Source organism: Nostoc sp. GT001 (assembly GCF_030382115.1).
Classification (GTDB): Bacteria; Cyanobacteriota; Cyanobacteriia; order Cyanobacteriales; family Nostocaceae; genus Nostoc.
This window is the reverse complement of record NZ_JAUDRJ010000003.1, coordinates 4,998,635-5,229,320: the sequence shown is the minus strand read 5'-3', so window position 1 is coordinate 5,229,320 and position 230,686 is coordinate 4,998,635. Positions and strand designations below refer to the sequence as shown.

175 protein-coding genes, 1 tRNA gene and 12 pseudogenes (2 of these 188 cut by a window edge) are annotated in these 230,686 nt (G+C 41.7%); 77 read left to right on the top strand and 111 right to left on the bottom strand.

Annotated features, from left to right (window positions below; translation table 11 throughout):
* On the bottom strand, positions 1 to 922 hold the 5' portion of the coding sequence (locus QUD05_RS25030; RefSeq protein WP_289798449.1) for a helix-turn-helix domain-containing protein. It extends 1,487 nt beyond the left edge of the window; only the first 922 of its 2,409 coding nucleotides appear in the window; its start codon is at positions 920 to 922; its stop codon lies beyond the left edge, outside the window.
* Positions 923 to 1,100: 178 nt separating this feature from the next.
* Between QUD05_RS25030 and QUD05_RS25025 the strand changes: the two genes are divergently transcribed.
* Complete coding sequence (locus tag QUD05_RS25025) at positions 1,101 to 1,778, top strand: Uma2 family endonuclease (RefSeq protein ID WP_289798448.1); 678 nt, start codon at positions 1,101 to 1,103, stop codon at positions 1,776 to 1,778.
* Positions 1,779 to 1,792: 14 nt separating this feature from the next.
* On the opposite strand, the gene QUD05_RS25020 is transcribed toward QUD05_RS25025, so the two are convergent.
* Entirely contained in the window at positions 1,793 to 2,707 is a 915-nt protein-coding gene (locus tag QUD05_RS25020) for an abortive infection family protein (protein WP_289798447.1), read from the bottom strand.
* 161 nt (positions 2,708 to 2,868) lie between these two features.
* On the opposite strand from QUD05_RS25020, the gene QUD05_RS25015 reads away from it, so the two are divergent.
* The 4 genes from QUD05_RS25015 to QUD05_RS25000 all read left to right on the top strand — a co-directional run bounded on the left by QUD05_RS25015 (position 2,869) and on the right by QUD05_RS25000 (position 7,797).
* Positions 2,869 to 3,810: a ferritin-like domain-containing protein gene (locus QUD05_RS25015; protein ID WP_289798446.1), complete on the top strand. Its 942-nt coding sequence runs from the start codon at positions 2,869 to 2,871 to the stop codon at positions 3,808 to 3,810.
* Positions 3,811 to 3,831: 21 nt separating this feature from the next.
* Positions 3,832 to 4,578, top strand: a complete 747-nt coding sequence (gene uppS / locus QUD05_RS25010) for an undecaprenyl pyrophosphate synthase (RefSeq protein WP_289798445.1) — start codon at positions 3,832 to 3,834, stop codon at positions 4,576 to 4,578.
* Between the two features lie 233 nt (positions 4,579 to 4,811).
* A complete protein-coding gene (locus QUD05_RS25005) occupies positions 4,812 to 5,327 on the top strand; it encodes a hypothetical protein (protein WP_289798444.1) in 516 nt (171 codons plus the stop codon).
* Between the two features lie 550 nt (positions 5,328 to 5,877).
* Complete coding sequence (locus QUD05_RS25000; RefSeq protein ID WP_289800073.1) at positions 5,878 to 7,797, top strand: iron uptake porin; 1,920 nt, start codon at positions 5,878 to 5,880, stop codon at positions 7,795 to 7,797.
* Positions 7,798 to 7,891: 94 nt separating this feature from the next.
* Here the strand turns inward: QUD05_RS25000 and QUD05_RS34175 are convergent, their stop codons facing one another.
* A complete protein-coding gene (locus QUD05_RS34175; RefSeq protein WP_354666187.1) occupies positions 7,892 to 8,200 on the bottom strand; it encodes a GUN4 domain-containing protein in 309 nt (102 codons plus the stop codon).
* A 283-nt stretch (positions 8,201 to 8,483) separates the two neighbouring features.
* Between QUD05_RS34175 and QUD05_RS24995 the strand changes: the two genes are divergently transcribed.
* The gene (locus QUD05_RS24995; RefSeq protein ID WP_289798443.1) at positions 8,484 to 9,188 is read left to right on the top strand and encodes a Uma2 family endonuclease; all 705 of its coding nucleotides are present in this window, start codon (positions 8,484 to 8,486) and stop codon (positions 9,186 to 9,188) included.
* A 317-nt stretch (positions 9,189 to 9,505) separates the two neighbouring features.
* Here the strand turns inward: QUD05_RS24995 and QUD05_RS24990 are convergent, their stop codons facing one another.
* The 3 genes from QUD05_RS24990 to QUD05_RS24980 all read right to left on the bottom strand — a co-directional run bounded on the left by QUD05_RS24990 (position 9,506) and on the right by QUD05_RS24980 (position 15,452).
* Entirely contained in the window at positions 9,506 to 11,002 is a 1,497-nt protein-coding gene (locus tag QUD05_RS24990; protein ID WP_289798442.1) for an aldehyde dehydrogenase family protein, read from the bottom strand.
* A gap of 109 nt (positions 11,003 to 11,111) precedes the next feature.
* Positions 11,112 to 11,834: a cyclase family protein gene (locus QUD05_RS24985; protein ID WP_289798441.1), complete on the bottom strand. Its 723-nt coding sequence runs from the start codon at positions 11,832 to 11,834 to the stop codon at positions 11,112 to 11,114.
* Positions 11,835 to 12,131: 297 nt separating this feature from the next.
* The gene (locus tag QUD05_RS24980; RefSeq protein WP_289798440.1) at positions 12,132 to 15,452 is read right to left on the bottom strand and encodes a PAS domain-containing protein; all 3,321 of its coding nucleotides are present in this window, start codon (positions 15,450 to 15,452) and stop codon (positions 12,132 to 12,134) included.
* 937 nt (positions 15,453 to 16,389) lie between these two features.
* Between QUD05_RS24980 and QUD05_RS24975 the strand changes: the two genes are divergently transcribed.
* The 5 genes from QUD05_RS24975 (at position 16,390) to QUD05_RS24955 (ending at position 24,523) form a co-directional block, all read left to right on the top strand.
* The gene (locus QUD05_RS24975) at positions 16,390 to 18,936 is read left to right on the top strand and encodes a GTPase family protein (protein ID WP_289798439.1); all 2,547 of its coding nucleotides are present in this window, start codon (positions 16,390 to 16,392) and stop codon (positions 18,934 to 18,936) included.
* A gap of 31 nt (positions 18,937 to 18,967) precedes the next feature.
* Positions 18,968 to 19,768, top strand: a complete 801-nt coding sequence (locus QUD05_RS24970) for an Rpn family recombination-promoting nuclease/putative transposase (protein WP_289798438.1) — start codon at positions 18,968 to 18,970, stop codon at positions 19,766 to 19,768.
* An 8-nt stretch (positions 19,769 to 19,776) separates the two neighbouring features.
* Positions 19,777 to 20,097: an RpnC/YadD family protein gene (locus QUD05_RS24965; protein ID WP_289798437.1), complete on the top strand. Its 321-nt coding sequence runs from the start codon at positions 19,777 to 19,779 to the stop codon at positions 20,095 to 20,097.
* Between the two features lie 218 nt (positions 20,098 to 20,315).
* Positions 20,316 to 23,291, top strand: coding sequence for an acetate and sugar kinases/Hsc70/actin family protein (locus QUD05_RS24960; protein ID WP_289798436.1), 2,976 nt, complete (start codon positions 20,316 to 20,318; stop codon positions 23,289 to 23,291).
* A 140-nt stretch (positions 23,292 to 23,431) separates the two neighbouring features.
* Positions 23,432 to 24,523, top strand: a complete 1,092-nt coding sequence (locus QUD05_RS24955) for a hypothetical protein (protein WP_289798435.1) — start codon at positions 23,432 to 23,434, stop codon at positions 24,521 to 24,523.
* A gap of 102 nt (positions 24,524 to 24,625) precedes the next feature.
* Here the strand turns inward: QUD05_RS24955 and QUD05_RS24950 are convergent, their stop codons facing one another.
* A complete protein-coding gene (locus QUD05_RS24950) occupies positions 24,626 to 24,805 on the bottom strand; it encodes a CAB/ELIP/HLIP family chlorophyll-binding protein (RefSeq protein ID WP_069071239.1) in 180 nt (59 codons plus the stop codon).
* A 190-nt stretch (positions 24,806 to 24,995) separates the two neighbouring features.
* A complete protein-coding gene (locus tag QUD05_RS24945) occupies positions 24,996 to 25,715 on the bottom strand; it encodes a cytochrome b/b6 domain-containing protein (RefSeq protein WP_289798434.1) in 720 nt (239 codons plus the stop codon).
* A 314-nt stretch (positions 25,716 to 26,029) separates the two neighbouring features.
* On the opposite strand from QUD05_RS24945, the gene QUD05_RS24940 reads away from it, so the two are divergent.
* Together QUD05_RS24940 and trpD are read left to right on the top strand one after the other, a co-directional pair.
* The gene (locus QUD05_RS24940; RefSeq protein ID WP_289798433.1) at positions 26,030 to 26,911 is read left to right on the top strand and encodes a DNA adenine methylase; all 882 of its coding nucleotides are present in this window, start codon (positions 26,030 to 26,032) and stop codon (positions 26,909 to 26,911) included.
* A gap of 81 nt (positions 26,912 to 26,992) precedes the next feature.
* Positions 26,993 to 28,087 (top strand): anthranilate phosphoribosyltransferase, encoded by a 1,095-nt coding sequence (gene trpD, locus QUD05_RS24935; protein ID WP_289798432.1) that lies wholly within the window; start codon positions 26,993 to 26,995, stop codon positions 28,085 to 28,087.
* Here trpD and QUD05_RS24930 read toward each other — a convergent pair.
* A complete protein-coding gene (locus QUD05_RS24930; protein WP_289798431.1) occupies positions 28,017 to 29,057 on the bottom strand; it encodes a retropepsin-like aspartic protease family protein in 1,041 nt (346 codons plus the stop codon). The two genes, trpD and QUD05_RS24930, sit on opposite strands and share 71 nt — an antisense overlap.
* A 324-nt stretch (positions 29,058 to 29,381) precedes the next feature.
* Between QUD05_RS24930 and carA the strand changes: the two are divergent.
* The 5 genes and pseudogenes from carA to QUD05_RS24905 all read left to right on the top strand — a co-directional run bounded on the left by carA (position 29,382) and on the right by QUD05_RS24905 (position 33,770).
* A pseudogene (gene carA / locus QUD05_RS24925) lies at positions 29,382 to 30,546 on the top strand (glutamine-hydrolyzing carbamoyl-phosphate synthase small subunit).
* A gap of 130 nt (positions 30,547 to 30,676) precedes the next feature.
* Positions 30,677 to 31,042, top strand: a complete 366-nt coding sequence (locus tag QUD05_RS24920) for an STAS domain-containing protein (RefSeq protein WP_084227153.1) — start codon at positions 30,677 to 30,679, stop codon at positions 31,040 to 31,042.
* Positions 31,043 to 31,622: 580 nt separating this feature from the next.
* Positions 31,623 to 32,102 (top strand): Mini-ribonuclease 3, encoded by a 480-nt coding sequence (locus QUD05_RS24915; RefSeq protein ID WP_289798430.1) that lies wholly within the window; start codon positions 31,623 to 31,625, stop codon positions 32,100 to 32,102.
* 92 nt (positions 32,103 to 32,194) lie between these two features.
* Positions 32,195 to 33,388 (top strand): 23S rRNA (guanosine(2251)-2'-O)-methyltransferase RlmB, encoded by a 1,194-nt coding sequence (rlmB, locus tag QUD05_RS24910; RefSeq protein WP_289798429.1) that lies wholly within the window; start codon positions 32,195 to 32,197, stop codon positions 33,386 to 33,388.
* A 79-nt stretch (positions 33,389 to 33,467) separates the two neighbouring features.
* Positions 33,468 to 33,770, top strand: a complete 303-nt coding sequence (locus QUD05_RS24905; protein ID WP_289798428.1) for a DUF1816 domain-containing protein — start codon at positions 33,468 to 33,470, stop codon at positions 33,768 to 33,770.
* A gap of 188 nt (positions 33,771 to 33,958) precedes the next feature.
* Here QUD05_RS24905 and QUD05_RS24900 read toward each other — a convergent pair whose 3' ends face one another.
* Both QUD05_RS24900 and QUD05_RS24895 read right to left on the bottom strand, forming a co-directional pair.
* Positions 33,959 to 34,807, bottom strand: coding sequence for an alpha/beta fold hydrolase (locus tag QUD05_RS24900; RefSeq protein WP_289798427.1), 849 nt, complete (start codon positions 34,805 to 34,807; stop codon positions 33,959 to 33,961).
* Between the two features lie 101 nt (positions 34,808 to 34,908).
* Positions 34,909 to 36,144, bottom strand: coding sequence for a methionine gamma-lyase family protein (locus tag QUD05_RS24895; protein WP_289798426.1), 1,236 nt, complete (start codon positions 36,142 to 36,144; stop codon positions 34,909 to 34,911).
* Positions 36,145 to 36,232: 88 nt separating this feature from the next.
* Between QUD05_RS24895 and QUD05_RS24890 the strand changes: the two genes are divergently transcribed.
* The 3 genes from QUD05_RS24890 to QUD05_RS24880 all read left to right on the top strand — a co-directional run bounded on the left by QUD05_RS24890 (position 36,233) and on the right by QUD05_RS24880 (position 39,609).
* Positions 36,233 to 37,054: an acyl-CoA desaturase gene (locus QUD05_RS24890; protein WP_289798425.1), complete on the top strand. Its 822-nt coding sequence runs from the start codon at positions 36,233 to 36,235 to the stop codon at positions 37,052 to 37,054.
* Positions 37,055 to 37,255: 201 nt separating this feature from the next.
* Positions 37,256 to 38,308 (top strand): fatty acid desaturase, encoded by a 1,053-nt coding sequence (locus tag QUD05_RS24885; protein WP_289798424.1) that lies wholly within the window; start codon positions 37,256 to 37,258, stop codon positions 38,306 to 38,308.
* A gap of 221 nt (positions 38,309 to 38,529) precedes the next feature.
* The gene (locus QUD05_RS24880) at positions 38,530 to 39,609 is read left to right on the top strand and encodes a fatty acid desaturase (protein ID WP_289798423.1); all 1,080 of its coding nucleotides are present in this window, start codon (positions 38,530 to 38,532) and stop codon (positions 39,607 to 39,609) included.
* 222 nt (positions 39,610 to 39,831) lie between these two features.
* Here the strand turns inward: QUD05_RS24880 and QUD05_RS24875 are convergent, their stop codons facing one another.
* The 7 genes from QUD05_RS24875 to fdxB form a co-directional block, all read right to left on the bottom strand.
* Positions 39,832 to 40,281 (bottom strand): ArsC/Spx/MgsR family protein, encoded by a 450-nt coding sequence (locus QUD05_RS24875; protein ID WP_289798422.1) that lies wholly within the window; start codon positions 40,279 to 40,281, stop codon positions 39,832 to 39,834.
* A gap of 225 nt (positions 40,282 to 40,506) precedes the next feature.
* Positions 40,507 to 41,118, bottom strand: a complete 612-nt coding sequence (locus QUD05_RS24870) for a cysteine dioxygenase family protein (RefSeq protein ID WP_289798421.1) — start codon at positions 41,116 to 41,118, stop codon at positions 40,507 to 40,509.
* A 279-nt stretch (positions 41,119 to 41,397) separates the two neighbouring features.
* The gene (locus QUD05_RS24865; protein ID WP_289798420.1) at positions 41,398 to 41,883 is read right to left on the bottom strand and encodes a hypothetical protein; all 486 of its coding nucleotides are present in this window, start codon (positions 41,881 to 41,883) and stop codon (positions 41,398 to 41,400) included.
* Positions 41,884 to 42,035: 152 nt separating this feature from the next.
* Positions 42,036 to 42,635, bottom strand: a complete 600-nt coding sequence (locus tag QUD05_RS24860; RefSeq protein WP_289800072.1) for a cytochrome c oxidase subunit 3 — start codon at positions 42,633 to 42,635, stop codon at positions 42,036 to 42,038.
* Positions 42,636 to 43,020: 385 nt separating this feature from the next.
* Positions 43,021 to 44,709, bottom strand: a complete 1,689-nt coding sequence (gene ctaD / locus QUD05_RS24855) for a cytochrome c oxidase subunit I (protein ID WP_289798419.1) — start codon at positions 44,707 to 44,709, stop codon at positions 43,021 to 43,023.
* Between the two features lie 132 nt (positions 44,710 to 44,841).
* Positions 44,842 to 45,831, bottom strand: coding sequence for a cytochrome c oxidase subunit II (locus QUD05_RS24850; RefSeq protein ID WP_289798418.1), 990 nt, complete (start codon positions 45,829 to 45,831; stop codon positions 44,842 to 44,844).
* Between the two features lie 523 nt (positions 45,832 to 46,354).
* Complete coding sequence (fdxB, locus tag QUD05_RS24845; RefSeq protein ID WP_289798417.1) at positions 46,355 to 46,648, bottom strand: ferredoxin III, nif-specific; 294 nt, start codon at positions 46,646 to 46,648, stop codon at positions 46,355 to 46,357.
* A gap of 1,078 nt (positions 46,649 to 47,726) precedes the next feature.
* Here fdxB and QUD05_RS24840 point away from each other — a divergent pair.
* Positions 47,727 to 49,322 carry a helix-turn-helix domain-containing protein gene (locus tag QUD05_RS24840; protein WP_289800071.1) on the top strand — a complete coding sequence of 532 codons (1,596 nt, stop codon included), beginning with the start codon at positions 47,727 to 47,729 and terminating at the stop codon, positions 49,320 to 49,322.
* Positions 49,323 to 49,475: 153 nt separating this feature from the next.
* Here the strand turns inward: QUD05_RS24840 and QUD05_RS24835 are convergent, their stop codons facing one another.
* Entirely contained in the window at positions 49,476 to 50,453 is a 978-nt protein-coding gene (locus QUD05_RS24835; RefSeq protein ID WP_289798416.1) for a ferredoxin family protein, read from the bottom strand.
* Between the two features lie 1,098 nt (positions 50,454 to 51,551).
* Between QUD05_RS24835 and QUD05_RS24830 the strand changes: the two genes are divergently transcribed.
* From QUD05_RS24830 to QUD05_RS24820, 3 genes are all read left to right on the top strand, one after another.
* A complete protein-coding gene (locus tag QUD05_RS24830) occupies positions 51,552 to 52,304 on the top strand; it encodes a Mut7-C RNAse domain-containing protein (protein ID WP_289800070.1) in 753 nt (250 codons plus the stop codon).
* Positions 52,305 to 53,276 carry an ROK family protein gene (locus QUD05_RS24825; protein WP_289798415.1) on the top strand — a complete coding sequence of 324 codons (972 nt, stop codon included), beginning with the start codon at positions 52,305 to 52,307 and terminating at the stop codon, positions 53,274 to 53,276.
* A 476-nt stretch (positions 53,277 to 53,752) separates the two neighbouring features.
* Entirely contained in the window at positions 53,753 to 55,240 is a 1,488-nt protein-coding gene (locus tag QUD05_RS24820) for a hypothetical protein (RefSeq protein ID WP_289798414.1), read from the top strand.
* A gap of 213 nt (positions 55,241 to 55,453) precedes the next feature.
* On the opposite strand, the gene QUD05_RS24815 is transcribed toward QUD05_RS24820, so the two are convergent.
* The 11 genes from QUD05_RS24815 to QUD05_RS24765 all read right to left on the bottom strand — a co-directional run bounded on the left by QUD05_RS24815 (position 55,454) and on the right by QUD05_RS24765 (position 65,290).
* On the bottom strand, positions 55,454 to 56,038 hold the full coding sequence (locus tag QUD05_RS24815; protein WP_289798413.1) for a Uma2 family endonuclease: 585 nt from the start codon (positions 56,036 to 56,038) through the stop codon (positions 55,454 to 55,456).
* Between the two features lie 52 nt (positions 56,039 to 56,090).
* Complete coding sequence (proB, locus tag QUD05_RS24810; protein WP_289798412.1) at positions 56,091 to 57,200, bottom strand: glutamate 5-kinase; 1,110 nt, start codon at positions 57,198 to 57,200, stop codon at positions 56,091 to 56,093.
* Between the two features lie 257 nt (positions 57,201 to 57,457).
* Positions 57,458 to 57,997 (bottom strand): YqeG family HAD IIIA-type phosphatase, encoded by a 540-nt coding sequence (locus QUD05_RS24805; protein ID WP_069068441.1) that lies wholly within the window; start codon positions 57,995 to 57,997, stop codon positions 57,458 to 57,460.
* A 53-nt stretch (positions 57,998 to 58,050) separates the two neighbouring features.
* Complete coding sequence (locus tag QUD05_RS24800; RefSeq protein ID WP_289798411.1) at positions 58,051 to 58,677, bottom strand: hypothetical protein; 627 nt, start codon at positions 58,675 to 58,677, stop codon at positions 58,051 to 58,053.
* Positions 58,678 to 58,902: 225 nt separating this feature from the next.
* A complete protein-coding gene (locus tag QUD05_RS24795; protein ID WP_289798410.1) occupies positions 58,903 to 59,475 on the bottom strand; it encodes a DUF3727 domain-containing protein in 573 nt (190 codons plus the stop codon).
* Positions 59,476 to 59,621: 146 nt separating this feature from the next.
* Positions 59,622 to 60,119 carry a Holliday junction resolvase RuvX gene (ruvX, locus tag QUD05_RS24790; protein WP_289798409.1) on the bottom strand — a complete coding sequence of 166 codons (498 nt, stop codon included), beginning with the start codon at positions 60,117 to 60,119 and terminating at the stop codon, positions 59,622 to 59,624.
* Positions 60,100 to 61,356 (bottom strand): GNAT family N-acetyltransferase, encoded by a 1,257-nt coding sequence (locus QUD05_RS24785; RefSeq protein ID WP_289798408.1) that lies wholly within the window; start codon positions 61,354 to 61,356, stop codon positions 60,100 to 60,102. Before QUD05_RS24785 ends, ruvX begins: the two co-directional genes overlap by 20 nt.
* Positions 61,357 to 61,565: 209 nt before the next feature.
* Positions 61,566 to 61,772 carry a hypothetical protein gene (locus QUD05_RS24780; RefSeq protein ID WP_289798407.1) on the bottom strand — a complete coding sequence of 69 codons (207 nt, stop codon included), beginning with the start codon at positions 61,770 to 61,772 and terminating at the stop codon, positions 61,566 to 61,568.
* Between the two features lie 124 nt (positions 61,773 to 61,896).
* Entirely contained in the window at positions 61,897 to 62,388 is a 492-nt protein-coding gene (locus tag QUD05_RS24775; protein WP_289798406.1) for a hypothetical protein, read from the bottom strand.
* A 114-nt stretch (positions 62,389 to 62,502) separates the two neighbouring features.
* Positions 62,503 to 64,644 carry a pentapeptide repeat-containing protein gene (locus QUD05_RS24770; RefSeq protein WP_289798405.1) on the bottom strand — a complete coding sequence of 714 codons (2,142 nt, stop codon included), beginning with the start codon at positions 64,642 to 64,644 and terminating at the stop codon, positions 62,503 to 62,505.
* 307 nt (positions 64,645 to 64,951) lie between these two features.
* Positions 64,952 to 65,290 (bottom strand): hypothetical protein, encoded by a 339-nt coding sequence (locus QUD05_RS24765; protein ID WP_289798404.1) that lies wholly within the window; start codon positions 65,288 to 65,290, stop codon positions 64,952 to 64,954.
* A 298-nt stretch (positions 65,291 to 65,588) separates the two neighbouring features.
* Here QUD05_RS24765 and QUD05_RS24760 point away from each other — a divergent pair, with 298 nt between their 5' ends.
* Positions 65,589 to 66,020 (top strand): immunoglobulin domain-containing protein, encoded by a 432-nt coding sequence (locus tag QUD05_RS24760; protein ID WP_289798403.1) that lies wholly within the window; start codon positions 65,589 to 65,591, stop codon positions 66,018 to 66,020.
* Between the two features lie 49 nt (positions 66,021 to 66,069).
* Here the strand turns inward: QUD05_RS24760 and QUD05_RS24755 are convergent, their stop codons facing one another.
* From QUD05_RS24755 to petB, 6 genes are all read right to left on the bottom strand, one after another.
* On the bottom strand, positions 66,070 to 66,441 hold the full coding sequence (locus QUD05_RS24755; RefSeq protein WP_094352638.1) for a hypothetical protein: 372 nt from the start codon (positions 66,439 to 66,441) through the stop codon (positions 66,070 to 66,072).
* Positions 66,442 to 66,518: 77 nt separating this feature from the next.
* Complete coding sequence (locus QUD05_RS24750) at positions 66,519 to 67,700, bottom strand: glycosyltransferase (RefSeq protein WP_289798402.1); 1,182 nt, start codon at positions 67,698 to 67,700, stop codon at positions 66,519 to 66,521.
* A 10-nt stretch (positions 67,701 to 67,710) separates the two neighbouring features.
* Entirely contained in the window at positions 67,711 to 68,724 is a 1,014-nt protein-coding gene (locus tag QUD05_RS24745) for a GDP-mannose 4,6-dehydratase (protein ID WP_289798401.1), read from the bottom strand.
* Between the two features lie 515 nt (positions 68,725 to 69,239).
* Positions 69,240 to 69,683, bottom strand: coding sequence for an ATP-binding protein (locus QUD05_RS24740; protein WP_094352726.1), 444 nt, complete (start codon positions 69,681 to 69,683; stop codon positions 69,240 to 69,242).
* A gap of 683 nt (positions 69,684 to 70,366) precedes the next feature.
* Complete coding sequence (gene petD / locus QUD05_RS24735; protein WP_289798400.1) at positions 70,367 to 70,849, bottom strand: cytochrome b6-f complex subunit IV; 483 nt, start codon at positions 70,847 to 70,849, stop codon at positions 70,367 to 70,369.
* 255 nt (positions 70,850 to 71,104) lie between these two features.
* Complete coding sequence (petB, locus tag QUD05_RS24730; protein WP_096602499.1) at positions 71,105 to 71,752, bottom strand: cytochrome b6; 648 nt, start codon at positions 71,750 to 71,752, stop codon at positions 71,105 to 71,107.
* A 408-nt stretch (positions 71,753 to 72,160) separates the two neighbouring features.
* Between petB and ctpA the strand changes: the two genes are divergently transcribed.
* Positions 72,161 to 73,405 (top strand): carboxyl-terminal processing protease CtpA, encoded by a 1,245-nt coding sequence (ctpA, locus tag QUD05_RS24725; protein WP_289798399.1) that lies wholly within the window; start codon positions 72,161 to 72,163, stop codon positions 73,403 to 73,405.
* 137 nt (positions 73,406 to 73,542) lie between these two features.
* Here the strand turns inward: ctpA and QUD05_RS24720 are convergent, their stop codons facing one another.
* The 11 genes from QUD05_RS24720 to trmFO form a co-directional block, all read right to left on the bottom strand.
* A complete protein-coding gene (locus QUD05_RS24720; RefSeq protein ID WP_289798398.1) occupies positions 73,543 to 77,466 on the bottom strand; it encodes an EAL domain-containing protein in 3,924 nt (1,307 codons plus the stop codon).
* A 162-nt stretch (positions 77,467 to 77,628) separates the two neighbouring features.
* Complete coding sequence (locus QUD05_RS34510; protein WP_502911409.1) at positions 77,629 to 79,563, bottom strand: sensor histidine kinase; 1,935 nt, start codon at positions 79,561 to 79,563, stop codon at positions 77,629 to 77,631.
* Positions 79,564 to 79,669: 106 nt separating this feature from the next.
* Entirely contained in the window at positions 79,670 to 83,095 is a 3,426-nt protein-coding gene (locus tag QUD05_RS34505; protein WP_502911408.1) for an ATP-binding protein, read from the bottom strand.
* 286 nt (positions 83,096 to 83,381) lie between these two features.
* Entirely contained in the window at positions 83,382 to 89,696 is a 6,315-nt protein-coding gene (locus QUD05_RS24710) for an ATP-binding sensor histidine kinase (protein ID WP_289798397.1), read from the bottom strand.
* A 1,039-nt stretch (positions 89,697 to 90,735) separates the two neighbouring features.
* Positions 90,736 to 91,617 (bottom strand): ribosome biogenesis GTPase YlqF, encoded by an 882-nt coding sequence (gene ylqF / locus QUD05_RS24705; RefSeq protein WP_289798396.1) that lies wholly within the window; start codon positions 91,615 to 91,617, stop codon positions 90,736 to 90,738.
* A gap of 31 nt (positions 91,618 to 91,648) precedes the next feature.
* A complete protein-coding gene (locus QUD05_RS24700; RefSeq protein ID WP_289798395.1) occupies positions 91,649 to 92,032 on the bottom strand; it encodes a VOC family protein in 384 nt (127 codons plus the stop codon).
* Between the two features lie 34 nt (positions 92,033 to 92,066).
* Positions 92,067 to 93,485, bottom strand: coding sequence for a DUF3370 domain-containing protein (locus tag QUD05_RS24695; protein ID WP_289798394.1), 1,419 nt, complete (start codon positions 93,483 to 93,485; stop codon positions 92,067 to 92,069).
* Between the two features lie 329 nt (positions 93,486 to 93,814).
* On the bottom strand, positions 93,815 to 94,393 hold the full coding sequence (locus QUD05_RS24690; protein ID WP_289798393.1) for a Uma2 family endonuclease: 579 nt from the start codon (positions 94,391 to 94,393) through the stop codon (positions 93,815 to 93,817).
* 429 nt (positions 94,394 to 94,822) lie between these two features.
* Positions 94,823 to 94,895: transfer RNA gene (locus QUD05_RS24685), tRNA-Arg, on the bottom strand.
* Positions 94,896 to 94,939: 44 nt separating this feature from the next.
* The gene (locus QUD05_RS24680) at positions 94,940 to 96,127 is read right to left on the bottom strand and encodes a murein hydrolase activator EnvC family protein (protein ID WP_289798392.1); all 1,188 of its coding nucleotides are present in this window, start codon (positions 96,125 to 96,127) and stop codon (positions 94,940 to 94,942) included.
* A gap of 267 nt (positions 96,128 to 96,394) precedes the next feature.
* A complete protein-coding gene (trmFO, locus tag QUD05_RS24675; protein WP_289798391.1) occupies positions 96,395 to 97,711 on the bottom strand; it encodes an FADH(2)-oxidizing methylenetetrahydrofolate--tRNA-(uracil(54)-C(5))-methyltransferase TrmFO in 1,317 nt (438 codons plus the stop codon).
* A gap of 369 nt (positions 97,712 to 98,080) precedes the next feature.
* On the opposite strand from trmFO, the gene QUD05_RS24670 reads away from it, so the two are divergent.
* Both QUD05_RS24670 and QUD05_RS24665 read left to right on the top strand, forming a co-directional pair.
* Positions 98,081 to 98,335, top strand: a complete 255-nt coding sequence (locus tag QUD05_RS24670; RefSeq protein WP_289798390.1) for a hypothetical protein — start codon at positions 98,081 to 98,083, stop codon at positions 98,333 to 98,335.
* Between the two features lie 467 nt (positions 98,336 to 98,802).
* Complete coding sequence (locus tag QUD05_RS24665) at positions 98,803 to 100,074, top strand: RuBisCO small subunit-like domain-containing protein (RefSeq protein ID WP_289800069.1); 1,272 nt, start codon at positions 98,803 to 98,805, stop codon at positions 100,072 to 100,074.
* Positions 100,075 to 100,731: 657 nt separating this feature from the next.
* Here QUD05_RS24665 and QUD05_RS24660 read toward each other — a convergent pair.
* The 3 genes from QUD05_RS24660 to QUD05_RS24650 all read right to left on the bottom strand — a co-directional run bounded on the left by QUD05_RS24660 (position 100,732) and on the right by QUD05_RS24650 (position 103,841).
* Positions 100,732 to 101,481, bottom strand: a complete 750-nt coding sequence (locus QUD05_RS24660; RefSeq protein WP_289798389.1) for a hypothetical protein — start codon at positions 101,479 to 101,481, stop codon at positions 100,732 to 100,734.
* Between the two features lie 362 nt (positions 101,482 to 101,843).
* A complete protein-coding gene (locus tag QUD05_RS24655) occupies positions 101,844 to 102,239 on the bottom strand; it encodes a hypothetical protein (protein ID WP_289798388.1) in 396 nt (131 codons plus the stop codon).
* Between the two features lie 910 nt (positions 102,240 to 103,149).
* Positions 103,150 to 103,841 (bottom strand): IS1 family transposase gene (locus QUD05_RS24650; protein WP_289794349.1). Its coding sequence is split into 2 segments (ribosomal slippage): positions 103,150 to 103,517 and positions 103,517 to 103,841, totalling 693 coding nucleotides; the frame shifts between segments, so codons are not numbered across the junction.
* Between the two features lie 75 nt (positions 103,842 to 103,916).
* Here QUD05_RS24650 and QUD05_RS24645 point away from each other — a divergent pair.
* From QUD05_RS24645 to QUD05_RS24620, 6 genes are all read left to right on the top strand, one after another.
* The gene (locus QUD05_RS24645) at positions 103,917 to 105,014 is read left to right on the top strand and encodes a Gfo/Idh/MocA family protein (RefSeq protein WP_289798387.1); all 1,098 of its coding nucleotides are present in this window, start codon (positions 103,917 to 103,919) and stop codon (positions 105,012 to 105,014) included.
* Between the two features lie 7 nt (positions 105,015 to 105,021).
* The gene (locus QUD05_RS24640) at positions 105,022 to 105,267 is read left to right on the top strand and encodes an HNH endonuclease (RefSeq protein ID WP_289798386.1); all 246 of its coding nucleotides are present in this window, start codon (positions 105,022 to 105,024) and stop codon (positions 105,265 to 105,267) included.
* Positions 105,268 to 105,306: 39 nt separating this feature from the next.
* A complete protein-coding gene (locus QUD05_RS24635; protein WP_289798385.1) occupies positions 105,307 to 105,552 on the top strand; it encodes a hypothetical protein in 246 nt (81 codons plus the stop codon).
* 450 nt (positions 105,553 to 106,002) lie between these two features.
* Positions 106,003 to 106,410 carry a transposase family protein gene (locus QUD05_RS24630; protein ID WP_289795575.1) on the top strand — a complete coding sequence of 136 codons (408 nt, stop codon included), beginning with the start codon at positions 106,003 to 106,005 and terminating at the stop codon, positions 106,408 to 106,410.
* 129 nt (positions 106,411 to 106,539) lie between these two features.
* On the top strand, positions 106,540 to 106,812 hold the full coding sequence (locus QUD05_RS24625; RefSeq protein WP_289794483.1) for a hypothetical protein: 273 nt from the start codon (positions 106,540 to 106,542) through the stop codon (positions 106,810 to 106,812).
* Positions 106,813 to 107,007: 195 nt separating this feature from the next.
* Positions 107,008 to 107,169, top strand: coding sequence for a hypothetical protein (locus tag QUD05_RS24620; RefSeq protein WP_289794484.1), 162 nt, complete (start codon positions 107,008 to 107,010; stop codon positions 107,167 to 107,169).
* Positions 107,170 to 107,312: 143 nt separating this feature from the next.
* Here QUD05_RS24620 and QUD05_RS24615 read toward each other — a convergent pair whose 3' ends face one another.
* A complete protein-coding gene (locus QUD05_RS24615) occupies positions 107,313 to 110,021 on the bottom strand; it encodes a DUF3536 domain-containing protein (protein WP_289798384.1) in 2,709 nt (902 codons plus the stop codon).
* A 530-nt stretch (positions 110,022 to 110,551) separates the two neighbouring features.
* On the opposite strand from QUD05_RS24615, the gene cax reads away from it, so the two are divergent.
* Both cax and QUD05_RS24605 read left to right on the top strand, forming a co-directional pair.
* Complete coding sequence (cax, locus tag QUD05_RS24610) at positions 110,552 to 111,643, top strand: calcium/proton exchanger (RefSeq protein WP_289798383.1); 1,092 nt, start codon at positions 110,552 to 110,554, stop codon at positions 111,641 to 111,643.
* A gap of 264 nt (positions 111,644 to 111,907) precedes the next feature.
* Positions 111,908 to 113,050, top strand: a complete 1,143-nt coding sequence (locus tag QUD05_RS24605; RefSeq protein ID WP_289798382.1) for a serine/threonine-protein kinase — start codon at positions 111,908 to 111,910, stop codon at positions 113,048 to 113,050.
* A gap of 166 nt (positions 113,051 to 113,216) precedes the next feature.
* Here the strand turns inward: QUD05_RS24605 and gnd are convergent, their stop codons facing one another.
* Positions 113,217 to 114,647: an NADP-dependent phosphogluconate dehydrogenase gene (gnd, locus tag QUD05_RS24600; RefSeq protein ID WP_289798381.1), complete on the bottom strand. Its 1,431-nt coding sequence runs from the start codon at positions 114,645 to 114,647 to the stop codon at positions 113,217 to 113,219.
* A gap of 216 nt (positions 114,648 to 114,863) precedes the next feature.
* On the opposite strand from gnd, the gene QUD05_RS24595 reads away from it, so the two are divergent.
* Complete coding sequence (locus tag QUD05_RS24595) at positions 114,864 to 115,592, top strand: Ycf66 family protein (protein WP_289798380.1); 729 nt, start codon at positions 114,864 to 114,866, stop codon at positions 115,590 to 115,592.
* Between the two features lie 384 nt (positions 115,593 to 115,976).
* Here QUD05_RS24595 and QUD05_RS24590 read toward each other — a convergent pair whose 3' ends face one another.
* The 4 genes from QUD05_RS24590 to QUD05_RS24575 all read right to left on the bottom strand — a co-directional run bounded on the left by QUD05_RS24590 (position 115,977) and on the right by QUD05_RS24575 (position 121,104).
* Entirely contained in the window at positions 115,977 to 118,559 is a 2,583-nt protein-coding gene (locus QUD05_RS24590; protein ID WP_289798379.1) for a GAF domain-containing protein, read from the bottom strand.
* 451 nt (positions 118,560 to 119,010) lie between these two features.
* Entirely contained in the window at positions 119,011 to 119,547 is a 537-nt protein-coding gene (gene pyrR, locus QUD05_RS24585) for a bifunctional pyr operon transcriptional regulator/uracil phosphoribosyltransferase PyrR (protein ID WP_094353001.1), read from the bottom strand.
* Between the two features lie 84 nt (positions 119,548 to 119,631).
* The gene (gene cbiB / locus QUD05_RS24580; protein WP_289798378.1) at positions 119,632 to 120,606 is read right to left on the bottom strand and encodes an adenosylcobinamide-phosphate synthase CbiB; all 975 of its coding nucleotides are present in this window, start codon (positions 120,604 to 120,606) and stop codon (positions 119,632 to 119,634) included.
* Positions 120,607 to 120,663: 57 nt separating this feature from the next.
* Positions 120,664 to 121,104 carry an Rrf2 family transcriptional regulator gene (locus QUD05_RS24575; protein ID WP_289798377.1) on the bottom strand — a complete coding sequence of 147 codons (441 nt, stop codon included), beginning with the start codon at positions 121,102 to 121,104 and terminating at the stop codon, positions 120,664 to 120,666.
* A 469-nt stretch (positions 121,105 to 121,573) separates the two neighbouring features.
* Here QUD05_RS24575 and QUD05_RS24570 point away from each other — a divergent pair, with 469 nt between their 5' ends.
* Positions 121,574 to 121,987 carry an AbrB family transcriptional regulator gene (locus tag QUD05_RS24570; protein WP_094353004.1) on the top strand — a complete coding sequence of 138 codons (414 nt, stop codon included), beginning with the start codon at positions 121,574 to 121,576 and terminating at the stop codon, positions 121,985 to 121,987.
* A gap of 218 nt (positions 121,988 to 122,205) precedes the next feature.
* Here the strand turns inward: QUD05_RS24570 and QUD05_RS24565 are convergent.
* Positions 122,206 to 124,112, bottom strand: a pseudogene (locus QUD05_RS24565) (chloride channel protein).
* A gap of 479 nt (positions 124,113 to 124,591) precedes the next feature.
* On the opposite strand from QUD05_RS24565, the gene QUD05_RS24560 reads away from it, so the two are divergent.
* Positions 124,592 to 124,978: a hypothetical protein gene (locus QUD05_RS24560; RefSeq protein WP_289798376.1), complete on the top strand. Its 387-nt coding sequence runs from the start codon at positions 124,592 to 124,594 to the stop codon at positions 124,976 to 124,978.
* 646 nt (positions 124,979 to 125,624) lie between these two features.
* Positions 125,625 to 126,194 (top strand): hypothetical protein, encoded by a 570-nt coding sequence (locus tag QUD05_RS24555; RefSeq protein WP_289798375.1) that lies wholly within the window; start codon positions 125,625 to 125,627, stop codon positions 126,192 to 126,194.
* Positions 126,195 to 126,368: 174 nt separating this feature from the next.
* On the opposite strand, the gene QUD05_RS24550 is transcribed toward QUD05_RS24555, so the two are convergent.
* Complete coding sequence (locus QUD05_RS24550) at positions 126,369 to 127,988, bottom strand: ArnT family glycosyltransferase (RefSeq protein WP_289798374.1); 1,620 nt, start codon at positions 127,986 to 127,988, stop codon at positions 126,369 to 126,371.
* A gap of 592 nt (positions 127,989 to 128,580) precedes the next feature.
* On the opposite strand from QUD05_RS24550, the gene QUD05_RS24545 reads away from it, so the two are divergent.
* Complete coding sequence (locus QUD05_RS24545; RefSeq protein ID WP_289798373.1) at positions 128,581 to 129,750, top strand: hypothetical protein; 1,170 nt, start codon at positions 128,581 to 128,583, stop codon at positions 129,748 to 129,750.
* A gap of 13 nt (positions 129,751 to 129,763) precedes the next feature.
* On the opposite strand, the gene QUD05_RS24540 is transcribed toward QUD05_RS24545, so the two are convergent.
* Both QUD05_RS24540 and QUD05_RS24535 read right to left on the bottom strand, forming a co-directional pair.
* On the bottom strand, positions 129,764 to 131,071 hold the full coding sequence (locus QUD05_RS24540; protein WP_289798372.1) for a recombinase family protein: 1,308 nt from the start codon (positions 131,069 to 131,071) through the stop codon (positions 129,764 to 129,766).
* 31 nt (positions 131,072 to 131,102) lie between these two features.
* A complete protein-coding gene (locus QUD05_RS24535; protein WP_289798371.1) occupies positions 131,103 to 133,040 on the bottom strand; it encodes an ABC transporter ATP-binding protein in 1,938 nt (645 codons plus the stop codon).
* 724 nt (positions 133,041 to 133,764) lie between these two features.
* On the opposite strand from QUD05_RS24535, the gene QUD05_RS24530 reads away from it, so the two are divergent.
* The 3 genes from QUD05_RS24530 to QUD05_RS24520 all read left to right on the top strand — a co-directional run bounded on the left by QUD05_RS24530 (position 133,765) and on the right by QUD05_RS24520 (position 137,790).
* On the top strand, positions 133,765 to 134,478 hold the full coding sequence (locus QUD05_RS24530; RefSeq protein ID WP_289798370.1) for a hypothetical protein: 714 nt from the start codon (positions 133,765 to 133,767) through the stop codon (positions 134,476 to 134,478).
* Positions 134,479 to 134,588: 110 nt separating this feature from the next.
* Positions 134,589 to 136,196 carry a tryptophan halogenase family protein gene (locus tag QUD05_RS24525; protein WP_289798369.1) on the top strand — a complete coding sequence of 536 codons (1,608 nt, stop codon included), beginning with the start codon at positions 134,589 to 134,591 and terminating at the stop codon, positions 136,194 to 136,196.
* Between the two features lie 16 nt (positions 136,197 to 136,212).
* Complete coding sequence (locus QUD05_RS24520; RefSeq protein ID WP_289798368.1) at positions 136,213 to 137,790, top strand: flavin-containing monooxygenase; 1,578 nt, start codon at positions 136,213 to 136,215, stop codon at positions 137,788 to 137,790.
* A gap of 106 nt (positions 137,791 to 137,896) precedes the next feature.
* Here QUD05_RS24520 and QUD05_RS24515 read toward each other — a convergent pair whose 3' ends face one another.
* The 7 genes from QUD05_RS24515 to QUD05_RS24485 all read right to left on the bottom strand — a co-directional run bounded on the left by QUD05_RS24515 (position 137,897) and on the right by QUD05_RS24485 (position 149,503).
* Entirely contained in the window at positions 137,897 to 143,515 is a 5,619-nt protein-coding gene (locus QUD05_RS24515; RefSeq protein WP_289798367.1) for an ATP-binding sensor histidine kinase, read from the bottom strand.
* A gap of 476 nt (positions 143,516 to 143,991) precedes the next feature.
* Positions 143,992 to 145,203: a precorrin-6y C5,15-methyltransferase (decarboxylating) subunit CbiE gene (gene cbiE / locus QUD05_RS24510; RefSeq protein ID WP_289798366.1), complete on the bottom strand. Its 1,212-nt coding sequence runs from the start codon at positions 145,201 to 145,203 to the stop codon at positions 143,992 to 143,994.
* A 46-nt stretch (positions 145,204 to 145,249) separates the two neighbouring features.
* Positions 145,250 to 145,654, bottom strand: coding sequence for a VOC family protein (locus tag QUD05_RS24505; protein WP_099100244.1), 405 nt, complete (start codon positions 145,652 to 145,654; stop codon positions 145,250 to 145,252).
* 18 nt (positions 145,655 to 145,672) lie between these two features.
* A complete protein-coding gene (locus QUD05_RS24500; RefSeq protein WP_289798365.1) occupies positions 145,673 to 146,269 on the bottom strand; it encodes a MiaE family protein in 597 nt (198 codons plus the stop codon).
* 100 nt (positions 146,270 to 146,369) lie between these two features.
* Positions 146,370 to 147,239: a polyphosphate kinase 2 family protein gene (locus QUD05_RS24495; protein WP_289798364.1), complete on the bottom strand. Its 870-nt coding sequence runs from the start codon at positions 147,237 to 147,239 to the stop codon at positions 146,370 to 146,372.
* A 373-nt stretch (positions 147,240 to 147,612) separates the two neighbouring features.
* Entirely contained in the window at positions 147,613 to 148,089 is a 477-nt protein-coding gene (locus QUD05_RS24490) for a hypothetical protein (protein ID WP_289798363.1), read from the bottom strand.
* A gap of 151 nt (positions 148,090 to 148,240) precedes the next feature.
* Entirely contained in the window at positions 148,241 to 149,503 is a 1,263-nt protein-coding gene (locus QUD05_RS24485) for a proton extrusion protein PcxA (protein WP_289798362.1), read from the bottom strand.
* A gap of 409 nt (positions 149,504 to 149,912) precedes the next feature.
* On the opposite strand from QUD05_RS24485, the gene QUD05_RS24480 reads away from it, so the two are divergent.
* Together QUD05_RS24480 and QUD05_RS24475 are read left to right on the top strand one after the other, a co-directional pair.
* Positions 149,913 to 151,100, top strand: coding sequence for a tetratricopeptide repeat protein (locus QUD05_RS24480; protein WP_289798361.1), 1,188 nt, complete (start codon positions 149,913 to 149,915; stop codon positions 151,098 to 151,100).
* Positions 151,101 to 151,402: 302 nt separating this feature from the next.
* The gene (locus tag QUD05_RS24475) at positions 151,403 to 151,660 is read left to right on the top strand and encodes a helix-turn-helix domain-containing protein (RefSeq protein ID WP_289798360.1); all 258 of its coding nucleotides are present in this window, start codon (positions 151,403 to 151,405) and stop codon (positions 151,658 to 151,660) included.
* Between the two features lie 423 nt (positions 151,661 to 152,083).
* On the opposite strand, the gene QUD05_RS24470 is transcribed toward QUD05_RS24475, so the two are convergent.
* Positions 152,084 to 153,250, bottom strand: a complete 1,167-nt coding sequence (locus QUD05_RS24470) for a pyridoxal phosphate-dependent aminotransferase (RefSeq protein ID WP_289798359.1) — start codon at positions 153,248 to 153,250, stop codon at positions 152,084 to 152,086.
* A 173-nt stretch (positions 153,251 to 153,423) separates the two neighbouring features.
* Here QUD05_RS24470 and QUD05_RS24465 point away from each other — a divergent pair, with 173 nt between their 5' ends.
* A complete protein-coding gene (locus QUD05_RS24465) occupies positions 153,424 to 154,092 on the top strand; it encodes a ribonuclease T2 family protein (RefSeq protein ID WP_289798358.1) in 669 nt (222 codons plus the stop codon).
* A 295-nt stretch (positions 154,093 to 154,387) separates the two neighbouring features.
* Here the strand turns inward: QUD05_RS24465 and QUD05_RS24460 are convergent, their stop codons facing one another.
* Complete coding sequence (locus QUD05_RS24460) at positions 154,388 to 155,470, bottom strand: class I fructose-bisphosphate aldolase (RefSeq protein WP_289798357.1); 1,083 nt, start codon at positions 155,468 to 155,470, stop codon at positions 154,388 to 154,390.
* 364 nt (positions 155,471 to 155,834) lie between these two features.
* On the opposite strand from QUD05_RS24460, the gene QUD05_RS24455 reads away from it, so the two are divergent.
* Positions 155,835 to 156,152 carry a hypothetical protein gene (locus QUD05_RS24455; RefSeq protein ID WP_289798356.1) on the top strand — a complete coding sequence of 106 codons (318 nt, stop codon included), beginning with the start codon at positions 155,835 to 155,837 and terminating at the stop codon, positions 156,150 to 156,152.
* Positions 156,153 to 156,372: 220 nt separating this feature from the next.
* On the opposite strand, the gene QUD05_RS24450 is transcribed toward QUD05_RS24455, so the two are convergent.
* From QUD05_RS24450 to QUD05_RS24440, 3 genes and pseudogenes are all read right to left on the bottom strand, one after another.
* Positions 156,373 to 157,134 carry a DUF8189 domain-containing protein gene (locus QUD05_RS24450; RefSeq protein ID WP_289798355.1) on the bottom strand — a complete coding sequence of 254 codons (762 nt, stop codon included), beginning with the start codon at positions 157,132 to 157,134 and terminating at the stop codon, positions 156,373 to 156,375.
* Positions 157,135 to 157,846: 712 nt separating this feature from the next.
* Positions 157,847 to 159,491, bottom strand: a pseudogene (locus QUD05_RS24445) (acetolactate synthase large subunit).
* Positions 159,492 to 159,584: 93 nt separating this feature from the next.
* A pseudogene (locus QUD05_RS24440) lies at positions 159,585 to 160,953 on the bottom strand (NAD-dependent succinate-semialdehyde dehydrogenase).
* 227 nt (positions 160,954 to 161,180) lie between these two features.
* On the opposite strand from QUD05_RS24440, the gene QUD05_RS24435 reads away from it, so the two are divergent.
* Entirely contained in the window at positions 161,181 to 161,804 is a 624-nt protein-coding gene (locus QUD05_RS24435) for a Uma2 family endonuclease (protein ID WP_289798354.1), read from the top strand.
* A gap of 81 nt (positions 161,805 to 161,885) precedes the next feature.
* Here QUD05_RS24435 and QUD05_RS24430 read toward each other — a convergent pair whose 3' ends face one another.
* Both QUD05_RS24430 and QUD05_RS24425 read right to left on the bottom strand, forming a co-directional pair.
* Positions 161,886 to 163,538: an adenylate/guanylate cyclase domain-containing protein gene (locus QUD05_RS24430; RefSeq protein WP_289798353.1), complete on the bottom strand. Its 1,653-nt coding sequence runs from the start codon at positions 163,536 to 163,538 to the stop codon at positions 161,886 to 161,888.
* A gap of 328 nt (positions 163,539 to 163,866) precedes the next feature.
* Positions 163,867 to 165,207, bottom strand: coding sequence for a DEAD/DEAH box helicase (locus tag QUD05_RS24425; RefSeq protein ID WP_289798352.1), 1,341 nt, complete (start codon positions 165,205 to 165,207; stop codon positions 163,867 to 163,869).
* A 215-nt stretch (positions 165,208 to 165,422) separates the two neighbouring features.
* Between QUD05_RS24425 and infC the strand changes: the two genes are divergently transcribed.
* A complete protein-coding gene (gene infC, locus QUD05_RS24420; RefSeq protein WP_289798351.1) occupies positions 165,423 to 165,935 on the top strand; it encodes a translation initiation factor IF-3 in 513 nt (170 codons plus the stop codon).
* Positions 165,936 to 166,094: 159 nt separating this feature from the next.
* On the opposite strand, the gene QUD05_RS24415 is transcribed toward infC, so the two are convergent.
* Positions 166,095 to 166,709 carry a TetR/AcrR family transcriptional regulator gene (locus QUD05_RS24415; RefSeq protein WP_289798350.1) on the bottom strand — a complete coding sequence of 205 codons (615 nt, stop codon included), beginning with the start codon at positions 166,707 to 166,709 and terminating at the stop codon, positions 166,095 to 166,097.
* A gap of 404 nt (positions 166,710 to 167,113) precedes the next feature.
* Between QUD05_RS24415 and QUD05_RS24410 the strand changes: the two genes are divergently transcribed.
* The 3 genes and pseudogenes from QUD05_RS24410 to QUD05_RS24400 all read left to right on the top strand — a co-directional run bounded on the left by QUD05_RS24410 (position 167,114) and on the right by QUD05_RS24400 (position 170,380).
* Positions 167,114 to 168,421: an ABC exporter membrane fusion protein gene (locus QUD05_RS24410; protein WP_289798349.1), complete on the top strand. Its 1,308-nt coding sequence runs from the start codon at positions 167,114 to 167,116 to the stop codon at positions 168,419 to 168,421.
* Complete coding sequence (gene devC / locus QUD05_RS24405; protein ID WP_289798348.1) at positions 168,418 to 169,593, top strand: ABC transporter permease DevC; 1,176 nt, start codon at positions 168,418 to 168,420, stop codon at positions 169,591 to 169,593. The genes QUD05_RS24410 and devC (QUD05_RS24405) overlap by 4 nt, the downstream gene beginning before the upstream one ends.
* Positions 169,594 to 169,674: 81 nt before the next feature.
* Positions 169,675 to 170,380: pseudogene (locus QUD05_RS24400) on the top strand (DevA family ABC transporter ATP-binding protein).
* A gap of 102 nt (positions 170,381 to 170,482) precedes the next feature.
* On the opposite strand, the gene QUD05_RS24395 reads toward QUD05_RS24400, so the two are convergent.
* From QUD05_RS24395 to QUD05_RS24380, 4 genes are all read right to left on the bottom strand, one after another.
* On the bottom strand, positions 170,483 to 170,620 hold the full coding sequence (locus tag QUD05_RS24395; protein WP_289798347.1) for a hypothetical protein: 138 nt from the start codon (positions 170,618 to 170,620) through the stop codon (positions 170,483 to 170,485).
* 45 nt (positions 170,621 to 170,665) lie between these two features.
* A complete protein-coding gene (locus QUD05_RS24390) occupies positions 170,666 to 171,604 on the bottom strand; it encodes a nuclease A inhibitor family protein (RefSeq protein ID WP_289798346.1) in 939 nt (312 codons plus the stop codon).
* An 82-nt stretch (positions 171,605 to 171,686) separates the two neighbouring features.
* Entirely contained in the window at positions 171,687 to 172,307 is a 621-nt protein-coding gene (locus tag QUD05_RS24385) for a hypothetical protein (RefSeq protein WP_289798345.1), read from the bottom strand.
* 118 nt (positions 172,308 to 172,425) lie between these two features.
* On the bottom strand, positions 172,426 to 176,559 hold the full coding sequence (locus QUD05_RS24380) for a HEAT repeat domain-containing protein (protein WP_289798344.1): 4,134 nt from the start codon (positions 176,557 to 176,559) through the stop codon (positions 172,426 to 172,428).
* 836 nt (positions 176,560 to 177,395) lie between these two features.
* Between QUD05_RS24380 and QUD05_RS24375 the strand changes: the two genes are divergently transcribed.
* From QUD05_RS24375 to QUD05_RS24355, 5 genes and pseudogenes are all read left to right on the top strand, one after another.
* Positions 177,396 to 178,595, top strand: a complete 1,200-nt coding sequence (locus QUD05_RS24375; RefSeq protein ID WP_289798343.1) for an ABC exporter membrane fusion protein — start codon at positions 177,396 to 177,398, stop codon at positions 178,593 to 178,595.
* A gap of 108 nt (positions 178,596 to 178,703) precedes the next feature.
* Positions 178,704 to 179,876: an ABC transporter permease DevC gene (gene devC, locus QUD05_RS24370; protein ID WP_289798342.1), complete on the top strand. Its 1,173-nt coding sequence runs from the start codon at positions 178,704 to 178,706 to the stop codon at positions 179,874 to 179,876.
* Positions 179,877 to 179,964: 88 nt separating this feature from the next.
* Positions 179,965 to 180,663 carry a DevA family ABC transporter ATP-binding protein gene (locus QUD05_RS24365; RefSeq protein ID WP_289798341.1) on the top strand — a complete coding sequence of 233 codons (699 nt, stop codon included), beginning with the start codon at positions 179,965 to 179,967 and terminating at the stop codon, positions 180,661 to 180,663.
* Positions 180,664 to 181,174: 511 nt separating this feature from the next.
* Positions 181,175 to 182,111, top strand: a pseudogene (locus QUD05_RS24360) (M23 family metallopeptidase).
* Positions 182,112 to 182,232: 121 nt separating this feature from the next.
* On the top strand, positions 182,233 to 182,772 hold the full coding sequence (locus QUD05_RS24355) for a late competence development ComFB family protein (RefSeq protein ID WP_190909652.1): 540 nt from the start codon (positions 182,233 to 182,235) through the stop codon (positions 182,770 to 182,772).
* Positions 182,773 to 182,834: 62 nt separating this feature from the next.
* Here the strand turns inward: QUD05_RS24355 and QUD05_RS24350 are convergent, their stop codons facing one another.
* Positions 182,835 to 183,482 carry a L,D-transpeptidase gene (locus QUD05_RS24350; protein WP_289800067.1) on the bottom strand — a complete coding sequence of 216 codons (648 nt, stop codon included), beginning with the start codon at positions 183,480 to 183,482 and terminating at the stop codon, positions 182,835 to 182,837.
* Between the two features lie 657 nt (positions 183,483 to 184,139).
* On the opposite strand from QUD05_RS24350, the gene QUD05_RS24345 reads away from it, so the two are divergent.
* The 3 genes from QUD05_RS24345 (at position 184,140) to QUD05_RS24335 (ending at position 186,095) form a co-directional block, all read left to right on the top strand.
* Positions 184,140 to 184,292, top strand: coding sequence for a QAALIT motif small membrane protein (locus QUD05_RS24345; RefSeq protein WP_289798340.1), 153 nt, complete (start codon positions 184,140 to 184,142; stop codon positions 184,290 to 184,292).
* A 365-nt stretch (positions 184,293 to 184,657) separates the two neighbouring features.
* On the top strand, positions 184,658 to 185,314 hold the full coding sequence (sigG, locus tag QUD05_RS24340; RefSeq protein WP_289798339.1) for an RNA polymerase sigma factor SigG: 657 nt from the start codon (positions 184,658 to 184,660) through the stop codon (positions 185,312 to 185,314).
* Between the two features lie 166 nt (positions 185,315 to 185,480).
* Positions 185,481 to 186,095, top strand: coding sequence for an anti-sigma factor SapG (locus tag QUD05_RS24335; protein ID WP_289798338.1), 615 nt, complete (start codon positions 185,481 to 185,483; stop codon positions 186,093 to 186,095).
* Between the two features lie 16 nt (positions 186,096 to 186,111).
* Here the strand turns inward: QUD05_RS24335 and QUD05_RS24330 are convergent, their stop codons facing one another.
* On the bottom strand, positions 186,112 to 186,567 hold the full coding sequence (locus tag QUD05_RS24330; RefSeq protein ID WP_289798337.1) for a gamma-glutamylcyclotransferase family protein: 456 nt from the start codon (positions 186,565 to 186,567) through the stop codon (positions 186,112 to 186,114).
* A gap of 309 nt (positions 186,568 to 186,876) precedes the next feature.
* On the opposite strand from QUD05_RS24330, the gene leuS reads away from it, so the two are divergent.
* The 4 genes from leuS (at position 186,877) to QUD05_RS24310 (ending at position 192,713) form a co-directional block, all read left to right on the top strand.
* Positions 186,877 to 189,495 (top strand): leucine--tRNA ligase, encoded by a 2,619-nt coding sequence (leuS, locus tag QUD05_RS24325; protein WP_289798336.1) that lies wholly within the window; start codon positions 186,877 to 186,879, stop codon positions 189,493 to 189,495.
* A 173-nt stretch (positions 189,496 to 189,668) separates the two neighbouring features.
* Entirely contained in the window at positions 189,669 to 189,995 is a 327-nt protein-coding gene (locus tag QUD05_RS24320; RefSeq protein ID WP_289798335.1) for a DUF433 domain-containing protein, read from the top strand.
* Between the two features lie 3 nt (positions 189,996 to 189,998).
* The gene (locus tag QUD05_RS24315; protein ID WP_094352559.1) at positions 189,999 to 190,340 is read left to right on the top strand and encodes a DUF5615 family PIN-like protein; all 342 of its coding nucleotides are present in this window, start codon (positions 189,999 to 190,001) and stop codon (positions 190,338 to 190,340) included.
* Between the two features lie 1,218 nt (positions 190,341 to 191,558).
* Positions 191,559 to 192,713: a pyridoxal-phosphate-dependent aminotransferase family protein gene (locus QUD05_RS24310; protein WP_289798334.1), complete on the top strand. Its 1,155-nt coding sequence runs from the start codon at positions 191,559 to 191,561 to the stop codon at positions 192,711 to 192,713.
* Positions 192,714 to 193,053: 340 nt separating this feature from the next.
* Here QUD05_RS24310 and QUD05_RS24305 read toward each other — a convergent pair whose 3' ends face one another.
* The 6 genes from QUD05_RS24305 to petM form a co-directional block, all read right to left on the bottom strand.
* Positions 193,054 to 193,281: a DUF2949 domain-containing protein gene (locus tag QUD05_RS24305; RefSeq protein WP_012410503.1), complete on the bottom strand. Its 228-nt coding sequence runs from the start codon at positions 193,279 to 193,281 to the stop codon at positions 193,054 to 193,056.
* Positions 193,282 to 193,791: 510 nt separating this feature from the next.
* A complete protein-coding gene (locus QUD05_RS24300; RefSeq protein WP_289798333.1) occupies positions 193,792 to 194,298 on the bottom strand; it encodes a DUF192 domain-containing protein in 507 nt (168 codons plus the stop codon).
* A gap of 147 nt (positions 194,299 to 194,445) precedes the next feature.
* Positions 194,446 to 195,132: a response regulator transcription factor NblR gene (gene nblR, locus QUD05_RS24295; protein WP_289798332.1), complete on the bottom strand. Its 687-nt coding sequence runs from the start codon at positions 195,130 to 195,132 to the stop codon at positions 194,446 to 194,448.
* 280 nt (positions 195,133 to 195,412) lie between these two features.
* On the bottom strand, positions 195,413 to 196,330 hold the full coding sequence (locus tag QUD05_RS24290) for an NAD(+) kinase (protein WP_289798331.1): 918 nt from the start codon (positions 196,328 to 196,330) through the stop codon (positions 195,413 to 195,415).
* A gap of 130 nt (positions 196,331 to 196,460) precedes the next feature.
* Entirely contained in the window at positions 196,461 to 197,459 is a 999-nt protein-coding gene (locus QUD05_RS24285) for an SDR family oxidoreductase (protein ID WP_289798330.1), read from the bottom strand.
* Between the two features lie 231 nt (positions 197,460 to 197,690).
* Positions 197,691 to 197,795 carry a cytochrome b6-f complex subunit PetM gene (gene petM, locus QUD05_RS24280; protein WP_109009093.1) on the bottom strand — a complete coding sequence of 35 codons (105 nt, stop codon included), beginning with the start codon at positions 197,793 to 197,795 and terminating at the stop codon, positions 197,691 to 197,693.
* Between the two features lie 205 nt (positions 197,796 to 198,000).
* Here petM and pdxA point away from each other — a divergent pair, with 205 nt between their 5' ends.
* The gene (gene pdxA, locus QUD05_RS24275) at positions 198,001 to 199,092 is read left to right on the top strand and encodes a 4-hydroxythreonine-4-phosphate dehydrogenase PdxA (protein ID WP_289798329.1); all 1,092 of its coding nucleotides are present in this window, start codon (positions 198,001 to 198,003) and stop codon (positions 199,090 to 199,092) included.
* 90 nt (positions 199,093 to 199,182) lie between these two features.
* Here pdxA and QUD05_RS24270 read toward each other — a convergent pair.
* A pseudogene (locus QUD05_RS24270) lies at positions 199,183 to 199,812 on the bottom strand (protein rep).
* A gap of 138 nt (positions 199,813 to 199,950) precedes the next feature.
* Positions 199,951 to 200,670 carry a response regulator transcription factor gene (locus QUD05_RS24265; RefSeq protein ID WP_289798328.1) on the bottom strand — a complete coding sequence of 240 codons (720 nt, stop codon included), beginning with the start codon at positions 200,668 to 200,670 and terminating at the stop codon, positions 199,951 to 199,953.
* Between the two features lies 1 nt (position 200,671).
* Here QUD05_RS24265 and QUD05_RS24260 point away from each other — a divergent pair, with 1 nt between their 5' ends.
* Both QUD05_RS24260 and QUD05_RS24255 read left to right on the top strand, forming a co-directional pair.
* Positions 200,672 to 200,848: a hypothetical protein gene (locus QUD05_RS24260; RefSeq protein ID WP_289798327.1), complete on the top strand. Its 177-nt coding sequence runs from the start codon at positions 200,672 to 200,674 to the stop codon at positions 200,846 to 200,848.
* Positions 200,849 to 201,734: 886 nt separating this feature from the next.
* Positions 201,735 to 202,181: pseudogene (locus QUD05_RS24255) on the top strand (rhodanese-like domain-containing protein); the annotation flags it as partial.
* A gap of 514 nt (positions 202,182 to 202,695) precedes the next feature.
* Here QUD05_RS24255 and QUD05_RS24250 read toward each other — a convergent pair.
* The 7 genes and pseudogenes from QUD05_RS24250 to alaS all read right to left on the bottom strand — a co-directional run bounded on the left by QUD05_RS24250 (position 202,696) and on the right by alaS (position 211,458).
* Complete coding sequence (locus tag QUD05_RS24250; RefSeq protein ID WP_289800066.1) at positions 202,696 to 203,325, bottom strand: ribonuclease D; 630 nt, start codon at positions 203,323 to 203,325, stop codon at positions 202,696 to 202,698.
* 88 nt (positions 203,326 to 203,413) lie between these two features.
* Positions 203,414 to 203,962: a CAP domain-containing protein gene (locus QUD05_RS24245; RefSeq protein ID WP_289798326.1), complete on the bottom strand. Its 549-nt coding sequence runs from the start codon at positions 203,960 to 203,962 to the stop codon at positions 203,414 to 203,416.
* Between the two features lie 424 nt (positions 203,963 to 204,386).
* On the bottom strand, positions 204,387 to 204,917 hold the full coding sequence (locus QUD05_RS24240; RefSeq protein WP_289798325.1) for a CAP domain-containing protein: 531 nt from the start codon (positions 204,915 to 204,917) through the stop codon (positions 204,387 to 204,389).
* A 434-nt stretch (positions 204,918 to 205,351) separates the two neighbouring features.
* The gene (locus tag QUD05_RS24235) at positions 205,352 to 205,633 is read right to left on the bottom strand and encodes a hypothetical protein (RefSeq protein ID WP_289798324.1); all 282 of its coding nucleotides are present in this window, start codon (positions 205,631 to 205,633) and stop codon (positions 205,352 to 205,354) included.
* A gap of 250 nt (positions 205,634 to 205,883) precedes the next feature.
* Positions 205,884 to 207,041, bottom strand: coding sequence for a class I SAM-dependent methyltransferase (locus QUD05_RS24230; protein ID WP_289798323.1), 1,158 nt, complete (start codon positions 207,039 to 207,041; stop codon positions 205,884 to 205,886).
* A 31-nt stretch (positions 207,042 to 207,072) separates the two neighbouring features.
* Positions 207,073 to 208,307: pseudogene (gene trpB / locus QUD05_RS24225) on the bottom strand (tryptophan synthase subunit beta).
* Positions 208,308 to 208,815: 508 nt separating this feature from the next.
* A complete protein-coding gene (alaS, locus tag QUD05_RS24220; RefSeq protein ID WP_289798322.1) occupies positions 208,816 to 211,458 on the bottom strand; it encodes an alanine--tRNA ligase in 2,643 nt (880 codons plus the stop codon).
* A gap of 401 nt (positions 211,459 to 211,859) precedes the next feature.
* Between alaS and QUD05_RS24215 the strand changes: the two genes are divergently transcribed.
* Together QUD05_RS24215 and QUD05_RS24210 are read left to right on the top strand one after the other, a co-directional pair.
* A complete protein-coding gene (locus QUD05_RS24215) occupies positions 211,860 to 212,099 on the top strand; it encodes a heavy-metal-associated domain-containing protein (RefSeq protein WP_289798321.1) in 240 nt (79 codons plus the stop codon).
* A gap of 886 nt (positions 212,100 to 212,985) precedes the next feature.
* Positions 212,986 to 214,011: a GGDEF domain-containing protein gene (locus tag QUD05_RS24210; RefSeq protein ID WP_289798320.1), complete on the top strand. Its 1,026-nt coding sequence runs from the start codon at positions 212,986 to 212,988 to the stop codon at positions 214,009 to 214,011.
* Positions 214,012 to 214,210: 199 nt separating this feature from the next.
* On the opposite strand, the gene purN is transcribed toward QUD05_RS24210, so the two are convergent.
* Entirely contained in the window at positions 214,211 to 214,873 is a 663-nt protein-coding gene (purN, locus tag QUD05_RS24205; protein WP_289798319.1) for a phosphoribosylglycinamide formyltransferase, read from the bottom strand.
* Between the two features lie 25 nt (positions 214,874 to 214,898).
* Here purN and QUD05_RS24200 point away from each other — a divergent pair, with 25 nt between their 5' ends.
* A complete protein-coding gene (locus tag QUD05_RS24200; protein ID WP_289798318.1) occupies positions 214,899 to 215,780 on the top strand; it encodes a carbohydrate ABC transporter permease in 882 nt (293 codons plus the stop codon).
* Positions 215,781 to 215,866: 86 nt separating this feature from the next.
* On the opposite strand, the pseudogene QUD05_RS24195 reads toward QUD05_RS24200, so the two are convergent.
* From QUD05_RS24195 to QUD05_RS24180, 4 genes and pseudogenes are all read right to left on the bottom strand, one after another.
* Positions 215,867 to 216,244 (bottom strand): annotated as a pseudogene (locus QUD05_RS24195) (thermonuclease family protein); the annotation flags it as partial.
* A 6-nt stretch (positions 216,245 to 216,250) separates the two neighbouring features.
* The gene (gene ltrA / locus QUD05_RS24190; protein WP_289798317.1) at positions 216,251 to 218,134 is read right to left on the bottom strand and encodes a group II intron reverse transcriptase/maturase; all 1,884 of its coding nucleotides are present in this window, start codon (positions 218,132 to 218,134) and stop codon (positions 216,251 to 216,253) included.
* Positions 218,135 to 218,741: 607 nt separating this feature from the next.
* Positions 218,742 to 218,930 (bottom strand): annotated as a pseudogene (locus QUD05_RS24185) (thermonuclease family protein); the annotation flags it as partial.
* 63 nt (positions 218,931 to 218,993) lie between these two features.
* Positions 218,994 to 219,128 carry a hypothetical protein gene (locus tag QUD05_RS24180; RefSeq protein ID WP_289798316.1) on the bottom strand — a complete coding sequence of 45 codons (135 nt, stop codon included), beginning with the start codon at positions 219,126 to 219,128 and terminating at the stop codon, positions 218,994 to 218,996.
* Positions 219,129 to 219,226: 98 nt separating this feature from the next.
* Between QUD05_RS24180 and QUD05_RS24175 the strand changes: the two genes are divergently transcribed.
* Positions 219,227 to 219,586: a winged helix-turn-helix transcriptional regulator gene (locus QUD05_RS24175; protein WP_289798315.1), complete on the top strand. Its 360-nt coding sequence runs from the start codon at positions 219,227 to 219,229 to the stop codon at positions 219,584 to 219,586.
* Between the two features lie 126 nt (positions 219,587 to 219,712).
* On the opposite strand, the gene QUD05_RS24170 is transcribed toward QUD05_RS24175, so the two are convergent.
* The 4 genes and pseudogenes from QUD05_RS24170 to obgE form a co-directional block, all read right to left on the bottom strand.
* The gene (locus QUD05_RS24170; protein ID WP_289798314.1) at positions 219,713 to 220,108 is read right to left on the bottom strand and encodes a salt stress protein, Slr1339 family; all 396 of its coding nucleotides are present in this window, start codon (positions 220,106 to 220,108) and stop codon (positions 219,713 to 219,715) included.
* A gap of 27 nt (positions 220,109 to 220,135) precedes the next feature.
* The gene (locus QUD05_RS24165) at positions 220,136 to 220,741 is read right to left on the bottom strand and encodes a vWA domain-containing protein (protein ID WP_289798313.1); all 606 of its coding nucleotides are present in this window, start codon (positions 220,739 to 220,741) and stop codon (positions 220,136 to 220,138) included.
* A gap of 157 nt (positions 220,742 to 220,898) precedes the next feature.
* Positions 220,899 to 221,506: pseudogene (locus QUD05_RS24160) on the bottom strand (vWA domain-containing protein).
* A gap of 559 nt (positions 221,507 to 222,065) precedes the next feature.
* The gene (gene obgE / locus QUD05_RS24155; RefSeq protein ID WP_289798312.1) at positions 222,066 to 223,094 is read right to left on the bottom strand and encodes a GTPase ObgE; all 1,029 of its coding nucleotides are present in this window, start codon (positions 223,092 to 223,094) and stop codon (positions 222,066 to 222,068) included.
* Between the two features lie 207 nt (positions 223,095 to 223,301).
* On the opposite strand from obgE, the gene aroA reads away from it, so the two are divergent.
* Positions 223,302 to 224,582, top strand: coding sequence for a 3-phosphoshikimate 1-carboxyvinyltransferase (gene aroA, locus QUD05_RS24150; protein WP_289798311.1), 1,281 nt, complete (start codon positions 223,302 to 223,304; stop codon positions 224,580 to 224,582).
* A gap of 18 nt (positions 224,583 to 224,600) precedes the next feature.
* On the opposite strand, the gene QUD05_RS24145 is transcribed toward aroA, so the two are convergent.
* Positions 224,601 to 225,263 (bottom strand): class I SAM-dependent methyltransferase, encoded by a 663-nt coding sequence (locus tag QUD05_RS24145; RefSeq protein WP_289798310.1) that lies wholly within the window; start codon positions 225,261 to 225,263, stop codon positions 224,601 to 224,603.
* Between the two features lie 194 nt (positions 225,264 to 225,457).
* Here QUD05_RS24145 and QUD05_RS24140 point away from each other — a divergent pair, with 194 nt between their 5' ends.
* Together QUD05_RS24140 and QUD05_RS24135 are read left to right on the top strand one after the other, a co-directional pair.
* Positions 225,458 to 225,646, top strand: a complete 189-nt coding sequence (locus tag QUD05_RS24140) for a CoA-binding protein (protein ID WP_354666186.1) — start codon at positions 225,458 to 225,460, stop codon at positions 225,644 to 225,646.
* Between the two features lie 211 nt (positions 225,647 to 225,857).
* Positions 225,858 to 226,796, top strand: coding sequence for a phosphoribulokinase (locus tag QUD05_RS24135; RefSeq protein WP_289800064.1), 939 nt, complete (start codon positions 225,858 to 225,860; stop codon positions 226,794 to 226,796).
* Positions 226,797 to 226,931: 135 nt separating this feature from the next.
* Here the strand turns inward: QUD05_RS24135 and QUD05_RS24130 are convergent, their stop codons facing one another.
* From QUD05_RS24130 to QUD05_RS24120, 3 genes are read right to left on the bottom strand one after another with little or no spacing between them, the layout of a single operon-like run.
* A complete protein-coding gene (locus tag QUD05_RS24130; protein ID WP_289798309.1) occupies positions 226,932 to 227,126 on the bottom strand; it encodes a hypothetical protein in 195 nt (64 codons plus the stop codon).
* Positions 227,123 to 227,389, bottom strand: a complete 267-nt coding sequence (locus QUD05_RS24125) for a hypothetical protein (protein WP_289798308.1) — start codon at positions 227,387 to 227,389, stop codon at positions 227,123 to 227,125. The genes QUD05_RS24130 and QUD05_RS24125 overlap by 4 nt, the downstream gene beginning before the upstream one ends.
* Entirely contained in the window at positions 227,337 to 227,675 is a 339-nt protein-coding gene (locus QUD05_RS24120; RefSeq protein ID WP_289798307.1) for a DUF6972 family protein, read from the bottom strand. The genes QUD05_RS24125 and QUD05_RS24120 overlap by 53 nt, the downstream gene beginning before the upstream one ends.
* Before the next feature lie 269 nt (positions 227,676 to 227,944).
* On the opposite strand from QUD05_RS24120, the gene radC reads away from it, so the two are divergent.
* The gene (gene radC, locus QUD05_RS24115; RefSeq protein ID WP_289798306.1) at positions 227,945 to 228,676 is read left to right on the top strand and encodes a RadC family protein; all 732 of its coding nucleotides are present in this window, start codon (positions 227,945 to 227,947) and stop codon (positions 228,674 to 228,676) included.
* A gap of 271 nt (positions 228,677 to 228,947) precedes the next feature.
* Here radC and QUD05_RS24110 read toward each other — a convergent pair whose 3' ends face one another.
* Both QUD05_RS24110 and QUD05_RS24105 read right to left on the bottom strand, forming a co-directional pair.
* On the bottom strand, positions 228,948 to 229,739 hold the full coding sequence (locus QUD05_RS24110) for an SDR family NAD(P)-dependent oxidoreductase (RefSeq protein WP_289798305.1): 792 nt from the start codon (positions 229,737 to 229,739) through the stop codon (positions 228,948 to 228,950).
* A 102-nt stretch (positions 229,740 to 229,841) separates the two neighbouring features.
* Positions 229,842 to 230,686, bottom strand: partial view of a PGAP1-like alpha/beta domain-containing protein gene (locus tag QUD05_RS24105; protein WP_289798304.1) — the 3' portion only. Its footprint extends 628 nt past the window's final position; the window shows 845 of its 1,473 coding nt (coding positions 629–1,473); its start codon lies beyond the right edge, outside the window — the gene reads right to left on this strand; the stop codon is at positions 229,842 to 229,844.

Below are 230,686 nucleotides of genomic sequence, written 5' to 3'. Positions count from 1 at the left end.
TTGCTTTAGCATTACCGCCATAAGTGCGATGCATGATTTGCAAGGTTGGCGAGTTGATAGTTAACCCACGGTTGCGAAAAAACTGTTGCCATGCGCTTTCATCTAAACCAGGAAGCCGATAGTGATTCACATTCAACCCAGGTTCACAAAGGCGATCGCGGCTAGTAATCAAGGTAACAGATTGCACCCTGGCATCAGTTAAAACACGCAATAGTTCTACATAGTTGCGGTGAGAAGCAATTAACGCACCTTGTCGATCTAATGCAGGTTCAAGATTATCAATTAACACCCCAATGCGCCGATTGTGGAGTTGGCGCTTGAGTCGCGCCAAAGTTACCCCAAATTCTACCCCAGGTTCTTCGTCAAAATCTTGTTTGAGCCATTCCTCTACAACTCGTTCAGCGGGGGTGATATTCTGCGTTTCCTTCGCCATCAGCAGTTCCAAAACCAAGTCAAACCCCTGAGTTTGCAGATATTGCTGCGCTAGAGTAGTTTTGCCTAAGCCTCCCTCACCTTGGATAACAATGACTTTTGATCCTTGATTTACCAAAGTATTCAGGTGAGCGATCGCTTCTGTTCGTCCAATAAAATTGGTATCCTCTAGTTTTGGGGTAGGTTGGGGCGATCTGGAGTAATCAATCAGACTTGATATCGCAGAAGTTTTTCTCAGAACTCGCTCTAAAGTAGCGCGACAATTACTTTTGGTAATCTTTTCTCGCAATACTTTAGAAAGCAGCTTCCATAACTGAGAACCAGCATCCTTGGCGTGTCCTTCCGTACAACCGTAAGCATGAGCGATATCCAAGTATTTTCTACCCAACCAAACTTGCACAAGAATCACTTTTTGCAAATCGCTCAACCGTTCCCCAGTCTGAGGAGGAATTATGGCGTCTAACCATGCTAATGCTGCTTCAGCGTCCATTGGGTAACGACAAGGATAGTTCAGATTTTAAGGACAACTATAAATTACTCTACAGTTATATTGCTGGAGTTTTCCGATAAGATTCTGTAAACCCGACTTTTTTCCCGACTTTTCCGAATAAAGCTTTCTCATCTAATAAAATACAAATCATTAGGTCATTCCAGCACCATCATTACTTATGGTGAAATCAGACCCCCGCCAATTGCCTAGCAGTGCTGAACTTCCTTGTTCAGACGATACCCCTGTGGATAACGAAGACCAGAACTTTATTCCTAACCTGCTTCTCTTCTTACTGCAATACATTTGGGTAAACCGTAATGACTGGTTTTTCAGTGTGGATATGGGCGTTTACCATACCACAGGGGTTAGTCCACTTGTGCCAATTGTACCCGACGGATTTTTGAGCTTAGGTGTAGAACGCCGCAAGGAAGGCAAATCTCGTAAAAGCTATGTTGTTTGGGAAGAAAACAACATTGTGCCTATCCTGGCTTTAGAAATTGTCTCCTTAACTCCGGGTGGAGAATACGACAAAAAATTAGACACTTATGCCAAGTTAGGTGTACTATATTACATTATTTATAATCCAGAGTATTGGCAACGCGATCGCCATCAACCTTTTGAAGTTTATCGTTTAGTAGATGGTAGTTATCAATTGCAAATTGGTGAACCTTTTTGGATGCCAGAAATTGGTTTGGGAATTGGTAGAGGGCAATACGTCTCTGGTAATATCCAGCGTCAGGTTTTGTATTGGTATGACCAACAAAGAAAGCGCTATCAAACTCCAGAAGAGCAGTTGGAGTTAGCGCAAAAACAACTTGAGCGTTATCGTCAGCAATTTGGGGAGTTGACAGAATAAGTAAAGTATTAGCTTTAAGGTAGCGCCTTCTCTGCTTCTAGCAAAAATAGAATTGTGCTTGCCGTCATGTGAAGCTGGTAAGCAGCAAAGTGTTGTGGGACAGTAAGTGGCTGAGAACCTTGACCATGACCTGCATTTTTATTTCTCATAGTAGGAACTCCACTTTCCAGACTTGACTTGAGTGAGGTAACTTGGGTTTGTAAGTAAGTAGGAATCAGATTATTCTGGAAGCAAAGATTAATCAGATTTTTCGCCGTATCTCCAGGTTGATAAGTCCAGCCTTGAATATCACAAATAGTTTTCATAGTACTCTCGAAAGCTTTGAGGCATTCAACAAGGCATTCCTTGTATCGCTCGTGCCGATAATGTTCGTGTGCTTTCAAAAATTCCTCATTCGCTCCTTGAAATCGTGTATCACTTAGCAAATGCAAAACTGGCTTAACTGCCTCAGCATGGATGATCTGAGAATCAACTCTGATAATTTCACCTGACTCATATTGATAGCCTACCCCGTGTTCTCTAAATCTATAATTTAATGTTTCAATTGCTTCAGTAGGTGAAATTTCTGGATGATATCTTATATAGTGTATGTCTCGCATATAGGGACTATTAATATAGGTAAATATTAATTCTACTACATCAATAACCTGTTCTATATCATCGGTTTTTAACATAAAATTCAATACATCGCTAATAGAACTTTTTCTATGTTCTTGTAGCGAAAAGATGCCATATTCACGGCATAAAATCTTGTAAATATTTTGGAAGCTCTTTAAGTTATTTGGATGATCGGGATTGCCTATAGTATCGTTAATAATATGAATAATCTGTACGCGAAGCTCTTTAGAGATATAGTCATATTCATAAACATCAAGGAATTCTCCCATAAGTCTTTTTTGACGCTTTGAGTATATATCGTAGACCTTCATACTTGATAAACCTGTATACAATACATATATACTACACTAAAGGCTTTTTCCCCGACTTTTGCAACTGCATCAGATAAAACTGCCGACTTCAGCCGACTGACAGAACAAAGTGCGATCGCTTAGGCTATTGGGCATAGAGATAAAAATTTAAGTATAAAAATATGCTTAACATCCTCAACCCAATCACAGAAGACTTAGTAAGTCAAAGCTATCCCAGTCCTCATTACTTACAAACACAGCGCCGCATTCGTTCCCTCATAGACAAATATATTGCAGTCGAAAAACTACACGATCGCCTGCAAGATTTATCTATACAGTTTGCCAATCCCCAACCGCGTCCCTGGAAACTCATCGATTGGCAGACGATTAATCGCAATCAAATTATCGGCTTAGACGCAGAGGTATTTTTATCTATATTGATAGGTGCGATGGATACAGAAGCACCCATTCGCGGCTATACCCAAACCAGTCGCCAGTATTTAGAAAAATTGCATCCTCAAATGGCTCGATTTGTTGGTGGAACTGTCGGTAAAGATGGCGAATTGCTAGAACTTGGTTTGTGGGAAAAGGAAGAACGTCAGCACACACCTGCATTAATCAAAATCTACACCCAATTAACAGGCGAGAAAATTACCCCAAAACTTCGGATTGTTAGAAGCTATCTTCCCACAGATGACCCTCACGAAGATTTATATCGCCACGGTTTACACCGCATTGCCACAGAATACGGTGCAACCTGTCTTTATATTTGGTTGATGGCTCACACCACTGGCGCACTCCAGGATGTTCTAGAGGAATTAGCGCAGGATGAAATCAACCACATGACCAAATTCTGGGGGTTTGGAGTCTGGGCTTTCCCTGATACTGGGTTGATGCGAATTGGACGCACCCTAATCAAAACGCGATCGCCAAACTATCAGCGTAACAACCTCATGCGTACTCTCCGCCGCATGATGGGTACACTCAACTGGAATGCTTGGTCATTAACCAACAAAACAACTCTCCTCTTCACCTTCACTTACACAATGCATCGCCTGTGGAGTTGGAACAACACCCTTACACCAAAATATTTGCAAGATTTATTTGAAATAAATCATCAGTAATAACAACATCACAAAGAACAAATGACAAAATTACCCACCGATTTAAACCCGCAAAAAATACCCCAACATATCGCCGTCATTATGGATGGTAACGGACGATGGGCAACCAGTCGAGGATTACCGCGCATTGCTGGACATCGCCAAGGAGCAAAAACGCTTAAAGAACTATTGCGTTGCTGCAAGGATTGGGGAGTCAAAGCGTTGACAGCCTATGCTTTCTCAACAGAAAATTGGCAGCGTCCCGTTGAAGAAGTAGATTTTCTGATGCATTTGTTTGAGCGATTACTACACCGCGAGTTGGCTCAGATGCATCAAGAAGGAGTGCGAATCTCCTTTATTGGAGATTTATCAGCTTTACCCAAGTCTCTACAAACGGAAATGGAGCGTTCAATGGCAGAGACGTTGAACAATCAAGCAATCCACTTTACTGTTGCAGTCAACTACGGTAGCCGCAACGAAATTACCAGAGTTTGTCGTCAAGTAGCTCAACTCGTGGAACAGGGCGAACTCAGCGCGGAACAAGTGAATGAAAGTCTTGTAGAACAACACCTCTATACAGCAGATACTCCAGAACCCGATTTGCTGATTCGTACTAGCGGTGAGATGCGGTTGAGTAATTTTCTTTTGTGGCAAATGGCGTATACAGAAATGTATTTCACCGATATTCTTTGGCCAGATTTTAATAGAGAAGCATTTCATCAAGCTTTGTTGAGCTACCAAAATCGCGATCGCCGTTTTGGTCAAGTTAAAGCTTCAGTGTCAGCTTAGTGTACCAAACACCAGACATCTTCTCAAAATTAAACCGGATTCTTGCCAGGAGCGATAAAGTAAAAGCACCCATATTACCACGATGGTATATGAGCGCTCACAAATAAAAACATTATCGAGGATAATCTATCTGCTATGACAGACCGAAGTAACTATAAGAATAGCAGGCACTGGGTAAATAAACTGCAAGGGTAGTTACAAATGTTTTGTTAAAAATATTACTTACCGTCAATATGATGCTTGATTTGGGCAAAATCCAATCGATTGCGGAATCCTATTCTCCTCAAGAACTCTTCGCTGGCTTGGTTTGGCAGCGTCGTTTTAATGAGTTTGATGGCGAAGAGGTAATTACTGACCTTTCCAACCACAGAAATTTATGGTCAAGCTTTCTGTTCACAAAACCAATCTTTGCACCAGATGAAAACGGCTTAAGCTTTGGTGGTATGGTCGATACCCTGCTTGCAATGGCAAACTATCGTCCCATGCCTGAAACCAGCATCATCCATTTCATTGCTTATCCAGCTGATACGTTATACATCTTGACAGAGAACCAAGATACAAAAGTGTCTGAGCTTTTAGACTTGGGCAAAAAGTGGCGAGCTGATTCAGTAGAGGTAAGTGATGGCACGAATGAAGATTACGGTTTGCGGCTTAAGCGGCGACTGAGAACTAGATTGGAAGGGGCGTTATGGGGTGAGGATGTTCACCAGGATTGTGATGCGGTGGTTGTTGCCTATTGGTGGGATTGAATACTTGAAATATCTCAATCAGAAAAATCGTGGACTACAATATGCTGTTTTCTTGCCGAATCTTAGCCTACACCCAAATTGAGCAGCGATCGCAGTCTCTTAATTTTTTTTGAGTAAATTATTCTTTGTTAGGTATTGAGCCGAAATTTTCGGCTCAATACCTATATTCACTATCACAAAATCAGACTTATGTAAATTATTATTTTGCCAATATAGCAATCGCATTTATATTTGAACAGAGAAAATTCAGAAGGCTTATGAATCAAGCATTTTACGTAATCCATTGCTCAAAAACCATTTAGGATTACTATCGTAATTATAAAAACTATCAATATGATGTATTGTTAATTCTCTCCAAAAATAGTATTTACTATAATTTAATACTTGCGATATAAGCTGATGTTTTGATAAGTCAACTCGGAAAAAATCCTGAGATCCAAAATTTAAAGTTAACAAGACTCTCTTGCTAAATCTACTTTAAATTTACTTATCAATCAATTTTAAAATCGCAATCAATTTTTTCACTATTTTATAGGTGTTGGGAGTTATGATGACAAAATATCTACTAGCTTCTGCTAGTGGGATGGGATTCTTATGTTTAATTATCGGGTTATCACCTGTGCAAGCCCTTCCTAGTTTAAAAATTGCAGATAAAAACGTAGCTGTTAATCAAGATGACAGCAGCTATCAAAAAAATGATTCTCATCAAAGCGATTTAACAAATAATCTCTCCAATAAATTGCTGATAGCTAATGAGAGCCAAAAAAACTTATCCTTACTGAATGAACAGCAAAAAATTCAAGATATAGAAGTAGATTCTGCTGTTAATTTGTGGCAGCCAATCATACCACAACCTGCAAGTTCATCTCCAAACTCATACAAACTTGCACAAGTAACATCCGTATCCCAATTGTCTGATGTACAGCCGAATGATTGGGCTTTTCAGGCACTCCAATCTTTAGTCGAGCGCTATGGTTGTATCGCAGGTTATCCCAATCAAACCTATCGCGGTAATCGAGCGATGACTCGCTACGAATTTGCTGCTGGCTTAAATGCTTGTTTAGAGCGAATTAACGAACTAATTGCCACTGCAACTGGTGATTTGGTCAAAAAAGAAGATTTAGCCACGTTACAGAAACTGCAAGAACAATTTGCGGCAGAATTGGCAACATTGCGAGGTCGAGTAGATGCTGTAGAAGCTCGCACAGCAGAAATAGAAGCAAATCAGTTTTCTACGACTACTAAACTCAATGGTGAGGTAATTATTGCTGGTGTTGGTGCTAGCGGTGGCGCTCCTAATGATAGTGACCCGAACATCATCCTAGTCAATAGAGTGCGGTTAAATCTTACTACTAGCTTTACTGGTAAAGATTCATTAATTACTGGATTGCAAGCCTATAACTTTTTGGGTGGAGCCGATGGACAGGGTAGCTTACAACAAAGTTTAGGATTAGCTTCGCCACTTTTAAGTGCAAGTAGCGCTCGTACCAGTTTTGAGCCGCAATTTCCGGGGTTAAATGTCAATACTTTGTCGAGTGTTGGCGCAAACAGTGTTCAGCTTTATAAATTGCTGTATGTCTTTCCCGTCGCTAATAAATTAACCTTGTTTGCGGGAACTGCGGCAGAAACATCAGATGCTTTCCCAGTAATTACGCCTTTTTATGGTGAAGGACAAGAGTCAATTTCTCGTTTTGGCAACTTGAATCCTGTGCTACGGGTTTCTGGTGGGACTTCGGGTACTGGTTTAGCATCGGCAGCGGGATTTATTTTTAACATTTCACCAAATTTGGATTTAAGAGCTTTATACGGCAGTGTAAATGCTAATTTACCCGAAAAATCTGCGGCTGAGGCAGTACCAGGAGTTTCTACTACACCTTTGGGAGCAGGTTTATTTAGTGGTAGTAGTATTATTGCCACACAGTTAACCTTCAAACCGAGTTCTGCTCTGGATATTGGTTTAAACTATGCCCATAGTTATCACGAAATCAATATTTTGGCTACAGGATTAGTTAGTAGTGATATCGGTGCTTTAGCAGGGGTTGCAACTGGAACACCGCTCACACTCAACTCTGTTGGCGGTACGCTAACATGGCGATTGTCTCCCAAAATAGCCTTATCTGGCTACGGTGCAGCAATATTTGTTGATGCTGCTTCAAATAGCGTGGATGCTTCCACCACATTTACAAGTTGGATGGCGGGAGTTCACTTCAGAGATTTATTCAAGTCAGGAAACACTGCCGGGATTCTTTTTGGTCAGCCGCTTTTCCGTAGTGATACTGGTGGTTCTGCTCAACTTACACCCACAGGCGACAATCGGGCGACTCCTTACCATTTAGAAGCCTATTACCGCCTTCAAGTTACCGATAATATCAGCATTACCCCTGGTGCGTTTGTTCTCTTTAACCCAGAAGGTAACAGCAACAATGACACTACGACTGTAGGTGTACTTCGGACTACTTTTACGTTTTAAAAGATTGGGAGTATGGTCTAAATCCCCCAAGAAATTGGGGGATTTTGAGATTGGGTAACAAAGTTCACAGTCATAACAATATTGCCCTATCTGACTAGTATCGTGACAAAAAAACCTTTACTCGATGCTGAACCCCACTAAGGTTTGTAGAATCTAATCCTACTAACCGAGATATAGATGGAAAGTGTCCTTTAGGTGCGTCTAAGCTGAAAGTATATTCTTCATATTTAACCCATTCATTATTGGCAAGACTTGCTACCCATCCAACTTTATAAGCAAAGCGCTTACAATCTTTCTTCGCTTGCCAAATACGTTGTTGGACGCTAAAACCAAATTTGCCTTCGCTATATTGAACCCAAAGCTTATTAATAATATAAAAGTCATGACGAGGAAATCTTTTAATTTCGCCATCATCTATCTAACCAGCCTTCTTCTTCACGCTCACATATTTTGAGCATAGTAGAGTAGGTTTCCTTATTTTCTCGGCAGTCATCACCACAACCACGCCGAGGTTTGAGAAGGTGAATTATGTGCAACCTGAGTTACCCTTAAATCAATGGGAACAAATGAGTTGTGAAACTAATCAAACACAGGCGGTTAAACTATATCGAAAAGCATTGCTTTCATCAAAATGGTTAACCGTTAACTGATGACTGTTAACTGATAACTGTCAATCACCAAGTATTATGTATAATTACAATCCCTTAGACTGCCTACCTTCATCGGCGGAATTACGAGATTCTGATGATACCCCTGTGGATAACGAACTACAAATATTAATTCCTAATTTATTGTTAGCCATCTTAGCCTCGATTTGGCAAACCCGTGATGACTGGTTTTTCGGTATCAATATGGGAATTTACTATACACCATTACAACCTGCTATAGTCCCCGATGGGTTTTTGAGTTTAGGTGTTGAACGTTTTGTTGGAGAAAACGGACGTTCTAGTTACGTTTTCTGGGAAGAAGAAGGAATTGCGCCCATTTTAGCTTTAGAAGTGGTTTCTCAAACCTATAATGGCGAATATGAACAAAAGAAAATAGACTATGCTCAATTAGGCATCTTATACTATGCCATTTATGCACCAACGCGGCTACGTCGTAAGCGTCAACGTTTAGAAGTTTATCGCTTAGTTGAAGGTAAGTATATTTTACAACTCGGCGATCAAATTTGGATGCCAGAAATTGGTTTAGGGATTGGACGAGAACAGGCTACTTATCAAGGAAGAACACGAGAATGGCTATTTTGGTATGACCAAGATGGTAACAGATACCAAACTCCAGAAGAAATAAACGCACAACAGCAACAACAGCTAGAACAAACTCAGCAGCAGCTTCAAGAACTTTTAGCCAAATTACAACAACGAGGAATTGACCCAAATTTACTATAGACCTCTTGCAAAAATATATTTTTGCACTCTCAGGGTAAAGGGAAAGGATTTTGAGTTTCTTTACCCTTTATATCATGTCCGCCAAATTACCCATAATAAAATAACTCCACCCCCAACCTCCCCGCAGGCGGGGAGGTTGGGGGTGGGGTTCTTCGGGTTTAATAAGCAATCAAGCGGACATGATATTACCCCGACTTTTGCAAGGAGTCTTATAAAATACCCCTGGCTTAAACTTTCGCACAGCCAGAGGTAGTTAATTATCTGAGGTGTATTTGCAGATAATTAACTGCGGTTATCTGAGGTGTATTTGCAGATAATTAACTGCGGTTATCTATCTGAGCGCGTTGCAAACTTCCAGAGAAGTCAACATAGACGCTTTTCCATTCTGTGAAAACATCCATTGCAGTAGTTCCAGCTTCGCGGTGTCCGTTACCGGTTTGTTTCACACCACCAAAGGGCAAGTGTACCTCTGCGCCAATAGTCGGGCCGTTAATATAGGTGATACCTGCTTCAATGTCACGCATGGCAGTAAAAGCCCGATTGATATCGCGGGTGTAAACTGAAGAAGAAAGACCATAATTGCTATCGTTGAGAATTGCGATCGCATCCTCAAAAGAATTAACCTCAATTAATGCCACCACAGGCCCAAATATCTCTTCACGAGCAACTCGCATATCAGGAGTTACATTATCCAAAATAGTTGGTTGAAAGAAGTAACCGTTTTTTAATGAGCCTTCACTAGCAATTTCTCCACCAATTAAAACCTTTGCTCCTTCCTCACGGGCGATATCTAAGTACTTGCTCACCTGTTGGAGTTGTTTTTCATTGACTATCGGTCCAATATCTGTATCAGAGTCAGTGCCAGCACCCAAGCGTAATTTACTGGTACGCTCATAAAGCATAGCCGTAAATTTTTCTTTGATATCACGATGCAAAATCAGCCGACTGGTAGCCGTACACCGTTGCCCAGTTGTTCCAAATGCTCCCCACACTGCACCATCGAGAGCAAGTTCTAAATCTGCATCTTCCATTACCACTTGAGCATTTTTACCACCCATTTCCAAACAAACACGTTTGTGAGTGCGTCCGCAAGTCGCACCGACAAAAGCACCCGTTTCTGAAGAACCGGTAAACGATACCAAATCTACATTGGGATGCTCAACTAAAGCTTTCCCCACCTCTTCTCCCACACCATGCACCAAGTTAATTACTCCTGGTGGTAAACCTGCTTGTTGAAAAATTTCAATCAATTTAGTTGCACAGGCGGAAGTATCTTCGGCAGGTTTGAGGATGACTGTATTACCACACACCAAGGCTGGCATCGCTTTCCAGCAAGGAATTGCCACAGGGAAATTCCAGGGAGTAATTAAGGCACAGACTCCTATGGGCATCCGCACAGTCATGGCAAATTTATTGGACATTTCCGAAGGTGTCGTTTGCCCAAATAATCGCCGTCCTTCGCCAGCACTGTAAAAGGCGCAGTCAATACCTTCTTGGACATCTCCCCTAGCTTCTGTCAAGGGTTTACCCATTTCCCGACTAATTAATTGGGCAAGTTCTTCTTTATGCTGGAGTAATATTTCCCCAACGCGAAAGATATATTCTGCCCTCGCTGGGGCTGGGACTTTGCGCCAACTGCGGTAGGCTTTACGGGCGGCGGCTACTGCTGTATCTACATCCTTCACTTGCGAACGGGGAAATGTTGCCACGACTTCGGTTTTGTCGGCAGGGTTGCGACTTTCTAGGGTTGCTTCTTCTCCAGCACTCAACCATTGGCCATCTATATAATTACGGCAAGATAGCGGAGTTGTCATTTTGAAAATCTCCGATGATCCACTGAAACTTGTGTATTAAGTTTGCTTGCTTTCTAGGTTATCCTCAAGTTTATGAAATTGGCGCGATAAGCAAATATCGATATAAAAATTAAGGCACGAAGGCCAATACTCCCACAGGAGAACCAGAACCACCACGTAATCTTAGAGGTGCGATCGCTAGAGTAGTACCTTTAGGTGGCAGTTGATCCAAATTTGTCAGATTCTCTAACACAATGCGCGGTTGTTCTAAAACTAGGCGGTTAATCGTAAAACTGTTATCCTGTCCTGGGTCTACACCATGCGTATCAATTCCTACTCCAGCAATGTGCCGTTTATCAAGTAAAAATTGAGTTGCATCGCTGCCAAATCCGGGAAAGTGGGGAATCCCTTGAGCATCATGATTGAGGAATGCACTCTTGTCAAACCACTTTTTTTGCCAACCAGTATTCAGTAAAACTACGCAGCCAGGAGAAATTTCACCGTATTCTGCTTCCCAAGCCAAAACATCAGCAATAGTCAGGGCATAATCAGAATTAACTGCTGTAGCTTGGCAAATATTTATGACCACCGCTGGTACAACCAAAGACTGGGCTGGGTATTGGTCAATTCCCAAAGCAGAACTATGAAAACTGTTAGGAGCATTGATATGGGTAGCACTATGTTCCCCCAAGGAGAAACGCCGCAGGTAATAGCCATCATTATTTAGTTCAACCACAGTTTCAAATTCTACTGTGGGATCTCCAGACCATTGGGGAATATCTATGTCAATTACATGACTTAGGTGGATAACGCGTGTGTAGGTGATACTATTTTGACTTTGGGGTTGTATCATCCCAGCCTTCTATTTTATTTGTACTCAGGGATTTTCTGTAAAGTGCGTAATCTAACACAGTCGTAGACATCGCCTTGGTTAGATTACACCTACGCAAAAATAGTACTACGATTACAAGGTTTTTCCAATCTAATTGCCCATACTACAGTAGAGAAGCGGCTTGCCGAAGGCTACCACAGAGGACACAGAGGTCACGGAGAAATGAGAGTTTAAGAGGGTTTTTGCGTAAGTCCTATTTTTATATCTGATGTGTGAGCTTTGCGTTTTGTACCTCACTTAAAAAGCAAACTGCTGTATCTACGTTGAGGGTTCCTGCTTTAGTGGAATCATCACAACAAACTCAGCACCTTCTCCTGGCGATGAAATACACTGGATTTGCCCACCGTGTTTTTGGACAACAATTTGATAGCTAATTGATAATCCCATACCCGTGCCTTTACCCACAGGTTTTGTAGTGAAGAAGGGGTCAAATAAACGTTTGCGTACTTCCTCTGTCATGCCTGGGCCATTGTCGGCAACGCTAATGATTACATGGTCTTCTTGGATGAGGGTGCGAATGCGAATTTGTGGAAAAGTCATTTGTGTAGTGTTATTTACTAATGACAGATGACTAATGACATGGGCGTTTCGCCTTCCCGCAGGGTATGACTCTTCTAAAACATCGATCGCATTTGTCAACAGATTCATAAACACTTGATTCATTTGTCCAGCGTGACACACTACTGGTGGTAGGTTGCCATAGTCTCGGATAACTTGGATTTCGGGATGTCCTGGTTTGGCTTTTAGGCGATTTTGCAACAACAGCAAGGTGCTATCCATACCTTGATGAATATCTACTGCTTTTGTACCGTCTTCATCAAGACGAGAAAAATTGCGTAAAGATAGGACAATCTGCCGAATGCGTTCGGCTCCCATCTTCATAGACTCCAAGATTTTGGGCAAATCTTGCCGGAGAAAGTCTAAATCAATGGTATTGATTTGTCGATCAATCTCTGGTGTTGGTGGGCAGTAACTCTGTTGATAAAGTTCTATTAAGTGCAGCAAATCCTTAGTATATTCATTGGCGTGGCTAATATTGCCGTAGATGAAATTGACGGGATTATTGATTTCGTGGGCAATGCCTGCAACCAATTGTCCTAAACTGGACATTTTTTCAGTTTGAATCAGTTGCGCTTGAGTTTGTTGAAGTTCTAGCAGCGCTGCTTCTAGTTGCTGGGCTTTGTCTTGGGCAGTTTGGGCAGTGATGCGACTTTGGGTATAAAGTTTAGCTTGGTCAATGGCGATCGCTAGTTGAACTGTAACTGCTTGTAGTAATTCTACTTCGTTGTTCAACCAAGGGCGAAAGCCACTACAATAACCACAGCTAAATGCACCAATTTCGCCAGATTGGGTATGTACGGGTAGCGACATAAAGGCAGTGAAACCAAAATCCTGCAAAAATTGCTGTGCTATAGAATCGTCCACAGTCTCAGTATCATCAATGCGGATGATTTCTCCGTTCAAGGTTTTAGCTGCGATTAGTTTGATTTCGGCATGAGTCGCTTCTTGTTGGTTAAGTATACAGGGTAAAAAAGAACTTTTTGCCTCATAGACTCTTTCCCAGTATGGTACATCAGCGTCTTGACGATACCAAAGGAAGGCGCAGCGATCGATCTGGAATAAGTTGTGAATCTCCTGCACTGCGGTTTCTACAATGTGATTGAGATCCAAAGAAGCTCGAATCTGATTAGAAAGACGATTGAGGAGTGCTTCTCGTTGGGCGCTTTCTCTGAGTGCAATTTCTGCTTGTTTGCGCTTGATGCCAATGGCAATCTCTTGGGCGGCAAATTCCAGTGCTGTGAAAGTTGATTCTGTGATTGTTTGGCGGGCAAACATGGCTATCACCCCTACAATTTCATCTTCAACAATCAAGGGATAGCCAGCAAAGGCGATCATACCCTCTCGCTGTGCCCACTCTTTGTTACCAACGCGGGGATCTGTCTGCACAGAGTTAGTTAAGTGGGGTTTGCCCTCTTCGGCAATCAAACCAATTTTGAATTGACCGACTGGCACACATTTATGTGGCCCATTGATATGGGTGTACATCCCAGAACTGACTTGCAACTCTAATATATTGTCTTGTTTGTTTAGCGTCCAGATGCGAGCAAAGGCTGCATCAAGATGTTCAACTAAGGCGTCAGTGCAGCGGCGCATCATATTCTGTAAGCTGTCACTCTGCGTCAACGCCGCGTCTACATCAGCACGAAAATTTGCTAAACGCGCTCGTTCTGCTAGAGCTACTTCTGCTTCTTTACGGTCAGTGGTGTCATAGCAAATACCAACGAAGTTTACAACATTACCATTGGCGTCTCTAATAACAGATGAGTTGCTTGTATGCCATCGCCAACTACCATTCTTGTGTTTTACTCGATATTCAATCGCCTTTTGTTTCTTGCCTGTTGTCAAAATTCTTTGGAAATAGTCGGCACAGATATGCACATCGTCAGGATGTATAAAGGGAATAAAAGATTTGCCTTCAACCTCTGCAACCTCATGCCCAAAAATCTCAGTCCAGTTAGGAGAAACATAGGAAAATATTCCTTCAAGTGTCAGCGCAAAAATAACGTTGTTGGCATTTTCTACAATGCTGCGGAACTTGGCATCACTTTCTATTAAGGCTGCTTGAATGTTGTCGCTGGTGTCGCGGAGCAAAACTATGATTTGCTGGTCTGGTAATGGTAATAATCTAGCTTCAAAATTATTATTTTCTTCCGGTAACGGTAAGGTATATTCAAAACTAACTTCATATTGAGTTTCAAATACTTGATTTATTGCTTGATCGAAGCGATCGCCTACAGCAGTTGGTAAGCATTCTCGCAAACTCTTGCCCTGACAATCTCCTGGTAGAATATACAGACTCTCTATCAATCCTGGCTTGTAATCCAAAATACTTCCATCAGCATCGAGACGAAAGTATGAATCAGGAAGTACTTGCAAAATCGCAGCAAATTCTGATGTTTTTTGGCGTAACTGCGCTTCAACTGCTTGGCGTTTGCGAATTTCAGTTTGCAGTTGCTCTAATGCTTTTGCTAATTCTGTCGCCCGTTCTCTATCTGTAATTTTACGTAGGCGACGAGAAGAATTTGTAGACAGCGAGTAGCTTTCTGTTAAGGAAGGTTGGCTGATCCCTATCGGCACTCCTGTTAAATCGATACAATAACCGATGTAACCAACAAAGCTACCATCTGCCGCAAATCGTGGCGCGGCTGTATCTAAAATCCAGCGATATTCGCCATCAGCACCACGCAGACGATATTGCCTCTGGAAGGAATCATACGTCGCAAATGCTCTCAGGTATATATCTTCGCATCGCTGTCTATCTTCTGGATGGACGCTGCCAGTCCAAATATTGCCTATTTCCTCTTCTAGCGCAGATGCAGACGCGGCTTTTGTGAGATGTGTTCCAGTAAATTTCAGCCAATTAGAATTGAAGTAACAATAAAGTGCATTGCATCCAGACATCCAAATCATCAGAGGAGCAATATCCGCCTGCTGGCAGAATACTTTTTCATCCTGTTGTATTTCTTCCTCTTCAACTATGATTTGTTTAACGTAGCTCTGCACCTTTTTAGAAAACACTTTTGCCTGCCTGCTCTGCCTAAATTATTAAGGTAATATGCTGAAAATACGATTTCTTAATACATGGATATAATCTTGTTTATGCCAACCTGCTAATTATCTTAATACTTTATTTATTTTTATATGCCCAGCAATTCCTCTTTTACTGTAAATAAATTGAAAAAATGCTGAAGTTATCATTAAGATTAACTTCAGCATTTTTTGTGAAATTTAAACTATCTATATATCAGGAAGCTTCTTTGACTTTGTTTATTTTTAAAATCACTGATAAATTCATCTTAGCTATGTAAGTGCATTGCTCAAAAACCTGATTTAGCTTTACGGAAACTATATGATTCTCTGTAAGGCATTTACATCTTTATAAGAAATTCACAATAATCAAGAATTTTATCCAAAATAAATATTGATTTTTTATCAAGAAGAATTCAGCATGAATTAAAATCTGGCTGATGGATCTATCTTGCTTAAAATCAGGGGGTATAAAAGAGTTTTAGAGTCACATCTGTATTAAGCAGTCATTATCTGATTAGTTGTATAAAAACCAACTTTATGTATTTGTAATTTTAGATAATGATGAATGTATTCTTTTTTATTGTTCCCAACAAAACCCAATTTTTCAAAACAGTCTTGACTAGTCAAAATGCTTTATATAGCAATCCTATCTGAGTGATGATAAATCTAGGTGATGACGAACTGTCTCTCTACAAGATACTACATATAGCTTGCTTCCTCGTAGGGTTACGCACAGTATCTTGTAAGAAGTATGCTAAGAAAAAGAGAACATATCTGCGCGTTTGATTTAGGATTGCTATAGCAAAATCACAAATTAAATGAGAGAAATGCTAAATGTGATATCAACTGGTTGTAACAATGCCTGGTAATCGCATTTTATGTGTTATAAAGCTCACAGAAATTAATGTTAGGCGGAAACTACTTTATGGAACCAGATAAACTGGGCCGTTTTAAGGAGTACGGCGAATTCATCCTCCGAAAGATAGATTCTGTGCCCCAGTACCCTTCTAAAGAAGAAGATTGGGTTCCAGCTAGTCTTGATGACTGTCTTCTTCGTTTGCGATCGGCTGCCCAGAAAACTGTAGACCTGGCAACTTCGCCTGTCAAAATTGGTGTGATGGGAGAATTTAGTAGTGGAAAAACCTTACTTTTAGGCAGTCTAATTGGATATGCAGATGCTTTGCCAGTTAGTGAAAACCCCACTACAGGTAATGTTACCGCCATACATATTATTCCGCAAGACGATTTTACAACGACGCAATTAAGTAACTTTACGGTAGAATATCTTTCTCACGAAGGCGTACATGAGTGTCTACGCTTCATGCTAGGGGAAGCCAATAAACGAACAACAGCAGCGGGGCTTCCTCCGATACCAGTATCGAAACTCAACTCTGGCACAGATATTATTGGCTGGTGTGAAGAAGCATGGAATAGCAGTAACAATTTAGAACTGCGTTATTTACTCCGAGAGTTGGTATTATTCCTGCGGGCTTATCAAGCTTATGGGGAAGTTATGTGTGGTGGGCACTACCAGATTGATGCTATCACCGCCCGCGAGGGGCTACAGCTAGTCGAGCAGCCAATGGCAATCCAAACTCTGAAATTTGAGGATCTACCGCCAGCGCACATTAGATTACCCAGTCCACCCCAGAGGCTACCAACAAAGTTATTGCAAAACAGCTTTCCACTAATCCGCCGCGTCGATATCGATGTCAAAATCTCACGGGAAATTTGGGATTTTGCAGACGCAGCTAAATTTATTCTCATTGATTTTCCCGGATTGGGGGCTGCTAATTCCGGGGCTAGGGATACCTTCTTGTCACTGCGGGAATTGGCAGAAGTACAGACAATTTTGGTATTGCTAAATGGTAAATCTCCCGGAAGCGATCGCGCCAATAAAATCTTCACCATGATGCAGCAGCAGCGACCGGGACAAGACCTGAAAGATTTAATTCTCGTCGGTGTGGGTCGTTTCGATCAACTACCTCTAGACAGTGAGGGTGGCGAAAGAGAACTTGACCATCTGATTGAAGATAGCCATTTAGAAGAGGAAACGGTTCTCCAAAAACTCAAAGTTCTGCAAACTACCATTGACGGTGCAGCTGCGTTTACAACTCAAAAAGACCGCATCGTTTTACTGTCGCCACTATTGGGATTAGCTGAATTGGCAAAACGTTCTAGTAAAGTCAAAGCTGGCTCACCAGAATTTTTGGCTAACCTAGACTATCCTGATTACCTAGACAGGTCTAAACGGCTACAACAGAAATGGGAGCTATTAAGTGAACGGCTGATAGAATCTAATACCCGTAGCTATTTGGGTAGACAGTTGGGTTACTTTAGTCAAGATGGCGGACTTAGTAAGCTGCGCGAATTGATTCAAACTCACGTAGCTACTCATGGTTTGAAGCAACTGCATGAAGATACCAAAAGAGCTGCTGATGTGGTGAGTCAGCAACAAGATCACTTGAAAGACATCATAGATGAAATTCACGAGCAAGGTATCCCCACAGGCGATAGTCCGGCTTTTATAGAATTGCGCTTTGTGGTCGAAAGCTTAGATAAAATTTACAGAAATTTTCAAAAAGATATCGGCAAAGAACCACTCAAAGATCGGCGCGGTGTTGTTGTCAGCGATGTAGTAAAAGACGAACTCACCTTTAGAATACTTAATTGGAACCAGTGGACTCTACTCTTCAACAAAGCTAATAATGGAGCGATCGCTCTGGCAGAATCTAAAGGTGCAGCTGGGAAATTATTCGATCGGGGAAACCGCGTAAATACTTCCCTTCCGACTAAGAGTGATGATTTTTATCCAGTATTTGAGAAAACCGTTAAAGAAGTAGAAGATTTTGCCCGCGATCGCATCCAGCAAGCCGTGGTAGATTTGTTGAGCCAATTATCAAATTATATAGCCCCAGAACGCGAACAATTGCAGGCATTTTTCCACTCAGAAATGGAACAAGAAATCGAAGAAAAATTTGGTTTTGAAGATGCCGATCTCTTTTATAAATTATTACTAGGATGCGACCCTAACGAATGGAAAGAAGCAATTATCGCTGAAATCAGTAGTAAAGACAAAACCGTTGCACCCGAAATTATCTTTCCTCTAGCACGTCAAGACGATAAACACAACGTCGGTCAAATCTTTGATTGGGCACCAGAGAAAAGCCAAGGCTTACCCAGATCGAGCAATCACCAACTTTTAGTACTGCGACTGCGAGATGAAATTACTGCTAGCGCCAGCCTTCATCTTGTGCAGTATGTCAGTGAAGTTAATCAGCAAATTAATTACGAACTAGAAGGCATTTTAGATCAAATTATTCCTAGTCTGCAAAACCTTTCCAAAAAAGAAACTTTGCTAAGATATTTGGCGGCTGGAGAATTGCCATCTGAGATCCAAATTCCTACTTGGTTGCAAATTATTTCTGAAATGGCGGCTGTTTCTCCCTCAGACGATTTGGATTTGAGATGACGCGATCGCATAGAGATATGAGGATATATTTGTGAGACGTGATGCAATTTTTTATACAATTTTTAAGCGTATCCCAGGATTGTTTTTTGAGTTAGTAGAACAACCACCGCCTGAAGCTGCTAGCTATCGCTTTGAATCAGTTGAAGTTAAAGAACCAACATTTCGGATTGATGGGGTATTTTTACCTCCACCGGATGCAACATCTCAGACGATCTTTTTTGCTGAGGTACAATTCCAAAAGGATGAGTTACTGTACCATCGGTTTTTCTCCGAATCCATGCTGTATATGTATCGTAACCCATCGCTTTACGATGACTGGTACGGGGTAATTATTTTACAGTCTCGCAGCTTGGAACCGGAAAACACCACTATTCATAGATCGTTACTGAACAGTTCTCAAGTACAACGAATTTATTTAGATGAGTTAGGTAGTCCTGATGAGTACAAAGTAGGTATCAGTTTGATGCTGTTGACTATTGCCTCAGAGACTCAAATGGTTCAGGAAGCGAAACGTTTAATTGAGCGGGTGCAACAAGAGCAGATAACTGTTTTGGCTAAGAAGGAGATAATAGATGTAATCACAACAATTGCAGTTTATAAATTCGCAAACTTAAGTCGTGAAGAGGTAGAGGCAATGTTAGGAGTTAAGTTAGAAGAAACTAGGGTTTATCAAGAAGCTAAACAAGAGGGACTAGAACAAGGAATACAACGAGGACGAGAACAAGTAAAACTTGAACTTGTACCTCAGTTCTTAGCTCGTGGTATGTCGATGGAAGAGGTTGCCCAATTACTGAATTTAACCATCGAACAAGTAAGACTTGCCGCTGAGTAATCGCAACGATGCCTACGGCGGACTACGCTTATGCTGTTTATAAATTTTCAAACCTAAGTCGTGAAGAGGTAGAGGCGATGTTTGAAATTACGTTACAAGAAACTAGGGTTTATCGAGAAGCTAAAGAAGAAGGACGACAAGAAGGATTAAAACAAGCACTAGAAGAAATACGAGAAAAAGGACGAGAACAAGCAAAACTTGAACTTATACCTCGGTTCTTAGATTATGGTATTTCGATAGAAGAGGTTGCCCAGTTACTTGATTTAACTATCGAACAAGTAGAACAAGTAAGACTTGCAACTGAGCAAGAGTCTTCAACATCAACTTAGTAACTGCCGTAATTTTCATAGCAATGCCTAGTTTGGGCTACGCCTACATCCTTTTATATAAAAGCGAAGCCCAACGTAGATATCGCGCCAAATAAAAAAGCCAGTGCTAAAGAGAATCAATGGTACAAGACCAAGGATTCTCTGAATTTGTAATTTTATAATGCAATATTACAGTTTTTAGCCAGCTATAAAATAAACAACAGAAAGTGAATACTATAATGAACCCTTTCCAATTGAATAACTATAGCGATCGCGAACCAAGCGAGAAACAACAAAAAAGATTTCCAGGATGGTTTGCTTTAGATTTTGGTACGTCGAATTCCACAGTTACACTTTTCGATCCAATTGAAGTACCGATCGCAGAAATTTTACCCAAGGAACAAGAAATTCGGTTACGCGATCGCTTATCGCACTGGCTCAGTTCTCCCGCCTCCGTAGCTTTACCGGATGTCAGCGCTGATGATTGGGCAAAGTTTATCACAGAGATTAGCAAAAATTTGGAGATAGAACCCAGCAGATTGAGTGAAGTATTTGAAAGTGATAATAAAGAGCGATTTTTGGAAGCAATTCGCCAAATTGAACTTTCTTTAGGGAACAGCGAGAGATTCCGCCGTGCTGTCAGCAAAAAACTTTACCAAATTTATCATGAGGTGTTCCGCGTCCCTACCCTAGAATCGCAAAATCTGATCCCAGTTGTGCTAGATATCGATCGCCGCGATACAGAAATTCCCAGCGAGTCGGAAATTTCGCACTTAGGGGATCTAAAACTGCGGATGGGAAGGGAAGCTAGAGATAACCGAAAAAAAGCGATCGCTCAAGGTACAAGCGGTTCTTTAAAGGAAATCATCAGCAGGTTTCACCATTCACCCAAACGCTATTTTGGTCAGGAGCGATCGTTTTCAGTTATTTTAGATGGCGAAGAAGAAACAATTACCGCTAACCAGTTAATCCAATCTGCTTGGGCGCATTTAATCGAGTTAACTGAAGACTACCGCCAACACGCACGACGCAGATTTTCGGAAGGAGATTTTTTAACAGCAGTTGTCACTTACCCAACAGTCGCCCCTCCAGTTGTTCGTAAGGAAGTTAGGGAATTAGTTGAGCAGTTGGGGATCGACGATGTACAAACTGCTTATGATGAAGCCGTTTCTGTAGCAATATTCTTTTTATGGCGAGAATTTGGCGGTAATCTCAACATTGGTATCGAGTCATTCAAAACCCGTTGTCGCCAAGTAGGAAATAAATGGTCACAAAATGTCCTCGTATTGGATATTGGCGGGGGAACCACAGACTTAGCTTTAATCGAACTGACTCTAGAAGATAAAACCCCAGCTTTTGCTGATTATGAAGACCGAGGTTTAGGAGGACGTTACTATAAACTTACTCCCAAACTATTAGGTTCATCCGGCCATTTACAGCTAGGTGGTGAGTTAATTACACTGCGAATTTTTAGATTATTAAAAGTTGCGATCGCAGACTTTTTATTGGCAGCAGTAACAACAGGTAATATAGAAAACGAAAAGTTAGAAGATTTAATTAACTCTGAGATAAACGAGCGCTTCTTAGAACAAGGCAAATTCAAAACTGGCAGTCTTTTCAAATGTCTAGACAGAGAGAATCCTGAAGGGGATATTTCTTACAAAGACGCTCTAGATACTGCCGATAAAATATTGCCCACCCGTTGGCAACAAGCACCTCAACGCCTACAATCATTTTATATTCTCTGGGATTATGCAGAAGCAGCTAAACTTAAACTTGGGCAAAAGCCACCAACAGAGAATTCTCTATTAACCTTCACACTTTCTGAGCAGCAAATTTCCGAATTGCTTACCCAAAGCGCCGTTAAATTGCAAGTCAAAGATCCAAATAACATCTGCGTCACCCTAGATAACCAACAATTTGAACGAGCAGCTGCATCTGGAATTAAAGAAGCGATCGGAATTGCCAAAGGATTAATGGAAAGTCGATTACGTCCCGATGATCTTACCAAAGATTCTTGGAATTCCCAAAAAGTTGATTGGTTAATTTTGTCTGGGAAAACTTGTAATTTAGACATAGTACAGCGCCAAATTTACCAAGAATTTAGTAAATCTCCATATTTTGTCTGGAATCCAGAACGGATTACCTTTGTGTTGGAATTTACTAAGCTAGCCACCTCCGCCGGGGCTTGCTATGCCGAAAAGCTACGAAGATTGAGATTCGATCCAGAAGAGTCTAAAAGCTTGCTGCGTAAGGGAGCCAACCAGCTAGAAATTGATGTTAAAAACCTATTTTATTATTTGCCCTGCAACTTCAAACGCAAAACCCAAAGCAACGATTTACTAACTATATTCAAAGCTGGACAAGAACTCTATCAACTCGCACCTTGGGAAACTGTCGCCAAAGTTCGTACTCATTGGCAAGGTATACAATTAACTAATATTATCTATCGTCAAGATTACGAAGAGGGGGATTTACGACTATGGGGAAGCTTTGACGGCAAAAACCTCATGAATCAACTGGAAATGCTAGAAGTAGAATTTCTGAAAAAAATAAAAGTCCAGTTTGAGATTGACCAAACCCTCGAATTTAACGTATTGCTTTGTCAAGGAAATCCCCATTATTTGATTGATATTTCTGGTATTGATTTAGAATCGGTAGTTTCAGAAACTTCAGCGCTATTTGCTGATGGTAAATTAAACTGGAATATTGCTGTAGAACGCTTCAATAAAGACTTAAATGATGGTGATATTGCCGTCAATGTGATTGAGTCCGCAACCGTCGATCAACCAGATGCCTATCATCTCGTATTTGAAGTCGGAAATGATGGTAGTAAAACGTTTCACAAATTTCACTATCTCCGCGATGGTGTGACACAACCAGGAATTGGGTTAATTAGTAATCCTTTACCTCCATTCCCACAAACTGGCCAGCACACCTTCTATGTCTATCAAACAGATGCCGAAACCAACAGCAAAAAATGGATAAGAATTGGCGCACTCAGTAAACCAGATGTAACCACAGATTACCCTTGCCAATATCGTGTAACTCTTGACGATCGAGGTATTCTAAGGATGCACGCTGGTGAAGTCCCTTACTGGACATCACAAAATCAAGAATGCCTGAAAGAAGAAGGATGTGTTTACCGTGCTGAATTAGAATTGCAACCTAATGAAGTTGACAAAGAACGCGATCCCTTTTGCGGCATACATTAAACCTCTGCGTTCCTCTGCGCTTACCTTTGCGTTCCTCTGCGTTGAAAAAAAATGAAGATTTTTAAACGCAAAGGGGCGCGGAGTAAACGCAAAGGTGCGCGGAGGTTTGCCAAGTTTTATTCGCTTTGGAGGTGATATTTATGCAGCACTTGCGTCAATTATTAGAGATAGAAAACTCGGAGTTAGCCCGATTACTGCGGTTTAGTTTGTATGGACTAGAGGCTAGTTTAAATCAGGCTCGCGCTGAATTTCCACTAGATCCAGGATCTAAAATATGCGATGATGTGTTGCAAGAACTTCATAACCTCTTACAACCTGCACCGCCACAGCAAAATACTGGTTGGGAAGATCCGCCAGATGAGTTAAAACTAAATCACCTTCGAGAAGCTTTTAATTCTGACTCAGAACTCAGTTATTATCTGGGTAATTCCCAACTGCAAAGCCAAACAGACTCAGATTTGTGGAATGAGATTCAACGCAAACTGCTACGAGTCCCAGAGGACTTAGCTGCATCTTGGCAACAACGCACCTTAGATTTAGCTCAAGAAGTTGGTGCGATCGCAGATAATTCTAACCTTTATCAACTTCCCTTTATCCGCGACGAAATTATCTACCCCGGACTTAGTGGTACTGTTCAAACTCAGGGATTGACCTTGTATCAACAAGCACTTTCCAATTCTCAAATTATCCAAGGGAATGCATCCGATTTACCAGCAGCATTCCTATTTTTATATATGAATTTTATTGAAATAGACCCAGATTTACATCATGCTTTAAAGAGCGTTTTTAGCTTCGATGTTATTTCCTTACACTCCAAACCAGAACAGCGCGATCAATATATTGATGCTTTAAGCGATCGCTTCCAACGCACCCAGAAAGCAGAGAAAAACACTGATCCCCTATCAATCCTCCGTACCTGGATTGATATGGACGAGGCTATACATTCCCTAATATTTGTACCACCCGCTGAACGCTATTCTTGGTGGGGAAAGCTACAACATGAATCACGCCGCATCCTGAAGAAAGTCGCTGATGAGGCTATTAATGCAGGTAATGAAGTGCGAATTCGCCAATTATCGGGACTTTATGCGGATGTCTGCGCTTCATCTAAGGATGACTTACAACTTGACTGTGGTGGTATTCCTGGCGAAGTCTTAACTTGTCTTCGAGTTTATGCGCGAATTAATCAAGAAGAATTTCCAGGGCGTGTAATATTTCGCTCATCACGCTAGATGCTAGCAACTTTTTTAATTCTTGAGATTACGAGGCAAGGCAGAAGATTTTGCGAATCCCCGCCTTGCCTCATAATCTAATGAAGGTAAAAACGTTTAAATTTAAAGGATGCCCCAGAAGTGTAAAATCCCTTGACCAGAAAACACTTCAAGTGCAACAGCAGATAAAAAACCAATCATTGCAAAACGACCGTTCCAATTTTCGCTCTGAGGAGTGAAGCCCCAGCGCAAAGCATTAGGATCTTCTGAAACCGAAGGCGTAGTCTTCTTAACGTCTGCCATAAATAATACTCCGAGCTTTTATGTTGTAACAGTTATCACTGCCTGTAAAGTAATGTAACAGATTTTTAAGAGAATGCAACATAAAATCAAGGCAAAAATTAGTTAGTGAGTATATATTGCGTATGCGTAGTTTTGTGTTAGTAGGTTTGCGATACTTACGGCGGCAAGCTAGGCAGCAACAGCCAATTACCTAACCAGGAAAAAATATAGGTAAGACAAACGCTGTCAGAATTCCACCCAGCACAATCACCTCAATAATTCTGAGGTAAAAATTGTTTTGCATAAAATTATTCATTACCGCACCAAAGTTAGCTTGTAAGCTAGTCAACCAACCACGAAAACGACTAGACCATTTAGCAGGGCTATCTTCTGGGCGAAACTTCCATGAAAGCATTGAAAGTAACAACGGCGCACCACCCACCTTGATAGACATCAAAACATGAATTGCCACACAGCAAACCATCACAACCCAGCCACTAAGATGGAGGGAGTACCAAATATGATCTAGCTGCCCTGCTGGAAGCCATTCTTCCTTCATCATCCTGCCAGAGTTCACAGCCAAAATAGCGGCGATGAGCATGAGAGTATTTGCTAGACGTTGCAAACTAACCCACCAAATCGGCTTGCCAACCTGGGTTAGTTGCCGCAAAGAATCAGATTGAACTAGGCGTTTTTGTCCAGAATGAAAGCTATAGAGGGCAAAAGCTGGCAGAACAAGCAAGAAACATAATGCAAAAGTGCCGTGAATGCCTTGAATATCGGCAATTTGAGGAAATGATATTTTACCAAATCGGCGATCGTATGTGTTGTAAACCAGAAATCCGGTAATGATTGCCGCGATAACTAAAATTCCACTTAAGCCGTGAAGAATTCGCAACAACAAAGGTTGATAGGGTGCAGAACGGTGCATAAAATGAGCCTTGGTAGCTTACTTCAGAAAATTGTAACCATTGAGGAGGAAATTAACTCTTGCTTCGTTATTTCTATGCTTTAATAGCCAATACTGAACTATGGCAAAGACAAATATTAATAAAAATTTGAATATATGGCAGAAGTTCTCCATTCAAATCAGAGAAGAGTTCGAGGAATTTAAGAATATTTCTCTTAAAGGTTCTCAGAGTGCTAGTAAGAGAGAAGCGCTGACTTCTCATAAGCTAAAAATAATCAGAAACTTAAAATAGAAGTATCCAGTAATTTTTAAACATTATATTATAATTTTTGGTTATGATCAAAAGTCCTCTACGATATCCTGGTGGGAAGTCGAAAGCAATAAATCAAATATCTGAATATTTACCAGAGAGCTTTTCGGAATTTCGAGAACCTTTTGTGGGTGGTGGTTCTGTATTCATTTATTTAAGACAAAAGTTTCCTGATATCAAAATTTGGATTAACGATTTAAACCGCGAACTCTTCTTATTCTGGAAACTTGCCCAATCGGATCTAGTTCAGTTAGTTAAAGAAATTCGACATATTAAACTAAAGTATACAGACGGCAAATTATTGTTTTCAGAATTGACTAGTGTAGATGTCAATAATTTATCTGATTTAGAAAGAGCCGTTCGTTTTTTCGTCCTCAATAGAATTACTTTTTCTGGAACTGTAGAATCAGGTGGTTTTTCCCAAGAAGCTTTCCATAAAAGATTTACTGATTCTTCAATAGAACGACTTGAAAAGTTAGAAAACATCTTATCAAAAAATGTCCAAATTACAAATTTAGATTATAGCCATCTATTAAAATCAGAGGAAAAGGATGTATTTTTATTTTTAGATCCACCGTATTTTAGTGCTACAAAATCAAAACTATATGGTAAAGACGGTGACTTGCACACTTCTTTTGAACATCAGAGATTTGCCGAACTTTTGCAAAAATGTCATCATCGCTGGCTAATTACCTACGACAACTCACAGCAAATTCGAGAAAATTTTCAATGGGCTAATATTTCCGAGTGGGAATTACAGTATGGGATGAATAACTATAAGCAGAGTGGTGCGGCTAAAGGGAAAGAGTTATTCATTACTAATTACGAAGTTAAACTATATTTGGAAAATAAAGCACCAAATCAAAACCTTGCGAATCCAGCTTTGCAATTAAGCCTTGAGATTTAAATCTAACTTTGATAGCTTCCAATTTTCCGGTAGTATAACTCCCATAGCTCTCAATATAGCTACAACATACAAATCTTAGTTATGACAACTTCCCCAATCCCTGCTCAAGAATCCTCTGCTAGCTGGTATATCCTGCTGCAACAATTAATAGATGGACAATCATTGTCTCGTACTCAATCGGCTGAATTGATGCAAGGTTGGCTCAGTGAAGCGGTTCCCCCGGAGTTATCAGGGGCTATATTAACAGCGCTGAACTTTAGAGGCATTTCTGCCGACGAGTTAACTAGCATGGCTGAAGTATTACAATCTCAATCAAAATTGGGGACTGGGGACTGGGGACTGGGGACTGGGAAAGAATCTACCCAATCCCCAATTCCCCTAATAGATACCTGTGGCACTGGTGGAGATGGGTCATCAACCTTTAATATTTCTACAGCCGTTGCTTTTGTTGCGGCTGCATCTGGCGTACCTGTTGCCAAACACGGCAATCGTTCAGCTTCAAGTCTCACAGGAAGTGCAGATGTATTGGAAGCCTTGGGTGTAAACTTAAGTGCCTCTAGTGAAAAAGTACAAGCCGCACTACAAGAAGTAGGGATCACCTTCTTGTTTGCTCCTGGTTGGCATCCAGCACTCAAGGCCGTTGCCTCATTACGGCGGACTTTGAAAGTGCGAACAATTTTTAATTTGCTCGGGCCGTTAGTAAATCCCTTGCGTCCAACTGGGCAAGTGGTAGGCTTATTTACTCCCAAACTTTTGGCAACTGTTGCCGAAGCTTTACAGAATTTGGGTAAGCAAAAGGCGATTGTGCTGCACGGGCGAGAAAAACTTGATGAGGCTGGGTTAGGAGATGAAACTGATTTGGCGGTGTTATCAGACGGAGAAGTGCAGTTAACTACTATTAATCCCCTAGATTTAGATTTAACACCTGCTACCATCGGTATGCTTCGGGGTGGAGATGTCCAAGAGAATGCGGAGATTCTCAAGGCTGTACTCCAAGGTAAGGGAACTCAGGCACAACAGGACGCAGTAGCATTAAATGCATCGTTGGCGCTGCAAGTAGCGGGTACGATCGCACTCCTCGATCACGCCCAAGGGATTAAAATCGCTAAGGATATCCTACAAAGTGGGGCTGCTTGGACGAAGTTGGAGGAGTTAGTTGAGTTTCTGGCGGATTGATTTGCGATCGCAATTGCGGGCGAAATTCTACGACATTACGCTTAATGGTGACATCATAATTACCAAAAAAGTCATGTCCTAAAAGTCCAGTATCTAGTTCCGCACCTGCGATCGCAACTGGTATTTTATTCACTATTACCCCGCCAACTGCCATCGAATTAACATAGCCCACAGGAAATTCTACCGCTCTAGAACTCGCGGTGTTTGCCTTAGCTTTTCCCACTGTCACGATTCCCAAAGCATTAGCCATCTCTTGGGTGATGACAGTGCCACTTGCTCCCGTATCCACAATCATCTCAAATTGTTGCTGACCATTAAAGGTAACTTCCACAATTGGCGTACCACCAATTCGTCTTTTTATCGGCGCTGTAAATACTGCTTCATCGGGAATCACCACTGCTGATGACGGCAAAGCTGGCTCTGGTGATAACGGTTTTGCTTGTATAGGAGGTAAAGTGAACTTTGGTGTGGTTTCTCTTTGAGGAACAACAACGACTATTTTATGAGGTTCTCTAACGGCAACAGGACGAGGATTAGCTTGCTGTTGGGCATATTTAACTTGGCGGCGATATTCCTTAATTTTGGTTTGAGCGATCGCAAATTCTGGGCTTTGTCGCCGTACTTTTTGCATCAGCGCGATCGCCTCCTTATACTGACTTGCCACCAATTTCCAATCATCTGGAGATTGAGCCGATTGGCTGATACTCCAAGCGCCAACAGCTTTGTCTCGTCCGATCTCAAAGAGACTTGGTTCGCTTTCAAACGGATCTAGCGGCTGCGCTTCTGGGCTAGCTGCTGGTCTTACTGGTTCAACGGTAGGCTGGACTGGTGCTAGATCCCCAATTGGCGTAGGTTGTTCATCGCCACCAGTAGCTGTGTTCAGTTTGTCTTCACTACAGGCAACACACAAAACCGCTAGAGCGCTTGATACAAAAATTAGGGTTGCACGGGATAAAAAAGACTGAAGCATAATTAATTTTAACTGCCCAAGCTTTGCCAAATCCACTCCCGCTACTTTAATTCCCTTTTAATTTTAATTAACTATCTTAAAAACTCCCAATTGCTCAACTTATGGGATAATTAACAATCGCAGTCTTAAGGAATAGGGAATGGGGAATAGACGACAAAACAGAGTTTTCCCAATGCCCCATGACGGCAGTTGCTCCACTTGGGGAGACCCCAGACGCTTCTTGCAGACTCGCTAACGCTGCCCTATCGCCCTTGGCGTCTCCCCTTGGGAGAAGACCGCACTGCCTCCCCAATGCCCCATGCTCAATCCCCAATGCTATCACCTATGCCCCTAACTGACTCAATACCAGCTTTACTTGTCCTAGCAGATGGAACCACTTATCGCGGTTGGTCTTTTGGTGCGACGGGAACCGCGATCGGAGAAGTGGTGTTCAACACTGGCATGACAGGCTATCAAGAAGTCCTGACTGACCCTAGTTACCGCGGTCAAATTGTCATTTTTACCTATCCTGAATTGGGGAATACTGGCGTCAATCCTGAAGATGAAGAATCAGATGGGCCCCAAGTGCGGGGTGCGATCGCCCGGAATATTTGTCAGCGTCCAAGTAACTGGCGATCGACACAAACTTTACCTGACTACCTCAAACAAAATCATGTGCCAGGGATCTACGGCATCGATACCCGCGCCCTCACGCGCAAAATTCGGATGTTCGGAGCGATGAACGGTGGCATTTCTACAACCATTCTCGATGAAGCGGAATTGCTAGAGCAGGTACAGGCAGCCCCCAACATGGCAGGATTGAATCTGGTTCGTGAAGTCACCACCCCAACGGCTTATGAATGGTCTGATCCCACAATTCCAGCTTGGGAATTCAACGCTGAGGCTGGGGAAAATCTTGGGGAAGCCTTTACCGTTGTTGCCCTTGACTTTGGCGTAAAACGCAATATCTTACGTCGATTAGTAAGTTATGGTTGTCGGGTAATTGTTGTACCCGCTGATACACCACCAGAAGAAATTCTCAAATACAATCCAGATGGTGTGTTTCTTTCTAATGGGCCTGGCGACCCTGCTGCCGTCACTGAAGGGATTGCAACTGCCAAAGCACTCCTGTTAAGTGAAAAACCCATCTTTGGTATTTGTATGGGACACCAAATTTTAGGTCATGCACTAGGGGCAGAAACCTATAAACTCAAATTTGGTCATCGTGGTTTGAATCAGCCTGCTAGGTTTACAACAACGGGTAGAAATTACTAGCCAAAACCATAGTTTTGCTATTGACCCAGATTCTTTACCTACGGCAGTTGTGGAAATTAGCCACCTAAACTTAAATGATCGCACCATTGCCGGGGTACGGCACAAATCTCTACCTGTGTTCTCCGTACAGTATCACCCAGAAGCTAGTCCTGGCCCACACGATGCTGATTACTTGTTTGAGCAATTTGTTCAATCCATGCGAACAGCACGTCAAGCCGTGGCAGAGGTGAGGTAAAAATAGGCAATGGGGAATAAGGGAAGAGTTTTCCAATCCTCAATCCCCAATGCCCCATTCCAACAGATTGTAGACAACTTGCTCAAAAACCATCTATACTTGAGCGTTCACTTTAACTCATGAGGAGGGAATTATTGCTGAGCCACTGAATCTAACCGTTAGCCTGAGGGGCACTCGTGAAGTCCGGGATAACTGTCAGCTATTCCGCCTCACAGGTTTGTTAGATGCTTTTTCCGAGCCGACATTTCGCAAGACACTTGGCAGCAAGATAGACGAGGGTCCTAAGCACATTATTTTGGATCTCTCACAAATTGATTTTGTTGATAGCTCTGGCTTGGGTGCTCTGGTGCAGCTAGCCAAGCAGGCTCAAACTGCCGATGGCACTTTGCAAATTGTTACAAATGCCCGCGTAACTCAAACGGTCAAGCTTGTTCGCCTAGAGAAGTTTCTCTCCCTGCAAAAATCAGTTGAAGACGCTCTAGAAAACGTCAAGTAGTCTTGATTGCTCGATCTGAGAGTTAAATTTAGCTATCCAGATTCAATATCGGATAGCTTAATTTTTAAAACTTCTGGCAGAAAACCTCTCTCCTTGTGGGAGAGGCATAAAGCCAGTTGAGCTATTATGTTTAAAGTTGAGTAATAACTTAAAGATATAAACGCCCAACTCTTGGGTATGTAATCGTTGGCTAGAATATTAAATAAATAATCAAGTCTGAGATATTTGTAAGAAATACAAAGCCAGCAGATTTGTTTATAGATAGATTTTACTTGATGCTGTATAGTTAAAAGTTGTCGTTTACTCAGTAAGCATGGCAATGCTACCAAGTGAAAGGGTGAATTTGATGTCAAAATTTTACCCTGTCTTAGGCGCAGACCACAAGAAGTAGGCGAAATTTGGTTTATAGATGTTGACATCAGGGTGATTTAAAATGCCAACTCTCAATCAAAAAGATGAAATTAGTAAGTAAGTTTGATAGTATTGATTATGCTAAGTATACTATCATGGCATACTTCCGAAAAATCAGTCTTTGCGAAGAATGCCTGCCAAATGTAGCCCGTCAAGGAATGATTTATTTGTGAAGTCACAGGAGGAAGAGCTATTAGATGGACAAGATGAAACTCCCAAACAGAGCTTGTCTTGGACTGAAGCACTCTTGGCAACCACAGGTCCATTCCAACAGATTTCCCTCTCACAAGTGCAACAAATTTCTCCTAGTGCTTTAGCATATTTAGGGGATGCAATTTATGAGTTGTATGTTAGAATGTTCTATCTGCTGCCATTGCAGCGGTCAGGAATTTACCATCGTCTGGTAGTGGAGCAGGTAAGAGCAGAAACACAAGCGCTACATTTGCGATCGCTAATTCCTCATCTCAGGGATAACGAATTAGAAATTGTCCGACGGGGTAGAAACGCCGCAACAGGACGCCCTAAGCGACTTAATCCCGAAATTTATCAACAGGCAACTAGTCTAGAAACTTTAATAGGCTACTTATATATCACCGATTACCAACGTCTAACCGAACTGTTGCAAATACTTCATCTAGAAAAAGAGTGAAAACTCAATTTCGCAGTAGCCACAACACTAGATTAGGTTCAAAAACTTGAGGTAATCGGAACGATCAACCATACGCTATATTCATAACTCAAATGCAGGATAAACCCAGAAAAGTCAAAACTTCTAGCGAACCAAATCGTGGACAACCCGTAAAAATTAAAGGTAAACGTGTTGTTACTAATCCGGCTCGCAATCCCAGGAAAGTAGATAGCAACCCCATCTCTGGTGCGAATCCAACTCGCAATCCCAGGAAAATAGATAGCAACCCCATCTCTGTTGCGAATCCGACTCGCAATCCCAGGAAAGTAGATAGCAACCCTATCTCTGTTGAGAATCCGACTCGCAATCCCAGAAAAGTAGATGGCAACACCATCTCTGTTGTTAATCCGAATCGCAATGCCAGGAAAATAGATAGCAATCCCAGTTATGGGAACTCGCGACAACGAAATAGCAGTTTCTCCCAGCCCTCTGTATCTACACCGACAGAAGAAGATAGCGATCTCATCTATGGTCGTCATCCAGTATTGAGTGCATTGCAAAATCAGCGCAATCTCAACCGTCTCTGGATTACTACGCGTCTGCGATACGATCCCAGCTTTCACCATTTTCTCTTGCAAGCAAAGGAAAATGGCACAGTTATTGATGAAGTTGAACCCAAGCGTTTAGACTATCTTACCAACGGCGCTAATCACCAAGGTGTGGTAGCACAAATTGCTCCCTACGCTTACATCGAATTGCCCGATCTAATTGAGCAGTGCAAATCTGTAACCGATGCTGTAATTGTCGTGGCTGATGGAATTACCGATCCCCACAACTTGGGAGCAATAATTCGCACTGCCGAAGCAATAGGGGCTCAAGGATTGGTGATTCCTCAAAGAAGGGCATCTGGGATCACTTCCACCGTCATGAAAGTGGCAGCAGGCGCTTTAGAAAATTTTGCTGTAGCTAGAGTTGTTAACCTCAGCCGTTCCTTAGAAGAGTTAAAAGAAGCTGGCTTTTGGATTTACGGTACTGCTGCAAGTGGCAGCGAACCTTTGCATACAGTCAATTTCACTGGCCCAATCGTTTTGGTAATCGGCTCAGAAGGTGAAGGTCTGGGTATGTTAACTCAACGCTCCTGTGATTTTTTAGTATCGATTCCTCTACAGGGTAAGACTCCCAGCCTCAATGCTTCTGTAGCAGCGGGTATGGCGCTTTATGAGATTTATCGCCAGCGATCACTAAATACGCTGCACTTAGATAAATTGCAAAAATTCTCTTTGAAAAATAACAGTAACAGAGTATAAAGAATATAAAGAAATGTAAAAAATAATAAAGCAACATATCGTTTAACACCCTGTAGACGTTTATAAATCGGCGAAAACCATGAAAACCATTTGGCATAACCTCAAGGAAGTGTTAATTAACACATTCGACTACATCGGCTTGGCTTGGTGGGTAGAGATTGTGACGCAGAATCCCCGTTGCACGTATTACTTCAGGCCATTTCTAAGTTCTTCTGATGCAACATTAGCAAGCAAAGGATACATAGAAGATTTGGAGATCGAAGGAGCGCAGGGAATTATTGTAAATGTCAAGCGCTGCAAACCTAGTAACTTAACAATTGCTGACGACTTGGGGGAAAGATTTGACCGCAAAGTACAGCCTGCCTTTGGCGGTCAAATTTAAGTTAGGCCAGAGAATGAAAAGGATGCTCTGATGCAAAGACGTAAAGACATAAAGACACAGAAAATCCTTTTACCGTGGGTTATTGCGTCTTTTTCATTCATTGCGTCACCACATCTTCCCTTTCCTTTTCTTCTTCGTCAATAGTCAAATTTTTTTAAATATTTTTTTAATATTAATAAATATTTAGACTATTGACTACCAATTACCTGCGGATGAACTTCGAGCCAATGGTCAATATCATTTAGCACCTGCTGAGGAACTTCCCACGGAAAAAGATGGGCGGTGTTGGGATAGCACTGCCACTGAGAATTGTTGAGGTGTTGAGCAGTTTGTAAGCTGGAATCAGATGTAATGTGGCGGTCTTGCTCACCAGCAAGTACTAAACTAGGACATTGTATTTGTTGCAAATCTAGCAACCGATTGTATCCTGATTGAATTGCACTATAGAGAGCGCGAGTCGCAGCAGGAGAAGTTTGCAAATAAGCTGGTACTGCTTCCTTGGCAATGTAATTGTAAGTAATAGATGTATGTTGTTGGATTAAGTAGCGGAAAAGCGATCGCTTACCAAAAGTTTCAATATTCCATTGCCAACTTGGTTTTATATAGTTCAATAGCGCAGCAATGCCAGTATATAAATTATCCTGCAAAGTGATAGGAGGGTGACTGCCACGGGGTTTTGCGGCTGTCGCCACCAAAATCAGCCCAGTAACACGCTCTGGCAAACGTAATGCCATCTCCATTGCCAGAATACCCCCAAGTGACCATCCCAATACTAGGCACTTTTCAATCTGCAAACGGTCTAGCAGCGCTTCTAAATCAGTCAAATGGTCATTCATGTCAAAATTGCCGTTGTAGCGACTTTTGCCGTATCCGCGTAAGTCAGGGGCAAAAGTTTTGTAGCGTTTTGATAAATGATTGGTAAAGACAGAAAGACTACGACCAGTACCAGGATGACCATGTAAGCCCAAAATTGGGAATCCTTGACCTTGGGTGTAAACATTGAGACGTGCAATAGTTGTAGTGTGGCGATCGCTCATTACTAGTCGTTCTCCTTTCTAGCGAACAAATCTTCTAAAATACGTTGGCATTCTATTTATGGGGTTTCCCTTCTGCCCTCTGCCTCCTGCCTCCTGCCTTCTCAATAACCATTACAACCAACTGCATCGATCGCAGCTTCTAGGGCGATCGCTACATGAGTCCAATGAGTCCCACCCTGGCAATAAACTACATAGGGTTCACGCAAAGGCCCATCGGCTGATAATTCCAAAGTACTCCCTTCAATAAATGTCCCCCCAGCCATCACCACCTGGCTCTCATAACCTGGCATATCATCTGGAACAGGGTCTAAGTAGGAACCGATCGGAGAATGCTGTTGTATGGCTTTACAGAAAGCAATTAGCTTTTCGGCAGAGCCGAGTTTAATTGCTTGAATTACATCCCCACGGGGAGCCAAAGGAGGGGGATTGACTGGATAACCGAGTTTATCAAACACATAACCAGTAAGATAAGTCCCTTTCATTGCCTCTCCTACCATCTGCGGCGCGAGAAATAAGCCTTGGAACAGCAGGCGATTTTGGTCAAAAGTAGCACCCCCGTAACTCCCGATACCGGGAGCAGTGAGGCGACAAGCGGATGCTTCCACTAAATCGGCACGACCAGCGACATAACCACCAGCACTGACAATAGTACCACCAGGATTTTTAATCAATGACCCCGCCATTAAATCAGCACCTACGGCTGTGGGTTCCCTAGTTTCAATAAATTCGCCGTAACAGTTATCTACAAAGCAAACGGTGTTTGGGTTTTGCTGTTTGACTAAGTGAACGATTTTTTCAATATCAGTAATTGATAAACTAGGACGCCAAGAATAGCCACAAGAGCGCTGAATTAAGACTAAACGAGTGTTTTCAGCCACACTAGTAGTTAAAGCTTGCCAATCTATAGTTCCTTCGGGGGTTAGCTCCAATTGGCGGTAATTTATGCCAAACTCAATAAGAGAGCCTTGACCTTGACCTCGTAAACCAATGACTTCTTCAAGCGTATCGTAGGGAGAACCGACCACTGCTAACATTTCATCTCCCGGACGGAGAACACCAAACAAAGCACAGGCGATCGCATGAGTTCCCGAAACGTATTGAACCCTCACGGCCGCAGCTTCAGCGCCCATAACTTCGGCAAAAACTTTATCTAAAGTTTCTCGTCCTAAATCATCATGACCATAACCACTTACACCAGCGAAGTGGTGTGCGCCTACACGGTGATTACGAAAAGCATCCAGCACTCGTTTTAGATTATGCTTGACCTGAGCGTCAATACCAGAAAAAATTTCTAATAGTGCCTGTTCTGCTTGCCGCAGCTGTTCTAAGCTGTTCATCAGTTCCTCGTTCAAAAAAAAATTATAGAGATGCGGATTTTGCGATCGCGCTGTTCTTAAGCTGGAAAATTAAAATTCAGGTTACTGCATGACAATTGCTACTTCAACCAAACCTCAAGTTAACTGGGTTAATACCCTGTTTTTCATTGGACTGCACATTGGCGCTTTATTTGCCTTTGTTCCTGGTAACTTTAGCTGGACGGCAGTTGGTGTAGGTTTATTGCTGTACTGGGTAACAGGTGGTTTAGGAGTTACTCTAGGATTTCACCGCCTTGTCACCCACCGCAGCTTTCAAACTCCCAAGTGGCTAGAGTATCTCTTGGTTTTCTTCGGCACACTCTCGTGTCAAGGAGGCCCAATTGAGTGGGTAGGGACACATCGCATCCATCATTTACACTCGGATACTGATGCCGATCCCCATGATTCTAATAAAGGCTTCTGGTGGAGCCACATGGATTGGCTGATTCACTATTGTCCCGCTCACGCTGATGTTCCTCGTTTCACCAAAGACATTGCCGAAGACCCAGTTTATCAGTTTTTAGAAAAATATTTCATTTTGATCCAGGTTGCTCTAGGTGTATTACTTTTGCTTCTGGGTGGCTGGTCATTCGTTGTCTGGGGAATTTTTGTTCGCATTGTCTGGGTTTACCACTGCACTTGGTTGGTGAACAGCGCTACTCATAAATTTGGCTATCAGAGCTATGATTCTGGCGATAAATCTACTAATTGCTGGTGGGTAGCCGTACTAGTTTTCGGTGAAGGCTGGCATAATAACCATCATGCTTTTCAATACTCAGCTCGTCATGGGCTGGAATGGTGGGAAATTGATTTAACCTGGATGACAGTTCAATTGCTGCAAGCAGTTGGTCTAGCTACTAATGTAAAGTTGGCCCCAGCAAAAGTTAGTTAGGGGTTAGGGGTTAGGAGTTAGGATGTGTAGACTTTTTAACTGATAATTCATCACTTCTAACTCCTAACTTTTCAAAAAGCTATTTACTGGTGCGCTTGTGTCAGTTAGGTTGCTATAATCCGAAGCGCTAATGTGAAGAATTTTTACGGCAAGTTACTTTTTGGTGACTTGGTGGAGGAGTTTGTTGTTTTTTAGGTGTCCATGACTACATCAATAATTAATAGCCAGAAACTAAGTGACGAGCCTAGTAATTCCGACTTCCGGCTCAAAGATATTGTCAAAACCCTGCCACGCGAATGTTTTCAGCAGAACCGTCGCAAAGCTTGGACACAAGTAATACTCAGTGTCTTGGCAGTCGCCTTGGGCTATTACAGCCTGATTATCACTCCTTGGTTTCTCTTGCCCCTTGCTTGGATTTTTACGGGCACTGCTTTAACAGGTTTCTTTGTAATTGGCCATGATTGTGGTCACAGGTCTTTTGCCAAACGTCGTTGGGTAAATGATTTGGTAGGGCATTTTTTCATGATGCCGTTAATTTACCCCTTTCATAGTTGGCGGATTAAGCATAATTATCACCATACTCATACCAACAAGCTGGATGAGGACAACGCTTGGCATCCAATTAGACCAGAAGTGTTTGAAAATTGGGATAAAACCCGACAGTCTGCTTTTGAACTGTTCATGCGTAAACGCTTTTGGTGGGTAGGTTCTATTGGACATTGGGCTGTGGTGCATTTTGATTGGCGGAACTTCAAAACAAAAGACCAATCGAGTATCAAGCTGTCTGTGGCTGTTGTAGTTGTGTTTGCTGCGATCGCTTTCCCGACTCTCATCGCTACAACTGGTATCTGGGGATTTGTCAAGTTTTGGCTAGTGCCCTGGCTGATTTACCATTTTTGGATGAGTACTTTTACTATTGTTCACCACACTGCCGCAGATGTTCCTTTTGCGACAGCGAATAAGTGGAACGAGGCTTTAGCACAGCTATCTGGAACTATTCATTGTGATTATCCACGTTGGGTAGAAGTCTTGTGCCACGATATCAATGTTCACGTCCCTCATCATATTTCCACTGCTATTCCTTCTTATAATTTGCGGCTAGCTTACAGCAGCATCAAAGAAAATTGGGAGCCTTATCTACATGATGAGTGTCAGTTTTCTTGGCCTTTAATGAAGCAGATTACAGACCAATGTCAGCTATACACAACTGATGTTGGCTATAAGACTTTCGACGAACATTATACAGAGCGATAAATAGCACTGTGACTACACTCACGCTCTTGAACTCAACGAGAGCGTTGATCATGCTGTGTTTAAATAGAATTTGGCGACTTTTTACTAACTAAAAATTGTTAGCTAAATTGCCAAAAATTATCTTCTTTGGTGTTAGCGATCGCTAATTTCGTGGGCATCCTAGAGGTGAGATTATCTTGTCTCAAAATCAAGTTCCGATTTATATCTAACAAAAGAATCCAGTGCAATTAGATACCATCACGTTCAACAATTCTCCTGGCTGCGAAACGTCTGAGGATACAACTAAATTACCTTTCACTCTTCAAGATTTAAAATCTGCAATCCCCGCTGAATGCTTTCAGCCCAATGTAACAAAATCACTTTTTTACTTTTTTCGTGACATCCTGATTATCGGTCTGCTTTATGCAGTAGCTAATTACCTGGATTCTTGGCTTTTCTTCCCGATTTTCTGGCTAATGCAAGGAACGATGTTTTGGGCTTTGTTTGTAGTCGGGCATGACTGCGGACATCAATCTTTTTCTAAGCAGAAATGGCTCAATGATTTGATTGGACATCTTTCTCACACACCAATACTTGTTCCTTATCATGGTTGGCGGATCAGCCACAGAACCCATCACAAAAATACTGGCAATATCGATAATGATGAAAGCTGGTATCCTGTGACAGAATCACAATATAAGGAGATGCCCTTAGCCCAAAAGATCGGCAGATATTATGTTTTTCTCTTAGCTTATCCTGTGTATTTGTTTAAGCGTTCTCCTAATAAGGAAGGCTCTCACTTTATGCCCGGCAGTTCGCTTTTCAAGCCATCGGAAAAATGGGATGTCATCACTAGTACTGTACTTTTGATTGGTATGGTAGGTTTGCTCGGTTTCCTCACCTACCAATGGGGTTGGATGTGGTTGCTGAAATATTATGCAGTACCCTATCTTGTGTTTATAATTTGGCTCGATTTGGTGACATTCTTGCACCACACTGAGCCAGAGCTTCCCTGGTATCGTGGAGAAGATTGGACTTTTTTGAAAGGCGCGATTTCTAGTATTGACCGTGATTATGGTTTGGTTAATCATATCCATCACGATATTGGTACTCATGTTGCTCACCATATATTCCTTAACATCCCTCACTACAATTTACTGAAGGCAACTGAGGCAATAAAACCAGTGATGGGTGAGTATTTCCACAAATCGGAAGAACCTATTTGGAAGTCATTATGGCGTTCATGTGTCAGCTGCCATTTTGTACCTGATAGTGGTAGTAGGGTTTACTACACATCCAACAACAAGTTAGCTAAAGACTAGTGGTTCATCTCATTAATTCTGATAGGTGAAGGTGAGCAGATCCCCGACTTCTTAAAGAAATCGGGGATCTTACAGCCCAGCAAAATTAATGCGATAGACCACTAGAGCCAATTTCAAAAGCCCTCTCCCAAGCTTGGGAGAGGGCTTTTGATTTATAGAAGAAATCTAATAACTTAAGCTGGCTTGCTTTTGATGTTGTTCACCATGATGGTTACAGCCATCCTAATGATTATGGTGATGATGACCAGGACCGTGGGAGCAGTTTTGCAAATCTTGCTTCATCAGCTTGTCGCTGATTTCTTGCAAGGATTCATCTACAGCTTGTAAGCCAATCCAAGTATCAATCTTTTGGACATCAAATCCTACCTCACGGCGATCGCCTACTTCTAACAAAGGACGGCGAATCAACAACGGCTCTTTCAGCATCAACGTCAAGGCGGTTTGGGCATCGATTTTTTCAGGAACCACCTCACCAGATTTTATCTTGGGAGCGGAAAGATTAAACCATTCGGCTACGGGGCGATCGCCAAAAAAAGAACGCAACCGCTCAACTGTCCAAGGTTCTGTTAGCAGATTGTGTGGTATCACTTCATGACTAGCAGCTGTTAGCAAAACTTTTTGCTTAGTACCACCTTTACAGCCTGGTTTGCTATAGAAAATTACTCTTGCCATTTAACTACCTCTTAGTAGAATACGATTTGTTTGTAGGGATTCACGGCTGTATGCCCCTACTCCCGGATTTCTCACCACACCTCTTAAAGCCTGCGTTTGTGCCGGGGAGAAGTAATAAGTAATAAGTAATGAGTAAAAACTTATTACTTATTACTCATTACTCCTTACTCCTCCTCGCTCCATCAAATGCCTTAAGCTTGTGAGAAATGCGGGTACTGCATGATGCTAAAAGTTTTTAGCACTATACTTAATCGGGTCAAACTCAAATCTCTCATTTGGATCGGTTTCGCCGTAGATATTAAAAGTCACAGTTGGTTCATCACCTACTGCTTCTACACAGTGAATTGCATCGGGAGTAAAGCTAATAATATCTCCTGGGGATAGAGTTACCTCTCCCGTTGCTTCAATTTTGTCCTGAAATTCGGGGCTATTAGTGCGTCGCCAAAAAGTATTTTTTTCCTGACCTTTTAACACCGCCACGATTCCCCATGTCCCATGATTATGAATGTTTGAACGGGTTCCCGGTGCAAATATTACTGTTTGCACAGTTAAGGGAAAACCTAATTCATCATATAGGAGTAAAACAGAGGTTCCCGTTTTGGGCGAAGGCTCTAAATGTTGACTTCGTACCCAGTAGGAATTTACGATCAAGCGCCTTACAAGCATCCGAATTTCTGGCAGACAATTGGTTTCATTATCACTGCCGTTGAGAACATCTTCCACCTCAGTTAAAAACCGATAAAGGCGGTAATTTTCTCTTAATAAATCCCATGCTCTCACAGATTTACAAGCTTGATGCTGACCGTCTCCCGTTAGTAGCCAATCCCTACCTTTCATAACTTTTAAATTGATAACGGAGAAGATTGGACGATCAGGATCGGAGAGACATTAGGCATATTACCTACAGGAAATTGAGTAGGTATGGTGATCGGAGGAAAGATAGAGTTACTATCAGTAGCTGCTCCTAATAGGGAGTAAGAGGAATACGATTTGGTAGATAACCAATTGTTCATGATTTTTCACAAAAAGGGCATTCATTGGGCATTGGTTGTTTTACAGGCGCGATTAATCGCGTCTCTACGCACCCCCACTCTTTTTTGTCGAGAAGTGCATTGACTAATCATCTTCTTCTGCTGGACGTGTCAAAATATCCAGGAGGATTCCGGCACCAAAATCATGCTTTTCATCTATCTCTTTGACTTTGGTGCTGATTTCTTTTGCTTCCTCTATTTCTCCTAACTTTGCTAGTACTAATCCAGAAGCAGCATAAGCATTTAAGTACAATCGAATTTGTGGTTCTTCTTTGCGACTGACTAGTATCGGCTTAAGTTGCTCCCAGTCATCAGGAAATTTTTCTAGTTCTTTAATTTTATCTAATAATTTGATTGTTGTTTGTAGTGCAAGAGAATAATTATTTTTATAATAGAAAAATCTATACGCTGCTACCAAGACATCTGTATTTTCACCAGTTTGTGCTAAAGCTTGTTGAATATATTTTTCTGATTCTGATGTATTATCCCAGTTTTGTGCAGCTAAAATTAATAGGTGTTTGATATCATCTGGAACCTGAAACCATGAAAATTTATTTGTATTAGCTTGCATAATGAACTCCTGAATGGAGATAAAGAAGATCAGAGATATGAGGCAATATAGTTCGGTTAAAGCAAGAGACGCGATTTATCGCCATCAAGACGAAAGATTGATTATTGTAGAGACGGCGATTTATCGCGTCTTTGCTTTGCCCAATGCCCAATTTAAAACAAAGTGAGAATGTACACCAAGGTGAATAATACAATCCAAATAATGTCTACGAAGTGCCAGTAAATTTCTGTCATTTCGATGAAAGTATGATTGGTTGCAGAATATTCACCGGGAAGACGCGATCGCCACAATGCACGTAATATCAATAACAGTCCCACAAAAACGTGCAAACCGTGGAACCCAGTCATGATATAAAAGCAGTTAGCGAAGATGTTGGTAGTCAGTCCGTATCCTAATGTTGAATACTCATAAACCTGACCGCCTAAGAAAATTGCCCCCATGATTGCAGTAATTGCATACCACAGTTGCATTCCCTTGACGTTATTCTTTTTAATCGCCGTATCACCGAAGTGAATGACGAAACTACTAGACACCAGAATAATGGTGTTAATCGTCGGCACAAGTAGTTCTACTTCACTGCCTTCTGGAGGCCAAACTGCTGTAGTACCCCGGAAAAATAAATAAGTGGCAAAAAATCCCCCAAACATTAGGGATTCAGAAGCAAGGAACGTCAACAATCCCCAAACTCTTAAATCTGGATGTTCTTCATGTCCTGCACTGTGTTCTTCACTCGTGGTTGTAGCTATAGTCATAGATTTTTTGACAATATTATCTGCTGCGTCTGTTGTGGAAGCTTGAATAAAGAATGAAGTCTGAGGCGGTAAAATTTTCATTCTTCATCCAAAATCCTTGTTTAGCCAAACTCTTGACTTGTTCAGGAATTTTGAAAATTCCGAGTTTTGTGTTCTGAATTCGGGCGTCCGTTTATTGAATTCAGGTGTCCGTTTATTGAATTCGGGCGTCCGTTTTCTGAATTCGGACGTTCGTTTTCTGAATTCGGACGTTTGTTTATTGAATTCGGGCGTTTGTGTTCCAAGCTTGAAGTTTCAGGTTCCAAGCTTGGAGTTTCGAGTTTTCAAATCTAATGACTAGAAGTTTTAGTGACTTTGAGTGCGATCGCATCACTTACTCTACGAACTAAGCACTAGCTTCCGGCGTCGCTGATGACTGTAATTCAGTTCTATGCTCCTGGCCGTAGTCATAAGGGCCATGAGTCACAACAGGCAACACTTCCCAGTTTTCAATTGCAGGTGGCGAGTTAGTTGTCCATTCTAAAGTCAAAGCTTGCCAAGGATTATCACCAGCCAAAGCGCCCTTCAGCCAACTGTAGATCATGTTGATGGCAAAGGGAATTACTGATATTGCCAAAACAAATGAACCAAAGGTACAAATCTGATTGAGGTCGATAAATTGGGGATCATACATTGCCACTCGTCGAGGCATTCCTTTCAAACCCAACTCGTGCATGGGTAAGAAAGTAAGATTAGTGCCGATGAAGGTAAGGGCGAAATGAACTCGACCCCAGTTTTCATTCAACATTCGTCCGGTCATTTTGGGGAACCAGTGATAAATGCCGGCGTAGATGCCAAACACGGAACCGCCAAACAGAACGTAGTGAAAATGTCCGACTACATAATATGTGTCGTGGACGTGAACATCAAAGGGGGCTGTTCCCATCGTTACGCCGCTTAAGCCGCCCATAACAAACATGGATAACAAGCCAATGGCGAAAAGCATCGCCGTGGTGAAGCGGATTTTACCACCCCAGAGGGTAGCAACCCAGGCAAAAATCTTCACGCCAGTGGGAACTGCAACGATAAGAGTAGAGATAGTGAAGAACATCCGCATCCAACCGGGTGTGCCGCTGGTAAACATGTGGTGTACCCAGACGAACAAACCGACAACGCAGATGGCTACACTAGAATAAGCGATCGCTTTATAACCAAAGATTGGTTTGCGGGAGTGAACTGGAATTACCTCCGACATAATGCCGAAGATCGGCAGAATCATTAAATATACTGCCGGGTGAGAATAAAACCAGAATAAGTGTTGATAAATTACAACGTTTCCACCTGCATCTGGTTTAAAGAAGGAGGTGCCAAAGTTGAGGTCAAACAACAGCAGCACTAAACCGGCTGCTAATACAGGTGTGGAGAGAAGCGCCAGCAGAGAGGTTGCCAAGATTGCCCAACAAAACAAGGGCACTTGATCCCATTTCATGCTCGGAACCTTCATCATCAAAATGGTGATTACAAAGTTCAGCGAACCCAAAATTGAGGAAGTTCCTACCAAAACAATCGCTAATATCCACATACTTTGAGCGATTGGTGCTGTCACCAAACTCAAAGGTGGGTAAGCTGTCCAACCAGATTGGGAACCGCCGAAAATGAAACTACCTAATATCAGCGCACCTGCTGGGGGATTTAACCAAAAGGCGATCGCGTTCAGCTTGGGAAACGCCATATCCCTAGCACCAACCATCAAAGGCACTAAATAATTACCAAATCCCCCAATGGCGCTAGGGACAATCCACAGGAAGATCATGATCGTCCCGTGATTGGTCATGAAAGCGTTATACAGATTGGGGTCGAGTACGTCTGCATCTGGTGTTGCTAATTCCACCCGGAGAGCAACAGCCATCAGTCCGCCGATGAGATAAAACACAAACGCCGTCACCAGGTATTGGATACCAATAACCTTGTGGTCAACATTAAATGTAAAATAGTCCTGCCATTTCCACGCCTTCGGATGCGAAGTGTGGCCAGTCACCATTTCCGGTTTCTTTTCGTCTGGTGGAGTATTCCGTGGAAATTCTACCTGTGTCATATTTTTGTCCTTTGTCCTACCCTGCGGGAAGCCGCTGGCGCGTCTATGTCATTTGTCTTTTGTCATTTGTCCTTTGTCCGTTGTCATTTGTCCGTTACCAATAACTAATGACCAATGACTAATGACTAATAACTAATGACCAATGACCAATGACTTTAGAGTTGCTGCACTAATTCCCATATCATGGGTGTGGGGCGCGAGAAACTCTGATGTTGATAAGTCGGCTGGATTAACAGCAACGACTTGATTTAGGTTTTGTTGTTGAGCAATCTGGTTTTCTGTCCGCCAGCTATCATATTCTTCTGGTGTGTGGACAATTACCTGTGTCCGCATTGAACCGTGATAACCACCGCACAACTCAGCACAAACTACGGGATATGTACCTGGTTTGGTGGCAACAAATCGCAGTTCGGTAGGGATACCAGGAAGTGCATCTTGTTTCAAGCGGAAGTTTGGCACCCAGAATGAATGAATTACATCTTCTGCTGAAAGGTTGAGTTGCACATCAGCACCAACGGGTATGTGTAATTCCCCAGAGGTAATGCCACTATCAGGGTAGCTAAATAACCAGGCGTACTGTATGCCTTTGACATCAACAACTAAATCGGCTGGTTTATCTAGGTTTTTGGGAGACGCGCCAATACCAATTGTTGGGGCTATTGCTGGGGCAGTTGTTGCTTCAGAAGCATCACTGAGTGTAGCAGCGATAGCAGTTCCCGACTTATGAGCAACATGAGCAGCTGAATGAGGATGACCAGCAGGCTCAAAACCACCCATTTGGTTAAAAACATCTACGCTGTAGATGCCCAAACCGAGAACAATCACTGTGGGAATTGCTGTCCAAAAGATTTCTAAGGGAACGTTGCCTTCTATTGGCAAACCATCGGTATCATCACCGCGACGGCGACGAAACTTAACCAAAAAAACTACAATTGTTCCTTCTACCACTAAGAAGAGTGCGATCGCAATGGTAAACATGACGTTGAAAAAACCGTCTACCAAAGGCGCTTGTAACGATGCCTGCATCGGCATGAGAGTGTGATTTTGACCGATCCAAATGCTGATTGCTGTAACTACTATCCCAGCAACCAGAGTCCATAGTGAAACAGGAATTTGTTGCATACATGCTACCTGCTTTGTAAACCGTCTTTAGAGGTGTTGTTTTCTGAGTTGAGGTTTTAGGGGAGAGGTTACAGGTTACAGGTAATAGGAATTCATCTATTCCCTGTAACCTGTACCCTATTCCCTTCTTCTTTCCCCATTTACCATTTCCTTTTCACTTATTAACTTTCTAACGTGCAGCCATTAAAAAAGGGGGAAACTTCCAGATTTTTTCCATATCTTTCCCCCCACAAAAATACAAATTATATTTCAACTCCTATGACAAAGCTAGCCCCTGCTTTTAGAAAAGCTAGTTGTTCCAAGGGGCACTGTTAGTCCTAATATTGATTAGGCTATATTAGCAGCAAGTTTAAATTTGTTAATAGCGAACAATTTACGATTTACGGAATTGTTTACTGTGAACTTTTGATTGTTTCCAGTAAATATTTAGTATTCCCCTCAAGTTACCTTGCCTAGCACATTTGCGCTGATGAAAAACAGTGCCTCCTTCAATGAACAACAATTTTGATTAACTCCAAAAACCTTAATTGTTTAATACAACATGGGTGTAGCAATTTTTGGGGCAAATCCGTGAACAAGCTTCACAACCAATACAATTCTCTGGAGAAGTAACTGCCATTACTTTTCGTTCAATTTCTTCATCATCTTCATCTTCCACAAATTCGCCTTCTTCATTTAGTGCCTTCAATCCAAGCACATTGTACCCGCAGACTTTAATGCATCTGCCACAGCCGATACATTTGTCTTTGTCGATTTCTTGAGCGAATTTTGGTGTCCAAGCCTTACCGCCAAATGTCAAACCTGTTAGTTGTGCCATGAATAAATCCTCAGCAATTTTGCCTGTCAATCTGTTTGTGCATTAATCATCATACTATCCTAATCTTTTATTCTTTTGTATTCAAAAATTACTTTTATCACATCAATTTTCGATGACTTTGAACACAATCCTGAATTGTTTTATTATGTCAATTTATAGATAAAGATTATTGCAAATAATTCTTATAAATATTTCGTATTCCTCGTTTCCACGTTCTACATATAAACGCATTCATTGAGTCAGAGACTTAATGTCTGACTAGAGGTAAGGTAGCAGCCCATGAACAGCGATTTTCATACAGAAGATAAGTAAAAAGTTGAGGATTTTAAACCTATACAGGTGACTAAAGCTTCATATCTATGTGATTTATAACTGCTGATTTAACTATTATTTCCAGCAAATGCAGCTATATCTCTAAGAGTAATGATATTCTTTTTCAAATATTTGTAGATTTAGGCAAATAAATTTATGTAAACAGTATACATATATACCAGAATAAATGTTCATCAGTTACATTTTGATATATGCAATATGTATTTTAGAAAGCAACAATTTTCAATTTATTTTGATTTAAATATTTAGTTAAATGGTGACAAAAGGAATATTCCGATTTCATCTGAATACACAGAATTAATTTATAAAGGAACTGTAAACTTTATGGCAGAATATTATGATGCCTTAAATATTAAAATTATTAACAAATCAGAGCAAGCTAAATTACAGGAGGCTTAAACATTTCCTAAAAATACTTTGTATAAGGTTTTATGGTCAAAGCTAAAATGTTCATCAATTACCTAATTAAATAAATGTTAAGATTTTTTCCTAAGCTCAATACGAACAAATTAATCATTTTTTTCATGAAATGTATAGTTAATAAGAAGTTTTATTAGGCTGTTTTAAAGCCTTAAATAGCTTGCAATTGGATGCGAATTTAACAAGTGGATGTGGGAATCGAACGTAGTGAGAATATTTTTTTCTCACTAGAAAGATCATGTGGTAGGGAGTCATGAATAAACAGGACTCATCCAGGGGAGACCTGAGCCAGACATCTCAACGATTAGAGTGGGAAAAGAGCCAAATGCCTTATACAATTCCTAACAACAGTTGCGTTGGATGTGACAACTGCCGCCCCCAATGTCCTACGGGTGCAATCAGAATAGAGGACAATGAATACTGGGTCGATCCTGGTCTTTGTAATAATTGTGAGGGCTATTATTCAGAACCGCAATGTGTAATAGCTTGTCCAACTAATTCTCCTATTCCTTGGCAGGCGAAAAAGGGAAGATGCAAAGTTGAACCAAGAGATGCTAGCAGCTTAGACTTATTTTCTAATGGTAAGAATAATCCATTTGCTTCAGCGATCGCAATTTGGGAAGCTTGTAATGTATTAGCGCAGCGCACATCCCTACATTGGGAAACCGATGAAGAAGGCTACATCAGTTACAGCCGACAAGTCAATCAAGGGCGAGGTGCGATCGCTTTTCACATCCAAGATCCCTTCAAAGTTAACGACAAGGCCACAGATATAGCAGCAATTGAGGGGCTTGACATCAGAGCCGCTTGCATACATCTAATTTTTGCAGCTTATGCCACAGCCTTAGAGCAACCTTGGGAGCAAGAATTTGCGATCGATGAGCGACAAATTGAGAAATATTTGGGGATGGAGAAACGCAAAGACTTGAGCAAAGCTGCCAAGCTAGCTTTAATGAAAAATATCGTTCAGCAAGCTTGCTCCCTAATTATCTCCATTGACTGGCCCCAACAAGGTCGAATTAACGGATTCTCTCTTGTCGGCAGCCGCTTATGGCACTTAGTAGATATTCAGCACCACTTCCAAGAAGACAATCTCGGATGCAAATATCTGATTGGGCTAACTTTTAAAGTAAAAGCAGGGTTATGGGCGCAATATTTTTTAAACAAACAAGCGTGTAAAGAGCGAACTGCATTCTATCAATACGGCAGTCTCCCCAAAACGCTGCTAACCACAGTCATGAGTATTTGGCAGCAACATGAAGGTGCAGTTCGACTAATGCTGTGGTTGCTGTTTAAAACCAAAATGGGCAAAGAACAACGCATCACCATTCCTACCTTGCTGCGTATTGCTTACGGTGAAGAAAAAGTCGCCCTTGCATCCAGACAACGGGAAGAACGCAAACGTCTGTTGCGAACCTTTGAAAGCGATTTAGAAATTCTCAATCACTATGGAATGAAACCACTTTTCGATCCAGTTACTTATCCACCAGAAATTCAACCTTTGTGGGCGAAATTAATCGATCTTCCCGAAGATCCAGATGAAGCATTAGAATTTTGGACTAATGACGGTGGTGCTGAAACTCGCCTCACAGACACAGGCCCCCGTGGTAAGTGGAATCTGCTAATGAATGCGCGGATCTTAGCTTTTGAACTCCCACCAGAATGGGAACAGCAAATCTCAGAATCGGAAAAAAAGAAAACAAGAACTGCCAAAGCCAAAAAAAAGCCCAAAGCTACAAACGATTTGCTAGGCGAACAGATTTTGCAAGCGCGAAAAAACTTGAATCTCTCCCAAAGAGAATTGGCAAAACTCACAGGTAAAAGCCAAAGCTGGATTCGAGATATTGAAAATGGTCGTTTAAAAGCCAAATTAGAAGACCAAATACTGTTACGAAAAATCTTAAATCTGGCTTCATCTTAATTTGGAATTTAAACGCAGAGAGACGCAGAGATTTTATTACGAAGTTCCACACCGTTATCCTAAATACAGTATTTAATGAATTCGTAGCGAACTAAACTTAGTAATCCTCTGCGCTTCCCTTTGCGTCCCTCTGCGTTTAAAAACTCTTCACTTCTATGTACTATAACTCATTACCTTACTAGAAGTAATCCAAAAACTACCAACCGCATATTTAGTAACTACCAACTCTCGTGTAGCATTGCATGAACTTTTCAGTTGTTGAGTCTTCGTTTCATCTTTCACAAGTTTAGCCTGGTAAGTATAGAAAGAACCACAAGGTTGTTCAAAACTAATTTCAGCTAACATAGTACTATTGTCTAAACTTTGCTCTAAAATTTTGCCTACAACTTTGTAATTAAACCAATCCCATCCTTTATAGAGAATTAGCTCTCTTTCCAAAACCTGAAGTGGAGCAGGCAGAATTCCCCAGCCTCGATAGACTTGATGTAAGCATTGAATATCACCAGTACGAGTCAAAATCGATCTAAATGAATCTCGATCGAGACGACCGTAGTATCTTCCTTCTGGCAAGTCTATAACTGTTGGTGCAAACCGATGTCCACCAAAGTGCGATGATTTCCAAATTCGCACATTCTCTAAGCACAAATCAGCTTTACTCGCTGTTATTTGGAAGTAAAAAGGAGCGCCATATCTCGCACAACACTTATCATGGCTACCGTGAGTACAAACTAAAATATCTCTAGTTATACTAGTTTCTACTTCCAAATTAGAATCGATACCCCGTATCCATTTTTGGACAACTCCTGCTACTTGCTCAATATTTGCTAGCTGAAACTCCTGCTTATGGTATCCACTACTTAGCCCCTCTTGTTTTTGATAAATCAAAAGCGTAGTGTGATTTACCTTGTGTGATAAATCATTAGCAATTAGGAGAAATCTAATCGGCAGTTTCGCACGCTTCACTTCTTCTACCAAAATCCTCAAATTCTGAGGCACCCACTTAGAGTTCAAGGCTTCTGATGTCCAAGGTAAAGGACACTCAACTAAAATATAAGTTTGATAATTGGTGGCACTACCAATAACATCTTCTCCTACTTGCCGTGAATCATCAGAACAAAAAAAAGTATTCATCTCGCTGTACTCATTAGCATATTTTATGGACAAAAGGTATTACAAAATACAATTGTGTTCTTAACTACAATATCCTTGGTTCAAGGAGATAAAAAAGAACAATATTCATTTCCGAGTTAAAACTAGGTAGCCACTTTATAACATCATTATCGCTCAAGGTCTTTCCGGTTAATAAATTCTCCACAATAAAGATAAATAGTGTCAAGAGATATTTTTCCGTATGAGTGGCGTTAATTTTGTATCTAGTTTTATTGTTATTTGGTATNNNATAAATTTTCATTAGCGGAAACTCAGTTTTTCTCAACTTGGTCTCTTTGGCAAAATCAAATATATTAAACCTAGTCATAGACGCAAAGCGACTTGGAGAGTTACCGACGATTAACTTGCTTACAATATTGATGTAGCTGATACTACAATCAAAAATGTTTCTAGCAGCAACNNNGTTGTTTAAAGTTTTGCTGAAATTATCTACATAGCTAATTACATATCCTGTTTTTATATATAAAGATATAATTCTGTGCCGTACTCTAAAAAATATTTCTAAAGGTAGATGCGAAAATATNNNATAAACAGAAATCGCTTTGGTAAGCCAATACTGTTTTAAGACTTGTTCCACACTATCTGCTTTCAATTTATCTATCGAATTATCCATATTGCAAATAATTCTCAATAACTTGAGAAAATAAAAAAGTCAAATTAGGGGTAAATGCTTTAATTCCCCGTACTCCATCTGCGATAAGTTAAAATTAAAAGTAGTGACTAATTATTAGCACTGTCACTGACATTAACATTAACAAATTTGCTATTTAGCGTTTTACCTAATCTAACTTCCCGAACCTTGTGTCAGGGTTTGATGATAGGCATCTGCTTTGACTGTAACTGAAGTCAATAAGAAATGCAAGTTTTTAAGAATCTTTATAACTTATTTACGGTGTGTTGCCTCTAGGACATTGCTTAAATCAAGGTGAACAGGCATTTCATAGTAAGGATAACCCACTACAACAAGCATTGAGAGTTTCAATATAATAGATAAAGTTTTGCAATTGTGACAAATTGTTGCTAGTAAAGGCGCACTTACTAGTCCAAATATCTGTAGCTATGGCGATCGCATATTTCTACTTTCATGCAGAATTGAATCATTTTTTACCACGGCATCAGAAACAGGTGAAAATCTCTCATTTGTTTGAGGAAAAAGCCTCAATTAAGGACATGATTGAGTCGTTGGGTGTCCCTCATCCAGAGGTGGATTCGATAAATGTTAATGGTGAATATGTAAATTTTTCTTACATAGTTTCTGATGGAGACACTATCAATGTTTATCCAATTTCATCTAGGAGTTTTATTATACCAAGCGTTTCTGTTTTACCAAAACCGCTCAGTATTATCCGCTTTGTTTTAGATATTCATTTGGGAAAGCTGGCAACATCTTTACGACTTTTAGGTTTTGATACTTTATACCGCAATGACTACGAAGACGAGAAATTAGCCCAAATATCCTATACTCAAGCGCGGATTCTCTTGACTCGTGATAAAGGTCTATTGATGCGTAGTTTGGTAACGCATGGGTATTATGTTAGAAACACTAACCCTGAGCAACAAATTATAGAAGTACTGCAACGCTTCGACTTGTTTGAATTAATCTCACCATTTAAACGGTGTTTGCGTTGCAATGGATTATTAGAATCTGTAGATAAACAATCCATTATTGAACAAGTGCCAGAAAAGGTGCGCTCGCAGATTGATGAATTCCAGCGTTGCCAAGACTGCGATCGCATTTATTGGAAAGGTTCACATTATGAGCGATTACAACAGTTTATTGACAAAGTTTTGAACTCAAGAAAAGGTGAGTGAATGACATTAATTTTAGCTCTTGATTTCGGCGGAACTAAGCTGGCGGCAGCATTGGTAAATGTTGGTTCGAGAAAGTGGTTGCGTTATGAACGTCGTCTCTCGCCAGTAGGTGCAAATGCTAGCACTGACTTGGAAATTATGCGATCGCTCATTTACTCTCTGCTGCAAGACACAAAACCTGCTGCGATCGGTGTCAGCTTTGGCGGCCCAGTTGATGCTTCCACGGGAACGGTGCGACTATCTCATCATGTGGCTGGATGGGAAAATATTCCTCTCAAAGCTTTGTTGGAAGAGGAGTTTGGCGTTCCTGTTGATGTAGATAATGACGCGAATATTGCTGCTTTGGGAGAACATCGCTTTGGTGCGGGACAGGGATACGATAGCCTGTTTTATATTACTGTCAGTACTGGCGTGGGTGGTGGTTGGATACTCAATGGCCAGCCTTGGCGGGGTGCTGGTGGGATGGCTGGCGAAATTGGACATATCGTTGTAGATCCGGCTGGGCCAATTTGTTTGTGTGGGAAGCGGGGATGTGTAGAACGTTTGGCTTCGGGGCCTTATATGGCGCAAAATGCTAGGGAAATTTTGGAAAAGGAACCGCAGAGGCGCGGAGGACTCAGAGATGGAGAGATTTTGAGGGGTTTGGTGGGGGATAATTTAACGTTGCTGACGGGACAGTTGGTAAGTGAGGCGGCAGCGGCTGGTGATGATTTGGCGAAGGAAGTTTTGCATAAGGCTGCTTGGGCGCTGGGTGTGGGTATTGGCAATGTGGCGAACTTGATGAATCCGCAGCGCTTTGTGTTGGGAGGCGGTGTGACGAAGGCGGGGGAAGATTTTTGGCGGGTGGTGCGTCAGGTGGCGCGGGAGACGGCTTTACCGGAGGTTGATTTTGAAGTTGTGCCTGCGGTACTAGGGGATGATGCGCCATTGTGGGGTGGTGTGGCGATCGCTTCTATCACAGCGAATTTGTAAATCAGTGACGTGTGGAATGCATAAGTGCAAACAGAACTGGGTAGAGGATGTAAATTTAGGGGAATAAATCTTAATACTCAGGTGAAAGATGGAATGGTAAGTTTTTTACAGCTTATCTATCGATAGGTACTAGACAAAAATTTCCAAGTAGCATTTTTTCCTGCTTCCAGAGACGAAAATGATTTCGCCGCCGTAGTATTTCTGACGGTAGAAAACATTCTATTCTCATTTCTCTGCTTCCTTGTGTCCATCCATCGCCTTTCCCTCCCCTCCTTTGAGTAATGATAAAGAGTCTACGCTCCCTTCTTTCCTACGTAGCTTTAGCTACTATTGTTTTAGTAGCTGTAGTCACAACCCATTTAGTAACTACGCAGAAAACTGTGGCTGCCCAATCTACCACGAGCTTGTACGTCTACGTATCTCCCACGGGAAGCGATACCAGAGGCGATGGATCGCTAGGCAAGCCATTGAGGACGTTGGCGTATGCAGCAAAACAAGTTCAACCGAATCAAAACTACACGATTTATTTGAATCCAGGTGTCTATAGGGAAACGGAAGCGACGGTACTTCCGCCGGGAGTGAATATCGAGGGAGCAGGTGAATCAAGCGTTACTATCACTAGCAATGGTGCTATTCCAGCTCCAGGAGTAAATACTGGCAGCAGTGACTGGAGTCTTTGGCATCATGGAAGCATTATTCAGCTTGTCTCGCCTAGCTACTCCGGCTCGAACCCTCGGTACGGATCTCCTTCCGAGATGATTGAAGCGACAGACGGTAATCAGACGTTAGGCGGCTTCACAATAGACGGGAACGGCAAAACCATCAAAGCGAGCATCTGGGTAGAAAATCGTAACAACGTGACTACGCATAATGTCACGTTCAAAAACTTCCAGCACAGCGGTGCAGTTTTTACCCGTGGCAACATGTGGTGGTACGTCCCGCTTCCAAAGGGAAAGTGGATGAAGAACACAACGATACATGATTGCACATTTATCAACTCCGCAGCGGATGGAGTATCGGGAGCATCTACCGGGAACTTGAGACTTGGAGGGCTAGATGGCGCTGACATCTACAACATTACTATCCGAGAAAATAAAGGATACGGCATAAAGTTCATGCATGTAGGTCATATACGTAACGTGAAGATTCACGATTGCGACATCCAGGTTCCAGAAGTTGATTCCCAGTGGAGCGAGGATGCTTCCATTGAACTTTGGAATTTGAGTTATGGAAACGAAATCTACAATGTTAACTGTAATACGTGGTTATCGATGGTCAATCATTCAATAATGAATGAATACCAGCCAACAGCTACACGCCCAAGCAATCTCAAGATACGAAACTTACGAATAAAAGATATTGACGGACACAGTGTTAAGGAGTCAATTGAAGTTGCCTTGAGCGGAGTGGAGATATCCAACTCCTACTTTCAGGATAAGGGCTTTGGTATTGCGATTTGGGGAGGGAAAGCATGGGGCGGAACTATAGAAAATCACGATATCAATATCCACAATAATATTTTTGCAAATGTCGCTCGTAAAGTTCAATTTGGTTTTGGGAACAGTGCTGCCGTCTTCATTCCCGATCCAGCTTCCAACATCAAGATTCACAACAATGTGTTCGATACTTTAGGGAATAGCCTACAAATTAACTCCGCAGACAGGATATCGATCAAAAATAATGCGTTCTTGAACTCTCAAGGAGACGATGTGCAAGGAGGTAAGAACATTGTTTTCACTAATAATCTCCGCAGAAATACGAACCCAGCAAAGCCAACTTGGCAGATCCAATTCGCGGTTAATGCGACAAACATCCAGGGAGATCCAAGATTTACAGGCATGGGCGATCGTTGGAATTCTTACTACAAGCCGGCTTCGTCACGCAGTCTTGTGATCGATAGAGGAACTGATGTCGGACTTCCTTACTCTGGTTCGGCACCTGACATCGCTCGATGGGAGTGGTAAGGAACGTTCGCTTCTATAACAATTCCGAATTTGTAAATTAATTATGAGTCTGATGTAAAAATTAATACTCTGAACGATATTAAAGTATTTCTTTTATTTAAACCTACTAAGCTAAAAAACATCTAATTTACATAATCGAATTAAATATAACTATTGTGGTATGGGCATCTTGCCCGTCCAGTATATGCAATTTAAATGTGGAACAGCTTATTACTATTGAATATTTTGACGAAACTCTCTAATAGCTTCCAAGGGAGACGATAACAAAACACAATGATTGAGTAGGGATAAATCTAGTTCTGGTAATAGTTCACTTTTAACAACTTTCTCATATTCTTGTTCTCGTAAGCAGTAAACTTCAATTGTGCCATCTTCCCAAAACCAAACTTCCGGGACTCCCATTAATTTGTACTTCTGTAACTTTATGGGACTACCGCTAGTGATGACTACTTCAATACAGAGGTCTGGTATAGGTTTATCGTTTTCAAAGCAATAAGATAAGTCAGCTTGATACTCTACTATCTTGGGAAGAACCTGGCTAAAACTCCCACTGGGAAAAAATTCAATACCCCTGATTTCAAAATAAGTAATCAGCAGTGCAGCAATTAAACACTTAATCGCCTCATGAGGCTTACCAATAGTCACTATTTCTAAGACTCCATCACAATAAAACAGCCGCACTCCTGGTACATTTTCAAAGCTAGCTTGAATCGCTTTAAACTGTTCCCAACTTAGCCCATGTCGAAAGAAGCGTTGTTCTTCTGGTAAGTTAACAGCATTTTCTAACGTTTGAGTCATAATATTTTTTACTCTCTCAGTTAGTAGTCACAAAATTTATCTCATTTCCATTTTAAGTCAAAACCAAATTATCCCGATGAATCACGGTTTCTGCACCGGCATAGCCTAAAATTGTGGAAATTTCTCGTGAATGACAGCCGCGAATCTTTTGCAATTCATTGCTGTTGTAATTTACAAGTCCTCTGGCAATTTCGTTACCGTTGGTGTCACACAATTGCACGGCATCCTGTGTGTCAAACTCTCCTTCTACTAGCTTAATTCCCGCTGCTAATAACGATTTTCCTGCTAGAGAAATTGCCGCGATCGCACCTTCATCTAAATACAATTTCCCCGCAGGTAAGAGTCCGTAAGCTATCCAACGTTTACGCGCCGAAGTTGGTTCAGGTTGCGGTTCAAAATGCGTTCCAATCAGTTCACCTTGGATAATTTTTTCTATATTCCGAGGAAATCGCCCTTGGGTAATGACGGTACGTACTCCCGCAGCGATCGCAATCCTGGCAGCCGAAATTTTTGTCGCCATCCCACCAGTACCCCACTGGGAACCTTGGGAACTTGTTTGTATCTGTAATTCTGTTAATTCTTTAATGCTACTAACTAAAGCGATTGGTCGCGCATCGGGTACGGAACGGGGATCGGCTGAGTACAGCCTATCGACATCGGTGAGCAAAAATAGCCAATCTGCTTCTACTAAGCTGGCAACCAATGCTGAAAGGGTGTCATTATCACCAAATTTTAGTTCGTCTATTGCTACGGTATCATTTTCATTGACTATGGGGATAACTCCCAATCCCAGTAATTCCTGAAAGGTGTTATAGGCATTGAGATAGCGGCTGCGCTGTACTAAGTCACTGCGAGTTAATAATACTTGAGCGATCGCCTGTTGCAAGGTAGTAAATAAATCATCATATATCCGAATTAACCTACCTTGTCCAACTGCTGCTACAGCCTGTTTGAGTGCGATCGCTTTAGGACGTTCAGTTAAACCCAACCGCGCACACCCCACGCCGACAGCGCCAGAGGAAACCAAAATCACCCGATGTCCTTGGCGTCTTAAATTGCAGAGTGTTTCCGCCAAGGTAGCAATGGTAGAAAGTGCTAATTGTCCCGTTTCTGGTTGAGTTAGGCTGGAAGTACCGATTTTGACAACAATTGTTAGTGGCATCTAAAAAGTTAGGAGTTAGGAGTTAGGAGTTAGGAGTTGAATTTAATTCATAACTCATAACTTCTAACTCCTAACTCAATTTGTAAAGCGCCAATCCCTCTATAGTGAAGGTTGACGCTTTACGGAAGTATATTTACTTAGTATGAGTTAGGATCTTTTTTGGCTGACCCCATGTTATTAATACTTATGATCCCCGATTTTTTGGTTCAAATATGATTCCTTAACTATTTCTTTAGATTTAGTTTCCTGACGATTTCTCAACTTTTATGAATCTTGGTTTTCTTGGGGGTAATAGAGGCTCCCAAAATTTCAGATATCCAAACTTCAAAGTTGCGGACGGGATGAGAGCGGAGAGCCGCGTCGGCATGAACAATCGGTTCGACTAGAATGGTAAACATTCCCAGACGATTACCTGCTATGACATCGGTAAACAAGCGATCGCCTACCATCCCCACTTGATGCACTGGTAGATCCATTCCCCTAAGTGCGGCTCTAATTTTGCGTCGGGAAGGCTTGGCTGCACCTAAGTAGTAAGGCAGGTTGAGCGATCGCGCAATTCCACCAATTCGTGCTTCACTGAGGTTGTTACTCACCAAGCATAGTGCAGTACAGGTACGGATTTGCTCTACCCACTCTCGTAGTTCTGGGGAAGCTATGCCGACTGTAAAGGGTACTAAAGTTTCATCTACATCCAATACCAGCCCTTTAAGCCCGTATTTTTGGATAATATCTGGTGTTAGGTTCAACACTGAACCCTCTAAAATCAAGTCAGGCTGTAAAAGATTGTTCCAGACCATAGTCAACAGTCAAATGTAGATAGGTAAGACAAATGAGCATAACCCAATATAGTTTAGTTAGTCGAACTCCATCCTGGAATGTCTCCCTGAACATTTTGAGATAAAATCCCTAAAATCTTATCTATCTCTTTGATGTAATAATTACTCAAATCAATAAATATATCGTTTTCTTCTAACTTCAAAAACTTCCAAATGTCGCCTGTTGTTACCGCACCATAGATTTTACTAATTTCATTTCCTTCTTGTTGATTAAACAATTGTGCTGCCAACATTGCAGCGGCACATTGACCTAATCCACCTTTAATATTTTCATTTTTGGCTTCAATAATAACCACCACTGGCACATTAATTGTTAGCTGCTCTTTAGAACGACTGATGATAAAGTCACAGTATCCATTCAGACCTTTTTCTGCATCTACATTAAAGTCTGTTCCTGAGAATAAGCTAATTGGATAATTAGCTCTGCGTCTTACCTCCAACAATATCGGAGTGATAATCATTTCTGAACGAGCTTTTTCAGTATTAATTGCTAAAGCCAGTTCTGTAGTTTCTTCTAAAAAATTTTTGAGTTTTTCACTTGCCTGTAAAGGTGCTATGTCAGCACATAAATCAGTTTCTTCATCAATGCGGATGCTGAACGACTTTTTAAATTTAATTAATGTAAAATCGCTATAAGCCATTTTCAGCACGTCTACCAATTTTAGATTTAGATAATGGAATTGAAAATCACAATCAAAATGCTTGTTCCAGAATTTTAAACAATACTAATTGTCCCAGTTTAGTCTCAATGTTTCATAGCTTCCACATTTATGGGACATGGTAAAAGGTTTAGGTAGATTTTGATTACAATGAAAATTCCCAATTAAAAATTCAAAATGAAAATATTACATTTTGAATTTTTAATCTTATTCCACTTCATTAAAAAGATGTTCTTCTAACAGAGGTTGCACTTTACGAAACTCCTCTGGAGAAAGCAATTCAGGTTCACCTGTTTTTGTTATCCGTGCAAAAAACAACAGAGGATCTAGGGGTGTATAAATTGCATACTCCTGATCTTCCTCATAAAAGCTAGCAAGTAGCTGTAATTGCTCAGGCTCTAAATCTTCCCCTTCGTCTTCGATTTCTAAGGTGAAGAGTTCTGATTCTTCCACTGGCGGTAAATCACCTGCAACAGTCAGAGCATAGGCTGTGTTCTTCAGTATCAAGTTCTGCTCAGATAGTACAGCTTGAGCATTAGCAAAAATTTGCTCAATTATAGTGTCGTCTTCCACCAGAACTGCTTCTTCTTCCTCACCGTCACCTTCCCAAGAAAAAATTTCTACAGGTGAGTCTACAGGAAGAAGTAAAACGTATTCTTGTCCATCTACCTCAAGGGAATGCTCTATGTAACAGTCGAGCGATCGCCCTTTGTCATCGGTTAAAGTGATGGAACCCGCATGAGCGTTATCATTTTCTTCAGGAAATGGAGAGGAAAACATAGCCGAAATGTAAAAATTTAATAAATACCAGCAAGTTTGAAAATCGCTTAACTATAGTTAATGACATATTATTATGTCAAACAAATAGCTTTATACGTAGATACAACTGCTGGCTAATCGTTTTCAGAATATCATGTTAAAAGGTATCAATATTCAATAGCCACAACTGAACTGCGGGAGTTGGCACGCTTAATATCCAGCCATTGTTGCAAAATTAAAGCTGCTGCCTTGCGGTCAATCAAACCTTTATGGCGTGATGGAGAGCGGTTTTCAGCTATCAGCAGTTGCTCTGCTTGAAATGAAGTTAATCGCTCATCCATATATTCCACAGGCAAGTTTAGTGCTTTAGCAAGTCTTTTAGTAAATTTTTGAACTTGACGAGCCTGAAATCCTAGTGAGCCATCCATTGAATAAGGTAAGCCCATAACTAGAACTTGCACCTCACGTTCATTAACTATTTGTCGGATTTGCTCGACATCTTGCTCAAAAGATGCACGCTCAATTGTGGTGATACCCGTAGCAATTAAACCCGTGCGATCGCACCCAGCTACACCAATCCGCTTGCGGCCAAAATCTAGCCCCAAGGCTGAAATAAACGGTTTTGGTTGCTCCTGGGATATCACACTAATTTTCCTGGGGTGCATCTGGTGATTCAGGAATCGGCAATACTTCCATGCTAGGGTTTTTTACCGAAAACTTAATCGGTTCTGACTTGCTTGGCAGCGGTTTATCTGACGATGGCAGCTTTGCTGGTTGTATCCATGACATCCCACCTGGTATAGGTTTACGAGTCGGTTGCAAACCTTGCAGCATATCAGTCCACTGGATTCCTTCTAAGGAGACGAATTTAGACTCACGTAGCTTGTGCCACACAGAGCGAGACATCACTAATGTATGTTCTATGCGTTTTGCCCCGATTCGCTCCAAATACTCTTCTCGCTCTGCTTGATAGTCTGAGGAAGCTAGTTGTAATCCTTGCTGGGGAAAATCTTGGGCAATCCGAGCTAGCTGAGATAGTAATTCTGGATACAGCCAAGTGTAAGCAGGATGAACTGTCAGCGTTGCAGTATGGGGAACTTCACCCTTGCGATCGAGTTGCACCTGAAAATAGCCGATCGCAGCTTTGCGTTGCGGTTCAAACACGTAACCACTGACTACTTCTGTTTTAGTCAGCCATTGCTTTACTGCATCAGTTAAAGCGCCGAATAAGCTGGTTTTAAAGTCGCGGGTATTACGGTCAAAAACCTGACGTACCAGAGGTGGCATTGATGCCGTATCTAGTTGATATAGCAACTGGGCATCAGCATTACTTACTGGCAAGAGGTTGGGCAAGTCTGGCTCTGCTTGTGCCAATTCAGCCAGTAATTCTGGGCCAATTTCCCAGTATGTCATTTCTGCCAGACGCTGGAATCCATTTTGCCGATATAGTGCCAGCGCCTCTATGTCATTGATATTAACTTCTAGTAGCCAAGTGCGAGCTTCCAAAATCGACTCAAAGCAATGACGCAAAAGTTGCGAACCAATTCCTTGTTTATCGACACCACGCTCTAGTAGCACTTGATCGATCCGCCAAGTGCTACGTGTGCGGTTAAAGGGTGAGACTTGAATCATTCCTAAAAGTATCCGCCCCTGCTCCGCGACAAAAGCACAGAGGCGATACTGTAGCGGGTTAGGAAACCAACTTAAAAATTTGAGTAATCCATACCAGCGACGCAGCCTTTGCATCTGGCTGATGGCAAAACCTGCTCCCTGAGGAGTGAGGGCTGCGAATGACTCTTGAGTTATGCGCTCAATTCCGTCCAGATCCCGGTATTGGACTGGTCGGATAACAACGCTGAGGTTTCTGGGAAGTAATGAAGTCATTTTTATTCGAGCCGCCATTTAGCCTTAACTAACTGCTCTTGAAAGGAATAAACTGCTTGCAATAATCTTAACTATTTTCTGCTCTCTACTATTGTGCCAAAAGTGTGATTTTAGTAACTTAATACTTAAAAAGCAGAAAAAGCAGACCTTGTGAGAACACCATTGGCATTGACCCAACAACATCTGCCCTTATTTTATTTGAATTTTGATTAAAATTTGTATATATTTTATAACCCTTGCCGAGAAACTAGCTTTTCAAAGTGGGCTTGGGTTTGATGGAGTAATTGGTGGCGACTATCTACCAGTGTTTGCTTCAGTGTTGGAACAAGATTACGAGCTTGCAGAGTCATGTGAAGTTGCAGATTGGCGACATATTCACTAAAATCTTGATTCACTTCATCTGCGCCCGCATTCGTTAATAAATTTGATTCCATTGCCACTGTGTTCTCCTGTGTTAATCCTGTGCTGTCTCTCTTCATGACCAAAAACTATCACGTTGTTTGGACTAACTTCTTAATTTGCAATGAAGTTTAACGCTTCTTAGGGATAGCATACCCTTTAAAATCTTAAACCAACACCACCTTGTACCGAGATAGCTGTACCACTGCTATCTCGGTAAGCATCAAAAGCAATAATGGCATTGCCAAAAAGGACAGTATTGCTATTTGGGATCATATAATCAATGCCTGGTTGTAAAGCAAAACTAATTTTGTCGCCCACAGGAGAAGAACCACCACCACCAGCCAACACTAATCCAGCGCCCAAGTAGGCATCAGCTTGCCAGTTGAGGGGGAAATCGTAAGAAACCGTTGGTACAACAGCCGTATTATTACCAATTAACACTTGAGCGCGGAGTGAAATTGGTGCTTCCAAAAGCTTGTAGCGCCCCGCGATTACGCCCCCAAATTGGATACCATCGGTAAAACCAACAGTGGGACCGATACCGATATAACTGCCATAAGCTACTTGAGCTTGTGCTGGTTTAGTACTAACCAGACTCAAGACCAAACCAGCCCCCAAAACTGAAACCAAAGATGGAATATACTTCATAACCAACTCCTCACACCAATTTGTCATTTGTCATTTGTCATTGGTAATTGGGCATGGAGCATGGGTTATTCTCTCCCTGCCCCTCTGCCCCTCTGCTCCCCTGCTCCCTCCATTCTACGGGCAACGGGGATGAATGCCTCCTTGAGTACAAATGTATGCTAATTGCTTGGCATCTAAATTTTTGGCTTGAGAAAAATCAACCCCTTGGACTACGGCAGATACTGATCCTAAATCTGGGGTTTGGACAAATTGATCTGCTGGATCTTGTTTGCTAGGAGCGAGAATTGCCCCCTTAAAATCTGCTCCAGCGACATTTGCCCCGCGTAAATCTGCAAGGCTCAGGTCAGCATTTTGCAAGTTAACGTTTTCCATTTGGGCAGAGCGTAAAACAGCACCAGCTAGACGAGTGGCGCTGAGGTTAGCATTGCTGAGATTAGCACGATCCAAATAGGCTCCTGATAAATCTGCCCCTTGCCAATCAGTGTTAGTTAAGTTGGCAAAAGATAATTGCGTTCCAATCGCAGTGGCGCGACCTAAACGGGCAGCATAAAGATTGGCTTCGTTTAATTTGGCATCGCCTAAATCTGCCCCAGTCAAGCTAGCTTTTTCCAAAACTGCGTTTCGCAGATCGGCTCCCACTAGTTGGGTGCTGTTGAGTTTAGCATCATATAGACGCGCGTTGGATAAGTTGGCTCTGTTAAGAGTGGCGCGGCTCAAATCGATCCGGTTCATCAAGACGCGACTAAGATTAGCATCAGTAAGATTTGCTTGCTGCAACTGAGCTTGGCTTAAATCAGCCATTACATCGTCGTAGGTATCCCAGCGTCCATCTTCACCCACACCCCGGAAGCGGCTACCCTTAAAGCTGGCTTGGTTAAGATTTGCAGATTTAAACTTAACTCCTGATAAATCAAGATTGTCCAGTACCAAGTTGAAGAAGGAACTTCCTGGAGTACCGCTTTGACCTAATTGGGTGCTACTAAGGTCAACACCCTCAATTTTTTTACCGCTATAAACAGAGAGAATCTTGTTGATCGTCCGCTGGTTTCTTTGTAGTCGCCCTTGCCGTAATTCCCGCTCTTTGGTTGCAGTGCCACCCACAGATTCCAGTTCGCTGACCAAAAACTGATTCTTATTTTTGAGTTCTGGAATGGCTTGAGGCCCGACAGTTGTCAAAGCTTGTTGAATAGTATCCAAAAGGCTGGGGTTAGTTTCGCTAACTAATAAATCCGCCAGAAATTTAATTGATTGTGGGTCATTAAGACCACCCATAGCCAGAATTGCAGTTTGGCGTTGCTCATTAGTCGCCCCAGAGTTGGGACTCAATGGTTTGACAAGTTCGAGGAATTGTTGGCTGTTGATTTGCTTGGTTGCTCGCTGGGATTGTTGAATTTGGATATAAACTTGAGTGCCGATTAAAGTTGCCAGCACAGCAGTCATACTCGTCAGCCCTACCCCAAACAAAGTCAGATTGGGATTTTGCTGTATTCGCCGCCACAAATTATGCGATTGGCTGGTTTCGACTGCCGCAAATTCTTCACCTTCCTGCTTTTCTTCTGCTTGATCGTTACCGTCAGCAGACTGAGCTTGTTTGTTGCTAGCTAAGACTGCATCAATTGTATAAGTACCTGCGAGTTGATCGTGGAGTGCGCGACGCCCCCGACGCGACGGTAAGCCAATCCCTTCACCCACAATCATTAATAAAGATAAAAATGTGAATAATCCTAAATTGGGAAAAGCAAAGCTGTAACGCCACAGTAGATAGGCGATGGAAATGGGTACTGTCCAACGCCCAACTCCTTCTCTAATTACAACTGCCCCCAATCCGGGCGGCTTCCCTTGCTCGTTGACAACCCGCACTTTTAACCAACGTTTTGGAAGTGTGCTACCAGTCTTAGCTAATAAATACAATTGCCACCACGAAAGAGTTACAGGCGCTAACAAGGCGATTGTCCACAAAATATTAGTCGGCCATGCAACGTTACGGATGCCATAGCTTACAGGTAGAGCTAGGGGTCTGGCGATCGCTCTTTCTGTGACTACCAGTACGGGGTTAAGCGGCACTCGGTTCAGATCGCTTCTAGAATTGGCATAGACACCAATGCCAAAGGGAATCAATCCACTAGTAACCACGAGTGTGATTTCAGCTGCCCAAGCAGCAAAACGCCTACTTGCTAGCAGCAGCGAATTGGCTCTTTCCGATTTTTTTGACTGACCAGATTGATTACTAGTTCTCCTGACAATTGGTGAGGTCATCGAATAATTTCCTTTGATATTATTTCTACGCCGCGATCGGCACAATTAAAATAGACTAAGCTAGTCAGCAAAAAGAAAAGCATATTGAAATAGGATTTAGGAGTAATACAGCAGAATTCAGAATTCAGGAGTCAGAATGGGCTGCGCCCCGCTGCGCTAACAGAAGTAAAACAGGCTTTATACCTAGTTTTGACACTTTGTTTCTGTACTCCACCTTCCTTGAATCCTCTGTAAGTCAGAAGCCGTTTTTATTCCGGCTCCTGAATTTAATTACTCCGGGCAGAGTGCAAAGTAAATGCATATCAACTTATTGCTTACGTTGAAAGCTACCAGACACAAAAAATTTGTATCCAACATACACTAACACTGCCAAAAGCGCCAGACTGATTACAGATGCAACTAGTTTAAACACTGCTTGCAGGATCGCCAAGCCTGCTAGCAACGTCACACCCGCAACTACCAGCTTTTTCACACTAGATAAGCTGTTGAACCAAATCTGAAATCGCTCTAGTTGCAAGTTAAAGCTGGCAAAAACAGACTGAGGCGTTTGTTTTTGTTCTGGTGAAACCACCCCAGGCGGGGAATTAATCTCTGCCTCTAGCTTATCGAGGCGACGCTGTAAGTCTTCTTCTGGTTGAGGATTCATTAATCTTTCTTACCTCCTTAGCATACTTATTCAACAATAGACCAACCAAATTCTATTTTTGGTGGTTGTCTTAGTGATTTTAGCTAATCTCTGTGCGTGCAAGACCTTACAGACATCAATTCTAGAGATGTTACAATGCAACGTCTCTACATACACCTATCAAATCTTCACAAATAATCATTAACTGACTAGTATTACTTTATACGGCAGCTTTCGGAACCAAGAGGTATTGCTGTCGTCTAGATAAATCAGACTGTATAACAATATTGCTCTAAAAAAATCTGGAGCATTAATTAAAATGAAGACGCTTAGGCTACTTGCAATTATTCCTACAGCTTTGGCGATGAGTTTGGTTTTCACTGAGGCTAATTTGGCACAGACACCAACAATCCAAATTAATCGAAATTCCCAACCCGATCCATTGATTTTGAATGGAAAATCTGGAGGAACTGTCAAAAGTAATTGTGGCAATATTACCACTGAACCTAATCAAGTTATCCAAGTTACAGAGTCACTACCTTATTTGCGATTAACAGTAGAAAGTAAAGGCAAGCCAACACTGTTAATCGACGGGCCNAGGGGGCGCTTTTGCGTACTAGCAGATAGTTACTCTGGAGGTAAGTCAGAACTTTCTGGTTATTGGCAGCCAGGAAAATACTCACTGTATGTGGGCGAACTATCCCCGCAACAGCATACTTATAACCTCTCAATCTCGCAAAAAAATAAATAGTCATTAGTCATTAGTAAAACATAAATGACTAATGACTAACGATCCTTGACTATTCTTCCAGTGATTTGGCTGGAACTTCTACAGCAGTGACATCAATTGTGCCTTCTGGTGTGAAGCGCTGAAAATGACTATTTTGTACTAACAGTAATTCCTGACAGTTAGGACATTGCAACTGACTATTATTTAAACCTGTAAATTCATATCCACAGACGGGACATTGATCGGCAACCAAGTTGCGTTGCAGCCACCAACGAAAGCCAAAAAAAGCCGCAATAGGTGCCAACAACAGCAACCCGAAAATAATTAGCAATGAATTAACTAACCAACCCAAGCCCACTGATGCCAGCAACCAAATAACTGCCAGCAAGATGAGCCAAGGGCGGAGATTTAAAAGATTCAATTGAAATGACTTAAAGCTCATTTTTAATAAATTTTGTCCTGCTCTCCTTCTAGGATAGCGATTTTAGTCATTGGTCATTGGTCATTTGTCATTTGGACTCAAATGGACTTTATTACTGAGGATAGCAGCATTTTTTGTAAGTGCTGTTGAAAGGCATTGATGCCAAATAGAGCGATCGCCTGTTGTCGCAGCCACTCTCCATCACATCGCTGGTCATCCCCTTGAAGCATTTCTATACAAGCTGCTGCTACAGCATCAGGATTGCGGTGTGGTACTCGCCACCCTAGTTTACCATCCTGCAAGGGGTCAGCGGAACCATCGTCGTCACCGGATAACACAGGCACTCCACAAGCCATTGCTTCTAGATAAACTATGCCAAAGCCTTCTTGCGAAGGCATAATATAGGCGTCAGCAAGGCGATAATGTTCCATTAATTCTTCTGTGGCAACGAAACCAGCAAATACAACGCGATCGCTCACACCTAAATCTTTTGCTAGCTGTGCCAATCGCGGTTGATCGTCACCGCGACCAATTACCAAATATTTCACTTCTGGGAAAACTTGAGCGATTTGTGGTATGGCCCGAATGGTGACATCTACACCCTTGTAAATATCTCCTGACCATAACCGTGCTACTGTCATCAACACTTTCGCACCAGTTAAGCCATACTTCTGGACTAATTCTGGTTGTTTGGAACCAGGAGTAAATTTATCCGTATCAATGGCACAAGGCATCATCTCTACCATTTTTGGGTTTAGACTATTAGCAACACAAGCGCGATCGCGGCTGTAGCGACTAATTGTCCAAATTCTATCTGCTGATGTCAGGGCGCGACGTTCTTGATTTTTCAGCGGTTCCCAGACTTCTTTGCCGTAAGTTAGCACGGTGTAAGGAATTCCCAAGGGCTGGCAAAGTGTTTGGATTAATACTGCTAAGTTAATGTGACCGCAGAAAACCTTCTGCGGACGGCTTTGCAAAAGACACTTTAGTAAAGCCGCTGCCATTTGCAATCTCCCCAAATAGGGAGACTGATTTTTAAAGTAATGAAATTTTAAGTTCTCGTCTTCAAAGGGATTTAAGCTATCAGCACTATCTCGCAGCAAAAAGACTTCTGCCTTGTAGTCTTGGCCCAATCCCAAATAGGCGCGAAAAATATCTTTTATATACGATTGAATACCACCTTCGTGAGCAAAAATTTCTAAAAACACGAAGACATGGTTAGTTTTTTTGTTAACTTTATCACCTAAATTCAGGTTTTTTGTCACTGTAGTGATTTGCATCTTAAATTATTTACACTTGCGGTAAGGGCGCGATGCCTGCGGCAAGGACTTCATCCAACGCACCGCTTTGTAACCGCTCCAAATCTGTTTTTACCATTTTTTCTAAAAGTTCCTCAAAGCTTACTTGGGGTTCCCAGCCGAGGTTTCTTTTAGCTTTGCTGGGGTTAGCTACTAGTTCAAAATGCTCATCTTGTCGCAAAAAGTCAGTATTTAAAACTACATGCTGCTTCCAATCCAAGCCGACAGACTCAAAGGCTGTGGCAACTAAATCTCTCACACTGTGTAGTTTACCAGTGCCAATCACATATTCTTCTGGCTCATCAATTTGTAACATTAACCACATAGCCTCTACGTAATCACCTGCAAAGCCCCAATCACGTTTGGCATCCAGATTACCCATTTCTAAGGTGTCAGTTAAACCCAATTTAATTGATGCAGCCGCCAAAGAAACTTTGCGTGTGACAAACTGAGGTGGGCGTAGAGGAGACTCGTGATTATATAAAATTCCGCTACAGGCAAATAGTCCATAGCGCTGTCTATGATGCACCATCGTCCAGTGGGCGTGCATTTTAGCCGCAGCATAGGGATTTTTGGGACGAAAAGCGGTTTCCTCATCTTGAGGCGAGAGGAATACATCGCCAAACATTTCTGAACTGCTAGCTTGATAAAATCTGGTAGACAAACCAACTTTTCGTACTGCTTCCAAGAGCCTAGTAGCTGTACCAGTTATTAAATCCAGAGTTCCCAATGGGTCGTTCCAGGAGTCGGGTACAAAACTGGGAGCCGCCAAATTGTAAATCTCTTGGGGACGCAATTGTTCAACAGCGATCAACAGTGCCGCACTATCCCTCAAGTCAACCGTAAAAATTTCTACCTGATTTGCCAGTATTCCTAGTTTTGTTAAATTAGGTTGTCGATGTGGGGGTACTAATCCGACAACTCGATAACCACGGTTGAGGAGCAAATGGCTGAGATAGTAGCCATCTTGACCAGTAATTCCTGTGATTAGGGCTGTCTTAGTCATATTTTGTCCCCTATTCTGTCTATCTCTTTAAGCACGAAATGGCACTTGTTGGAGAACAAACATCAAGACTCTCAACACTGCTGACAAATCTTAACAAGTGAGCTAGTGTAGCTCGAATGCTATTTTTACTATATTCACTAGTTATTTTTATACAAAGTTATTACTTGTAATTTTACAAAAAAATCATAATGAATAAGCAATTTCACGTAAAAAATATATTTCTCCAAGTTAAATAATATTGAAAAAGGAGTATACTTTTATCAATCAAATAACTATGTATTTCAGCAAAAATATGCTTCTGTTTGAAAGTGTGTAGCTCAACTTTGGGCAAAGTCTTCGTTAGCTTGGTTACGGCTATATGAGAAGTTTTTTGACTCCTAAGTACAAGAGAGTATTGTAGAGAAGAAAAGCCCTCGTTTTTTGTCGATGCTTCTTCCCTACACTTCACTCCGCTCACAAGCCAAAATTGACATCATAATTATTCTTTCCTTCCTTTAGCCTTGACTATTTCACTGTTACTTTTGTGCTTCTACAGAGTACTTAACAATGAGCAGGCAATTTCTACCATCCGCACCACGTTCGTATACAACCTTGTCAGCCAACCGCCGGAGGAGAAACCATCCATACCCACCTACTTGTAGAGTACCTGGGACTGGCTCTGCGATCGCATCAGGATTGAAAGGTTTTCCATAATCCCAAATTCTAATCTCTAGTCGGTCAATCCACAGATAAACGTTAATCTCAATGGTTGTTTCTGGCGGTAAAGCATGATGAGCGTGACGAACGGCGTTGGTAAAGCCTTCTGCTAATGCTAAATTGAGGCGATCGAGTTGGGTTTTTGACCAGCCAAGTTGAGACAAGTGTTGCAGACAAAATTGCTCAAACCATTCTTGCACCTGGTTTAAGAGCCTGAGTTCGCTCTTAACCGTCAGATGGTCTTGCTGCACTATACTAAGCATTAACTGTGAGTTGAATATAAGTAAACCCAAGTTGCTAGTTATTAAATTCTGCACTGTTCGCAAAATTTCTCTGACATAAAAAAATCTAAATTGACATATTCTATGTACCAAAATACAAAACATGAATGATTTTGGCATTCTGAGGGTTGTAACTAGCAACTTACGTTAAGTAAGTAGGAAATGTTTGTATTTCTTGACTTTTGATGATTTGAGATTTTGGAATAACTTTTCTATCCAAAACTGCAAATCCCAGATGCAATCTGAACTATAGAAGAATTCAGAATAGAGAATTCAGAATGGGCTAAACCCTAGCTATCCGCTAACAGAAGGAAATCAGTGAGGGATACACTGCGGGATCTGGCTACAAATCCAACACTATCTTGTTGACCACTAAAAAAAGCATATTTAGTGGGGAACTTAAACCCATTTATGCAGACACTATCTATAAGACGCTATGCATAACTTGCTTTCCCCCTAAGATACACGGACTCGCTTTGGGTGGTGTTATCCGCTTTTTCGTTCACAATTTAATTCTGTTAGCGGATAGCTAAGGTTTAGCCTATTCTGGCTTCTGACTTCTGAATTCTTTCCTGTTAAAATTGACGCCTGTTGATTGCTTTCAAAAGCACATCTGCATCTGCTCTTGAAACTCACAGGCGTCAAAGCACTTTGTGGTGACTAATTTAGAATAGTCCCAAGGTTAAAGATTTATCCAATGGCAAAGCAGCACCAATACCCAGCCACACGGTGACAAGAGTACCAACAAGGAATACTGTAGTTGCAACTGGACGGCGGAAGGGGTTTTGGAACTTATTCACGTTCTCAATAAAGGGAACGAGGATTAGCCCTACTGGTACGGAACCCATTGCTAACACTCCTAAAAGTTTGTTAGGAAGCGATCGCAAAATTTGGAAGACTGGATACAAGTACCACTCTGGCAAAATTTCCAATGGTGTGGCGAAAGGATTTGCTGGTTCACTGGTCATTGCGGGATCTAGCACGGCTAGAGCCACAATCGCAGCGAAGGAACCCATGATCACAATTGGAAAGACGTAAAGTAAGTCATTAGGCCAAGCGGGTTCACCATAGTAGTTGTGACCCATGCCTTTAGCGAGTTTGGCTCTTAACTGAGGATCGCTCAGGTCAGGTTTTTTTTGTGTTGACATTTTGAAATGTGCTCTCCTGCTTAAGTTAAATTAAAGCATTTGTGAAAGCTATCAGCTACTAGGCAACCAACAGGCGGGAAACAGCGTTTGTATATCTACAGTCATCCGCCTGAAGGTTTTCTATAGCTTTAGGCTCCAGATACAAGTATTTGTTTTTTGGAACTTATGTGCAATTAATTTCTTGTGTTTCATAAGTTTAAAACAAACAACTCAATCTGAAAACTGACAAATGTTGCCTTTCGCTAATAGCTGAGATTACAAAGGCCCGGAAATGCCTTGCTTGCGGATCATCAAGAAGTGAAACAGCATGAATACTGCAATCAGCCAAGGCAGTACAAAGGTGTGTGCGCTGTAGTAACGAGTTAGTGTTGCTTGACCAACACTGGAACCGCCACGTAGCAGGTCGGAAATCAGAACTCCAACTACGGGAATTGCTTCTGGTACGCCGCTAACGATTTTCACAGCCCAGTAGCCAACTTGGTCCCAAGGTAGAGAATAGCCGGTAACTCCGAAGGAAACGGTGATCACAGCTAGGATTACACCACTTACCCAGGTCAATTCGCGGGGCTTTTTGAAACCACCAGTGAGATAAACCCGGAAGACGTGCAAAATCATCATCAATACCATCATGCTGGCAGACCAGCGATGGATGGAACGAATTAGCCAACCGAAGTTTACTTCAGTCATGATGTACTGCACTGAGGAGAAAGCTTCAGTAACTGTTGGCTTGTAGTAGAACGTCATGGCAAATCCAGTAGCAAACTGGATGAGAAAGCAAACCAAGGTAATTCCACCCAGGCAGTAAAAGATATTGACGTGGGGAGGGACGTACTTGCTAGTAACGTCTTCGGCGAGTGCCTGAATCTCCAGGCGTTCCTCAAACCAGTCGTAAACGTTGGCCATACAATCTCAAGTTCCTAAAAGTCGGTTGCGGTTGATAAATCCCGAAGTTCTGAATCGGCAGAAGCCTTCGCTCAGACTTCTCTCCCAAATAGTAATTTTGGGATTTTAGTAAAGGGGAGTTTTTTTTCTTTGCTTTTCAGCTTTCAGTGTGCTAAGAGACTTCAGAAACTTTACACTCTGTAAAGATGGAATATATTGCGATCTCTTTACGCCCCTACACACAAAATAGTGGACACAAAGTAGATTTTATCCTTTGGTGAGTGGATACGATGCATCAGTTGACTGAACAACTTGATGAGAAAAATGCACCACTTCTATAAAAAAAGTAACATAATCGAGAGATAGATTTCATCAACAACAGAGGAAGTAGGCATTATCTAAGGAATTTGGGTTGAGGTGGAATTGATAATGGGGTTCATGAATAAACAAGTCTTTCGGGTTGGATTTTCATTGTTAATGGCGTTTTGCTTGGCGTTGGGTACGCTCACTCAGCCAGCGGTGGCTTTGACGGGGGAACAAAAGCTGGTTTCGGAAGTTTGGCGAATTGTTAATCGTACTTATCTAGATGAGACATTTAATCATCAAAACTGGGCGGCTGTGCGGCAAAAGGTTCTGGAGAAGCCACTGGCAGACTCAAATGCCAGTTATGAGGCAATTGGGAAGATGCTCAAGAGCCTCGACGATCCTTTTACCCGCTTTTTAGATCCAGAACAGTACCGCAGCTTGCAGGTCAATACTTCTGGGGAACTGACTGGGGTAGGATTGCAAATTGCCTTGAATTCTGAGAATGGGAAGTTAGAAGTAGTGGCTCCCATCGCCGGTTCACGAGCAGATAAAGCAGGGATTCGACCACGCGATCGCATTCTTAAAATTGAAGGCGTTTCCACAGAAAATCTCACCCTTGATGAAGCTGCTACCAGAATGCGCGGGCCCAGTGGCAGCCTTGTGACTCTCTTGATCGAACGGGACGGAGAGGCAGAAACGGAAATTAGGCTAACACGCGATCGCATTGCTCTTAACCCTGTGGTTTCGGATTTGCGTGTTTCTGCGGAGGGTACACCCATTGGCTACCTACGTCTTACCCAATTTAATGCCAACGCTTCAACGGAATTAGCACACGCTATTTCTAGTCTAGAAAAAAAAGGCGCTGCTGCCTACATTCTAGATTTACGAAATAATCCTGGGGGGTTATTGCAAGCCGGAATTGAAATTGCCCGTCTGTGGTTAGACTCTGGCACGATTGTTTACACTGTTAACCGACAAGGCATTCAGGGGAGTTTTGAAGCCTTTGGGCCAGCCCTAACAAACGATCCTCTAGTGATTTTGGTGAATCAAGGAACTGCTAGTGCGAGTGAAATTCTCGTCGGCGCACTCCAAGATAATGGTCGCGCTCAACTGGTAGGCGAAACCACCTTTGGCAAGGGTTTGATTCAATCTTTATTTGAATTATCAGATGGTTCAGGTTTGGCAGTCACAATTGCTAAGTACGAAACTCCTCAACACCGGGATATTAACAAATTAGGCATTAAGCCAGATAAAGTGATTTCCCAAGTAGCCATTAACCGCGAACAGATTGGCACCCAAGCGGATCTGCAATATCAAGCAGCACTGGAACTTTTGCTTCAAAAGCGGGTGGTGGCGGGGAAGGCATGAAAACTGCTGAGTGCTGAGTTGAAAGACAACCCACAAGAGATGGGGCATTTACCAAATGTAAAATTACTCAGTACTCTTCTGACTCAGCATTCAGTACGTTTTTTGTTTCCCCTTTCTCCTTAAGCGAAAAAATATACTTAAGACCAAAGGTTATAATACAAGCTTTTACTTGCTAAAAGTGCTTCTACTGCGTTATTGCTCATGGGTTTGGAGAATAAATACCCTTGACCGAATTTGTAGCCAAGGTGTTGCAGGCGTTCCAGTTGTTCTTGAGTTTCTATGCCTTCCGCGATCGCATCGAGTTCTAAATGGTTACTCAGCGCCACTATAGTTTCGACAATCTGATGATTTTTTTTGCCTGATTGAATTTGATTTACAAAGGAGCGATCGACCTTCAGACTATCCACAGGCAAACGGTGAAGATAGTTTAACGATGAATATCCCGTGCCAAAATCGTCAATGCTAATTTGAATTCCTCGCTCTTTCAACTGGCCCAGTACACTAATCGTAGACTCAATGTCTTCAATCAACATACTTTCGGTAATTTCTAACGTCAGGTAACGACCATTCAATTGGGTTTGAGTCAGAACCCGATCGACTTCTTCTAACAGATCGGACTGCTTGATATCTTGCGCCGAAAGATTGACACTCACTTTCATGGCAGAAAGTTCCGGGAAAGCCGTTTGCCAAGCTGCCAGCTGATAACAGGCTGTACGAATTGCCCAATAGTCCAAAAGCGTAATCAGTCCTATTTCCTCAGCTATAGGGATGAATTCTCCGGGAAATTTCAACCCTTGGGTAGGGTGTTGCCAACGAATCAGTGCTTCAAAGCCAACAAGATGTCTAGTGTCTAGAGCAACAATCGGTTGATAGTGAAGGACAAATTCTTGACACTTAATTGCTCGACGCAGATCGTTTTCTAAATGCAGTCGATGCAAAGCTTGAGTGTGCATCTCAGTATCAAAAATTTCATATCGGGCTTTGCCCTTGTTTTTTGCCCGATACATCGCAATATCAGCATCTCGCAATAGGTGGGAGGCTTGAACGTAGTCTTTTGTACCCAAGACAATACCAACGCTACAGGTGGTATATACTTCACGTCCTTCAATCATCATGGGTGTTTGCAACTCTGCCAAAATCCGTTCTGTGATGCGAACTGCTTCCTGAATATCCTTAATTTCTTCAAGTAGAATCACAAACTCATCGCCACCCAAACGAGCTGCGAGATCCATTTTCCGGAGGGTGGCTTGGAGTTTTTGAGCAATGGCAATGAGTAATTGATCTCCTGCCAAATGTCCCAGGCTATCATTGACGACTTTGAATCGATCGAGATCGAGAAATAAAACAGCAAAATGATAATTTTCGAGACGGTAGGTTCGTTGAATAGCTAATTCCAACCGTTTCATGAAGAAATGGCGATTGGGCAACCCCGTTAGCCCATCGTGTAGGGCATCATATTTCAACTGATTTTGCACCTGGATGCGTTCTGTGACATCGCGGGAGGTGGTTTGCAGTTGAACAATTTCACCCGTGGCATTCACAATGGGTTTCGTGAGAGTCTCAAACCAGATATAGCTACCAGGCTTTTGCAGCATTCGGTAGGTGATGGGTGTGGGTTTTTTGCGGAATACTGCTGTCCGAATTTCCTGGTAAACGCGATCGCGATCGTCGGGATGGATGAAGGTATAGATATCTTCTCTGAGCATTTCGTCATACCGATAGCCCAAGAGGAATTCACAAGACGGGCTAACGTAGAGGTATCGACCATTCAACTCGTGAAGGCACACGAGATCGTTGGTATTTTCGGCTAACAAGCGATAGCGGGCTTCACTTTCTCGCATCGCTTCTTCGGCTTGTTTGCGTTCGCGTAGCGCCGCTTGCCGTTCGCTGACATCCAGAATCAGCCCATCCCAAATAATATCGCCATTGGCTTGTCGCTGCGGTCGTGCCGAGGCTTGCAACCATTTTTGCCGACCCGATGGCGTTGTCACGCGCCATTCCCAATTCCACGGGTGTAGAGTCTCGGCAGAAACCAGCACTGAATCTCGCATAGCGGGCAAATCGTCGGGATGCACCATCCGCCAGACTATTTCCACATCCTGCTCAATATCTTGGGATTCTAGTTCCCAGAGATATCGACAACCAGGACTGACATAAAGCATTGCATTCGATCCATCGGGATGTAGCACATACTGATAAATCACCCCTGGGGTATTGGCTGCTAGAGTTTGAAAACGGTATTCGGCTTGTCTGCGTTCGGTTACATCCAGAATCAATGTATCCCAAATAATATCACCATTGGCTTGGAGAGTGGGTCTGCCAGCAACTTCCAGCCATTTTTCCCGCCCTGATGGTGTGGTAATTCGCCACGCCCAGTACCAGGGTTGTAATGTTTGTGCTGACTCCATCACTGAGGCTTGCATTCCAGCCACGTCTTCCGAATGGATCATTTGCCAGAGGATGGTGGCATCTGTGACAACATCTTGGGCTTCTACTTCCCAAAGACGGTAACAACCCTGACTCATGTATACTACACTGTCAGAACCATCAGGGCGGAGCAGGTAACGAAAAATCGCCCCTGGTACATTCGCCGCCATATTTTGAAACCGGGCTTCGCTTTCTCTCAGAGCCATCTCTACCCGACAGCGTTCGGTTAGTTCCAGTTGTATTTGTTGGTAAAGATTGGCCTGGTGAATTGCGATCTCCAGTTGGTCTGCGACGGACTGGGCCAGTTTGATCTGGTTATCACTCCAGGTAAACGGTTGTTGGGGCGCTATAATTGTGAAACTCCCCCACAGGGTGTCTTCAATCACTAGGGGAATGAGTAACCAAGCGCCGGGTATGATTTGGGCGACTTCCTGGTTAATCTCATTGTCGAGGTTGGTTGTATTTTCCACCCGCACAATCTGCAACTGCTTGAGTTGAGCCGCAAAGGGATTACCCACATCGGGAATCTCCAAGCCAATGACTGTTGGTGCGTCTGGATTATGGCGAAATTCCGCAATATGTTTCCAAATGCCCTGTTTTGGCAGATATTGCACCACAAAGCAGTCCAGGGTTTTCAAAAGTTTCGCTGTTTCTGCTGTCGCGGTGGCAAAAATCGTGTCTAAATCAAGGGAGTTGCGGATGGATTGGAAAACTCGATTCAGAGCTTGTTCGCGTTGAATTTGCTCCTGTAGTGCGGTGATGTCTCGCCCCACCGATTGAATTTCGGTCAACTGTCCATGCTCATCAAAAATCCCCAAGTTAATCCACTGTGTCCAGCCAATCTGGTTGTTGGAGCGGTAGTCCTGATTGATGTTTTCAAAGATTGGCTTTTCTGGGGTGAGGGCTGCAATTTTGCCAGACAACTCGTCTAAATCCTCTGGCGGTACAAAGTTACTCCATCGCCATCCAATTACATTCTCTAAAGATTGACCGAGAGCAAAGCAAAGAGAATCGTTCGCAAAAGTAATGGTGGTGTCCGGTAGCGATCGCAAAATCAAGTCCGTTTGTACCTGGATCACCTGGCGGTAGCGGCGTTCACTTTTCACCAGGGTATTTTCGACCATCTGCTGTTCTAAATGCTGGCGTTTGCGATCGCTAATATCTTGAAACGCCACAATCGCATACGTCACCTTACCCCGATCGCCAAAAATCGGAGTCGCCCAAACCTCCAGAGGAATCACTTGATCGCCACGATGAATTTCTAGATCGTCAACCCAAATCGTTTCCCCAGCCAGAGACCGATTACTGGGTAACGCTTCTAAGGGATAAAGCTCCTCAGTGCCCTCACGGTAAACTTGAAAGACTTCTGAGAGTTGGTCTGAACTCAGTTCTAATGGGCGATCAATGCCTAGCAATGCCTGTGCCAGATGATTTATGTAAACAAGTTGCCCTGTTGAGTCGTGGACAGCGATCGCAATGGGGGTGGCATCCAGAAATTGAATGAGTCGGCTTTGGCTTTCTGATAAAGCCGCATTTGCTAGCAGTGATTCTACCAGAGACTTCACATCCTGCGGCGTATTTTCCCAATCCTCTGAAGAAATCTGCTTGAGGGAGAAGGGTTGCTGTTTTTCCATAAATGCAGCATTGGCAACCTAGTAAAACGTGAGTTCAACGAATGGAAAAAGGCACGTATATGATACAATTATAGGTTTATAAGTTATCGAAGCAGAATTTAGGTGGTCACTTCGACTGCGCTCACCGTAAACTCAGTGACCAACTGAATTCTGACTTCTTCTTCAAGCCGAAAAAGGTAGCTGAATCACAAATTCAGTTCCGTGGCCAGGTTGAGAATTCACTGCGATCGCTCCGCTATGTTTTTCGACAATAATTTGCCGAGCGATCGCCAATCCTAATCCCGTACCTTGACCCACACTTTTTGTAGTAAATAAATAGTCGAAAATCTTTTGTTTTATTTCTTCACTCATCCCCTTACCATTATCCAAAATGGTAATTTTCACTCCTTGCTCTTCTACTGAAGTTGTAATTGTAATCCAGTTGGGATTTGCTTTGATTTCTGCAAGAGTGCGCCCAGTATTTGACTCATCTAAAGCATCAATGGCATTTGCCAAAATATTCATAAACACCTGATTTAATTGACCAGGGAAACATTCTATTTGCGGTAAATCACCGTAGTTAGTAATCACTTCAATTGCTGGACGTTGTTCGTTAGCTTTGAGACGATGTTTCAAAATTAAAATCGTACTGTCGATGCCTTGGTGAATATTAAATGGTACTTTATAATCTTTATCGGCACGGGAGAAAGTTCGTAAACTGGTGCTGATATTTTTTAGGCGATCGCACGCCATTGTCATGGAATCAATCATCTTTGGCAAATCTTCTAAGCTATAATCCAAGTCGATTTCGACCGCATGATCGAGAATTTGCTCACTCTTATTTGGTAGACTTTCTTGATATAACTTTAAGTGTTCGGTAATATCAGTAAAGGTGGGTTTAGCTTGTTTGAGGCTAGCAGCAATAAAGCCCAAAGGATTATTCATTTCATGGGCTACCCCTGCAACTAAATTACCGAGTGCAGACATTTTTTCACTTTGGACAATTTGTAATTGTGCCTGTTGTAAATCAATTAGTGCTTGCTGGGCTTGTTGATACAATCGGGCATTTTCTAGGGAAATTGCGGCTTGAGCGCAAAGTAAGTTGAGCAGTTCGACGCGATCGCTCGTAAAGGCTCCAGTCGCCAAATTATTTTCTAGGTACAACACCCCAAGCAATTTACCCCGATTTAAAATCGGACTACACAAGATACTCTTAGGTTGCTGTTGCTGAATGTAGCAGTCATGAATTAATTGGGGATGTACTGTGGCATCAATAATCACAGCAGTTTGGAAACTGCGTTTAACAGTATTAATTAAGCCAACTGGTAGATCAATAGACTCTTCAACAGGCTGTGGATTGGTCAGCATGTCCGAAAAATCAACTTTGCTATTTCCATCCAGCTTTGCTAATGCCCGAATCAATAAATTACCTGACTCCGCCAGCATTAATACACACTTATCTGCGCCAGCATTTTCAATGACAATATGCAGCAACGATGAAAGTAGTTTTTCAAATTCAATTTCGCTTGAGATAGTTTGAGAAGCTTTGAGAATGGCAGCTAAATCTAAAGCCACAGAGATGCTACTGCTGGAACTGGTAGAGGTGACACTCCCCAAGGTGAAGATCGTTTCATAAGTTGATAGGAGAGAACGGGTTTGCTGGAGGATGGGAGCGAGGAGTTGGGGATAGTGTCTTTCCAAGTGGGCAACCTTAGCTTTCGCACCCCAACGAGCATAGCCATAGTAGGCTTCCGTCATGTAGTCCTGGGCAAGCCGTTGTTTGCCCCAGTCAAGGTAGAACTTGGCGGCCAGTTCGTTAGCTAGGCTCTCTTCTTGAATATATTCGTTCGCTTTGGCTCCAGAAATTGCCTTGTCATATAGCTCAATAGCTTCGGCTTTCTGTCCTAACACTCGGCATTTTTCGGCTTCTACCAAATCAACCTTATGCTGGTGATTCATTGGGGCATGATGCGCCCAATGCTGTAAGTTGATTTGGTTTTCTGCTACACGCTCTAAGATTGTTGACACCTCGCTTGACGGTTGACTCAATAGTGCCAGAGCAATCAAAGAATCATAGAAATAAAAGGCAGGTTCGCCGACCATTCCCCCAGCAGTCATTAAATAGTTTCTGCCCTCAATGGCATGGTAATTTGCTGACTCAATTTCTCCAAATAAAAAGCAAAGGGTCAGTTTATATAAATAGAAGTTATACAGCCCAAACAGGTCATTCGCAGACAGCAGCAAGGGCAAAAGTTCCCTCTCTTCCAGGTCTGAGCCAGACAAAAGGGTGGGATTCTCCGCAAAACCCAGTAAATTTAAAATAGATTGCAGATAAATCAGGCAGTAATTGGCAGTTGTCAATTGGTTTATTTGCACCAAACCGTTGTAGTAGGTGCGCGTATCCGACTCCAAAGCGACAAGGGGCTGACTCGCACCAAAAAGAAGTGAGGCAAAAACAGTATCCACTATATCCGGCGAATTGCAGGTTTCCAACTTCTAGGGAAGTCGCGTAGCTCTCGCTCAAGAGTGGTAACATTTCTTTGACGTGAGATTTACGGTGTAGCATAAATCCTGCCAGCGTCACTAATACTTCAGGTTTAGTCGTTTTAGCATCGAGTTTTAAGACAACATTCAAGGCCAACTGACCAAACTCGATTGCTAAATCCACATCTTGCAATAGTTTACAGACAATCATGCTATAGCAAGCATAGTGATACGCTGAAGCAGAGATGTTTCCGTACCGCAGGGATAATTTGATTGAAAAGGAAGTCAGTACTGAAAACAAGGGAGAGCCACAGAGATAAGCTGCTGGTATGATGCTGCTGGCAATCTGGATAATTGCCAGTTTGTGCGGATCGGTCATTACCGGGAGGTGAACAAAATCTTCAATTTTCCTGTCTCCAATCAATTCGGTAATCTCTTGGATTGACTGTTGAATATCTTCTGGTGTGGGGGCTTCTGGAATTGTGACGCCAAGCTTTTGTAGGAGTTTCTGTCCGATCGCAATGGCTTCGGTCAGTTTATTCCCAGAGGTATTGGCTTGAATTTGAATGCGGTAAACATTCACCTGTTCCATTAAAGAGTGTGCGTGAGTGATTACCGTCTCAATCAACTGTTCCATCGCCTCAAAGTCACCGCACAGCATTGCTAATTCAGTCAAATCGTTATGGAATGATAGCGTCATTTCATAGTGTTGCTGCCAAGCACTTTCTCCCAACAAGGATAATCCAGTGCTGGCATATTCACGACCGGCTTGATAGGCGGTGGCATTTTTGGCTTTGCCACAGGCAATCAGATTGAGTCCAGCTAATGCTTCTCGTTCTGTTTGTTTGGTAATTAAAGCAGTTCCGTAATTTAATTGATTAACTATTTCAAAAATCCGGTCTTCTCTTGCTGCTGGGGAAATTTGTTGTAAAAGTAGTTGTCCGATTTGGTAATGAGTCCTCTGTTTTTGGTCGTCAGGAATCAGCGAATAGGCAGCTTGTTGGACGCGATCGTGTAAAAATTTGTATGTAACAGTCTCTTGATTTTCCGATGTATGTGCAAGAGTTTCTTGCCCGACATAAAACTTATAAACATCACTGAGCGGTAAAATCAATCCTTCTTGTAATGCTTTCCACAAATCAGCAGCCGTATCAATTTCCGATTGTTCTGAAACAATTGCCAAAGTTTCTAAATCGAACTGGTTGCCAATACAAGCTGCTAGCTGCAATATATTTTGAGTTGAAGGAGGCAGTTTTCCTAATTGCAATGCCATAAAAGCAACAACATCATCTGTAACCGCTTGAATCGTCACTTCTGCAATGCCACATTGCCAACAGGCTAACTCGAAATCAAATTGAATTAGACGATCTTGATGCAATGCTTTGAGAAACTGTGTTGCGAAAAACGGATTACCTTGAGTTTTTTGATATACCAGTTGAGAAAGATTCCATGCCAAATTTTCTCTACATTTAAGTGTCTCAGCAACTAACTGATTAACTTGCACTTCATCCAGTGGTGTTAAATTAATTGTATTAATCGTTGCTTGATTTTTTTTAATTTCACCCAAAGTCAACATTAATGGATGTGCTGGGTTAACTTCGTTATCACGATATGCACCAATGACGAGAAGATGTCCTGCATCAGCCATTAATAGCTGCATTAAATTCAGCGATGCCGAATCAGCCCATTGCAAATCATCTAAAAATATCACTAATGGATGTTCAAAGCTTGTAAAGACTTGGGTAAATTTTTGGAACAATAAATTAAATCTATTTTGTGCCGCAGTTCCAGATAACTCTCTTGCAGATGGTTGTTGCCCAATAATTCTTGATAATTCGGGAATGACTTCAATAATTACTTGTCCATTTTCTCCAACAGCATCTAATATTTTGTTTTTCCATTGCTCTAGCTGAAGATTACTTTCTGTTAACAATTGCTCCATTAAATCTCGGAATGCTTGCACAAATGCACTGAAGGGAATATTCCGTTGAAATTGGTCAAATTTCCCTTTGATAAAATAGCCGCGTTGTCGCACAATGGGTTTATGAACTTCGTTGACAACCGCAGTTTTCCCAATTCCCGAAAACCCAGCTACCAGCATCATTTCTGTTGCCCCAAGGCTGACTCGCTCAAATGCTTGGAGTAGGGTTAATACTTCGGTTTCTCTTCCATAGAGTTTGTCGGGAATGATGAAGCGATCGCACACATCCCGGCGCGCAATTTCAAAGCTTTCAATCCGACAAGTTTCTTGTAGTTGATTTAAACAAATTTCTAGATCAAACTTCAGTCCCAAGGCACTTTGATATCTGTCTTCAGCATTTTTCGCCATCAATTTCATGACGATATCTGAAATTACCTGGGGAATATCTTTTCTATTCCCTATTCCCATTCGGACTTCGGTGTGACACTTCGACAATCTCAATGCAGAGAGGCTCAAGGCAGAAGCCTGTTCCCTGTTCCCCAATGCTGTAGGCATTTTAGCAATATGAGAATGTACCAACTCCATCGGATCGTTTGATTGAAATGGTAATTCCCCAGTCAGTAATTCGTAAAAACTCACACCTAAAGAATAAAAGTCAGTTCGATAGTCAATCCCCCGATTCATTCTGCCTGTTTGTTCTGGAGAAATATAAGCGAGTGTCCCTTCTAATACATTGGGATTGATGAGAGTTTGGGTTTCTCGTGGTAGTAAAGATGCAATACTAAAGTCGATTAATTTAACTTGTTTAGTTTCGGGATTAATTAAAATATTGGCTGGTTTAATATCTTTATGAATAATGCGCGAACGGTAGAGGATATCTAAGGCATTGCAGAGAGCGATCGCTACCTCTAAAAACTCCATCAAAGATGGCGCTGTTTCCCCTTGAAAAGTCCATTTCTTAAAGGAAATTCCTCCGAAGTCTTCCATCACTAATGCATAGCCGTTTTGGTATGCTTCGAGGCTGTAAGCTTGGATAATCAGGGGTGAGTTGAGATTTTTGGCAATAGTGTACTGATTGCGAAACTGCACCAGTTCACAGAAGCTAGGATAAGGATTTTTCAGCAGTTTAATCACTACAGGTAATGAGTCGATTTCTCGATACCCTCGATAAACTAGGGTTCTGGAACCATTGTAAAGTTCTTCACTGATGCGATATCCAGGAATACTGACTAAAGTGCTAACCATATTGCTAACTAAATCCAGAGAATTTCTAGATTTAGTATTCCCATATCTCTGAAAATTATTTATAGCATTTCCTAATTTAATGAAGTGCAAATAACAACCTCACCCCTATTCATTAGGCCGATATTTCTCAACATTTGTGAGAGTATTCACTCATGTTTCTCTAACCTAGATTAAAACCCTCTTCTCTTCTACCCTCTGCCTTATCCCAACGACAAATTTTTACACCGATCTACTTATGGCTGACACCTTATTTGCTTAGGAAATGCCATATAAACAGAGAAAATATTTACACTGGAATTTCAATGATAAACTCTGTCCCCTCACCGAGAATAGAGTTACAACTCAACTTACCATTATGGGTTTCTTCAACGATTTGACGAGCGATCGCTAATCCTAAACCTGTGCCTTTCCCGACAGATTTTGTCGTAAATAAATGGTCAAATATCTTATTTTTCACTTGTTCACTTATCCCCTTGCCGTTATCACGTATCGCAATTTTTATAGTATTATTTTCTATCGAAGTCTTAATTGCAATCCTGTTAATATTGGCTTGGATTTCCTCAAATTTATGTCCTACATTAGACTCATCTAAGGCATCAATTGCATTAGCGATTATATTCATAAATACCTGATTTAATTGCCCAGGAAAACATTCTACTTGAGGTAAATTACCGTAGTTGGTGACAACTTCAATAGCAGGACGTTGATCATTGGCCTTCAGACGATGTTTCAAAATTAAAATTGTGCTATCGATTCCTTGGTGGATATTGAAAGGCACTTTGTAGTCTTGATCGGCACGCGAGAAAGTTCTCAAACTAGTGCTGATGTTTTTTAGCCTGTCGCACGCCATAGACATAGAATCAATCATCTTAGGCAAGTCTTCTAAGCTATAATCCAAGTCAATTTCTTCAGCATGGTTTTTAATTTCATCATTTTTGTGGGGTAAACTTTCTTGATAAAGCTTTAAGTGTTCAACAATATCAGCAACAGTGGGTTTAGCTTGCTTGAGACTGGCAGCTATAAAACCAAGGGGATTATTCATTTCGTGAGCCACACCAGCAACTAAGTTGCCCAGTGCTGACATTTTTTCGCTTTGAACAATTTGTAATTGGGCGTTTTGTAAATCGTTCAATGCTTGTTGTAAATCAAGTGATTTTTGCTGCAAGGCAAGTTCAGCTTGTTTGCGTTCGGCTTCAAGCCGCGCCCTTTCGCTAATATCTCGCATTACAACGACTGCACCGAGTTTGTTACCCGAAGAATCGAAGATCGCTTGTCCGCTAGCTAACAAAATTCTCTTAGAACCATGCTTCGGTGCAATTACCATTTCAGCGTTTTCGACTATTTCCCCTTGCAAGGCGCGAAACAAAGGAATTTCCGTGGTTGATAGAGGTGTTTGCCCATCTGGTTGATAGAGATCGAAATGTTCTGTCCACTGTTCTGCTGGTAATGATTGTACTGGTAAGCCATGAAAGTCACGAGTTGCTTTGTTAAATAAAGTCAATTTGCCACTAGCATCACAAACAACAATCCCATCAGTAATATTGTGAATGATGGCATTCAAAAACTCTCGTTCTTTGGCTAGAGATTCTTCAGCCTGTTTGCCATTGCTAATATCAATCACCACCCCATCCCAGATGATTGCCCCATCGGCTTGTAGCTCTGGCCGAGCCGCAGATTGAATCCATTTCACGGTTCCTGAAGGCAGGATAATCCGCCATTCTTCCTCAAAGGGTGTGAGATTTTGGGCAGAGTAGGCGATCGCTTCGGCAATAGCTGGGCGATCGTCAGGATGATTCATCGCATAAAGGCTATGTGTCCCTGACATCACCAACTCTGGCTCTAATCCATACAAGTCGAAACAGCCAGAACTAACGTAGGGTGTTGAAGTTGAACCGTCGGCTGCCAAACGGAATTGGTACACCATTCCAGGAATATTATTTGCTAAATTTTGGAAGCGGAGTTCACTAGCCTGCAATTTTGCTAGAGATTGTGCCAATTGTTGGGCATAGTTCTGAGAATTTTGGTAAATTCGGGCATTTTCCAAAGAAATTGCGGCTTGGGTACAAAGTAAGTTCAGCAGTTCGACGCGATCGCTTGTAAAGGCTCCGGTTGCCAAATTATTTTCTAGGTACAATACGCCCAGCAATTTACCCTGATGCAAAACTGGGCTGCACAAGATACTCTTGGGTTGCTGTTGCTGAATATACGCGTCATTGAGTAGTTGCGGATATACTGTAGCATCAGTAATTACTACTGGTTGCAAGTTGCGTTTGATGTTATTAATTAAGCCAACTGGTACATCAACTGAATCTTCAATAGGCTGTGGGTTGAGCAACATCGAGTAAAAATTGACGGCAGCCTGATTCTGTACACCGCTTAGGGAAAGCTGTGCTAACGCCTGAACTAGCAACCGATCTGACTCCAAAAGCATGAATACACATTTATCGGCTCCAGCATTTTCAATGACAATATGCAGCAAAGCTGAAAGCAGCTTTTCGAGTTCGATTTCCCCAGAAAGGGTTTGGGAAGCTTTGAGAATGGTAGCTAAATCTAAAGCAACAGAGACGCTGCTATTATCGGAAGTAGCGGAACTGGTGGAGGTGAGACTCCCCAATGTGAAGATAGTTTCGTTAGTTGAGAGGGGAGAACGGGTTTGCTCTAAGATGGGGGCGAGGAGTTGGGGATAGCGTCGTTCCAAGTCGGCGACTTTGGCTTTAGCGCCCCAACGAGCATAGCCATAGTAGGCTTGGGTCATATATGACTGAGCAATCTGCTCTTTGCGCCAATTGAGGTAGAATTTAGCTGCCAGTTCATTGGCAAGTGCTTCTTCTTGGGTGTAACCGTGTTCTTTCGCAAGAGCAATGGCGCGATCGTATAAATCTATTGCCGAGGCTTTGTTGCCTTGCACTCGCTCTTGTTCCGCCTCGACTAGATAAAACTTGTGCAAGAAATTCATCGGCGCATGAGTTGCCCAGTATTTGAGTTTTTCTTGGTTGTCAGCGATGCATTCCTTTATTTGCTGCTGTTCTGGGGTTGAAAGTTCCCCAAAGTATGCTAGGTAGGCTAAAGACTCATAGAAATGAAAGATGGGTACATATAAAAAAGCCAGGACAGCATCCAAATACTGTCTTGCTTGTCCAGCCTGTTCTACGGCTTGTTGAAATTCTGAAAACAGATAAGACACAACCAGTTTGTTAATCCACAGCAATGCTAATCCGGTGCGATCGCCCCCTGCTTCATTTAATTGAAGTTGATGCTGTTCATTGTAGGCTGCACCGCTCAACACCACGACGTTATCTGCATCCCCGATTAAATTGAGCAGAATTTGCCAAATCAATTGGGAATAAGCCAGATTTGTATTTTGCTTGAGGTGCTTGAGCGCTTTACAATATCCGGCAACTTCCGGCTCCAGTTGCGTTAAATTCTGTCCGGCAAAATAGGAGTAAAAACCGTAGTTATACGCAGAGTAGCCCGCAAAAGCCAAATCCCCCACATCTAAACAACTACAATAGGCCATCTGCAAGGGGTGTAATGCATCACGCAGGTGCATTTTCCAATGCCTTGTGTATAAAAAGACTAGTAATAAAGTTTTCCCCTTCAATTCGGAATTTTGCTGACGTGATAGCATGTCAAGGGCTAACTGACCGAATTCATAACCTAATTCAACGTTTCCGAACACCCCACACATCAAAATCCCATAAGAGACATAGCTAAAGGTCGAGGTTGATTCATTGCCATATACGACAGATAAATAAACCTTTTTTAAAATCACTAGTAAATAAAGCAGTGGTGCAAACAAATAAGCGCAGGGTGCAGCCGATGTCAAAATCCGAGCCGCTGCCAGGATGTTTGCATCCCTTGCTTGGCTGAGGTTGAGTAACTCACCAGGTAAACGTTCTCCAATCGCATCTGAAACGGTACTAAAGGCAGCCGCCACATCTTCCTGGGTAGGGGCTGCGGGCAGTTCTACTCCCAATTGCTTTAAGATGGCAAGTGCCGCCGCGATCGCTTGAGTAAATTCACCCTGAGCGGTGAATGCCTCAATTTTCACCTCATAAACGCTGATTTGATCTAATGGAGTTTTGGCGTGATTCAGTACAAGACGAGCATTGGCTGCCATTTGCTCTAAATCACCGCTCAGATAAGCGGCTTCTGTGGCGACTTGATGGAGTGCTAAGGTCAACTCATACTGATGCTGCCAACTGTTTTCGGCGAGTAACCCAATGCCTACCTGGGCATATTTGCAGGCGGCAGTATAGGCGGCTGCCGCTTTTGCCTTACGACTTGCCATCAGGTTAAATTGGGCCAATCTTTGACGTTCTGCGGATTGGGCGATCAATTCAGCTGCAACATTGAGTTGACTAACGATTGCAAAAATGCGTTCTTCTTGGTTGCTTTCGGGGGTGTTATTCAGGAGTAACTGTCCAATTTTCAGGTGAACGGGTTGTTTTTCATCGCTGGGAATTAGAGAGTATGCGGCTTGCTGCACCCGGTCATGTAAAAATTTATATACGACAATCTGAGAATTTTCTGGGCTAACTGCTTGATGTTCTTCCCCAACATAAAACTTATAAACTTCACTTTGGGGTAAAATCAAACCTTCCTGCAAAGCTTTCCATAAACTTGCAGCTGCTTCGATTTGAGATTGTTCAGAAACGATCGCTAAGGTCGCCAAATCGAACTGATTGCCGATACAGGCTGCCAGTTTCAGAACATTTTGAGTGATGTCGGGCAATTTTTGAAGTTGTTGTGCCATAAATTCCACCACATCATCAGTGAGAGCAAGCAATCGCACTTGCGCTACATCACACTGCCAAAAACCAACCTCCCAATCAAAGCTAATCAGCCCATCCTCATGTAGCGCTTTCAAAAACTGAGTTGTGAAAAAAGGATTGCCTTTGGCTTTTTGATAAACTAACTCTGTTAACGGTAATGCTTTTTCAGTTGCACAACTGAGAGAATCGGCGATTAAATGGTTGACATCTGCTTGACTTAAGGGAGCTAGACTCAAGGTGTTGACGCAGGAGGATGCCTTTTCAATTTCATCTACCGTTAACATGAGTGGATGAGCCGCAAACACCTCGTTATCCCGGTATGCACCAACAATGAATAGATAGCCGCAATCGCTCTGAGACATTAACAATTTCAGCAAATTCAGCGATGCCGAATCTGCCCACTGCAAATCATCCAGAAATATTACTAACGGATGCTCTCTGGTTGTGAACACCTGAATAAACTTTTGGAACAGCAGATTGAAACGGTTTTGTGCCGCACCGCCTGATAGTTCAGCGATGGCAGGCTGTTTGCCAATCATTTGTTCCAGTTCAGGAATTACCTCGATCAGAAGTTGTCCGTTCTCCCCAACTGCCGCTAAAATCTGACTTTGCCATTGCTTTAACTGAGTATCGCTTTCACTAAGCAGCTGTCCGATTAGGTCACGAAAGGCTTGTACAAAAGCAGACAGAGGAATGTTGCGGTTGAACTGATCGTATTTTCCTTTGATGAAATAGCCGTTCCAGCGGACGATTGGCTTATGCACTTCATTGACGACTGCGGTTTTGCCAATACCAGAAAAACCTGCTACTAGCATCAGTTGAGAGCCACCATTGGCCACATAACCAAATGCTTCTAATAGTGTCTTTACCTCCGATTCCCGCCCGTAGAGTTTTTCGGGTATGAGAAAGCGATCGCTGATATCGCGCTGTCCTAAATCAAACCAGGTGTGTTTGCCTGTTTCTCGCCACTGTTCTAAGCAAATAACAAGGTCATGTTTAATTCCTAGCGCACTTTGATAGCGGTCTTCGGCGTTCTTCGCCATCAGTTTGCGAACAATTTCGCCGAGCATCAAGGGCAATTTGGGGTTCAAATCGCAGAGGCAGGGTGGAAGTTTCGCAATGTGGTAATGCACCAACTCCATTGGTTCATGGGATTCAAAGGGCAATTTTCCACTCAGTAATTCAAAGAAAGTCACACCTAAAGAATAGAAGTCACTGCGGTAGTCAATGCCTCTGTTCATCCGTCCGGTTTGCTCTGGCGACAGATAGGCTAGCGTTCCCTCTAATCTATTGAGGCTCTGGATTTCCTGGGTTTCTCGTGGTAAGAGCGAGGCAATACTAAAGTCAATCAGCTTGATTTGGTTCGTGTCAGGGTGAATCAGGATGTTGGCTGGCTTGATGTCTTTGTGAATGACGCGCTGTTGATGTAACTGGTGTAAAATGTCTAGTAGTTGCAGAGCAATGGGTAAAAATTGCTCTAATGTCAGTGTTTTTTCTTGAGTAAATTGCCGCAGGGAAACACCACCAAAGTCTTCCATGACTAGGGCATAGCCATTATGATGGGCTTCTAGGCTGTAGGGTTTGATAATGCCAGGAATATTTAGGTTTTTAGCGATCGCATATTGGTTGCAAAACTGGACTAATTCGGTAAAAGTTGGATATTCTCGTTTTAAGAGCTTGATGACAACTGGTAGGCGATGCCTGCGGCGGGCTGCGCCTACGCATTCTCGAATTGCCCGATACACTTGAGTCCGAGAACCTGAATAAAGTTGCTCGATGATTTGGTAGCCAGCAATCCTTAAAGTTCCATCAATTTTTGCGCTCATAAATTTTTTAAGAAAATCTCTTTATACTAGTGTTATAATTCCCACTACCATATCTTGGTTAACAAGCATTAAAAAAGTTACATTGGGTATGGGGCACTGGAGGCAAACAGTAGGAATGCAAAGCACCTTCATATATATAGCCATCGCTTTTTAATGATTTACCAAATTAGCATCACAACTCCGTCAAGGAGTTTTTGATCTGACAAAGAAAGGCATGAAGCAAAAGCAAAGAAGTATTAATTTAGTTGGTGAGTGGCAATAACTTCTGCGGGCATAGTTTTACTGGTACCGCTCATCCCAGAAAATAATGCCTTGACATCCTCACCGACCTAAAGGCGCTCTTAAGAAGGAGTAATAAGTAATAAGTAATAAATAATGAGTAAGTACCCATTTTTCATCCACTCATTACTCATTACTCATTACCCATTTTTCATCCACTCATTACTCATTACTCATTACTCATTACTCATTACTCATTACCCATTTTTCATCCACTCATTACTCATTACTCATTACCCATTTTTCATCCACTCATTACTCATTACTCATTACTCATTACTCATTACTCATTACTCATTACTCATTACTCATTACCCATTTTTCATCCACTCATTACTCATTACTCATTACTCATTACTCATTACTTTAAATCCGTCGTAGAACGACGGGGCTTTTACCCATTTTTTTGGTAATGCTCAAGCCGCCAATACTTTTATTAACAAATGTCCATTTTTCCTAAACCGTTAGTCGCTGTTGTTTGTGTAGTACTAGACCGTTTCAAGTGGCTCTGGTATCTAGCACAATCGCATTTATCAGTAACTATGTGCTACTCCAAGAAATCAATTAATTTTAGTCTGGTTTAAGCTCAAAGATTTAGCTTATAAAACTAGCTCGGCAATTAAAATTCAAGACGTTACTATGTTTATCGCCTAGTTGTTTGGCGCGCAGGATGGTATAGCCGCGCTATTGCTTGTGATAGTTGCGTAAGTCCTGTTAAAAATCAAATAGGTTTCCTAATTTTTACTATTTGAATTTAGGTTTAATTGGGTGGTAACTCCAAACTCATTTCACCCAACAACCCCTTGCGAAAATCTGTTAAAAGTTGCCTTGCTGCTCGCTCTACATCACCTTTGTAACGATGCTCTGCTAAAGCGTGTAAATAGGTATCTCCGGTGTCTGATGTTGAATCGAGTTGGTAGCGAGACTGTAATGGTTTTTTTGGTAATAAATCTCCTGCTACAGGTTCTAAATAGTTGAGTAAATCCACTAAGGCTGCTGCTACTAGCTGGTTATCGTAAGATGCTTCACCGATATCATCACAAATAGCTAATTTCAAGGCTGCATCTTGGTCTTCTAATCTTAGAGGAATGACACCAGGAGCATCTAGCAATTCTAAATGTTCGGAAATTCGCACCCAGCGTAGTTGGCGAGTTACCCCAGGACGGGCTGCACTTTCCACGACTCGCTTTCCTAACAGGCGATTAATTAAAGCTGATTTACCGACATTGGGAAAACCAATCACCACAGCCCGCACTGGACGGGGTAACATCCCGCGATCGCTTCTTCTTTGATTTAGCTCTACCCCAGCGGCTTGCGCTGCCCGCGCTACTTCTGCTATACCTTTCCCATGTTGAGCATTGGTAAAATAGGGGACTTCTCCTTGACGTTTAAACCAATCGATCCATAGCGATCGCATTTGTGGCGTAATCATATCTACTCGGTTAAGTATCAACACCCGTTTTTTACCTTCTACCCACTCACCTATTTGGGGATGGTGAGTCGCTAAGGGAATCCGAGCATCTCGTACCTCAAACACCACGTCTACGCGCTTTAGTTGTTCTTTGAGCTTCCTTTCAGCTTTTGCAATATGACCTGGATACCATTGAATTAGGTTTAATCTATAGTTTTGAGTTATAGCCATAGTTAATTACCAAATAAATTATTATCACTTATCAATTATCATTCACTATGGCTTGATGTAAAATCAGACGATTGCCATCAGGGTCATAAGCATATATTTCTCTGCCGTGGGAAGCAATGGAAATGTCTCCTGGTGGAGGATAGCTCAAAGCAGTTAGGTGAGCGATCGCATCTTCTAAGTTATTCACCTCTAAACACAAACTTATCTTACTTTTGGCGATGGCTTCAAATTCCGATTCGTTTGTGTTCTTTGGTTTAAAAATACCTAATTGCATACTAACTAAATTAAACTCAGCATAGACATTCGGAATCAAAGTAACTGGTTTTTGCTCCAGGAATTTGGTATAGAAATTCACTAAATTATCAAAATTAACCGATGCTATGGTAACAAATGCGTTAGTGTACTCGAAAACCATATAAGCCTTAAGTGATTTGCTTTTTTTGAGATTCTCACTTTTCTAAAGTTCTTACACTCAGCACTTGCGGTGGTGTCGAATCTGGTGGATAAATCACATCTACCTGTACTATCCGCTGAGTCGAAGGTGGAAGTACAAGCTGCACTAATGGTTCTAACACCTGACCAGTTCTGTGCCATAGATGTATGTAGCGCGTCTTTTGTTGACCTTGGTCATTAAAATAGCGTAGCCGCACTGTACCACGGAAGAAAGGAAAATCTAGCGATGGTTTGCGGAAACGTAAACCACCTTGGGATAATTTATCTTCCTTTAAAGGTGTTTCTAAAGTAACAGTCACGGTCTGGTTTTGGTTGGTATTGTTACTTAAAGGTAAGGTGAGTTTATATTCCACCCCATAATTACCATGTGCTTCATAAGCCGTATCTGGATAACGTACCAGCATTTTGGCCGTTTGGATTTGTTGAGTGCCCAATCGACCACTGAGCAATGTGTCTAAAGCATAAGAAATAGCTTTGCCACGCTGGGGAATTGTCAGATTTTTGGTTTGGGGATTATCTACCAACTTTGCTTTCCACTGGGAACCACTAGATACACCAGCTACACGCCCATAAATCAGTGCGCCACTGGTAGCATTTAGAGGAGTAGGGGTTTTATCTCTTGGCCCAGCAAAGTTCCCGGTATTTAGTAAAGCTTGCCATTCTGCAAGAGTGGGTGGGCGGTCTGTATTATCAGAATTTTTCTTAGCAAACATTGCTAAACTTGCCCCATAAACTTGATCGCTACTACGCAACCGCATAAAGCTAGAACGACCATTCACTGGCTTTTCTAGATTCCGTACAGGAATCGGATGATTTAATAACATCCGGCTTTGCCCTGGCGGAATTATCAGCTTTGCGGGAAAATCTGCTTGTCGAACACCTCGGAGTACATCACTAACAGCACGAGCGCCTGGGCCTGAGTAAGTCTTACCATCGTTATTTTCTATGTAGGGAGGTAAGGTTACAAAGGGTGCATCCTGCATTAAATAACTTGCGGCTTGCAATACATCTACTGTTACAGGTTTTTTACCAGGGTTATACACAATTACGCCTAAGTACAGCGTTTGTAAATCCTTGGGAGTGTGGGTGTAATGGTGAGCGAATAAGTCAAAGCGTCCCTGAAAGGGAAAATTGAGATGCGCTGCTGGAACTTTTTTACCGTTTGGAGGAAAGGTAGAAAGTAAAATACCCTCAGTTTTAATCCATTCTGGGCTATTGCTGTTAAAAACGGGTATTTTATCTAACTTGCCAGGTAAGGCTCGAACTTCTCCTGCTTGAACAATTTCTTGAGGTGCTGGCTTTGGTGAAGTTTGAGCGATCGCTGAATTATTTTTATGAGTTGTGCATCCAAAGGTTTGAGTTATGGCAAGTCCTAATAGAAGTGTAAATACAGATGATGGGAATTTAGCCAGCATAGATTTGATCGTCAAGAAAGTTGTGGTATCAAAGATTAGAAGTTATTACTACAAGTTCCTTGAAGGGGATTTCTGAGAATGCGTAGGAACAAAATATTGTCATACGCTCAATATTTGGTATCAGTTTAAAGCTAATAAGGGATGCGGCACACCAGCATCAGATTCTATAAAAATTTGAATTTGAGAACGTTCAGTGATTGTAGAAATAAAATTAAGATAAGCTAAAAAACATCTAATTTGCATAATCGAATTAAATATAACTCTTGTGGGATGGGCATCTTGCCCGTCCAGTATATGCAATTTAAATGTGGAACAGCTTAATCAGTCATTTATGCAAAAATCTGCTGTAAATTTAAAACAAAACCAGGAAGAACATCTTCACCCGATAAACTTGTGGGAGATTGTAAAACTTCTGGTGCAAGATTTGGGCGATAAATTATTACTTGTTTATCTTTAGGATTTATTAACCAACCCAGTTGTAAGCCATTCGCTAAATATTCCTCCATTTTGGCTTGAGAATCTTCCACATCATCAGTTTCAGAAACCAATTCCACTGCAAAATCAGGACACAAAGGGAGAAATTTCTTTCTTTGTTCTGGGGTAAGAGCATCCCATCTTTCTATCCTTATCCAAGAAGCATCAGGTGAACGAGTTGCCCCATTTGGCAATTTAAACCCAGTAGAAGAATCAAAAGCTTTTCCAAGCTTATTCTGATTGCTCCAAAACCATATCTGACCTAATAAATCAAAATTCCGGTTTCCCGTTTCTCCCCCAGTCGGTGACATGATAATTAATTCCCCTTCAGCAGTTAATTCTAGTCGTAATTCTTTATTCACAGCGACAATCTGTGCAAATTCCTCATCAGTAAATTGCAGATTAGAAGGTAATTGTAAGGTTAAAGCAGTCATAATTAATTGCGCTCCACAAAAATCCTAGTTGCATCAAACCCATGTCCTGCTAATAGAGAAGATTTCGCCTCTACCTCTACTTTAGGAATTCCCCCCAACAAATGCCCCATTGTTTTATTTTTTAAAACAATTTTGGGGTAGGTAATAGGGGTGAGAGACTGAATGAGAAAACAAAATCTCTAGTATAGTAATCCTATCTGATTTGTGAAAATTCTCAGTGTGCAGATCCCCGACTTCTTTGAGAAGTCGGGGATCTAGCTTTTCACGAATGATTTAGGATTGCTATATAGTGTTATATAAATCACTACATACGTAGACTAAATTTTTGCATTCCAGACTATCCGTTGCCATTCTGTCTCATAGGGTAAATTAGGTTTATCCCATGAGAGAAAATAACCCTCGATTTTCTGGTTAGTCTTGTAAAGGTAACGAGCGCGGAGGGATTTGAACCCCCGACCCACAGAACCGGAATCTGTTGCTCTATCCACTGAGCTACGCGCCCTTAATCTTTAATATTATAGCACGTCTGTGATAAAATTCGCAGCTTTAAAGATAATTAGCTGGGTCTACGGGTGTACCATTGCGACGGACTTCAAAGTGGAGATGAGGGCCAGTTGAGAAACCTGTAGAACCAACAGCAGCGATCGCTTGTCCGCGTTCAACTGCTTGTCCTTCAGAAACATATAACTCACTGGTATGCCCGTAGAGTGTAGTCATGCCATTACCGTGATCGATAATTAGCGCTCTGCCATAACCACCATACCACCCAGCAAAAATTACTGTTCCTGAATCCGCTGCCCGTATTTTACTACCATAGCTGGCGGCAAAATCCAACCCGGCATGAAAGCGACGATAACCAAGAATAGGGTGTACCCGCCAGCCAAAGGGACTGCTAGTAGAAGCATCGCTAGGATATGCCATTACACCAGTTCCCCGAATGATGATACCTGTTCTGCTGTTGGTTTTTCCTTGGGCTTCTGCTACCTTTTGTTGAATCAAAATTTCCAAATTTTTAGATTCTCTTTCTAGCTGATTTTGCGCGGCTTCTAAGGCGAGGCGATCGCTATTCAGGCGTTGAATCAATTCTGATTGTGATTGCGCCTGAGTTTGATAATCGGCTTTTTGTGCCAACAGTTGCTCGCGAATTAAGCCAATTTCATTTTTTTGCTGTTCTACGTCCGTTTTTTGTTTATCAATTGAGTTTGCTTGGGTGTTGAGTTTGACCAAAATTTTTTGATCTGCTTGAAACACTAACTTCAACTGATGACGACGGCTGAAAAAGTCGCTGATATTTTCACTTTCAAGCAAAACTGCCCATCCCGCAAAAGCAGGCGATCGCTGAAGATAACGCAATCGTGCTACTGTTGCAATTTGCCGCTCCTGATATGAACGTTCTGCCACATCTAAATCGGTTTCTAACTGCTGGAGGCGTTGGGTAGCGAGTTGTAATCGTGATTCGCTCTCTAGAAGATAGCTATCTGTCGTTTGCAGATTTTGCTTTAAACCAGTCAAGTGTTTTTGGGCTTCTTGTTGGAGATTATTCAAGCGATCGCGCTCTCCAACTACACCCTGACGCTGCTGGTTCATTTGTTGCTGCTGTTGTCGTAGAGTATCAATAGACCCTGTAGACGTTGCGTCGGCTGGAATTAATGCCAAACAAATCCACAAAATACAGCAAAATGCAATAGATAAACAGCAATAAATCTGCTTTTTTCCGAGAAATCGCCCTCTCATAGTGCGAACCTAACTAAAACGATGCTTTCAAACACTATGAGGATTATTCCCAAAATTTAATTCATCCACGCCAACACATTATTAAATTGGTATGCCAAGTTGTAACACAAGGATTCCAGCTATGTCAGCATTGAGCAGGTATGTGAGCAGGGGAGCAGGGGAGCAGGGGAGCAGGGGAAAAGGTTAAAGGTTAAAGGGAAAAGGAATAAATTTAATTCTTTCCCCTTTTCCCCTTACCCCTTTCCCTTTCCCCATTCCCAATGCCCATTAATTACAATTAGCTTTCCAATTTGCCAAATCAGCTAAAGAGCGATCGCGGTAACGTCCATAACGCTCTGGTTTACTTTTGATTTTCATTCCTAAATCGGGGAAAATCCCAAAGTTAGGCGGCATTGGTTGGAAATGCTTCGGTGAAGCGGAACTAATAAATTCTAATAACGCACCCATCATGGTTGTTGGTGGTAAAACCAAAGCTTCTTTACCCAAGGCTAACCGCGCTGCATTAATTCCCGCCAAGCAACCACCCGCAGCCGCAGCAGTGTAACCTTCAGTACCAATCAATTGTCCAGCGGCTAACAATGTCGGACGCTCTTTAAATTGCAAGGTAGGATGCATTAATTGGGGAGCGTTAATAAAAGTGTTGCGGTGCATCACTCCCAGCCTGACAAACTCTGCTTTTTCTAAACTGGGAATTAATTGAAAGATTCGCTTTTGTTCGCCCCAACGCAGATTTGTTTGAAATCCTACCATGTTCCACAGTTGACCAGCTTTATCTTCTTGTCGTAACTGCACCACAGCATAAGGACGTTCCCCTGTGCGAGTATCTGACAATCCCACTGGCTTCAGGGGGCCGTAGCGCATGGTATCTTCCCCGCGCTGGGCTAGTTCTTCTATGGGTAAGCAAGCTTCAAAAAATTTCGCCGTTTCTCGTTCAAAACCCTTGAGTTCTGTTTGTTCAGCTTTACAAAGTTCTTCCCGAAAGTGCAAGTACTGCTCTTTATTCATTGGGCAGTTGAGATAAGCGGCTTCACCTTTGTCATAACGTGATGCCATAAAAGCAATGTCACGATTAATCGATTCTCCGACGATAATCGGACTGGCTGCATCAAAAAAGCTCAGGTATTCCATCCCCGTAAAGCGTTGCAAATCTTCTGCTAGATCGGGACTGGTTAAAGGCCCGGTTGCTAAAACCACAATCCCTTCAGGAATTGCAGACACTTCACCCCGACGAAATTCAACTAAAGGATGACTCGCTAAAGTTTCAGTTAAATCTTGGCCAAATTGTCCCCTGTCTACGGCTAGCGCCCCACCAGCCGGAACGGCGTGTTCATCAGCTTTTGAGATGACAATCGAACCGAGTTGGCGTAACTCTTCGTGCAATAATCCCGCCGCGCGATCGCTTGCCATTGCCCCAAAGGAATTACTACACACTAATTCTGCTAAATGTTCTGTATGATGAGCCGGACTAAATCGCTTTGGACGCATTTCATGCAGAATTACTGGCACTCCAGCTTGGGCTATTTGCCAAGCTGCTTCTGTCCCAGCTAGTCCACCTCCAATTACTTGTATCGGTTGTGTTTCCATAGTTAAATTNTTAATTCCCATATTATAAGTATCCATCAGCATTACAAAAGTAAAATTAAATCAAAAGTGATGTTAAACCACAACCAGTGCAAATAAAGTATTGACCCAATTGTAACGTTGAGACTAAACTCTCAAGGTTTTTTACAATCGATTTTGCCATAACATGAAAAGCCACCAAGCAACGCTGGGCTGAACATTTTCCAACTGACACACTGCCAGGAAGTGCGATCGCGTTCTCAGATATTGGCTAATTGCATTAATCAAAAAAGTAGGACGTTTTGTATAAAACCTTGATTTTTCCTTTTTCCAGATGATACATTCAGTATGCATTCAATTATTAGTTAACAATGCGTAATTTGGACGTGATTTATGACTAAAAACAAAATCAAAAATAAGGTCGCTTTAAATCTAGCTCCAGTTATGTTTATTGAGGAAGTAACAGATGATGAAGAATTAAAAAGTGTATACGGTGGCGAAACACCTCCTGATTCAGTACTAAACACTAAGATTATTGCTGCTCTTGAAAATCGCGGTATTCCAATTTATAACGATCCTAACAACCCAAGTACATTAACAGAAGAGGTGGTGTCTGCTTTCAAAGGAGTTTCGGGTAATGAGACGTAGTAGATACAAACGATTTCCATTAACTATAGCAACATGCAATACAAGGGCGTGTTTTCAAACACACTCTATTCTCAAAAATAGGCTAATCTAAGTAATTCTGGAATTATACAAATGGCTTATCAAAGTCATTTGAGATTGTAATCAAATCTTTGGCACTACCAAATAGCAGCAGTTTTCACCAGTCCATGCTTGGGAGCGTGTTTAACTTTGGTAACAGACAATAGACTTCTTGGCATTGTGGGAAAAAGAGGAAGGGGTAAAGGGTAAAGGGTAAAGGGTAAAGGTATGGAATTTTTCCTTACTTACCCTTTAACCTTTCCCCAATATCTTGCAAAAGTTATTTTTGCAAGATGTCTAATCAACCCAACAAATTAACAAACACAAGCTTGTCTGAAAGAAAAGCGATCGCTATCCCCAAAAAAATTAACATTAACCTTAGAAGTGTTAATTTTTCATCACATAAACTCATGGGTTACTACATCGCTCCCCGCTTTTTGGACAAACTTGCTGTCCACATCACCAAAAATTTCCTGAAGCTTCCTGGCGTGCGAGTTCCCGTGATCCTGGGTATTCATGGACGCAAAGGAGAAGGTAAAACATTTCAATGTCAATTAGTCTTCGAGAAAATGGGTATCGAAGTGACTCACGTATCTGGCGGCGAATTAGAAAGTCCAGATGCGGGAGATCCAGCGCGGTTGATTCGGTTGCGCTATCGGGAAACAGCTGAACTGATCAAAGTACGCGGCAAAATGTGTGTACTGATGATTAACGATTTAGATGCCGGTGCTGGACGCTTTGATGAAGGCACTCAATATACTGTAAACACGCAGTTGGTGAATGCCACACTGATGAATATTGCTGATAATCCCACAGATGTGCAGTTACCGGGAAGCTATGATTCCACACCCTTACATCGTGTGCCGATTATTGTCACAGGTAATGATTTTTCTACCCTCTATGCACCGTTAATTCGGGATGGACGGATGGAGAAATTCTACTGGGAACCAGATAGAGATGACAAGGTGGGAATTGTCAAGGGGATTTTTGAACCAGATGGACTGTCACAAAAAGAAGTTGAACAGCTAGTTGATACTTTTGTCAATCAGTCTATTGACTTTTTTAGCGCTTTGCGATCGCGCATTTATGACGAACAAATCCGCAACTACATTCATAAAGTAGGTTTTGAGCAGATATCCTTAAATGTAGTTAACAGCACTCAAGGGCCACCTGAGTTTAAAAAACCAGATTTCAGGCTGTCTCACTTAATCGAGTCTGGTAACTTCCTGGTTGGCGAACAAAAACGGGTGGAAAGTTCCCATTTGGTTGATGATTACAATCGACTAAATCGAGGTAGAAATTCTCAATCCGCACCACCTGCTGTTGTCACACCAACTAGTCAGCCGTCAAATGGCGCAACCAAAGAAGTAAAAACTAATCAATTTCAGAAACAGCAAGCATCAAGTGCCCATTTAACTTTAGAGACACAAGAACAGATTCGGCAATTATTGTCTCAAGGTTACAAAATTAGTATTGAACACGTAGATGAGCGCCGTTTTCGCACAGGTTCTTGGCAAAGTTGTGTTCATAGCCACATTGATGCCGAGTCTGATGCCATCTCAAATTTAGAGGCAACTTTGTCAGAATATAGCGGTGAGTATGTGCGCTTAGTAGGTATCGATCCTAAAGCCAAGCGGCGGGTGGTGGAGACAATTATTCAGCGTCCAAATGGAAACAATTAGGGGCAGATGCAGCAGAATCCGGGAGTTAGAAATCGGAAATTAAATCGACGGTTAGAAACTGCATCTAAACAGACTAAACCCGCCCACGCGGGTTTAAAAAGCTTTATTTTTCATCCACTCATTACTCCTTACTCATTACTCCTTACTCATTACTCATTACTCCTTACTCCTTACTCATTACTCCTTACTCATTACTCCTTACTCATTACTCCTTACTCATTACTCCTTACTCATTACTCATTACTCCTTACTCCTTACTCATTACTCCTTACTCCTTACTCCTTACTCATTACTCATTACTTTAAAGCATTGCGTGAAGCACGGGGCTTCTCTACGAGACGCTTCGCGAACAGATCCAAATATGTGGTGAACAACAAAAACCCCAACTTCTTAGAGCTGACTTTTCACGGGATCTGGAAAACCCCTCTCCAAACCTCTCCCCTACAAGGAGAGAGGCTTTGATTTCTCCCCCTCTTCCCTTGTAAGAAAGGGCTGGAGGGTTAGGTTTTCCGTTGGCTTTTCTACATGACGTGAAAACTCAGCTTCTTGGAGAAGTCGGGTATCTGAAGCTGCGAATTAGATTCGCCAGATTTTTGTCAATTCTTAAACAACTGGAAACAATATGTTTCCTCAATTTGATAGCTGAATTTTTCCCTTTTACCAACAAGTACTGGCTGAAGCTGAGGTCATTGTTCTTAAATCGCCTGTAAACGCAGCTGTGTATTGATAAGGTGATGCACCATAGCAATTCATGGAATTTGTATTAGTGCCACGAGGAGTCCACCATGACTGAGCTTTCACAGTTAAATTTGCCCCATTCCATGATAGATGATTGACAAGTAAAGAGTTAGTTTGTCCATTATCTGCCTTTTTAGAAGAGAAAAATGTGGCATAATCAACCTGGCCATTAGCTGGATTAATCCGGGCTATCACTGCGGCTTTTGGCCCACCTCCATAACCATAGCTAGGCAACCACCGACCACTGGCAAAACGGCGAAAATCATTACCTGTCTGAGTGCCTGTGGAAGAGTAAATGCCATATAAAACATCATTTCCATTCCAGTACAATCCGTAACCTGTACCATCGTCATTTGTTGTCTCGTAATCATTACGACACCATGCTTGTATCCCATTATTAAAGCGGACAGTTACAGGGTTTTTGTTATTTGATAGTTGCTGATAACCAATGTAAATTCTTGCTGTTCCATTAACTACTTTGGGACCATTTTTAGCTGCGATTGTCGCTTCACTATCATTGCAACTGAATGTCACAGCATTGCCGATCGATGTATTGATGGTTTGAGCTAAAACTGGAGCAGTTTTTTGTGTGAGAACTAAATCACCTACTAAAATTACAGACAAAGAAATGCCCGCAAAATACTTTTGTAATTTGCCAAAATAAATCATGTTATGAATCTGCCGAGACAAGGAACGGAAAACACCGTACCACTATAAACTCTAATCAGTATTTATACAAGCAAATGGCTTGAAAATACTGCTCTGCAAGACTCTCAGCATTACAAAATGTTAGTTATGACTACAAAATGCCCGATCTAATATGCGTGATGATGCATGATAGTAGCTGTATATAATTGTTGTTTATCAAAGAGCATTAGTAAATATAAAAAATTGCAATAGGTTATGCTTTACCATAAACAATTGCAGTAATATAAAAAATAATTTTAATCAGCTAAGTGCCTTTGTTCGTTGCCTACATCCCTTGTAAGAACATTGTTTTCCCTCTGTTTTATGCTTTTATCCGGGCTGTATTAGATAGTTTTAGGATTTTTATCTGATGCTTCTCCAGCAGCAGCTTTCAAGCGGCTCAATCTGCTTTTGCGAATCCGTTCACTCTCGCGAACCCCACCCGCCATTTCATATTCGCTGCTATCTTTGCCATATTTAAAAGCAACCCCTCTTACCATTTTGTCTGTAAGATTACGTAGAGTTTTCTCCATCGTATCAATTTTAGTTTTAGAAGAATCAATTACAGTTAAAGCAGTGTTATAAGCATCAAGCATGGTTCTTAGCTGTTCAATTGCTTGACTCAAGTTTTGCAAATCGCAATCATCACCAAAACTCATATTTGAATCAATTGCTTTTAGTCCAGCGGATCTCAACTCAGCTTTTTCGAGAACACGGGATGTACGTTTTTTACGAGACATCAATATATTCCTTCGAGAGGTTTATAAAGCTACTTTGGCTTACTAAAGCTGTTTTTTGGCTCAGTAAAATTAGTGATAATTATATTTGTTAAGAAAAAACCAATTAATCTGAGTAATTTCTCTTGATTTTCAGTTTCCACCTGTTTTTCTTTGCAATTGCTTTAATGTTGATGATGAATACTGCAATGTTGATGAGAAATATTGCACTATTTATGAAGAACGTTACAATGTTGATGAGAAATATTGCAATATTTATGAAGAACGTTGCAATGTTGATGATGAATATTGCAATGTTGATGAGAAATATTGCAATATTTATGAAGAACGTTGCAATGTTGATGCGAATAACAACCGACATAATCTAGCGGTATACATTCATCACCCAATGTTGAAAATTCTTGCCTCGATAGCCGCTATTAACCCAAATTGTGACATCCTCACCGACCTAAAGGCGCTCTTAAGAAGGAGTAATGAGTAATAAGTAATGAGTAAATACCCATTTTTCATCCACTCATTACTTTAAAGCATTGCGTGAAGCACGGGGCTTCTCTACGAGACGCTTCGCGAACAGACCAAAATATGTGGTGATTAGTTGATAGCAGAGATGCCTACAGCAACGCATACATCAGACATAAAAAGCAAGCTAAAAGTATCGGTATTTACAACAGTCAATCCATGTACTACTGTTAGCTGATATAACTTATACTTTAAGTCCTATAGAGTCTTACGATAATCCTATCTGATAGTATACTAGATTAAAAAGAGCGATCGCTAGATGTTATCAACTCCATAGTAACCGCCAAGCAGGAGGAAAAATATTGTCTACAAAGTTTGATATAACTACAGATTAGATATGAATTTTCAAAGGATATTAAGTAAATAATAAGGCGTTGCATAATGGCGGTATGAATCATACTGAAACTGGAACATCCCAAAACTTGAGATAGTGAAGTAGCAATCGAATCGAGTATTTCAGCATTTGTGCTGATTTGGAATAACATAGCGTTTTTCGATGCAATCGAGCGAGATAGTGGCGCAACCGGGTGTTTTCCCCCTCAACTCGTGTCATGTAAGTCTTGCTCACAATCTGGTCGCCCTCTGGAATAAAGCCTGGATAGACCAACCATCCATCCGTGACATAGAAATAGCACTGCCAAGTACCTACAATATCCCATAACGGTCGAAAAGTTTCGGCGCTATGGTCGCCCAAAACCCACGCTAAAATACCTTGTGTGAAGTGGTTCACTGCTGTCCAAAGCCAAACTTTGTTTTTTTTGAGCCGACGAACGTTTCTAGTTCATCGAGTTCGCCAACTTCTGGAATTGTCTCTGGATCATAAACATCAGGTAGCAGTTCTCCTACAAGTTTTACCCAAGTAATCAATGTCGTGTGATGCACACCTTTGACCCGTTCAATGCCACGAAATCCCATACCATTAACGTACATTTTCAGGCATTCCCGTTTCACTTCATCACTGTATCCTTGAGGTGGTTCGTACCGATCAATAAATTGGCGATCGCAATTACAGCAAATGTGATTCTGTTTACCTCTTTTATTTCCGTTCTTACGGATATGAGACGACCCACAACGCGGACATTCCATCCAGTTTTACCTCAATTCATACCGCCATTATGCAACGCCAATAATAAGTTAGATAAATATGGGGATAAAAATTAGATGATTGGAGTTGCGATCGCAGGTACTGGATTTGGTCAGAAAGTCCACATTCCCGGATTCCAAGCACATCCTCGCACTGAGGTAGTTGCTGTTTATCACCGAGATATAAATAAAGCCAAAGCTATAGCACAATCCCATAATATCACCCACGCTTCCGACTCACTTGCAGATATTGCGGCATTACCAGAAGTGCAAGCCGTCAGCATCTCTACGCCGCCCTTTTTGCACTATGAAATGGCAAAAACCGTATTGCAAGCGGGAAAACATTTATTACTAGAAAAACCGACAACTTTAAATGCATTTGAAGCGAAAGAACTTTATCAGTTAGCTAAAGCAAAAAGCGTGATTGCAACTGTAGACTTTGAATTTCGCTTTGTCCCAGCATGGCAATTGTTTGCAGAATTGTTGTCAGAAAAGTATGTGGGTGAGTTACGCCTAATTAAAATTGATTGGTTAGGTTCTTCTCGTGCTGATGTTTCACGCCCTTGGAATTGGTATTCTGATAAAGAGAAAGGAGGCGGTGCATTGGGATCTTTGGGTTCTCACGCCTTTGATTATATTCACTGGTTATTTGGGCCAGTGCGGAGATTAAACGCCCATTTAACTACTGCTATTCCTACACGAGTTGATCCGATTAGCGGGAAATCTAAAGCAGTGAATACAGATGATAATTGTATATTAACGCTGGAATTAGCCAATGGTACACCTTGCCAACTTTCTATCAGTGCAGTTGTTCATGCAGCAAGAACCCATTGGGTAGAAGTATATGGCGATCGCGGTACATTAATTGTAGGTAGTGAAAATCAAAAAGATTATATACATGGTTTTCGTGTTTGGGCTTCCCAACCAGGTAAACCTTTGACGGAAATAGAAATACCAAATCGATTAATTTTTCCCAAAAATTATGCTGATGGGCGCATTTCAGCATTTATCCGCGTAGTAGACCAATGGGTGCAAGGAATTGACCACAGTCACGAAATTATACCATCACTACGCGAAGGAATTTATTCTCAGTTGTTGATGGATTTATCTCATGAATCGCATCAAAAATCAAGTTGGTTAGACGTACCTAGCTTAGAAGAATTTCTGAGGAACTAGAAAACAAATGAGCAAAACTCCCCGTATTCGTATCCCGCCGGAAGTCAAAAAATATGTTTTTCAACGCGACCAATATCAATGCCGAAGTTGCGGTAAAACTAATGTAGAAACTAACCTCAGCATCGATCATATTATTCCCCTCGCTCGTGGGGGTCAAAATGATATTAGCAATCTCCAAACTCTCTGTTTTACCTGTAATCAGCAGAAAACAGATAATCTCGATCCGCGTTTCCGGCGATATTTTCAGCTTTAGGTTACGATGGGATGAGCTATTAGTTTCTCTCTCATTTCTATGCCTCAAAATCACAATAGCAATTTCCTAATATTTCTCAATATTAGAACTACGCTTTTTTACTTATTCACTGTCATAGCTATTTTAGTAGTAGCCTTTCCCTGGCTATATGAGATTAAAACGAAAGCTGGGATCGACATATCACCTGGACGCCATGCAGGAACATTTTTTGAAAAACATACCCGTGGAGTCTTCAAGTGTGAGTGGCTTTATCCCTACCATTGCGATCGCTCCCACGTTAGATGAAGAGTGCTGAGTTCCAAGTGCCTCGGCTTAGAGTTGAAAGACCGCCCACAAGGGGCGGGGCTTTTACCGTAGTACGGAAGTAGTGAGTACTTCTTAAATTTACTCAGCACTGAGTGGATGAAATTTTGATCCAAAAATTGACCTCGTTCCCAATCTTTAGCTGGCAACGAGGTTTTGACTTAAGTTGAAAACTATAGCAGTCGCCAAAGCCGTTAGGACAGTTTGCGGGAAACGCGTCTTCAACAGCGTACTTTGTGATTTTATTGCTGTCCTAAGCTCCCTGTCCGTTGCTATATATCGGACAGGCGTTTTGCAAATCCCTCACGCCCTCATCCCCTAACCCCTTCTCCCAAAGGAGAAGCCAGGGTGGATTAATTGTCGAGAGAGAAAATATAACATAGAAGGATGATTCCTTAAGAAAAACACGGTTCTCCCAGAGGAAAGTTAGGAATGAATTTAATCGAAGCAATCCAAGGGGTTCCCGATTATCGACATGCTAGAGGTATTAGACATAGACTTTGGATAATACTAACTATAGTTTTGTTAGGTAGTTGTACAGGATATTGGGGGTATAAACCTTTAGCTGAGTTCACAAAAAATCATCGATTATCTCTAATCAAATTATTAGATTTATCTCCAGATATTCAATTTCCGTCAGCATCAACATTCAGAAATATTATGATGTCAATTGATTTTCAGATATTAGCTGAACTGTTTAACGTCTGGGCAGAAAAGAGTTTGCCAATTAATTTCAAAGAATTATTTGCCATCGATGGGAAATGTATTAAAAGTACTGTAACCGGGGGAAATCAATCCTATCAAAACTTTGTGAGTATCGTTTCAGTTTTCAGTTTATAGTCATCAGCAAGGATGGGTAATCAGACATCAAGCTATGGAAAATAACAAAAACAGTGAGATTAGTGTGGTAGAAGAGCTAATTAAAAAGCTTTATGGGCATCATATCGTGATTACAGCCGATGCACTACATTGCCAAAAAAAACTGTTGAGCTGATTATCGAGGGAGAAAATGACTACATTATTACTATTAAAAGAAACCAGCCAAATCTCCTGAAAGTAGCTACTGAGCTAGCTGAATCCTCAATCGCTATCGATACCAATTACCATGATGAAAATTTACATGGACGAAAGACTACTCGTCAAGTCAAAGTCTATCCAATTCCATTTGAGTCACTACCTGATTGGGTTGGCGCTAAAAGTTTAATTGAGGTTAACAGATATGGAACTCGACCTCAAGGATAGAATTGTCGTCGCCAGATTGTTGACTATCATGAACAACACTTTTATTTAAGTAGCTGAAATTATTCAGCTTCAGAATTCGCGGAGATTATTCGTGGTCATTGGTCAATTGAAAATCAACTTCATTGGGTCAAGGATGTAACTTTAAATGAAGATAACTGTATTCATACTGGCGGTTTTTCACCAGCTAATTGGGCGATGGTCAGACAGTTTTTAGTTTCCCTGGCTCGTCAGTTAAATTGTCGGACTCTTCCCGAAGCGTTAAGGCTGATGGCTAACCAACTTCAAATGATTTTTGATGCGCTATTTGACCACTCCGACTCCTTTTGCCCAATGCCTGTGAGTCCAATGGTCGAGTGAGAAAACTTTTTCTCTCCCGACAATTAATCCACCCTGCCTTCTCCCAAAGGAGAAGGGGAATTGAATGTCTAGCCCCCCTCTCACTCACGGATGGGAGAGAGGGCAAAACGTTGACACCAATGTACTGCTGTGCGCCACTACATCTATTTCAGCTGATTTGAGATCGAGCTAACATCAACGGCTAACTTTTTACCTAACTTGAGCAACTGAAGACACTGATTATCTGCTTCATTACCAACGCTAGTAATACACACTAGCGCTATCTGACTTTGCAGACAGCTAAAATATAGTTCCTGCGATCGCTGTAGGGAAATATCAATATTTAGTTGATCCCCGACATCAATCAATCGCTCCAATAGTTGGATATCTGCATTAAAGCTACCATTGGCATCGTGCAACAATTGCCAGAGCGATCGCGCAATTAACTGTTCTAACATTTGCTTGCCGTCAGGAATATTCAGCCGACAACGCAGATGTTTTGCTTCAGTTGCGATCGCCTCTAATTCTAGGATGTGATTCCAACTCTTTTGGGGATCGGCAATCTCTTGTTCAAGCGATCGCAATGTCATCAGACAGCGATGCCCTAAAGCAATATCTGCTGCCACCTGCAATTCTTGGGGTACTGCTAGTTCATCTCGATGAAACGCCATCAGCACACCATAATTATCACGGTAGGCTTGGGTATACAACTGTCCTAAACGTGCCAGTGTTTCCTGACTCAGCAGCCGCATAATCCGGTGGCGTTCTTCAGCAAATAGATTTTGCAAGCTGAAAGCTTCTTCTCCAAATAGCTGCGTCATCGCCAATATCGTATGAGCCGCACTAGCTTGTTTTAGCGCCCCAAACAGCTTTTCTTTTAATTTGCTGTAGTCACGCCGCCCAGTAAATTGTTGAATGCCACAGTGGAAATCCCAGCCTCCCAAATGCAGAACCGCAAATACCAAATGCTCACTTTCCCAAGTAATCTCTGATACCAGCTTTAAATTTCCCACAGCCAGAGTTAGCGATCCCATGCGTTGCAGTTGGTAATCTAGCTCATTAGCAGCATAGCAATAAACCCGCTTCTGGTAACGCTGAGACTGTTTGTCAACAGCATCTTTTCTCGGTGGCGTTTCTGCTGGTTTCTGATTGGTAAACAGCGAAGTAATAGCGTAATGGGCTGCAACTTGCTTAAAGCCAAGTTGGGCAGTTAACACTAGTTGCCGATAAATTTCCGCACCGTGTTTGAACTCGTCTACATTACTGGGGGCTAAACCTAGATGTTTGACGAAGCCTTTTTCCAGCTGCACGCCAGCCACTTCCCCTGCCAATTCCAAAGCACGGGCAGCGTAGCGCAGAATTTGTGTCCCTTCTGGACGGGAAATTTCTTCAAAAAACCAACCGCAACTAGTGAACATTAACAAAGCGTGACGCTGCATTTCTAATAGGCGTAGTGCGTCTACTTGTTCGGCTGCGGTTAGTTTGTGGGTTTGATGACGGGCGAGGAAACGGTTGACATTGGTAGCAGAGCGATCGCGCATTACTTGGATATATTCATCTCGCGCTAGCCAAGGATCGCGAAATAACTGTCTGCCATGTTCCTGATACACCTCAGTTAGCTGATCCCGCAGCCAATTTAGGGCATCCCGCAGGGGACGACGCCATTTCTGATGCCAAACTGAGCCTTCCCCACCGCAACCACAGTCATCCTCCCATCTGCCGACACCGTGGGCGCAACTCCAGGCTGTGACTGACTTTAATTCCACTTCCCAACTGGGAGAATTTAAGCTCAGGTAGTGGGCGAAGTTCGTTACCGTCCAACCCTGTTGGGGAAACTCTTTGGTAAAGGCATAGGCTAAAGTTTTCTCTGTTCCCTTTTTGTGATGCCCAAAGGTTTCCCCATCCGTCGCCACCGAAATTAGCTGTGCTGGACGATGATCCCCACGCACCGCCGAACCAATCCGGCCGGCAAAGTGACTGGAATTATAAACGACATCACTAAAACCCATATCCCGCGATATCGGCCCATCGTAGAAGAAGATATCAATGTAGGGTAATTCTTCTGTACTAGCATCCTTGGGGCTAGTGGCGATTGCACTCAGAGGTGAAGATGAAGTGTCTAATGTGGGCTTCAAATAACAACGATAAGGACGAGTAGAATCAATCTGACTACCGCCGACTTCGATCCATTCAGGATGGGGACGATCTGGAGTGGGGAGGGGACGGCAACGCAGTGCTTGAGATGGTGCCAGGACAATGAAGCGAATACCCTCAGCCACAAGAGCTTCTAGGGTGGCGTAGTCTACAGCAGTTTCCGCTAACCACATTCCTTCGGGATCGCGGCCAAAGCGGGAGCGGAAGTCTTCTTTACCCCAGCGAATTTGGGTATATTTGTCGCGCTCATTCGCCAGAGGCATGATGATGTGATTGTATACTTGCGCGATCGCATTGCCGTGACCATGCAAGCGTTGGCTACTTTTGGCATCCGCCTCTAAAATCCGCTGATAAACTTCCACATCGTAGCGTTCTAGCCACGACATCAGCGTTGAGCTAATATTAAAACTGAAATGTTCGTAATTATTGACGATCCCCACCACTTCACCTTGGTCATTTAAGACTCTGGCAAAGGCGTTTGGACGATAGCATTCCCAATGAATCCGCTCATTCCAGTCATGGAAAGGTGCAGCGCTCGGTTGGCGTTCAATTGCGTCCAGATAAGGGTTTTCCCTTGGTGGCTGGTAAAAATGACCATGCACCGTCACATAAACACCATTAGCCTTGTTCAGGGGATCGGTTTCTTTAGTGTTATTGGGATCTGAATGTAATGTTAACGTTGAGCCAGAGCTAGCTGGCATTTCAGCAGCAGAAGTCATGTATATTTATCCAAAACAAAAAACTTACAGTTGCACCGAAAACATTGTGCATAAACCTTTCTACAATAGTTTTCACACAAAATCCGGTATAAATAACAACTATGATATCCAACTAAATTTTGACAAAGCTGTTTTATTGTAGTGGGAAATCTGCGTTATCGCACAGCCCTTTCCCTGAAGGCTTAAAGTAATTAGCCATTAAACAAAGCCTTAGTTAGGGGTTTTCTCTTCTTAAGCGCCAATCAAAAATTTAATTGTCTTTTAATATATTAAACCCCATTTTTGATGTAATATTTTGGCTCAAATTCATAGTTTTGCAACAAAAGATTACGAGAACTCATTATATCGCAATTTTGCTTTACACAACATCCACAGCGGTGAACGGAAAACAGTACAATCTCTGAATTGTTCTACAGGCGGTTGAGAGTATCCTATGGGAGTGCTGAATCAAAGTGATTGTTAATTCAACACTCCAAATTGAAAACTTAGGATTGCTCGCTGTGAATGATACCCTCAACTTAAGACAACAAATGTCAACCAAAAACATTATTCTTTTCGCTTTACTACTGTTTATCCCGGTTTCTGTAGCAGCCCACTTTCTGGAATGGGGAGAATTGACAGTTTTCATTACAGCTGGATTAGCAATTCTGCCCTTAGCAGCTTGGATGGGTACAGCTACAGAAGAAATTGCTGTCGTAGTTGGGCCATCGCTGGGGGGCTTGTTAAACGCCACATTTGGCAATGCTACAGAATTAATCATTGCCCTAGTAGCCCTGAACGCTGGGTTAATTGATGTAGTCAAAGCTAGTATCACGGGATCGATTATTAGCAACTTACTACTGGTGATGGGTTTTTCCATGCTTTTGGGAGGACTGCGCTACAAAGAACAGACATTTCAGCCAATTGTGGCGCGGGTGAATGCTGCTTCGATGAATTTGGCAGTGATTGCCATTTTGATGCCAACAGCAATGAACTATACTTCTCAAGGAATTAACGAACAAACATTGCAAAATCTGTCTATTGCTGTTGCCGTAGTATTAATCTTGGTTTACGCCCTAACACTGCTATTTTCGATGAAAACCCACTCCTATCTTTATGATGTGGGTGTAGCGGAGACAGAAGAAGAGGAAACTCCTCACGCGAAACCAAATATGATGTTGTGGGTTGGTGTCTTGCTAGTATGCACCTTACTAGTGGCACTTGAGTCAGAAATGTTGGTAGATTCTCTGGAAGTAGCCACATCTCAGCTAGGTTTGACGGCGCTGTTTACAGGGGTGATATTAGTTCCCATCGTCGGTAACGCGGCTGAACACGCCACAGCAGTCACCGTGGCGATGAAAGATAAGATGGATCTTTCCCTTTCGGTAGCTGTGGGATCGAGTATGCAGATTGCCCTATTTGTCGCACCTGTATTGGTAATAGCAGGGCGGATATTAGGTAAACCAATGGATTTGGATTTCAAGCCCTTTGAATTAGTTGCTGTGGTTGTGTCAGTGTTGATTGCCAACAGTATTAGTTCCGATGGTAAGTCCAATTGGCTCGAAGGTACTTTATTATTGGCCGCTTATACAGTGTTGGGGTTCGCCTTCTACTTCCATCCAGTTATGGAAGGTATGGGGTAGTACAGCAAGGCGGAAGTCAGCCCCTTTGGGGAAGTCAAAAGTTCACACTAAGCGGAGTCGAAGTGTCAAAAGTTAAAAGTCAAAAGTTTGTATATCAAGGCTTTTGCAAGTTTTCAAGTGGCGGCTTGATTTCCGCCGTGCTGTACTAGTTAGTAGTGGGACGCCGAGTAGCCCATCGTAGAGATCGCTCATATTTTAACGGATTCGCAAAAGTCTCCACCCTTAACGCCAGTAAAATAAAGAGATATAAGAGCGATCGCCTGTATGAGCTACTGCCTTAATCCCCATTGTCCCAAGCCGGAAAATCCCGATCATGTCAATTTTTGCGTGACTTGTGGTTCCAAGTTACTCCTCAAAGAACGTTACCGTGCTATCAAACCAATCGGACAAGGTGGTTTTGGCAAAACTTTCTTAGCTGTGGATGAGGATAAACCCTCAAAACCACGCTGCGTAATTAAGCAATTTTATCCCCAATCCCAAGGCACTAGCACTCTGGCAAAAGCCGTAGAGTTATTTAACCAAGAAGCAGTGCAGTTAGATGAATTGGGCAAGCATCCCCAAATTCCCGAACTATTGGCATATTTTACCCAAGAAAATCGGCAGTATCTTGTACAAGAATTTATCGACGGGCAAAACTTAGCCCAGGAATTGGCACATAAAGGTGCTTTTAGTGAAACGCAAATCTGGCAACTATTAAACGATTTATTGTCAGTGTTGCAATTTTGCCATGCCAGACACGTCATTCACCGCGATATTAAGCCAGAAAATATTATTCGTGAGAGCAATGTCGAACGCAAACTAGTATTAGTAGATTTTGGTGCGGCTAAATCTGCCACTGGCGCTGCCTTAAATAAAACTGGTACTAGTATTGGGAGTCCAGAATATGTTGCGCCAGAGCAAATGAGAGGTAGGGCTATTTTCGCCAGCGATATTTATAGTTTGGGTGCGACTTGTATTAATTTATTAACAGTGCGATCGCCCTTCGATTCTTATGATACCAACAACGATACTTGGGTATGGCAGCAATACTTGCAAACTCCCGTCAGTAATGAGTTGAGTCGCATTCTCAACAAGATGCTAGCAAGTATCCCAATTCGGCGTTATCAAACAGTAGACGAAGTTCTCAAAGACTTAAATAAATACTCGCCAGCAGCAGCAAAACCAGCAATAGCACTAAAGCCTATCCCTCAATCACCACCAAATTCTCCACCCAATTTTGTATTGAAATCTCCTAGTCAAATTGATCTAGAATTAGAACAAATGAAAACCCAATTTTTGGGTAGTAGCAAACCTCAAACAAATAAAATACAACCACCAAACCCAACGCCTCAGACTACTAGTACAAACAAAATAGATCAAGAATTAGAAGAATTAAAAGCTAAATATCTTGGTAATAATAACCCTTAAAATCAAGAAAAAATAGAGAATCGCTATTATCCTCCTCTCTTTCTCTGCGGTTTATCGCTTTGTGTCTATGTTAAAAAAAGTGGCTCTGAAACTCAGAGCCACTTCTAAATCTGTATTTTGAAACTGACTAACCTTTCACAATATTCTGATACAGATGTGCGAAACCTTACTTCTCGGCTTCAGCAATAGGAACCCATTCAGTGTGGAAACTTCCGGGTTTGTCGAGACGCAGGTAGGTATGTGCGCCAAAGTAGTCGCGTTGTGCTTGAGTTAGGTTTTGAGGCAAGCGATCGCGGCGATAGCTGTCAAAATAATCTAAGGAGGCGCTAAATGCTGGTACTGGAATTCCAACTGTTGCAGCTGTTGCAATCACTTCCCGCCAAGCAGTCTGTCTATCGAGAATTGTCTGCTTAAATTCGGGAGCTAACAACAGGTTAGGTAATGCTGGATTTTCGCTAAAAGCCTTCTTAATCTTATTCAAGAAGCGAGCGCGAATAATACAACCACCTTTCCAAATCCGTGCCATTTCGCCCAGATTCAAATTCCAGTTATATGTTTTTGAAGCTGTGGATAGCAACGCCATCCCTTGAGCATAAGAACAGATTTTTGAGCAATAGAGAGCATCACGTACTTTGTTGATAAAGTCCTTAGTTTGCCCGTCATACTTGATACTGGGGCCTGTGAGGACTTTCGATGCTGCTACCCGCTCCTCTTTAATCGAAGATATAATCCGGGCATTAACTGCTGCTGTAATTGTAGGAATAGAGACTCCTAATTCCAATGCAGTTTGCACAGTCCAGCGTCCAGTTCCCTTTTGACCAGCAGCGTCAACAATCAAATCCACCAGGGGTTGATTTGTGTCTGGGTCAATATATGGGAAAATATTCTTCGTAATCTCGATCAAAAATGAATCGAGTTCATCGGTGGTGTTCCATTCAGCAAACACGTCATGTAGCTGACTGGGGTTTAATCCAGCGACGTTTTTCAGCAAGTCGTAGGCTTCAGCAATTAGCTGCATATCGCCGTACTCAATGCCGTTATGTACCATTTTCACATAGTGGCCAGAACCACCAGGGCCAATATAGGTTACACAAGGGCCATCATCGACTTGGGCAGCAATTTTGTTGAAAATTGGTGATAGAAACTCGTAAGAGCTTGTTGTACCTCCAGGCATCAGAGATGGGCCATTCAACGCCCCTTCTTCACCGCCACTGACACCCATACCAAGATACCGAAGCCCAGTAGGTTCTAATTCCTGAGTGCGGCGTTCCGTATCTTCAAACCAAGAGTTGCCACCGTCGATAATGATATCGCCTTCTTCTAACAAGGGTTTGAGTTGAGCAATCACCGCATCCACTGGCTTACCAGCTTGCACCATTACTAGAATTTTGCGGGGACGTTCCAATAAGGCAACGAATTCTTCTAGAGTAAAGGCGGCTTTGACGTTCCGTCCTGTAGCACGCTGCGCCATAAACGCATCCGTTTTTTCGCGGGAGCGGTTGTAAACTGCAATTGGGAAGCCATTGCGCTCCACGTTGAGAGCGATGTTCTCACCCATAACGGCTAATCCAATCACACCAAAGCTTTGTAGTGTCATAAAAAATTTCTGGCTAACTCTTGCAGATCCTTTACCTATAAGGGTAGTCCGATATTTTCCGTTCTCCCCTAAAGAAGACCTTAAGACTTGATATAAACGACAAAAATCCACAACTAACATGGATAATTAATTTTAAATTGTATCTAAATCAACAATTGACTGACAAAATTTGCAAAATTGAAATAATTAAAGGACGCAGTAAGGAGTAACCAAATAATGCTGGCATTTGTCCTAGCTTTGGTAGTGGGTCTTGGTAGTTTAGCCATTTATATAGCAGCTTTCTTTTTCCCAGAAATCCATCGTAAGAATGACTTTATCTGGAGTGGCGTAGGATTGTTCTACGCTTTAGTTTTATGGGTATTTGCACCACGCATTACTGGAGGTTTGTTGCTGGGTCATGTGGCTAGTGTGGCTCTTTTGGTCTGGTTTGGCTGGCAAACTCTATCATTACGTCGGCAATTGACCCCACAGGCACAACAAACCCAAGTACCCAGTGCTGAGACGGTAAAAACTGGCATTCAAGAACAGGTAAATAAGTTGTCCCTTCAGGAACGGCTGGGCCAGTTGCAAAAAGGTCTGGGTAGCACCTTCAGTGGTGCGAAAGACAAAGTGCAACAGACTGTGAGTAAAAAGACACCCACAACCCCCAAACCTGAAGATATTACTTCTGTACTGTCAGAGAAACCTGCTATTGAGATTATTGACAAAACTATTGTCATCCCAGAACCACCAGCAGAAGAGACAGTTACTACCGACACCGAAGCAAAAACCGAGAGTGTACCAGAAGCGATTCCACCACATCCCCCATCTCCTGAATTGGTGGAAGCAGCGCAACCAGATTTTGAAATTGAGCATAAGCAACCGATTCCCGTAGAAGAAATTGCTCCAGATGCGGTACTCGCTCCCCCAGCGGAAACGCCACCGGAAGCAATACCGCCGAATTAAGCTGGTTGAATGCAGTGAAACCCAACGTTAACCTAATCCTAATATAGTGTTGGGTTTCACTATTTCCATCAGGCTATTTTAGAGCTAATTTCAAACGCTAATTCATAACGATAGAAGCACACATCAAACGCTAAAAAGAAATTCATGTGTCCTCAAATCAATGGAGCGTTTCTATCTCTTGTCCAAGCAAAAGCTAGCTCTACTGTCGGAAATTGTTCAACATTCGCTATCAACACCAATGGTTTAGAGGGTGTCTGAAAATTTTTTGCATACACCAAACGCTTAGAGATTCTCCTAAATCTAGGGGCTGGGGGTGAGGGCAAAACGTTGTCACCAAGCGGGTTTAGCGTTAAGTTGACACCTATGCACAGCTGCGCGCCCCTACTATTCCTCAGAGTTTGCTTCAGCAGTTTGATACGCTTGTAGGAGCCTAGCATGATCGAGAGTAAATCCTACTTGCATCGCTATCTGGGCAAATAAATCAATCTCAGATTGTTGCCAATTACGGGGTTCAGAACACTGATGTGCAATTAACAAGCCAAATAGCTGCTCATCTTTGATAATTGGTGCTACTAAATTTGCTTTCACACCAAAAGATTCGAGCAGTTTAATGTGACAATCAGCCAAACTAGACTCATAAATGTTGTTGATTGCGACAACGCGACCAGACTGGTACTTTTCTACATAGCCTTGAGTAAAACAGGGGTCGTGAATTTTAGACCGCAAAACTTTGGGATAACCTGGAAGCACTGATTCAGCAATAATAATTCCGAACCAATTAGCGTAAAAGCTATAAACTAACACTCGGTCAGTAGTCAGTGCTTTGCGAACCTCTTCCACGGTAGTTTTGATGATATCCTCTTCTTTGAGGGATTGGCGAATGCTGCGGATAATATCCACTAGTAACTGACTTCGCATCCTTTCAGCTTCGATTCTTTGCAGGAGTCTTGCATGGTCAAGAGCAAATCCTACTTGCATCGCTATCTGGCCAAATAAATCAATCTCAGATTGTTTCCAATCACGGGGTCTGGAGCATTGATGTGCAATTAACAAGCCAAATAGCTGTTCATCTTTAATAATGGGGGCTACTAGATTTGCTTTCACACCAAAGGATTCGAGCAAGTTAATATGGCAGTCAGCCAAACCAGCTTCATAAATGTTGTTGATTGCGAGAACGCGACCAGACTGATAGTCATCTACATAGCCTTGACCGAAACATGGGTCTTGGATTTCAGCTCGCAAAACTTTTGGGTAAGTGAGAACAACTGATTCAGCAATCACTGTTCCAGACCAATCAGCATCAAAGCTATAAACCATCACTCGGTCGGTACTCAGAGCTTTGCGAACCTCTTCCACAGTGGTTTTGAGGACATCCTCTTCGTTGAGTGATTGGCGAATAATGCCGATAGTATCTGCTAACAACTGACTTTGCACACCCTCAGCCTCGATGCGTTGCAGGAGTCTTGCATGGTCGAGAGCAAACCCGACTTGCATGGCTATCTGAGCAAATAAATCAATCTCAGATTGTTGCCAATCACGGGGTCTGGAACATTGATGTGCAATTAATAAGCCAAATAATTGTTCATCTTTGAGAATAGGGGCGACCAAATTTGCTTTCACAGCAAAGGATTCGAGCAAGTTAATGTGACAATCAGCCAAACCAGCTTCATAAATATTGTTTGTGGCTACAACGCGACCAGACTGATACTTTTCTACATAACCCTGACCAAAACAGATATCTTGAATTTCAGACCGCAAAACTTTGGGATAACCTGGAACCACTGATTCGGCAATTATAATTCCAGACCAATTAGGGTAAAAGCTATAAACCAGCACTCGGTCAGTACTCAATGCCTTACGAACCTCTTCCACCGTCGTTTTGAGGACATCTTCTTCGTTGAGCGATTGGCGAATGCTGCGGGTAATTTCGATAAATACCTGAGCGTTATCTGCCTTGGTATCTACTTGTTGTAGAAGGTTGGCGTAGTCAAGGGCAAATCCTACTTGCATGGCTATCTGAGAGAACAAATCAATCTCAGATTGTTGCCAAAAGCGAAGTCTAGAACATTGATGTGCAATCAATAAACCGAATAGCCGTTTGCTTTTGAGAATAGGTGCTACTAAACTAGATTTGACAGCAAATTGCTCCAGCAACTCAATATCAGCATCACTGAGATCGCCTTGATGGATATTATCAGTAGCATGGATGCTACTATTTTGGTATTTTTCTATATACCCTGCCTCAAATCCAGGCTCAGAGACTGTAACCCCTAATATTTTCGGTAAACCAGGCGCTACTGATTCGGCGATAAAGGTTCCATTATATTTGGAGTCGAAGCAAAAAATGGTGACGCGATCGATGCTTAAAGCTTTACGAATTTCTTCTGAGGTAGTTTTGAGAACATCTTCTTCATTGAATGATTCTCGAACCCAGCGGGTAATTTTGATTAATAGTTGGGAATAATCAGCTTCGGCTTCTTTCTCCTGTATTAAAACCGAAAGTAGGTCTGTAAATAAGGTGATGTTTCTCTCTAACATCACTAATTCATCTTGGCCAGCGATGAAGACTTGAGTAAACTCACTGTCTGGACGTAGCCTCTTTTTAATATTATTAGAGATTGCAGCAACATTGCTGACTCGACTCATAACTCGATTCGTCACAAAAACAGCGATCGCACCTGCTAAAATTGCTGTCACTCCCATACCAGTTAACAAGAGTGACAATTGTCTTTGTAGAGCAAGTTCACTTTCTGGTGAACTTTTTACACTCTCTTGTCTTACTTGCGGAATTTGTGTGTTGATTAAATTAATTCCATAATTGTAAGTAGCTGTTCCAATTGCAACCACAGGGAGGACACTGATACTTAGTGCCCAAACCATTGCTTTAGTCTTTAAACTCCATTTTTGTTGCCAGAGTCTCTTTTGGCGATTTCGTCTTGCTTGGTTTTGAGAAAAAGACTGACTCATAAATGAAACCTGGATTGTTGCAATTGAGAATCAATTAAAGAACCTCACCACCAAATTCTACACAAACCTTATTAAACAAAGACTGGCTTTCAGGAGTATTTTGAGGCACTAATTTTCTAAGTCATGTCCCATAATGCTTTTGTTTCCTTTAAATTCAAAAAAATTGGGTCTGATTAACAGGTTTGTTGACAATCTTATGGCGATCGCTTGGTTAGAATGTCTTATTTTCTCATTAGGAGTTGTGGTTTTCTGGCAAGGCAGGCAAACAATCTTTATTTTTTAACAAGGTTTTACAGACTTCTCGCAGTTGCCTTTACCCGTGGTATCATTTTTGCTTGATTACTGATATTACTTTTCAAGTACATGAGGGACAAAATGCAGGATTAATGCATCAGTTTGTACTTCCTGCCCCTCTGCCCCTCTGCTCCCCTGCTCCCCTGCTTCCATTAGCCTAATCTGCAATCAACTCTACTGCATCTCGTCCATCACAATTTTGTAGGTAAACTTTGACAATTTCTTCTTTAGCTGTAGGCAACTTCTTGCCAATAAAATCTGGGTGAATTGGTAATTCTCGATGGCCTCTGTCTACTAACACAGCTAAACGAATCACTTCTGGCCTACCATAATCGTTGACTGCGTTCAAAGCCGCGCGAATCGTCCGTCCTTTGAAAATCACATCATCCACGAGTACAACCGTTTTCCCGGTAAGATCAAAAGGAATTTCGCTTTTCGTTGGAGTCCGCAATCCAATTTTGTCGAGGTCATCTCGATAAAATGTAATATCCAAAGCGCCGACTGACACTGCTACACCTTCTAGCGTCTCAATTTGACGCGCCAATAATTCGGCTAATAACGCACCCCTGGTATAAATACCAAGAAGTACCAGTTGAGACAAATCACGCGTCCTTTCGACAATTTGAGAAGCAAGACGAGTCAAGGTACGACGGATTTCTTCAGATGAGAGAATTTCAACTACTTTGGCAGACATAGCGAGTCATTAGTTAGGAGTGATGAGTTAAGAGTTAGGAGTTTTTATTCTTAACTCTTAACTCCTAACTCCTAACTCCTAACTTTACATTTTATTTGGGAGCATTAAGAATATTGCGATCGCTATCCCTAACCATAGCAAAAAACAATATCGAGTCAGCTGTAAAGCATTCTGAATAGAAGTTGCAGTAATGGCATAAATAGCATCTCCTAGCAGTGGTTTGGACTTGGCTACCCCCCGATACCAATTTGTACCTCCCATCTGCACACCTAAAAATGCAGCATAGGCGCACTCGCTCCAGCCAGAATTGGGACTAGGATCTTTAATTGCATCCCGACGACAAATTTGCCAAATATGCATCGGTTTACCCGATAGCAGTGCCAGAGTCACAACTGTTAACCGACAAGGTAGCCAAGTCAAATAATCTTCTAACCGGGCACAGAACCATCCTAAATAAGTATAGGGTGCTTCTCGATAGCCCACCATTGAATCAAGGGTACTGCTGGCTTTATATGCTAAAGCTAAGGGAGTTGGCCCCACAACTGGTATAAAGACACCAACAATTGCATAAAAAAGCGGAGCCATTACCCCATCTGTGGCATTTTCTGCAACCGTTTCTAAAACGGCTCGGTAAATTTCTGCTTGTGAGAGGTTTTGGGTATCTCGACCAACGTAATTACTTAAAATCTTTCGAGCCTTCTCCAAATCTCCGACTGTTAAAGGTTGTAAAACAGCCTCCGCTGCTACTCGCAAACTTTTGCCAGCAAAACAACTAGCCAAAAGAATGCTATTTATGGCAATTCCTAAGAGTGGATGAACCCATCTGGCAATTTGAATCATCAAAAAGCCAACAAGACCGCTACCAATTATCAAGATAATACCTAGTACAATTCCAGCTAGGCGTTGTGTTAGAGAATTTTGACACAATTGGAGAAAAAATTTGGTTAGGCGAGAAATTACCCACCCCATAACTTGCACTGGATGAGGCCAATCCCAAGGATCGCCAATTAAATAATCTAAAAATGCTGCAATTATTAAGATATAGATATTATTAGTCATAAGTCGCAAGTCTTGGGTTAGAAGTCAAGGGTCAATATTTTGACTATTGACTCTTGACTAAACCACAAAACTAGCTTCTTCTCCAAGGGAAGCTTGCCGACTCCGAGCATCGTAATAAAGGTCTGCCAGAGTAATACTGTATAAAGCTTCTTTGAGTTTTTGGTTGAGTCTCTGCCAGAGGCTAAACGTTACCCAATCTTCAGCTTGTGTAGGTGCTGGGGTGTGATGAGGTAAATGGCTAGTCTCGCCAACAGCTTCTAAGATTTCTCCTATAGATATTTGTGCAGGCTCTCTTGCCAATTGATATCCGCCGATGCTACCACGAATTGATTTAACTATTGACGCACGACGCATTTCTATTAGTAGTTTTTCGAGGTAAGGAGCTGGAATATCTTGGCGTTTTGCGATCGCTCTCACAGATGCAGGCCCATATCTTGGCTGTAAACTTAAATCTAGCAATGCCTTCACACTATAGTGTCCTCTGGTAGTTAATTTCATTTTGGCAAGCTTTGTTGTTTGTCTTTTGTCTTTGTTGGCACTGCATCTCTCTGAAAAGAAATTCTGATGGTCGGCTTCCGACTCTGAGACTTCTTTAGTTTGTCGTTTCTAAATAACCAATGACTAATTACCATTGACCAATGACTAAGGATCAGTTTTGCTTATCATTCTGTGACTCAGTTCTCATCCTTAAGAAATAGACAACCTTTAGAGCGTTAGTTTAGAAAACTTAAAACTTATATAGTCTAGCAGGAATTCACAAACTATATATATAGTTATCAGCATTGCCAGCATTTTCTCAAATAGATTGTCTTGTCAATATTGGTAATGGCATAACAATTGTGCATCTGAGTGTAATATACTTGGCTAGGTTGAGATAAAAACTAAAGGATTATGTTCCTGTTAGCTCAACCTCAGCTAAAATAAAATCGATTCAAACACTTCAAACATTCATTTTCGACCTAAGTTGATGCCTAAACAGAAAAAAATTGAACCCTTACTCGGCGAAGAACTGCTCAAAAAAGTCAAAGAGCTAGAGAACGAGAGCAAAGAAGACAAAGCTAAGAAGTGCGGCTACTATACCGTTACCAAAAATGGTATAGAACGCGTCAATATGATGAAGTTCTTAAATGCCCTAATTGATGCTGAAGGCATTCAGTTAGACAGTACACCCAGCGCTAATGGCCGTGGTGGACGTAGTGCTAGTTATAGAATTAGTGTGCAATCGAATGGTAACTTACTTATAGGTTCAGCTTATACAAAACAGATGAATCTTAAACCAGGAGATGAGTTTCTGATTACTTTAGGCAAAAAACACATTCGTCTGAGACAGGTAGATCCAGAAGATCGCGAAGGTGATGAAGCCATAGAAGCCACGGCTTAATAAATGGTCATTAGTCAATTCTCCGTTGTCCTTTGTCCGTTGTCATTTGTCCTTTGTGAAAAGCAATGACTACAAACAGTCATTAGTCAAGTGTCATTTGTCCTTTGTGAAAAATAATGACCAATGACTAATGACCAATACTTCTCTACGAGAGGCTACACCCGAAGCGAAGCTATGCCGCAGGCTTTACGATTACGCTCAGTACAAGTGACTAATGACTAATGACTAATGACTATATCTGTAGTAGGTAAGACTGGTAAATAGTGGCGAAGAGCCTTGCGCGTGACTGCTAAATTACAGGTTAATGCAATTTGCTCTTTTTCTAATAAACCCAAAATGCGATCGGGTTGGTCTCGTGCTACCACTGGTAATTGATGTAAACCTCGAAGACTCATTCGGTCTAAAGCCTCAGATAAAAGTTCATCTTGCCATGCATAGAGAATTTCAGTAGTACAAATGTCTATGAGGGTTTGACTGGATAAATTATCAGGAATTTCAGTTAGAGAATTTGGGTATGTTTGCCAAATAGCAAGGGCACGGTTAATATCTTCCAAAGAAAGTATACCAACTAATTGCTCTGCTTCATCAAATACTAAAGCACTACGGACGCGATCGCGGGTCATTTCTACAGCGGCATCTAATACTCCCAGAGTTGCAGGTAACTTTTTGGGACAGGGATACATGGCATCTTCTACCAAAATTTGCTGCACAATTTCCGCTTGTTCATCTTTCAATTCTGAAAGACCAATTTGTTGTAGATTAGAGTTAGAGTTAAAAGTTGGTTTAATCCTTTCTACTAACCAAACACTTAAACCCACAGCTGCCATCAACGGTAAAACAATTCGATAGTCACGGGTTAATTCAAACAGCATTAAAATAGCCGTTAACGGCGCTCTCACACTAGCAGCTAGCACTGCTGCCATTCCCACCATTGCGTAAGCTGGGGGAGCCGCCATTTGATCGCAAATTGTCGGGAATGCTACGGCTAACATTTTGGCATAAGCCGATCCAAAAGAAGCACCTAAAAACATTGCTGGTGCAAACAAACCACCGATGAAACCACTACCTGCACTAATTGCAGTCATCAATAACTTCACCACCAACAACATCACCAATAAGTAGAGTGGAAACTCCACATCTTGAAGCATTGCTTCTACAGTTTCATAACCGACACCTAGAATTTGCGGAAACTGCAAAGCAACTGCGCCAATAATTGCACCGCCAATAATTGGATGAATCGGGTCAGGAATTCGTCCCAAAAAGGCAAAACCTGGAACTTTCCCAGCAAAGCAAGCTTTTGCTCCCCGAATTGATTGAGTATAAGCCAGAGAAACGAGGCTGGCCCCTAAACCTAAGCCAAGGTAAAGAGGTAATTCCAAAGGACTGCGAACTTGGTAAACAGGTAAATCAAAAGCAGGTTGGGCCCCCAAACCAATTTGGGCAATTAATGCTGCTACCACCGCTGCTAACAGCACCACACTTACAGCAGAAGTAGCGAAAGATGTCGCTCCCATCACTACTTCTAGAGCAAAAAATACTCCAGCGATGGGGGCATTAAATCCCGCAGCAAGTCCCGCCGCAGCGCCAGCACCCAATAGCAAACGTTGTCGTTCTTGAGATACATTGAGGATCACAGAGAACAACATGCCAAAATTTGCGCCAATTTCGACACTCGGCCCTTCTGGCCCCAAAGAAGCACCGCTCCCTAAAGAAACAGATGCGGCCAGCATTTTGCTAACTGAGTCGTAGTGGTCGCCTAATCTCTTTTCCCTGAGAGGCGGCGATGAGAGATGAAAGTCCAGGGCCAAAGTCTTGAGTGCGCCAGCGCATCAAGCCAACAATTAATCCGCCAAGGGTGGGAACGCAGGCTAAAGTCCAAGCACCCCAGGCGCCAATTTGACCCATTAAATTTTCCAGCATCAAGCTGGTGAACCAACTGGATTAAATAGTGAAAGGTGACTACACCCATACCAGTACCACCGCCAATCAGCATGGCTAAAAACAGCACAACTGTTTCTGGGGATGGCTGAAAACGATTAATTAGGTGAGCTAAACGAGCGGAAGGTGTAGGAAAGGCAGGTTGTTCCGTTACCTTCCTCAGTTGAGTGGGAGGCAAGAGAGTCATTGAGAGGCGGGGTAAATGTAAGAAAAAATTTAAATTTTTATCTGTTACTTATCATTGTGAGCCATTATTTAGCAACCGGACAAGTAGACTTTATTTGCTTAACTTACAAAGCTTTAGCTAAAAATGTCATTGTGCAAAATTTGTGTGGGGAGAATGGTTAAATGAGAGACAATTATTATTTAAGGGTCAGCGATGCCTAAGTTGAGCGTAGCTGCGGCTAGTGGGGTGCGAGTGGGCACCAACACTATTTTTTATAGAGATAACAAAGTTTTTTGGTTGGGTGGAAGTACCTGTAAACATTAATCATGAGTCATCCTTGTTTAAATCTAGCTATACTCGTGTTGCGACTATTGAGGCATCCTTGGTAGTAATAGAATGTATGTATGATTGATGCCTGATATCAGATCGTACATTGATTGACCCCAATTCAATATAGCTATTGTTATAGAGCGAGTAAGTGGACTAGGCGGACGAGGTAAATGAATATACACACTTTTGATAATCATTATGTTACTTGCCCAATTTGCCAAAGAAATGCTACGCCTAAACCAGTTAAAACACGCATGGGCTTGTTTTGCTGTCCCTATTGCCAGGAAAGGCTAGTAGTTTGCCAAAGTGGTCATTATGTCCGCGATCCGTTTACTTGGAGACAATTGATGATGTCTTCGTCGCTACGTCGTCAAAGCCGACCTTTAGCGAGGATTATCAGAGATTTTATTCTACTCAAGCGTCCGATGGTAGCCTTGGCTGTAGGTAGTGCCATTTTCTTTAGTGCGATCGCTTTGACCCAAGAAAAGACAAGTTACGATCGCCAAATCCTTCCCACAACAGAGAAAGTTAATGAACCAGGAAACAAATCCCAGTAAATCGATTACTTTTGTATAAATCAAATTCTACTTTGATTTTTGTAATATTATAACTAAATACTCTGATAAAACCGTGTCTTATTACCCCAAATAGGACACGGTTTTATATTAGACCTGCCTTGAAAATAAGGCAGGAGGCAGATCGCTTTTAGCGTCTCCCCTTCTCCCAAAGGGAGAGGCTAGCGCCAAGGGAGAAGGCAAGAGGAAAAGACATTTTCATTGTTCCTTGTGAGCGCAGCTCATAAAGTCTCTTGCAAAAGTGCTTTTTGCACTCTCGTCGGAAAAGGGAAAAGGTTAAAGCAGGGTGGTTTCATACAAGCAGAGAAAAACTAAAACTGAGTTTCAAAGCCTGGACAAAAAACAAGAACTCAAGACTTATGTATTTTTCTTTTTTCGGATGAAACCATCCTGCCTGTATAACAGTGATATTCGGGATAAAACTGCATTTATCTATTTGAGAAATAATACAAAAACGTCACATAATTCACCAAGGTACTAAGTAATTTTAGTAGTTAAATATAGAAATATTAATTTTGATTTGATAAAAATCAAATTACCGATAAATTACTGACTTTATTGTTAAATATAGAGCTAAAGATGGTAAAAATACCATCAATAATACCACTTTATATCAGTTTAAAAAACCATGTTTAAAAAAATCTTAGCAACAAGTATTGCAACAGTTGGATTAATGATGACTGTTTCAATCTCTGCGGCTCAAGCCAATCCTACTGCAATGACTTGGAGAGTGTTAGGAAGCCCTTTACCGCTTGGCGGCAAAACCTATGTTTTGTTCGGTTCGGATGGTGGCACTAATCCTTATATAGGTGACACTAGTATTAACGAATATCGCTCACTGCTCTGCATTAAAAAGAACCCTCTATTGCCAGCACCATTAGGTCTTCCTCCATCCTACTTAACACCTGGCGGTTCGACCGCAGCTTCTTGGTCTGGCGGTAGTGTGTTGGTGATTCCTAATGTCCAAGGAACGCAATTAACATCTCTAGCAGTTGCAAATAGGATATGCAACGTCGTAGGACAAATTGTTCGTGGTACTTCTGGATATCGGATAGCAGAATTCCATGATGGCACTGGTTTTTTCGCTGGATGGAGTTTTTGGGCAGAAGCCTATGACTACATAAACGGTTTAGCGCAGTCTCCGCCTGCACGCTATTGGGTTTACATCAATAGCACACCTGCGAATCCTTGGCCTTAGAGGTTGTTTGAAAATGCTTCATAGACATAGGAGTGAAAATGTTTGTAGAGACGTAGCAGTGCTATGTCTCTACAAAAGTTTTAGGCAACGAATAATTAATTTCTGAGATGTCTAATGCCCAATCCTCAATACTTCAACAGGCTCAGTACAAGTGCCCAATGCCCCACATTACATTTACAGCCGATTAGTATCTTTTGTGACTAACTTCCAACCTTCAGCTTGGTCAATTAGCTTCATGGACTCTAGTTGAAGATTGTTGAAATCAGATACATTAAGCAGGAAGTAGGGTTGGCCGTTGTAGTGCCAATAATATTCCAGTTCACCAACAGAAGCGGGAATTATGATGCGATCGCTATAATAATCCAACGAGGGACGATGGTAGGGAAAAGATGTGTAAATCTTCCTCGTCGCTGGATTTGCCCTTACAATCATAGCGGCGACTGGTTTAACTGGATAGGCTTCAGATAATTCCCAAACCCAGTAGTTAGATTTCATTAACAGTAGCAGCGAAATATAACTTCCCCAAAACAAAATCTTCAGAAATTGTCCGTCGCCTCGTTCTGCCAATATGGCTGCTAAAGTCATAGTTAAAGCTACTGCGGCAAAAATCAGTTGTAAGTCTGTTTTTGGTGTTGTACCCGAACTGAAATAAATACTACCAGCAGAAGCAGCCACAGCAAGTATTGCCAAACCAGCAACCCAAGCACGGGGATAAGATGAGAGTAAAGGCGAATTTTCCGTTTCTGATAATTGGATACCAAAAGCTAAAGCTAAACTAGGGTAAATCGGGAATAGATACCAGGGAACTTTGGTAATCATGAAGGAAATTACCAGCAGATAAACCCCACTCCACGCCATTACTAGTTTTGCCCAGCTAAGGTTGCGATTTTCCCAGGTTAAGCGGACAGTTTGTGGTAAGAATAATAACCACGGCCATGTGTATTTGAGAAGTTCAATCACATAGTACCAAGGTGGTTCAGAATTACCTTCTACAACTGAGCCAATTCGGCCTAGTGATGGGTTGGCAATACCAATTTGGGCGAAAGTATAACCATAGCGAATTAGTTGGGCACCATACCAACCAGCTACAGGTAGAATGCCGATTAAGATTGCGATCCAGAGATAGTAACAAGTGAGCAGTCGTGGCGTATCCCAAAACAGAAATACAATTGCGATCGCACCGAGTAATACACCTAGCAGTCCTTGAGTTAAACAAATAAACCCAAAGCTAATACCAACACCAAGACAATAGCGTAAATCTCGGCGCGATCGCAACACGCACAACATCATCACCATCAAAAAACTTACCATCGCCCCATCTAACATTGCTAACCGCCCATGACGTACCACGGGTAGCATTGTTAGGTAAATCAAGGCGCTATAAATAGCAGCCCAACGTTGGCGAAATATCTCTCGAGCAATGCAATACAGTAAAGGTACAGATGTTGCTGTTAAAATTGCTCCAGGTAGGCGCGTTGTCAACTCATTTTCGCCTCCTAGAGAATAAGCCCAAGCTATTAGCAAATGCATCAAAGGCGGCTTGTTGTGATATGGTTCGCCTCCTAACGTTGGGTAAAGCCAACGCATTGAACCTGCTGGGGCGTGCCAAATTTCACGAGCAACCTGTGCCACAGTACCTTCATCCCAATCTCGCAGCGGCAACCCTCCCAGATTGATGCTAAACAGTAATACTGCTGCCAACAGCAATACTATTAGCCATACCCAATCAATCCATTTGCCAACCGTGCGATGCTGTTTTTCCAGATGACTCCAAATAAAGCTTCCTTCTTGCATATTCTCTGGTAATCATTTTACTTGCTGGTTTGATTACATAGAGACATCTAGCGAATCTCCCATGTTGCCACCCAGTAACAACGTATGTTCTTAACAATTGCTAGTTTCCAAGATTAACTCAAATTTTTATAATTAGCGCTATTTTTTGAAAAAATTATATTGGTTATTTAAATCACATTTCAGCTAATAAATGATAAAAATAATACAATCAATTATTTATTACCTGTCAGATAGTCCGTAAATAAACTTGTATTTTCTTTTTGAGGTGACGCTTAGTTTAAATTTTATCTATTTACTTTTTATCTGGCTAAGTCCAGAAATTTTATACCTGATTACTACACCAATTAAATGGTATACTGAATACTTAAAAAAATACCATAAAATTTTTTAAATAGTAGTTTGACGAAAAACATAATTATTTATTTTTTAATAAAGCAATTTTAATAATTATTAATTAAAAATCGTCCTTCATAAAACTGATTTGGCTTTTTTAATTTTAATTAAGCAACTCTTGAATTTAGATATCTATGATCTACAATTTTTTAAGGACTTTCGATAACAATAAATAGCTAAAAATTATTGGAGACTGTCAATGAATTTACCTGTAGTTGTAGATATTACTCTTGGCTTGGTTTTTATTTACTTGATTTTGAGCTTGCTAGCTTCAGAAATTCAGGAACTAATTGCCACATTATTACAATGGAGAGCTAAACATTTAAGAACTTCAATTGAATTACTTTTATCAGGTGGTAGTGAAAGTGAAAAATCAGATATTATTAATGCAATCCATTTGGTACAGAAACTTTATAACGATCCTTTGATTAATACATTGAATCAACAAGCTAAGGGTAAAGTAGAAAAGCATTTCCAGGAAATTACTAAAAAACCTGATAAAATAGTACTAGAAAAACAAAGCGGCCCTTCCTATCTTCCTTCGGAAACATTTTCAATTACTTTATTAGATACCTTAAAAATTCCTGAGCTAATTAATTATGTTAAACATCCTAGTGAAGAATCAAAAACCAATTTGCAGATGATATTAGCCTCTTATAAAGAACTTAAAAAAGGTATTAATAGTCCAAATAGTGCAAGTTACACAAAAATTCAAGAAATTTATGGAGATATTGACCAGAAATTTATAGATTTTGTTAATAAAGAGTTACCTGATGAAGTCCCTGATAGTTTAATTAAGAGTCTTAGTGTAATTGCTCAACGTAGCAGGATAAAGATTGGCGATCTCACCGAGGAAGTAAATCAATTTAAAAATGAAGTAGAAACATGGTTTGATCGCTCGATGGATCGAGCAAGCGGTGTTTATAAGCGCAATGCCAAAGGAGTTGCTATTTTAATTGGAATATTAGTTGCCTTTTTAACTAATACTGATACATTTCACTTGGTTAAAAGACTGTCGCAGGATTCGGTTATCCGCTCTACCATTACTCAAAGTGCAAGTCAACGAATCGATTATATTAACGATCAAGAAGCTAGAAAGGAGATTGAAAAGCTATTAGGAAATGCTTCTATACCGATTGGATGGCAAAATATTAATCAACAGTTTGAGTTATTAGATACAACGAAATCGAATATAGTTTACATCAGAATTTCACAGGTTTTTAAATTAATTTGCGGTTGGATAGTGAGTGGTTTTGCTATTGCTATGGGTGCGCCTTTTTGGTTTGATATCCTGAATAAAGTTATCAATGTGCGGAATGCAGGGCCAAAACCTGTTGCGTATACTAAGGATCAACCGTCTCAAAAATAGTGTTTCAATTAAATCAAAAAATAAAAATAACTTGGAGTTTTAATTCTTTATTCTGACAAACAATCTCAATTTGTCTAATAAATTCTCGAAAGTAAAATCTTCGTTCTGTTTCCGACAAATCTAACCAAAATTGTGGTATTGAAACAGCTTGAGCAACAGAACGCAAGTTAACTGGCGGGAGAATTGCCAACTTTGCTTCGAGTGCAGAAATTTCTGTGCGGAGTTTGTAAGCCCTTAACTTTGCTGTTTCATCATCTAAAATTCCAGTTTCAATTAAAGCGGGTAACTGAGCAAGTATTTCTTGCTGACGAGCGATCGCTTGTCCTAAACTATTCTTGAATGCATCCAATTGGGGAAAATTCATTCCTGCTACCGCCAGAGGTAAATCACGGCAAACCCTTTCAATTGTATGTTCCAACACCTCTTGGTAGGGAATCGCCTTACACTTGGGGCTTTGAGGACAGCTAGTGGAACGTAAATAAAGATACTCCTTATCTTGGTTGCGTTGGGTAACACGGGTAACTGTCAGATGCGACTGACACTCAGCACAGACAACCAACCCAGCCAGAGAACGCGGTGCGCTAGCAGTTCGGGATGGTAAACGGCTGTTACGGCGTAAAAGTCGGTCAACTTGGGCTGCTTCTTCCTTAGAAATTATCGGAATATGGGTATTGGAGATAATTTCACCATTTTGGTAAGCTGTATTGCCGCGATAGACTGGATTAGTCAGCCAGCGTCTTCCTGTGGTGACAGAGATTTTCTTGCCGTATTTTTTCGCCAAGTAACGGACTGAACCTCGCAGGGAACCATAGAGTAAAAAGTGTTCAAAAAAATCTTTGACAACTGGTGATGTACTGCGATCAATGGTATATTTTGCCTTACCTCTGCGATAGCCGTAGGGAACTTTGCCGGGTGGCGGTGCAATCTCAAGACGATTACGGGCGTGTCCTTGGCGGATGCGGCGGCTACGTTGCTGACGTTGGATTGCGTGTAGTAAATTCAGCAAGTCAGCGCCCAGAGGGTAATTTTCAGAAGTGTAGGGTTGTTCAGTGGCGATTACTGCGATTCCCATGACTTCAAGTTGATTGAGCCGATCGCTAATTTCCTCTACAGTATCCCCCAATTCTTCCAACCGACGAATCAGGAGATAATCTGCTGGTTCAGTTTGGCAATCAGTAAATAATTGTTGTAATTGCGATCGCCCAGAGGATTTTTGCTTGCCTAAATCTTCATAAATCCGATCCACCTCCCATCCCCAATCTGCTTGATCGGGAGAGGATTCTAATAGCGGATCGGTGTAAGAGTAGGCAATTATTTTCAAAGGTTTAGCGCAGTATCACAAAGAAATGATATCAGTTGTAACTACTAGCTTGACGACAAAACATCAAGTGATACTGTCCGCCTAGTGCCATGAGTTCGTCATGAGTGCCTACTTCGATAATTTGACCATGTTCTAGTACTACTACTCGATCTGCTAGTTTTGCCAAAGCGAGGCGATGGCTAACTACAACGGCTATTCTACCCTTCGCTAAGTTACGCAAAATATTGTAAATCTCATGTTCTGTTTTCGGATCGAGGTTCGCCGTTGGTTCATCAAGGATGACTAATTCAGCCGGAGAGAGTCGCAGCAAAGCACGAGCGATCGCTAATCTTTGCCATTGTCCCCCTGATAGATCGATACCTCCTTCTAGCTGTTTCCCTAACAGGGTTTCTAAGCCTTGATCGAGATTTTGAATTACTTTAGCCAAACCAGCCTCAGCGATCGCTTCCGTGATGGCGGCGTCATCCTGCATTTTAGGCAAATCCCCAAAGGCAACATTCTCGCGCACGGTAGTCGGAAAACGAGCGTAATCTTGCATGACTACATCAATCCGCGATCGCAATTGTTCTAATGGGAGCGATCGTAAATCTTGCCCATTCCAAATAATCGCACCTTGGCTAGGATCGTAAAGGCGACATAATAGCTTTGCTAATGTAGTCTTGCCAGCACCATTCTCACCCACAAGTACAATCATCTCGTTGGGGTGAATCGTCAGGTTGATGTTTTTCAGAATTGGCTGATTGCTATTGGGATAGGTAAAGGATAGATTTTTGATGTCAATACCTGTTTGCGATGCTTCATACTCAGTTGCATTTACATCTGATAAAGCTTGCCGATAATCAGATGAATTATTCCCATTTTTTTGAAATTTCCGATTGTTAACAGCCGATTCCCTGACTTTTCCTGATACATTTGTTACTGACTTTGATTGAGAACCGGACAACTGTGGCTCTAACTCCAAAAGCTGGAAAATAGGTGTTGTTGCCAGTGCAATATTATACAACTCTGACCCGCCAGACATCAGATTCTCCAAACTCCGATGCACTTCCAAAATTACCCCAGTGTAAAGCGCCAAATCCCCCAAAGTATGGGTTCCACCGATCACTCCCTGGACTACGTATACGTATGGCAACGCCAAACCAAAACCACTCAATAAAGACCAGCCAATAACGCCTGTTGTCCCCCGACGGCGGATTTGTTGCATTGCCCGAAAAATAGTCCGGTAAAGCCCGTGCCAGCGTTCTAATAATAAGGTTTGCAAGCTAAATAAGCGTATTTCTTTGGCGTATGTCTCTCCGGTTAAAACCGTTTTATATAAGTTCATTTCACGAAGAACACTCGCTTGGGTTCTTTCTACTCCCCAAACTTGCTTACGGTATTTCATCTGCACATACATCACAGGGGTAACGCAGCTAAACAAAATTAGCGGTACCCACCAAGCAAGAGACACCAAAAGCAGTATGGCTGGAATGAAGATAAAAACTCCCTCTAAGATCGTCACAAGCCTCATACAAAGCTCTGGAAGCCGTTGCACTCCCTTTTCGGTCAACTGCACCAAATTGAGCAAATCGGGTGTTTCAAACAGGGCAATATCTTCAAAAGTGGCAACCTTCTCAATTACTTGTCCTTGGACAAAACCGGAAATGCGGTCGCGCAGTGAAGTATATACAAAGGGATTGATGTTAGCGATCGCATCACTGACCAAATTTACCAACAGTGAACCTGCAATACTGTACAGTAGCAGCGGTTGCGAAAGTATCAGGGCGATGGCATTCTGCGTTGTCCCTGTACTCAATAAGCGGGTAATTTCATCAATGATCGTTTTGTTGAGCCAAATGGCGATCGCTGAGCCTGCACCACCCATTAATGTCAGTATTGTTACATAGCGTAGCTCCTTTGGAACTACCTGTATCACTGTTACTACACTCCGGCGAAATGCTTGGAATGGAGAAATTTCAATTATTTGCATATATTTTAAAGTAGCAAATAATAGCAAAATTCCCAGACAGACGTTGTGATCTCAATTCAACTCGTAGAGAAGTGCGGGCTACGCCTAAGCACTATTTTTCCCGACTTATACAAGAAGTCTATTTTCTTGGTTTGATGCCCAAGTACATTTGCAATATGCACCGGAAGAATTTGAGTGTCCAGTGGCACTTGGGTATGAAAAGTAATTATTGATACTGTATTTAGCTATAACAAATCTAAAAATATTTCCAAGTATATACGAGCCTGCTTTCAAATCTTAGCTAGGGCAGAACGCTTAACTGACCGATTTGGTTTTTCTGAGCAAAGTAAACGCTCATATCAGACCATTTCTTAACAAGTGTACTTACGTAAAATCTGCGTTTATTACATAGATACATTGAAGTTAAAGTAAAAATAAATCACAGTAAATTAGCTGGTTACAATTTAGCGTTAGCCTCAATACGATATAACACAATACACCTAAAGTATTGATGTAGAGAAGCTATTTATCACATCTTCAAAGACCAATTATCCTTCAATTAACTGTATTGCGATAAACAAGTTATGCATTGTTTGCTATTCAAATAGTGGATTTTATGCCAATGAATATCAAAAAAACTTTGGAAATTTAGCAACCAAAGATGTGGCAAATTATCCTTTCTAGAGCAAAGCAAGAAATTTATTTCCGCTCTAATATTAAACATTGAAAATCGGTACGATTAAAAATGCAACAATTACTAGCATTGATTGAACATAAAAAACAAGAATATGCTCAATTACCTTTGTTTAATTTTATGCGAGACAAGAGTATAAATGCCAGACAAAGATTAGCTTGGGCACCATGCGCCGCCCATTTTATTATGAATTTTGGCGAACTGAATAAGTGTTTTTTACGAGTAGAACCCACAAAGGATCCAATTCAGGCACTAATTAACAAGCATACTTATGAAGATGACCATCATTGGCTGTGGTTTTTGGAAGATTTGAAGAACCTAGAACTTGATAAATCATTGAATTTTAGTGATGCCTTAAAATTTCTTTGGAGTGAAGAAACTAAGAATGCTCGCTGGCTAAACTATCAGCTCTATCGATATACTTCAAACGCTACTCCCATTCAGAAAATTGTAATTATTGAAGTTCTCGAAGCGACTGGAAACATCATGTTTTCAGTTGCGGCAGAGGTTGGTACAGAAATTAAAGCCATTACCCAAAAACCATGCCGATATTTTGCCGATTTTCACCTGAATGTTGAAACTGGTCACATCACGGGTACATCTGGAATAGAGCAATATTTACAAGACATTCAACTATCAGAAGAAAGTCAGCAAGAAGCCTTTGAATTAGTTGAGAACTTATTTACAGTTTTCACACAATTTACAAATGAGCTTTTGGTATATGCTAAAACCCATCAAATCAAGCAAGAATTAAAAGCTGCATAAATTCTTGAACAAGTTTTTTGTAATTGATTTCCCTACTTAACTTTAGACTTCAAGAGGAACTTTTGTTATGTCACAGAATGTACAGGATGTACAAAATATTGTAATTGTTGGTGGTGGTTCAGCTAGGTTGGATGACGGCAGCTTATTTGAGTAAAGCACTAGATAAAAATATTAATATTACTCTAGTGGAATCATCTAATATCACCAAAATTGGAGTTGGAGAAGCAACTTTTAGTACCATCAAAGTATTCTTTGATTTTCTTGGGCTACAAGAATATGAATGGATGCCAAAGTGTAATGCCACATATAAAATGGCAATTAAGTTTGTCAACTGGAATGCGAAGGGGCAACACTTCTACCATCCCTTCCAGAGATATGAGGTAATTGATGGCTTTGATATCTCGGAATGGTGGCTGAAAATGAAGAAAGATCAAGAAGCATTTGATTATGCTTGCTTTCTAATTCCTTGGCTGTGCGACCATAAACTGTCGCCAAAGTATTTAGATGGTAAGGTCTTTGATCGCAAAGTTCAAAATGAATTTTCTCAAGATCGTATTGTCAAGAAAAATATCCTGGATAAGTTAAAGATTCAGTACCCCTATGCCTATCATTTTGATGCAAATCTACTCGCAAGATTCATGAAAGATTATGCAATGGAAAGGGGAGTGAAGCAAATTGTTGATGATGTGGTAGATATTAAGTTAACAGAGGATGGGAGCATAGATAGTCTCACAACCCAAGAGCATGGTATTCTCAGTGGCGATCTTTTTATTGACTGTACTGGTTTCCGTGGTCTTTTAATCAACAAAGCCCTTGGTGAGCCATTTATTTCTTATTCAGATTCCCTATTGTGCGATCATGCGATCGCCATGCAGATACCAACTGATATCAAAAAAGATGGTATCAACCCTTACACTACCTCAACTGCACTTTCCTCTGGTTGGGTCTGGAATATACCTTTGTATGGCAGAAATGGTACTGGGTATGTTTATTCGAGTGCATTCATTTCTGCTGAGGACGCAGAACAGGAATTACGCCAGCATTTGGGAGTTGTTGCTGATAATCGTCAAGCCTCTCATATCCAGATGCGGATTGGACGTAACAGAAACTCATGGGTGAAAAACTGTGTAGCAATTGGTCTTTCCAGTGGATTTGTGGAACCGCTAGAATCTACTGGCATCTTCTTCATTCAACATGGAATTGAAGAGTTAGTTAACCACTTTCCCAGCAAATCTTTCAATCAAGAGCTAATTCACAGCTATAACAAAGTTGTCGCTGACTGCATAGATGGTGTGCGAGAATTTTTGACACTTCATTACTATGCTAGCGATCGCACCGACACAGAATTCTGGAAAGCAACTAAGAACAATATCAAAGTTCCAGAAGAACTACAGGAAAAATTACGATTATGGAAAAATAGACTGCCAAGCAACAAGACTATCAACCCGAAATACCACGGCTTCGAGTCTTACTCTTATTCGGTAATGTTGCTGGGGCTAAATTACATGCCTGAAAGCAGTCTTCCCATTTTAGAACATATCGGAAATGACAACGCTGAGGCTGCATTTTTGGAAATTAGGGAAAGAGCCAATTACCTAACTTCAACTTTACCGTCTCAGTATGAATACTTAACTCATGTGATGAAGTCACAAGAACAGTCAGAGTATCTGAGTGTGGTTAGCGATCGCTCACATCAGATTCCTGCACTAATTTCATAATTTAGGAGAACCCAAGATGACGGTGAAACAAGTATGTGTGATTGGGGCTGGAGTCAGCGGATTAGTCTCAGCGAAGACGTTTATTGAAGAAGGTTACGAAGTGACATTGTTCGAGAAACGGCAGGGACTTGGTGGTGTGTGGGAAAGATCGAGGGCTTACCCAGGACTGTCAATTCAAAATCCCAGAGACACCTATGCTTTCTCAGACTTTCCTATGCCTGCCTCTTATCCCGAATGGCCTTCAGGAGAGCAAATATGCGCTTACCTTGAATCCTATGCCCAACACTTTGGTGTCACAGAAAAAATTCAGTTCGGTGCGAATGTCACCAAAGTGGAGCGCAAATCAGGAAATACTCTTGGATGGGTAGTTAGTGTCAGCTTTCAAGAAAATGGTCAGGAGATCGGAAAACAAAATTACGAGTTCGACTTTGTAATTGTGTGCAATGGCACTTATGATATTCCCTACATTCCTAACTTGCCGGGGATGGAAGAGTTCATTGCCGCCGGAGGGCAGGTAATACATACTAACAACTTTAATGACGGCTCTATAATTGAGGGCAAGCGAGTGGTTGTTGTCGGTTTTGGCAAGTCAGCCACCGATTTAGCGAATCTCGCAGCTAGCAAGGCCAAGGAATGTACCCTTGTGTTCCGTCAAGCGCTGTGGAAAGTTCCCAACTTCTTTCTCGGTCTGTTGAACATCAAGTATATTTTCCTGACTCGGTTTGCAGAAACTTGGATGCCCTACCATAAACTTCAAGGATGGGAAAAGTGGCTGCATAGTTTTGGCAAGCCACTAGTGTGGGCATTCTGGCGGCTAAATGAGACTCTCCTACGCTTACAGTTTCCCCTTGATGCTTGTGGGATGGTGCCCAAACAACCGATGAACAAATTGATTGGTTGTAGTATTGGCTTAGTACCTAAAGGCTTTTTTGAGCATGTACGCGCGGGTAAAATTCGTGCTGTGAAGACAAAGATCAACAAGTTTTTTGCTAGTGGCGTGGAATTGGATAACGGCGAACAAATACAGGCAGATGTTGTTGTCTTTGGCACAGGTTTTCTTCAGGATATCCCCTTTTTAGAAGAGAAGTACCGCAGACACGTATTTGATGAAGAAGGCACTATCCATCTTTACCGCCATCTCATTCACCCTCATGTTCCCCAAATGGGTTTTGTTGGTTATAACTATACTTTTTGTGCCCAGTTATCAGCAGAAATTGGTGCTAGGTGGTTATCAGAGTATGCCAAAGAAAATTTACCTTTACCATCCCCGCAACAGATGCTAGAGGATGTAACAGTAGAGTTGGAATGGAGGAAGAAAGATAGACCTTATGCTTTCGTCAGTGGAGCATGTGTAACTCCTTTTACATTCCATTACATTGATGAGTTGCTTCAAGATATGGGTTTGAGTAGCCGCCGTCAAGCAGGGAACTTGGTTGGGGAGTTTTTGATGCCAATAGATCCATCTGCTTACAAGCATTTGGGTAAGGAATTACAAGCAAAACAAAAACAACATCCATCTCTCAATGATTTGGCGATCGCCTCCGGCGGGGCTATGCCCATCGCGGCAAATGTAGAGGTAACAAGCGTTCGTTGATATCTCCCAAATAAAGTTCGGTGAGGTTCTCACCCGAACCCTATGCTAAATTTACGTGAGTCTCCAACAAAGACTCACGTAAATTTTCCAGTATCGTTAGCTTGTCTTATTGTTGCAGTGGAATCTCAATCACAAACTCAGTCCCCTCTCCCAGAGTGGATTCACAGCTTAACTGACCCTTGTGTTTGTCTACTACCACTTGATAGCTAATTGATAACCCCAACCCCGTACCACTTCCTACTGCCTTAGTGGTAAAAAATGGATCAAATATTTTCTGCTGCACCTGTGCAGTCATCCCATAACCGTTATCAGCAATCCGAATCTTCAACGTGTTTACTTCTCCTAATTCAGTACGAATACGAATCTGAGGATTTTTCCTTGGAGAATCTTCTCCATTGTTGTAATCCTCTAAAGCATCGATCGCATTACTTAAAATATTCATAAACACTTGGTTGAGTTGACCAGCATAGCAAAGAACATCCGGCAGTTGTGCGTATTCTTTAAAGACCTCAATCTCTAAGCGATCGCTCTTTTCCTTGAGTCGGTGCTGCAAAATCATTAGAGTACTATCGATACCTTCATGGATATTGACAGGCTTCATTTCCGATTCATCTAGACGAGAGAAGTTACGTAAGCTCAGAATAATGTTTCGGATACGAGAACTTCCCACCTTCATCGAGTCGAGAACCCTTGGGAGGTCTTCTGTCAGGAATTCTACATCCATTTCCTCGATTTTTTGCTCCACTATTGCTGAGGGATGGGGATATTGTTGCTGATAGATATTAATCAAATCTAGCAATTGTTGAACATAGTCACTAGCGTGAGTAATATTACCATGAATAAAATTGATAGGGTTATTAATTTCATGGGCAATTCCCGCCACCATTTGCCCTAATGAAGACATTTTTTCGCTTTGGATTAATTTACTTTGGGTACTTTGTAATTCTTCTAGGGCTTCTTGCAAATGCTGATTTTTTTCGTTAAGTTCTGCTGTTCTTACTACCACCCTTTCCTCTAATATATGACTGTACTTCTCCAATTGCTCATTCGCTTCAGCCAAATTATTGTAGAGAATGGCATTTTCTAAAGAGATTGCAGCTTGGATAGTTAAGAGCTTGAGAACTTCTAAGCGATCGCGTGTAAATGCTCCTGTCGTTAAATTATTTTCTAGATAAATCAGTCCCAGCAATTTGCCCTGGTTAAGCATCGGAATACATAATATGCTCTTTGGCTCCTCACGGTTAATATAACGATCTACTGCAAAAGAAGCTTTCGCTTTAATGTCATCAATTACTAATATTTCTTGGGTTCGTTTGACATAATTAATCAAAGAGATAGGAACACAATCACTAGATTCTAAAGGAATAGATAAAAACTCTGTGTGAGTATCTCTAAAAGTAGAACCAGGACTAATTGCGGCAACAGTTAAGTCTAAGTTATTAACTTCACTCAATATCAGCACACATTTTGAAGCCCCTGCATTTTCCATGACAACTTCCATTAACGTAGAAAGAAGTGCCTCCAGTTCAATCTCTCCAGACACTGCTTGAGAAGCTTTAATCACAGTTCCCAAATCTAACATATCTGAAATACTAGTGTTGGAGCCAATCACAGTTTCATTCGTAATCAGAGTAGATTTATTGCTCAGTGTAGATAGGTGTAGACTCAGTTCAGGTAGATTTTTTTCACTGCAAGAATAGCTAGTTTCTTCTTGCTGAATCATCGGCAGAAGTAATTCGGAATAGCGTTTTTGCAAGTCGTAAACTTTCGCTAATGCTCCCCAACGAACATAGCAATAGTAGGCATCAGTGAGATAGAATTGGGCAATTCTTTGTTTACCCCATTTGAGATAAAATATAGCTGCTAATTCGCAAGCAAGAGCTTCTTCGTTAATGTAATCATTTTCTTTGGCAAGAGAAATAGCTTTCTCATAATTATCTATCGCTTCAAGATATTGACCAAGAACTCGATGCCGTTCTGCCTCTACTAAATAAAATTTATGTAAGTGGTTCATGGGAGCCTGATCTCCCCAATTTTGCATTTTTTTCTGATTTTCTGTCACTCTATGCAGGATTTCTTTTTGTTCAAATTCATCGAAATCAGCATATACTGCTAGATGCGTTAATGAATCATAGAAATAAAATTGAGCAGTAACAAACATGCCGACACCAGCATATAAGTACTTTTCTGCCATGACAGTATTTTTAAGAGCTGGAGAGTAATCAGCCAACAGATAACATACCTGAAGTTTGCAGAAATATAGGAAAAACAGTGCGACTCCATCTTTAGCTTTCAGATGAAGTGGTAGCATTTTCTCTTCATCATAAGCTGTACCAATTAAACTCTGCGGATTTTGAACATCTCCTAGCAGATTCAAGATTGTTTGCCGAAATATTTCATTCCAATAAAATACTCTTTCTTGCTTTATTTGCCTAATGGTCTTGCTATATACTTCTATATCTTGTTCAAGTTTTATTAGTTCATGACCTGTGAAGTATGCATGTTGAGAGTAACCATAAAGAGCATAAGCTGCAAATTCCATATCTCCTACTTCGAGATTAGTCGTATAAGACTCAAGTAAGGGTTTCAATGTTTGCTTTAGATGCTCTTTCCAATGTCTGACAAGGTGATTAAATGTTTCCATAACCTTGCCAGTTACTTCTTTTGTTTTAAAATTAGGCAACAAACTATCAGCTAGTTTCCCAAATTTATATCCAGAATCAATATCTCCTATTACCCCACACAACATTACTCCATACATCACATACGCAAAAGCAGACAAAGGAGAATTACCAAATTTGATCGATAAATTGATCTGTTTCAGAATAATAAACAGTAATAATTCCGGCGCAACTGTATAAGCAAGACCAATTGAACTAGATAGAATACGCATGATTATCAGTGGTTGCGCTTCTGTAATTTCCGGCAGTTCAATTAAGTCTTGAATAGACCTATTAGCCAACTTTGCAGATGTTGTCTCTATTGCTAACTGAATATCTGATTGGCTAGGATTTGTAGGGAACTCTACTCCTAAAGTTTTCAAAAATGTTTTTGCAATATGGACAGCTTCTAGTTCTTTTCCTTGTGCGCCATAAGACTGTATTTTAACTTCATAAGCTTTCACTTTATCTAGTGAAGTTTTCGCTTTTAGCAACACAACCTGGACAAATTTTTCTGTATCTTCAAAGTCACCACTGAGATATGCCGCTTCTGTTGCCGTATTATACAAAGCTAAGGTAAGATCGTATTTAGTATCCCAACTATCATCTGCTAGTAGCTCAATTCCAATAGTTAAATACTTCAGTGCCGATGAATAAGCTGTTGATACTAAAGCTTTACGTCCAGCCATCAGACTCATTTCAGCTAACTCATTACGTTTAGCTTGATGGGTAACAAATTCGGCTGCAATATTGAAATGATTGACAAGCTCAAAAATATTTTCTTCCCGTTCGGCAACTGTTGTGTTGTTCAAGAGAAGCAGTCCAATTTTTAAGTGTATTTGCTTGATTTGGTCTTTGGGAATTAGAGAATAGGCTGCTTGCTGAACTCTGTCATGTACGAATTTATATTTTGGTAGTTGGGCATTAGTAAGTGATAAATTTTCCGATTCTCTAGTTGAAAAGCTTAATAGTTGTCTGTCATTTTCTGGTGTAAAATTATAACCATCTTTCTGAGGTATAATCAGTCCTTCAAGTAATGCTTGCCATAAGTCAGATGCAGTATCTATTAAAGATTTTTCATTAACAAGTGATAATGTTTTTAAGTCAAACTCATTACCAATACATGCAGATATTTTCAAGACATTTTGTACATTTTGGGGCAATTTTCCTATTTGTATGCCCATAAACTCTACAACATCATCTGTAAGAGATAAGGTTTTAATTTTGGTAATATCGTACTTCCAATGACCTGCATCAAAATCTAATTCAATTAGTCCATCATCATATAATAGTTTGATAAATTGGGATGCAAAAAATGGGTTCCCTTTCGTTTTGAAAAACACCATTTGAGTCAGAGGTACAGCAATGGTTTCTGGACAACGTAGTGTATCAGCAATCATCTGATTTAAATCAATCTGACTTAAAGGTGAGAGTTTAATTGTATTAATTACTGCTCCTGCTTTGGCAATTTCTTGTAGTGTCAAATGTAGCGGATGTAGATTTGACACTTCATTATCCCTATAGGCACTAATTAGTAGCAAGCTCCCTTGACTTTCATATATATTCTCTTTATCTTTAGCAAGGGAAGAAGAATTTCCATCCATTAATAATTGAATAAACTTCAAGGAAGCCGTATCTGCCCATTGCAAATCATCTAGAAAAATAACCAGAGGATGATCTTTAGTAGTGAAGACCTGGATAAATCTCTGGAACAATAAATTAAAGCGATTTTGAGCAGCGCTACCAGCAAGTTCAGCAGATGGAGGTTGTTTGCCAATAATTATTTCAAGTTCAGGAATTACATTAATGATTACCTGAGATTGCGTACTCAATGCCGATAAAATTTTGGTTTTCCACTGTTGAATTTGGGCGTCTGTTTCGGAAAGTATTTGACTAATTAAATCTCGCAAAGCTTGCACCAATCCTGACAACGGGATGTCACGTTGGAATTGGTCAAATTTTCCTTTGATGAAGTAACTACGCTGTCTGGCAATGGGTTTGTGGACTTCATTAACCACAGCAGTTTTACCAATCCCTGAGTAACCAGAGACTAAAATCATTTCCGTGCTTCCCTTTGTCACCCGGTCAAAAGTAGTGAGGAGAATTTCAATCTCTCTTTGACGACCATAAAGTTTTTCAGGAATGGCAAAATGATTTGAGATATCCCGAATTCCTAATTCAAAGGCTGTAATATTTCCTGTCTCTTGCCATTGGTTTTGACATCTCTCCAAGTCATACCTGAGTCCATGAGCGCTCTGATATCGATCTTCGGCATTTTTTGCCATCAGCTTGCTGATAATATCAGATAAAATTGTAGGAATATTGGAGTTAATATGACTGGCTTTTGGCGGTTCTTTGGCAATGTGAGAGTAGACTAACTCCATCGGTTCAGTAGTACTAAATGGTAACTGCCCTGTCAGGAGTTCAAAGAAGGTGATACCCAAGGAATAAAAGTCGGTACGGTAGTCTATCCCTCGATTCATGCGTCCTGTTTGTTCAGGGGAAATATAAGCTAGAGTACCTTCTAGGACGTTGGGATTTGTGAGAAATTGAATTTCTTTTGGTAATAGAGTCGCAATGCTAAAATCGATGATTTTAGTCTTACCTGTTATCGGATGAATTAAAATGTTAGCGGGTTTGATATCTTTGTGAATTATGCGATAGTGATGTAACTGTTCTAAAGTTGCACTAATTTCAAGTGCAATATCGAAAAACTCACTCAATGAAACAGAATTATTTCCTTTTTTCTGCTCTTCTTGCTGCCAGAGATTAAGGGCAATGCCACCAAAATCTTCCATTACTATCACATATCTATTGTGATATTTTTCTAGGTTTATTGGCTTGACTATGCCTGGGATTTCAAGGTTTTGGGTAATGGTGTATTGATTGTGAAACTGATTAATTTCAGCAAAGTTAGGATCTTCATTACGCATCAGTTTTAAAATAACTGATTGCCGATCTTTTTCTCTGATAGCTCGATAAACTAAGGTTTTTTTACCTGAATATAGTTGCTTAATAATGCGATAGCCAAGTATAGGAAATACTTTATCTGATTCTACTAACATTGCATTTAGTTATGATAATTTTCTTTCTATGGTTTAGTATACCCAGAGCATAGTAGCTACTATCAGTGAGTAATGGAATTTTGTAAGGTGTTAAAAAGTAGGGTTATTAATAACCGATTGGTAGCAGATTGTAAGTAACTGAGGTATAGGAATATCAGTGTATTAACGGGTAATGAGCGGCTATTTATGTTTAGTTTCTTCAAAAAGCTAAAATTGAAAAATGCTGCGATCGCACATAAATATTAGATATTTTAACCGCAGACAGATATTCATTTTGCTGTATCTAGAGTAGAGAATATACTCACAATTGTTCATAGTTTTGACAGCAAGATACATTTTACAAATTATACTGTGTATAACAAAACGAGAATTTACGTAAGTTATCACCAAATTACAAAAGCGATGTCTGCGACAAGACGTTCGCGTAGCGTCTCCGACAGGAGAAGCGTCTACGCACTCATAACTTTATTCAATTTTTAAGGCTTCACTACTACCCATTGCGTCACAGCCGCCATTGCTCGCCAACCCAAAAATTTACCAATAGGTTCCGCCCGCTGAATGGCAATACGAGTTAAATCACCACCGACTTGTTCATGCCATTGAAATAAAGTTTGCTCACCCTCTACTGTTACAACATTGGCCACCAAACGTCCACCCGGCCGCAGTGCTTCCCAACAAACATCAAAAAGTCCCGTTGCTGTAACCCCACCACCAATAAAAATGGCATCTGGTGCTGGCAAGTCTTTCAGGGCATGGGGCGCTTTCCCTTCAATAATTTGCAGATTTGGAGTACCAAGAGTGGCGGCGTTATCGGCAATATATAGTAGTCTAGAAGAATTTTGTTCGATCGCGATCGCTCGACATCGCGCATTACTCCGCATCCATTCAATTGAAATTGAGCCGCAACCCGCGCCCACATCCCACAATAATTCTCCTGGTGTGGGAGCCAAAGCTGCTAGGGTAATTGCCCTAACTTCACGCTTCGTTAACTGTCCATCGTGGTGGTAGGCGTTATCTGGTAATCCTGGCAATCTTGGTAATGCAATAACCCCAGGATCCGCAATACAATCAACTGCGATCGCATTCAACACTGCAACTTCAGTTTCACTCCAAGATGCAGCCGTACCTTCTACAATTCTTTCATGAGCGCCGCCCATACGCTCCAATACGGTGATTTTACTGCCACCATAGCCGCGATTTGTCAAAATTTGAGCAACAATGGCGGGTGTGTCTTTGCCTTCACTCAAAATCAACAGCCGCGCTTTTGGATAGATGTAAGACTGGAGTATGGAAGATGGACGACCATTTAAACTCAAGGTTTCTACCTCAGTTAAAGACCATCCCACCCTGGCACAGGCGAGGCTGAAGGCTGAAGGTGCGGGGATAATCGTCATTTCAGAGACAGGAATTCGCCGCATCAAGGTGACACCAATGCCATAACACATCGGATCGCCGCTTGCGAGTACGCAGATTGACTGCCCCCGACGCTGGATGATTTCGTCTACAGAAGTGCTAATGGGAGATGACCAGACTAGTTTCTCACGTCGATCGTCTGTAGGAAGCATTGCTAAATGGCGATCGCCTCCCACAATTACTTGAGCTTGATCGATTAAAGAACGAGCGATCGCACTTAACCCCTGTAATCCATCTTCCCCAATGCCAACAATAGAAAGCCATTTTTGTATCATGCTAATTCATGATTAATTACTTTATAACGTTGTTGGCAGCGAATTTTTAACTGATAATTCCGAGATTGTTGTAGATTTCGATCAAATTGCCATCAGGATCGCGCAAATGAGCTGTGCGGATTCCCCAGCTTGGGCGATCTTGTGGTTGAGTCACAACAAGCGCATTTTGCTCCTTTACTTGCTCATAGACCTCATCCACATTATCCACTGCCAAAATCAAGGCAATTTTATCTCGATTGACAATGTATGAAGGCTGTTCGATTCTTGGGACTACTTCAGCCATTAATTCTTGTTTGAGCAAACCCAGCTTGAGATATCCGGTATTAAACTCAGCATATCCGCTATCTTCATCGCCCCAATCGACATCAAATTTCAGCAGATCCCGGTAGAACAGAAAAGAATCTTTGTAATTGGAGACAAGCAGTCTCAGGTGTGTTAGCTGAAGCTTCATATCTGTTGGGTTAGTCTACTAACTGTGAATTCTAGGTTCTGGATGCAAAGTCGCCAGCAACTCGCTTTCGACAATTGCTAATTCATCAAGCCGCTGCATGACAATTTCTTTGTCGAAATAAGTAGCAGCTAAAACCCAATATATACCGTAGTGACGCGCTTCGGACGCCATTAGCCCACGATAAAATTTTGCTAACTCTGGCTCTGGACAGTGAGCAGCTAATAGTCCCAGGCGCTCGTGAGAGCGAGCTTCAATTAAACCAGTGACTAGTAAGGAATCCAGAAATCGTTCAGGTTCTTTGGGGCGTACAGTAGCTCTTAAACCCGCGCCATAGGGAGGTGGTGGTAGGGGAGCTAGGGGAATATTCCGGCGTTCTAACCATTGGTTGACTAGCTCAAAATGTTCTAGTTCTTCGCGGGCGATCGCAGTTAACTCCCGTACCATTTTAGTATTGGAAGGGTAGCGAAACATCATGTTCAACGCTACACCTGCTGCTTTGCGTTCGCAGTGGGAGTGGTCGAGTAAGATGATATCTAAATTAGCGATCGCTTGTTCAACCCAAGCAGAACTAGTGGGCTGTTTCAGGGCGTTGATAGTCGTTAACTGAGTAAGCACAGAGTCAAAAAACTCCAGAATTTTAATTTGGCTGAGTATCGTAGCAAATTGATTTTAGCGGAATATTGTTTGGACAAAATTTACCCATCAAATTCACAGGTTAATCTTCCTGCTCTAGAATACGTTTTGCCTCCAAAAGTTGCTGCTTATGTTCCTCGCTAACTGTTGGGTATTGCAGATTTAGTTCTTCTAATTTTGTACAGATAATATTGGCAACAGTCAGGCGTGTAAACCATTTGCGATCGGCAGGAATAATATACCACGGCGCCCATTTAGTACTCGTATTATTAAAAACCTCTTCATAAGCATTCATATAATCATCCCAAAAAGCTCGTTCTCGGACATCATTATCTGAAAACTTCCAATTTTTATCAGGAGAGTCAATCCGTTCTAAAAAGCGTTTTTTCTGCTCTGATTTAGAGACATTTAGAAAAAACTTCAGAATAATTACACCATTATTAACCAAATATTTTTCAAAGTTATTGATTTCTTCAAAACGCTGTTTCCATATCTTATTTCCATTAGGGAAGCGAGGAAGCTGTTGTTTCTGAAGCATTTCTGGATGGACACGCACCACTAGCGCTTCTTCATAGTATGAACGGTTGAATATGCCAATTCTTCCTCTTTCTGGCAGAGCTTTCATTGAGCGCCACAAGTAATCATGGTCTAATTCTTCTGCACTGGCTCCNTTAAAACTAAACACCTGAAATCCCTGCGGATTAACACCAGAAGTTACGTGTTTAATAGTGCTGTCTTTGCCAGCAGCATCCATTGCTTGAAAAATAATCAACAGAGCATAGGTGTTTTGAGCATAGAGGATATTTTGGTAATTAGCTAGTCGTTCAATATCTACCTGTAATTTTGTTGCAGCATCAGTTTTTTCATGAAAATCAGTTTTATAAGCTGGGTCATAGTTTTTTTTCAGAGAAATCTTTGAACCTGGTGGAACAATGAAAGCATCATGATTCATGTATAAAATCTCTTAGCAACTAATTAATACACAAACATATTTTGAAGTGTTAATTACTGAAAGTTACTATTTATTAATAGCAATAATTCAGTATCCAAGATTCAGGAGTCAGAATTGAACGGTAATTTAGAATAATTCCTATATTTATTCACTAAATTTTATCCTGATTTTTTAACTATTATAGCAATCCTATTTGATTTGTGAAAATGCACGGTATCCAGATCCCCGACTTCTTCGAGAAGTCGGGGATCTAATTTTTCACAAATGATTTAGGATTGCTATATGCGTTATCCAGAAATCCTGTAGAGAGTAGCACTGCTACCTCTCTACATTCTTTTTCATTCATCTCTCTGTGACAAAACTTAGTTACGAATTACTTGCGTCGTTTTGGCATAGGACGCATTGCTTCACGTCCCAAGATAAACATCCCTGTGATACCTAAACAGACAAACCAAATATATTGATACCAATATTGCCGAATCGGCACAACTGTACTGGTTTGTGGATGCAATGTGTTTAAGTATAACAGCAGCACCAATATCATGAGCGCCCCAAAACCAACAAGGCTCAAGCCAACAAAAATTCGTGCAGGACGCAGTTCAAAATCACTAATAGTATTTAGGTCAATTTCTGCCAGTTCCTTAAAGGAGTCATCTGCCAAAGATGAAGTTGCTTGGAATCTATTGCTCAGTTTTAGTGGCAAAATCGGCGACAGTTTCGCTACAGTTGGGCGACGAAGTAAAGCCTCAGTATCTCGCAGCAGTTCCAGCGGCTTACGGGTAGTAGTTGGTTGAGCAAACTCTATGTTATCTGTAGGAGTTGAGGCATTAACTTTGCTTTCAAAATCCATAGTATACTTCGGAAAAACCAGGATATACATAGCCTAGCGAATCAAAAGACAAATGCGTGAAAATAATTTGTAATTTGTAATTAATTGATTTCTGGTAAGAAATATATTCTTTACTCAAAGTAAGTGAATTTGGGCGTTGGATAATTACCAATTACTCGTCCATCTCTTTTAATGTAGCTAATGACGATGGAGATAAACGACTGAGATAGCGGAATATCCAGTATTTAAAGATAGTGTTTAAAATTACAGGAAATGTCGCAATAAAGAAAAAGATTACATTTCTACTGGCTGGTAGACCTAAATGTTCTGCCAATCCCGCAAGAAGAACTTCCCACCCATCTGGTGAGTGAAATCCTACAAATATATCTGTAAATAGAATAATTAAAAAAGCCTTAGCACTATCGCTGAGACCAGAGACAATGGTATCCATAAAAGACTTAAGAATTACAATTTCTCTTTTGCTCATGGCGATAACTATACCAAAAGCAAAGAGTGATATTAAATCAGCAAAAGCATTACTAATACTACTATTACTTTTTCTGCTAAATTCTTCAGAGATTTCAATTGCTTTACTTTTGATTTTTTCTTGTGTTAGCTCTGAAGAAAGTGGTGGTGCTTGATTAAGAAAATATTCAAATCTCAGTTCTTCTTGAAAATTATGTAATTCATGGATAGCTTCTTTTTCCATATCAGAATTAATGAAGATTTGAGTTGCATTATCTCCTCTAACCCTTTCTAATATTGGAGTTACTATAAATTCTTTAGATAAATATTGACTTAAAAGCGGTACAAGAATGAGAATTATCAAAAATCGCAGGGAAATTATTGTTCTACCTTTAGAAATGCGATAATTTCTAACAAACTCTTCTTCTGTCTGCGGTGCAAAATCTGCTTGAATTTTATTAATTCTTCTGCCAATAGAACTATTACTCAGTCTACTTTTTGGAATTGGAGCTTTAACTTGAGTATCATTTATTTTAGATGAATTTAACTGTTTTTTTATTTCGTTATCATTGATTTTTAAAGGCTGATAAGTTGGCACTGAGGGACTATTATTAATTACCTCATCTTTGATAGCATATTTCTCTACTACTTCATCAACAACCTTCAATTTTTCTAATAAAACAGAATTAGAGATATTGACAATTCCGCGACTAAGCTGGAATTCTGCAAGCCTGATCTTAATAATAGTTAGGTTCTTATTAAGGTATACTTGCCAGTAAGACATTACATTTTCAGTATAATTTACTGATTGTAAAGATATTTTTTTGTTATCAAAATGTTCGTTCTCAATGTTTTTAATTCTCTGAGCTGCTTCGTAAGCTTCTAAAAGTGCCCTTTCTGGTGTATTTGAAAACCAACGGTTCAGCGATCGCAAATATTTTTGGAATGTTCTGGTAAGTGAGTTTTTCATTACATATATGACTTTTAGATAATGTGTATTATAGTTATATAATCATAAAAAATGGGTAATAACAGCTAAATAATTAGTCCAATCCAGATTCAGGTAATACTCCCTGATGCGATGTCTAGAAAGGGCTACGTCTACACTAGCAATTTTATATTACCTGATAAAGTCAGATGGATCGGCATAGATTGACACTGGTTATTTATATTGACAGTCTATCCATTACACTGTCATTATTGACACCATCCATCAGTGTTTATGCTCGATAGAGAAGCTTTGATTGTAACATTTCATAATCGAGGCAAATTTTCCACTATGCAGAGTTTATCACTGTTAAAGGGAATAGGAAGTAACGATGTTGCTTTCTCATCTCCCTTCCCTCTATTCACTACTCCCCACTCCCAAGTTTTAAATTATGAGTTTGAGTCTATGCATGATTGTGAAAAACGAAGCAGCAACACTGCCTAAATGCCTGAGCAGTGTGAGAAAAGTAGTGGATGAAATGATAGTCTTGGATACAGGCTCAATCGATCGCACTCCCAATATTGCCCAACAACTCGGTGCAAAAGTCCATCATTTTAAATGGTGTAATGATTTCAGTGCTGCCCGCAATGCAGCTCTCAAATATGTCACTGGTGATTGGATTTTGGTATTGGATGCTGATGAAACTCTGACTCCTGCAATTGTACCGCAGTTGCGAGAGGCGATCGCAAGAGATGAATATCTGCTCATCAACCTCGTTCGTCAGGAAGTTGGTGCAGAACAATCTCCCTATTCTCTGGTTTCCAGGCTATTCCGTAATCATCCAGATATTCGTTTTGACCGTCCTTACCATGCCTTGGTAGATGATAGTGTGTCGGAAATTTTAACCAAAGAACCCTACTGGCAAATAGGTTATTTACCTGGGGTTGCACTTGTACACACAGGATATCAAAAAAGTGCGATCGCTCAAAATAACAAATATGCCAAAGCCACTACAGCAATGGAAGGGTTTCTCGCAACTCATCCCAACGATCCCTATGTTTGCAGTAAATTAGGGGCGTTGTATGTGCAAACTGGGAAAATTTCTCAAGGTATGGATTTGCTCAGACGAGGAATCACCGTTGCTGAAGACAACTACGATATTTTATATGAACTCCACTATCATTTAGGCATTGCCTACAGTCGGTTGCAAAAATCCCCACAGGCGATTTCTCACTATCAAGCTGCCATCAAATTGCCAATTTATCCGATGCTCAAACTAGGAGCATACAACAACTTGGGTAACTTACTCAAAGCAGCAGGAGATTTCAACGGTGCGAAAACTGCTTATACTACAGCTTTGAAAATAGATCCCACTTTTGTTTTTGGACATTATAATTTGGCGATGACATTTAAGGCTTTGGGTTTATTTGCAGATGCGATCGTATATTATCAACATGCAATTACCTTAAATCCCAACTATGCCGAAGCATATCAAAATTTAGGGGTAGTGTTGCTAAAAATTGGCAATCATCAAGATAGTTTAGCAGCTTTTAAAAAGGCGATCGCCCTTCACGAAAGGTATAATCCCGAAGAGGCGAAGAGGCTACGCCAAGGATTGCAAGAGATGCAGTTGATATAGAGGTGAGGGCAGAGGGGCAGAGGGGCAGAGGGAAAAAACTTACTGCAACTCACTGCTCCCCTACTTCCCTACTCCCCTAGTTCTCCCCGATTGTTACCTAATCTAAAAATATCAACCCAAAAGTTGAAATCAAAACTTTTGGCGGTATCAAACTTTTCATTATTTTATGAATGAAGAAATAAAGTTATTTCGTATATTTTGTTCATATCCGGTGATGTTGGCAGCATAATTGCCTTCACGGGCATAATTCTTTAAAGAATACGACAACGTAAATGCAATAAGTATTTGAGGAAGTAATATCTATGCTTAAAACCCATCTTATTCACACCGAAGCTGATTATCGTGCTGCACTTGATGAAATTGAAAGATTGTTTGATGCAGGACTCAATACACCAGAGTTTGACCGCTTGGAAGTTTTAACTACGCTTGTTAAAGCATACGAGCAAAGGTATTACCCAACCGAAACACGAGATCCTATTGAAGTAATCTTATATTATCTTGAATCCCGTGAGTTGTTTTTAGATGACATAGAGCCAATGAAACAAGCGATGTTTTACTAAAAACCTCTGGAACTTGAGCTTCGGAACTCGGAACTTGAGCTTCGGAACACGAAACTTGAGCTTCGGAACTCGGAACTTGAGCTTCGGAACACGAAACTTGAGCTTCGGAACACGAAACTTGAGCTTCGGAACTCGGAACTTGAGCTTCAGAACACGAAACTTGAGCTTTAGAACATGAAACTTGAGCTTCGGAACATGAAACTTGAGCTTCGGAACACGAAACTTGAGCTTTGGAACACGAAACTTGAGCTTTGGAACTCGGAACTTGAGCTTTGGAACTCGGAACTTGAGCTTTGGAACACGAAACTTGAGCTTCGGAACACGAAACTTGAGGTTTAAAAATGAACTCCACCAGTTCTGAGTCGAAAAGGTGGAGTTAAATAGTTGGAGAATTGATAAATTCTCCTCACAAATGACAACCAACTAAATACGCGACTTGACAAATTTCTCTAATCTATCCATTCCCTTTTCAATCGTCGCCATATCTGTGGCGTAGGAAAGGCGAATGTTGTTATCAGCGCCAAAAGCAATTCCGGGAATGACAGCAACTTGATGTTGTTCCAACAAAGCGTCACAAAATTCTAGGGATTTTAGACCGGTTTTGCTGATATCAGGGAACAGATAAAAAGCGCCATCTGGTTTTGCGGTACTCAATCCGGGAATAGCGTTGAGTCTGTCTAGCATTACCTGTCGGCGTTTGGCGAAGGCTTGGCGCATTTCTTCGACACAATCTTGAGAACTTTGTAGCGCTGCGATCGCACCATATTGGGCAAAGGTACACACGTTAGATGTACTATGTCCTTGAATGGAACTCGCTGCTTTAATAATTTCCACAGGCCCCGCTAAATAACCAAGTCTCCACCCAGTCATAGAATAAGCTTTTGCAAACCCATTACTAATCAAAGTGCGGTCAAAAATTTCCTTCCCAAGAGAACCGATGCTGATATGTTCTGCACCGTCGTAGAGAATCTTTTCGTAAATCTCATCAGAGACGACAAAGATATCTGCATCAACTACTACCTGCGCCAGTGCTTTGATTTCATCTGGCGTATAAACCATCCCTGTAGGATTAGATGGAGAGTTGAGGATAAATAACTTCGTCTTCGGCGTGATTGCTTTACGGAGTTGTTCGGGAGTAATTTTATAACCCGTTGTGGCATTTGTGGGCACAATTACCGAAACTCCACCGACCAAAGTTACCATTTCGGGATAACTTAACCAGTAGGGTGCAGGGATAATTACCTCATCACCTGGATCGATCAATGCCACCATCAAGTTGTACAAAGAATGCTTACCGCCATTAGTGACGATGACATTTTCTGACTTGTAATCAAGACCGTTATCATTTTTGAGCTTATGGGCGATCGCTTCCCTTAACTTTGGTTCTCCGGCTGCTGCACCATACTTGGTTTTGCCTTCATCCAAAGCTTTGACTGCTGCGGCTTTAATATGCGCTGGGGTATCAAAATCTGGTTCTCCAGCGCTAAAACTACAAACATCTATTCCTTCCGCCTTCAGTGCCTTAGCCTTGGCTGCGATCGCTAAGGTTAATGAAGGTGTTACCTGACTTACTCTTGCTGCCAGCTTCATTCTTACTATTTTTGGCAAATCTTTCACNNNTCTAAGGATATCCCAGAATCCNNNCCAAGATTTGCCTTTTTTGAATTCGTTGCTGATGGTAGANNTTGGGAAGAATTCTCGATCCTTGACTCTTAACAATGTATTGCATATAACTTGAATTTTAGTGGAAACTAACTGTTTTTATGCAATTCAAGAAACTTTTCATCGCATCTTCTCTATTAATTACTAGTCTTTTTATACCTAATGCTGCCATTGCTCAAAATCGCGGTACTCCGGGGAAATTTGATTTTTATGTACTGACACTCTCTTGGTCGCCAGATTATTGTGCGACAAATGGCACTCGCGATCCACAGCAGTGCAGTTCTGGCAAGAAACTTGGTTTTGTATTACATGGTTTGTGGCCACAATACCAAAGGGGTTATCCTGCTAATTGTTCCACCCAAAAATTACCATCGGCAGTAAAGCGGCAGTTTCCCAATTTATATCCTAGTAATAAACTTTACGATCATGAATGGGAAAAACATGGTACTTGTTCGGGGAAAACGCCTGCGGAATATTTGGGATTGAGTAAAAAGTTAAAAGATGCGATCGCTATTCCCGCAGCTTATAATCGTCCTGCAAAACCATTGCGTACCACAATTACGAATTTTAAAAATTCATTCGTGAGTGCGAATAATCAAATTAGTGCTGATGGTGTAGCACCTTTTTGTTCTGGTTCGGGAAGATTTTTGCAAGAAGTCTTCTTTTGTTATTCCAAAAATGGTAAACCTGGTATTTGTAGCGCCGAGATTTTGAAGCGATCGCAAAAAAGTTGTGGTCAACCAGATTTTTTATTGAGAAATGTTAGATAGAAAGGGGATTAGGTGACAGGTGATAGGCAATAATCTGTACTCTATTCCCTTCTTCACTCCCTAATCCCTAAGAGGATGTCTGAAAANGTTTTTTGTATACATCTAACCCTTAGAGATCCCCCTAAATCCCCCCTTAAAAAGGGGGACTTTAAGACTCTTATTCCCCCNCTTTTTAAGGGGAGCCAGCGCGGTCTTCTCCCAAGGGGAGACGCCAAGGGCGATGGGGGTTTNTCCCANNNNCGACTGGCGTGGGTTAGGGGGGATCAACCAATATTTGATACTTCTCAGACATCCTCTAAGCGATCGTCACATCTGGCGATAAATAAACATCCTGAATGGTATGAAACAGTTTCACACCTTCCTCAAAGGGACGTTGGAAGGTTTTTCGTCCAGAAATTAATCCTGAACCACCAGCGCGTTTGTTGATTACGGCGGTGCGAATTGCTTCGGCGAAATCATTTTTACCAGTCGCGCCACCAGAATTAATCAACCCCACACGCCCAGAGTAGCAATTCAGTACTTGGTAGCGAGTTAAATCAATTGGGTGATCGGTTGTCAGTTCTGTGTAAACCCGCTCATCGGTTTTGCCGTAACTCTTACCACTGGCTTTGGCAACTGCACCGTAACCATTGTTATTTTCGGGTAACTTTTGTTTGATGATATCGGCTTCAATTGTTACACCCAAATGATTTGCCTGTCCGGTGAGATCAGCCGCAAGGTGGTAATCTTTATCTTGTTTAAAAGCGTTATTCCGCAGATAGCACCAGAGAATAGTCGCCATCCCTAATTCATGGGCGCGTTTAAAAGCTTTGCTGATTTCTTGAATTTGTCTGGTAGAATTCTCCGAACCAAAGTAAATTGTCGCACCTATCGCCGCCGCCCCTAAATTCCAAGCTTGTTCGACATCAGCAAACAATACTTGGTCAAATTGATTGGGGAAAGTTAGCAATTCGTTGTGATTGATTTTGGCAATAAAAGGAATTTTGTGGGCATATTTCCGTGATACGATGCCTAATGTTCCCAAAGTGGTAGCAACAGCATTGCAATCTGCGGCGATCGCTAATTTGACAATATTTTCTGGGTCAAAGTAAATTGGATTGGGCGCAAAAGACGCGCCAGCTGAGTGTTCAATCCCTTGGTCTACTGGTAAAATCGAGAGATATCCTGTGTTTGCCAGACGACCAGTAGAGTAAAGTAAATGGATATTACGCAATACTTGAGGATTGCGATCGCTGTTGAGCCAAATTCGATCTACAAAATCTGGCCCCGGTAAATGTATTAAATCCTGAGAAACCTTTGCTTTGTAGGTAAGCAGGTCTTCAGCCTCTTTACCTAGCAATGACTCAATAGAATTAGCCTCTTTGAGCGTTGTAGTCATAGTATTATCCTCAAAAAATGAGCAAATGACCTTGCCTTTAAGATAGCATTTCTAATATTGCTAACTTAGTTGTACGGTCATTAATTATGTGTATTCTTTTTGAATATAGAGCAATCTTCTTTTATAAATGAAAACCAAAAGGCTGAGATTCCCCACTTATTTCAATAAGTCAAGAATCTTGTGATGAATGATTAAGTAAGGCTATACTACCGGAAGTATTCACTAAACTTTCGGGATTGAGGTTTTTAAGTTCAGTTACCAATATCAAACAGTACAATCATACTATCTTGGAATATAACTTAAAATTGAAAACCCATTTTTCCTCGATTTAGGTAGTAATTTTGAACAGAATAAATACAATTCTATGAGTAAGTTTCAAATCGATATCGACTTCAGCAATATAGATTTAGCTTCTCTTGAGACAGAAGAAGATTTTCAACGAGAGGCAAAAATGTTACTCCCAAAGGCACTCATCAAACTAGGTGAAAGTGTGGGTGAAAAGACTTGGGAAGAATTACAGGAAAAGTTGCAAGGAAATGGAGGTAAACTCAAATCTTCTCCCAGCGAGAAACGTAGGTTTATTCAAGAAACCGGAAGAACTTATCAACGAAATGCTAGTAATAGAGAAAAACAAGAGCTGGAAGAATATATAGTAGATCAATTACGCCAGCACAAGCGGTAAAGATCCACCTAAGCGTGATCTACGTGTATTCTAACTTCTATTTTGATTAGGGTGCTTTAGCCTTTGGCGTAATCCACAACTGTACTAACTTCTAGTATTCAAAATCGTTCAAGGAGTCTTTGATACTATATTGTGTTCAAAGAGTCTTTGATACTCGTGTTTTACTCTGTCTAGTTTTTAGACTTTTTATTACGTTGAACTCAGGTTATTCAAAGTCAAATTACGAAGCAATCCTCCCCGATGTAAAGCTTGTATTATCGTATTTCCACGCACCATTTTCAACATAATAATAGTAGAGATATCCATCTGTACCCCGGAAGAATACTTCTGAATGACTTCGTTGAGGTGCATATACAGCAGTTATATCACCAGAAACTTGCGACGCTCTAAAGCTTATATTATCGTATTTCCACGTACCATTTTCAACATAATAATAGTAGAGATATCCATCTGTACCCCGGAAGAATACTTCTGAATGACTTCGTTGAGGTGCATATACAGCAGTTATATCACCAGAAACTTGCGACGCTCTAAAGCTTGTATTATCGTATTTCCACGCACCATTTTCAACATAATAATAGTAGAGATATCCATCTGTACCCCGGAAGAATACTTCTGAATGACTTCGTTGAGGTGCATATACAGCAGTTATATCACCAGAAACTTGCGACGCTCTAAAGCTTGTATTATCGTATTTCCACGCACCATTTTCAACATAATAATAGTGGAGATATCCATCTGTACCCCGGAAGAATACTTCTGAATGACTTCGTTGAGGTGCATATACAGCAGTAGGGGATTCCGCTAATAAAACTTCCTTCTTGACTTTTTGTGAATTAAGAGTGTTAAGGCTTAAATTTTCTGCTGCAAACAAAGTACTCGCAAGATTAGCTGGTAAGCTATTAGCGTAGGCTGCACCTCCCCATAACAACGACCCAAAATAAACTACGATAGCTGCACACTTTTTAAGATTAGCTTTCACAACTTTCTTCTCCTTAAACGTTAATTGAACCTTAATTCTTAATTGATTGTTTAGGTCATGAAATCATGTATCCCTTGAACATTCATTCCAAGTTACACGGTTTGTGACAAATTGGGGTGTTATTTGTATTGCCAGCGTTTCCAAAGGGCATAACAGAATACTGAATTTATGTAAAAAAATCAATTTTTTTATAACTATAATACCTAGTACCAAATACTTTTTAACAGATGTATCCTCTTTCCTGACTTTTCACGGTATCTGGAAAATCTATCTCCTAAAAGTAGAGAGATTTGGAATTTTCCCGCTTACTGCTTCGGGAAGGGGTTAGGGTGTTAGATTTTTCGTAGGCTTTTCCACATCACGTGAAAAGTCAGATTTTCTGTCAATTAAAAGTTTACCAATTAAGTCTTTAGGGAAATACGATGCTTATTAAAACTTAAATATTGTCATGATTGAGATGAGTTAGAAGTTATTGATTCTCACTCATTGTGAATGAACTTCTGAGCTTAATGGTTTTTTTTACGAATCGTAAAGGACGCAAAGAAGGAGAAGAAATATATCTATAAATGAAGTGAAGTAAAGCCGTGCGTTAACCTTTGGTGTCACGCCACTACCAAAACACTAAAGGAGTAGAAATTAATAAAGAGTTAGGAATAAATAACTCCTAACTCCTAACTCTTGTACAGACGCTAATTAATCGCGTCTCTACTTTTTACAACGCACAAGTCAATTCGCTAAGCTTTTTGACTAAAGCGGTGATTCTCCCGATAATCTACGGGACAATCTATCACTGCGGGTACATCTTGAGCGAGGGCTTCTTTCAAAGTGGGAATCAAATCTAAAGCCGATTCAACTCGGTAGCCTTTTAAACCCATGCTTTCGGCTAATTTCACAAAATCAGGATTGCTAAAATGCACAAAGGATGAGTTTCCTTTGCCAAATTGATTTTCTTGCTTCCACTCAATTAACCCATACCCACCATCATTGAAAATTATGGTGACAAAGGGCGTACCGACACGTAAGGCTGTTTCTAATTCCTGGGAATTCATCATAAAGCCACCATCGCCTGTGACAGCAACGACTTTGCGCTTAGGATGAACCAGTTTTGCTGCTAAAGCTCCAGGAATGGCAATACCCATAGCCGCAAAGCCGTTGGAAATTATGCAAGTATTGGGACTATGGCAATGATAATGACGGGCCATCCACATCTTATGTGCGCCAACATCTGAGATGACGATATCATCTGGGCCCATCACTTGGCGTAAGTCATAAATTAACTTTTGCGGCTTAATGGGAAATCCGTCATCATGGGCATACTGTTCGTAATCAGCGCGAATCTCTGTCCTTAAGCTAATAGCAAAGGGATCGGGTTTGCCTTGTCTGTCTGCTAATTTTAAAATTTCATAGAGGGAATCTGAAATATCTCCCACAACTTCGGCATTGGGAATATAACTACTATCAATTTCTGCCGGACTTACCCCAATATGCACAATCGGAATTTCACCATTTCGATTCCATTTCTTGGGGGAAAACTCAATCAAATCGTAGCCGATCGCAATTACTAAATCTGTGTTATCAAAAGCACAGGTAATGAAGTCTCTTTGCTGTAATCCCACTGACCACAAAGCTAATTGATGTGTGTAGGGAATCACGCCTTTACCCATGAAGGTATTGGCAACAGGTATATTTAACAAGGTGGCAAATTGCGTTACGGCATCACTCGCATGAGCGCGAATTGCCCCATTTCCGACTAAGATTAATGGGTTAACTGCTTGGCAAATTGCGGCGGCGGCTGCCCGAATGCTAGCAAAAGATGCATAGGTTTTTTCGCTATTATCTTTACGCAAAGGTTTGCCTTCGACGGGCATGGCAGCAATATTTTCTGGCAAATCGATGTGAACTGCACCGGGTTTTTCAGATTGCGATCGCTTAAATGCTTTCCGCACTACTTCTGGTGTAATACTCGGTCGCACAATCTGCTTATTCCACTTGGTAACAGGTGCAAACATTGCCACCAAATCTAAATATTGATGGGATTCAATATGCATTCTATCTGTTCCCACCTGACCGGTAATCGCCACTAAAGGCGCACCATCGAGGTTAGCATCTGCTACCCCAGTCATCAAGTTGGTTGCCCCAGGACCAAGAGTAGAAAGACACACTCCGGCTTTTCCTGTTAAGCGTCCGTAGACATCGGCCATGAATGCTGCACCCTGTTCATGACGAGTCGTAATAAATTTAATCGAAGAATGTTTTAACGCTTCCAAAACGTGCAGGTTTTCTTCACCAGGAAGTCCAAAAATGTATTGCACTCCTTCGTTTTCTAGGCACTGCACCAATAATTCTGCTGTATTCATTTTATTTCCCGACAACTCTATTAACGAATAAGACTTTTGTTCTTTGTCATTAGTCATTTGTCCTTTGACCAATGACTAATGACTAATGACTAATCATTTAACCCACACGGTTTTCACATTTACAAACTCATGTATACCTTGGATACTCAATTCTCTGCCATATCCAGAACGCTTGATGCCACCAAAGGGCAACCGAGGATCGGATTTGACCATACTGTTGATAAACACGGCACCTGCTTCAATTTCCTCAACCAAGCGATCGCTCTCTTGGTCGTTGGTTGTCCAAGCGCTTGCACCTAAGCCAAAGGGTGAGTCATTAGCGAGTTTAATGGCAGCATCGATATCTGGAACCCGGAATAACAAGGCTACCGGGCCAAAGAATTCTTCTTTTGCGATTGGTGTGTCGGTGGGGATATCTATGATAATCGTTGGCGGATAAAAGTTTCCAGGACGATCTGATAAAGGATGTCCGCCGATGATGACTTTACCACCACTGCTAATAGCACCTTGCACTTGTTGATCTAAATCCTGGAGAATACCAGGTGTTGCCAGGGGGCCTAAATCGGTATCCGGTTGCATAGGATCGCCTACTTTCAGCGCCTCGAATTTTTCTAAAAGCAATTTTTCAAATTTATCTGCGATCGCATCTGCGACAATAAAACGTTTCGCTGCAATACATGATTGCCCGTTATTTAACATTCGTGCTGTAGTAGCTGTGACAACTGCTGTCTCTAAGTCAGCACTTTCTAACACAATAAACGGGTCACTTCCTCCCAATTCCAAAACTGTTTTTTTAATTTGTTTGCTTAGCAGCGACGGCGAGGGATGCACCTGCTGGTTCGCTTCCGGTCAAAGTAGCAGCTTTTACGCGGTCATCAGCCATTAAATCGGCAACTTTGGCAGCGCCTATTAATAGAGTTTGAAACGCGCCTTCAGGAAAACCTGCCCGTCGGATAATATCTTCAATTGCCAAGGCGCACTGCGGCACATTGGAAGCGTGTTTGAGTAAGCCGACATTTCCCGCCATTAATGCTGGTGCAGCAAAACGAAACACTTGCCAAAATGGAAAATTCCACGGCATCACCGCGAGAATTGCACCCAATGGTTGATAACGTACAAAACTCTGACTGGCATCAGTTTTTACACTGACATCAGCTAAGAAAGTAGGGGCATGTTCGGCATAGTAGCGACAGACGGCGGCGCATTTTTCGACTTCCGCGATCGCAGCTTTAAATGGTTTACCCATTTCTAGAGTCATTAACTTAGCAAATTCTGCTTTGTCTTGCTCTAAAATATCAGCAGCTTTTTGCAGCCATTGCGATCGTTGAGAGAAACTAGTCTGACGATACTGTTCAAAAGTCTGATTAGCTAAATCGAGTTTAGCGTTAATTTCTGCATCATTGAGCGCCTCAAAGGTTTTGAGCGTCTCCCCAGTGGCGGGATTAATGGTGGCGATCGCCATTACCTGACCTCCCGTTAAAAAATAGCTTGAAGTTGGCTTCCTAATGTTATACATATAAACTAAGGAAGCTACCACCCAAATTTTAGTCTTTTAGCCAAAAATTAGCTGCTAAATATTACAATTTCGCAATTTTAATTGAATCAAACTATACCAATCAATAAGTATTAATATTGATGAATTAAATACAAATAAAGTTGCTATAATTTGCACAATTGAGGAATCAAGCTATGACTCAAGTCTTAGGCAAAGTAGTTACATTCGATGAGTTCGTTGCTAAATATCCAGATAACAGGGGACAACGTTACGAACTATATGACGGAGTAGTAGTAGAAATGCCTCAACCAACAGGCGACCATGAAGAGGTGATTGGATTTTTAGGCACAAAAATAACTTTAGAATACAGTCGCTTAAATCTTCGTTATTTCATCCCCAAAACAGTATTCGTCAAACCAGTTGAGAACGAATCTGCTTATTCCCCAGATGTGCTGATACTAAATCAGCCTAATTTAGTTAATGAACCTCTGTGGAAAAAAACATCAACTGTTACTGAAGCAGTATCAATTCCTTTAATAATTGAGGTGGTAAGTACAAACTGGCGTGATGATTATCTGAAAAAATATGCTGATTATGAAGAAATGGGAATTCCTGAATACTGGATTGTAGATTATGCTGCATTGGGCGGTAGAGAATTTATTGGCAAGCCTAAACAACCAACTATTTTGGTTTGCTGTTTAGAAGAAGGTGAGTATCGCGTTAGTAAGTTTCAAGGAAATGACCGTATCCAGTCGCCAACTTTTCCAGAGTTAGATTTGACAGCAGAGCAAATTTTTAGTGCTGGCACAGTCAGGTAATTCGTAATTCGTAATTTATCTTTATAGGAGTATGTCACTAGATGGGTTACATAATCTAGACCTCAAAGCCCATGCCAATCCCTAAAGATTAATAATTGGAGCAATGATTGTTGGCACTGGTTGCAATTTTGTCTGATAAACCTTAACTAATCGCTCAATACCTTTGAAACGATAATCTCCCATTTCTTGGAAGTCTGAGGGTTCTGAAAGCATTTTATGGGTGGCTTCACTAATGACGCATTCACTAGGGGGACAAACTGCTTCCATCCGAGCAGCAAGATTAATCGTCGCGCCTAATGCTGTATAATCTACCCTTTGGGAACTACCGACATCTCCCACCACAGCCTTACCGCTATTAATCGCAATCCGTAATTGCAGGGGTTCGAGCCAAAAACCATTGGCATTCAGATGTTCGAGACGAGTGAGCATTCCCTTAGCAGCAGTAACAGCGCGATCGGCATGATCTGCTTGCGGTTCTGGAGCGCCAAAAAATGCCATAATACAATCGCCAATATATTTATCTAAAGTGCCGCCGCAACTAAACACTTCTTTTAGCATTTCTTCAAATAAATTATTTAATAGTTGAGCGATCGCAGTTGGTGTTAACCTTTCAGAAATCGCCGTAAAGCCAACTAAATCAGCAAACAAAATACTGATTTCGCTCTCGGCGGGAGCTAAACGACCACCCGGTAATCCGCCTACAGATATCAACTGCTGTACAACTGCTGGAGAATGGTAGCGTTCTAGTCGGTGACGAATCATCTCTTCAGTTTTGAGTTTTTCTACTAATAACCAACGCTGCACGCTAGAAGCTACAAGATTTGCTAAAGCTGAGAAAAAACTCAATTCTTCTTCACCTTCATTCGCCCAATGGTAAGAAGAAAAATTGGCATCGGCATACAGTACGCCCACAACTTTATTTTCATCCCATAAAGGCACTGCCATCGCGCTACGAATGCCTTTGACCAAAATACTCTGTTCGCTAGCAAACCGTTCATCCTGATGAGTATCACCAGTTTGAATGACGACCTTTTCATCAAATACTTTTTGACAGATACTACGACTAATCCAACTACCATCAGAAGGGAGATGTTTCTGTTGAGAAATATTTCTAGTGGCAGCATTCATTAATTCTAACTGGCCACAACCATTGACATCAATTAATAATGCCAAGCGATCGATACTATCAAGGTAACGAAAAACTACTTGCTGTACCTGCGAAAAAATCTCTTCTATAGATGCGGCTGCACAAAGATTTTTCGCTATGTCCACTAAGTCTTTAAGACGGGCAATGGTTTTGTCCTTATTGCTGATGTTGCCATCCTTACTATCAGCTGCAATCCATTGCTGTTGTAATTGTTCGACATTGTGAAGGATGGTTCTTTGCTCATTAATGTCCGAAATTCCGGCATACTCTGGTGTCGGTTGAGAAACAGCGGTTGTGAGCAGCACTACCAGGCTAACATTGCCCAGCCAAACGATATCGCCGTGATGTAACTCTTGGGGATAGTTAACCAGATATTTATTGACTTGCGTCCCGTTTTTGCTGCCCAGATCCTCAATAGTCCACACACCGTCAGCCGTTTTTACCAGGCGAGCATGGTTGCGGGATACTCCACCAAAAGGTAAGTACAAATTACATTCCGGCAAACGACCAATTGTAAATACATCTTGGTCAACTGCGATCGTGGTCTCGGTATCTCCCTCTTGTAGGCGTAGCGTCAGTTCAGTCATGAGTGTGATAGATCCATCGAAGCTAGAGGTCAGCAAGTCTAAGGTAAGTTATACCCTACAGGTTAACCTTCACCTTTTCTTTATGACACTGTTAACTGCATTCCGACAACTGTATTTCAGTAGTGCTGAGTACTGAGTACTGAGTACTGATAGCGTTACTCAGCACTCAGCACTGTACTGGTGACAGATATTACAAAGTATTGGATTAAAAGTCTCTGGCACAACTCCAAAAGACTTGTGTGTACAACGAAAATTTGTACGCGAGAGGAATGGAAGTGAGATTTTCCAGAACCCGTGCAAAATCAATCTATTGAACAGCTAACGAATATTAGCGATCGCGTTTAGTAGAACGGCGCGATCCAGATGAACGAGCGCCAGGTTTCTCGTTATTAGTGGCAGGTGGCGCTGCTTTACGTTTAGCCGATGTCTGTGGTAACGGTTTAGGAGTACGAGCCGGACGCTTCTCACTTCCGGGCTTGGCTCTATGTTGCCGTACATTTGTAATTGGTTCTGGGTTGGTATCAGGGTTGGGCGCAAAACCAGCAACCACTTCTTTCGGCAAGCGTTGCTCAATCAGTTTTTCGATATCTGTTAATAGATGCTGTTCATCGATACACACTAGCGACACAGCTTCACCTGATGCGCCAGCGCGACCAGTGCGACCAATACGATGAACATAATCTTCTGGTACATTGGGCAAATCAAAGTTAACTACATGGGGTAGTTCGCTGATATCAAGACCCCTAGCAGCAATGTCTGTCGCCACCAATACTTGTAAGGTGCCATTTTTGAACTTGGCCAGAGCGTTAGTACGCACGGGCTGGCTCTTATTACCGTGGATTGCCAAGGCTTGAATGCGGTCTTCGCCCAACTGCTTCACCAAACGGTCAGCGCCATACTTAGTGCGGGTGAACACTAATACTTGATACCAATTATCTCGCCGAATCAAATGAGCAAGCAACTGGCGTTTCTTGTCACGGTCTACTTGGTAAACTTTCTGGGCGATCGTGTCAGCGGTAACGTTGCGGCGTGCTACCTCAATCATCGTTGGGTTATTGAGTAGCCCGGCGGCTAGTGCCTTAATTTTGTCTGAAAAAGTAGCGAAGAATAGCAAATTCTGTCGCTGTTTGGGCAGGAGTGAGAGGATGCGGCGGATATCATTAATAAAACCCATGTCTAGCATCCGATCGGCTTCATCCAGCACTAAAACCTCAATCTGCGATAAATTCAGCGTACCCTGCTGTACGTGGTCTAGCAGTCGCCCTGGAGTCGCGACCAAAATATCCACTCGACTCCTCAAACGCTGTTTTTGCAGATTGATACTGACTCCGCCAAACATCACCATTGAGTTAAGATTTAAGTACTTGCCGTACTCGCGCACGCTTTCTTCCACTTGGGCAGCTAATTCGCGAGTCGGCGTGAGAATCAACGCCCGGATTGGTGGGTATCCATTAGGCGTACCTTTGCTCTTGTTAGACGACAATCGATGCAAGAGCGGCAGTGTAAAACTAGCGGTCTTGCCAGTACCAGTTTGTGCCCCAGCTAATAAATCTTTACCCGACAAGACAGCAGGAATGGACTGCATCTGGATTGGCGTGGGTTCCGTGTACCCTCGTTCGGTAACAGCACGGATAATTTCATTGGACAAGCCGAGATCGGAAAAAGACATAAGACTCCAAAAATAACATCGGCCTGTCGCCAATGATGGCGTCAGTCTTAGGCGGACGGATAAAAATCATTGAAAAGCTGGATGGGCAGTAGCGCAAAGACTGAGAGCGAGTGCCGCAGTCCCTCATTCTATCAGATTGCCGTCTATTGTGTTGTTAAAGTTGCTCTGATTCAGTGTTGTGTTAAATTGGCATTACCTGCTTGTAAAGCAAAGTATTGAACAAATGGGAGAAATTCATTATCGCAATCCAAAAGCAACTGATTAATTCACAAATCAAATCACCTAGCGTCTTTTTGATTGACCATGAGAATAACAATCGTGGTCTGATCGACACCAATGAGGCGTTACAGCTAGCTGAAAGCTTAGAGCTTGACTTAGTTGTAGTATCTCAAGGTAAAGACGCTCCAATCGCCAAGATTCTCAACTATGGCAAGCTTCAGTATCAAAAGAAAAAACGTCAGAGCCAGAGTGCTAGACCGACGGTAAAAGAAGTTCGATTCGGTCTAAACGTGGGTTTAGCCGATTATAATTTACGCATCGAACAAGCAGGTCAGTGGTTGAGTAAAGGCGATTCTGTTAAGTTTGCCATTCGTTTACGAGGCCGAGAACATCAATATCGTGACAAAGCGGGAGAACTGCTAGACCGAATTGCAAACGATCTCAGTCAAGTAGGTAAAATCCAGTCACTGGATAAACGCGCACTAGTTGTTCAAGTTATTCCTGCTTAGTTATCTGGCGATCGCTAGAGGATGTATTGGTGGCAGCTTGTAAGGAACGAAAAAAGCCGGAGACAGTACTGTAGCTTCTATGGAAAAAACAGTCAACTGTTATTCAAGGTGAATTTGACTTTCCGACCAAACAAGCGCCACGCGCCGGGATATAACCAATCAATCGGCGCATTTAGTGATTAGGTGTGTCAAGGCATCAATCAAGCGATCGCTTTCCATTGGTATAATATCCTGTCCATGCATCACATTTTGAGTAATATGAAAATGCACTAATGCTCCTAAGATAATTCTCGCTGTCGCCTCTGGGTCAGGTATCTTTAATTCTGGAGCCGCCAAGTAGTGAGTGAGAGTTTCCGCTACTGGCTTAATCATCACCCGAACACAAATTTGAGCTAACTCAGGAAAACGCCCAGATTCCCCGATTAGTACTCTCATAAATGCACTATGTTCTTTGTCGTTAAGCATTTGATCTAATGCTTTGGTTACTACCTGGCGCACTATAGTGGCTGGTTCTCCCTCAATCGGTTCTGTGCCAAAAATGGAGCTATTCTTTTTACTTGTTAGTTGCTCTAACAGTACTTTGAAAAGTCCTTCTTTATCTTGAAAGTGGCTGTAGACTGTCGCTTTAGAAACACCTGCTGCTACTGCTACCCGATCCATGCTCGTACCAGCATAGCCATTTTGGAGAAACTCTTGCATTGCACCTTGCAGAATTTGCTCTACTTTATCAACAGAATTATCTCGATCGACTTCGTCAGTTTTGATGCGTACCATTTATTAATTATCCTTTCTTCTCAACAATATTAATAGATGCTGCAAAATGCTTTAGTACAAAATTGCGAAAATAAATATACCCTTTGATAAAGCCCCAAAGCCTCTATTATCAGCTTTCCTCTCCTCTACTTTTTTGTAGTAGACAATCAATCCCAATAGGGAATAGGATTCCGCAGCATAAGGGATTTCCAGTTAAAAAAATATCCCGTCTAGGGACGCAATACCTGTGCCCATACAAATCTAGAAATGATTAGGGATAATTTATTTTTTGCAATTCCCTAATGCCAAGCAAATTGATTGACAAGTTTAGTTGTGTCCTCTTGACTAAACTAGTCCGTTTAGTTTAGCATAAATTGAACTGGACAGTTTAGTACAGGTTGCTACTGGTGGTAAGGGGGAATAGGATGAGGGAAAACAGGAATTCAGAGGGTTGGAGGTCTTCTCAGAATCTTTTGCGATCGCCACTTCTACTTGCAATACTTACATCTCTAGCAATAGGTGGAATCAGTGTTTATGCGGTGATGAAGCTTCAGGCTACAGCTAATGAAAAGCAAACAGCACCAGTAGCAATTCAGCCTGTGGTAAAAACAGTAACAGCATTAGGGCGGTTGGAACCAAAGGGAGAAATAATCAAACTGTCAGCGCCTTCTTCTAATGAAGGGAATCGGGTAGAGCAACTATTGGTGAAAGAAGGCGATCGCGTCAAAGCCGGGCAGGTAATTGCGATTATGGACAACCGCGATCGCCTACAAGCTACTTTGAGTGAAGCCCAAAAACAAGTTCAAGTTGCCAAATCCCGCCTTAACCAGGTAAAAGCTGGAGCCAAACAGGGAGAAATTGGAGCGCGTCAAGCAACTGTGAATCGTGTGCAAGTAGAACTACAAGGAAACATTAAAACTCAGCAAGCCACAATTAATCGTCTAGAAGCAGAACTCCTTGGGCAACAACGCAGCTTGCAAGCAACAGTTGCTCGCGTGGCAGCCGAGAGACGTAATGCTCAAGCTGACGTGCAGCGCTACGAGACTTTATACAGAGCAGGAGCAATTTCTAGTCAGGAAGTTGATAGCAGACGTTTAAGTGCCGAAACTTCCACTCAAGCGTTAATTGAAAGCCAAGCCACTCAGACAAGAACTGTCGCAACCCTACAACAGCAGATTAACGAAGCAAAAGCTAATCAGGATCAAACCCTCGCCAGCTTGCAACAGCAGATTAACGAAGCAAAAGCTAACCTGAATCAAACTGCTGAAGTCCGTCCTACAGATATAGCAAATGCACAAGCAGAGGTAGACAGCGCTCAAGCCACCGTGGAGAAAATTAGAGCAGAACTGGCACAGGCATACGTTGTGGCTCCTAAAGCTGGTCGAATTTTGGAGATTAATACACGAGCCGGAGAAACTGTTGGCAATGAAGGAATTGTGGCTCTAGGGCAAACCGACCAGATGTATGCAGTAGTAGAAGTCTACCAAAGTGATATCAAGAAAGTGCGTCCGGGACAAGAGGTGCTGGTAAGCAGTGATTCCCTCCGCAATGAATTAGAGGGAAGAGTGGATTGGATTGGTATGCAGGTAAAGCGGCAAAATCTGATTAACACCGATCCTTCTAGCAATATTGATGCCAGAGTAGTGGAAGTCCATGTGCAACTGAATAAACTATCTAGCCAAAATGCTTCTAGCTTAACTAATTTGCAAGTCAAGGCGGTAATTGAACTGTGATTGGATTTATCCAGCAACTGCGGCGGCGAACACCTTTAGGATGGCTGCAACTGAGTCATGAAAAAGGACGTCTTTTGGTAGCATTGTCAGGCATTGCCTTTGCCGATGTTTTGATGTTCATGCAGCTAGGGTTTCAGACTGCCCTGTTTGAAAGTAACACAATCCTGCATCGGAGTATGGAGGCTGATATGTTTGTCATCAGTCCCCAAGCACGCAACCTAGCAAATATGTCTAGCTTTACGCGGCGACGGCTGTATCAAGCAATGGATATACCAGGTGTAAAGTCAGCAGAAGGAATGTATGTCAACATTGTTGATTGGAAAAATCCCCAAACACAACAGAAGACGACAATATTAGTTATGGGGTTCAATCCCGATCGGCAAGTGTTTAACTTAGCAGATGTGAACCGCCAGATAGATGCTGTTAAGCTACCAGATACCGTTTTGTTCGATCGCGCCTCTAGAGGAGATTATAATGATGCGATCGCCAAAATTGACCAAGGTAAAACTGTCACAACCGAAATAGAACGCCGGACAATTACTATTAGCGGCTTATTTTCAGTCGGCGCTTCCTTCATCGCCGATGGCACTTTAATCACCAACGACCAGAACTTTCTGCGACTATTTCCCAGACGAGAAGCTAGCGGTGTCAGTCTTGGTTTGGTGCAACTACAACCAGGCTACGACCCAAAGCAGATGAAAGCAGCTTTAGAAGCTCATTTAGATGATGATGTCAAAGTTTTAACCAGAGCAGAATTTATCGAATTTGAAATAAATTACTGGAAAACAAATACAGCCATCGGGTTTATCTTCAGCCTGGGTGTAGCAATGGGATTTATAGTGGGCGTGATTATCGTCTATCAAGTTCTTTCTACAGATGTGAATTCTCATATAAAAGAATACGCCACTTTCAAAGCAATGGGGTATAACAATCTCTACTTATTAGGTGTGGTGTTTGAAGAGGCGATAATTTTGGCAGTTTTAGGGTTTATTCCCGGAGCGATCGCACCTTTAGGACTTTATGCTTTAACTCGTAATGCCACCAATTTACCACTTTATATGACCGTAGGACGAGCCTTGACGGTATTAACACTCACTATGATTATGTGTGTAATTTCTGGTGCGATCGCCACCCGTAAATTACAATCTGCTGACCCCGCAGATATGTTTTAAATTTGTCATTTGTCATTTGTCCTTTGTCCTTTGCAAATGACAAATGACCAATGACGAACATTACCAGTAATTAAGCTATTTATGAGTAGTCAACCTGTAATCTCTGTTAAAAATCTCGACCACTATTTTGGTCATGGTCAACTCCGCAAGCAAGTTCTTTTTGATATCAACCTGGATATTAACGCCGGCGAAATTATTATTATGACAGGGCCTTCTGGTTCTGGTAAGACTACACTTCTCACCTTAGCAGGCGGCTTGCGTTCTGCCCAATCCGGCAGTTTGCAGATATTGGAACAAGAACTGTGTGGCGCTAGCAAAGCACAACTTACCCAGGTGCGACGCAGTAACGGTTATATTTTCCAAGCACATAACTTGCATGGTAGCCTAACAGCACTCCAAAACGTCAGAATGGGCTTGGAAGTGCATAATAATATTTCACCGAGCAGAAATGAAAACCCGGTCAGCCCAAATATTAGAGGAGGTAGGATTAGGAGAACGCTTGAATTATTATCCTGATGATTTATCTGGGGGACAAAAACAAAGAGTTGCGATCGCTCGTGCGTTAGTTGGTCGTCCTAAAATAGTCTTAGCGGATGAACCCACCGCCGCCCTTGACAGTAAATCGGGACGAGATGTGGTCAACCTCATGCAAAAACTAGCTAAGCAACAAGATTGTACCATTCTTTTGGTTACTCATGATAACCGCATTCTAGATATTGCCGATCGCATCGTTTATATGGAAGATGGCAAGTTAGTAAATGACCGTGCTGTTGTTGCAGCATCTTAAGCAAATTCTTTTTGAGCAATTCTCACAAATCAAATTTGTGAAGTAAACAGATTTTGGAACTGCGAATCAGACTTTTTAGACATTAGGTTTTTGCTACTCTTTCTAAGGATTGTACTCAAATTCGCTTTGCGATCGCACGCCTAGCCAATCTCCTGCTGGCGTTTGTCCGACTTCATAGGAGTAGTCAACATCCCAAAAACTGATACTGTAATAAGTACAATTAGCTAAACACTGGTTCATAAACTGGCTAAGTTTACGGCTATTGTTGCGACCATCAACATACTTTTAGGGATTATAAACAAATTCACTTTCTAGATAAAGCCCTGCCCAATCTCCACCCAAAACTTTACCGATTATGTATATATTTTCCTCGGTCAGAAAGCTGAATCTATACATCATTACTTCTGGAAAAGTAGAAGCTAAAAATTTATTTACTTGCTGATATTTTAAATATTTGGTTTCTGAGCCACTATTCTCATTTTGGAAGTATTGTTTATCAGGGTAAAAATTATGAAATTTACTTATTTCCAGCATTCCCGAAGCCTGCAAAGTAATTTCAATAGCCCGCTCTTTAGTCTCAGCAGCAGCATAGACAATTTGGTGTTCATAGCTATAGTAATAACCACCACCAAAATCGCCTTCTAAATGAATTGTTCCTAATTCTAAAGTAATTGCTTTGATTTCTGAAACTAAAGTTAATGTATTCTCATTTAATGGTTTAGTGCTAATTGATTGAAGCTGCTCAGAGCGAAAAATTTGCTGTTGGGAAATTTCTGTTTCTTTATAAATGGTAGGACAAACACAAATCCAATCACTATCTATTGTTTTACCAACAATAATACCGATTGAAGTATTGGGTGATAAGTAACAGGAAACTTTTAAATCAAAAGATTCTAAGTCTTGCAATTTATCACTCAGTATTTCAAATAAGGCTTTTATTTTATTTGACCTATTATTCTTCTCATCTTTTTCAAAACCAAAGTTATTAAAAATACTCAAATACTCCATTTCTTGCCAGCCTGCAATTGTTTTATCAACGTCTGTCAATTTTAACCAGTCTTTGATAATACTCAATTTTAGTATATTAAATTCTCCATATTCAGAAACTTCCCAAACAAATGGAGAAATATATCCACCGTCTTCATGTCCGGGTAAATTAAAATTTGAATTAGGCTCAATAATAACTTCTAGTGTTCCTAGAATTTGCTCTGTTTCTGGCTGCATAGTTTAATAGGTATAATTTACTTTTTTATTGGCGGATATGTTAATATTTGCAGTTAGTCTCTATGTTAAGAGAATGACTGATTTAGGAAGACGTTTGTAGCAAAGCAGATTGAAATGGTTGCAACAGAATACCAACAATTTTATCAACATCATTGATGTAGTATTCAACTATGTCAATGTATCCTGTTAGTCCTTCCAACATTAAAAATCGCCAATTGGTTCCACTAGTGACAACTCCATAGATTGTTTTAACTTCTTGTTGAGTATTTTGATTGAATAATTGGGCAGCTATCATAGTGGCAATACATTGTCCTAAACCACCTTTGATATTTTCATTTTTCGCCTCAATAATTGTAAGCACAGGCGCTTTAATATAAAACTGTTCTTCAGAACCACAGAGAATGAAATCACAAAATCCATTCAATCCTTTACTACTATCTACATCAAAATCTGTTCCAGAAAACAGTGAGATTTGATAATTTAACTGTCGTCTAACTTCCGTAAGAGCTGGCATAATTAGTAATTCGGAACGGGCTTTTTCAGTATTGATGGCAGTTGCTAGTTGAGTATATTCTTCTAAGAGCGTTGTTAAGCTAGCGGAAGGTTGAATAGGCGACACATCTTTGAATAGATTGCGCTTTTCATCAATTACAAGTTGAAAGGTTTCTCGAACTTTGGCAAGTGTGAAATCACTGTATGCCATCTGCAACATCCTCAATTATTTACAAGTTATACCAATTCTCTAAAATCCAGCAACAAATTCAAACCCTGAAACCCCCACGAAATCTGACATCTCTTAATTACGAATTACGAACTACGAATTACGAATTAGTATTAACTCTAGCGGCTGCGCGGACAATCCGGTTGCTATCTTGAGCAAGTTGCTGGCGTAAAATGCTTGGAGTCCCAGAATTATCAGCAACGGCGTAGCGTTCCAGCCAGGATGCAGACTGCGCCGCTTGAGTCAGCACTTCATGGGGAGTTAGCGGGTGGAGGAGTGTCACAAACCGCACAAAGGCATTTTCTGAACTCGCGTATTCTGCAAGTATGCTGACTAAATCATCGGTGCTGGGGTTGTAGAGGCGGTTGAGTCCGCGCAAGGTGGGACTAGTTTGGCGGGTGGTGGGTTGTATAATCAAATCGCGGAGGCTTTCGCGGATGGGTGCAGGGGTGTTGGGATTTTGAGCAACTGCGCGGCGGACTTCGACTTTTTTATCGGTTGCCAGTTGTGTCAGTATTGTTTCAGGTAGGTTAGAATTGCTAGCCGCAGCAGTGCGGACACTGGAGTTTTCATCACCTGCGAGAACTTGTAAGACAGTAATTGGTGTATTGGGGTTAGTCGCTACCTTGATTCGCACCTCTACTTGTTCATCCTGCGCTAGTAATTCCAAAACGCTTACAGGTGCGTTGATTGTAGCCGCAACAGCTTCACGCACGGAGATTTCTGTATCTTCTGCTAACTGTAACCACAACGCCTCTGTCAAATTGGGATGCCGAACTAAACAAACACGCACTTCTACATAAGGATCTTGCACAAGAATGCTCAGTAGTTGTGGTGTTAAGCTGGGGTTGTATGCAAGCGATCGCACTATATTATCATCAGTTGTGGGTGGAAGAATCGAGTGACGATCGGGTGTTGCACCGATAAATTCTCTTCTTGCTAAAATCTCCAATGCCTCAATAGGTGTGCGAGGATTACCAGCTATTGAACGCAGCACATCATTATGATCGCCCGGAAATGCACTTTTGAGCATATGTACTGTTTGATTTGGCGTATTTCCTGAATTTTGGGTACTCAGAACAATTTGAGCAAGTGCGCGAGGCGGTGTGTTGGGATTGCGAACAACTTCCAAACGAGTTGTAAAATCTGGGTGACTAGCTAGCACTTCCAAAGTTTCAGGAAATGTATTAGCATTACTGGCGACAGCACGAACTGTAGCTACATAAGAGTCTCTAGCTAACTGTCTTAAAACGGTGGCTGGTGTATTATGGTGAGATGCGACTCGATAACGCACTGAACTATCGGTGTGACTTGCTAACTGTGACAAAGTTTCAGCAGGCATTTGTGAACCTTTGACAGGATGTTTAATAAAATCAGCGAGATTTTTGCTATTCATGCTTTTAACCGCCTGAGCAAGCACAATTCCTGGTGTATTGGGATTGCGTTGATTTACCAGATTTTCTTCTAATCCCAAGCGAGTGAGAATTGTGACTGGAGTATTGGGGTTAGCAGTCAGTCTTGATTTGACTTCACGGCTAGTATCGTTGGCTAACCGTGTCAAAATTTCAACAGATGAATCAGGATGTTCTGCAACTTTGGCTCTGACTTGCTCAGATTCATCTTGCGCTAGTATTTCTAATAGTTGAATAGGCGTTGGTATTTTATTATGAGATGATTTATACGCAAGTGCCTGTCGAATTTTTACACTGGAATCTCGTGCAAGTTCGAGCAATCGATTGAGGGGTAAATTGGAGTTTTGCGAGACAGCTTGACGCACAGTTTCATCTGGATCTTTTGCCAGTTGTTCCAATATTTGAATCGGAGTTTGATTGCTACGTGCTGCGGTTAGTTTGGCTTTTTGATCTCCCTTTTCCACAACTTGCGCCAAAGCATAAGAACTATTAGTGCGACGAGCCATTAATTGATGAGCGTTTGCAGTTTCTTGCTCCTCCTCTATAGCTAGCAATAACCGATAACGTTCAAGGGGAGGAAAATTGGGATTTTTCAGTACAGTCTCACGTACACTTGAAATATTATTAATTGTTTTCTCTACAGGTTGTCTGGTAAGTTGCACCAAAATATTAGTTGGAGTACCAGGATTTTCAGCTACCCAATTCCGGGTTGTACTATTGCTGTCCTGGGCTAGTTCTGCCAGTGCCTCGGTGGGTGCATTGGGGTTTCTAGAAACTGCTTGACGACCTACACCAGGGCGAGTCATTAACTGAGCTATAATTTCCGCTGGAGTATTTGGATTTCTGGCAATTCCTTCTTGAATATTGTTCCAATTTGTAGAGAGAAGCTGCTGAAAACATTCCATCCTTTGCGCTTCTGAAATCTGTGGATTATAAACAAGTGCTAAAAACAAGTCGCAGTCACTCTCATGAGAAGTAAGTGGTATTGATGGTCTTCTAAGCTGATTAATTAATTCATTCCGTAAAGAAACTGGAGTATTTTGATTGCCAACTAACGCTACAGCTATAGAGCGTTTTCTTGAGTTATTTTTAACACCACTGTTAATTAATGCCAAAATACTTACGATAGTTGTAACTACTTGTTCTTGTAGTTTATTCGATAGCCCAGAAAACATTTCTGTCAATTCAGATAAAAATCTATTCATCAATAGAGATAGCTCATTTTTTGTATCCTCATAAGTTAAATTTCTTGTCATTACCTCCAGAAAATCAGGACTTTCAAACAGTCTCATCAAGTAGTCAACATTAACAACAATATTATTAGGATATAAAGTCTGATGCTTGAGATCAGACATGAATTTGTCAGCAGTGGAATTAAATGAGTTAGCATTAACAGCATACTCAGAGGCTAAAACTCGTCGAATTTCCCGTAAAAGCTTGGTGCGATAAGACTCATTTTGCCCTATCGCCTCTAAAACATACACTGGTGTTTCGGGATTTTTGGCAATTTCGACTTTAATATTGTCCTCCGCATAAAGTATCAACTCTGATAAAATCCGTAGTTTTAGTTGTTCAGGAGTTTGGGAATTTTGGGCAACAGCAAGTTTGACATGAGAATTGGGATACTGTGCCAATCGTTCTAAAATCTCCACCGAAACTTGCGGATGTTCGGCAACATCAGTGAGAAATCTAATCTCATCCTGAACCCATTTTTCAGATATTCCTGGCGTTGATCCGGCTTTTCTTTCTTGTTCTAGTTTTTCCGCTCTTAGTGCTTCTAAATCAATATTTGCTAACTCAGCTAAAAACCTTGTTGGTGTGTTTGGTTGTTTTAATAAAAAATAACGAAGTTCCTTATTTTTCCAAATTGGCTGGTTTGTTACTAATTCATTGAAAATCCGCTCTAAAATACTAGCTGGTAAATTTTTCCTTCTTTTTAAAAGATGCTGTTGAGTTGGAAATAATTGATGCAATATTTCTTCCGTTGCATTCCCATGTTCCGCTACAGCTGCTTGTATCGCTTTATCTTGATGTTCTGCTAGCACAGCCAACACATCTGCGGCTGTTTCTGGATTCTTCGCTACCGCTAACTGAATTTTGTCCACCGCATCCCCAGCCAACTGCATCAGCGTCTTTGCTGGCGCTGAGGGATTTTGCGCCACAGCCAACCGCACCCACGCCCAACGACTCTGCCCCAGCATCGCCAATTGTTCGCTATCAGTATTCCAGTCAGATGCAACGGCATACTGTCCTTCCACGAGTTCAATTAATGGTGGTGGACAACTGGGATTAAACTTCACCGCCAACCGGACTGGTAATTCTAAATCACCCGCTAACTGTTCCAATACTGCCAAGGGCGTTTCTGGCGACTCTGCTACCTGTAACCTTGGTTCTAAAGTTGGTTCTTGTGATAGTCGTTGTAATAATTGCAACCGATAACGCAACGGCATTTGGGGATTTCGCAATCCTTTAATTAGTCGCTCGGCTGGAACCCATTCGCTGAGGAAGCAAGGAGGTACAGTCCCGATTTTGAGTAGTTCTACCGCCAATCGGTCGTTTTGCCCTAGCTGACGCTGTTGCAGGATTTCATCAACTGCTTGCTGCCAGCCGTCTGTTATTTCTCCTGCCAAATTTACGTGCAAACTTGCTGCTTCTGCTACCTGTGCATCAGGACTATTAACTAGAATCTCTAAAAGACTTCGCGGTGTCTGGTAGAAACTAGCAATAGCTAATTGCAATCCTACTGACTGTTGCAATAACTGCTCTGGTGCTGACAAAAATCTTTGCAAATCCGATCCGCTAACTGGCTGAAGAGGTTGCATGGCTGTACAACTAAAGTTAATAGTACATTTATACTATAAAAGGAATACAAAACTATTGTGAAAGTTTTGTATTCCTATCTTTATAATTCCCAATAGCAAACAGACTTAAATACAGTAATCCTATTTGATTTGTGAGAATTGCAAGCTACAGGTGTCACAATGCGGTTTGGTTAATGTTTCGTTTTAACCTTTGAATGGGATTATAGCGGTTCTTGTCCCTTACGAGGTACAAAAACCCCACCCCGCAAGTGTGTGTATACACAAGTCAAATTACCCCCCTTAATCCCCCCGATGTATTGGGGAAAAAGAAATCTAGTTCCCTCCCCTTTACAAGGGGAGGGTTAGGGTGGGGTAAAACTGACACGAAAAACCAAATTAGTAAACTATTTCAGACTTGTGTATACACCGTAGGCAAGCGAGGAGGGGAATATGATGTACCTAATACGATTGGTAAACGCTATTATCATCAAAATTTGATATAAATTTCCACCGATCGCAATCACAGCAAATATTTTTTGTTATTTACTTAATTTGATTATGATTGTTGGCGCTGTTACAACCCGGAATTTTAAAACCGTTTACTATACCTGAGTACTTTCATAAAACAAAAGTAGTTTGCTAAAAACATAAACCTATAATTTGGTAAAGATATTCGTTGTTATCCTAGCCAGCTAAATCACTTTATCTAAGTAAAATCTCAACAATTTCCAAATTATTTTGTGGACTTGGAAGTGATAAATCAAGAATAACTGACTCAAGAAGTAGGAATTAGCAAACAAGTACGGAGAAAAGCCTAATCTGTTCTTTTTTCTGCGCCACTAGTTAAGAGGTAATCTATGGTGCGAAACTCAAAGCTAGGGTACAGAAGGTTCCCTAAGTCTATTCTGCGTCCATCCGTTGCTATAGGTATAATTGCATCTTTATTGATTGGCGGAATAAGTTTTTATATAGTAAAACGCTGGCAAAATTATGCAAATCCAGAGGCACAAGTACCAGCAACACAATTACCACAGTTAACAACGGTAACGGCTTTAGGACGACTCGAACCACAGGGCAAGATAATTAAACTCTCTGCTGCGGTGTCTGCGGAAGGAAGTCGGGTAGAAAAGTTGTTAGTAAAGGAGGGGGATAGGGTAAAAACAGGACAAGCGATCGCAATTTTGAACAGCCGCGATCGCCTCCAAGCAGCATTTAAAGAGGCACAAGAACAAGTAAAAGTAGCCCAGGCAAACCTAAACCGCATCCAAGCAGGTGCTAAACGCGGTGAAATTGCCGCCCAAAAAGCTGCGATCGCTCGTCTAGAAGCCGAACGCCAAGGTGATATTAATGCCCAAGCCGCGACAATTGAGCGATTTCAAGCCGAAGTGCGTAACGCCCAAGCAGAAGACGAACGTTATCAGCAACTATATCAACAGGGCGCAATTTCCGCTTCTCAACGGGATAGTAAGCGTTTAAACTTGGAAACCGCCCAAAAAAGCTTGCAAGAAGCCCAAGCACAGTTAAACCGTACCCAATCAACTAGTCAGCAACAAGTTAAACAAGCCACAGCAACACTCGATGAAATCGCTGAAGTGCGCGGAGTGGATGTAGAAGCAGCTAAAGCAGAAGTCAATCGTGCTGTAGCAGCTATGAATTTGGCAAAAGTCAATCTTGAACAGGCAGAGGTGCGATCGCCCCAAAATGGACAGGTATTTGAGATCCATACTCATCCTGGGGAATTAGTCTCAAATGATGGCATTGCAGATATTGGGCAAACCAGCCAGATGTATGTCATCGCCGAAGTCTACGAAAGCGATATCGGCAAAGTACATTCAGGGCAGCAAGTGCGAATCTTTGGTGATAACCTCCCGATTGAATTGCAGGGAATCGTAGATCGCAAAGGTTTACAAGTGCGACGACAGAATGTCATTAACACAGATCCCGTCAGCAATATCGACAACAGAGTAGTAGAAGTCCACATCCGACTAGATGAAACTTCCAGCCAAAAAGCCGCCACCTTAACCAATATGCAAGTTAAGGCAGTAATTGAATTGTGAAATTTGTCATTAGTCATTAGTCATTAGTCATTTGTCATTTGTCATTGGTTATTAATTCTTCTTCGTTACTCCCTTACTCCCTCATCCCCCCACTCCCCACTTCTTATCATGGGATTGCTCAAACAACTGCGACGGCGAACCCCTCTAGGATGGCTGCAACTAAATCATGAAAAAAGCCGTCTTTTAGTGGCATTATCAGGCATTGCCTTTGCGGATCTTCTGATGTTCATGCAGCTAGGTTTTCAGACTGCGCTATATGACAGTAACACCAGACTACATCGCAGTTTGCAAGCAGACATTGTTTTAACCAGTCCCCAAGCCCGTAATTTACCAAGCTTGTCTACATTTTCTCGTCGGCGACTTTACCAAGCAATGGATATACCAGGGGTGAAGTCAGCCCAAGCAATGTATTTCAACAACACAATCTGGAAGAATCCCCAAACGCATCGGGAGACGGGGGTGTTAGTTATTGGTTTTAACCCAGATAAGCCAGCCTTTGATTTACCAGATGTTAATCAGCAATTGCAAGCGATCAAACTACCCGATACCGTCTTGTTCGATCGTGGTGCAAGAGGAGATTATCAAAAAGCGATCGCTCAAATTGACCAAGGTAAAACCCTGACTGCCGAAATTGAAAGGCGCACAATTACCATTAGTGGCTTATTCCAAGTTGGGGCTTCCTTTGGCTTTGATGGCAACCTGATTACCAGCGATCAAAATTTTTTGCGGCTATTTTCTGGGCGACAGTCCAGTAGTGTCAGTCTAGGTTTGATTGTTCTGAAACCAGGCTATGAACCGAAAAAAGTAGCCGCAATGCTCAAAGCCTACCTCAAAGATGATGTCAGAGTATTCACCCACGCTGAATTTATTGAATTTGAGAACAATTTCTGGAGAACAAATTCCCCAATTGGGTTTATCTTCAGCCTGGGTGTATCGATGGGGTTTGTGGTGGGCGTGATAATCGTTTATCAAGTCCTCTCCACCGATGTTAATGCCCACGTTCGAGAATACGCCACCTTCAAAGCAATGGGATATCGCAATTACTACTTGCTAGGTGTGGTGTTTGAAGAATCGTTGATATTAGCAGCACTGGGCTTTTTCCCCGGATTAGGAGTGTCCTTAGTGCTTTACCAACTGACTCGCAGTGCCACAAATTTGCCTATGTACATGACTGCGATTCGGGCATTGCAGGTATTAGTACTGACCATCATTATGTGTACCATTTCTGGTGCGATCGCTACCCGCAAACTCCAAGCCACCGATCCTGCTGATATGTTTTAAATTTGTCATTCGTCATTGGTCATTGGTCATTTGCAAAGGACAAAGGACAAATGACCAATGATGATCGTCACGAGTAATTGAGCTATTTATGACTAGCAAACCCGTCATCTCTATTAAAAATCTCGACCACCACTTTGGTCACGGCTCACTCCGCAAGCAAGTTTTATGTAACATCAACTTAGAGATTAACGCTGGTGAAATTATTATCATGACTGGGCCCTCTGGTTCTGGAAAGACTACCTTGCTGACCTTAGTGGGTGGGTTGCGTTCTGCCCAATCTGGTAGCTTGCGAGTGTTGGGACGAGAACTTTATGGTGCGAACGCTGAACAATTAGTGCAAGCACGACGCCGTAATGGTTATATTTTCCAAGCACATAACTTGCATGGTAGTTTGACGGCACTCCAAAACGTCAAAATGGCTTTAGAATTGCACAAGCATCTTGGGTTAAAAAAGATGCGAGCTAGGTCAGCCCAAATGTTAGAGCAAGTAGGATTAGGAAATCATTTGCATTATTACCCTGATAAACTGTCTGGAGGGCAAAAACAAAGAATAGCGATCGCTCGTGCTTTAGTCAGTCATCCTCAAATAATCCTTGCGGATGAACCCACCGCCGCCCTTGACAGTCAATCGGGACGAGATGTAGTCAACCTCATGCAAAAACTCGCAAAAGAACAAGGTTGTACCATCTTGATGGTTACTCATGACAACCGCATCCTAGACATTGCCGATCGCATCGTTCAGATGGAAGATGGCAAATTCAAGTCAAAAGTAATACTATCAGCCTAAAGTTAATTAGTGTATTCTCTCATTCAGAGTTGATTTATAAAGTAAATCTTAAATTTGGAGTGTCAGAATCACATTTTTCCCTTAACATCATAGTTTTTGGCGAATCAAGACCTACTCTCACCAAATTTTAAAATATTTACGACTAGTCCTATAGTTTAATTTATCCTCACTGACTTACTTACCTAGTTTAAGTAATTTCCCCATACCGATTTCAACCTAACAATGTGATATTAGTGTCCAGTTGAAAAAGTGTCCAGTTGATTCCAAGATTTCCTTCAAGTACTATTTATGTAATGAAAGTTAAATTTTATGCTCATTGCCAATGTCATACACCTTGGTTATTAAAGTTAAGACCAATTTCCTAAGATTACAGATAAAATGATTTGCCCTTGCAATCCATAAGTACCTGGAGAATTTCCGAAAATTTATGGTTATCGGCTTCAAACAGGAAACACTAGCGATAATAAGCTAATCTATTTTCCAATACAAGCAAGGGTTTTTTTGTAATTCTATGATTCTTGAGAATAGCACTAGTAGTTCAAACAAAAAGTTGCTCGGTTTTGATGTCAAAACTTTGACAGCCAACTGCCGTGGAATAAATGTGTTAAAGGGAATATTTGCTGTTCTCCCCATCGCTTTGGCATTGCCTGTAGATGCTTTGCAAGTAAAGGTGATTCCAACTAATCCGAAATTAGGGGATACACTCTCGGTGGAGATTAATCTAGATAATCCAGAGAATGGTACAAATCCAACAGTAGCTAGTGGTAAGAATACATACCCAGCCTTTGAAATTGCGCCTAATCGGTATCGGGCTTTTGTTCCCACAACTCCATTAGAAAAAGCTGGAACTAGAACACTTCGGGTTGCAGGGGATGGTCAAGTGCAAAACTTGGCAGTGAATGTGCTTAATCGCAAATTCCCCGTACAACGCATTACTTTGCCACCTGGCAAAGCTGGAGTGGATGCCACAGAGTATGAACTTAAGCGGGTGGCAGCTTTTAAGGCACTACAAACACCAGAAAAGTTTTGGAATGGAGTATTCCTAAGGCCAAATGCAGGGCGGATGAGTACAACCTATGGTGTGCGTCGCTACTATAATGGTACATTTGCAAAAGACTACTATCATCGTGGTCTTGACTACGCTGGTGCTGCTAGGTTCATCGGTAATTTCCCCAGCCGCTGGGCGAGTTGCTTTGGTAGGTAGGGTATCCCAAGGGTTTCGGGTACACGGTAACGTAGTTGGCATTGACCACGGTCAAGGAGTAACCAGTATTTTCATGCACCTGAGTCGTATTAACGTTAAAGAAGGTGATTTTGTGAAAGCTGGTCAACTAATTGGTGCAGTAGGTTCAACAGGCGCTTCTACGGGACCGCACTTGCACTGGGGTCTGTATGTCAACGGACAATCTGTTGATCCAACACCTTGGCGAACTAAGGTCGTTAACTAGTAGAGGCAGAATTGATCGTGTCTTTGCATAATTTGTGTATTTTTTGCTGAGAATTAGGCAAAATAAATTGGATTGATACCGTCCCTACCAAGCTTTGCCAACATAAATGATGATAAGCGTTATGAGTATCGAAAAAATTGTAGAACAAGCTCTCCAAGATGGTTATTTGACACCAGCAATGGAAGCAGAAGTCGGTAGAATCTGTGATAACGCCTCGGAACTCTCAATTGAAGAGTATATGGCGTTGGATCGGCTGATGGGTGCGCTATTGACTGGTGAGGTAGTGGCGGTACCTCGCAAACAATTCATTAACGTTATGGAAGAATTGGTGCTGACAGAAGCGATCGCACGAGTCGCAGAAATTGAAGCCACCAGCGAAAGTTCTTTAGATGTCGGAGATATTGCCGCTTACGCTCTCAATCGGCTACCGCCTTTATATGCTACCACAGAAGAAGGTGCTAACTTCCAGCGCCAAACGGCTCAGGCACAGCTGCAAGACTTAATTTCTCAACAAATAAGTGAGGCGATTAACCGTTATCTCGATCGACCCAATTTCTTCCCAGAACGTCAAGCCTTGGGTAAAAATACTGGTAACGAGGTTGTGCGCCAAGTCAGTGCTTTACTCCAAACATACGCACCTAACTTTGAGCAAAAATTATAATTTTCAGAGTCATTAGTCATTAGTTTTAGACAAAGAACAAAGGACTAATGACTCTTAACTAATTAATCACGGACTAAAACTGTTGTCCCTAAACTTACTTGCTCATATAACAATCGGACATCAGAATTACGCATTCTTAAGCAGCCGTGGGATACAGCTGTTCCTACCAGGTCAACATCCGGCGTGCCATGAAAGCCAATTTCATTCCGTCCATCTGACCAAAAACCAATCCATCTATCTCCCAAGGGACTATCCGTACCAGCCTCAAATACTTTACCAGTAATCGGGTGACGCCAAATTGGATAGTGTCGCATGTGGATCACCTGGAAAGAACCTGTGGGCGTTTCCCAACCCTTCTTGCCGATAGCAATCGGGTAGCTGGCTATCACCTCATCTCCTGCGTATACATAAGTCCGCCGATCGCTTAAATCAACCACCACCTGCGTCTTGACATTTGCCAGCCTACTAGATGGTACTTGTTGGGCTGAAGCCTGAGACCACAAACCTTTTGGCCAACTATCTGCAACTGGATTTTGTCTTTCTACTTGCGCCACCAGCCGCGTCTGAGTTGGGAGGTCGCTTGCTTTAGCTACATTATTCTTAATAATTTGGGGCTTAGTTTGAGGCTTAATGGTAGAAGGCTTGAGTTTAGAAGCCCTACGAGTAGTTGTTTTAACTAGATTCTTCTTAATTATTTGCGACTTCTTAATGGTAGAAGGCTTGAGTGTAGAAGCCCTACGAGTAGTTGTTTTAACTTTAATTATTTTTGATTTAGTTTTAGGTTTAATAGCAGAGGACTTTGGTGTAAACGTCCTCTGGGCAGTCGAGCCTTGGGTAACTTCATCAGGTGGCACAGATCCACCCAGCGCAATTTCCCCCAAACTCACTTGGGAAAGATTCTTGTAGACTCCCTCTGGTCGGCTTCCCTTAAGATTGGTTCGGGTAGAATCTCGCCGCATCGAAGTAGATGCAGACTTCTCATACTGCCGTTCCGCCGTACTAATGCGCCAATGGACAGCTAAGGATAAAAATGCTGTGCCAAAACAAAGCAGCATTACCATACGCCCTACAGATTCGTTTCTTACCATTGCCATCGCCTATTGTTTATCCCTGACATATCCAGCCGAGTAATTGAATGAGTTCATCATCCGATTATCAAAAATTTATCAATACTTATCATTTCCGCTGTAAATCTGCCAACACCTCTGGGCAAACTAAGACTATACAAATTATCCCAGCGGCAAAAATCCAAGTAAGCAACCTCATTCCTCAAAAGTTCTGAGGGTCGTAAGCCTCTCCTCGGACTTTTTAGTGGAACTCTTGAAATGTAGTAATCAATCATTAATGGTGTAGGTGGATGAAAAACCATGTTTGAAAAACTATTGCTAGCGGTAACAATTACATTTTCCCTCAATTTATTTTTTCAAGTTCGCGTACCAGAGCAACATAACTCTAGTGCTGCCTTCAAGCCACAACCAGAACAATCAGCAACTATTCTGGTAACGAAATCAAAAAATTAAATCACCATCTTAGCAACCACAGCAACTTAACTTCCAGAAATTATTACCCGAATTTTAAAGGTATCAAGAAGTTAGAATTACAAAATTTTATCTTCATTTTTATAGCTAAATTTAATTATCTCGATCAAGCGTATATACCCAGTTGCTAAAAGTACTAAAATGTGCATTACATCGCGCCTTTATTCGTTGATGGGTCTTAGGCAACTATGGGAGCAGTATAAGGAAAAGTGGCTCTGCTTATTGCTATAAATGTATCCAAAATTGTATGCTTCAGTGTTCCAGTCATAAATCCGTCACCTGAGCATGGAACTTCTGTCCCATTAGCAGGTCTAATAGATAGGGATGATTTAGAGCCAGTACGATCTATGAGTCAATCGATTACTGTATCCTGGTCAACGGTTGATGCAAAGTATCCAGAAGCATCAGTGCAAGTTGACAAACTCCCTAACCACGATTTAATTTTGCGCTGTCAAGCCGGACTGCGACCAGATCGTGTTGCTTTTGCGGAACTATTACGCCGCTATCAAAGTCAAGTCGATCGAGTTCTATACCACCTGGCTCCAGATTGGCCTGATAGAGCCGATTTGGCTCAAGAAGTTTGGATTCGAGTGTATCGGAATATTAACCGATTACAAGAGCCTGCTAAATTTCGGGGCTGGTTAAGCCGCATTGCCACCAATTTGTTTTACGACGAGTTACGGAAACGCAAGCGGGTTATGAGTCCTTTGTCACTGGATGCTCCCCGTTCCTTAGAGGACGGGGAGATGGATTGGGAAATCGCTGGTGATACCCCAGGTCCTGAAGAAGAACTGACAACTAGAGAATTTTACGAGCAATTACGGGAAGCGATCGCGGATTTACCAGAAGTTTTTCGTACTACCATTGTCCTCAGAGAAATCGAAGGCATGGCTTATGAAGAAATTGCCGAAATCACTGGAGTTTCTCTAGGAACTGTGAAGTCCAGAATAGCCAGAGCTAGATCGAGGCTGCAAGCCCACTTGCAGAATTATCTAGACTCTTAATTTTCTTAATTTACAGTATCTTGCCTCTGCCCAATGGCAGAATTTAAGCATAGATTAAGAATTACTAGAAAGACGTAGATTGTTTCTGCCTTTAGGAGGAAAATCGGCTAATTTTCCCGAAATTCCCGCCCAGTTTACCCGTGTATGAATTGGTAATAATGTTAAGATGACTACTGATTCTCAGTTTTACGACCGTTCTCCTTTGCAACTTCCTCAAGATTTGTCAGATGGAATGGCCAAGCATACCAATGAATCAACGGGTCTTATGGATATGGTGAAGCGCGATCGCTTCGAGTTATTGAGTGCTTACCTCGATGGTGAAGTCACAGCCACCGAACGTAGGCAAGTAGAAGAATGGCTGGCAAATGATGCCTCGGTTCAGTGTTTGTATGCCCGACTGTTAAAACTGCGCCAAGGCTTGCGGACGCTCCCAGTGCCAGCAGCCCAACAGTCGCCAGAAGAGACAGTTCAGCAAGTATTGTCACGTTTGCGCCGCCGCTCCCGTTTAAACTGGATGGTGGGGAGTGCAGCCGTTGCTGCTTGTGCGATCGGTGCAATATCTGGCTTAGTAGGTGGTGGTTCGATGGTGCAACAACTAGCACAACGACCACAAAGAGTACCGATACAAACGTCCTCAGCGTCTATAGTTCCCCCTTCGCCGCTGATGGTGGGGCTAAATAACCCGGTAATTGAAATTCCGAAAGCAGCAGTAGCCTCTCCAGAAAATTCAATTTATCAGGTACAGCCGCAAGGACACGACCCCAAACAGGACATAAACTAATCGCAAAGTTAACAGTTTACAGTTGATAACTGGACTTTGGGGTTATACCACAGCCGCTCCACCAGCCCCCAGGTTGGAGGAAACCGCCTAATTGATCGACTTCCTGTAAAGTCATTAAATAAACCCAAGCCCAACTATAAGAGAGCGACTGTGGCTCATAAACCTCGATAATTTGTCGATTATAGAGGTTTTCTGGCGTTTGTCTATTGGGCTGGTAATCTTCCAGCACATCTAGCTCATTTAAAATCTTTGGGTGGGAAAAAGAAAGTAAATATCCGTAAACTTGGCTATCCCCTAGCGTCATCGCTGGGTAGCCCATTGGCAGAGAAAATAATTTGCCTTGTACAAGAGCTATTTTGACATCAAAGACTTTGCCAGCACAGTATCTTTTATAGTTAGCTTCACCTGGTTTGAGCGCGCCGTAGACAAAAACCCGCACCAAATCAGACAATTTTATATTTGATTCAACCATTTAAGGGACTTCCAAAAAATAAATTATCCCAAATTATTTGTAGATTTGTAGGGGCGCAAGACCTTGTGCCCCTACCTTCGCGGAGCGTCCCGCAAGGATGGGATGTTTTTTTAACTGAAAGTCCCTAAAACCTTCATCAAATAATTCTTGCGATATCTGAAAGAGTTGCAGTTTGAGCATAATCAGGCTGCTCCTCAACCGCACTGATATATATAAATCTGTGAGTAGTTGACCTACAATATTAGATTAACCTGCTATGTTGACATAGGTAGGTTGACATAGTAAGTAGACCCAGTAGGAGAATTTTTGGTGGATTCCCGATATAACCCAGCAGCAATTGAGGAAAAATGGCAAAAAACATGGGTAGAACTTGGCTTAGATAAGACACCGACAGTTAGCAATAAGCCAAAATTCTACGCTCTTTCCATGTTCCCTTATCCATCGGGCAGCCTACACATGGGTCACGTCCGTAATTATACGATTACCGATGTGATTGCCCGCCTCAAGCGAATGCAGGGGTATCGGGTAATACACCCAATGGGTTGGGATGCCTTTGGCTTGCCAGCAGAAAACGCCGCTATTGATCGTGGTGTACCACCAGCCAAGTGGACTTATCAGAATATGGCTCAGATGCGGCAACAATTGCAGCGTCTTGGTTTATCCATTGATTGGGAATGCGAACTTGCTACCTGTTCGCCAGATTATTACAAATGGACACAATGGATTTTCTTGCAGTTTTTGCAAGCAGGATTAGCTTATCAAAAAGAAGCAGCAGTAAACTGGGACCCTATCGATCAAACTGTACTAGCAAATGAGCAAGTTGATAACGAAGGACGTTCTTGGCGGAGTGGGGCAATAGTTGAGCGCAAATTATTACGCCAGTGGTTTTTCAAGATTACCGAATACGCCGAAGAATTGCTTAATGACTTACATAAATTGACAGGTTGGCCGGAACGCGTCAAGTCAATGCAGGCAAACTGGATTGGCAAATCTACAGGCGCTTACTTAGAATTTCCCATCATTGGGATAGATGAAAAAATTGGAGTGTACACCACACGCCCAGATACCGTTTATGGTGTCAGCTATCTAGTGTTAGCACCAGAACATCCTTTAACAAAACGCGTCACTACAAAAGAACAACAAGCAGCGGTAGAAGCCTTTATTAAAGAGGTTTCCCGTCAAAGTGAGTTGGAACGTACTGCTGACGACAAACCTAAACGGGGTATCCCCACAGGTGGTAAGGCAATTAACCCATTTACAGGAGAAGAAGTGCCGATTTGGATTGCTGACTATGTACTGTACGAGTATGGTACTGGAGCAGTAATGGGTGTACCAGCACACGATGTCCGGGATTTTAAGTTTGCCAAAAATTACGATTTGCCAGTTGATTTTGTCATCGTTTCCCCAGATGATGTTGCAGGTTTTGACTTAACCCCAACATCAGACATTGATGAAGTCACACAACTCATTCAAATTGAATACAACCAGGCATACACGGAACCAGGAATTTTAATTAATTCTGGGGCTTTTACTGGTATGACTTCCACAGATGCTAAACAAGCAATCATTGAATACGCCGAACAACAAGGTTTTGGTAAAGTGCGGGTGCAATATCGCTTGCGGGATTGGTTGATTTCGCGGCAGCGTTACTGGGGCGCACCAATACCTGTAATTCACTGTCCTAACTGTGGGATAGTACCAGTTCCTGATAAAGATTTGCCAGTACAGTTGCCAGAAGAGGTGGAATTTACTGGACGTGGCGGTTCACCTTTGACTCAGTTGGAAAGTTGGGTAAATGTACCTTGTCCAACTTGTGGCACTCCAGCGAAGCGGGAAACGGACACGATGGATACTTTTATTGATTCCTCGTGGTATTTCTTGCGGTTTCCTGACGCTAAGAATGAACAACAGGTTTTTGATTCCAGTAAAATAAACGACTGGATGCCAGTTGACCAGTATGTGGGTGGGATTGAACACGCGATTTTACATTTGTTGTATTCGCGGTTCTTTACTAAGGTTCTGCGGGACAGAGGCTTGTTAAATTTTGATGAACCCTTCCAACGCTTGTTAACACAAGGTATGGTGCAGGGTTTAACTTATCTAAATCCTAATAAGGGTGGTAAAGATAAATGGATTGCTTCTAATCTGGTTAATTCAGCCGACCCGCGCGACCCCCAGACAGGTGAACCGTTGCAACGTCTCTATGCCACCATGTCTAAATCAAAGGGCAACGGTGTAGCGCCAGAAGATGTAATTTCCAAATATGGTGTAGATACAGCGCGGATGTTCATTTTGTTTAAAGCGCCGCCAGAAAAAGATTTGGAATGGGATGAAGCCGACGTGGAAGGACAATTCCGCTTCTTAAATCGGGTTTGGCGTTTGGTGACAGATTATATTGCTGCTGGGGTATCCCGTAAAAAACCCCAATCTGATTTAACTAAGGTAGAAAAGGAATTGCGGCGGGCGATTCACACGGCGATTCAAGCGGTGACAGAAGATGTGGAAGACGAATATCAATTCAACACCGCTATTTCAGAATTAATGAAGTTGAGTAATGCCTTAACTGATGCTGACGGCAAAAATTCACGAATTTACGCAGAAGGTATTTGGACTTTGGTGGTTTTACTAGCACCATTTGCACCACATATTGCTGATGAATTGTGGCATTTATTGGGTGAAAGTGATTCAGTTCATACTCAAACTTGGCCATCATTTGACCCGGCTGCTTTAGTAGCTGATGAAATCACTTTAGTGATTCAAGTTATGGGTAAAACTCGCGGCTCGATTCAAGTACCAGCACAAGCAGATAAAGCAGCGTTGGAAAAATATGCTCGTGAATCAGAAATTGCCCAGCGTTACATCGAAGGCAAAGAGATTAAAAAGGTAATTGTGGTGCCTGGAAAGTTGGTGAACTTTGTAGTTAGCTAAGTACGGCTTTGTGTAAAATCGTGGCGAATTGAGGGTTGAAATTTAAACGCAAAGTGGCGCAAAGGAAAGCGCAGAGGTACGCAGAGAACTCGCTATGAATTAATTAAATGTTGTACTTAGCAATTGATAAAATTGTAAATTTAGCCTGACAAAACATCAGAGGATTTACATCTGTGACACTAAAAGAGTTAGAACAACAACTGCTTGCCCTCAGTCCTGGTGAAAAATTGCAGGCTATACAGTTACTTGCTCAAAGTCTCGCCAACAATTGGCAAGGAATTGAAAAAACTCCTAGAGTCTGTGGTGGAGAGGCTCGCATCGCTAAAACTCGTATTCCCGTTTGGGTACTTGTGGAAGCTCGCGGTCTTGGATATAGTGATGCTGACCTTTTGACGAGCTATCCAACTATTACAGCTACAGATTTAGCTAATGCTTGGGTATATGCAGAAGCTCATCCCAATGAAATCGAATTGGCAATTGAGCGTAATGAGGTAGCCTAATCGATGGCACGGTTTTACGCAGATGAGCAGTTTCCCTTTCCAGTTGTGGAATTATTACGCGCTTTGGGGCATGATGTTTTGACAGTTCAAGAAGCAGAAAATGCAGACCAAGGTATACCTGATGAGGAAGTGCTAGCATTTGCCATAAGTCAAGAACGCTCAATATTAACTATCAACAGAGTTGATTTTATCCGTTTGCATCGTCGTGATTCTAACCACTTCGGTATTTTTGTTTGCACGAATAATCGTAATTGGGAACAATTTGCAGCACGGATAGATGAGGCTGTGGCAACAGAAGAACCTTTGCAAGGAAAACTAATTCGTGTGGTACGTCCAGTCACTTAACAAGGTTTTGACGGAACACACAAATTTTAAAGTCGTAAAGTATATGTTGTTACAATTTTTACAGCAGTAGTTTATTCCTCTGATAGATGTGTATTTAAACACAGATGTATAACTATCCAGAGAGTAGGACTGTTTTATTTATACACAAAAAAGCGCTTGAGAGTTTTGCTCACTCAAGCGCTTTTCTGTAAAAGCTTATACCAACTCACTCGTTTGATGCAACATTTGAAATCTGCAACATTCCCTGAGGAGGGAGTATTACGAGGATAACTTGTGACAAACATGTGGTGAAATGGTATCACTCCTTGCACTAACTAAGAATATCTCTTTTACAAGAATACCGGGGATCTAGTGAGTGACAGTTTATGAACTGAACACTAGTTAAAAACGACTCACCGTGAATAGTAACTAAGGAGACTAAGCACGATTGTAGCAATTTTGTAAGTATAGTATAAAAACTTATAGTTTATTAGCATAGGCGTAGTCTGCTGTCGGCATCGCTTACCACTAAGTGCAGTATCAAAAAGTGCAGCAAGTAGTAGCATAAATATCTCACTGCGGCAAATTAGTCGCTATCAAATAAGCCAGAGAATGCTTGGATATTGGCATCGAAGCGATTTTGACTCAAATAAATCATAGATGAAGGTATTTTTTAGACAATGGAAACCCAAGAACAAATCTTCAACCCAAATAGATTGAAAAGTTTGAGTTGGGTATCTTCTATCTCTTAGCAAACGGTGACATCCAAGTCTTCTGTATAGTGTAGGGGGTTACTTCTTTCATGGAAGCAAAACACAACTTTTTCACCGACAATTACCGCGATGTTCAAAACGATTTCGCGTTTTTCTATAAAAACAACTGAGGTGGATTATGGGTAAATTTTAAGAATTTATCGTACCTATGCCTCATCTAGATAGATGTTTCATCTTTAGCTAAAATAGCCGTTCGCCTACGAGCAGACACCTTAACCTGGCGTCTAGGTGTGTGGTAAGATTGCCTGGAACAGAGGTTTTATCTGAGTTAGAGTCTGGTATAAATTGCAAAGGTCAAGCTGACCGATCATTAACTCCCACAATACTTTTCCTATAAATTTGGAAAATATACAACAAGGCTGGTGACGATCTGAGTGGAATTTGTAGATGAATATCTAAGGATTTGCTATCAGACTTAACCAACTTTCCACAATTTTGACTTTTATTTGACTTTTAGGATAGACACATGAACGATAAGCTGATGCTGATGATTCCAGGCCCTACACCGGTACCAGAAGCTGCCTTACTGGCATTAGCCAAGCATCCGATTGGACACCGTACTAGTGAATTTAGCAACATATTGGCAGAGGTGACAGAAAACCTGAAGTGGCTGCACCAAACTCAAAGTGATGTGCTGATGCTGAATGTCAGTGGTACGGGTGCTGTAGAAGCGGGAATAATTAATTTTCTCTCTCCAGGTGATCGCATTTTAGTTGGTTCTAATGGTAAATTTGGTGAACGCTGGGTAGAAGTTGGCCAAGCCTACGGTTTGAATGTAGAAGAAGTTAAGGTGGAATGGGGAAAACCCTTAGACCCCGCAGTATTTGCTGAAAAACTCCAAGCAGATACGCAAAAGCAAATCAAAGCCGTAATCATTACCCACAGCGAAACCTCGACGGGTGTGTTGAATGACCTAGAAACCATCAACCGCCACGTTAAAGAACACGGTGAAGCTTTAATTATCGTTGATGCGGTGACTAGCTTGGGTGCGTTTAATCTACCCGTGGATGCTTGGGGCTTGGATATCGTCGCCTCCGGTTCCCAAAAAGGTTATATGATTCCGCCCGGATTGGGTTTTGTTTCTGTCAGTGCCAAGGCTTGGGAAGCTTACAAAACTGCGAAGCTACCAAAATATTATTTGGACTTAGGCAAATATCGTAAAGCCACAGCCAAAAATACAACTCCATTTACTCCGCCTGTGAACTTAATTGTAGCGTTACACACCACGTTGCGAATGATGAAAGAGGAAGGCTTGGAGTCAATATTTGCTCGACACGAACGGCTGAAAAATGCTACCCGCGCCGCCATTCAAGGGTTAAATTTACCCCTGTTTGCAGCAGATAGTTCCGCTAGTCCAGCGATTACGGCTGTAGCACCACAGGGAATTGAACCTGATAAGATTCGGTCATTGATGAAAAAACGCTTTGATATTGCCCTAGCAGGTGGTCAAGACCATTTGAGCAATAAAATTTTCCGTATTGGTCACTTGGGTTTTGTGAGCGATCGCGATATCCTTAGCTGCATAGCATCTTTAGAAGTTATCCTCACAGAACTTGGCTACGAAGACTTTACCCCTGGTTCTGGTATAGCAGCAGCAGTTAAAGTGTTTAGTCAGTCCTGAGTACTAAATCAAAAGAGCGAGTTGATAATTTAACTCGCTCTTTAATTTGTATGTAGAGTAGAAACCGTCAAAGTCAAGAGAGCTATATATCAATCTTTGCATAAGTGTAGAGTTGATATGACATACCTCAATTCTCCTAAATGACACCAAGTTGCCCTAGATAGTATTATTTGCTTTGGAGAAAGTCGCACTGTATCTTTGACACCAAACAAGACTAACTTTGGCAACTTTGTATCATCCCAAATTGGCATAAATAGTATTGTTTGAGATTCTGCTAATAGGCATTTGATAGAAACTTTTAATCCAAAGTCTAAAATCTACAATCCAAAATTGGTATAATCTACGCCGTCTCCAGCCAATCATAAATTTGTTCTAATTGCTCTAGAGTAATCAAACCATATTGCCAAAGAATCATTGCCAAAGGGCCTGGGTCTTGCTCCCGATGCCGAAGTGCCACCGCTAATGATGCTGTGGAAATTGCCAAATCTTCTTGCAAAAAATGAATCAGTCGGGAATATTTTGATGGTGACATTTGTATCTCACCTCCTTGTGCAGAATGTATTGTCATATATCAGTTCACCATTACTCGGTAGACAGTAGCCAGTATTTCATCTGTCACTGTGCCGTTATCGGCTATACACCCCAGCACAGTTTTTGTTAATCTGCCTTCAACAGAGGCTTCCTATAGATAGTCTGAGAAATGAAAATTCTCATACAAATTATCTGCTAGCTTATTAAGCAGTATTTTTACTTAATTAAATTGGCTTCATCTTATTTACTTTTGTGTTTTATTTAATTACACAGGTAGTAATAAAGATTCCATAGCCTATACTCTCCTATTGGCGACTATTTACACTTACGCCCAAGGGAATATTTTTGAGACTAAACCTGAAGACTGTGATTTCAGGTTTGAGACAGTAGAATTTTACATTATTACCACAGTTTTTAAATAGTAGCGTTACAAGTGCTATTTGACCACCCAAAGTGACATTTTTTACAAAAAAAACATATATTTCGACCGTATAGGCTCTCAACCGAGTAATTACCCAAATTTCTATCCCCGCAAAGCACCAGAGTTTCAAAACTCAATTTTGAGAATATCGCCCACTTTCAACTTCAATTCGGCAGCTCTTCCAGAACGAAGTTCAATCACCTTATCAATTGGTGTATTGGGGCCATAAGTAGGACAAGGCTCACTTGTACAAGGAGGCGCAGCAGCCTGAATATATTTAACTACACCTTTATGTAGAAATACCATATCCAGGGGTACTGGTACATTCTTCATCCAGAAACTTACTGGTCGTGCTGAAGGGAAGCCAAACAGCATTCCCCGGTCATCTGGTAAAGCTGGTCGATACATCAACCCCATCGCTTGCTGTTCTGGCGTCTGCGCTACCTCTAATTGAATCGTTGTACCATCAGGCACAATGGCTTTAGCAGAAATTGGTAGTTTTTGACCTAAACTTTCTGGTGCTGGAGTTTTAGAACCAGAGGTGGGGCTAGGAGATTTAGCTGTTGTTGGCACAGAACAACCCATCAGAAAAATACTCAGCACTATCGAGAGCAAACTTAGCCAACGAGTCATATAGCTTTTCGATTTTGTAATTTAGACTTCAATTTTACAGTGTTGTAGCCAGAAAAACCCTTTGGTTGGAAGGCAGTAGGACCCAAACATTCCCAATCCGAAACTGGGAATGAGGCAAGGAGATAGGCAAACTCCCGCTACAGTATACTAGGATTCTCTTAAAACGTACCCTACGCCTCGCACTGTTTGAATGAGGCGCTTTTGACCTTCATCTTCGATTTTTAACCGCAAGTAACGGATGTACACTTCAATTACATTCGACTCACCCAGAAAGTCGTAACCCCAAACATTTTCTAGAATTTGTTCGCGGGTTAACACCTCACGAGGATGTTCCATTAAGAATTTTAATAGTTCAAATTCCTTCATTGTCAAGTCAATTGGTCGTCCGTTGTGTATGGCACGGCGAGTTGCTATGTCTAAAATTAAATCCCCAAAGCGTAATTGCTCTGTGGTATCCACATCGGGTTTTAAGTAGAGGCGAATCAACTTCAAAAAGTCTTCTGAGCGGTAAGGTTTGAGGATGTAATCATCCGCTCCAGCTTCTAGACAAGCTACACGATCGTCAACTGTATCCCTTGCCATTAAAATTAATACAGGCGATCGCATACCAGTGCTTCTCATATTTTTGCACAATGATAGTCCTGATTCTCCTGCTAGCATCCGGTCTAAAACAATTAAAGCAGGTTGGCGATCACGACAGTGTTCTAAACCACTCGTCGCATCATGAGCCAAAATTGATTCATAACCTGCTTCTTGCAAATCGCAAGAAAGCTGATTTGCAAGGCTCTCATCGGTTTCAATCACCAAAACACAGGGACTTTGAGCAACTGTCATAACAATTTGGGATATTGGATTTAGGATTGTAAAGATATTCCAGAGAAAATCTTTACATCAGTTATAAAGTGCAATTACGAGCTTTTAGTGATGTAGCAATTCTGATTTGACGCGCTGCTAAGGATGTTTTAGCACGTTCAGGTGTCAGCTATCGAATTCTCGGATGCAATCTTAATAACTAACTCCAAATTCCATCTCCATACCAGTAATTCTGGAAGGAAATCAGTAAATGGGGCATTGGGGGGCACAGGAGAAATAACTAATGCCCAATGCCCAATGCTTACGGTAATTCGACAGAAGTTGGTTTAGCGATATGTGGTAAACCCCAACCTAATTTTTCTCGCAAAATTCGGAAAAACTCAGGCTGTTGCAGGCGAATAAATCGGGCACTATATTGCGATCGCTCCATATATACTCGATCTTCTGGTAATATATAGCACCCTCCATTCCCATCTACTACCATTACCAGTCGAGGGATATTGACTGGGTAGATATTGACCGATTCAGTATCTGGAAATACCAATGCTCTAGAAGCTAGGGAATGGGGACAAATGGGTACTAGTTGTAAAACAGGTACGCCAGGAGTTACCACTGGGCCACCAGCACTCAATGAGTAAGCTGTAGAACCAGTAGGCGTAGAAACAATCACACCATCTGCGGCAATATCTACTGGCGCATGATGCCCTATGGCAATTTCAAAATGGCACATAGAGGTCAAAGGTTCTCGGTGTAGCACCATTTCATTCAGGCATAGGGCTTCCCATAGCACTGAATCATCCCGAAACACTTTGACATTGAGCATAGCTCGTTCTTCAATTTCATACTCACCTGCCATCGCCTGTTCTAGTGCTTGGGGCAATTGATTCAGGAAAGTTTCCGTCAAAAATCCCATGTGGCCGGTATTCACTGTTAGCAGTGGAATACCACAAGGGGCTACTTGACGAGACGCTGCTAGAACAGTGCCGTCTCCCCCCAATACCACTGCAAACTCCATATCTGAGTCAAAACCAGGGGGTGTCAGACCATCAATGGGGGTGTGGCACACAGGACTCTCAGGATTAGGGTAGCCCAGTATACCACCAATACTCGATGTGATACATACATTCCAACCGACTGCGGTTAGCTTGTCTTTCAACTCAATAGCGACACGGCCCGCTATCGGTTTAACGTCATTGTAGATAATGCCTGCTTTCGGCACACTCAAATATCCAAGTTTAGGCGATGCTCTGTATTATGTAATCGTTACACATTTTTGGTCATGTAGTCATTAATCTAGAGTCAAATATCCAGAGTCTAGAGTTTTACGACTAATGTCTGTTTTGTAATGACTATTGACTATTAGCTTTTGAAGATTGTTTAAAAGGAGTTTTTTTAGGTTTCTGCTTTTTATTTTTATTTTTTTGGTAGTCTACTTCTTTGAGCTTCTTCATGATTCGGCTGAAGTACTCTTGGAGATAACTTTCTAGGGTTGTGGTTTGTTGCGGATCTAAACCAAACACTGTGTATACATCATCCATTGAAGCATTTAACTGTTTACCACTAGCCAATACTTCTGTAAACGCCAGCCTGTCTGCTACGTTCCATCCCCACTGAAAGAATCGCATTATGCCCCGTACAGCACGCAGTAAGGTTATTGGCATCCGCGTTACTCTGGCATCTTTTCCAGATAAGCGTTCGCACAGGTTGATAATTTCTTCTGCACTCCATGCACGAGTACCGACTACAGGAAAAGCTTGGTTTTCCGTTTCTGGTACACTCAATGCTCGGATAGCAAACTTAGCAATGTCCTGAGTGTCCATATAAGCGATAGGAGAAGAATTACCTGTTACCCAAACTGGCTGTCCTTCCAAAATGGGAATTCCATACTGACCGATTAACCCTTGCATAAACCCAGCTAGCCGCAAGATGGTATAATTCAAGCCTGACTCAGCCAAGAATAGTTCTGTACACCGCTTAATTTCCATGAGCGGCACTTCTGGATATTTATCAGCATCTAAAATCGAAAAGAAAATAAAACGCTCAACACCCGCTGCTTTTGCTGCTTGAATCAATGCTACTTTGCCTTCCCAGTCCACTTGTTTGATACTCAATGAATCTGTAGGACGAGAGGTTGAGGCATCAATAACTTGGGTTACACCAACTAAAGCTTCCGCTAGGGTATCGGGGTAACGTAAATTTCCGGGGACGAGTTCTGCACCCCATTCTTTAAGAAAAGCTGCTTTTTTACTGCTGCGGACAAGACAGCGTACTTTATATCCCTCATCGATAGCACGACGAGCCACTTGTCTTCCTAAGGTGCCAGTGGCACCGACGATTAATAATGTCATGAGGGTTGTAATAAATTTTAATGTTTTATGAAAAGAATGTTATCAGAATAACCTATGCAAACAAAAGTTTACATCTTTTCTCAGAAAATCATTTATTTGGATGTACTCATGGGAAAATAGCTGTCCGATTAACGGACAAGCTTTTTTCTCATTTCAATGAAAANAGGGAGTGGGGAGTGGGGAGTGGGGAGTGGGAGAGTAATAACTCCTAACTCAGAACTCAGAATTCAATTATTCTTCTCCGCCTTGAATTTTCAGTAACAACGCGCCTAAGCCCCAGCCTACGAAGATTAAACCGAAAGACAATAGAGCTGCATTCAAAATTTCGCCGCCCATTAGTGTGATTCTCCTTATGCAAATTGGTGTGTAAACTAGGTCTACCAGAAGCTTTTCAACAGTTGCTAGGATTAGACCTGTGTAAACAATTTTAAACTAGTTTAGCAGGTAATCCCTACTGGCTTGGGGGGCAATCCCTACTGTTGGCAAAAGCAGAGATGGGTAAATCGAAAAGATTTAATGATAATAATTATGAAGAGATTTTATGTATCAAAATAATCAAGGTGGTTTAATAAATTTTGTGAAAGAGAATCGTCCGCGTTTGGCGCTGACGCTCGGAGATCCGGCGGGGATTGGGCTGGAGGTGATTTTGAAAGCTTTAGCCGATCCAGAAATTCGTAAAAAATATGACGTTACAGTAGTGGGTAACGGAGATTTGCTGGCACAGATTTATCACAAACTGAATTTAACTGAGAATTTAGTAGCTTTGGCAAATCCAGATGAGTTGTCAGTCAGCGATGTGCAGTTGGATGAAAAAATTAAAGATCAAATTATTTCAGGAATAGGTAATGCAGCCAGTGGTGCGGCTAGTTTTGCGTATATGGAATATGCGATCGCTCAAACACTCGCTGGTAAATTTGATGGTATTGTCACAGGGCCGATCGCTAAATCTGCTTGGAAAGCCGCAGGATATAATTATCCAGGGCAAACAGAACTTTTGGCACAAAAATCAGGTGTTGACCGTTTTGGGATGTTATTTGTGGCGCGATCGCCCCATACTAATTGGGCACTCCGCGCCTTACTTGCTACCACACATATTCCCCTGCGTCAAGTAGCTGATACATTGACACCGCAGTTGCTGACACAGAAATTGGATTTGCTGGTGGAGTGTTTAGAGAAAGATTTTGGTATATATAGAGGGAGAATTGCGATCGCAGGTTTGAATCCCCACAGTGGCGAACAGGGACAACTTGGACATGAAGAACAAGATTGGTTAATTCCCTGGTTGGAGCAAGAGCGACAAAATAGGCCACAATTACAGTTAGATGGGCCGATACCGCCAGATACGATGTGGGTTAAACCTGGTCAAGCTTGGTATGGAAATTCTTTAGTACAAAATCCCGCTGATGGCTACTTGGCACTTTACCACGACCAAGGCTTAATTCCTGTGAAGCTGATGGCGTTTGATCGGGCAGTTAATACTTCTATTGGTCTTCCTTTCGTTCGCACTTCACCCGACCACGGCACAGCGTTTGATATTGCAGGTAAAGGAATTGCTGATGCTACGAGTATGAAAGCAGCGATACATTTAGCGGCTGAGTTGGTTGGTCAAAGATTGGCGGCGACAAAACTATGAATTATTTCATGATACCAATTCTCGAAGTCAATGCCTTCTAGTAAGATTGCTTTTGGTCGAACTCACAAATGGTTTGGAAACGAGGTAATACTAGTACACCCTACTGAAATACGAAGGCGGCACTATTGCCAAAATATGTAAATGCGGGTGTGCCGAGACTCCATCTTTACCTTTGGTAACTTCTATGGACTTTACCCAACCTTTCGCAGGTCATGCTTTCAATTCAGTGAGTCGCTTAACAGCCTTATTTATAGAATCCAAGTTTTCCTTGAGTTCTTCAATCTGGCAATTCTTTACAGTCAAGGTAATAAACAGCCAACGGTGTTTGGGGTAATCAGTGACAACCTGTGGGAGAATTTTGTAAGCTCTTGCTTTCCACATTAGCGATCGCCGCCACTGACAGACTGGACAATGACGAACCCTACAGAATCGGGCATCTGATAGTTTTAAGTTGAGAATACCTTCCGATTCGTCAAGTACTAATTGAAATTTCAGCAACTCGGAACAGATTCTCATCCGCCAAGCATACTGCTGAAAATAATGTTCGTCTGCTTTGGCGTAATAGCGCAAGACTTTATCAGTATTAGCTCTGTGCTTGTCCCAAATTTTACCTATAGGCGAAACTTCGGTTAAGCTTTGGACATTTTGATTTTTCTGAAACTTGTCTTGAGACGATATATTAAAAGCAATAAAGTTACTATCTGAGGCTTGAGCAGACACGAAATTACCAACTCAGTTTGTATCAACGTCCAAAATTAACGCAAGTTATACGGTCAAGCCTCAGTAAAAGTATTTAAGTAAGCAATAAAACAATGCTGACTAATTCTTTGTTATAAACTCTTTCTGAAATCGAAAAGCTCAGGAAGTAGTATTTTCGTCGGGCGCTTCAAACTTATAACCATAGCCCCGCACAGTTTTAATAAACTCCGGTATGCTGGGATCGACTTCCATCTTTTTGCGAAGCTGACCAATATGCACATCAACCACCCGGCCATCTCCTACGTAATCGCAACCCCAGATTTTTTGGATTAGCTGTGGACGACTCCAAGCCTGATTAGGATGACTTGCCAAAAAATGTAAGATATTAAATTCCAGCGCTGTTAAGGCAAGAGTTTTATCGTTAAGTGTTACCTCGCGTCCCTCTGGATTAATTACTAGCTGCTTGAAAACGATACGTTGTGTTGGGGAGGGATTGATGTAGCGTATCCGCCTCAAAAGAGCCTCTACTCTAACTTCAACTTCTGCAAGACTAAATGGTTTAGTCATGAAATCATCAGCACCTGCGCTTAAGATTTTAATTTTATCAGCCTCATCAGTCCTACTAGTCAATATCAGCACTAAAACATTAGTACGACTCTGCATTTCTTGGCAAAGGCTATAACCAGTAACATCCGGCAAATTCCAATCCAGAATTACTAAAGCTGGGTTGAATTGCTCAAACAACGATAAGGCAGTCTTACCATCTGCTGCGGACTCTATTTGATATTTCCGACTTAAAAAACGATAGACGAGATTTCGCACGCCGAAGTCGTCATCAACAATCAGAATTTTGGGAGTAGTAGCAGTAACCATAACCATAATGCTGTCTATTGTAGATTGGGCGATTTGCTGTTGTGCCAGCTTTACTTTACGTGTTTCTGTTAAGTACCATCGCTACTGTAGTACTTGTATACATTTAATTTTCCATGAAGCCGATCGCAACCTCAGCAATCATCATGCCGATAAAATTTATAATTATGGCATGATTTTTGCATAATTTTGAATTTGTATTGTATAATGTTAAATTTTTACATTTGGGGTAAGTGTAATTAAAAACCATCTCCGTAATCGCAAATAGTCAAAAGACACATCCAGAAGCGACGGCAATTGATACAACTTTAAAAGGGTAACGCACTCCCTGATTAATTAGGTCTCTATAAAGGCTCACAAACTAACTTATCAGCCAATCTAGATTCTCAACTCCTACTTACTCGACTGTACTATAAACAATAAATATGTTCTCTTGAAGAAGGTCTACGAAAATCTACCCTGGTGCATTTACATGTAGCTGCCCTCTTAAGCATATACTATACTACAAGTCTGAGCCTGAACTATGACAAGCCAAGGAATGAAAGCATCGCCAGAAGGTATATAGGGCGTCAAAACCAGCTTTAACAGACAAAAGCAGAATTACTCTAGCAATATTATGATGTCAATAAATTGCTGGGAGCTTGTTTCAATAGTACTGCTGACAGCAGAATTCAGAAGTAAAACACCCTTTATATTTGGGTAACAGATTTAGCGTATGTACCTCACAAACTTCTGATGTCCTGTATATAACGCTATAAGTATGGCAGAAAATTGAGGAGACATTATTATTGGCGATCGCTGATATTAAAAAGGTATCAATTACTATATTTATCACTAAACATTTTTCATTTCAAACTAATGTTTTCTCGATTCATGAAGAATTACGTAAAACCTAAAATATTGTCTGTCAATACTATCAAATGGCATTATTTACAATTGATTAATTGGTTGATTTTCTGGAAAATACTCAGTCTATCTGAGGAGAGAGTTTAAGAATACTCATACCAGAGAAAGAGCAATTAAATATCTTCAGTTCGCTAAATTGCTATTAATATCGTCAGCAAGGAAAAATTATGGTTAATAATTTAGTAGGCGGCATCATTCCCCCACAACCACCAATAGAAGCACAAACTGATGCTCATGTCCTGAAGAGTCGTTTGGAATGGGGTGAACCAGCTTTTACAATTCTGGATGTGCGCGATCGCTCGACCTACAATGAAGGTCACATTATGGGAGCAATGCCAATGCCAGCAGATGAATTGGTACAACGCGCAGTACCTTCTTTAGATAAAAGCCGTGATATTTACGTTTACGGTGCCAACGAACAAGACACTGCCCAAGCCGCACAACAACTGCGTTCTAATGGATTTGAGCATGTCTCCCAACTCAAAGGTGGTCTTGGCGCATGGAAAGCGATCGGTGGTCCAACAGAAGGGATTGTTGAATCAAAAACTCCCGCAGGTGCAGATGACTACAATGTTGTAGATCGCTTAAAAAACCACCAAGAAAATCTGCAAAAGGGCGGTACTAGCGCCACAGAATCCATTAAACAGGGAGCAAGTAACCTTAAAGAAGGCATTCAAGAAGGAGCCAGTAACCTTAAAGAAGGCATTCAAGAGCAAGCAAGTAACCTCAAAGAAGGCATTCAAGAGGGAGCAAGTAACCTCAAGGAAGCTGCTAGTGAATCTAAAACTCCTAGAGACACCAATGATTCCAATGTTGGCTCTTAGGCAAAAAATACAGCAGAATTCAAAATTCAGGAGCGGAGCCGGAGACGCTCCGCCTCCGGTCAGAATATAGAAGTAAAACAGGCTTTATACATACCTGGCTTTGAGACAAATCGTTGTTTACTTCACTAATTTGAAATCTGCTGTAACTTAGAATGAGGGTTTGTAGTAAGCACTTTAGTGAGTGCTTGGTAAATAACGACTTTAGTCCTTACTACGAACCTGCTTATCTATCAATTTCAACTTGACATATAACTAGTCGGGATTGACGAGCGATAAAAATTTCTTGTCACTATTCCCTATTCGATTAGTGTTCAAATAGATCCTTGAATTGCAACAAATCTAAAGAAACTATAGTTGGTAGAAACTCAAAACATTCTTGAGCAATTTGCCAACGTTCTTCTCGTTTGAGCATTTGTATTAACTTCTGCTGCACGCTAAGTAAGTAGCGCACATCATTGGCAGCATAACTTAGTTGAGCTTCAGATAAGCTAACGGCATTACCCCAATCAGAACTTTGAGAGCTTTTATCTAGTTCCACTTGTTCTAACTCTTGTACAACGTCTTTTAGTCCGTGACGATTTGTGTAAGTACGGGCTAATTTACTGGCAATTTTGGTACAAAAAATTGGCCTTACCTGAATCCCCAGATTGGCTCGCAAAGTGGCCAAGTCAAATCGAGCAAAGTGAAACACTTTCACAACATTGACTGCTTCCAAGAGTTTTTTTAAGTTGGGGGCGTCAGTTTGTCCTTTGCCTATGCGGATTGCAGTCACTTTCCCTTCAAGATTGCACAGTTGGACGAGACACAAGCGATCGCGCAGGGGCAATAATCCCATCGTTTCTGTATCAACTGCGATCGCTGGAGATTCTAAATACTGGCTAAGGGTTGCGTCACTGAGGTCGCGATCGCTCACCTGAAAATCTGGTAATGTCATCAATTGTTCAAAAATAATAGCAGTGTCCAGCAAAAAAAGTCTTGTCAGACACTACATTATTATTGTGCAAAAAAATCAAAAATTAAATCTACCTAGCCCGAAAAAACAGTTGTGTTAGGTAGACTTCGCCTTGATTATTAGTAGCAACGCCAATTCCAGTCAGGTTGTAATTTCCTTTAAGGTTCTTTAGGTGTCCAGGACTTTTGATCCAGCCAGTAACAGCTTCCTCCACAGGGTTGCTATATCCCCGGTTAAAAGCTACATTTTCCGCTGCACTGTTGTAGCGAATCGGGATAGCTTTGACTCGCCCTTCAAATCCCTGATGGCTAAATGGGGTTTTGCCTTTAGCCATATTTTGACTATGAATTCTGGCTTGTCGAGTCAAATTTGTATTTAAAGTCAACTTTGGCAGTCCTTTAGAAACCCGATATCGATTAATTTGGTCAAATACTGATTTTTCTAGCTCAGTAGTTTTAAAAGTAGGAGTCGATATTGCAACCTGACTAGAAAAAAGCGACAACAGCTTATTACGGGTGGATGTATTCGTAGAAGTATGATTTGGTATCGGAGCAGTCGTTAATCCACTAGCAAGGACAAGCGCACTTAAAGCGATGCCAAAAGCAGTTTGTCGGAACATGGAGAATTGCGTAATGTGTAGAGATATAAGACTTCTACTTTACCTTATTGTTCCGAAGATATATACCACAATACTATTAAGTAATGATGAATTTCGGCAATTTGGCTACATCCTTTACAAGTAACACAAACAATCATTTCCAATTGTCAGTACTTCAATCGATCGGCTTGATGAAAATCACGGTTAATTTTGCTAATAATTTCAGATTCTCATGAATTATCAAGCAAAAGCTTTACTAACAGGTTAAAGTCTGGGGAATTTGAGAAAAAACCTCAACTTTACCAAATCTAACGCTATGTGCAATTTTTACTCAAACCTAATCTCCTTGCCTAATAATAACGGGTAGAATTCAAAGCCTTTCTCTATTTGCAGCAGAGAAGAATGGAAGTGAGGTCAGAATATTAAGTTGCACATAGCGTCAAACCTATGAGCGAATGAATATTTGTGTGAAGTAGATTGCGCCTTGACTGTTTTTGGCGACACCAATCCCCGTCAAATTATAATTACCTCTGATATTGGCAAGATGCCCTGGACTTTTGAGCCAGCCTTGAACAGCTTTTGTGGCAGGATCGCCATATCCCTGGTTATAAGCGACATTTTCAGCAGCTCCTCTGTAAGAAACATCGATTGCATTCAGACGTTCTGAAAATCCACTATGCCCAAAGGAAACTGTACCATTAGCCATGTTCTTACTGTGAAGCCTAACTTGATTATCGATGGCAGAATTACGAGTTAGCGCTGGTAGCCCTTGGGAAGCCCTGTAGTTATTGATTTGGTTAAAAATCGACTGTTCTATAGCAGCAGTGTCCATGCTATTTGCTGCAACTTGATTAGTGTTATTCGATACATTAGAAGGTACTGGCGTACAAGCTGGATTTGTTGCAGAAGTAGCGATCGTTCCACCACTGAGAGCAATAGTGCCTAAAACAACGCTGTAAACTATTTGTTTGATCATTTGTTGGTAGTAAAGTTTTAGACAATGTAACCAACGAATATCAATGTGACAAATTGCTTATAGGTTTAAATTGCTCTATTTGTGGGCTTTTTTGCTCAAAAACTACTAGCGAACGTTTAAATTCATGATTTAACGCAAAATTGGTACTATTTAATCAATAGTTGTCTTCTACCATTAGTATGATTCTTTTTATCCAAGATTCCGCATTTAGACTGTCATATAGTGTAATTACTAGATTTCTTTGAATTTACAAGTTCCATATTATGCTTGTTAATCTTCATAAATTCAGTTATTTTACTGTACTTAAGTATATGAAATAGCTTTTTTATGACAAAAAAGCAGTAAAAACCGATTGTGATAGTTGAAGATGCGGAATGTCGGATAAAAAATGGCTGGATTTATTCAGCCATTTTTCTACGTGATTTTAACTAGGTTTATTTAAGGGGTTCTAACTCTTCCTGTATCACACGCAACACCCGTGCAATATATTCTGCACGCCACTGTTCCCGTTCCTTGGTTACTTTGACATCCGGCTCGTAAGCTTCAATCTCACTAGCCGATAAAATACCTTTCACCTCTAGCAACCGTTCAATAGTGTCTAGCCGCTCATGCAGCACGGACACCTCACCAGTCAAAGCCATGATGATCGCTAACAATTTATCAGTTTGCGGATTTTCTAAGTAAACAGGTCGTTTACCCTTGGCTATTTTTGTCATCCTGATACCAATTCTCCAAAAATAAGACTAGACATACAAAACGAGAAAAGCCAGATAAAATCTGACTTTCTCAATTACGAATTACGTTAGGGATCTGCGGATTAATAGTGTCCCAACCAGGCGGGTTTCGACTGCGCTCAACTCTCGACATCTGAGGGTTGAGCGCAGTCGAAACTCGGTTTATTGGTACTTTATTTTCACGCAAGTCCCTTAGCGTAGCAGGCCATAGCCCATTACGAATTACGAATTCTTACTTAGTTGCGGCAACCACAAACCAAGTGCCTTGGGTGGCTGAGTTACCATTTTTAAACAGGCCATTAGTTTCTTTTGCTTTCCATGCCCCATTCGGGACAAATTTCTCGAATGTCTTATCTGCTGCAAAACCAGCCTCAGTAACTAAGGGTAGCAAATCTAAATCGCGTACAGCACTCCAGAAAGGTTCGTTGTTGTTAGCGGTTTCCCAATCATAAATAAACTGTGTATAAACATCCATGTGATGATATAGGGGTGCTTCTAGATGAATCATCATGCCACCAGGAGCCAGTAGACGATAAGACTCTTGCATAACTTTACGCACAGATGACGGGGGGATTTCATGCAGCAAAATGTGAGAAACCACTAAGTCAAATGATGCATCGGGGAAGTTAGTATGTTCGGCATTTTGCTGAGAGAAGTGTACCCGTTTTCCCAAGGCTTCGGCTCTTGCATGAGCATAACGCAGTATAGATGCGCCTATATCTACAGCATGGACTTCTGCATCTGGGAAACCATCGACATAAGGTAATGTGCTATTGCCAATAGAACATCCCATATCGAGGATTTTTCTCGGTCGAAAGTTGGGAAACTCTGCTAAAAGGTAGTTTTGGACTATAGATAGCCCCATATCATCGTTGAGCGGCCCCAACCAACCGAGTCCATAAACGTAAGCGCCGCGATCGTAGGTTGCACCGGCTGCGACATCATCGGCAGTGAATTCACTGTGATATCCTCCGGGCATACAGTGAATGTCTACAGCCTTTTGATAATTAGGTATTTGAAAATTTGGATCTAGGGTTAAAGTACCCAGTTCACCACCCTTATCTTTGGCACGCTCAATCAACTCTGGTAGTTGTCTGTCAACGTTGGCATTTACTGCATCCCATAACATTTCCTGGTTAATGCGTTTTAGGGCACCAGTCCAGCGATAGTAGGGTTGGTGCTGCATTACTTCCCGAATTTCATAACGATTCTGGGGAGGGCGCTGATGTTCTTGTTCAAACTTCGGCTTGGCTAGTTTTTCATAAATTTCTTTATTACCAGGAGATATATTCCTGAAAATGTGCATTTTCATAGTTTGCACAAAGTTTTGGCGTGCCAACTCGTCGTGAGTGGGTTGCGGTAACATTGGGTGTTGGAATTGTTGATCCATTATTGTTTTTTCCCAAATATTTTATGTAGATTTACGCTGGATACAATAACTTGGCTACCGTTTGTACATCTTTGTCACCACGTCCAGAGCAGTTAATTACAATCCGAGGACTGTCGGTTAGTTGAGGACAGAGGGTTTCGAGGTAAGCGATCGCATGGGCTGTTTCCAATGCCGGGATAATCCCTTCTAATTTCGATAATCGCTGGAATGCCTCCAAAGCCTCTGCATCCGTCACACTATAGTATTCAGCGCGACCAGTATCCTTTAAATAGCTATGTTCTGGCCCCACACCGGGATAATCTAACCCCGCACTAATTGAGTGTGCCTCAATGATTTGCCCATCTTCATCTTGCAGTAGGTAGCTCATAGCTCCGTGCAACACACCAATTCGTCCTTTTGTCAAGGTAGCTGCGTGTTTTTCGGTATTGACACCTTCCCCGGCTGCCTCAATCCCAATGAAGCGTATAGAAGACTCATTCATAAACTCATAGAAGAGTCCCATCGCATTGGAACCACCACCGACACAAGCCAAGAGAATATCAGGTAATCCACCCCACTTTTCCATTGCTTGGGCGCGGGTTTCTTCACCGATTACTGCATGGAAATCACGTACCATCATTGGGTAAGGATGGGGCCTGCTACCGAACCCAGGATGTAGTGAGTAGTTTCCACATTTGTCACCCAATCTCGGATTGCTTCGGAAGTAGCATCCTTCAAAGTTCCGGTTCCCGCCTCCACCGGACGAACTTCTGCCCCCATCAACCGCATTCTAAAAACGTTCAAAGCTTGGCGTTCCATATCCTGAACACCCATATAAATTACGCATTCCAGCCCAAAACGAGCGCACACTGTGGCTGTAGCAACTCCATGTTGTCCGGCACCCGTTTCAGCAATAATTCGCTGCTTACCCATGCGTTTCGCCAACAATACCTGACCAAGGGCATTATTGATTTTGTGAGCGCCAGTATGATTTAAATCTTCACGTTTTAAATAAATTTGTGGCTCGGTGCGATCGGGACTAGCATAATGAGCAGTCAGGCGTTCAGCAAAATACAATGGTGTGGCACGTCCTACATAGTCTCGTAACAACTGCTGTAGTTCTGCTTGAAAACCAGGGTCATTGCGGTATTGCTGATAAGCTGTTTCTAATTCAGCCAAGGCAGGCATGAGGGTTTCAGGTACATACTTACCGCCAAAGCGTCCAAAGCGGCCTAGCGTATCTGGAACCTGAGCAGTTGAACTTGGAGATAGAGGAGTGGTAGTCACAGGCTGTTTTTGATGACGGGAATGACTTAATTATTATAGAAAGTCTGGGGCGTATCTGGGGGATGGGGAGGAAGTAGGGGGCAGGGGGGCAGAGGAGAATAATAAATAACAATAGACTTCTTGCATAAGTCGGTAAAAGGGTAAGGGGGAAAGGGGAAAGGAACAATAAAAACATGAGTCCCTTTAACATGAACCCCTTTTCCCGCCTATGAGCAAAAATTACTTTTGCAAGAGACTCCATGAGCTGCGCTCACAAGGAATAATGAAAATGTCTTTTCCTCCTGCCTCCTGCCTTCTCCCAAGGGGAGACGCTAAAAGCGATCTGCCTCCTGCCTTATTTTCAAGGCAGGTCTAATATATCTGCCTTGAAAATCAAACATGACTTATGCAAAGTAATAGTTGAAACCCTGATTTTTAAGTAGGGGCAATTCATGAATTGCCCCTGAGCGCGTGTGCCTAAGTTCTATAGAAAATGGGGCTGGAGATTAGGTTTCGCCTTAGTAGCTTATTAAGCTAACGCGGACTTTAAATCACTTTCCGCTTGTGCCAACGCATCTGGTAATTTACTTGCATCGCGTCCGTCGGCTTGGGCTAGGTTTGGTCTTCCGCCGCCGCCGCCGCCGCAGATTTTAGCGATCGCACCCACAAATTTACCAGCTTGCAAACCTTTTTTGTTCACTTCTGGACTAAAAGCTGCAACTATACTCACTTTCCCAACTTCTGGAACAGAACCCAGTACCACCGCACCGTTACCGATTTTTTGCAACAAGCGTTCGGCTGCGGTCTTCAATGATTCTGGATCGACATCTTCTAATTGGGCGACAATAATTTTAGAATCGCCTACGGTTTGGGCTGTTTGTAGCAAGCTGTCTGATTTAGCGATCGCTAACTGTACCTTCAAGGTTTCTAATTCCTTCTGGCTATTTCTCAGTTCGCTTTGCAGACTTGTGATTCTGTCTGGCAATTCTTCAGGTTTAACTTTAAAGCGATCGCTCAAATCTTTAACTACTTTATCCCGCAGGTTGAGATAATCTAGGATTGCTGGCCCCGAAACGGCTTCAATGCGCCGTACTCCAGAAGCGACACCAGCTTCCGAGATAATCTTGAAGACGCCAATTTCAGCAGTATTACTGACATGAGTTCCACCGCATAGTTCCATTGATACGCTAGGAAAGTCAATCACGCGCACTTCCTCACCGTATTTTTCCCCGAACATGGCAACAGCACCCCTAGCTTTCGCCTCGGCTATTGGTAATACTTCCACTTTGGCAGCATGAGCCTCAGCAATCCAACTGTTCACCTGTTCTTCAATTTGTTGCACTTCCTCTGCTGTCAACGCGCGGGGACAGTTGAAGTCGAAGCGCAACCGATCAAAGGAAACCAGGGAACCTGCTTGAGATATGCCATCATCAACAATTTTCTTCAATGCCGCTTGCAATAGGTGCGTTGCGGTATGGTTTGCTTGGGCGCGACGGCGACAAGCTGGATCGATTTGGGCGGTGACGCGATCGCCTACGCGCAGTGTACCGCGTTCAATGCGTCCGAAGTGAACAAAGAAATCAGATTCTTTCTTCACGTCTTCTACGCGAACAACGATACCATCACCAGAGATATAACCGCGATCGCCGATTTGTCCCCCAGATTCAGCATAAAATGGCGTTTTGTCAAGGACAATTTGCACTTCTGTCCCCGCTTCTGCTTCCTCTTGGCAAACACCTTCTACTAATATCGCTTCAACTTTCGCAGTTGCAGCAGGTTGGGTATAGCCGATAAATTCGGTGACTTTAATGTGTTCTGCTAATTTGTCGAGAGAACCTTGTACAGTTAAATCGATGGTTTCATGTGCTGCTTTGGCACGTTCCACCTGTTTTTGCATTTCGATATTGAATCCCGTTTCATCGACTGTCAGATTATTTTCCTCTGCAACTTCTTGAGTCAGTTCTAAGGGAAATCCGTAGGTGTCGTAGAGGGTAAATGCGCTTTCACCGCTAATTTGAGTTTCCCCTCGCTGTTTCACCTCTTGGATGATTTCTTCGAGGAGTTTTTCGCCTCTATCCAGAGTTCTGAGGAAATTAGATTCTTCCCGTTGCAACTCAGCTTTAATTGCTGCTTCTCGTTGGCGGACATTGGGGTAAGCTGATTCTGAAAGAGCGATCGCAGTTTCGGCAACTTGGGTAGTAAATTCGCCAGAAATTCCAATTAATCGCCCATGACGCACCACCCGCCGAATTAACCGCCGCAGTACATAACCCCGTCCCACATTGGAAGCGCGAATTTCATCAGCAATCATGTGGATGACAGCCCGAATATGATCGCCAATGACTTTTAGGGAAGTTTTGGTTTTTTCATCACTGCTGTGGTAATCAACACCAGCAATTTGCCCTGCTGTTTGGATAATTGGAAAAATCAGGTCAGTTTCGTAGTTATTGGGTACTTTTTGGAGAATTTGCGCCATTCTATCCAAACCCATGCCGGTGTCGATGTTTTTGTTTTGCAGCGGCGTTAAATTCCCGGAAGCATCCCGGTTATATTGCATGAAGACGAGGTTGTAAAACTCGATGAATCGAGAATCATCTTCTAAATCGATATTTTCGTCACCGCGTTCTGGGTGGAAATCATAATAAATTTCGGAACAAGGGCTACAAGGGCCAGTCGGGCCAGATACCCAAAAGTTATCATCTTCACCCAAGCGTTTAATTCTCGCTACTGGCACACCGATTTGATCGCGCCAAATTGCAAAAGCTTCATCATCATCTTCAAAAACGCTGACGACGAGATTTTGGGGGGAAAAGCCAAAGACTTGCGTGGAGATTTCCCAACCCCAAGCGATCGCTTGTTCTTTAAAATAATCACCAAAGCTAAAATTACCCAGCATCTCAAAAAAGGTGTGATGCCGTTTGGTGCGTCCGACATTCTCAATGTCGTTGGTACGGATACACTTTTGCGAAGTCGTAGCCCGCTTAAATTCTGGTGTGCGCTGCCCTAAGAATATTGGCTTAAATGGTAGCATCCCCGCGATCGTCAGCAGCACGGTTGGATCTTCTGGCACGAGGGAGGCACTTGGGAGAATTTGGTGTTCCCGTTGAGCAAAGAAGTCGAGAAATATGTTGCGAATTTCGTTACCGCTTAGGTACTGGGGATTTGAAGACATAGGTGTTTTTAACTTTAGACTTTAGACTTTCGACTTAGGCGTAGCGGCACTAGTAGTACGCCAAGGCAACTTGGCGGGGTAAGGGGAAAAGGGGAAAGGTTTTTAATCCCTTCCCCTTTTCCCTTTAACCTTTCCCCAACCTCCACCTGGCATTTTTGGGTTGGCAGACTACTAGGTAGGTGTATTTTCATAAATAGCTTTATATATTCTTGCATTTTGTTTCATATTACTGCCAGCGAATTCTGCCATTGGGTGAGATATATACAGTTACTATGATGTTTTTACACTACTATCGAACTTTGGCAGGATGTGCATAGGCGTAGCCCGTTGTAAACATCGGATTTCGATGCTTAAAATTAATCATTAAGAAATAGTTTAAAATTCCCATACTGAGGTAGCAAATGGCACTAAAACTGAAAGTATCAGATATTACTTTTGAAGAATGTGCCGAAATAATTACTGAGTCTATCTACGTTATGGAACCTGAGATCAAAGTGAATGTTGAGATTAACGCTAAAACTGTCACGGTGGAGTCCGAAACTTCTGAGGAGTCAATCAAACAGGTAATTGTTGCTGCTGGTTACGCTGGAGAAGGTTATCGTTCGGATTCCAGCTTTTCACAGAAGAAGTTTAGACTTTAATATCTCAAGCGACGCTAACAAAATTTTTTATATTTTACGCCTGTAGAAAGGCGGAATAGAAATAACTTCCCCAAATTAGTAACAGGTTTTGACATAATTTTTTTATTTAGCTTTGTTTTATAAATTTATGATATTACAGCAAATAAAAAAAATGTGAATTAAGTAAATAGGAAAATCTAGAGAAAAGATAGGCGCAAATATTTTATTTCTCCTGCTAGCGCATTGTTTTTTGGAGGTAAAATTTTACTTAAATTATAAAATTTTACCCGACAACTTCTGTCTTTATTTAGATGGTAGGTAAGCCCCAAAACGCCACTGTACATAGCAGGAGGTAGTTTTGCTGTGTATATTATATATATTTTAAACACTTTCTTAATATGCGATCTAAGCCTAGTTTATAAATAAAAAGGCTAAAAGGTTTCATGATAAATAATATTTTGAATTGCGTAATAAAATTTCAGATTGAATAATTCAATTAAAAAACTTTATTTTTTCTTCATTTTTCTACTTGAGAATAAATTTATTTACATAATGCCATAGTTATTGCAAACTATTTATTTCGGTAATTCTATCATGGAAATAGTACTTAAGAATCCACAACAATAGTTTTTATGCATTTAAATAATATTCAGTATTTTCACTGTTTTAAAAATAAACTGTAAAGAAGACATTAGTTGTTATAAATGAATATTTCCAAAACGGCAGTAGTAAATCTAAAGTCTTGAAATGAGATTAAATTTGGAAGTTCACTATCTAATAGATGCTGAAAAAACAAGATGTAAAAAAATATAATTTAGCCTAGAACATCATATTTAGTATTAGACACAAGAGCAGTAGTGACCCAAGTGAATTTATTTAAAATTTAAATAGGATTAAAAATAAAGCAATGAATATTTCTATTCTGGTCTTTGGAAAAAATAATTTTATCGCCACACTTCCAGATCAGATCCGTTATGCGACTGCTTTTAGTGTAGAAGTTATAGACAATTTGGATCGAGCCGTGTCGCAGATTAAAACAACACCTCCTGATATAATCCTGGTGCAAGCTAGCCTAGATGGCAGCATGGAATTGTGCAATTGGTTGAAAGATCAAACAAAATTATCGTGGATATATTGTATTCTCTTCGAGGATCGTTCCCAGCAACTGAATGATAGAAATAAGGGTTGGCACAGGGAATTAGAAATGAGTGCTGCGGCCTTAAAGCAAGGAGCCGATGCATATATTTGGCATCTTATTGAAGAAAAAACAGACTATAGCTTGGCGGAGTTGACTGCCAATCATGGACTAATACTTGCTCAATTGACAGTTGGTTTGCGGAAAGCACAAAAATACCGAGATTTGATTCGGACAAATGATATGTTATCTGCGATCGCCTTAGCCGATTCGTTGACAGAATTAAATAATCGTCGTGCTTTAGAATGGGACTTACCCAGACAAATTCAAAGAGCCAGGACTCAAAAAACTTCCTTGAGTTTGATTATTCTGGATGTAGATCATTTTAAGAAAGTGAACGATACTCATGGGCATTTAGTAGGCGATCGCATCTTGCAAGTATTATGCCAACGTTTGCGCCACAATCTGCGCTGTCAAGATACAGCATTCCGCTATGGTGGCGAAGAATTTGTAATTCTTCTAGCTAACACTACCGATGAGGAAGCACTATTAGTAGCCCGTCGTCTCAATCGCGTAGTCAGCGACGAACCATTTGCACTCAACAATAAACTGACAATTAATGTCACCATTAGTTTGGGTACAGCTTCTCTGCAAGCTGAGGATGATGAGAAAGGAGAGAGTCTGCTGTATCGTGCCGATCAATGTCTGTTACAGGCTAAAAATTCTGGGCGTAATCGGGTGATTAACTCGAACTACATATCTCATCATGGCTCACATTTGAAAGCTGTTTCTTCTTGACATCCTCACCGACGTAAAGGCGCTCTTAAGAAGGAGTAATGAGTAATAAGTAATGAGTAAATACCCATTTTTCATCCACTATGAAACTCATTACTCCTTACTTTAAAGCATTGTGTGAAGCACGGGGCTTCTCTACGAGACGCTTCGCGAACAGACCCAAATATGTGGTGAAAGAGAGGAGCGTCTAATCTATGTATTTTTACGTTACCCTTAGTGTAACTTTTGACGAAGAAGCTGCCAGAGCGATCGCTAATGGTAAAATTCGATGTTCCTGAATTTGAATCCTGGCGTGGAGTGTTTCTGCTGTATCATCCGGCAATACTGGGACTGCGGCTTGCATTAATATTGGGCCGCTATCCATTTCTAAGCAAGCTATATGCACTGTACAACCAGTGATTTTTACCCCAGATGCCAAGGCTTGTTCTACAGCATGGATTCCCTTGAAACTAGGTAACAAACTAGGATGGATATTAATAATCTTCTCAGGAAAGGCATCAATGAAAACTGATGTTAATAGTCGCATCCACCCTGCCAAAATCACCCATTCTACATCGTAGTGCTGCAATGTCTGCACAATTTTATGATCAAACTCTTCTCGGTTTTGATAGTTGCGGTGATTTAATAAGACAGTTTCTACACCTCTATTCGCTGCTCTGAGGGCTGCTTTCGCCGAGGGATTATTGTAAATTAAAACTTTAATTTGGGCATTTAGCCGCCCATCTTGGATAGCTTGGGCAACTACATCAAAATTGCTGCCATTCCCAGAAGCCATAATTCCCAGTTTTAAAGGGGCGAATTGTTGGTAATTATCGCTAATGTTGGGAGAAATTAAGCTCAGGGTAGAATCAAGGCGGAGAGTCATAACAGCTAGGAGGGTTAATTTATAGATGCCAAAAATATATACTAAGTCGTGGTTGGATAATGATACAGTAGCCGCGTGGATTTTTCTCGCACCAGCACTACTTTTGCTGGGTGTGTTTATCATTTGGCCAATCGTCTATTTGTTCTATCTCAGTTTTACTGCTGGTAGTTTCAGCTTAAAAGGTATTTATTGGATAGGCTTAAAAAACTATTGGCGCTTGCTACTCGACCCCGATTTCTGGCAAGTTCTGGGTAACACCTTTTATTTTACTATTGCCACTATCATTCCTAGTTTAGTTATTTCCTTGGGATTGGCAGTACTATTAAACCGTTCCATTCCCTTGCGGGGCATTCTGCGGAGTGCTTATTTTCTTCCTTCAATTATTTCACTTGTGGCAGCTGGTTTGGGATTTCGCTGGCTGTTTCAAACATCAGGGCCAGTTAACGGACTTTTAGATTTTTTTGGGATTTCAGAAATCCCCTGGCTAGGAGACACCTTTTGGGCAATGCTAGTAATTATTTTAATGAGTATTTGGAAACAACTCGGTTTCAATATGGTAGTTTTTTTAGCAGGGTTGCAAGCAATTCCTCCCAGTCGTTATGAAGCAGCAGACTTAGATGGAGCAAATGCTTGGCAACAATTTTGGTATATTACTTTGCCCGGATTGCGCCCAACTGTGATATTTGCAGTCATTACTACCGCAATTTTTACATTGCGGAGTTTTGAGCAAGTTTTTGTGATGACTGGTGGTGGCCCACTGAATTCGACTAATCTGCTAGTTTACTACATTTACCAAGAGGCTTTTGGACAGTTTGATTTTGGTTATGCAGCAGCAGGAGCGACTGTATTATTAGCAGTAACGTTGGTACTAGTTTATTTGCAACTGCAAACTTGGGGAGAGGAGTAGGGGAGGCAGGGGGGCAGGGGAGCAGAGGAGCAGAGGGGAATTTTGGAAGTTGCTAAGTTATCGCGCAAATATGCAATGCCGAGTTTTTACTTTTTATATAGGCTGCGATATTCCCAAGGATTTATAAATTTAGTATCGCTCCAAACGCCGAGCCGTTGTTCCTTCGCTTTGGCTTCGGCTTGTTGAACTAAGTCTTTACTAGGACACTTATTTAAATAGGGACGATACACTTTTGCTAGACCTTCTTGCAACAATACCTGTTGTACAAAAGTGCCATTTTTTAAACGGACTTCAGCAATTTTACGCCCATAGCGATCGCTATCGGTAATATTCAAAGTCACGCGATCGCCTCCTTGTTGTACCAGTTGTTGCACCCGTTCTTGGGCTTTTACACCCCAAGTAAATTGATTGCGATCGCTAGTGCGTTTACTTTGCTTTTCTTTGTTGGTATGAGCTATTTCTGGGTTAAACTAAGCGATTCCCTCACGAGAACCGCTCGTCTCCAAAACCGTGCTTGAGACTTTCACCTCACACGGCTCCTCAATAATAAGGCTCTTGTCATGAGTACCTCTGTCGCTCGTTTTTACGGGCTTAGGTTTAGCGCTATTACAGCTAGATTTGGTACCGTAACTACCATCGGTGGCAGTTTTTTCATCGTGGCAATGACGGTGTAGGAGTTGAAGATTGTCGTAATTATTCTTTCCGCCGTTCGACTTAGGAATAACGTGGTCAACTTCCATAACCGATGATTCAGTAAAATATAGTCCGCAGTGGGTACATTTGCCCTTTTGACGCTTCAGCAGGGTTGCTTCCCGTTTAGGCATCTCTGGGTGGTTTCCCATTCTTGTACTCCAGTAAACTAGGTTGCCGTCAAATGGACTAGCTTCGCCTTTAACTTTGACATGCTTTTTGGATTTAATTTCTGCATGTTTTAGTAACCGTAGGGGATTTTTTTCCTCTTGGCTGGTTGCGAATACCCAGTTATCTCCGCCTATGGTTTGCCAGTATTTATTGGTTATCCAATGTCCCGATTTATTTGGGTGGCGGCGTTGTGCCCAGCTTTTTAGTTTCCAGTACACTTTGTTGTCAGTTTTGGAATATTCATCCTGACTGGCGACTGTGCGGTAATAATTAGCCCATCCGCTAATGATTGGATTCAATCGGGCTATCAGTGCAGCCTGTGTTGCTGTTTTGTACTGGTTAACTACCTCGGTTATTTGGTTGTAGTGTACTTTTATCTTTTGTTTGCTGGGTTTGATGATTGTCTTGAAGCCAAGTGGTTCTCCCATGCTGGTACAACCTGTGTTGTATTTCCCTACCTGGTATTGCCTCACGTTGAATCCTAAAAAATTGAATCCCGGTTCTTGCCCTTCATACCTTTTTAGTGTATGGACAGTACGTGTTTTACTTGGTTTCAGTTCTAAGCCCATGCCTTTTAGCCATTCAGCAGTTATTTGCTGACATCTTTGGACTACGGTTATGTCCTCGTGTGTAATCACTAGGTCATCGGCATATCGGATTAAGTTTGGGGGTGAGAAATATTCTCCTTTTTTATGAAACCAGGTCTCTCTTTGGTGTTTTTTTAATTCTGGAAAGACCTGCTTAATCCTCTCTTCCATCCCGTGGAGGGCGATGTTTGCCAATAGTGGAGAAATGACCCCACCTTGCGGCGTACCCTCAGATGTAGGGAACAACTCTTTACCGTTCATCACTCCCGCTTTTAACCAGGCACGAACTTGTCGGCGGATGGTAGGGAATGTATTTAATTTTCTGAGTAGTTCCTCGTGGTTGATGCGGTCGAAACATTTCGCAATATCGGCATCTAGCACGTATTTTGGTTTTTGCCTAATTGCCTTGAATATTGCTTCGATAGCATCGTGGCATGAGCGTCCTGGTCGGAATCCGTAACTGTTTGGCTCAAATCGAGCTTCCCATTCTGGATCTAATGCTAGCTTGACCAGCGCTTGGAGCGCTCTATCATACATCGTAGGAATACCAAGAGGGCGTTTTTCATCCGTTCCTGGTTTGTCTATCCAAACCCTTCGTGTAGGTCTGGCTTTCCCTTTTAGCCCAAGTTTGTTCACCATTACCAGCCTTTGGACGGGCGTAAGGGATTTAATTCCGTCTACTCCGGCTGTCTTTTTGCCTTGGTTGTCCTGAGTTACACGACGTACTGCCAGCATCTTTGCCGACCATGACCTCATCAAGGTCTTCTGGAGTCTGCGAACTGTTCTAATATCACCACGACTAGAGGCTCGAAATATTCTCTTTTGCAGCTTGTAAACCCGACGTTCCAGCTTTCGCCAGTCCACCTGGTTCCATTCCACCGTAGTTTTTACACTCGTTTTAGACATTTGTACTGTTACTAGAAACTATTTCATCCTTATTACCGTGGGAATGTCAGCATATCCTTGGCATTACCCAAGGCATTCGCTTCTTTCCCAATCCCACCCACTCGTAGCATCCGGCTAGCTACCTACTCGGAGTATTCGACCTCTCCGAGAGCTAACGAGGGGTTACTTCGTTCCGAATGACCATACTACAAACCTTTAGAGTCCCACTCTTTACCGGGTTTATTTGGAGATGCTGTTGGTCGAGATGCTTTCGCCAACCCTTAATCCTTGCCCTTTTGGGTCTCCCAGCTAGTCAGTCCATTTTGCTGGTTTTGCGTCACGGTAATTTAACGTGGGTTCAAGTTTTTAACTTTACTCATAGGCTCTTTGCTTGCCCCGCACTACCTTGGACTAGGAGTGTGGAAGGGCTTTCATCCCCGCTTTACGGATTGATGGCTAGTCGCTACCGTAGGGGAAGTGCTTTCACCTGGCATCTACAGGGGAGAGATTTTCACCCTCATGGTCATTCAGTTGTCAAGGTTCTTTTCCAGTCGATACGAGGGACTGGAACCTTGCGGCTAATCCTCCGAACCCTTACAGGTTCTAGTTTCTAGCCAACGAATCGCACCGCATCTACACAAGCAAAGCGCACGGTAAAGTTTTTGCCATTGGTATCTTTGACTACTAAAGTATCGCCATCACTGACTCGCTCAACTGGTTCTCCAGAAGTACTGATAAAGCGATCGCAGCCCATCAAACCCCAAATTATGATAGTTACACAAAGCCAAAATCGCACTGGTTTAGTTAATTTCTCCATCCAAACTTACCTGCATGACCTCTGTGGAATGATACTAGCAAAATACAAAGATATATTTGTTAATTATTGACATAGTTCCACAGGCAATTCAAAAAGCGATCGCACTTTGATTGCTTCTGTTACAGTAATCATCAAACATCTGCCTCCAGTTGACTGTGGAAGACAGCAAGTATCTACTGTATTGTCATATTCCCGCACCTGCTACACTAGTTATGAAAGACCTAAAACAAGTAATAATCAAATAACTAGCGGTACACCCAGCAAACCTGAGTCAGGTGATTCCTACAAAAGAAACTATGAAAGCTGAAGCAGAAAACCATTTCAGGCTGACTTGTGAAGTAGAAACTACCCTAAAAGTGATTGGTGGACGCTGGAAAGTTTTGATTATTAGAGAATTAATGACTGGTGTAAAACGGTTTGGTGAGCTGCAACGAGCTTTACCTGGAGTTACGCAAAAGATGCTAACTCAGCAACTCAGAGAAATGGAGGAAGATGGAATTATTCATCGAGAAGTTTATCCCCAAATCCCACCCAAGGTAGAATATTCACTGACACCTTTAGGAGAAACTTTGCAACCAATTCTCTATGCTATGCACGACTGGGCTGTGCAACATTTAGGTAAGAATTCAGGAATCAGAATTCAGAATTCAGAATAGTTAAAGAATTAGGAGAAAATTTGATACATAAATGTACTAATTATTTGCACTTACTTAACTTAAACAATAATTGCTAATTTTCAATTCCAGCAAGCACATTGATGAGCAGGATATTGAATTTTTAATTCATTCATTGCTTTTTAAATATTCAATTGCTGCCTCTAATTTTGAAGGGTAACTTTCAGCAAACCTTTCAAACCAAAGTCCTTCAGACGAAAGCGGATCTACTTTGGTTAACCATTCTTTCGCCTGCACTTTTAAACCTTCTAGTTGTTTGGCTTTAAGTTGTTCTTGTCGAATTCGTTCCTGTTCTAGTTCTTGCTGTCTTTTTAATTCAATAGCAGCATCCTCTTCGGCAAAATCAGCCTTAACATCTGCCAAAAGCTTATCCATAAAAGATGCCGACTTTGGCGATGATGGAATAAACGATTTGGCTGTGGCTGATTTTGACTGCTGCTGTTGTGGTTGTACTTCTTGACATTCAGTTTGGAGTTCAGCTAATAGCTTATCAATGGAATCCATTTTTGCAATTCCTAATAAATAATATAGCTAGTCATTAATAGCATTGAGTAGCACTTCCGATAGACTCAAATCTTCCATATCTTCCATAGTAATGGTGTCACAGATATCAAACTTAGCACCAGCACTTTGGAGTTCATCATCTAAGACTTTGAGAAAGCGGGTAGCTTGTTGATCTGTGCCAACTTGAATAAAAGAAATAGCTAATTCTTCATCTCGTTCGATGCGACGAGAAGCTTCAATAATTACCCTCATGACTGCTTTGCGATCGTCCGGTTCACCATCAGTAACCACTAAAATTGTTTCACCATTTGGCTTGGTTTGACCAGCTGCTTTGCGTTGAAGGTAATCATCAGTTGCATGTTTTAACACACTTGCCAAGTCAGTTGTACCAGAGGGATCGTTCTCTCGAAAAATTTGTGATACCTTGTTGGATGTGACATTTTCGTATCGTTTAAATTTACCAGAAAATACATAGATAGTGATACCATCTGGGTCAAATTGCTCACATTTACTAGCTAAAGCTAAAGTAGATTCTTGGGCTGCAACCCATCTAGTTCTACCACCCTTTTGATCTTGGGTTGCCATGCTACCGCTTTTGTCAATAATCAAGGTATAATCACGATTTTCTAGCATTATTCAATTCTCCAATCTAGAATTAACAGTTATTGAACGATGGGCGATCGCTAAACATAGAGCAGATTTCTAGTTAGTCAGGTATACAAGGGAAGTCTGCTACCCAAGTATAAAGCGTGTTTGACTCCTGAATTCTGAATCCTGAATCCTGCTATATTTAGTCAGTTATTGCGTTCGTCAATACATCTACAAGACTCATTTCTTCTAAGTCGTCTAAAGTGACGGTATCGCAAATATCAAATTTAGCGCCGACACTTTGCAACTGGTCATCCAAAGCCTTGAGGAATTTAGTTGCTTGGGCATCTGAACCTACTTGAATGATCGAAATTGCTAATTCTTCATCACGTTCCATCTGACGAGTCGCATGAATGATGACTTCAAACACAGCCTTGCGATCGTCTGGTTCACCATCGGTGATGACTAAAATTGTCTCTCCGTTTGGCTTGGTTTTACCTAGCTGCTTTGCGTTGAAAGTAGTTATTGAGGGCATCCTGAAGTACACCTGCTAAGTTTGTTGTGCCAGCAGGGTCATTTTCGAGAAATATCTGTGCCGACTTTGGCTGAAGTCACATCATCGTAGCGTTTAAATCTCCCAGAAAACACATAAACGGTGATGCCATCGGGGTCAAACTGTTCGGCCTTTCTAGCCAATGCCAGAGTAGACTCTTGAGCGATTTCCCATCTACTTCTACCACCCACTTGGTCGGGTGTGGACATACTGCCGCTTTTGTCAATGATTAAGGTATAGTCGCGATCGCTCATCATAATCTTCCTTTGATTGTTACCCTGTGGTTCTAGTCTAATCCACGAATTTAACGATACCGTAAGTACTTTAAGGTTTCGTATCAATTGTGCTACTCAAAAAAGCCGCATCACAGTTGATGAATGCGTTGGCAACGATCGCTACTGTGATTTTGTTGGTCATAGCCAAGAAGAATTAATTGGCAAGTCAGACTATGATTTTTTTTGCAAGTAGAAGCTGATGCGTTCTGGGAAATAGATGAACTGGTTTTCACGACAAATATTACTAATGAGAACCAGCATCTTTTTACTGATGCTCAGGGTACGACAAGGCACTGAGTTTGTGATTAAGATTCCCCCGATCCAGGATAAGCCAGCATAATTCGTAATTGATAAGTAGTAATTACGAATTACGAACTTGTACTGAGCGTCTTGCCCTGAGCGTATCGCTAAAGCGAAAGCTCCGCTAACGCGTAGCGTCTCGTAGAGAAGCCGTTGGCGTGGTAACAGAGCGTAGTCGTTCGCGCAGCGTCTCGTAGAGAAGTGCAGCCTCTCGTAGAGAAGGGAGCCGAAGTATTACGAATTAGCTAAATACTTCCACTTCTTTAGGAACCTTCATTTGGTCGAGAATTCCCCAAATTTCCTGTAACATCGGCTCTAACCCGGTGCGAGTAACTGCTGAAATCACAAAAACCGGGGCGTAGGAGAGATGATTAAGTTGGGTGGCTAACGCCTCTAAATCGACGGTTTCCCGATCGACTGCATCAATTTTATTCAGCGCCAAAATTTGCGGACGTTCTGCTAAACCCCTTCCATAAGCTTGTAATTCTTCCTTAATTGTGTTGTAGTCTCTAACCACATCATCACTAGTGGCATCAATCAAGTGAAGTAGCACCCGCGTGCGCTCGATATGGCGCAAGAAATCATGTCCCAGCCCTGCCCCGTGCGCTGCTCCCTCAATGAGTCCGGGAATGTCGGCGAAAACAGTACCATCGCCAGTGGGTTTTCGCACTACACCCAAATTTGGAATCAGGGTAGTAAAAGGGTAATCTGCGATTTTCGGACGTGCAGCGGATAAAGATGAAATTAAAGTGGATTTACCAGCATTTGGTAAGCCAATAATCCCCACTTCTGCCAAAAGTTTTAACTCTAGGCGCAGCTGCTTTATTTCCCCTGGTAATCCTGGGAGGGCATATTCTGGGGCGCGGTTACGGTTGCTCAAGAAATGCTGATTTCCCAGTCCGCCTTTACCACCTTGGGCAATCAGCAAAGTCTGCTTAGGCTCAATTAAATCTCCCAGCAGTTCGCCAGTTTCAGCATCATAAATAGTTGTACCGCAGGGAACTTCAATAATTAAATCCTTTCCTCCTGCTCCGGTGCAGTTACTTGGCCCGCCACGAGTCCCTTTTTCTGCCTGAAAGCGATGGTTATATCTGAAGTCCAACAAAGTTTGTAGGTTTTCATCGGCAACGAAAAATACCGAACCACCTCGTCCTCCATTACCACCAGAAGGGCCACCAGTCGGCACGTATTTCTCTCGCCGGAAGGCGACAATACCATCGCCGCCTTTACCAGCTTCAACTTCAATTTTTGCTTGATCGATAAATTGCATCTTTCTAGAGTCCTGTTAGCGGATAGCTAGGGTTTAACCCGTGCTGAATTATGAGTTGCGAGTTATAGGGGAGTTATAAATTATAAGTTTTAAAATCTTATTCCTCACTATTTACTTGTAACTCACACTCCCTCCTCCCCTGCCCCTTTTGGTCAAGATATGGGAATATTATAAAGTTGTAGCTAACCGCCTACGTAGAGGTTTAAAGTGGATACCATTGCAATTCCTGCTCTAAATCGGCCAGTGGATGCCACGGTAGAAATTCCTGGTTCTAAAAGTCTGACCAATCGGGCGTTGCTTGTCGCTGCTTTGGCGCAAGGTGACTCCATTTTAGAAAATGCCTTATTTAGTGAAGACAGCGAGTATTTTGCTAAATGCGTAGAGCAATTGGGCATTCCCATTACTTTGAATCCGCAACTGGCACAAATTCAAGTGGCGGGAAGGGGAGGCGAGATTCCAGCTAAACAGGCAGATTTATTTGTGGGTTTGGCAGGTACAGCAGCACGGTTTATTTCGGCGCTGGTGGCACTGGGGAATGGTGAATATCGCCTAGATGGCGTTCCCCGGATGCGAGAACGACCGATGGGCGATTTGTTGACGGTGCTGCAAACGGGTGGAGCAACCATTAACTTTGAGGGAAACTCCGGGTTTATGCCGTACACCGTCTATAGTCGGCAATTCGCTGGCGGCAATTTTCGGGTGAAAGCGAACCAAACAAGTCAGCAACTTTCGGCATTGCTGATGATTGCGCCTTATGCTCAACAAGACACAATTATTGAGGTTGAAGGTACGTTGGTTTCTCAGTCTTACGTCAAAATGACCTGTCGTTTAATGGCAGATTTTGGCGTGGAGGTGATTCAAATCGGCGATAATCAATTTCAGATTAAAGCAGGTCAACGTTACCAAGCTCGACACTACACAGTCGAACCCGATGCGTCAAATGCCTCTTACTTTTTTGCCGCCGCCGCTGTCACGGGTGGACGGGTGCGCGTCAAACATTTGACCAAACAATCCTGTCAGGGTGATATTCTCTGGCTGAATGTTTTAGAACAAATGGGTTGTCAAATTAAGGATGGGGATGATTACACCGAAGTGACGGGGCCGAAGCAATTGCAAGGTATCGATATTGATATGAATGATATATCGGATCTAGTGCAAACATTAGGAGCGATCGCACCCTTTGCTAGTTCACCGATTACCATTCGGAACGTGGAACATATTCGATATAAAGAAACTGACCGAATTAAAGCTGTTGTCACAGAATTGCGGCGGCTAGGAGTTGAAGTTGAAGAATTTGCAGATAGACTGAAAATTCAACCTGGCCCTATTACCCCAGCGGCGATTGAAACCTATCACGATCATCGAATGGCAATGGCTTTTGCTGTCACTGGCTTGAAGGTTCCAGGCATTGTAATTAAAGATCCTGGTTGTACAGCGAAGACTTTTCCTGATTACTTTACCCGATTCTTCCAAATGTTAGAGCGATAAGAGCTATTTTCGCTCAACTTACTTTTTCAGTGCCAGAGTTAAGCCATCTGCGATCGCTAGTAAACTAAGATTAACTCGCTGGTCTTGATGCAGTTTTTGATTAAAAGCACGAATTCTTTTAGTTCTATTATCTTGCACTTGCGGGTCGGCAACCCTACCTGACCAGAGAACATTATCGATCGCAATCAATCCCCCCGGACGCACTAATTGCAGCGATCGCTCATAATAAGCATCATAGTTGCTCTTATCTGCATCGATGAAGGCAAAATCAAAAGTTTCTGCTTCTTGTGTTGCCAGTAGCCAATCCAAAGTCTGCAAAGCTGGGGCAATATGCAATTGAATTTTATCCGCCACACCTGCTTGTTGCCAATAACGTCTAGCGATCATTGTAAATTCTTCACTGATATCACAGGCTACCACCTTACCGTCCTTCGGTAACGCCAATGCCACCACCAGGGAACTATAACCTGTAAATACCCCAATTTCCAAAGTTTTCTTCGCTCCTAGCAACTGCACCAGTAACGCCAAAAACTGGCCTTGTTCGGGAGCAATTTGCATTCTCCCGATTGGATATTGGGCTGTTTCTTGCCTCAGTTGGGTTAAAATTTCTGGTTCTCGCAGAGAGACTGACAGTAAATAGTCATAGAGGTTTTGTTCGAGTCCTAATGTTTTAGTTGTCATGGGCATTGGGCATTGGGCATTGGGCACTTGTACTGAGTTTCGACTGCGCGGAAATCGAGCGAAGTCGAGATTCAACTACCGCGTAGTCGAAGTATTGGGCATGGAAAATAGGAGACTACCCGCATTTCTCACAAGCTTAAGGCATTTGATGGAGCGAGGAGGAGTAATGAGTAAGGAGTAATAAGTTTTTACTCATTACTTATTACTTATTACTTATTACTTATTACTTCTCCCCCAATGCGAAAACTGTATGGACACAACTGGATATCTGGCATCAACCATCAGCACAAAAAGCTATAGATGCAGGACTTAATGTGGTTATGAATGCTTGTATCAAAATTGAATATGTGCGTCTGAAAGTAGGATTAACACGGGATGTTTAGTTTTTATGCGTACAGATATTCTAACAATTATGTAAATTGTTATTGTTATGCAACGCCGCGTAGTTTACCACCGTAGGTATCTCACACACATTTTATGTGTAGAGATATTGCATACCAAGTCTTTGTTTGAGTTACTTGCTTAAACCCTTCTAGAATAAAAACTATTGTGGGTATTTTATTACTAAACTTGTTTTTATTATCGGAGGTTATGATGAGCCGTCCAATAATTCTTGGTATTGTCGGTGACAGCGCGGCTGGTAAAACAACGCTAACGCGGGGAATCGCTCAGGCACTCGGCCCGGAAGATGTCACAATCATCTGTACAGATGATTACCATCGTTATGATCGCCAACAACGTGCAGAAATTGGCATCACTGCCCTCCACCCCGATTGCAATCACTTAGATATTATGCAGCAACATCTGTCGCTGCTACGCACAGGACAACCAATTCTCAAGCCAGTTTATAGCCACAAAACAGGCACATTCGAGGCGCCGGATTATATTAAGCCCAGTAAATTCGTGATTATCGAAGGATTACTCGGTTATTCTACTCGTGCCGCCCGTGATTCTTATGATGTTAAAGTCTATCTTGCGCCTCCTGAAGATTTACGTGCTAAGTGGAAAGTCAAGCGAGATACGCAAAAGCGTGGCTACACACCGGAACAAGTACTAGCGGAACTAGAAAAGCGCGAACCAGACTCAGCCCAGTTTATCCGTCCCCAACGGCAATGGTCTGATATAGTAATTAGTTTCTATCCACCCACTGATGAAGATGATGAAACCAATGGACACCTGAATGTCCGGCTGGTACTGCGTCCGACAATTCCACATCCAGATTTTACCGCAATTACCAACTCTAGTTCCAGCAATTCTGACTCAGCCATCCGCCTGGGACTAGATAGGGATATGTGTAAGCCAGTAGATGTCTTAGAAGTTGATGGTCATGCCACTTTAGAACAGGTGAATAAGCTAGAGCATATTATTTGTTCTGATATGCCTCATCTACGAAATATTTGCGATCGCGAAAGTAATCCAGAACTGGGTAAAATTGCTGGTACAACTGGAGAAACACTGCAAAGTTATCCTCTGGCTTTGACTCAGTTGATCATTACCTACCACATGCTCAAAGCAACGCAAATTTATCAGTAATCAACGAAAATGAAGGGGTTTAAAGGGTTTGCGATCGCCTGTAGTATTGGGCTGCTGAATTATGCGATGCCTATGGTGGTCACTGACTTGTACTGAGCGTCTTGCCCTGAGCGTATCGCTAAAGCGAAAGCTCCGCTAACGCGTAGCGTCTCGTAAAGAAGCCGTTGGCGTGGTAACAGAGCGTAGTCGTTCGCGCAGCGTCTCGTAGAGAAGTGCAGCCTCTCGTAGAGAAGGGAGTCGAAGTAGCTTGCCGTTGGCGTGGTAACAGAGCGTAGTCGAAGTGCAGCCTCTCGTAGAGAAGTGCGGTAAACTACCAATTTGCTTACTCAAATTTCAGGTGCACAAACGCGCCCTTCAATCGGCTCATACTCATCTTCTAGCAACCAGAGTTGAGCCTCTTCGTAACTTAAACAAGTAAATATGACTTTATAACCCTCGGCGGGATCGTATACGCAACACTTTCCTTCACGATCGACAAGAAGTAACAACACATAGGGAGGCGACAGCATTGCATCAATCCAGACTTCGGCAAACTCCCAGTTATTCTGCACCGGGCCGGGTGCGGGGAATGACGTGATATCGATTTTCTGCATCAATTTTCACCTCTGCATAAAATAGCGGGATGCTTGACCCTTCTGGACTGATTCTGTAACCAATGGCTTCAGCAAAAAACAGACCATAACGCTCGTATCCCCGAACAGTTCCAGTGTACTCTCCTCTTTCTATCAGAGCTTGAGTAACTCTATTCATTGTGGCTTCATCGTTGAAAACATGAGCGGATCTTCCTCGTCTCAACAATGTTTGCATTTGAGGGGTATCTGGTAAATGTTTATAAATGTGTCGAGGATCGAAAATAATTTCACGCTCAATGCCACTCATAAAGCTAGATATTTGTGCCCTATGAGAATATCACGCTCCATCTTCTTGAATTTTAGAGTCAATAAAACCTTTGAGATTGTTGAATAAATCATCGAACATAGCGATTGCCCTAAATCATCTTTTTTTAGTCTTCCCTTTAAAAGTTGCAAATGAAATTACCTATACAAACTTACCAAAATTAAAGATTTTCTCAAATAAAGATGATTTTGAGAGCAAACGAGGGATAACTAAGGATAGTTCTATGTGTGGTGCTATTTTCTTAGTTTAATATGACCTATTGCCTCAGAATTGCCGACCTACCTACAAATGAGCGTCCGCGTGAGCGATTAATGACGCATGGTGCAAAAATTTTAGCCACAGCCGAATTAATCGCAATTCTTCTAGGCACTGGTCAAGGGCCAGGAAAACTATCTGCTGTGGGTTTGGGACAATATATCTTGAGCGAATTAGGCAAACATCAACGCGATCCTTTAGTAGTTCTGCGAGAAGTTAGCCCTGCTGAATTGATGCAAATTTCTGGTGTTGGCCCAGCGAAGGCGACAAGTATCTTAGCAGCAATTGAACTGGGTAAACGTGCCTTTCAATCTCGCCCTAACGATGGCACATTAATTGATAGCCCACTTGCTGCTGCTGCTACCCTCAGCCAAGATTTGATGTGGCAGGTACAAGAACGTTTTGCAGTGGTGCTATTAGATGTCAAGAATCGTTTGCTGGGTACGCAAGTAATTACTATTGGCACTGCAACCGAAACCCTAGCCTCTCCCCGTGATATTTTTCGGGAAGTTATTCGTCAAGGTGCAACGCGGGTAATAGTTGCCCACAACCATCCTTCTGGGAACCTTGAACCTAGCCAAGAAGATATAGAATTGACGCGTCAGTTATTATCAGGGGCGCAGCTTTTGGGCATTCCGGTACTAGATCATCTGATTTTGGGCAATGGCAATCATCAAAGTTTACGGGAACTGACAACCTTGTGGGATGAGCATCCACAGGGGGATTAAAATAATTCGTAATTCGTAATACTTCGACTCCCTTCTCTACGAGACGCTGCGCGAACGACTACGCTCTGTTACCACGCCAACGGCTTCTCTACGAGACGCTACGCGTTAGCGGAGCTTTCGCTTTAGCGATACGCTCAGGGCAAGACGCTCAGTACAAGTTCGTAATTCGTAATTAAAGACTTGTGAGAATGGCAAGCCGCAGATCCCCGACTTCTTTAAGAAGTCGGGGATATTGTTTCTGATGTTTGATTTAGGATTGCTATGCTACAACTTATTTGCTTTCCTGCATACTTCTGACTAGTTTTGTTACTAGCTTTCTGGGAGTAAATCTTACAGATTCAGCGAGGAGCTTATTTTTAATTCCAGGAACGACAACAGTTTTGTTTTCAAATAGACCGCGATAACCGATTTGGGCTACTGTTTCCGCAGTCATAATTTTTTGACCGCTTACCAACTTTGAGTCTTCCATTGCGGCTCTTTGTTGAAAACCAGATTCGGTAGGGCCTGGACAAAGCGCCGTTACCGAGACACCTGTACCTTCTAACTCATTAGCGATCGCTTCTGAGAATGATAAGACATAAGCTTTACTAGCGTAGTATACTGCCATCAGCGGCCCTGGTTGAAAAGCAGCAGTGGAAGCTAAGTTTAATATTTTTCCAGATCCCCGTTTAACCATACCTTTGAGAAATAACTTGGTTAAATGTGTCAGACATAAAACATTAACCTGTAGCAATTGCATTTCAGCATTCAGGTCAATTTCGTTAAATAATCCATAAGTAGCAAACCCAGCATTGTTCACCAACACATCAACATTGATTGATGCTTGTTCTAGCTCCCTGAAAATTTCTTCTGGGGCTGATGGGTTAGATAAATCTTTGGAAATAACTTTGACATCAATGCCAAATTTCTTTTTAAATTCCTCGGCGATTTTATTCAGCTTGTCCACGCTTCTAGCTACCAACACAAGATTGTAACCATCTTGAGCAAATAATTTCACGAATTCATAACCGATGCCGCCAGATGCACCAGTAATAAGAGCCGTTTGTTTGCGATTAGTCTGCATAATTCTTCCTCTCTTAACAGCTTGAAAACAAATGAGTCATTAGTCATTAGTCATTAATTCTTCTCCCCTTGCCTCCCCTGCTCCCCTGCCCCCCTGCTTCCTTTATTTCCATTGGGAAATTTCCAAGCGAACTGCCGCATTTGTTCCTAAGACTTTTTGCCCACGTTCAGGTAAGGAAACATACGCAACATATACACCTGGAATGGATTCGGAAGTCGGATTTAACTTTGTTACTGGCTCTTTTTCTTCAGAATTCCAACTGTATTGAGCTTCATAACTGCTATTTGATTCGGCAACATCAGTAATTAGATAGTCAGACCACAAAGGCACTTGGTCGAGATGACTGTCACGTAACCAATTCTTCTCTTGTTTTGTGAACGAATGCAGTGCTAAACGCAGGGCATATCTACAAGTATTATCGTCACTGGCTGAGTTTCTTGGGATTAAGAAAGCTGTAAATAGCGGAACAGGTTTATCTGTTCGAGTTAACTCTTGTGTAATTGGGCAATAATGAGCGATCGCTTGCTCATATATTGGAATAGGAAGACCACGCAAAGCCACCCTAGTTTCCAATTGATAAAAATTCTTGTCCAGGTCTTTTAACTCAACATTGCTCAAAGAGAGTTTCACCTGGATATCACCAAACAAAAATCGTTGCAGGTTTTGATAACCTTCTTCAGAGTTCAATATGCCATAACGTCCCCCATGAGAGCGATGAACATAAGCACGATGAGATCCCGCAATATAAGCTTTATCGATCTGAACTAGGCCATCACTTTTGACTCCCACAACCTTGCGTGAAAAACCAAAACCTTCTTCATAATCATGTGCATTAGTACCAATCAAAGAAAAAACGCGGTCTGGTGGAAATGCATCCTCTATGCTTTGTAGTTTTTCTAGTTGAAAGTCATCGGGTAATTCAGTTGTTGGCTTGATACCAGGTGTTA

Excerpts from the sequence above, each read along its gene's own strand:
- QUD05_RS25025 (WP_289798448.1), top strand. The coding sequence starts at position 1,101 with ATGGTGAAATCAGACCCCCGCCAATTGCCTAGCAGTGCTGAACTTCCT.
- QUD05_RS25020 (WP_289798447.1), bottom strand. The coding sequence starts at position 2,707 with ATGAAGGTCTACGATATATACTCAAAGCGTCAAAAAAGACTTATGGGA.
- QUD05_RS25015 (WP_289798446.1), top strand. The coding sequence starts at position 2,869 with ATGCTTAACATCCTCAACCCAATCACAGAAGACTTAGTAAGTCAAAGC.
- uppS (WP_289798445.1), top strand. The coding sequence starts at position 3,832 with ATGACAAAATTACCCACCGATTTAAACCCGCAAAAAATACCCCAACAT.
- QUD05_RS25005 (WP_289798444.1), top strand. The coding sequence starts at position 4,812 with ATGATGCTTGATTTGGGCAAAATCCAATCGATTGCGGAATCCTATTCT.
- QUD05_RS25000 (WP_289800073.1), top strand. The coding sequence starts at position 5,878 with ATGACAAAATATCTACTAGCTTCTGCTAGTGGGATGGGATTCTTATGT.
- QUD05_RS24995 (WP_289798443.1), top strand. The coding sequence starts at position 8,484 with ATGTATAATTACAATCCCTTAGACTGCCTACCTTCATCGGCGGAATTA.
- QUD05_RS24990 (WP_289798442.1), bottom strand. The coding sequence starts at position 11,002 with ATGACAACTCCGCTATCTTGCCGTAATTATATAGATGGCCAATGGTTG.
- QUD05_RS24985 (WP_289798441.1), bottom strand. The coding sequence starts at position 11,834 with ATGATACAACCCCAAAGTCAAAATAGTATCACCTACACACGCGTTATC.
- QUD05_RS24975 (WP_289798439.1), top strand. The coding sequence starts at position 16,390 with ATGGAACCAGATAAACTGGGCCGTTTTAAGGAGTACGGCGAATTCATC.
- QUD05_RS24965 (WP_289798437.1), top strand. The coding sequence starts at position 19,777 with ATGCCTACGGCGGACTACGCTTATGCTGTTTATAAATTTTCAAACCTA.
- QUD05_RS24960 (WP_289798436.1), top strand. The coding sequence starts at position 20,316 with ATGAACCCTTTCCAATTGAATAACTATAGCGATCGCGAACCAAGCGAG.
- QUD05_RS24955 (WP_289798435.1), top strand. The coding sequence starts at position 23,432 with ATGCAGCACTTGCGTCAATTATTAGAGATAGAAAACTCGGAGTTAGCC.
- QUD05_RS24950 (WP_069071239.1), bottom strand. The coding sequence starts at position 24,805 with ATGGCAGACGTTAAGAAGACTACGCCTTCGGTTTCAGAAGATCCTAAT.
- QUD05_RS24945 (WP_289798434.1), bottom strand. The coding sequence starts at position 25,715 with ATGCACCGTTCTGCACCCTATCAACCTTTGTTGTTGCGAATTCTTCAC.
- QUD05_RS24940 (WP_289798433.1), top strand. The coding sequence starts at position 26,030 with ATGATCAAAAGTCCTCTACGATATCCTGGTGGGAAGTCGAAAGCAATA.
- trpD (WP_289798432.1), top strand. The coding sequence starts at position 26,993 with ATGACAACTTCCCCAATCCCTGCTCAAGAATCCTCTGCTAGCTGGTAT.
- QUD05_RS24930 (WP_289798431.1), bottom strand. The coding sequence starts at position 29,057 with ATGCTTCAGTCTTTTTTATCCCGTGCAACCCTAATTTTTGTATCAAGC.
- rlmB (WP_289798429.1), top strand. The coding sequence starts at position 32,195 with ATGCAGGATAAACCCAGAAAAGTCAAAACTTCTAGCGAACCAAATCGT.
- QUD05_RS24905 (WP_289798428.1), top strand. The coding sequence starts at position 33,468 with ATGAAAACCATTTGGCATAACCTCAAGGAAGTGTTAATTAACACATTC.
- QUD05_RS24900 (WP_289798427.1), bottom strand. The coding sequence starts at position 34,807 with ATGAGCGATCGCCACACTACAACTATTGCACGTCTCAATGTTTACACC.
- QUD05_RS24895 (WP_289798426.1), bottom strand. The coding sequence starts at position 36,144 with ATGAACAGCTTAGAACAGCTGCGGCAAGCAGAACAGGCACTATTAGAA.
- QUD05_RS24890 (WP_289798425.1), top strand. The coding sequence starts at position 36,233 with ATGACAATTGCTACTTCAACCAAACCTCAAGTTAACTGGGTTAATACC.
- QUD05_RS24885 (WP_289798424.1), top strand. The coding sequence starts at position 37,256 with ATGACTACATCAATAATTAATAGCCAGAAACTAAGTGACGAGCCTAGT.
- QUD05_RS24875 (WP_289798422.1), bottom strand. The coding sequence starts at position 40,281 with ATGGCAAGAGTAATTTTCTATAGCAAACCAGGCTGTAAAGGTGGTACT.
- QUD05_RS24870 (WP_289798421.1), bottom strand. The coding sequence starts at position 41,118 with ATGAAAGGTAGGGATTGGCTACTAACGGGAGACGGTCAGCATCAAGCT.
- QUD05_RS24865 (WP_289798420.1), bottom strand. The coding sequence starts at position 41,883 with ATGCAAGCTAATACAAATAAATTTTCATGGTTTCAGGTTCCAGATGAT.
- QUD05_RS24860 (WP_289800072.1), bottom strand. The coding sequence starts at position 42,635 with ATGACTATAGCTACAACCACGAGTGAAGAACACAGTGCAGGACATGAA.
- ctaD (WP_289798419.1), bottom strand. The coding sequence starts at position 44,709 with ATGACACAGGTAGAATTTCCACGGAATACTCCACCAGACGAAAAGAAA.
- QUD05_RS24850 (WP_289798418.1), bottom strand. The coding sequence starts at position 45,831 with ATGCAACAAATTCCTGTTTCACTATGGACTCTGGTTGCTGGGATAGTA.
- fdxB (WP_289798417.1), bottom strand. The coding sequence starts at position 46,648 with ATGGCACAACTAACAGGTTTGACATTTGGCGGTAAGGCTTGGACACCA.
- QUD05_RS24840 (WP_289800071.1), top strand. The coding sequence starts at position 47,727 with ATGCCTTATACAATTCCTAACAACAGTTGCGTTGGATGTGACAACTGC.
- QUD05_RS24835 (WP_289798416.1), bottom strand. The coding sequence starts at position 50,453 with ATGAATACTTTTTTTTGTTCTGATGATTCACGGCAAGTAGGAGAAGAT.
- QUD05_RS24830 (WP_289800070.1), top strand. The coding sequence starts at position 51,552 with ATGGCGATCGCATATTTCTACTTTCATGCAGAATTGAATCATTTTTTA.
- QUD05_RS24825 (WP_289798415.1), top strand. The coding sequence starts at position 52,305 with ATGACATTAATTTTAGCTCTTGATTTCGGCGGAACTAAGCTGGCGGCA.
- QUD05_RS24815 (WP_289798413.1), bottom strand. The coding sequence starts at position 56,038 with ATGACTCAAACGTTAGAAAATGCTGTTAACTTACCAGAAGAACAACGC.
- proB (WP_289798412.1), bottom strand. The coding sequence starts at position 57,200 with ATGCCACTAACAATTGTTGTCAAAATCGGTACTTCCAGCCTAACTCAA.
- QUD05_RS24805 (WP_069068441.1), bottom strand. The coding sequence starts at position 57,997 with ATGGTCTGGAACAATCTTTTACAGCCTGACTTGATTTTAGAGGGTTCA.
- QUD05_RS24800 (WP_289798411.1), bottom strand. The coding sequence starts at position 58,677 with ATGGCTTATAGCGATTTTACATTAATTAAATTTAAAAAGTCGTTCAGC.
- QUD05_RS24795 (WP_289798410.1), bottom strand. The coding sequence starts at position 59,475 with ATGTTTTCCTCTCCATTTCCTGAAGAAAATGATAACGCTCATGCGGGT.
- ruvX (WP_289798409.1), bottom strand. The coding sequence starts at position 60,119 with ATGCACCCCAGGAAAATTAGTGTGATATCCCAGGAGCAACCAAAACCG.
- QUD05_RS24785 (WP_289798408.1), bottom strand. The coding sequence starts at position 61,356 with ATGGCGGCTCGAATAAAAATGACTTCATTACTTCCCAGAAACCTCAGC.
- QUD05_RS24780 (WP_289798407.1), bottom strand. The coding sequence starts at position 61,772 with ATGGAATCAAATTTATTAACGAATGCGGGCGCAGATGAAGTGAATCAA.
- QUD05_RS24775 (WP_289798406.1), bottom strand. The coding sequence starts at position 62,388 with ATGAAGTATATTCCATCTTTGGTTTCAGTTTTGGGGGCTGGTTTGGTC.
- QUD05_RS24770 (WP_289798405.1), bottom strand. The coding sequence starts at position 64,644 with ATGACCTCACCAATTGTCAGGAGAACTAGTAATCAATCTGGTCAGTCA.
- QUD05_RS24765 (WP_289798404.1), bottom strand. The coding sequence starts at position 65,290 with ATGAATCCTCAACCAGAAGAAGACTTACAGCGTCGCCTCGATAAGCTA.
- QUD05_RS24755 (WP_094352638.1), bottom strand. The coding sequence starts at position 66,441 with ATGAGCTTTAAGTCATTTCAATTGAATCTTTTAAATCTCCGCCCTTGG.
- QUD05_RS24750 (WP_289798402.1), bottom strand. The coding sequence starts at position 67,700 with ATGCAAATCACTACAGTGACAAAAAACCTGAATTTAGGTGATAAAGTT.
- QUD05_RS24745 (WP_289798401.1), bottom strand. The coding sequence starts at position 68,724 with ATGACTAAGACAGCCCTAATCACAGGAATTACTGGTCAAGATGGCTAC.
- QUD05_RS24740 (WP_094352726.1), bottom strand. The coding sequence starts at position 69,683 with ATGCTTAGTATAGTGCAGCAAGACCATCTGACGGTTAAGAGCGAACTC.
- petD (WP_289798400.1), bottom strand. The coding sequence starts at position 70,849 with ATGTCAACACAAAAAAAACCTGACCTGAGCGATCCTCAGTTAAGAGCC.
- petB (WP_096602499.1), bottom strand. The coding sequence starts at position 71,752 with ATGGCCAACGTTTACGACTGGTTTGAGGAACGCCTGGAGATTCAGGCA.
- ctpA (WP_289798399.1), top strand. The coding sequence starts at position 72,161 with ATGGGGTTCATGAATAAACAAGTCTTTCGGGTTGGATTTTCATTGTTA.
- QUD05_RS24720 (WP_289798398.1), bottom strand. The coding sequence starts at position 77,466 with ATGGAAAAACAGCAACCCTTCTCCCTCAAGCAGATTTCTTCAGAGGAT.
- QUD05_RS34510 (WP_502911409.1), bottom strand. The coding sequence starts at position 79,563 with ATGACTGCTGGGGGAATGGTCGGCGAACCTGCCTTTTATTTCTATGAT.
- QUD05_RS34505 (WP_502911408.1), bottom strand. The coding sequence starts at position 83,095 with ATGGTTAGCACTTTAGTCAGTATTCCTGGATATCGCATCAGTGAAGAA.
- QUD05_RS24710 (WP_289798397.1), bottom strand. The coding sequence starts at position 89,696 with ATGAGCGCAAAAATTGATGGAACTTTAAGGATTGCTGGCTACCAAATC.
- ylqF (WP_289798396.1), bottom strand. The coding sequence starts at position 91,617 with ATGGCTATAACTCAAAACTATAGATTAAACCTAATTCAATGGTATCCA.
- QUD05_RS24700 (WP_289798395.1), bottom strand. The coding sequence starts at position 92,032 with ATGGTTTTCGAGTACACTAACGCATTTGTTACCATAGCATCGGTTAAT.
- QUD05_RS24695 (WP_289798394.1), bottom strand. The coding sequence starts at position 93,485 with ATGCTGGCTAAATTCCCATCATCTGTATTTACACTTCTATTAGGACTT.
- QUD05_RS24690 (WP_289798393.1), bottom strand. The coding sequence starts at position 94,393 with ATGACTGCTTTAACCTTACAATTACCTTCTAATCTGCAATTTACTGAT.
- QUD05_RS24680 (WP_289798392.1), bottom strand. The coding sequence starts at position 96,127 with ATGAGAGGGCGATTTCTCGGAAAAAAGCAGATTTATTGCTGTTTATCT.
- trmFO (WP_289798391.1), bottom strand. The coding sequence starts at position 97,711 with ATGGAAACACAACCGATACAAGTAATTGGAGGTGGACTAGCTGGGACA.
- QUD05_RS24670 (WP_289798390.1), top strand. The coding sequence starts at position 98,081 with ATGACTAAAAACAAAATCAAAAATAAGGTCGCTTTAAATCTAGCTCCA.
- QUD05_RS24665 (WP_289800069.1), top strand. The coding sequence starts at position 98,803 with ATGGGTTACTACATCGCTCCCCGCTTTTTGGACAAACTTGCTGTCCAC.
- QUD05_RS24660 (WP_289798389.1), bottom strand. The coding sequence starts at position 101,481 with ATGATTTATTTTGGCAAATTACAAAAGTATTTTGCGGGCATTTCTTTG.
- QUD05_RS24655 (WP_289798388.1), bottom strand. The coding sequence starts at position 102,239 with ATGTCTCGTAAAAAACGTACATCCCGTGTTCTCGAAAAAGCTGAGTTG.
- QUD05_RS24645 (WP_289798387.1), top strand. The coding sequence starts at position 103,917 with ATGATTGGAGTTGCGATCGCAGGTACTGGATTTGGTCAGAAAGTCCAC.
- QUD05_RS24640 (WP_289798386.1), top strand. The coding sequence starts at position 105,022 with ATGAGCAAAACTCCCCGTATTCGTATCCCGCCGGAAGTCAAAAAATAT.
- QUD05_RS24635 (WP_289798385.1), top strand. The coding sequence starts at position 105,307 with ATGCCTCAAAATCACAATAGCAATTTCCTAATATTTCTCAATATTAGA.
- QUD05_RS24630 (WP_289795575.1), top strand. The coding sequence starts at position 106,003 with ATGAATTTAATCGAAGCAATCCAAGGGGTTCCCGATTATCGACATGCT.
- QUD05_RS24620 (WP_289794484.1), top strand. The coding sequence starts at position 107,008 with ATGGTCAGACAGTTTTTAGTTTCCCTGGCTCGTCAGTTAAATTGTCGG.
- QUD05_RS24615 (WP_289798384.1), bottom strand. The coding sequence starts at position 110,021 with ATGACTTCTGCTGCTGAAATGCCAGCTAGCTCTGGCTCAACGTTAACA.
- cax (WP_289798383.1), top strand. The coding sequence starts at position 110,552 with ATGTCAACCAAAAACATTATTCTTTTCGCTTTACTACTGTTTATCCCG.
- QUD05_RS24605 (WP_289798382.1), top strand. The coding sequence starts at position 111,908 with ATGAGCTACTGCCTTAATCCCCATTGTCCCAAGCCGGAAAATCCCGAT.
- gnd (WP_289798381.1), bottom strand. The coding sequence starts at position 114,647 with ATGACACTACAAAGCTTTGGTGTGATTGGATTAGCCGTTATGGGTGAG.
- QUD05_RS24595 (WP_289798380.1), top strand. The coding sequence starts at position 114,864 with ATGCTGGCATTTGTCCTAGCTTTGGTAGTGGGTCTTGGTAGTTTAGCC.
- QUD05_RS24590 (WP_289798379.1), bottom strand. The coding sequence starts at position 118,559 with ATGAGTCAGTCTTTTTCTCAAAACCAAGCAAGACGAAATCGCCAAAAG.
- pyrR (WP_094353001.1), bottom strand. The coding sequence starts at position 119,547 with ATGTCTGCCAAAGTAGTTGAAATTCTCTCATCTGAAGAAATCCGTCGT.
- cbiB (WP_289798378.1), bottom strand. The coding sequence starts at position 120,606 with ATGACTAATAATATCTATATCTTAATAATTGCAGCATTTTTAGATTAT.
- QUD05_RS24575 (WP_289798377.1), bottom strand. The coding sequence starts at position 121,104 with ATGAAATTAACTACCAGAGGACACTATAGTGTGAAGGCATTGCTAGAT.
- QUD05_RS24570 (WP_094353004.1), top strand. The coding sequence starts at position 121,574 with ATGCCTAAACAGAAAAAAATTGAACCCTTACTCGGCGAAGAACTGCTC.
- QUD05_RS24560 (WP_289798376.1), top strand. The coding sequence starts at position 124,592 with ATGAATATACACACTTTTGATAATCATTATGTTACTTGCCCAATTTGC.
- QUD05_RS24555 (WP_289798375.1), top strand. The coding sequence starts at position 125,625 with ATGTTTAAAAAAATCTTAGCAACAAGTATTGCAACAGTTGGATTAATG.
- QUD05_RS24550 (WP_289798374.1), bottom strand. The coding sequence starts at position 127,988 with ATGCAAGAAGGAAGCTTTATTTGGAGTCATCTGGAAAAACAGCATCGC.
- QUD05_RS24545 (WP_289798373.1), top strand. The coding sequence starts at position 128,581 with ATGAATTTACCTGTAGTTGTAGATATTACTCTTGGCTTGGTTTTTATT.
- QUD05_RS24535 (WP_289798371.1), bottom strand. The coding sequence starts at position 133,040 with ATGCAAATAATTGAAATTTCTCCATTCCAAGCATTTCGCCGGAGTGTA.
- QUD05_RS24530 (WP_289798370.1), top strand. The coding sequence starts at position 133,765 with ATGCAACAATTACTAGCATTGATTGAACATAAAAAACAAGAATATGCT.
- QUD05_RS24520 (WP_289798368.1), top strand. The coding sequence starts at position 136,213 with ATGACGGTGAAACAAGTATGTGTGATTGGGGCTGGAGTCAGCGGATTA.
- QUD05_RS24515 (WP_289798367.1), bottom strand. The coding sequence starts at position 143,515 with ATGTTAGTAGAATCAGATAAAGTATTTCCTATACTTGGCTATCGCATT.
- cbiE (WP_289798366.1), bottom strand. The coding sequence starts at position 145,203 with ATGATACAAAAATGGCTTTCTATTGTTGGCATTGGGGAAGATGGATTA.
- QUD05_RS24505 (WP_099100244.1), bottom strand. The coding sequence starts at position 145,654 with ATGAAGCTTCAGCTAACACACCTGAGACTGCTTGTCTCCAATTACAAA.
- QUD05_RS24490 (WP_289798363.1), bottom strand. The coding sequence starts at position 148,089 with ATGGATTTTGAAAGCAAAGTTAATGCCTCAACTCCTACAGATAACATA.
- QUD05_RS24485 (WP_289798362.1), bottom strand. The coding sequence starts at position 149,503 with ATGAAAAACTCACTTACCAGAACATTCCAAAAATATTTGCGATCGCTG.
- QUD05_RS24480 (WP_289798361.1), top strand. The coding sequence starts at position 149,913 with ATGAGTTTGAGTCTATGCATGATTGTGAAAAACGAAGCAGCAACACTG.
- QUD05_RS24475 (WP_289798360.1), top strand. The coding sequence starts at position 151,403 with ATGCTTAAAACCCATCTTATTCACACCGAAGCTGATTATCGTGCTGCA.
- QUD05_RS24470 (WP_289798359.1), bottom strand. The coding sequence starts at position 153,250 with ATGAAGCTGGCAGCAAGAGTAAGTCAGGTAACACCTTCATTAACCTTA.
- QUD05_RS24465 (WP_289798358.1), top strand. The coding sequence starts at position 153,424 with ATGCAATTCAAGAAACTTTTCATCGCATCTTCTCTATTAATTACTAGT.
- QUD05_RS24460 (WP_289798357.1), bottom strand. The coding sequence starts at position 155,470 with ATGACTACAACGCTCAAAGAGGCTAATTCTATTGAGTCATTGCTAGGT.
- QUD05_RS24455 (WP_289798356.1), top strand. The coding sequence starts at position 155,835 with ATGAGTAAGTTTCAAATCGATATCGACTTCAGCAATATAGATTTAGCT.
- QUD05_RS24435 (WP_289798354.1), top strand. The coding sequence starts at position 161,181 with ATGACTCAAGTCTTAGGCAAAGTAGTTACATTCGATGAGTTCGTTGCT.
- QUD05_RS24430 (WP_289798353.1), bottom strand. The coding sequence starts at position 163,538 with ATGACTGAACTGACGCTACGCCTACAAGAGGGAGATACCGAGACCACG.
- QUD05_RS24425 (WP_289798352.1), bottom strand. The coding sequence starts at position 165,207 with ATGTCTTTTTCCGATCTCGGCTTGTCCAATGAAATTATCCGTGCTGTT.
- QUD05_RS24415 (WP_289798350.1), bottom strand. The coding sequence starts at position 166,709 with ATGGTACGCATCAAAACTGACGAAGTCGATCGAGATAATTCTGTTGAT.
- QUD05_RS24410 (WP_289798349.1), top strand. The coding sequence starts at position 167,114 with ATGAGGGAAAACAGGAATTCAGAGGGTTGGAGGTCTTCTCAGAATCTT.
- QUD05_RS24395 (WP_289798347.1), bottom strand. The coding sequence starts at position 170,620 with ATGAACCAGTGTTTAGCTAATTGTACTTATTACAGTATCAGTTTTTGG.
- QUD05_RS24390 (WP_289798346.1), bottom strand. The coding sequence starts at position 171,604 with ATGCAGCCAGAAACAGAGCAAATTCTAGGAACACTAGAAGTTATTATT.
- QUD05_RS24385 (WP_289798345.1), bottom strand. The coding sequence starts at position 172,307 with ATGGCATACAGTGATTTCACACTTGCCAAAGTTCGAGAAACCTTTCAA.
- QUD05_RS24380 (WP_289798344.1), bottom strand. The coding sequence starts at position 176,559 with ATGCAACCTCTTCAGCCAGTTAGCGGATCGGATTTGCAAAGATTTTTG.
- QUD05_RS24375 (WP_289798343.1), top strand. The coding sequence starts at position 177,396 with ATGGTGCGAAACTCAAAGCTAGGGTACAGAAGGTTCCCTAAGTCTATT.
- devC (WP_289798342.1), top strand. The coding sequence starts at position 178,704 with ATGGGATTGCTCAAACAACTGCGACGGCGAACCCCTCTAGGATGGCTG.
- QUD05_RS24365 (WP_289798341.1), top strand. The coding sequence starts at position 179,965 with ATGACTAGCAAACCCGTCATCTCTATTAAAAATCTCGACCACCACTTT.
- QUD05_RS24355 (WP_190909652.1), top strand. The coding sequence starts at position 182,233 with ATGAGTATCGAAAAAATTGTAGAACAAGCTCTCCAAGATGGTTATTTG.
- QUD05_RS24345 (WP_289798340.1), top strand. The coding sequence starts at position 184,140 with ATGTTTGAAAAACTATTGCTAGCGGTAACAATTACATTTTCCCTCAAT.
- sigG (WP_289798339.1), top strand. The coding sequence starts at position 184,658 with ATGAGTCAATCGATTACTGTATCCTGGTCAACGGTTGATGCAAAGTAT.
- QUD05_RS24335 (WP_289798338.1), top strand. The coding sequence starts at position 185,481 with ATGACTACTGATTCTCAGTTTTACGACCGTTCTCCTTTGCAACTTCCT.
- QUD05_RS24330 (WP_289798337.1), bottom strand. The coding sequence starts at position 186,567 with ATGGTTGAATCAAATATAAAATTGTCTGATTTGGTGCGGGTTTTTGTC.
- QUD05_RS24315 (WP_094352559.1), top strand. The coding sequence starts at position 189,999 with ATGGCACGGTTTTACGCAGATGAGCAGTTTCCCTTTCCAGTTGTGGAA.
- QUD05_RS24310 (WP_289798334.1), top strand. The coding sequence starts at position 191,559 with ATGAACGATAAGCTGATGCTGATGATTCCAGGCCCTACACCGGTACCA.
- QUD05_RS24305 (WP_012410503.1), bottom strand. The coding sequence starts at position 193,281 with ATGACAATACATTCTGCACAAGGAGGTGAGATACAAATGTCACCATCA.
- QUD05_RS24300 (WP_289798333.1), bottom strand. The coding sequence starts at position 194,298 with ATGACTCGTTGGCTAAGTTTGCTCTCGATAGTGCTGAGTATTTTTCTG.
- nblR (WP_289798332.1), bottom strand. The coding sequence starts at position 195,132 with ATGACAGTTGCTCAAAGTCCCTGTGTTTTGGTGATTGAAACCGATGAG.
- QUD05_RS24285 (WP_289798330.1), bottom strand. The coding sequence starts at position 197,459 with ATGACATTATTAATCGTCGGTGCCACTGGCACCTTAGGAAGACAAGTG.
- petM (WP_109009093.1), bottom strand. The coding sequence starts at position 197,795 with ATGGGCGGCGAAATTTTGAATGCAGCTCTATTGTCTTTCGGTTTAATC.
- pdxA (WP_289798329.1), top strand. The coding sequence starts at position 198,001 with ATGTATCAAAATAATCAAGGTGGTTTAATAAATTTTGTGAAAGAGAAT.
- QUD05_RS24265 (WP_289798328.1), bottom strand. The coding sequence starts at position 200,670 with ATGGTTATGGTTACTGCTACTACTCCCAAAATTCTGATTGTTGATGAC.
- QUD05_RS24260 (WP_289798327.1), top strand. The coding sequence starts at position 200,672 with ATGCTGTCTATTGTAGATTGGGCGATTTGCTGTTGTGCCAGCTTTACT.
- QUD05_RS24250 (WP_289800066.1), bottom strand. The coding sequence starts at position 203,325 with ATGACATTACCAGATTTTCAGGTGAGCGATCGCGACCTCAGTGACGCA.
- QUD05_RS24245 (WP_289798326.1), bottom strand. The coding sequence starts at position 203,962 with ATGTTCCGACAAACTGCTTTTGGCATCGCTTTAAGTGCGCTTGTCCTT.
- QUD05_RS24240 (WP_289798325.1), bottom strand. The coding sequence starts at position 204,917 with ATGATCAAACAAATAGTTTACAGCGTTGTTTTAGGCACTATTGCTCTC.
- QUD05_RS24235 (WP_289798324.1), bottom strand. The coding sequence starts at position 205,633 with ATGACAAAAATAGCCAAGGGTAAACGACCTGTTTACTTAGAAAATCCG.
- QUD05_RS24230 (WP_289798323.1), bottom strand. The coding sequence starts at position 207,041 with ATGGATCAACAATTCCAACACCCAATGTTACCGCAACCCACTCACGAC.
- alaS (WP_289798322.1), bottom strand. The coding sequence starts at position 211,458 with ATGTCTTCAAATCCCCAGTACCTAAGCGGTAACGAAATTCGCAACATA.
- QUD05_RS24215 (WP_289798321.1), top strand. The coding sequence starts at position 211,860 with ATGGCACTAAAACTGAAAGTATCAGATATTACTTTTGAAGAATGTGCC.
- QUD05_RS24210 (WP_289798320.1), top strand. The coding sequence starts at position 212,986 with ATGAATATTTCTATTCTGGTCTTTGGAAAAAATAATTTTATCGCCACA.
- purN (WP_289798319.1), bottom strand. The coding sequence starts at position 214,873 with ATGACTCTCCGCCTTGATTCTACCCTGAGCTTAATTTCTCCCAACATT.
- QUD05_RS24200 (WP_289798318.1), top strand. The coding sequence starts at position 214,899 with ATGCCAAAAATATATACTAAGTCGTGGTTGGATAATGATACAGTAGCC.
- ltrA (WP_289798317.1), bottom strand. The coding sequence starts at position 218,134 with ATGTCTAAAACGAGTGTAAAAACTACGGTGGAATGGAACCAGGTGGAC.
- QUD05_RS24175 (WP_289798315.1), top strand. The coding sequence starts at position 219,227 with ATGAAAGCTGAAGCAGAAAACCATTTCAGGCTGACTTGTGAAGTAGAA.
- QUD05_RS24170 (WP_289798314.1), bottom strand. The coding sequence starts at position 220,108 with ATGGATTCCATTGATAAGCTATTAGCTGAACTCCAAACTGAATGTCAA.
- QUD05_RS24165 (WP_289798313.1), bottom strand. The coding sequence starts at position 220,741 with ATGCTAGAAAATCGTGATTATACCTTGATTATTGACAAAAGCGGTAGC.
- obgE (WP_289798312.1), bottom strand. The coding sequence starts at position 223,094 with ATGCAATTTATCGATCAAGCAAAAATTGAAGTTGAAGCTGGTAAAGGC.
- QUD05_RS24145 (WP_289798310.1), bottom strand. The coding sequence starts at position 225,263 with ATGACAACTAAAACATTAGGACTCGAACAAAACCTCTATGACTATTTA.
- QUD05_RS24135 (WP_289800064.1), top strand. The coding sequence starts at position 225,858 with ATGAGCCGTCCAATAATTCTTGGTATTGTCGGTGACAGCGCGGCTGGT.
- QUD05_RS24125 (WP_289798308.1), bottom strand. The coding sequence starts at position 227,389 with ATGCAGAAAATCGATATCACGTCATTCCCCGCACCCGGCCCGGTGCAG.
- QUD05_RS24120 (WP_289798307.1), bottom strand. The coding sequence starts at position 227,675 with ATGAGTGGCATTGAGCGTGAAATTATTTTCGATCCTCGACACATTTAT.
- radC (WP_289798306.1), top strand. The coding sequence starts at position 227,945 with ATGACCTATTGCCTCAGAATTGCCGACCTACCTACAAATGAGCGTCCG.
- QUD05_RS24110 (WP_289798305.1), bottom strand. The coding sequence starts at position 229,739 with ATGCAGACTAATCGCAAACAAACGGCTCTTATTACTGGTGCATCTGGC.